At 68.7% G+C, this 230,686-nt stretch carries 183 protein-coding genes, 3 tRNA genes and 7 pseudogenes (2 of these 193 only partly in view); 97 read left to right on the top strand and 96 right to left on the bottom strand.

The window, feature by feature from the left end; all coding sequences use genetic code 11:
* Window positions 1-2,976, bottom strand: partial view of an NAD-glutamate dehydrogenase gene (locus tag EPO51_RS13890; protein WP_293351482.1) — the 5' portion only. 1,866 nt of this gene lie to the left of the window's left edge; only the first 2,976 of its 4,842 coding nucleotides appear in the window; it begins with the start codon at window positions 2,974-2,976; the stop codon falls past the left edge of the window.
* A 221-nt stretch (window positions 2,977-3,197) separates the two neighbouring features.
* Window positions 3,198-4,355 carry an AI-2E family transporter gene (locus EPO51_RS13895; RefSeq protein ID WP_293351484.1) on the bottom strand — a complete coding sequence of 386 codons (1,158 nt, stop codon included), beginning with the start codon at window positions 4,353-4,355 and terminating at the stop codon, window positions 3,198-3,200.
* A 244-nt stretch (window positions 4,356-4,599) separates the two neighbouring features.
* Here EPO51_RS13895 and EPO51_RS13900 point away from each other — a divergent pair, with 244 nt between their 5' ends.
* Window positions 4,600-6,114, top strand: coding sequence for a helicase HerA-like domain-containing protein (locus tag EPO51_RS13900; RefSeq protein ID WP_293351486.1), 1,515 nt, complete (start codon window positions 4,600-4,602; stop codon window positions 6,112-6,114).
* Between the two features lie 75 nt (window positions 6,115-6,189).
* On the opposite strand, the gene EPO51_RS13905 is transcribed toward EPO51_RS13900, so the two are convergent.
* Window positions 6,190-6,612 (bottom strand): hypothetical protein, encoded by a 423-nt coding sequence (locus tag EPO51_RS13905; RefSeq protein ID WP_293351488.1) that lies wholly within the window; start codon window positions 6,610-6,612, stop codon window positions 6,190-6,192.
* A gap of 189 nt (window positions 6,613-6,801) precedes the next feature.
* On the opposite strand from EPO51_RS13905, the gene EPO51_RS13910 reads away from it, so the two are divergent.
* From EPO51_RS13910 to EPO51_RS13925, 4 genes are all read left to right on the top strand, one after another.
* Complete coding sequence (locus tag EPO51_RS13910) at window positions 6,802-9,093, top strand: NADP-dependent malic enzyme (protein ID WP_293351490.1); 2,292 nt, start codon at window positions 6,802-6,804, stop codon at window positions 9,091-9,093.
* A gap of 109 nt (window positions 9,094-9,202) precedes the next feature.
* Entirely contained in the window at window positions 9,203-10,255 is a 1,053-nt protein-coding gene (locus tag EPO51_RS13915) for a class I SAM-dependent methyltransferase (protein ID WP_293351492.1), read from the top strand.
* A gap of 63 nt (window positions 10,256-10,318) precedes the next feature.
* On the top strand, window positions 10,319-11,617 hold the full coding sequence (locus EPO51_RS13920) for an Hsp70 family protein (RefSeq protein WP_293351494.1): 1,299 nt from the start codon (window positions 10,319-10,321) through the stop codon (window positions 11,615-11,617).
* Window positions 11,618-11,834: 217 nt separating this feature from the next.
* Window positions 11,835-12,539 carry a PEPxxWA-CTERM sorting domain-containing protein gene (locus tag EPO51_RS13925; protein ID WP_293351843.1) on the top strand — a complete coding sequence of 235 codons (705 nt, stop codon included), beginning with the start codon at window positions 11,835-11,837 and terminating at the stop codon, window positions 12,537-12,539.
* Window positions 12,540-12,542: 3 nt separating this feature from the next.
* On the opposite strand, the gene EPO51_RS13930 is transcribed toward EPO51_RS13925, so the two are convergent.
* Window positions 12,543-15,371 (bottom strand): M16 family metallopeptidase, encoded by a 2,829-nt coding sequence (locus EPO51_RS13930; RefSeq protein ID WP_293351496.1) that lies wholly within the window; start codon window positions 15,369-15,371, stop codon window positions 12,543-12,545.
* Between the two features lie 114 nt (window positions 15,372-15,485).
* Window positions 15,486-16,151: a glutathione S-transferase family protein gene (locus tag EPO51_RS13935; protein WP_293351498.1), complete on the bottom strand. Its 666-nt coding sequence runs from the start codon at window positions 16,149-16,151 to the stop codon at window positions 15,486-15,488.
* A 139-nt stretch (window positions 16,152-16,290) separates the two neighbouring features.
* Here EPO51_RS13935 and EPO51_RS13940 point away from each other — a divergent pair, with 139 nt between their 5' ends.
* Window positions 16,291-17,250 carry a LysR family transcriptional regulator gene (locus EPO51_RS13940; protein WP_293351499.1) on the top strand — a complete coding sequence of 320 codons (960 nt, stop codon included), beginning with the start codon at window positions 16,291-16,293 and terminating at the stop codon, window positions 17,248-17,250.
* Here EPO51_RS13940 and mdoH read toward each other — a convergent pair.
* The 5 genes and pseudogenes from mdoH to acs all read right to left on the bottom strand — a co-directional run.
* Entirely contained in the window at window positions 17,247-19,211 is a 1,965-nt protein-coding gene (mdoH, locus tag EPO51_RS13945; RefSeq protein WP_293351500.1) for a glucans biosynthesis glucosyltransferase MdoH, read from the bottom strand. The genes EPO51_RS13940 and mdoH overlap by 4 nt on opposite strands.
* Window positions 19,199-20,656, bottom strand: coding sequence for an OpgD/OpgG family glucan biosynthesis protein (locus EPO51_RS13950; protein WP_293351502.1), 1,458 nt, complete (start codon window positions 20,654-20,656; stop codon window positions 19,199-19,201). Before EPO51_RS13950 ends, mdoH begins: the two co-directional genes overlap by 13 nt.
* 115 nt (window positions 20,657-20,771) lie before the next feature.
* Window positions 20,772-21,743, bottom strand: a complete 972-nt coding sequence (locus EPO51_RS13955) for a small ribosomal subunit Rsm22 family protein (protein WP_293351504.1) — start codon at window positions 21,741-21,743, stop codon at window positions 20,772-20,774.
* Window positions 21,743-22,126: an AMP-binding enzyme gene (locus tag EPO51_RS13960; protein WP_293351845.1), complete on the bottom strand. Its 384-nt coding sequence runs from the start codon at window positions 22,124-22,126 to the stop codon at window positions 21,743-21,745. The genes EPO51_RS13955 and EPO51_RS13960 overlap by 1 nt, the downstream gene beginning before the upstream one ends.
* A gap of 24 nt (window positions 22,127-22,150) precedes the next feature.
* A pseudogene (gene acs / locus EPO51_RS13965) lies at window positions 22,151-24,085 on the bottom strand (acetate--CoA ligase); the annotation flags it as partial.
* 174 nt (window positions 24,086-24,259) lie between these two features.
* Here acs and EPO51_RS13970 point away from each other — a divergent pair.
* Window positions 24,260-24,766 carry a hypothetical protein gene (locus EPO51_RS13970; protein ID WP_293351506.1) on the top strand — a complete coding sequence of 169 codons (507 nt, stop codon included), beginning with the start codon at window positions 24,260-24,262 and terminating at the stop codon, window positions 24,764-24,766.
* A 79-nt stretch (window positions 24,767-24,845) separates the two neighbouring features.
* On the top strand, window positions 24,846-25,595 hold the full coding sequence (locus EPO51_RS13975) for a creatininase family protein (RefSeq protein WP_293351508.1): 750 nt from the start codon (window positions 24,846-24,848) through the stop codon (window positions 25,593-25,595).
* 18 nt (window positions 25,596-25,613) lie between these two features.
* On the opposite strand, the gene EPO51_RS13980 is transcribed toward EPO51_RS13975, so the two are convergent.
* From EPO51_RS13980 to tsaD, 4 genes are read right to left on the bottom strand one after another with little or no spacing between them, the layout of a single operon-like run.
* Window positions 25,614-25,979, bottom strand: a complete 366-nt coding sequence (locus EPO51_RS13980) for a Rieske (2Fe-2S) protein (protein WP_293351510.1) — start codon at window positions 25,977-25,979, stop codon at window positions 25,614-25,616.
* Window positions 25,966-26,250, bottom strand: coding sequence for a YciI family protein (locus EPO51_RS13985; protein WP_293351512.1), 285 nt, complete (start codon window positions 26,248-26,250; stop codon window positions 25,966-25,968). Before EPO51_RS13985 ends, EPO51_RS13980 begins: the two co-directional genes overlap by 14 nt.
* Window positions 26,251-27,240 carry an NAD(P)H-dependent glycerol-3-phosphate dehydrogenase gene (locus tag EPO51_RS13990; protein ID WP_293351514.1) on the bottom strand — a complete coding sequence of 330 codons (990 nt, stop codon included), beginning with the start codon at window positions 27,238-27,240 and terminating at the stop codon, window positions 26,251-26,253.
* Window positions 27,237-28,328, bottom strand: coding sequence for a tRNA (adenosine(37)-N6)-threonylcarbamoyltransferase complex transferase subunit TsaD (gene tsaD, locus EPO51_RS13995; RefSeq protein WP_293351516.1), 1,092 nt, complete (start codon window positions 28,326-28,328; stop codon window positions 27,237-27,239). The genes EPO51_RS13990 and tsaD overlap by 4 nt, the downstream gene beginning before the upstream one ends.
* A 72-nt stretch (window positions 28,329-28,400) precedes the next feature.
* Here tsaD and hemC point away from each other — a divergent pair, with 72 nt between their 5' ends.
* The 10 genes from hemC (at window position 28,401) to EPO51_RS14045 (ending at window position 39,132) form a co-directional block, all read left to right on the top strand.
* Complete coding sequence (gene hemC / locus EPO51_RS14000; RefSeq protein WP_293351518.1) at window positions 28,401-29,363, top strand: hydroxymethylbilane synthase; 963 nt, start codon at window positions 28,401-28,403, stop codon at window positions 29,361-29,363.
* A gap of 100 nt (window positions 29,364-29,463) precedes the next feature.
* On the top strand, window positions 29,464-30,168 hold the full coding sequence (locus tag EPO51_RS14005) for a uroporphyrinogen-III synthase (protein WP_293351520.1): 705 nt from the start codon (window positions 29,464-29,466) through the stop codon (window positions 30,166-30,168).
* 3 nt (window positions 30,169-30,171) lie between these two features.
* Entirely contained in the window at window positions 30,172-31,008 is an 837-nt protein-coding gene (locus EPO51_RS14010; protein ID WP_293351522.1) for a COG4223 family protein, read from the top strand.
* Entirely contained in the window at window positions 31,005-32,483 is a 1,479-nt protein-coding gene (locus EPO51_RS14015; protein WP_293351524.1) for a heme biosynthesis protein HemY, read from the top strand. Before EPO51_RS14010 ends, EPO51_RS14015 begins: the two co-directional genes overlap by 4 nt.
* The gene (locus tag EPO51_RS14020) at window positions 32,480-33,421 is read left to right on the top strand and encodes a glycosyltransferase (protein WP_293351526.1); all 942 of its coding nucleotides are present in this window, start codon (window positions 32,480-32,482) and stop codon (window positions 33,419-33,421) included. Before EPO51_RS14015 ends, EPO51_RS14020 begins: the two co-directional genes overlap by 4 nt.
* A 51-nt stretch (window positions 33,422-33,472) precedes the next feature.
* A tRNA-Thr gene (locus tag EPO51_RS14025) sits at window positions 33,473-33,548 on the top strand.
* A gap of 117 nt (window positions 33,549-33,665) precedes the next feature.
* Window positions 33,666-33,878, top strand: a complete 213-nt coding sequence (locus EPO51_RS14030; RefSeq protein ID WP_293351528.1) for a hypothetical protein — start codon at window positions 33,666-33,668, stop codon at window positions 33,876-33,878.
* 277 nt (window positions 33,879-34,155) lie between these two features.
* Entirely contained in the window at window positions 34,156-35,964 is a 1,809-nt protein-coding gene (locus tag EPO51_RS14035; RefSeq protein WP_293351530.1) for a CIA30 family protein, read from the top strand.
* Between the two features lie 48 nt (window positions 35,965-36,012).
* Window positions 36,013-38,754, top strand: coding sequence for a M14 family metallopeptidase (locus EPO51_RS14040; protein WP_293351532.1), 2,742 nt, complete (start codon window positions 36,013-36,015; stop codon window positions 38,752-38,754).
* A gap of 162 nt (window positions 38,755-38,916) precedes the next feature.
* Complete coding sequence (locus tag EPO51_RS14045; protein WP_293351534.1) at window positions 38,917-39,132, top strand: FecR/PupR family sigma factor regulator; 216 nt, start codon at window positions 38,917-38,919, stop codon at window positions 39,130-39,132.
* A gap of 1 nt (window position 39,133) precedes the next feature.
* Here the strand turns inward: EPO51_RS14045 and EPO51_RS14050 are convergent, their stop codons facing one another.
* Window positions 39,134-39,700, bottom strand: coding sequence for an RNA polymerase sigma factor (locus tag EPO51_RS14050; protein ID WP_293351536.1), 567 nt, complete (start codon window positions 39,698-39,700; stop codon window positions 39,134-39,136).
* A gap of 166 nt (window positions 39,701-39,866) precedes the next feature.
* Entirely contained in the window at window positions 39,867-40,388 is a 522-nt protein-coding gene (locus EPO51_RS14055) for an Lrp/AsnC family transcriptional regulator (RefSeq protein ID WP_293351538.1), read from the bottom strand.
* Window positions 40,389-40,639: 251 nt separating this feature from the next.
* On the opposite strand from EPO51_RS14055, the gene EPO51_RS14060 reads away from it, so the two are divergent.
* From EPO51_RS14060 to EPO51_RS14075, 4 genes are all read left to right on the top strand, one after another.
* Window positions 40,640-42,121 carry an amidohydrolase gene (locus tag EPO51_RS14060; RefSeq protein ID WP_293351540.1) on the top strand — a complete coding sequence of 494 codons (1,482 nt, stop codon included), beginning with the start codon at window positions 40,640-40,642 and terminating at the stop codon, window positions 42,119-42,121.
* Window positions 42,118-43,596: an FG-GAP repeat domain-containing protein gene (locus EPO51_RS14065; RefSeq protein WP_293351542.1), complete on the top strand. Its 1,479-nt coding sequence runs from the start codon at window positions 42,118-42,120 to the stop codon at window positions 43,594-43,596. The genes EPO51_RS14060 and EPO51_RS14065 overlap by 4 nt, the downstream gene beginning before the upstream one ends.
* Window positions 43,593-45,002 (top strand): amidohydrolase family protein, encoded by a 1,410-nt coding sequence (locus tag EPO51_RS14070; protein WP_293351544.1) that lies wholly within the window; start codon window positions 43,593-43,595, stop codon window positions 45,000-45,002. The genes EPO51_RS14065 and EPO51_RS14070 overlap by 4 nt, the downstream gene beginning before the upstream one ends.
* A 185-nt stretch (window positions 45,003-45,187) precedes the next feature.
* Window positions 45,188-47,641 (top strand): TonB-dependent receptor plug domain-containing protein, encoded by a 2,454-nt coding sequence (locus EPO51_RS14075; protein WP_293351546.1) that lies wholly within the window; start codon window positions 45,188-45,190, stop codon window positions 47,639-47,641.
* Between the two features lie 9 nt (window positions 47,642-47,650).
* Here EPO51_RS14075 and EPO51_RS14080 read toward each other — a convergent pair whose 3' ends face one another.
* Window positions 47,651-48,574: a polysaccharide deacetylase family protein gene (locus EPO51_RS14080; protein WP_293351548.1), complete on the bottom strand. Its 924-nt coding sequence runs from the start codon at window positions 48,572-48,574 to the stop codon at window positions 47,651-47,653.
* A gap of 8 nt (window positions 48,575-48,582) precedes the next feature.
* Entirely contained in the window at window positions 48,583-49,404 is an 822-nt protein-coding gene (locus EPO51_RS14085; RefSeq protein WP_293351550.1) for an IclR family transcriptional regulator, read from the bottom strand.
* A gap of 448 nt (window positions 49,405-49,852) precedes the next feature.
* Here EPO51_RS14085 and EPO51_RS14090 point away from each other — a divergent pair, with 448 nt between their 5' ends.
* Window positions 49,853-52,942, top strand: coding sequence for a TonB-dependent receptor domain-containing protein (locus EPO51_RS14090; protein ID WP_293351552.1), 3,090 nt, complete (start codon window positions 49,853-49,855; stop codon window positions 52,940-52,942).
* A gap of 60 nt (window positions 52,943-53,002) precedes the next feature.
* Window positions 53,003-54,763 carry a gamma-glutamyltransferase gene (gene ggt / locus EPO51_RS14095; protein WP_293351554.1) on the top strand — a complete coding sequence of 587 codons (1,761 nt, stop codon included), beginning with the start codon at window positions 53,003-53,005 and terminating at the stop codon, window positions 54,761-54,763.
* Between the two features lie 38 nt (window positions 54,764-54,801).
* On the opposite strand, the gene EPO51_RS14100 is transcribed toward ggt, so the two are convergent.
* Entirely contained in the window at window positions 54,802-55,722 is a 921-nt protein-coding gene (locus tag EPO51_RS14100; protein WP_293351556.1) for a LysR family transcriptional regulator, read from the bottom strand.
* A 343-nt stretch (window positions 55,723-56,065) separates the two neighbouring features.
* Here EPO51_RS14100 and EPO51_RS14105 point away from each other — a divergent pair, with 343 nt between their 5' ends.
* The 4 genes from EPO51_RS14105 (at window position 56,066) to EPO51_RS14120 (ending at window position 61,826) form a co-directional block, all read left to right on the top strand.
* Window positions 56,066-56,830, top strand: coding sequence for an SDR family NAD(P)-dependent oxidoreductase (locus EPO51_RS14105; RefSeq protein ID WP_293351558.1), 765 nt, complete (start codon window positions 56,066-56,068; stop codon window positions 56,828-56,830).
* Window positions 56,831-56,836: 6 nt separating this feature from the next.
* Window positions 56,837-58,141, top strand: coding sequence for an MFS transporter (locus tag EPO51_RS14110; protein ID WP_293351560.1), 1,305 nt, complete (start codon window positions 56,837-56,839; stop codon window positions 58,139-58,141).
* Between the two features lie 27 nt (window positions 58,142-58,168).
* On the top strand, window positions 58,169-60,664 hold the full coding sequence (locus EPO51_RS14115; protein ID WP_293351562.1) for a zinc-dependent metalloprotease: 2,496 nt from the start codon (window positions 58,169-58,171) through the stop codon (window positions 60,662-60,664).
* A gap of 100 nt (window positions 60,665-60,764) precedes the next feature.
* A complete protein-coding gene (locus EPO51_RS14120; RefSeq protein WP_293351564.1) occupies window positions 60,765-61,826 on the top strand; it encodes a DJ-1/PfpI family protein in 1,062 nt (353 codons plus the stop codon).
* 7 nt (window positions 61,827-61,833) lie between these two features.
* Here the strand turns inward: EPO51_RS14120 and EPO51_RS14125 are convergent, their stop codons facing one another.
* Window positions 61,834-62,610 (bottom strand): response regulator transcription factor, encoded by a 777-nt coding sequence (locus EPO51_RS14125; RefSeq protein WP_293351566.1) that lies wholly within the window; start codon window positions 62,608-62,610, stop codon window positions 61,834-61,836.
* Between the two features lie 503 nt (window positions 62,611-63,113).
* Here EPO51_RS14125 and EPO51_RS14130 point away from each other — a divergent pair.
* Window positions 63,114-66,131 carry a TonB-dependent receptor plug domain-containing protein gene (locus tag EPO51_RS14130; protein WP_293351568.1) on the top strand — a complete coding sequence of 1,006 codons (3,018 nt, stop codon included), beginning with the start codon at window positions 63,114-63,116 and terminating at the stop codon, window positions 66,129-66,131.
* Between the two features lie 67 nt (window positions 66,132-66,198).
* On the opposite strand, the gene EPO51_RS14135 is transcribed toward EPO51_RS14130, so the two are convergent.
* Both EPO51_RS14135 and EPO51_RS14140 read right to left on the bottom strand, forming a co-directional pair.
* Window positions 66,199-66,978, bottom strand: a complete 780-nt coding sequence (locus EPO51_RS14135; RefSeq protein WP_293351570.1) for a transglutaminase-like domain-containing protein — start codon at window positions 66,976-66,978, stop codon at window positions 66,199-66,201.
* Between the two features lie 94 nt (window positions 66,979-67,072).
* Window positions 67,073-67,972 (bottom strand): LysR substrate-binding domain-containing protein, encoded by a 900-nt coding sequence (locus tag EPO51_RS14140; RefSeq protein ID WP_293351572.1) that lies wholly within the window; start codon window positions 67,970-67,972, stop codon window positions 67,073-67,075.
* A 283-nt stretch (window positions 67,973-68,255) separates the two neighbouring features.
* On the opposite strand from EPO51_RS14140, the gene EPO51_RS14145 reads away from it, so the two are divergent.
* Both EPO51_RS14145 and EPO51_RS14150 read left to right on the top strand, forming a co-directional pair.
* A complete protein-coding gene (locus EPO51_RS14145; protein WP_293351574.1) occupies window positions 68,256-69,305 on the top strand; it encodes a sensor histidine kinase in 1,050 nt (349 codons plus the stop codon).
* Window positions 69,302-70,123, top strand: coding sequence for a LytR/AlgR family response regulator transcription factor (locus tag EPO51_RS14150; protein WP_293351576.1), 822 nt, complete (start codon window positions 69,302-69,304; stop codon window positions 70,121-70,123). The genes EPO51_RS14145 and EPO51_RS14150 overlap by 4 nt, the downstream gene beginning before the upstream one ends.
* Window position 70,124: 1 nt before the next feature.
* On the opposite strand, the gene EPO51_RS14155 is transcribed toward EPO51_RS14150, so the two are convergent.
* The 5 genes from EPO51_RS14155 to EPO51_RS14175 form a co-directional block, all read right to left on the bottom strand.
* Window positions 70,125-70,535 carry a hypothetical protein gene (locus EPO51_RS14155; RefSeq protein ID WP_293351578.1) on the bottom strand — a complete coding sequence of 137 codons (411 nt, stop codon included), beginning with the start codon at window positions 70,533-70,535 and terminating at the stop codon, window positions 70,125-70,127.
* 81 nt (window positions 70,536-70,616) lie between these two features.
* Window positions 70,617-71,378, bottom strand: coding sequence for an SIR2 family NAD-dependent protein deacylase (locus tag EPO51_RS14160; protein WP_293351580.1), 762 nt, complete (start codon window positions 71,376-71,378; stop codon window positions 70,617-70,619).
* A 23-nt stretch (window positions 71,379-71,401) separates the two neighbouring features.
* Entirely contained in the window at window positions 71,402-71,752 is a 351-nt protein-coding gene (locus EPO51_RS14165) for a BON domain-containing protein (protein ID WP_293351582.1), read from the bottom strand.
* A 175-nt stretch (window positions 71,753-71,927) separates the two neighbouring features.
* Window positions 71,928-72,227, bottom strand: a complete 300-nt coding sequence (locus tag EPO51_RS14170) for a DUF167 family protein (protein WP_293351847.1) — start codon at window positions 72,225-72,227, stop codon at window positions 71,928-71,930.
* Entirely contained in the window at window positions 72,224-72,529 is a 306-nt protein-coding gene (locus tag EPO51_RS14175; protein WP_293351584.1) for a YggT family protein, read from the bottom strand. Before EPO51_RS14175 ends, EPO51_RS14170 begins: the two co-directional genes overlap by 4 nt.
* A 97-nt stretch (window positions 72,530-72,626) precedes the next feature.
* Between EPO51_RS14175 and EPO51_RS14180 the strand changes: the two genes are divergently transcribed.
* Window positions 72,627-72,702: transfer RNA gene (locus EPO51_RS14180), tRNA-Ala, on the top strand.
* 309 nt (window positions 72,703-73,011) lie between these two features.
* On the top strand, window positions 73,012-75,510 hold the full coding sequence (locus EPO51_RS14185) for a calcium-binding protein (RefSeq protein WP_293351586.1): 2,499 nt from the start codon (window positions 73,012-73,014) through the stop codon (window positions 75,508-75,510).
* Between the two features lie 7 nt (window positions 75,511-75,517).
* Here the strand turns inward: EPO51_RS14185 and polA are convergent, their stop codons facing one another.
* Window positions 75,518-78,394 carry a DNA polymerase I gene (gene polA, locus EPO51_RS14190; protein WP_293351588.1) on the bottom strand — a complete coding sequence of 959 codons (2,877 nt, stop codon included), beginning with the start codon at window positions 78,392-78,394 and terminating at the stop codon, window positions 75,518-75,520.
* 48 nt (window positions 78,395-78,442) lie between these two features.
* Window positions 78,443-79,252, bottom strand: a complete 810-nt coding sequence (locus EPO51_RS14195; RefSeq protein WP_293351590.1) for an isocitrate lyase/PEP mutase family protein — start codon at window positions 79,250-79,252, stop codon at window positions 78,443-78,445.
* Window positions 79,253-79,386: 134 nt separating this feature from the next.
* Here EPO51_RS14195 and recF point away from each other — a divergent pair, with 134 nt between their 5' ends.
* From recF to EPO51_RS14220, 5 genes are all read left to right on the top strand, one after another.
* Complete coding sequence (recF, locus tag EPO51_RS14200) at window positions 79,387-80,526, top strand: DNA replication/repair protein RecF (RefSeq protein ID WP_293351592.1); 1,140 nt, start codon at window positions 79,387-79,389, stop codon at window positions 80,524-80,526.
* A 165-nt stretch (window positions 80,527-80,691) separates the two neighbouring features.
* On the top strand, window positions 80,692-83,130 hold the full coding sequence (gene gyrB, locus EPO51_RS14205; RefSeq protein ID WP_293351594.1) for a DNA topoisomerase (ATP-hydrolyzing) subunit B: 2,439 nt from the start codon (window positions 80,692-80,694) through the stop codon (window positions 83,128-83,130).
* A gap of 185 nt (window positions 83,131-83,315) precedes the next feature.
* A complete protein-coding gene (locus EPO51_RS14210) occupies window positions 83,316-84,269 on the top strand; it encodes a CsgG/HfaB family protein (protein WP_293351596.1) in 954 nt (317 codons plus the stop codon).
* Between the two features lie 104 nt (window positions 84,270-84,373).
* Complete coding sequence (locus tag EPO51_RS14215) at window positions 84,374-84,778, top strand: cupin domain-containing protein (protein WP_293351598.1); 405 nt, start codon at window positions 84,374-84,376, stop codon at window positions 84,776-84,778.
* Between the two features lie 151 nt (window positions 84,779-84,929).
* Complete coding sequence (locus EPO51_RS14220; RefSeq protein WP_293351600.1) at window positions 84,930-87,167, top strand: TonB-dependent receptor; 2,238 nt, start codon at window positions 84,930-84,932, stop codon at window positions 87,165-87,167.
* A 167-nt stretch (window positions 87,168-87,334) separates the two neighbouring features.
* Here the strand turns inward: EPO51_RS14220 and EPO51_RS14225 are convergent, their stop codons facing one another.
* The gene (locus EPO51_RS14225; RefSeq protein WP_293351602.1) at window positions 87,335-89,137 is read right to left on the bottom strand and encodes an ABC transporter ATP-binding protein; all 1,803 of its coding nucleotides are present in this window, start codon (window positions 89,135-89,137) and stop codon (window positions 87,335-87,337) included.
* 91 nt (window positions 89,138-89,228) lie between these two features.
* On the opposite strand from EPO51_RS14225, the gene EPO51_RS14230 reads away from it, so the two are divergent.
* From EPO51_RS14230 to EPO51_RS14240, 3 genes are read left to right on the top strand one after another with little or no spacing between them, the layout of a single operon-like run.
* A complete protein-coding gene (locus tag EPO51_RS14230; RefSeq protein ID WP_293351604.1) occupies window positions 89,229-89,771 on the top strand; it encodes a D-glycero-alpha-D-manno-heptose-1,7-bisphosphate 7-phosphatase in 543 nt (180 codons plus the stop codon).
* Window positions 89,768-90,772: a glycosyltransferase gene (locus EPO51_RS14235; RefSeq protein WP_293351606.1), complete on the top strand. Its 1,005-nt coding sequence runs from the start codon at window positions 89,768-89,770 to the stop codon at window positions 90,770-90,772. Before EPO51_RS14230 ends, EPO51_RS14235 begins: the two co-directional genes overlap by 4 nt.
* Complete coding sequence (locus EPO51_RS14240) at window positions 90,769-91,302, top strand: class I SAM-dependent methyltransferase (RefSeq protein ID WP_293351607.1); 534 nt, start codon at window positions 90,769-90,771, stop codon at window positions 91,300-91,302. The genes EPO51_RS14235 and EPO51_RS14240 overlap by 4 nt, the downstream gene beginning before the upstream one ends.
* On the opposite strand, the gene EPO51_RS14245 is transcribed toward EPO51_RS14240, so the two are convergent.
* Both EPO51_RS14245 and EPO51_RS14250 read right to left on the bottom strand, forming a co-directional pair.
* On the bottom strand, window positions 91,299-92,921 hold the full coding sequence (locus EPO51_RS14245; RefSeq protein ID WP_293351609.1) for a cisplatin damage response ATP-dependent DNA ligase: 1,623 nt from the start codon (window positions 92,919-92,921) through the stop codon (window positions 91,299-91,301). The genes EPO51_RS14240 and EPO51_RS14245 overlap by 4 nt on opposite strands.
* The gene (locus tag EPO51_RS14250; RefSeq protein ID WP_293351611.1) at window positions 92,922-93,932 is read right to left on the bottom strand and encodes a ligase-associated DNA damage response exonuclease; all 1,011 of its coding nucleotides are present in this window, start codon (window positions 93,930-93,932) and stop codon (window positions 92,922-92,924) included.
* 73 nt (window positions 93,933-94,005) lie between these two features.
* On the opposite strand from EPO51_RS14250, the gene EPO51_RS14255 reads away from it, so the two are divergent.
* Complete coding sequence (locus tag EPO51_RS14255; RefSeq protein ID WP_293351613.1) at window positions 94,006-94,446, top strand: PaaI family thioesterase; 441 nt, start codon at window positions 94,006-94,008, stop codon at window positions 94,444-94,446.
* 4 nt (window positions 94,447-94,450) lie between these two features.
* The gene (locus tag EPO51_RS14260; protein WP_293351615.1) at window positions 94,451-94,873 is read left to right on the top strand and encodes a PaaI family thioesterase; all 423 of its coding nucleotides are present in this window, start codon (window positions 94,451-94,453) and stop codon (window positions 94,871-94,873) included.
* Here the strand turns inward: EPO51_RS14260 and phnD are convergent.
* The 4 genes from phnD to EPO51_RS14280 are packed head-to-tail and all read right to left on the bottom strand — an operon-like array spanning window position 94,870 to window position 100,706.
* Window positions 94,870-95,859: a phosphate/phosphite/phosphonate ABC transporter substrate-binding protein gene (phnD, locus tag EPO51_RS14265; RefSeq protein WP_293351617.1), complete on the bottom strand. Its 990-nt coding sequence runs from the start codon at window positions 95,857-95,859 to the stop codon at window positions 94,870-94,872. The genes EPO51_RS14260 and phnD overlap by 4 nt on opposite strands.
* On the bottom strand, window positions 95,856-96,632 hold the full coding sequence (locus EPO51_RS14270; protein WP_293351619.1) for a hypothetical protein: 777 nt from the start codon (window positions 96,630-96,632) through the stop codon (window positions 95,856-95,858). The genes phnD and EPO51_RS14270 overlap by 4 nt, the downstream gene beginning before the upstream one ends.
* The gene (locus EPO51_RS14275) at window positions 96,625-98,175 is read right to left on the bottom strand and encodes an alkaline phosphatase D family protein (RefSeq protein ID WP_293351621.1); all 1,551 of its coding nucleotides are present in this window, start codon (window positions 98,173-98,175) and stop codon (window positions 96,625-96,627) included. Before EPO51_RS14275 ends, EPO51_RS14270 begins: the two co-directional genes overlap by 8 nt.
* On the bottom strand, window positions 98,169-100,706 hold the full coding sequence (locus EPO51_RS14280; RefSeq protein WP_293351623.1) for a TonB-dependent receptor: 2,538 nt from the start codon (window positions 100,704-100,706) through the stop codon (window positions 98,169-98,171). The genes EPO51_RS14275 and EPO51_RS14280 overlap by 7 nt, the downstream gene beginning before the upstream one ends.
* 140 nt (window positions 100,707-100,846) lie before the next feature.
* Between EPO51_RS14280 and EPO51_RS14285 the strand changes: the two genes are divergently transcribed.
* Entirely contained in the window at window positions 100,847-102,544 is a 1,698-nt protein-coding gene (locus EPO51_RS14285) for a lysine--tRNA ligase (protein WP_293351625.1), read from the top strand.
* A 13-nt stretch (window positions 102,545-102,557) separates the two neighbouring features.
* Here EPO51_RS14285 and EPO51_RS14290 read toward each other — a convergent pair whose 3' ends face one another.
* The gene (locus EPO51_RS14290; RefSeq protein ID WP_293351627.1) at window positions 102,558-105,044 is read right to left on the bottom strand and encodes a zinc-dependent metalloprotease; all 2,487 of its coding nucleotides are present in this window, start codon (window positions 105,042-105,044) and stop codon (window positions 102,558-102,560) included.
* Window positions 105,045-105,257: 213 nt separating this feature from the next.
* Between EPO51_RS14290 and EPO51_RS14295 the strand changes: the two genes are divergently transcribed.
* The 3 genes from EPO51_RS14295 to EPO51_RS14305 are packed head-to-tail and all read left to right on the top strand — an operon-like array spanning window position 105,258 to window position 108,023.
* The gene (locus EPO51_RS14295; RefSeq protein ID WP_293351629.1) at window positions 105,258-105,725 is read left to right on the top strand and encodes a MerR family transcriptional regulator; all 468 of its coding nucleotides are present in this window, start codon (window positions 105,258-105,260) and stop codon (window positions 105,723-105,725) included.
* A 49-nt stretch (window positions 105,726-105,774) separates the two neighbouring features.
* Window positions 105,775-107,559 carry an acyl-CoA dehydrogenase C-terminal domain-containing protein gene (locus tag EPO51_RS14300; protein ID WP_293351631.1) on the top strand — a complete coding sequence of 595 codons (1,785 nt, stop codon included), beginning with the start codon at window positions 105,775-105,777 and terminating at the stop codon, window positions 107,557-107,559.
* Window positions 107,559-108,023 carry an OsmC family protein gene (locus EPO51_RS14305; protein ID WP_293351633.1) on the top strand — a complete coding sequence of 155 codons (465 nt, stop codon included), beginning with the start codon at window positions 107,559-107,561 and terminating at the stop codon, window positions 108,021-108,023. Before EPO51_RS14300 ends, EPO51_RS14305 begins: the two co-directional genes overlap by 1 nt.
* A 74-nt stretch (window positions 108,024-108,097) precedes the next feature.
* On the opposite strand, the gene EPO51_RS14310 is transcribed toward EPO51_RS14305, so the two are convergent.
* The 3 genes from EPO51_RS14310 to EPO51_RS14320 all read right to left on the bottom strand — a co-directional run bounded on the left by EPO51_RS14310 (window position 108,098) and on the right by EPO51_RS14320 (window position 110,773).
* Window positions 108,098-108,559 carry a very short patch repair endonuclease gene (locus tag EPO51_RS14310; protein ID WP_293351849.1) on the bottom strand — a complete coding sequence of 154 codons (462 nt, stop codon included), beginning with the start codon at window positions 108,557-108,559 and terminating at the stop codon, window positions 108,098-108,100.
* An 11-nt stretch (window positions 108,560-108,570) separates the two neighbouring features.
* Window positions 108,571-109,563: a cysteine synthase A gene (gene cysK / locus EPO51_RS14315; RefSeq protein WP_293351635.1), complete on the bottom strand. Its 993-nt coding sequence runs from the start codon at window positions 109,561-109,563 to the stop codon at window positions 108,571-108,573.
* Window positions 109,564-109,651: 88 nt separating this feature from the next.
* Window positions 109,652-110,773, bottom strand: coding sequence for a DNA cytosine methyltransferase (locus tag EPO51_RS14320; protein WP_293351637.1), 1,122 nt, complete (start codon window positions 110,771-110,773; stop codon window positions 109,652-109,654).
* Window positions 110,774-110,811: 38 nt separating this feature from the next.
* Here EPO51_RS14320 and EPO51_RS14325 point away from each other — a divergent pair, with 38 nt between their 5' ends.
* From EPO51_RS14325 to recQ, 5 genes are all read left to right on the top strand, one after another.
* Window positions 110,812-111,264: a COG3650 family protein gene (locus EPO51_RS14325; RefSeq protein WP_293351639.1), complete on the top strand. Its 453-nt coding sequence runs from the start codon at window positions 110,812-110,814 to the stop codon at window positions 111,262-111,264.
* Window positions 111,265-111,702 (top strand): ion channel, encoded by a 438-nt coding sequence (locus EPO51_RS14330; RefSeq protein WP_293351641.1) that lies wholly within the window; start codon window positions 111,265-111,267, stop codon window positions 111,700-111,702.
* Window positions 111,703-111,808: 106 nt separating this feature from the next.
* Complete coding sequence (locus EPO51_RS14335; RefSeq protein ID WP_293351643.1) at window positions 111,809-113,548, top strand: N-acyl-D-amino-acid deacylase family protein; 1,740 nt, start codon at window positions 111,809-111,811, stop codon at window positions 113,546-113,548.
* 92 nt (window positions 113,549-113,640) lie between these two features.
* A complete protein-coding gene (locus EPO51_RS14340; RefSeq protein ID WP_293351645.1) occupies window positions 113,641-114,105 on the top strand; it encodes a BLUF domain-containing protein in 465 nt (154 codons plus the stop codon).
* Between the two features lie 57 nt (window positions 114,106-114,162).
* Window positions 114,163-116,019 carry a DNA helicase RecQ gene (recQ, locus tag EPO51_RS14345; protein WP_293351647.1) on the top strand — a complete coding sequence of 619 codons (1,857 nt, stop codon included), beginning with the start codon at window positions 114,163-114,165 and terminating at the stop codon, window positions 116,017-116,019.
* Window positions 116,020-116,179: 160 nt separating this feature from the next.
* On the opposite strand, the gene EPO51_RS14350 is transcribed toward recQ, so the two are convergent.
* Complete coding sequence (locus EPO51_RS14350; RefSeq protein ID WP_293351649.1) at window positions 116,180-116,878, bottom strand: pirin family protein; 699 nt, start codon at window positions 116,876-116,878, stop codon at window positions 116,180-116,182.
* 116 nt (window positions 116,879-116,994) lie between these two features.
* Here EPO51_RS14350 and EPO51_RS14355 point away from each other — a divergent pair, with 116 nt between their 5' ends.
* Window positions 116,995-117,924, top strand: a complete 930-nt coding sequence (locus EPO51_RS14355) for a LysR family transcriptional regulator (protein WP_293351651.1) — start codon at window positions 116,995-116,997, stop codon at window positions 117,922-117,924.
* A gap of 3 nt (window positions 117,925-117,927) precedes the next feature.
* Here EPO51_RS14355 and EPO51_RS14360 read toward each other — a convergent pair whose 3' ends face one another.
* The 8 genes from EPO51_RS14360 to EPO51_RS14395 form a co-directional block, all read right to left on the bottom strand.
* On the bottom strand, window positions 117,928-118,632 hold the full coding sequence (locus EPO51_RS14360; protein ID WP_293351653.1) for a YoaK family protein: 705 nt from the start codon (window positions 118,630-118,632) through the stop codon (window positions 117,928-117,930).
* 17 nt (window positions 118,633-118,649) lie between these two features.
* Window positions 118,650-120,026 carry an alginate export family protein gene (locus EPO51_RS14365; RefSeq protein WP_293351655.1) on the bottom strand — a complete coding sequence of 459 codons (1,377 nt, stop codon included), beginning with the start codon at window positions 120,024-120,026 and terminating at the stop codon, window positions 118,650-118,652.
* Window positions 120,023-120,451, bottom strand: coding sequence for a DoxX family protein (locus EPO51_RS14370; protein ID WP_293351657.1), 429 nt, complete (start codon window positions 120,449-120,451; stop codon window positions 120,023-120,025). The genes EPO51_RS14365 and EPO51_RS14370 overlap by 4 nt, the downstream gene beginning before the upstream one ends.
* 2 nt (window positions 120,452-120,453) lie before the next feature.
* Window positions 120,454-122,397: an amidohydrolase gene (locus tag EPO51_RS14375; protein ID WP_293351658.1), complete on the bottom strand. Its 1,944-nt coding sequence runs from the start codon at window positions 122,395-122,397 to the stop codon at window positions 120,454-120,456.
* Complete coding sequence (locus EPO51_RS14380) at window positions 122,394-122,657, bottom strand: DUF1427 family protein (protein WP_293351659.1); 264 nt, start codon at window positions 122,655-122,657, stop codon at window positions 122,394-122,396. The genes EPO51_RS14375 and EPO51_RS14380 overlap by 4 nt, the downstream gene beginning before the upstream one ends.
* 18 nt (window positions 122,658-122,675) lie before the next feature.
* On the bottom strand, window positions 122,676-123,497 hold the full coding sequence (locus EPO51_RS14385) for an alpha/beta fold hydrolase (protein ID WP_293351661.1): 822 nt from the start codon (window positions 123,495-123,497) through the stop codon (window positions 122,676-122,678).
* 67 nt (window positions 123,498-123,564) lie between these two features.
* The gene (locus EPO51_RS14390) at window positions 123,565-124,224 is read right to left on the bottom strand and encodes a hydrolase (RefSeq protein WP_293351663.1); all 660 of its coding nucleotides are present in this window, start codon (window positions 124,222-124,224) and stop codon (window positions 123,565-123,567) included.
* 124 nt (window positions 124,225-124,348) lie between these two features.
* Entirely contained in the window at window positions 124,349-125,533 is a 1,185-nt protein-coding gene (locus EPO51_RS14395) for an MFS transporter (RefSeq protein WP_293351665.1), read from the bottom strand.
* A 96-nt stretch (window positions 125,534-125,629) separates the two neighbouring features.
* Here EPO51_RS14395 and EPO51_RS14400 point away from each other — a divergent pair, with 96 nt between their 5' ends.
* A complete protein-coding gene (locus EPO51_RS14400; RefSeq protein ID WP_293351667.1) occupies window positions 125,630-126,508 on the top strand; it encodes a LysR family transcriptional regulator in 879 nt (292 codons plus the stop codon).
* Window positions 126,509-126,559: 51 nt separating this feature from the next.
* Here EPO51_RS14400 and EPO51_RS14405 read toward each other — a convergent pair whose 3' ends face one another.
* The 7 genes from EPO51_RS14405 to EPO51_RS14435 all read right to left on the bottom strand — a co-directional run bounded on the left by EPO51_RS14405 (window position 126,560) and on the right by EPO51_RS14435 (window position 133,120).
* Complete coding sequence (locus EPO51_RS14405) at window positions 126,560-127,327, bottom strand: class II aldolase/adducin family protein (protein WP_293351669.1); 768 nt, start codon at window positions 127,325-127,327, stop codon at window positions 126,560-126,562.
* On the bottom strand, window positions 127,324-128,529 hold the full coding sequence (locus tag EPO51_RS14410) for a CaiB/BaiF CoA transferase family protein (protein ID WP_293351671.1): 1,206 nt from the start codon (window positions 128,527-128,529) through the stop codon (window positions 127,324-127,326). The genes EPO51_RS14405 and EPO51_RS14410 overlap by 4 nt, the downstream gene beginning before the upstream one ends.
* Window positions 128,529-129,044 carry a flavin reductase family protein gene (locus EPO51_RS14415; protein ID WP_293351673.1) on the bottom strand — a complete coding sequence of 172 codons (516 nt, stop codon included), beginning with the start codon at window positions 129,042-129,044 and terminating at the stop codon, window positions 128,529-128,531. Before EPO51_RS14415 ends, EPO51_RS14410 begins: the two co-directional genes overlap by 1 nt.
* On the bottom strand, window positions 129,044-130,450 hold the full coding sequence (locus EPO51_RS14420; protein WP_293351675.1) for a spinster family MFS transporter: 1,407 nt from the start codon (window positions 130,448-130,450) through the stop codon (window positions 129,044-129,046). The genes EPO51_RS14415 and EPO51_RS14420 overlap by 1 nt, the downstream gene beginning before the upstream one ends.
* 62 nt (window positions 130,451-130,512) lie before the next feature.
* Window positions 130,513-131,268: an SDR family NAD(P)-dependent oxidoreductase gene (locus EPO51_RS14425; RefSeq protein WP_293351677.1), complete on the bottom strand. Its 756-nt coding sequence runs from the start codon at window positions 131,266-131,268 to the stop codon at window positions 130,513-130,515.
* Window positions 131,265-132,050, bottom strand: a complete 786-nt coding sequence (locus EPO51_RS14430; protein WP_293351679.1) for an SDR family NAD(P)-dependent oxidoreductase — start codon at window positions 132,048-132,050, stop codon at window positions 131,265-131,267. The genes EPO51_RS14425 and EPO51_RS14430 overlap by 4 nt, the downstream gene beginning before the upstream one ends.
* Window positions 132,047-133,120, bottom strand: a complete 1,074-nt coding sequence (locus EPO51_RS14435) for an LLM class flavin-dependent oxidoreductase (protein ID WP_293351681.1) — start codon at window positions 133,118-133,120, stop codon at window positions 132,047-132,049. The genes EPO51_RS14430 and EPO51_RS14435 overlap by 4 nt, the downstream gene beginning before the upstream one ends.
* Window positions 133,121-133,243: 123 nt before the next feature.
* On the opposite strand from EPO51_RS14435, the gene EPO51_RS14440 reads away from it, so the two are divergent.
* Window positions 133,244-133,903 carry a TetR/AcrR family transcriptional regulator gene (locus EPO51_RS14440; RefSeq protein ID WP_293351683.1) on the top strand — a complete coding sequence of 220 codons (660 nt, stop codon included), beginning with the start codon at window positions 133,244-133,246 and terminating at the stop codon, window positions 133,901-133,903.
* On the opposite strand, the gene EPO51_RS14445 is transcribed toward EPO51_RS14440, so the two are convergent.
* From EPO51_RS14445 to EPO51_RS14465, 5 genes are read right to left on the bottom strand one after another with little or no spacing between them, the layout of a single operon-like run.
* Complete coding sequence (locus EPO51_RS14445; protein WP_293351685.1) at window positions 133,904-134,929, bottom strand: zinc-binding dehydrogenase; 1,026 nt, start codon at window positions 134,927-134,929, stop codon at window positions 133,904-133,906. It abuts the gene before it with no gap.
* Window positions 134,929-135,558, bottom strand: a complete 630-nt coding sequence (locus EPO51_RS14450; RefSeq protein WP_293351687.1) for an antibiotic biosynthesis monooxygenase — start codon at window positions 135,556-135,558, stop codon at window positions 134,929-134,931. The genes EPO51_RS14445 and EPO51_RS14450 overlap by 1 nt, the downstream gene beginning before the upstream one ends.
* Window positions 135,559-135,587: 29 nt before the next feature.
* The gene (locus EPO51_RS14455) at window positions 135,588-136,763 is read right to left on the bottom strand and encodes an acyl-CoA dehydrogenase family protein (protein WP_293351689.1); all 1,176 of its coding nucleotides are present in this window, start codon (window positions 136,761-136,763) and stop codon (window positions 135,588-135,590) included.
* 8 nt (window positions 136,764-136,771) lie between these two features.
* Window positions 136,772-137,557, bottom strand: a complete 786-nt coding sequence (locus EPO51_RS14460; RefSeq protein ID WP_293351691.1) for an enoyl-CoA hydratase/isomerase family protein — start codon at window positions 137,555-137,557, stop codon at window positions 136,772-136,774.
* A 31-nt stretch (window positions 137,558-137,588) separates the two neighbouring features.
* The gene (locus EPO51_RS14465; protein WP_293351693.1) at window positions 137,589-138,734 is read right to left on the bottom strand and encodes an acyl-CoA dehydrogenase family protein; all 1,146 of its coding nucleotides are present in this window, start codon (window positions 138,732-138,734) and stop codon (window positions 137,589-137,591) included.
* A 150-nt stretch (window positions 138,735-138,884) separates the two neighbouring features.
* Here EPO51_RS14465 and EPO51_RS14470 point away from each other — a divergent pair, with 150 nt between their 5' ends.
* Window positions 138,885-139,916, top strand: a complete 1,032-nt coding sequence (locus tag EPO51_RS14470) for an NADP-dependent oxidoreductase (protein ID WP_293351695.1) — start codon at window positions 138,885-138,887, stop codon at window positions 139,914-139,916.
* A complete protein-coding gene (locus EPO51_RS14475; protein ID WP_293351697.1) occupies window positions 139,913-140,776 on the top strand; it encodes an SMP-30/gluconolactonase/LRE family protein in 864 nt (287 codons plus the stop codon). The genes EPO51_RS14470 and EPO51_RS14475 overlap by 4 nt, the downstream gene beginning before the upstream one ends.
* 119 nt (window positions 140,777-140,895) lie before the next feature.
* On the opposite strand, the gene EPO51_RS14480 is transcribed toward EPO51_RS14475, so the two are convergent.
* The gene (locus tag EPO51_RS14480; protein ID WP_293351699.1) at window positions 140,896-143,880 is read right to left on the bottom strand and encodes a TonB-dependent receptor domain-containing protein; all 2,985 of its coding nucleotides are present in this window, start codon (window positions 143,878-143,880) and stop codon (window positions 140,896-140,898) included.
* Window positions 143,881-144,614: 734 nt separating this feature from the next.
* Between EPO51_RS14480 and EPO51_RS14485 the strand changes: the two genes are divergently transcribed.
* From EPO51_RS14485 to argE, 3 genes are read left to right on the top strand one after another with little or no spacing between them, the layout of a single operon-like run.
* Entirely contained in the window at window positions 144,615-145,823 is a 1,209-nt protein-coding gene (locus EPO51_RS14485) for a threonine ammonia-lyase (protein WP_293351701.1), read from the top strand.
* 12 nt (window positions 145,824-145,835) lie between these two features.
* Entirely contained in the window at window positions 145,836-146,345 is a 510-nt protein-coding gene (locus EPO51_RS14490; protein ID WP_293351703.1) for an FKBP-type peptidyl-prolyl cis-trans isomerase, read from the top strand.
* 56 nt (window positions 146,346-146,401) lie between these two features.
* Complete coding sequence (argE, locus tag EPO51_RS14495; protein ID WP_293351705.1) at window positions 146,402-147,568, top strand: acetylornithine deacetylase; 1,167 nt, start codon at window positions 146,402-146,404, stop codon at window positions 147,566-147,568.
* A 68-nt stretch (window positions 147,569-147,636) separates the two neighbouring features.
* On the opposite strand, the gene EPO51_RS14500 is transcribed toward argE, so the two are convergent.
* Window positions 147,637-148,668 (bottom strand): glycosyltransferase family 2 protein, encoded by a 1,032-nt coding sequence (locus tag EPO51_RS14500; protein WP_293351707.1) that lies wholly within the window; start codon window positions 148,666-148,668, stop codon window positions 147,637-147,639.
* 32 nt (window positions 148,669-148,700) lie between these two features.
* On the opposite strand from EPO51_RS14500, the gene rfbC reads away from it, so the two are divergent.
* The gene (gene rfbC, locus EPO51_RS14505; protein ID WP_293351709.1) at window positions 148,701-149,252 is read left to right on the top strand and encodes a dTDP-4-dehydrorhamnose 3,5-epimerase; all 552 of its coding nucleotides are present in this window, start codon (window positions 148,701-148,703) and stop codon (window positions 149,250-149,252) included.
* Here rfbC and EPO51_RS14510 read toward each other — a convergent pair.
* From EPO51_RS14510 to EPO51_RS14530, 5 genes are all read right to left on the bottom strand, one after another.
* Window positions 149,249-149,956 carry a DUF899 family protein gene (locus EPO51_RS14510; RefSeq protein ID WP_293351711.1) on the bottom strand — a complete coding sequence of 236 codons (708 nt, stop codon included), beginning with the start codon at window positions 149,954-149,956 and terminating at the stop codon, window positions 149,249-149,251. The two genes, rfbC and EPO51_RS14510, sit on opposite strands and share 4 nt — an antisense overlap.
* Before the next feature lie 42 nt (window positions 149,957-149,998).
* Window positions 149,999-151,135 (bottom strand): tRNA epoxyqueuosine(34) reductase QueG, encoded by a 1,137-nt coding sequence (gene queG / locus EPO51_RS14515; RefSeq protein ID WP_293351713.1) that lies wholly within the window; start codon window positions 151,133-151,135, stop codon window positions 149,999-150,001.
* Window positions 151,116-151,805 carry an FtsZ-binding protein FzlA gene (gene fzlA, locus EPO51_RS14520; protein ID WP_293351715.1) on the bottom strand — a complete coding sequence of 230 codons (690 nt, stop codon included), beginning with the start codon at window positions 151,803-151,805 and terminating at the stop codon, window positions 151,116-151,118. The genes queG and fzlA overlap by 20 nt, the downstream gene beginning before the upstream one ends.
* An 80-nt stretch (window positions 151,806-151,885) precedes the next feature.
* Window positions 151,886-152,839 carry a cation diffusion facilitator family transporter gene (locus EPO51_RS14525; protein WP_293351717.1) on the bottom strand — a complete coding sequence of 318 codons (954 nt, stop codon included), beginning with the start codon at window positions 152,837-152,839 and terminating at the stop codon, window positions 151,886-151,888.
* Window positions 152,840-152,893: 54 nt separating this feature from the next.
* On the bottom strand, window positions 152,894-153,967 hold the full coding sequence (locus tag EPO51_RS14530; protein ID WP_293351719.1) for a citrate synthase/methylcitrate synthase: 1,074 nt from the start codon (window positions 153,965-153,967) through the stop codon (window positions 152,894-152,896).
* Window positions 153,968-154,051: 84 nt separating this feature from the next.
* Between EPO51_RS14530 and EPO51_RS14535 the strand changes: the two genes are divergently transcribed.
* Window positions 154,052-155,215 carry a citrate synthase gene (locus EPO51_RS14535; protein WP_293351721.1) on the top strand — a complete coding sequence of 388 codons (1,164 nt, stop codon included), beginning with the start codon at window positions 154,052-154,054 and terminating at the stop codon, window positions 155,213-155,215.
* On the opposite strand, the gene gltB is transcribed toward EPO51_RS14535, so the two are convergent.
* Both gltB and EPO51_RS14545 read right to left on the bottom strand, forming a co-directional pair.
* Window positions 155,212-159,756: a glutamate synthase large subunit gene (gltB, locus tag EPO51_RS14540; RefSeq protein ID WP_293351723.1), complete on the bottom strand. Its 4,545-nt coding sequence runs from the start codon at window positions 159,754-159,756 to the stop codon at window positions 155,212-155,214. The genes EPO51_RS14535 and gltB overlap by 4 nt on opposite strands.
* A gap of 5 nt (window positions 159,757-159,761) precedes the next feature.
* Window positions 159,762-161,210 (bottom strand): NAD(P)-dependent oxidoreductase, encoded by a 1,449-nt coding sequence (locus tag EPO51_RS14545; protein ID WP_293351725.1) that lies wholly within the window; start codon window positions 161,208-161,210, stop codon window positions 159,762-159,764.
* A 216-nt stretch (window positions 161,211-161,426) separates the two neighbouring features.
* Here EPO51_RS14545 and EPO51_RS14550 point away from each other — a divergent pair, with 216 nt between their 5' ends.
* Window positions 161,427-162,227 carry an undecaprenyl-diphosphate phosphatase gene (locus EPO51_RS14550; RefSeq protein ID WP_293351727.1) on the top strand — a complete coding sequence of 267 codons (801 nt, stop codon included), beginning with the start codon at window positions 161,427-161,429 and terminating at the stop codon, window positions 162,225-162,227.
* A 16-nt stretch (window positions 162,228-162,243) separates the two neighbouring features.
* Here EPO51_RS14550 and EPO51_RS14555 read toward each other — a convergent pair whose 3' ends face one another.
* A complete protein-coding gene (locus EPO51_RS14555; RefSeq protein WP_293351729.1) occupies window positions 162,244-163,221 on the bottom strand; it encodes a complex I NDUFA9 subunit family protein in 978 nt (325 codons plus the stop codon).
* Between the two features lie 141 nt (window positions 163,222-163,362).
* Here EPO51_RS14555 and EPO51_RS14560 point away from each other — a divergent pair.
* The 5 genes from EPO51_RS14560 (at window position 163,363) to lptB (ending at window position 166,138) form a co-directional block, all read left to right on the top strand.
* Window positions 163,363-163,449 (top strand) — tRNA-Leu (locus EPO51_RS14560).
* Between the two features lie 101 nt (window positions 163,450-163,550).
* Entirely contained in the window at window positions 163,551-164,168 is a 618-nt protein-coding gene (locus EPO51_RS14565; protein WP_293351731.1) for a ribonuclease D, read from the top strand.
* A 9-nt stretch (window positions 164,169-164,177) separates the two neighbouring features.
* Window positions 164,178-164,810 carry an LPS export ABC transporter periplasmic protein LptC gene (gene lptC, locus EPO51_RS14570; RefSeq protein ID WP_293351733.1) on the top strand — a complete coding sequence of 211 codons (633 nt, stop codon included), beginning with the start codon at window positions 164,178-164,180 and terminating at the stop codon, window positions 164,808-164,810.
* A gap of 15 nt (window positions 164,811-164,825) precedes the next feature.
* Entirely contained in the window at window positions 164,826-165,380 is a 555-nt protein-coding gene (locus EPO51_RS14575; RefSeq protein ID WP_293351734.1) for an LptA/OstA family protein, read from the top strand.
* 32 nt (window positions 165,381-165,412) lie between these two features.
* Window positions 165,413-166,138 (top strand): LPS export ABC transporter ATP-binding protein, encoded by a 726-nt coding sequence (lptB, locus tag EPO51_RS14580; protein WP_293351851.1) that lies wholly within the window; start codon window positions 165,413-165,415, stop codon window positions 166,136-166,138.
* A 52-nt stretch (window positions 166,139-166,190) separates the two neighbouring features.
* Here lptB and pepF read toward each other — a convergent pair whose 3' ends face one another.
* Together pepF and EPO51_RS14590 are read right to left on the bottom strand one after the other, a co-directional pair.
* Window positions 166,191-168,041 carry an oligoendopeptidase F gene (pepF, locus tag EPO51_RS14585; RefSeq protein WP_293351735.1) on the bottom strand — a complete coding sequence of 617 codons (1,851 nt, stop codon included), beginning with the start codon at window positions 168,039-168,041 and terminating at the stop codon, window positions 166,191-166,193.
* A 68-nt stretch (window positions 168,042-168,109) separates the two neighbouring features.
* Window positions 168,110-168,838 carry a helix-turn-helix transcriptional regulator gene (locus EPO51_RS14590; RefSeq protein WP_293351737.1) on the bottom strand — a complete coding sequence of 243 codons (729 nt, stop codon included), beginning with the start codon at window positions 168,836-168,838 and terminating at the stop codon, window positions 168,110-168,112.
* 169 nt (window positions 168,839-169,007) lie between these two features.
* Between EPO51_RS14590 and EPO51_RS14595 the strand changes: the two genes are divergently transcribed.
* The 5 genes from EPO51_RS14595 (at window position 169,008) to ptsN (ending at window position 173,211) form a co-directional block, all read left to right on the top strand.
* Window positions 169,008-169,739 (top strand): glutathione S-transferase family protein, encoded by a 732-nt coding sequence (locus EPO51_RS14595; RefSeq protein WP_293351739.1) that lies wholly within the window; start codon window positions 169,008-169,010, stop codon window positions 169,737-169,739.
* 74 nt (window positions 169,740-169,813) lie between these two features.
* The gene (gene rpoN / locus EPO51_RS14600; protein WP_293351741.1) at window positions 169,814-171,304 is read left to right on the top strand and encodes an RNA polymerase factor sigma-54; all 1,491 of its coding nucleotides are present in this window, start codon (window positions 169,814-169,816) and stop codon (window positions 171,302-171,304) included.
* A gap of 59 nt (window positions 171,305-171,363) precedes the next feature.
* Window positions 171,364-172,005 (top strand): exopolysaccharide biosynthesis protein, encoded by a 642-nt coding sequence (locus tag EPO51_RS14605; protein ID WP_293351743.1) that lies wholly within the window; start codon window positions 171,364-171,366, stop codon window positions 172,003-172,005.
* A 32-nt stretch (window positions 172,006-172,037) separates the two neighbouring features.
* Window positions 172,038-172,676 (top strand): ribosome hibernation-promoting factor, HPF/YfiA family, encoded by a 639-nt coding sequence (hpf, locus tag EPO51_RS14610; RefSeq protein WP_293351745.1) that lies wholly within the window; start codon window positions 172,038-172,040, stop codon window positions 172,674-172,676.
* Window positions 172,677-172,743: 67 nt separating this feature from the next.
* Window positions 172,744-173,211, top strand: a complete 468-nt coding sequence (ptsN, locus tag EPO51_RS14615; RefSeq protein ID WP_293351747.1) for a PTS IIA-like nitrogen regulatory protein PtsN — start codon at window positions 172,744-172,746, stop codon at window positions 173,209-173,211.
* Between the two features lie 61 nt (window positions 173,212-173,272).
* Here the strand turns inward: ptsN and EPO51_RS14620 are convergent, their stop codons facing one another.
* From EPO51_RS14620 to EPO51_RS14635, 4 genes are all read right to left on the bottom strand, one after another.
* Window positions 173,273-173,530: a DUF1150 domain-containing protein gene (locus EPO51_RS14620; RefSeq protein ID WP_293351749.1), complete on the bottom strand. Its 258-nt coding sequence runs from the start codon at window positions 173,528-173,530 to the stop codon at window positions 173,273-173,275.
* Between the two features lie 110 nt (window positions 173,531-173,640).
* Window positions 173,641-174,066, bottom strand: coding sequence for an Hsp20 family protein (locus tag EPO51_RS14625; protein ID WP_293351751.1), 426 nt, complete (start codon window positions 174,064-174,066; stop codon window positions 173,641-173,643).
* Between the two features lie 218 nt (window positions 174,067-174,284).
* Entirely contained in the window at window positions 174,285-174,806 is a 522-nt protein-coding gene (locus tag EPO51_RS14630) for a hypothetical protein (protein WP_293351753.1), read from the bottom strand.
* 222 nt (window positions 174,807-175,028) lie between these two features.
* On the bottom strand, window positions 175,029-175,658 hold the full coding sequence (locus tag EPO51_RS14635; RefSeq protein ID WP_293351755.1) for a PEPxxWA-CTERM sorting domain-containing protein: 630 nt from the start codon (window positions 175,656-175,658) through the stop codon (window positions 175,029-175,031).
* Window positions 175,659-176,065: 407 nt separating this feature from the next.
* On the opposite strand from EPO51_RS14635, the gene EPO51_RS14640 reads away from it, so the two are divergent.
* The 7 genes and pseudogenes from EPO51_RS14640 to EPO51_RS14670 all read left to right on the top strand — a co-directional run.
* On the top strand, window positions 176,066-176,896 hold the full coding sequence (locus EPO51_RS14640; RefSeq protein ID WP_293351757.1) for a hypothetical protein: 831 nt from the start codon (window positions 176,066-176,068) through the stop codon (window positions 176,894-176,896).
* 181 nt (window positions 176,897-177,077) lie between these two features.
* Window positions 177,078-178,511, top strand: a complete 1,434-nt coding sequence (locus tag EPO51_RS14645; RefSeq protein WP_293351759.1) for a tyrosine-type recombinase/integrase — start codon at window positions 177,078-177,080, stop codon at window positions 178,509-178,511.
* A 398-nt stretch (window positions 178,512-178,909) separates the two neighbouring features.
* Window positions 178,910-179,080: a hypothetical protein gene (locus EPO51_RS14650; protein WP_293351761.1), complete on the top strand. Its 171-nt coding sequence runs from the start codon at window positions 178,910-178,912 to the stop codon at window positions 179,078-179,080.
* A 626-nt stretch (window positions 179,081-179,706) separates the two neighbouring features.
* Window positions 179,707-180,117, top strand: a complete 411-nt coding sequence (locus tag EPO51_RS14655) for a hypothetical protein (protein WP_293351763.1) — start codon at window positions 179,707-179,709, stop codon at window positions 180,115-180,117.
* Window positions 180,050-182,155, top strand: a complete 2,106-nt coding sequence (locus EPO51_RS14660) for a PAS domain-containing protein (RefSeq protein ID WP_293351765.1) — start codon at window positions 180,050-180,052, stop codon at window positions 182,153-182,155. The genes EPO51_RS14655 and EPO51_RS14660 overlap by 68 nt, the downstream gene beginning before the upstream one ends.
* Complete coding sequence (locus EPO51_RS14665; RefSeq protein ID WP_293351768.1) at window positions 182,142-182,411, top strand: response regulator transcription factor; 270 nt, start codon at window positions 182,142-182,144, stop codon at window positions 182,409-182,411. The genes EPO51_RS14660 and EPO51_RS14665 overlap by 14 nt, the downstream gene beginning before the upstream one ends.
* A 382-nt stretch (window positions 182,412-182,793) precedes the next feature.
* Window positions 182,794-183,171: pseudogene (locus EPO51_RS14670) on the top strand (helix-turn-helix domain-containing protein); the annotation flags it as partial.
* On the opposite strand, the gene EPO51_RS14675 reads toward EPO51_RS14670, so the two are convergent.
* Window positions 183,170-184,084 carry a DHA2 family efflux MFS transporter permease subunit gene (locus tag EPO51_RS14675; protein ID WP_293351770.1) on the bottom strand — a complete coding sequence of 305 codons (915 nt, stop codon included), beginning with the start codon at window positions 184,082-184,084 and terminating at the stop codon, window positions 183,170-183,172. The pseudogene EPO51_RS14670 and the gene EPO51_RS14675 overlap by 2 nt on opposite strands.
* A gap of 344 nt (window positions 184,085-184,428) precedes the next feature.
* Here EPO51_RS14675 and EPO51_RS14680 point away from each other — a divergent pair, with 344 nt between their 5' ends.
* The 4 genes from EPO51_RS14680 to EPO51_RS14695 all read left to right on the top strand — a co-directional run bounded on the left by EPO51_RS14680 (window position 184,429) and on the right by EPO51_RS14695 (window position 187,597).
* The gene (locus tag EPO51_RS14680; RefSeq protein WP_293351772.1) at window positions 184,429-185,067 is read left to right on the top strand and encodes a TetR/AcrR family transcriptional regulator; all 639 of its coding nucleotides are present in this window, start codon (window positions 184,429-184,431) and stop codon (window positions 185,065-185,067) included.
* A 282-nt stretch (window positions 185,068-185,349) separates the two neighbouring features.
* Window positions 185,350-185,946, top strand: a complete 597-nt coding sequence (locus EPO51_RS14685) for a TetR/AcrR family transcriptional regulator (protein ID WP_293351774.1) — start codon at window positions 185,350-185,352, stop codon at window positions 185,944-185,946.
* 461 nt (window positions 185,947-186,407) lie between these two features.
* On the top strand, window positions 186,408-186,887 hold the full coding sequence (locus EPO51_RS14690) for a MarR family winged helix-turn-helix transcriptional regulator (protein WP_293351776.1): 480 nt from the start codon (window positions 186,408-186,410) through the stop codon (window positions 186,885-186,887).
* Window positions 186,888-186,904: 17 nt separating this feature from the next.
* A complete protein-coding gene (locus tag EPO51_RS14695; protein ID WP_293351778.1) occupies window positions 186,905-187,597 on the top strand; it encodes a hypothetical protein in 693 nt (230 codons plus the stop codon).
* Here the strand turns inward: EPO51_RS14695 and EPO51_RS14700 are convergent.
* The 4 genes from EPO51_RS14700 to EPO51_RS14715 all read right to left on the bottom strand — a co-directional run bounded on the left by EPO51_RS14700 (window position 187,509) and on the right by EPO51_RS14715 (window position 191,571).
* On the bottom strand, window positions 187,509-188,333 hold the full coding sequence (locus EPO51_RS14700; RefSeq protein WP_293351780.1) for a tetratricopeptide repeat protein: 825 nt from the start codon (window positions 188,331-188,333) through the stop codon (window positions 187,509-187,511). The two genes, EPO51_RS14695 and EPO51_RS14700, sit on opposite strands and share 89 nt — an antisense overlap.
* A 372-nt stretch (window positions 188,334-188,705) precedes the next feature.
* On the bottom strand, window positions 188,706-189,899 hold the full coding sequence (locus EPO51_RS14705; RefSeq protein WP_293351782.1) for a hypothetical protein: 1,194 nt from the start codon (window positions 189,897-189,899) through the stop codon (window positions 188,706-188,708).
* 312 nt (window positions 189,900-190,211) lie between these two features.
* Window positions 190,212-190,724, bottom strand: a complete 513-nt coding sequence (locus tag EPO51_RS14710; RefSeq protein ID WP_293351784.1) for a MarR family winged helix-turn-helix transcriptional regulator — start codon at window positions 190,722-190,724, stop codon at window positions 190,212-190,214.
* 535 nt (window positions 190,725-191,259) lie between these two features.
* On the bottom strand, window positions 191,260-191,571 hold the full coding sequence (locus tag EPO51_RS14715; RefSeq protein ID WP_293351786.1) for a CC_3452 family protein: 312 nt from the start codon (window positions 191,569-191,571) through the stop codon (window positions 191,260-191,262).
* A 1,140-nt stretch (window positions 191,572-192,711) separates the two neighbouring features.
* Between EPO51_RS14715 and EPO51_RS14720 the strand changes: the two genes are divergently transcribed.
* The 4 genes and pseudogenes from EPO51_RS14720 to istA all read left to right on the top strand — a co-directional run.
* Window positions 192,712-195,837, top strand: a complete 3,126-nt coding sequence (locus tag EPO51_RS14720) for a TonB-dependent receptor domain-containing protein (protein WP_293351788.1) — start codon at window positions 192,712-192,714, stop codon at window positions 195,835-195,837.
* 152 nt (window positions 195,838-195,989) lie between these two features.
* Window positions 195,990-198,695, top strand: a complete 2,706-nt coding sequence (locus tag EPO51_RS14725) for a TonB-dependent receptor (RefSeq protein ID WP_293351790.1) — start codon at window positions 195,990-195,992, stop codon at window positions 198,693-198,695.
* 137 nt (window positions 198,696-198,832) lie between these two features.
* Window positions 198,833-199,029 (top strand): annotated as a pseudogene (locus tag EPO51_RS14730) (IS3 family transposase); the annotation flags it as partial.
* A gap of 322 nt (window positions 199,030-199,351) precedes the next feature.
* Window positions 199,352-199,895, top strand: a pseudogene (gene istA, locus EPO51_RS14735) (IS21 family transposase); the annotation flags it as partial.
* Between the two features lie 358 nt (window positions 199,896-200,253).
* Here istA and EPO51_RS14745 read toward each other — a convergent pair.
* The 9 genes and pseudogenes from EPO51_RS14745 to EPO51_RS14785 form a co-directional block, all read right to left on the bottom strand.
* Complete coding sequence (locus EPO51_RS14745) at window positions 200,254-200,550, bottom strand: hypothetical protein (protein WP_293351792.1); 297 nt, start codon at window positions 200,548-200,550, stop codon at window positions 200,254-200,256.
* Window positions 200,551-200,647: 97 nt separating this feature from the next.
* Window positions 200,648-201,769 carry an ABC transporter permease gene (locus tag EPO51_RS14750; protein WP_293351794.1) on the bottom strand — a complete coding sequence of 374 codons (1,122 nt, stop codon included), beginning with the start codon at window positions 201,767-201,769 and terminating at the stop codon, window positions 200,648-200,650.
* Between the two features lies 1 nt (window position 201,770).
* Window positions 201,771-204,539, bottom strand: a complete 2,769-nt coding sequence (rbbA, locus tag EPO51_RS14755) for a ribosome-associated ATPase/putative transporter RbbA (RefSeq protein ID WP_293351796.1) — start codon at window positions 204,537-204,539, stop codon at window positions 201,771-201,773.
* On the bottom strand, window positions 204,536-205,609 hold the full coding sequence (locus EPO51_RS14760; protein ID WP_293351798.1) for an HlyD family secretion protein: 1,074 nt from the start codon (window positions 205,607-205,609) through the stop codon (window positions 204,536-204,538). The genes rbbA and EPO51_RS14760 overlap by 4 nt, the downstream gene beginning before the upstream one ends.
* A pseudogene (locus tag EPO51_RS14765) lies at window positions 205,606-207,087 on the bottom strand (efflux transporter outer membrane subunit). The gene EPO51_RS14760 and the pseudogene EPO51_RS14765 overlap by 4 nt, the downstream one beginning before the upstream one ends.
* Window positions 207,042-207,548 (bottom strand): universal stress protein, encoded by a 507-nt coding sequence (locus EPO51_RS14770; RefSeq protein WP_363080894.1) that lies wholly within the window; start codon window positions 207,546-207,548, stop codon window positions 207,042-207,044. The pseudogene EPO51_RS14765 and the gene EPO51_RS14770 overlap by 46 nt, the downstream one beginning before the upstream one ends.
* Window positions 207,549-208,689: 1,141 nt before the next feature.
* Complete coding sequence (locus EPO51_RS14775; RefSeq protein ID WP_293351802.1) at window positions 208,690-210,096, bottom strand: efflux transporter outer membrane subunit; 1,407 nt, start codon at window positions 210,094-210,096, stop codon at window positions 208,690-208,692.
* A 1-nt stretch (window position 210,097) separates the two neighbouring features.
* Window positions 210,098-213,247, bottom strand: coding sequence for an efflux RND transporter permease subunit (locus EPO51_RS14780; RefSeq protein ID WP_293351804.1), 3,150 nt, complete (start codon window positions 213,245-213,247; stop codon window positions 210,098-210,100).
* A gap of 9 nt (window positions 213,248-213,256) precedes the next feature.
* Window positions 213,257-214,390, bottom strand: coding sequence for an efflux RND transporter periplasmic adaptor subunit (locus tag EPO51_RS14785; protein ID WP_293351806.1), 1,134 nt, complete (start codon window positions 214,388-214,390; stop codon window positions 213,257-213,259).
* A gap of 156 nt (window positions 214,391-214,546) precedes the next feature.
* Here EPO51_RS14785 and EPO51_RS14790 point away from each other — a divergent pair, with 156 nt between their 5' ends.
* From EPO51_RS14790 to EPO51_RS14805, 4 genes are all read left to right on the top strand, one after another.
* Complete coding sequence (locus EPO51_RS14790) at window positions 214,547-215,164, top strand: TetR/AcrR family transcriptional regulator (protein ID WP_293351808.1); 618 nt, start codon at window positions 214,547-214,549, stop codon at window positions 215,162-215,164.
* A gap of 500 nt (window positions 215,165-215,664) precedes the next feature.
* Window positions 215,665-216,960: a hypothetical protein gene (locus tag EPO51_RS14795; RefSeq protein ID WP_293351810.1), complete on the top strand. Its 1,296-nt coding sequence runs from the start codon at window positions 215,665-215,667 to the stop codon at window positions 216,958-216,960.
* A gap of 669 nt (window positions 216,961-217,629) precedes the next feature.
* The gene (locus EPO51_RS14800) at window positions 217,630-218,052 is read left to right on the top strand and encodes a hypothetical protein (protein WP_293351811.1); all 423 of its coding nucleotides are present in this window, start codon (window positions 217,630-217,632) and stop codon (window positions 218,050-218,052) included.
* A gap of 4 nt (window positions 218,053-218,056) precedes the next feature.
* Window positions 218,057-219,190 carry a patatin-like phospholipase family protein gene (locus tag EPO51_RS14805; protein WP_293351813.1) on the top strand — a complete coding sequence of 378 codons (1,134 nt, stop codon included), beginning with the start codon at window positions 218,057-218,059 and terminating at the stop codon, window positions 219,188-219,190.
* 394 nt (window positions 219,191-219,584) lie between these two features.
* Here the strand turns inward: EPO51_RS14805 and EPO51_RS14810 are convergent, their stop codons facing one another.
* The 3 genes from EPO51_RS14810 to EPO51_RS14820 are packed head-to-tail and all read right to left on the bottom strand — an operon-like array spanning window position 219,585 to window position 223,568.
* Window positions 219,585-221,003: an efflux transporter outer membrane subunit gene (locus EPO51_RS14810; RefSeq protein WP_293351815.1), complete on the bottom strand. Its 1,419-nt coding sequence runs from the start codon at window positions 221,001-221,003 to the stop codon at window positions 219,585-219,587.
* Window positions 220,996-222,498: an MDR family MFS transporter gene (locus EPO51_RS14815; protein ID WP_293351817.1), complete on the bottom strand. Its 1,503-nt coding sequence runs from the start codon at window positions 222,496-222,498 to the stop codon at window positions 220,996-220,998. The genes EPO51_RS14810 and EPO51_RS14815 overlap by 8 nt, the downstream gene beginning before the upstream one ends.
* Window positions 222,495-223,568, bottom strand: coding sequence for an HlyD family secretion protein (locus EPO51_RS14820; protein WP_293351819.1), 1,074 nt, complete (start codon window positions 223,566-223,568; stop codon window positions 222,495-222,497). The genes EPO51_RS14815 and EPO51_RS14820 overlap by 4 nt, the downstream gene beginning before the upstream one ends.
* A 94-nt stretch (window positions 223,569-223,662) precedes the next feature.
* Between EPO51_RS14820 and EPO51_RS14825 the strand changes: the two genes are divergently transcribed.
* From EPO51_RS14825 to EPO51_RS14835, 3 genes and pseudogenes are all read left to right on the top strand, one after another.
* Window positions 223,663-224,607, top strand: a complete 945-nt coding sequence (locus EPO51_RS14825) for a LysR family transcriptional regulator (protein ID WP_293351821.1) — start codon at window positions 223,663-223,665, stop codon at window positions 224,605-224,607.
* Between the two features lie 399 nt (window positions 224,608-225,006).
* Window positions 225,007-225,480, top strand: a complete 474-nt coding sequence (locus EPO51_RS14830; protein ID WP_293351823.1) for a universal stress protein — start codon at window positions 225,007-225,009, stop codon at window positions 225,478-225,480.
* Between the two features lie 39 nt (window positions 225,481-225,519).
* Window positions 225,520-225,841, top strand: a pseudogene (locus tag EPO51_RS14835) (integrase core domain-containing protein); the annotation flags it as partial.
* Window positions 225,842-226,236: 395 nt separating this feature from the next.
* Here the strand turns inward: EPO51_RS14835 and EPO51_RS14840 are convergent.
* Both EPO51_RS14840 and EPO51_RS14845 read right to left on the bottom strand, forming a co-directional pair.
* The gene (locus tag EPO51_RS14840; RefSeq protein WP_293351825.1) at window positions 226,237-227,253 is read right to left on the bottom strand and encodes an IS110 family RNA-guided transposase; all 1,017 of its coding nucleotides are present in this window, start codon (window positions 227,251-227,253) and stop codon (window positions 226,237-226,239) included.
* 335 nt (window positions 227,254-227,588) lie between these two features.
* Window positions 227,589-229,208 carry an ABC1 kinase family protein gene (locus EPO51_RS14845; protein ID WP_293351827.1) on the bottom strand — a complete coding sequence of 540 codons (1,620 nt, stop codon included), beginning with the start codon at window positions 229,206-229,208 and terminating at the stop codon, window positions 227,589-227,591.
* A gap of 233 nt (window positions 229,209-229,441) precedes the next feature.
* On the opposite strand from EPO51_RS14845, the pseudogene EPO51_RS14850 reads away from it, so the two are divergent.
* Window positions 229,442-230,054, top strand: a pseudogene (locus tag EPO51_RS14850) (IS3 family transposase); the annotation flags it as partial.
* A 229-nt stretch (window positions 230,055-230,283) separates the two neighbouring features.
* On the top strand, window positions 230,284-230,686 hold the 5' portion of the coding sequence (locus EPO51_RS14855) for an ATP-binding protein (protein ID WP_293351829.1). 392 nt of this gene lie beyond the right edge of the window; only the first 403 of its 795 coding nucleotides appear in the window; it begins with the start codon at window positions 230,284-230,286; the stop codon falls past the right edge of the window.

The following is a 230,686-nucleotide window of genomic DNA, read 5'->3' on the forward strand; positions in this document are numbered from 1 at the left end:
CTGCAGCCTGATCTGCCGCGACAGCAGCATGCCGTTGCCGAACACGTCGCCCGACATGTCGCCGCAGCCGACCACGGTGAAGGGCTCGGACTGGATGTCCTTGCCCATCTCGCGGAAGTGGCGTTTCACCGCCTCCCACGCGCCGCGGGCGGTGATGCCCATGACCTTGTGATCGTAGCCCACCGAGCCGCCGGAGGCGAACGCGTCGCCCAGCCAGAAGCCGTAGGATTCCGCCACGCCGTTGGCGATGTCGGAGAAGGTGGCGGTGCCCTTGTCGGCGGCCACGACCAGGTAAGGGTCGTCGCCGTCGTGGACCACCACCCCGTCGGGCGGAATTACCTTGCCCTTGGCGTCCAGATTGTCGGTCAGGTCTAGCAGGCCGAACAGGAAGGTCTTGTAGGCGCTGATCGCCTCGGCGCGGATGGCGTCGGGCGAGCCCTTGGGGAGCTGCTTCGGATAGAAGCCGCCCTTGGAGCCCACGGGCACGATCACCGCGTTCTTGACCTGCTGAGCCTTCACCAGTCCCAAGACCTCGGTGCGGAAGTCGTCGCGCCGGTCGCTCCACCGCAGGCCGCCGCGGGCGACCGGCCCGAAGCGCAGATGCACGCCCTCGACCTGGGTCGACCAGACGAAGATCTCGCGGAACGGCTTGGGCGCCGGCAGGTCGGCCAGCGAGCCCGAGGCCACCTTGAACGAGATGTAGGGCTTCACCGCCCCGTCGGGCGTGCGCTGGTAGAAGTTGGTGCGCTGGACCGCGCCGACCAGCAGGGCCAGGCGGCGCAGCACGCGGTCGTCGTCCAGGCTTTCGACCAGCTGCAGGGCCTCGACGATCTCGTCCATCACCGCCTTGGCCTGCGCCTGGCGGGCCTCGAGGTCGGCGGCGATCGCGGGGTCGAACTTGATGCGGAACAGGTCGAGGATCAGCCGGGTGACGCCCGGATGGTTCGACAGGGCCTGCTCCTGCACGCGTTGCGACGGGTCGAGGCCGGACTGTTGCCGGTAGCGCGCGAGCGCACGGACCAGGGCGGCGTCGCGCCACGGGATGGAGAGCTCCATCACCAGGCGGTTGAAGCCGTCGTTCTCGGTGCGGCCGGTCCACACGGCGACCACGGCGTCCTCGAAGACGTCGCGGATCTCGGCGAAGACCAGGTTGCCGCCGCGCGGGTCCTCGATCTCGAAGTCGTGGACCCAGAAGGGGTCCTGGCCCTCGGGGGAGACCTTGAAGCCGGCCTCGGCCATGGCCTTCAGGCCCATGCTCTCGAGGATCGGCAGCACGTCGGCCAGCGGCGCGGGGTCGCGCCGGCGATAGAGCTTGAACCGGAAATGCAGAGGTCCGTCGGCGGCCGTGCGATAGGCTCGCGCCCGGATCGTCTGGCCCTCGCCGAAGGCCTCGAACTCCGCCACGTCGGCCAGGGCTTCGGCGGCGTCGAAGCGGTCGCGGTAGCCTGCGGGGAAGGCGTCGCGATAGCGGGCCACCATCGGCGCCACGGCGTCCGGATCGCGGCCGCTGCCCCGCACGGCGGCGTCGAACCGGTCCTCCCAGGTGCGCGCCGCCTCGGCGATCTCGGCCTCGACCTCACGCAGGTCGGGCCGGCGATGCTGGCCCGGCGTGAAGCCGACGATGAAGTGGACCCGCGCCAGGGGCGTGTCGTTGAAGCTGGGGTAGTAGGCCGAGATCCGTCCGCCGTAGGCCTCGGCCAGGAGCTCGCCGGCCCGCTTGCGCAGATCGGAATCGTAGCGGTCGCGCGGAACGAACAGCAGGACCGAGGCGAAACGGTCGAACGGGTCGCGGCGCTCGAACAGCTTCACGCGCGGACGGTCCGACAGGTGGAGGATGCCCATGGCCATGGCCAGGAGTTCGTCCTCGCTGACCTGGAAGAGTTCGTCGCGGGGATGGTTCTCGACGATGTTCTTGAGGCGCTTCTCGTTGTAGCTGCCCGGCGCCGCCCCGGCGCGCTTCATGACGCGGGAGACCTTCTCGCGGATCAGCGGCACCACCCCGGCGGGCTGGTCGTAGGCCTCTGCGGTGAACAGGCCGACGAAACGGACCTCGCCGCTGGGTCGACCGTCCTCGCCGTAGCGCTTGATGCCCACGTAGTCCATGTAGCCGCGGCGGTGGACGCGGCTCTTGACGTTCGACTTGGCGATGGTGATCGCGGGGTCGCGGACGATGCGGTCCTTCACGGCGCTCATCAGCACGGCCGGCTCGTTGGCGCGGCGCAGAACGGTCCGTTCGGGGTCGCGCAGCACGCCCAGGCCGTCCTTGGCCTGGTAGACCGGTTCCTCGGCGGCGTACTCGCCGCTCTTCAGCCGGGGGTACTCGTAGACCCGAGCGCCCAGGAACACGAAGTGCTGGGCGTGCAGCCAGTTGAGGAACTCGACCTCGTCCGGCTGGGCCTTGCCCGAGGCCTCCAGTTCGGAAACCGACTTCGTCATCAGCGCCAGCATGGCGGGGAAGTCCTCCACCGCCGCGCGGACGTCGGCGAGGGTGGCTTTCACGCCGTCGACCAGCGCCCGCTCGCGGTCGGGGCCGATGTTCTCGAGCAGGACCTCGATCATCGACTCCCGGCGGACCCCGCCGGCGTCGCCACGCTGGCCGGTGCGGTCGCGCTGGACCTCGACGATGGGGTGGAACATGGCCCGCACCGACAGGCCCTGGTCGGAGATCTCGCCCATGACGCTGTCCACCAGGAACGGCGCGTCGTCCTGCACGATCTCCAGGCGGTCCAATTCGGCGCCGATGGCGGGGGCGATGCGGATCTGGGCCGCGCGTCCGCGGCGGCGCTCGGCGAAGCGCCAGAAGTCGGCGAGGTTCCTGGCGAGGTCGGCGGTGGACAGCTCGGGCAGTTCGTCCGGCTGCGCGTCTTCGGCGGCCTGCTTGCCGAAGGCCTTCGCGCCGGCTTGCGCAGCGTCGTCCTTGAGTTCGTTCTGGAGGGCCTTGGCCAACCCTGATCCGATGCGGGGGGCGCGGCTCATGACCGCCGCTCCTCGGCCGGAACGGCCGACTCTTTCAGAGCAAGGATTGGACCGGACGCGAGAACGGCGCCGGAGGAGAGTGTCCGGCGCCGCGTGCGTTCGTCGTGGGGGAGCGACGGAACGCTGGGTGCTCGCTGCGTCCGGGGGGTTGGGGGACGGACGCACCCGCCGGGCGACTGTGTCGTCCGACCAACATTAGATAGGGAGAGGCAGGTCACAGTTTAAGTCCTGGGTCTCAAGTTCTTGGAGCGGCGTTCGGCGGCCGGCTTGGCCGTGGATCGGGAGGCGGGCTTGGCCGGACCCGCCGGCGATGGGGGCTCGACGGGATGGTGCTTCAACTGGCCCGGGTCGCCGTCGGCGGAGAGCAGTACGGCGATCCAGCGCGTGCCGGGGAACTGGGCCAGGATCACCATCATGACCGTGGTCAGCGGCGTCGACAGGAATGCGCCGGGCAGGCCCCAGAGCACGCTCCAGAAGGCCAGGGCCAGCAACAGGACGATGGGGTCCATGTTGAGGCTGCGGCCCTGCATCCGGGGCTGGACGACGTTGCCCACGAACATCCCGATCACCTGCAGGACGCCGAACAGCACGATGGCCTGCCAGAGAGTCTCGAACTGGACCAGGGCGAAGATCGGGGGCAGCGCCACCGCGACGATGCCGCCCACCACGGGGATGTAGGAGGCGATGAAGATCAGGATCGCCCAGAACAGCGCGTTGTCGAGGCCGACCGTCACCATGGCGAGCCATGAGGCCGCGGCGATCATCAGCCCCGTGATGGTCTGGACCCAGAGGTACTGCTCGACGCCGTTCCGGATCCGCAGGAACGCCGAGACGGCTTCCTGGCGCTCCTCGCGGCTGGCGAACAGGTTGACCGCCTTGCGCTCCCAGCCGCTCCGCGAGGCGAGGATGAAGCCGAGGTAGACCAGGACGAACGCCGCCGTCGACGCGAAGCTCTGCAGGCCGCGGGCGATCTGGCCCAGGTGGCTGGCGGGGTCCAGCCGCTGGACCAGTTCGGTCAGGGTCGGAGGCACGTCGACGCCGACCATGCTGGCGACCCGGGCGATCAGGCCGTTCAGCTTGGGGGTGTAGGTGATCAGTTGGGCCGCGAAGCTGGTGGCGTTGTCGGCGATGAAGAACGCCGCCCCGCCGAAGATCAGCACCGAGAGCACGACCGCGAGCGGCACCGCGGCTCGCGCGGAGACGCCCGGCAGGCGGACCTGCAGCACGCGGGCGAAGCCGTCGATCATCACCGCCAGGAACATGGCCAGCGCCAGCGGGGTCAGGATGTCGGACAATAGGTAGAGCACCGCGCCGCCCGCGATCGTCGCCAGGATCACCAGGGCGTTTCGCGAGACCGGATCGGCGGCGGTGGCGGGCATGCGCGCTTTCGGGGGAAGCTGGGCGGCAATGTCGGCGGCACGGCGCGCGCCGTCAAATCGGGCGTGCTCTACCCCGCTTTACCGCCAATGGGGAGTGATTTTGCCCGCTTTCAGCGGATTTTCGGCAAGGACTGTCGTGAATTCGCGACGCACTCGCCGAGTCACCGTCGCGCCGCGCCGACAAGGGTGTTTGAGCCCGCCGCCGGCGGTGCTTAGTGAAGGCGGGCAGCGCAAGGAGTGAGCCATGGCCGACAACGGGGTCCTGATCGGGTTTTCGGATCATCCGGAGCAGCTTCTGCTCAACCGCGCCAATCGGCACGGGCTGGTGGCGGGCGCCACCGGCACCGGCAAGACGGTGACGCTGCAGATCCTGGCCCAGGGCCTGTCGGACGCCGGCGTGCCGGTCTTCGCCGCCGACGTGAAGGGCGACCTCTCCGGCATCGCCGCGGTGGGCGCGCCCAACGAGAAGATGCTGGCCCGCGCCCAGGGCATGAACCTGGTCCTGACCCCCGCGGCCGCCCCGACCGTCTTCTGGGACCTGTTCGGCGAGGCCGGCCACCCGATCCGCGCCACGGTCTCGGAGATGGGCCCGCTGCTGATCTCGCGGATGCTGGAGCTGAACGACGTCCAGGAAGGCGTCCTGATGGTGGTGTTCCGCGCCGCCGACGAGGAAGGCCTGCTGCTGCTGGACCTCAAGGACCTGCAGGCGGCCCTGACCTACGCCTCGCAGAACGCCAAGGACCTGTCGGCCCGCTACGGCAACATCTCGCCCACCACCATCGCCACCATCCAGCGCAACCTGCTGGTGCTGGAGACCGAGGGCGGGGCCAACATCTTCGGCGAGCCGGCGCTGGCGCTGGCCGACATCATGCGCACCGACCCGTCCGGGCGCGGCTACGTCAACATCCTGGCCGCCAACAAGCTGATCGCCAGCCCCCGCCTCTACGCAACCTTCCTGCTGTGGCTGATGAGTGAGCTGTTCGAGGAGCTGCCCGAGGTGGGCGACCCGGAGAAGCCGCGTCTGGCCTTCTTCTTCGACGAGGCGCACCTGCTATTCCGCGACGCGCCCAAGCCGCTGCTTGAGAAGGTGGAGCAGGTCGTCCGCCTGATCCGTTCCAAGGGCGTGGGCGTCTATTTCGTCACCCAGAACCCGGCCGATATTCCCGACACCGTGCTGGGCCAGCTCGGCAACCGCATCCAGCATGCGCTGCGCGCCTATACGCCCGCCGACCAGAAGGGTCTGCGCGCCGCCTCCGAGAGCTTCCGCACCAACCCGGCCTTCGACACCGCCGAGGCGATCCAGGCCCTGGGGGTCGGCGAGGCGCTGGTGTCCGTGCTGGACGAGAAGGGCGCCCCGACCGTGGTTCAGAAGACCCTGATCCGCCCCCCGGCGTCGCGGCTGGGCCCGCTGCTGCCGCCCGAACGCGCCGGCGTGATGGCCGCGAGTCCCGTGCGTGGGATCTACGACACGACGGTGGACCGCGAGTCCGCTTATGAGATGCTGCAGAAGAAGGCCGAGCCCGAGCCGGAGCCGGAACCCGCGCCTCAGCCCAAGGCCCGCGGCGGCTCGTGGGCCGGCGACGAGGCCTCCGGCCAGCCGGCGCCCAGGGCCCGCGCCTCGAACCGCCAGAGCATGGGTGAGGCCTTCGCCAAGTCGATGCTGCGCACCATAGGCAGCCAGGTCGGCCGTGAACTGATCCGCGGCGTGCTGGGGGGACTGGCGGGCGCAAGCCGTCCGACGCGGCGGCGGAGGTACTAGCGCGGGTCTTCGTGGGTCGAGGCAAGAAAAAGGGCGACCGCGGGGGCCGCCCTCCTTTGGCGATGCGAAGAGAGACTACTTCTTCTTCAGCATGTCCTTGATCTCGGCCTGGCTGGCGTTGACCGTGGCTGCGCCGCTGGCGACGGCGAGGGCGGAGGTATCCACCGCGAAGGTGTCGGCGCCCATCTTGATGGTGGCCGTCTTCTTGCCGTCGGCGCCGGTCTTTACGTCCGCGACCGAGCCGATGGTGGCGCCCGTGTTGTCCTTCACGGCCATGCCGGTCGTAACGCTGACGTCGGACCCGGAAGCGGAGGCGCTGGGCGCGCTGCTGGTGGTGGGCGCCGGTTCGGCGGCCGGTTCATCGGCGGGCGGCGTCGCGCTGGTGGCGGGCGGGGCCGAGGTGTCCGGCGGCGGCGCGGCCGTCGTGGATTGCGCCAGGGCCGGTGCGGCGCTGAGGCTCAGGACCGCGACGGCGGCGAAGGCAAGGCGTTTGTTCATAGGCTTGCATGCTCCCATATGCGCGCCCCCGCACCCGGCGACTTACAACCCGTCTCGTCGCTGAAGGTTCCGAGAATGGCCGCTGCCCCAGCGTGACAGGCGCCGCAGCAAGCGTTGTCCCGATGCACTCGGCCCTATAGGTTGGCCGCTTCCCAAATGACTATGCCTAGGGGTCGGGGCCGAACACGTATGGACCAAGTCGAAAAGCGCACCTTCACCGACGAGGAGGCGCTGAGCTTCCACCGCTATCCCACCCCCGGGAAGATCGGCATCCAGGCCACCAAGCCGATGTCGACGCAGCGTGACCTGTCGCTGGCCTATTCGCCGGGCGTGGCCGTGCCGGTGCTGGCGATCGCCAAGGATCCGGAGCTCGCCTACGAGTACACGTCGAAGGGCAACCTGGTGGCGGTGATCTCGAACGGGACCGCGATCCTGGGCCTGGGCAACCTGGGCGCGCTGGCGTCGAAGCCGGTGATGGAAGGCAAGGGCGTGCTCTTCAAGCGCTTCGCCGACGTGGACGCCATCGACGTGGAGATGGTCTGCACCGATCCCGACGAGATCATCACCGTCGTCAAGAACATCGGCGTCACCTATGGCGGCATCAACCTGGAAGACATCCGCTCACCGGACTGCTTCCGGATCGAGACCGAGCTCCAGGAGCTGCTGGACATCCCGGTCTTCCACGACGACCAGCACGGTACGGCCATCATCTGCTCGGCCGGCCTGATCAACGCCTGCGAGATCACCGGGCGCAAGCTGTCCGAGGTGAAGGTCGTGCTGAACGGCCCGGGCGCCGCCGGCATCGCCACCCTGGGTCTGATCAAGGCCCTGGGCGTGAAACATGAGAACGTCATCGCGGTCGACCGCAAGGGCGTGCTGTGGCGCGGCCGCGCCGACGACATGAACCAGTGGAAGTCCGCCCACGCCATCGACACCGACAAGCGCACCCTGGCCGAGGCCCTGGACGGCGCCGACGTGTTCATCGGGGTGTCCGCCAAGGGCGCCCTGACCCAGGACCACATCAAGATGATGGCGCCCAAGCCGATCATCTTCGCCATGGCCAACCCCGATCCCGAGATCACCCCGGAGGAGGTCTACGAGGTTCGGCCAGACGCCATCGTGGCCACGGGGCGCAGCGACTATCCGAACCAGGTGAACAACGTCCTGGCCTTCCCTTACCTGTTCCGGGGCGCCCTGGATGTGCGCGCCCGCCAGATCAACATGGAAATGAAGATCGCCACGGCGAACGCCCTGGCCATGCTGGCGCGCGAGGACGTGCCGGACGAAGTGGCCGCGGCCTACCACGGCGCCCAGCTCAAGTTCGGCCCGAAGTACATCATCCCGACGCCCTTCGACCCGCGTCTGCTGTCCTACATCCCGCCGTTCGTCGCCCAGGCGGCCATGGACAGCGGCGTGGCGCGCAAACCGATCGCCGATATGGACGCCTACCGCGCCTCGCTGGCGCAGCGGATGGATCCCACCGCGGCCTTCCTGCAAAAGCTGCAGGGCGCGGTGCTGAGCGGCCCCCAGAAGACCATCGTCTTCGCCGAGGGCGAGGAACAGTCGGTGATCCGGGCCGCCTACGCCTTCCAGACCCAAGGGCTGGGCAAGGCGATCCTGGTGGGTCGCGAGGATCTGGTTCACGAAAACATGCGCGCCGCCGGTCTCGAGCCGGCGGAGGCCAATATCGAGGTGCTGAACGCCCGGGTCTCGCACCACAACCAGGCTTCCGTGGACTATCTGTACGAACGCCTGCAGCGCGAGGGCTACCTGCGCCGCGACGTCCAGCGCCTGATCAACCAGGACCGCAACAGTTTCGGCGCGGCGCTGGTGGCGCTCGGCCACGCGGACGGCATGGTCACAGGCGTCACCCGCAACTTCGACCAGGTGCTCGAGGAGGTCCTGAACGTCATCGACCCCGCGCCCGACGGCCGGGTGATCGGGATGAGCGTCGTGATGGCCAAGGGCCACACCCTGTTCATCGCCGACACCAACGTCACCGAGATGCCGCTGGCCGAGGAACTGGTCGAGATCGGGATCGAAGCTGCGCGTGCGGTGCGCACCCTGGGCTACGAGCCGCGGGTGGCGTTCATGAGCTATTCCACCTTCGGTAATCCGATGGGCGAGCGGTCGGCGAGGGTCCGCGACGCGGTGGCCATGCTGGACGAGATCGACGGGATCGATTTCGAGTACGAGGGCGAAATGCCTCCGGAGCTGGCGTTGGATCCCGAGAGCCGCAGCGCCTATCCGTTCATGCGGCTGACCGGTCCCGCCAACGTGCTCATCATGCCGGCGATCCATTCGGCCGCTATCTCGACCCAGCTCGTCAAGTCGCTGGGCGGGGCGGAGGTGCTCGGGCCTATCCTGCTCGGCCTCTCCAAGCCGGTGCAGATCTGTCCGCTGGGCGCGTCCGTGTCCAAGATCCTGAACATGGCCACCATGTGCGCCTACGACCGCCCGCTGGTGGATCTCGCCGAGTAACGAGAAATTGGTGCGGTTCGTCGCAAACCCCTTGTCCGGCGCGCGACGAACCGGAAATGGCCTGACGGAGGCTCCGCGTTCCCTGTAGGGGCCGACGTGGAGCGTACCCTTGTCCTTGCCTCACCTGATGACCCTCGATCCGCCCTATGAGCTGGGCGACGAGGCGGCCACCTTCACGTTCGGGGGCTGGACCGAGGTCGATGACGAGGACGCGCCGAACGTCACGCTCACGATCAACGGCCGGCCCGCGCCGGTGCAAGTCTATCCTCGTCCGCAAGTGCGCAACCACTTTCCGGGGATCCAGGTTCGAGGGGTCATCGCGACAGTCGATTTCGCCGACCTGCTGGCCGGCATCGACCTCCAGCAGGCGCGGGGCGGCTTCCTGATCGAGGCCGAGCTGGGTTCGGACCACAGATCGCGGGTGTTCGAATATGCGGTGAGCCCGGGCTGGATGCGCAGGGTGTTCGGCGACGGGCCACGCGCCCGAGCGGTCCCACCGGCCCATCTCCAGATCCGCGTCGCGGGCGCTGCGGCGGGTGAATACAACCGCACGGGGGAGGCGGCGGCGAAACGCTTAGAGGCCCTGGCGGATGCGGCGGGCTTCTCCCTGGCGCGGGGGCAGAATGTGCTCGACTTCGGCTGCGGCCCCGGCCGCCTGATCTCCGCGCTCGCGCCCCGCCATCCGAGCGTGCGCTTCCACGGCGCCGACATCGACGCGGAGGCGATCGCGTGGGCGCAGGCGGCGCTGGCCGATTTCGGCGCCTTTACCGTCAACCCCCACCTGCCGCCCCTTCCCTACGCCGACGAGGTCTTCGACCTGATCTTCAGCCTGTCGACGTTCACGCACATGCCGGAAGACCATCAGTTCGCCTGGCTGGACGAACTTCGCCGGGTGCTGAAGCCGGGGGCGCTCCTGGTCACCACGATCATGAACCCCTTTGCCTACGATCTGCCCGCCAAGATCATGGAGCAGGCCGCGGACACGGGATTCGCCTACTGGGATGACGCGGCGGAGACGGAGGGCTTGCCAAGCTTCTATCGTCTCGCCTACCACACGCACGACTACGTGCGCCGGCACTGGGCGCGTGGTTTCGAGGTGCTCGCGATCGGCGGGCACGACCTCAACGACACGCAGGATTCGGTTCTTCTCCGACGCGTCTGACATCGGCCACGACCTGACGGCCGCTCTCTCCGAGCGGGTGTTCGCGCGTGCCTGGAGGCGGCCATGAGCTACAGCCTGGGCATCGATTTCGGCACGACGAACACCGTCCTCAGCCTGGCCGATGAGCGTGGTCCGGCGCGACTGGTCAGGTTCCCGGCGCCGGAGGGCGAGCTGTTCGCCTTCCGCTCGTGCCTGTCGTTCCACGCGCCGGCGGACCATCCCAGCGAGCGGGTGATCGCCGCCGGGCCATGGGCCATCGAGGCCTATGTGGAGGACCCGGCCGAGACCCGGTTCATCCAGTCGTTCAAGAGCTTCGCCGCCCAGGCCAGCTTCACCGAGACCCAGATCCTGAACCGCCGCTACCGGTTCGAGGACCTGCTCTCGACCTTCCTGCTGAAGGTGCGCGACTACGCCGGGGCCGAGTTGGGCGGCTTGCCGGAGCGGGTGATCGTGGGCCGACCGGTCCGGTTCGTCGGCGCCTCGCCTAGCGAGGAGCTGGCGCTTTCCCGCTACGAGACGGCCTTCCACCGGATGGGCGTGAAGGAGGTGCTGTACGCCTACGAGCCCGTGGGCGCCGCCTTCTTCTTCGCCCGGGACCTGGACCACGACGCCACCGTGCTGGTGGGCGACTTCGGGGGCGGCACGTCGGACTTCTCGATCATCCGCTTCGAGCGTCACGCGGGCGAAATGCGCGCGATCCCGATGGGCCGCGCCGGCGTCGGCGTGGCGGGGGACGCCTTCGACTACCGGATCATCGACAATCTGGTGTCGCCGGAGCTGGGCAAGGGGTCCAGCTACACCAGCCTGGGCAAGGTGCTGCCGGTGCCCAACCGCTACTACGCCGCCTTCGCGCGCTGGGACCAGCTGGCGCTGATGCGGGCCAGCCGCGACATGCGGGAGATCCGCAAACTGGAGCGCGACGCGGTGGAGCCGGAGAAGATCGCCCGCCTGGTCGAGACCCTGGACGAGAACTACGGCTACCGCCTCTATCGCGCCGTCTCGAAGCTGAAAGAGGCGCTATCCTCACAGGCCGCCGCGGAATTCCGGTTCGAGGCCGGCTCCATCGCCATCGTCCGCGAGGTCGAGCGCACCAGGTTCGAAGGCTGGATCGCCCCGGAGCTGGCGCAGATCGAAACCGCCGTCGACGCGGCCCTGGCCGACGCCAACTTGACGCCGGACGGAGTCGACCGGGTGTTCCTGACTGGCGGCTCATCGCTGGTGCCGGCGGTCCGCGCCATCTTCCACCGCCGCTTCGAGCCTTCGCGTATCGAGACGGGGGCCGAGCTGGAATCCATCGCGACCGGACTGGCTCTAATGGCGCGCGAGCGGGACCTGGCGCGTTGGACGACCCGTTCCGGTTGAGATCTTGTCCCCCTCCGGTTGAAATCTGGGTTTGAGCGTTGGCTTTAACACTCAGATTCTCCTGAGGTTTCACTCGACGAAATATATCGCAGGTCGCCCGAAAACGTCGGAACAGCCACGCTAACGGGCCCTTTGGCTCACCGTAATGGTGTGTCACAGCAACTGGTTGGCGGGGTCCATCGCGGCGCCCGCACGTCTTGGAGCACTCGCGTTGGCGGTGCTCACTGGCGGTTTCGCCCTTCCCGGCGCTGCGCGCGCCGATTGCGTCGAGCAGATGAGCCGGATGCCCGTCTCCGCGCCCGCGGCGGCCGCCCCTGCCTATCGGGCGAACATGATGCGCAGAGGCTTCGCCGCCGCCCCAGCGGCGCAGGCGCGAGCGCGCGCCACGAAGGCCAGGATCGCGGGCTCCGCCGTCCGCAAGGCGCGGCCTGCGCGCAAGGCGGGCGTCCATCGCGCGGCGCGAAAGCCCGTGGCCGGTTTGCGCCGGGCCGCGATGGCGCCGGCCGCGGCGCCCAGGCTGCCCCAACCCACGTCGATGCCGGCGGCGGCGCGCGACCTCGCCACGCCTCGCGCGTTCGCACTGATCGCCACGACGGTCTGCGAGACAGGGCCTCGTCCGGCCGCGGCCCCGGTGAACGCGCCCGGTGGCGAGCCGGGACTGCCGGCGGACGGTCTCTTCCCGAGGACGGATACCGAGACCGTCCTGCCGCCGATCATCGGTCCTGGCTTCCCCGGATCGGACGGACCGCCGACGGTGGTTGTGCCCGGCGGCCCGGGAACCGAGCCGCCCGTGATCGTTCCCCCCGTGATCGGGCCGCCTCCCGTCGTGGCCGTGCCAGAGCCGGGAACCTGGGCTCTCCTGATCCTGGGCTTCGGCCTCGTCGGCGCGCGCATGCGCCGCCGGCCGCGCCTGCCGGCCTAGGTCCTACTTCTTCCGCAACGTGGGGCTTTCCAGGTCCAGCTGATCTGCGGGGATGATCTCGAGGGCCGGCAGCCTGGCCTTAAGGGCGGGGGAGAAGGCCTTGGCGTCGCCGGCGACCACGACGCTGGCCTGGGCGGGGTCGAAGACGCGCTTCGCGAACGCCTGAACCTGCGCAGCGTCCACGGCCTCCACCTTGGCGGTGTAGCGGGTGACCTCGTCCAGGGGCACGCCGTAGAGGGCCAGGTTGCCCAGCACGTCGGCCAGGCCGCCGGAGGTGGCCAGGTCGCGCCCATAGCTGCCCACCAGCACCGACTTGCGGGCCTTCAGTTCGTCGGGGCTGGCCGGCGCGGCGCCCAGCCTCGTCAGCTCGGCGTTCATCAGGTCCAGCACCTCCGCCGCCGACTCGTTTTTGGTCTGGGCGCTGGCCCGGAACGAGCCGGTGGTCCGCGCGGGCGAAAGGCGGGCGCTCGCGCCGTAGGACAGGCCGCGCTTGATGCGGATCTCCTGGTTCAGGCGGGCCGAATAGCCGCCGCCCAGAACGGTCGCGGCGACGACGCCGGGATAGTAGTCCGGATCGTTGCGGGCGATGGCGGGCTTCATCACGTTGACCGAGGCCTGGCCGGTGCCGGGGATGTCGATGGCCACGGCGCGCGGCCTGCCCGTGGGCGTGATGGCGGGCGCCGCGGCCAGGGGCGCGGCGGGTTTCTTCCAGTCGCCGAACGCCGTCTCGGCCAGGGCGAAGCCCTGCTCGGCGCTGATGTCGCCGGTCAGAACCAGCACGGCGTTGTCGGGCCGGAACCAGGCGGCGTGCAGCTTGGCGAGGTCGGCGGGCTTGAGGCGCTGGAGCGACTCCGGCGTGCCCTGCGGCACATGGCCGAAGGGGGTGCCGCCGTAGATCACCGGAGCGGCGGCGAAGCCGGCCACCGAGCCGGGCTGCTGGTAGGCGACCCGCAGGCCATCCAGCGCCTGCTCGCGTTGGCGTTCCAGTTCCTCCGCGGCGAAGGCCGGGCTCTTGGCCACATCGGCCATGATCGTCAGGGCGGCCGGCAGCTTGTCGGCGATGGAGCTCAGGGTGACGGACGAGGACTCCAGGCCGCCGCCCGACGACAGCGACGCCCCAAGGCTCTCGACCTGGCTGGCGATCTGCTGCGCCGAGCGGGTCCTGGTGCCCTCGGTCAGCATCCCGGCCATCATGTTGGCCGCGCCCGCGAGCCCCTGCGGATCGGCCCAGGCGCCGGTCTTCACCGTCAGGTCGGCGGTGACCAGCGGCAGGTCGGACGAGCGGGCGACGATGACCCGCAACCCGTTGGCCAGTGTCTTCTCGGCGGGCTTCGGCAGAACGGCCTGCACCGGCTCGCCGATGCCCGGGGGCTTCGTGCGTTCGGCCTCGGGGGCCAGGGTGAAGACCGGGCCGTCGTAGGTGGCGACCTGCTTGGGCGGGGGCGGCGTGGCGGCCACGGTCTCGCCCTTCGGCCGCTCGCTCTCCGGGCGGTAGCGGATGGTCATGCGGCGGTCTTCGGCCAGGTACTTGGCGGTGACGCGCTGGATATCGGCGGCGGTCACGGCCTGCAGCCTGGCCAGCTCGGTGTTCACGGCGTTGGCGTCGCCGTCGACGGTCAGGGCGTAGCCGATGGCGCTGCCCCGGCCTTCGATGGTCTCGCGCTCGCGCAGCGCGCCGGCCAGCAGCTCGTTCTTGGCCTCCGAGAGTTCCGCGGCGGTGGGCGGGGCGTCCCGCAGGCGCTTCACCTGGGCCAGCAGGGCGGTCTCACCCTGCTGGATGGTCTTGCCGTTCGACATGATGGCGCCGACCATGAACAGGCCGGGATCCTGCGGCAGGTCGGCGCTGGAGAAGGCCTCCACCGCGATCTGCTGGTCATAGACCAGGCTGTTGTAGAGGCGCGAGGATTTGCCGCCTGAGAGGATGGCGTCCAGCACCTTCAGCGCCGGGGCGTCGGGGTCGGACGCGGCGGGCCCTTGCCACGACAGCACCACGGCCGGCAGCGGCACATTGGGGCCATAGCCGTCGAAGACGCCGGCCTGGGTGCGCGGCGGCTCCTTGACCGTCACCTTCGGCAGCGGCTGGGCGGGGTTCTTCAAGGCCCCGAAGTACTGGTCGACCCAGGCGTCCAGCTTGGCTTGGTCGAAGTTGCCCACGATGATCAGGGCCGCGTTGTCCGGCCGGTAGTAGGTGCGATGGAACGCGCGCACGTCATCGACGGTGGCGGCGTCCAGCTCCTCAATCGAACCGATGCCGGGGCGCTTGTAAGGGTGGGTCGTATAGCTGGCTTGGGGCAGGTACAGCGCCATCAGCCGGCCGTAGGGCGAGGCCAGGACCCGCTGGCGCAGCTCCTCCTTCACCACGTCGCGCTCGGACTTGAAGACCGCCTCGTCGACCACCAGCGTGCTCATCCGGTCGGCCTCGGCCCAGATCAGCCGCTCCAGGTGGTTGGCGGGTACGACCTCGAAATAGTCGGTGTAGTCGTCGGCGGTGGAGGCGTTGTTGAAGCCGCCCACGTCCTCGGTCATGCGGTCGAAGGTCTCGGACGGCATGTTCCGCGTCGCCTTGAACATCAGGTGTTCGAAGAGGTGCGCGAAGCCGGATCGGCCGGCGGGATCGTCCTTGGAGCCGACGCCGTACCAGACCTGGACCGAGACGTTCGGCGTCGCGCGGTCGAGCGAGGCGTACACCCTCAGCCCATTGGGCAGCGTGCGCGAGGTGAACTTGATCGGGGGAACTTCAGCCGCCTGGGCGGGACTGGAGAGCGCGATGGGCGCGAGCGCTGTGGTGGTCAGCAGGACGGCGAGGCCGGCGGCGCGGAAGGTGCGGATCATGGAGCATCCCGGTTGGGCTGGTTGGGGACTGTCTAGCACCCAACCGGGACGCGGGAAGCTTACGAGGATGTCATGTGGGCGTCGGGGGCGCCCGCTCCTTGCAAGCCGCAACCGTCAGGCCGCCTGCTGCTGGGCCTTGAAGGCGGCCATGACCGTGTAGAACGTCCCGTAGGTCGGCTCGAAGGACGGCCGCGCCTTCAGGCGGGCGATCCAGGCCTGGAGGTTCGGATAGGGCGAGAAGTCGTACCCTGGGAGGTCGCCCAGCAGGACGAAGGCTAGGCCCAGGTGGTCGGCGATGGTGATCTCCTCGCCGCAGACGTAGGGCCGTCCCGCCAGCATGTGGCCGTCCAGCACCTTCAGCCAGCGCGGGGCGTGCTCGCCGCCGAAGGCGGTCATGGCCTGCATCAGCTCGGGCGGCGCGCCATGCGGCACGCCCATGTGCGGATAGCAGACGAAAAGGCAGAAATACTCGTGGAACTGGGTCGAGAACCACGACAGCGCCTCGTCGACCTTGGCCTGGGCCCGCGGGTCGGACGGGTAGGCGGCCGAGCCGGTCTTGCGCGCCAGGTACTTCAGGATCGCCGCCGACTCGCCCAGCTTGAGGTCGCCGTCCACCAGGAAGGGGACGATGCCGTTGGGGTTGAGAGCGAGGTAGTCCGGCGCCTGGTTGCCGCCGGCCATCAGATCGACATGGACGATCTCCACGTCCAGGCCGTGTTCGGCGATGAACATCAGCACCGGGCGGGACGTCGTCGAGATCGGGTCGCAGTAGAGTTTCATCGACACACACCTTCTTGTTCTTGCGGACGAGGGCCGTTGGACCGGCCCGTCGTCTGGGACACGGGAGATACGGCGCAGCCTGACCCTTGGGCAATCAGCGCTCTTGCAGGTTGGGTCTGCACAACCGCAGTATGGACCCATGTTCGACTGGAATGACCTCAAGGCGTTCCTGGCCGTGGCCCGCGGGGGCTCTACGCTCGCGGCGTCCAAAGCGCTGGGCGTCAACCAGACCACGGTGGCGCGGCGCGTCGAGAGCCTGGAGCACGATCTCGGCTTCAAGTTGTTCGAGCGCGGACAGACCGGCAGCCGCCTGACCGAGGGCGGCCAGGCGATGATCCCCGAGGCGGAGAATGTGGAGCGGGCGGCGATCCGCTTCTCCAACCAGGCCGCCGGCCAACTCCGCGGCGTGTCGGGCGCCCTGCGCCTGACCACCAACGAGCTCGTCGCCAACACCATGGTGATTCCGGCGCTGGTGGAGTTCCGCAAGCTTCATCCCGACGTGCAGATCGACCTGGTCATCACCGACCGGACCCTGGACCTGGAGAACGGCGAGGCCGATCTGGCCATCCGCACGGCCGTCGAGCTGGCGGCGTCGGACCTGGTGGCCCGCAAGATCGCCGAGCATCCGATGGCGCTGTACTGCAGCCGCGACTATGCCGCCCGGCGGGGCGTGCCGGCGTCGATGGAGGCGCTGCAGGATCACGACCTGATCGACGTGGCGCCGGAAACCGGCGAGATCCCCGCCGCCACTTGGATGATGCGCTACGCCGGCGGCAAGCCGCCGATCACCCGCAGCAACAGCATGGGCAGTCTCCTGCATGCGGTGAAGGCGGGGCTCGGCATCGGGGCCGTGCCCTGCACGATCGCCGATCCGGACCGCGACCTGGTGCGCTGTTCGGACGACATTCCCGAAGGCCGCGCCAGCTCCTGGATCGTCACCCGGCGCGAGCTGAAAGACACGCCGCGGGTGCGGGCCTTCATCGATTTCCTGGCGCCCTTCCTTCAGGACTTCATGAAGAAGGTCGAGGAACGCGGCCGGTTGCGGCTGGCCGAGGACGCCGCCACCGTGGTGCCCTTCCCGACGAAGAACGTCGGCTAAGCGGCCTGGGCCGTGTAGAGGCCGAACGTGCGGCTTTCCGGCTGGTAGACGCTGGTCGGCCCCCGCATGAGGCGATCGATCTGCAGCCTCGAAGGCTGTTCCTGGTCGTAGAGGGCTCGCAATGCGAGGGCTCGGTCCACAACGGGCGGAACCTGGCGTTCCTCCGGTGTCGTCAGCAGGTCGAGCCTGCGGAACAGGTGGCCGACATCGGTCCGCGCCATCAGCAGCGACAGTGGCGCCGACAGGAAGAGACCCAGCGAGACCGGGCTGGTCCACCAGAAGATGGCGGGGTCGAGCAGCCAGGCGATCACCGCCCCCGCGAGGCCGATCACCACATGGCCCCGGTGCGAGCGCCAGGCTTCCTTGCGCGACAGCCGGCCCGCGTCCCGCTGCTGGGCGTTCCAGCCGGAGTCGCGGCCGAGCAGGACGTCGAACACCGCCGCGCTCTGCATCAGCATCAGCACCGGGGCAACCAGGGCGCTGAGCACGACCTCGAGGCCGATGCCGACCCAGAGGCCCAGGGTGCGGGTGAAGCCCGGGGCGGTCCGCTCGCGCAGGGCCAGCAGGCCGGCCAGCACCTTGGGCGTGAGCAGCAGGCCCAGGGTGACCGCGAACAGCGAGACCGCGGCGTCGCCATGCACCCGCACCGGCTCGCCGAGCTGTCCCAGCCAGGCGGTGGCGCCGAAGCCGACGAGCAGCAGCCAAAGCGGCGAGGTCACGTATGAAAGGACGCCGCGGACCAGGTGGACCCGGCTCACCCAATGCAGGCCGGCGGCGCCCACGACGCCGAGGTGCTGCAGGTTGCCCTGGCACCAGCGGCGGTCGCGGCGGGCCATGTCGACGATGGTGGGCGGCGCTTCCTCGTAGCTTCCGCCGAGCCGGGTGTTTAGCCGGATCGACCAGCCGCCCCGCCGCATCAGCGCGGCTTCCACGAAGTCGTGGCTCATGATGTGGCCGCCGAACGGACGCCGGCCCGGCAGGTGCGGCAGGCCCGCGCAGCCCGCGAAGGCGCGCACGCGGATGATGGCGTTGTGGCCCCAGTAGTTGCCCTCGGCGCCCGACCACCAGTCCTGTCCGGCGGCCAGCATGCCGCCATAGGTGCGGGCCGCGAACTGCTGGAGCCGCGCGAACAGGGTCTCGGCGCCGACCAGGGCGGGCGCGGTCTGCAGCAGGCCCAGTTTCGGATCGGCTTCCATCTCCGCGGTCAGCCGCACGATGGTGTCGGCGCTCATCAGGCTGTCCGCGTCGAGGATGATCATCGCCTCGTAGGCGCCGCCGAACCGCCGCACCCAATCGGCGATGTTGCCGGCCTTGCGGTCGGTGTTCTGCAGGCGCCGCCGGTAGAAGATCCGGGCGTCGCCGCCCAGCCGCGCTCTGACCCGCAGCATGCCCACCACCTCTTGCCGAGCGGTCGTCTCGTCCCGCGTGTCGCTGAGCAGGAAGATGTCGTAGAGCTCGGAGACGCCTAGCCGGACGAGATCTTCGCGGATCGCCTGCACGGCGGCCATCACCCGGCCCGGATCCTCGTTGTAGGTGGGCATGAGCAGGGCGGTGCGGGTCAGGATCACCGGCTGGGGGTCGGGGCGCCGGGGACGCGTCGCCCGCCATTGGACCAGGAACCCGGCCGTGGCGCTGGCGAAGCCGAAGACGGTCCAGCCGAACAGCACCAGGAAGAGGACAAGGGCGCACGCGTCGAGGACGGTGAAGCCGCCCGTCGACAGCAGGTTGACCATCACGCCCCCCGCAACGGCGGTCGCGCCGGCGGTCCCGCCGAAGACGAGGAGGCGCCGGCCGCGGGCGTCCAGCAGGCGCCCTAGGCGGCCGGTCGCGGTCGCCAGGTCCTGCGTCGGCATGTCGAGGGGCCTCTCCGCCGGCATCGACTCGGGGAAGGGTTCGGTGCGCTCGAGGGTCACGGCCTGTGCAGGCGTGGACCTCGACAGGCGCCGGGTTACGCGATCCATCGATACATCCAGACTTCGGAGACGGGCGTCCGTCCGCGCACTAACGTTAGCCGCAGGTCGCTGTTCGACGCGGCGGCGGGGTTCAACTCGAAACTGACGCGGGCGCCGCCAATTGAGGCGTTCGGCTGCACGGTTTCGACGCGAATGCTTCCTGCGGTGGCGCTGGCCTGGGCTTCAAGGCCATCCAGGCCGCCCGCCAACGGTGCGAAATCCACGAGGAACCGGCGACGGGCCGGATCGTGGCCGGCCCCGCCCCGCCACGCGACGGCGCGGGCCAGCCGGGTTGCGGGCTCTGGCGAGGCGCCCCAGGTCAGGCGGTAGCGGAAACGGTGTTCGCGGCCGGCCGCCAGCGGCTCGGCGGGCCGCCACATGGCGACGATATTGTCCTCGGCCTCACTGCGCGAGCCCAGCTCGACGAGCCGGACGCTGCCCCGCCCGAAGCCCTCCAGCGGCTCCACCCAGGCGCCCGGCCGCCGGTGGTAGTCGGCCTCCAGGTCCTGGTAGGCCCCGAACGTCCGCTGGCGCTGCAGGAGGCCGAAGCCGCGCGCGGGACCGGCGTCGAAATCGTCAAGCCGCGTGCCCGGCGTGTGGACCAGCGGCCGCCAGATCCGGGCGCCGCGGCCGTCGTCGGTCAGCAGGCCGTCGCTGTCGTGGACCTCCGGCCGGAAGTCGTCGTAGCGGCGCGGCTGCTCCGGTCCGAACAGGTACATGCTGGTGAGGGGGGCGATGCCGGCCGACGCCAGCGGCCGGCGCGGGAAGAGGCGCGCCTCGACCTCCATGACGGTCTGGGCGCCTGGCGTGACCTGGAAGCGGAAGGCGCCCGCGGTCGAGACGCTGTCCAAAAGGGCGTGGATGACGAGGCTGCGCGCGGCCGGCGCCGGCCGCTCGATCCAGAAGGCGCGGAAGGCCGGGAACTCCTCGCCGGGCTCGCCCGCGCCCAGCGCCAGGCCGCGCGCCGAGAGGCCATAGCTGACGCCCTTCGCCACGGCGCGGAAGTAGCTGGCGCCCAGGAAGGCGACCACCTCGTCGAAGCGGTCGGGGACCTCCATCGGCGCATGCGCGCGGAAGCCTGCAAACCCCAGGTCGGCCGGGAGCGGGCCCGGCTGCTGCTGGCCATAGGTGAACATGTCTTCCGAGAACAGTATCGGCCGCGCCCGCCCGCGGTCCGCCTCGAACAGGTCCACCGGATCGCGGAACAGGCCGCCGCGATGGAACATCTGCAGCTGGAACGGCAGGCCCTCGGCGCGCCAGATCGACTTGTCGGGGCGGAAGCGCACGTCGCGGTAGGCGTCGTAGCTCATGCCGGCGAGGCTGGCCTGCAGTGGGCGGCCCACGGGCCGGTAGCGTGCGCGGCCGAGATCGCGCGCGCGCCTTCGCACCATCTCGCCGATGGCGTCACCGGGCGCCCAGCCGGCCGCGATCAACGCCGCGGGGGCCAGGGCCATCAGATCTCGTCGGCGCAGACCCTGCGCCACCGCCAAACTGCGCGGCATGGAACCCCGTGGCTACGCGTCGACCCCGACCTACTCCCCTGACGCACCCGCAGGGCCAAAACATGGCCTATGGCCAGGCTTCGCCCCAGTCCAGGCGCCTGGCCGTGGCGTGGCCCAGCTTGTCGCGCCTCGGCACGAAACGCCGCTCCAGCGCTTCGGCTCCACAGACCTTGAATTCGATGCCGGGCTTGCCGGCCTTGGGACGGGCGAGGATGCGACCCGCCGCCGGCTCGGCCGCCACCGCCGGTCGCGCGGCCAGCAGATAGGCGAATTTCTCGTCCTCGAAGGACATGACGGCGCCCTTGGCCAGGCGGTGGTCGCGGGAGCGGGGAAGGCGGACGCTGAAATGGCACCAGTCCGGCGCGGTCAGCGGACAGGCGTTGGCGTGGGGGCAGGGCGCGAAGATGCGGGCCCCGGCGGCGATCAGCAGGTCGCGGGCGGCGAGGATGCGGGCGTAGCCGGCGGGCGTCCCCGGCTCGACGAGGGCAAGGACGCCCTCGCACGCCTCCCAGAGGCGACCGACGACCGTGGCCTGCGCCGCCGCCGCGATCTCGGCGAGGGCGTAGCTGGCCAGGACCAGGTCGGCCTTGGGGAACGGGCCGGTGGCGAGGTCGCCCCGTTGGGCGTCGGCCTGCCGGACGGGATCGGGCGCGTCCTCGGCAAGCCGCCCGGCCATGTCCAGGAAGGGTGCGCTGGCGTCGAACCAGACGATGCGCTCCAGGCTCGGCCAGACCTCGGCCGCCGCCCAGCTTCCGCCTCCGGGGCCGCAGCCGGCGTCCAGCAGCGAGGCGGGCGCGAAGTCCGGCGCCAGCCGCCGGGCTTCCGCGAATACGCTCACGCCGGCCGCGAACGTCGCGGGAAGGCGGGCCAGGGCGTAGGCCAGGGCGTCGTCGCGGCCCTTGATCACCGCGGAGGATCCGCGGCCGGCGCGATAGGCTGCGCTGGTCGCGGCCGTGCGTTCGGCGAGGTCGCGGCGCGAGGCGCCCGAAAGCTCCCGGTCGATGGCGGCCCGCAGGCCGGGCGGGAGCTCGACGGACATCAGCTCAGGGCGTCGGCCCGCTGGGTGGCGAGATACGCGGCGACCGCCCGGTCGGCCAGGCCCATGACGTCGCCCGGATCACCGGTCTCGGCGATCCGGCGCAGGACGGGGCGGACCACTTCGCCGGACGGGGTCTTCGGCAGCGGGCCGAAGATCACGTGGGTCGGAACCGCCGCTTCGCCGATCTCCCGGCGCATGAAGCCCTTCAGTTCCGCGCCCAGCACGTCGGACGCCATGATCTCGGGGTCGGGCTCGACGAACGCCCAGAGCACTTCACCCTTGTGCGCGTCCGGCACGCCGACGACGGCGACCCCGGCCACCGCGTGATGCGTCTTCAGCGCCGCTTCGAGCTCGGCGCAGGAGAAGCGGTGGCCCGCGACCATCACCTCGTCGTCGCCCTTCCTTGAGGCGCGGTTGTTGACCAGGTCATCGACCACGGCGGGATCGGCCAGGGTGGAGGTGTCGCCCAGGTTGGACAGGTCGTCCTCGGCGATCTTGCGCAGGATGCGGCGCATGATCTTGCCCGACCGGGTCTTGGGCAGGCCGGGCGCGAACTGGATCACGTCGGGCGCGGCGAACGGCCCGATCTCGTGGCGGACGAAGCCGCGCAGGTCCGCCATCAGCGCGTCGGTGGGCTCGATCCCGACCTTCAGCGTCACGTAGCAATAGATGCCCTGGCCCTTGATGTCGTGCGGATATCCGACGACCGCGGCCTCGGCGACCGCCGGGTGGCCGACCAGGGCGCTCTCGATCTCGGCGGTGCCCAGGCGGTGTCCGGAGACATTGATCACATCGTCCACGCGGCCGGTGATCCAGTAGTAGCCGTCCGCGTCCCGCCGCGCCCCGTCGCCGGTGAAGTACTTGCCGGGGTAGGTGCTGAAATAGGTGTCGATGAAACGCTGGTGGTCGCCGTAGACCGTCCGCATCATGCCCGGCCAGCCGTCGGTGATGCAGAGGTTGCCGCTGACCGCGCCGGTCAGCTCCAGGCCCTCGGCGTCCACCAGCATCGGCTTCACGCCGGGCAGGGGCTTGGCGCAGGATCCGGGCTTCAGCGCGTGCGCGCCGGGCAGCGGGCTCATCAGGCAGGCGCCGGTCTCGGTCTGCCACCAGGTGTCGACGATCGGGCAGCGACCCTCTCCGACCACGCGGTGGTACCAGAGCCAGGCCTCTGGATTGATCGGCTCGCCTACCGTGCCCAGCAGGCGGATCGACTTGCGCGAGGTCCGCTGCACCGGCAGGTCGCCTTCGCGCATGAGCGCCCGCAGCGCCGTGGGGGCGGTGTAGAAGATCTCCACCTTGTGCTTGTCGCAGACGTCCCAGAATCGCGACGAGTTCGGGAAGTTGGGCACTCCCTCGAACATCAGCGAGGTCGCGCCGTTGGCCAGGGGGCCGTAGACCACATAGCTGTGGCCGGTGACCCAGCCCACGTCGGCGGTACACCAGAAGACCTCGCCCGGCCGGTAGTCGAAGACCACCTCGTGGGTCCAGGACGCCCAGGCCAGATAGCCGCCGGTGGTGTGCAGCACGCCCTTGGGCTTACCGGTCGACCCGGAAGTGTAGAGGATGAACAGCGGATCCTCCGCGTTCATCGGCTCGGGCTCGCACTCTGTCGAGACGGTCTGCTTCAGGTCGGAGAAATAGGCGTCGCGGCCGGGCGTCATCGGCACGTCGCCGCCGGTGCGCTTGACCACGATCACGTCGGTGACGCCGGGACATGCCTGCAGCGCCTCGTCGACGTTGAGCTTCAGCGGCACGATCTTGCCGCCGCGCAGGCCCTCGTCCGCGGTGATGACGATCCTGGAGTCGCAGTCGAGGATGCGGCCGGACAGGCTGTCGGGCGAGAAGCCGCCGAACACCACCGAATGGATCGCCCCGATCCGCGAGCAGGCCAGCATCGAGGCCGCCGCCGCCGGGATCATCGGCAGGTAGATGGTGACCCGGTCGCCCTTCTTGACGCCCTTGGCCTTCAGCACATTGGCCCAGCGGCAGACCTCGGCGTGGAGCTGGCGATAGGTCAGGGCGTCATAGGTCTGGCCGTCGTCGCTCTCCCAGATCAGCGCCACGGTGTCGCCATTGGAGTGGAGGTGACGGTCCAGGCAGTTGGCCGAGACGTTCAGGACGCCATCGGCGAACCAGCGGACACGGAAGGTCTCGCGGTCGAAGGAGACGTCTTTCACCTCGGTGAAGGGCTTGATCCAGTCCAGGCGCCTGCCGATGTCGGCCCAGTAGGCCTCCGGGTCGGCGTCCACGCGCCGTACGGCGGCGTCATAGGCGGCCGCATCCATGAGAGCCTTGTCGGCCCATTCCTGGGGAACCGGGAACACCTCGCCGTCGGACACCACTGAACCCTCCGATGGATCGCTGCGGGTCGAGTATCCGGGCGCCGGCCTGTGCGCAACCTCAAGCGGGAAGACGAATGTCCGAACCGCCCGCGCGACGTTCCGGCGCACCGGTGAATTCCAGATGATCCGACGGCTCCGCTTGCGGCGACTCAAAGGCCGGAGGAGGTTGCCGCGATGCTCCGCGCCACCCTCGTTCTCGCCCTCGCGGCCCTGGGCCTCTCGTCCTGCAGCGGCGCCGCGCCCAAGGGGGCCGCCGAGAGCGCAAGCCGCCTGCTGACCGCAGCCTACAAGAACGACCGCGTCGCGTTCGAGGCCGAGATCGATCGCGCGGCCGTGCGCGACGACGTCCGCCGGCAGGTGAACGAGATGGCGCGCAGCAAGGCGCTGGAGGTGGACGGCGGACCGTCCGAATTCGCGCTCGACCGGATGATCAGCCCCGACGCGCTCCGTCTCGTCGACGCCAAGGGCGCCCCGCTGACCGCCGCCCCGACCCCGCAGCAGGTGGCGCCGCTGATGAAGGTGGTGGATGGCAAGAAGGTCTGCCTGCGCGACGCGGAGTCGCCCGAGAACTGCCTGCTCACCTTCGCCAAGGGCACGGGCGCGGAGGCCAAGGGTCATTGGCGGCTGGTGGGCATGCGGGCCCTGGACCTGCGGGTCGAGATCGCCAGCGTCGGCGGCTGACCGGAAGTTCGGAATTTACTGTAGCCGCCGGAAGACCCTATGGGTTCGCCCAATGAATCCTTGAGAAGGCGTCCTCCCCATGCTGCTGCACCTGTCCACCTGGGCCGAGATCGAGGGCTTCCTCGGGCGCTCGAAGACCGTGGTGATTCCCATCGGCTCCAACGAGCAGCACGGCCCCACCGGCCTGCTTGGCACCGACTGGCTCTGCCCCGAGATCATCGCCCATGAGGCGCAGAAGACCGGCGACATCCTCGTGGGGCCGACCTTCAACATCGGCATGGCCCAGCACCACCTGGACTTCCCGGGCACCATCGCGCTCAGGCCCTCGACCTTCATGCTGGCCATCGGCGACTGGTGCCGCAGCCTCAGCCACGCGGGTTTCGAGAAGCTGTATTTCCTCAACGGTCACGGCGGGAACGTCGCCACCATCGAGGCGGCCTTCTCGGAGCTCTACGCCGAGGCCAGCTACGCCGGCCGCAACCGCGGCTTCGCCTGCAAGCTGAAGAACTGGTGGGACCTCTCGGGCGTCACCGCGCTCGCCAACCGCCAGTTCCCGGTGGGCCACGGCAGCCACGCCACCCCGTCCGAGATCGCGGTCACCCAATGGGGCTACCCCGACAGCATCAAGTCGGCCAACTACGCGCCGCAGATCGCGCCGAGCGGCCCGATCCGCGAGGCCGCAGACTTCCGCGCCCGCTACGCCGACGGCCGCATGGGCTCGGACCCCGGCCTGGCGACCCCCGAAAAGGGCGGCGAACTGGTGAAGACCGCCGCGGCGGCCCTGCTGCAGGACGTGGCCGAGTTCGGGGCGGAAAAGTCGCCGTCCTGAGTTTGCGCGGCCCGCACGTCAGGCCGTGAAGACGTCACCGCCCTTTACGGCCACCGGCCATGGCGCCAGCCGCTCGTCCGCGCACGGCCCCGCCACGCAGAGGCCGTCGAGCGTGAACAGCGCCCCGTGGCCCGCGCACAGGATGTGGCGAGCGTCGCGGGTCAGGTAGCGGTCGTCGAGCGGGGCCAGGGGCCAGCCGGCGTGTGGGCAGCTATCCACGAAGCCGCGTGCCCCTTCGCCTTGGCGGATCACGAAGCCGGCGAACATCCGCGAGCCGTCGCGGAAGCGGAAGGACTTGCCGCCCGGGTCCCTGATCTCGTCCAGGGCGCAGAGGCGGATGCCGGCGGCCGGCCGGGCCGGGTTGTCGGGCTCAAAGTTGGCCAAACGTGACCTTCACCGCGTTCAGCTCGACCTGTCGCCACAGCCCGGCCTGGGTGTACGGATCGGCGTCGCTGAAGGCCCTGGCGGCGGCCTTGTCGACCACGTCCAGGATGAACATGGATCCGGCCATTCCGCCGGCGTCGTCGAACATCGGGCCGGCCACCTTCACGTCGGCGGCGCGGCTCTTCACATAGGCCAGATGCCGCTCGCGCGTGGCCATGCGCAGGTCGAGCGAGTCGGCCTTGTCGAGGCAGTGGAGGACAAATGTCGGCATTCAGTTTTCCTCGCGGAGGGGACGGGAGAGCAGGCCGCGGATGGCGTCGTCCACGCCGGCCTTGCCGGCCAGGATGGCGGCCACGGCCTCGCAGATCGGGGTCTCGACGCCAAGCTTGCGGGCCAGTTCGCGCACGGCGGGCGCCGAGGCCACGCCTTCGGCCACCGATAGCTTGCCGGCCAGGGCTTCTTCCAGGCTCAGGCCGGCGCCCAGGGCCAGGCCAACGCTCATGTTGCGCGACTGCGGGCTGGAGCAAGTGAGAACCAGGTCGCCCAGGCCGCAGAGGCCGGCGACGGTCTCGGCCTCGCCGCCCAAGGCCACGGCCAGGCGGGTCAGTTCGGCGAAGCCGCGGGTGATCAGGGCGGCGTGAGCAGACCGGCCCAGGCCGCGGCCCTCGACGATGCCGCAGGCGATGGCCAGCACGTTCTTCACCGCCCCGCCGGCCTCGGCGCCGATCATGTCCGTGGCGAAGTAGGGCCGGAAGGTCGGGGTGGCGATGGCCTCGGCCAGACCCTCGGCGCAGCCGGTGTCGCGGCAGGCCAGGGTTACGGCGGTCGGCAGGCCCCGCGCCACCTCGCCGGCGAAGCTGGGGCCGGAGAGCACGGCGGCCTGGGCCTGCGGGATGGTCTCTGCCAGCACCTCGGTCATCAGCTTCAGCGAGCCCTGCTCGATCCCCTTCGAGCACAATAGGATCGGCAGGCCGTCGCGGGCGTGCGGAGCGAAGGCGGCCAGGGTCGAGCGCATGTGCTGCGCGGGCGGCACGGCCAAGATCAGGTCGGAGCCGGCAAGGTCGGCAAGATCGCCCGTCGCGCGGATCGCGGGCTCCAGCGGCACGCCCTTCAGGAACGTGGCGTTCTCGTGCGCCGCGTTGATGGCCTCGACCACTTCCGGCTCGCGCGCCCAGAGGATCACGTCGCGGCCGGCCCGCGCGCAGACCTGGGCCAGGGCCGTGCCCCAGGCGCCGCCACCGATGACACCCACCGTGCTCATGCCTTGGCTCCCTTGCGCCCCGTCTTGTGGGTCGGGCTGGCGTTGGCCGCCGCCTCGTCCAGAGGCCAGCGCGGGCGGGCGACCGCGTCCAGCGGGTCGGAGATCCCGGCCGCCAGCCGCTCGGCGCCGGCGAGCGCGATCATGGCGGCGTTGTCGGTGCAGTAGGCCAGCGCCGGGGCGGCGAAGCCGAAGCCGCGCTTGGCCGCCGTGTCCTGCAGCAACGCGCGGACGGCCTTGTTGGCGGCGACTCCGCCGGCGACGACGAAGCGCAAGTCGCGGCCCTGATGCTCCAGGGCATAGGCCTTCATGGCCCGGTCGGACTTCTCGGCGAGCTGACCGGCGATGGCGGCCTGGACGGCGGCGGCCAGGTCCTGCCGCTGCCTGTCGGTGGTCACGCCCTCGGCCAACCGGGCGGCCGCCGTCTTCAGCCCGGAGAAGGAGAAGTCGCAATCCTTGCGGCCCAGCAGCATTCGCGGGAGCTGGAAGGCGCTGGCGTCGCCGCCTTCGGCCATCTTCTCCAGCGCCGGGCCGCCCGGATAGGGCAGGCCCATGGCCTTGGCGATCTTGTCGAACGCCTCGCCCGCCGCGTCGTCGATGGTCGTGCCCAGTCGGCGGCACGCGCCGATGCCGTCCACGCTCAGGAGCTGGCAATGCCCGCCGGAGACCAGCAGCAACAGAAAGGGGTACGGCAGGTCCGCGCCCAGGCGCGCCGAGACCGCGTGGCCCTCCAGGTGGTTCACCGCCACCAGCGGCAGGTCACGGGCCAGGGCCACGGCCTTGCCGAATGAAAGGCCGACCATCACCCCCCCCACCAGGCCGGGGCCGGCCGTCGCCGCCACGCCGGTCAGGTCCTCGTATCCGACCCCCGCCTCGGCCAGCGCCGCCAGCACGATGGCGTCGATGCCCTCCACGTGCGCGCGCGCCGCGATTTCGGGCACCACGCCGCCATAAGGGGCGTGTTCGGCGATCTGGCTGCCGACGATCGAGCTCAAGACCTCGACCCGGCCGCCGGCATGGCGGCGCACGACCGCGGCGGCGGTCTCGTCGCAGGACGTTTCGAGGCCTAGAACGGTGTGGGTTTCGGTCATCCGGTTGCCGGGGGCAGGCTGCTCCTGTAGCAGGCCTGCTACGTTTTCGTTCCCGCAGGTAGACCGCCGACCGTGCCTTCGCAACCGCCCGTCCGGATCGGCGCCCGTGGCTCCAAGCTCAGCCTGGCTCAGGCCGGGCACATGCAGCGCCGTATCGCCGCCGCCCTCGGGGCCGATCCCGAGAACCCGACCGAGGTCGAGCGGGTCGCTCCGCTGATCGTCATCACCACGACGGGCGACCGCGTGCAGGACCGGCGGCTGCTGGAGATCGGCGGCAAGGGGCTGTTCACCAAGGAGATCGAGGAGGCGCTGCTCGAGGGCCGCATCGACTGTGCGATCCACTCGATGAAGGACATGCCGGCGCTGCTGCCCGACGGCCTTTGCATCGCCGCGATCCCCGAGCGGGAGGATCCGCGCGACGCCTTCCTGAGCCGCGAGGTCCTGACGCTCGAGGATCTGCCGCAAGGCGCTCGCCTGGGCACCGCCAGCCTGCGGCGCCAGGCGCAGTCGCTGTTCCGCCGCCCCGACCTGGATGTGCAGATGCTGCGTGGCAACGTCGACACCCGGCTGGCCAAGCTGGCGGCCGGCGAGGCCGACGCCATCCTGCTGGCCTATGCCGGCCTGCGCCGCCTGGGCATGGGCGATCTGCCCAAGAGCCTGATGGATCCCAAGGAGATCCCACCCGCGCCCGGCCAGGGCGCCCTGGCGATCGAAACCCGCGAGGCCGACCGCGACCTGCCGTGGGTGGCGGGCCTACGCTGCGAGACCACCACCTTGTGCGTCACCGCCGAGCGCGGCGCGCTCGCCGCCCTGGAAGGCTCGTGCAAGACGCCGATCGGCGCGCACGCCTGGCTGGAAGGCGGCGGCCTGAAGCTGATCGTCGAGGCCCTGGCGCCGGACGGCTCGGTGCGCTTCCGGCATTCAGGCGACTCCGAACTGTCGCAGCTTTCCGATCCCCTGGCCTCGGCCCGCGACCTGGGGGTCTCCCTGGGCCAGGCGATCAAGGACGAGGCGGGCGACGCCATCGTCCTCTGAGGCCTTACGGCCACGCTTGCCGCTTGCGGCATTGTACAAGCGGTCGCCCGGCCGCATCGTCGTTGGTGAAGCGTGACGGGTCGGATAACAGGATCGCCCTATGGCGGGCCGCAGGCAGAGAATCTGGATCACCCGCGCCCAGCCCGGCGCGGACGTCACCGCCGAGCGCGTGCGGGCGATGGGCCATGACGCGATCGTCGCGCCGCTGCTGGCCGTGCGGGTCCTGCCCGATGTCAGTGTTGACCTGCGCGGCGTCGCGGCCCTGGCGTTCACCAGCGCCAACGGGGTCCGGGCGTTCGCGGACGTCAGCGGGGAGCGTGGCCTGAAGGTGTTCGCGGTCGGCGCGGCCACCGCCCAGGCGGCCCGCGCGGCCGGCTTCAAGTCGGTGCTGTCGGCGGATGGCGACGTGGAGGCCCTGGCCGACGGCATCGCCGTGCGCCGCAGCGAACTGCGCGGCGCGGTGCTGCATCCCGGCGCGGCGGAACCGGCCGGCGACCTGGCCGGCGCCCTGGAGAAGCACGGGGTCGAGGCGCGCAGGCTGATCCTCTACGAGACCGCACCCGTGGACCTGGCTGCGGCCGAGGCCGAGGCGCTGAGTCGCAGCGACACGGTGCTGCTGCATTCGCCGCGCGCGGCCCAGGTGCTGGCCAAGTTGCTGAAGGTCCATCCCGCGCCGGCGCTCCGCGCCCTGGGCCTGTCGAAGGCCGTCGTAAAGCCGCTGGCCCGCACCCGGCTCGCGGCGAAGGCGTTCCCGCCCTTCCCGCTGGAAGCAGCGTTGCTGAACCTGATCGACCGGCGGCCCTGAGGCATGAGCGCCCCCGAACCCGACCTGCCCAGGGATCCCGCCGCGTATCGTGGCAAGCCGCTGATGGGGGCGGGCTTCTGGGCGCTGATCGCGTTCGGCGTCCTGTGCGTGCTGGCCGGCGCGGGGGTGGCGATGTTCGGTCCGAGACTGCTGCCGGCCGGGGTCGAAACCCCGCCGCTCGCCCAGGCGCAGCCGGCGGCCGGGTCCGCGCCGCCCGCCACCCTGCCCATCGTCGTCGCCTCGCCGACCGCGGACGAGGTGGCGCGCCTCAACGCCCGCATCGCGACCCTCGAGAACCAGGGCGCGCGAACCACGGAGGCCGCCGCCGCCGCCCTGGCCGCGGCCCAGTTGGTCGACGCCAGCCAGGGTTCGAGGCCGTTCGGGCGCGAGTTGGCGACCCTGCGCGCCGCGGCCCCCGGCCTGCCTGAGCTGGCGCGCCTGGCGCGGCTGGCGGAGACCGGCGCCCCCAGTCGCACGGCCTTGGCGGCCAGCTTCCCGCCCTACGCCGCCAAGGCCGCCCGCCGGGCGCGCAAGCCGCCCAGGGATGCAGACCTCGCCCAGCGCATCGCCTATGTGGCGGCCAAGGTCGTCGTGGTCCGCCGGGTGGATGAGACCGTGGGCTCCAGCCCCGACGCGATCCTGGCCCGCGCCGAGCTGGCGCTGCAGGAGGGTCAGGTGCTGCCGGCGCTGAAGGCGTTGGACGGCCTGCCGCCGAAAGCCCGCGAAGCGCTGGCTCCCTGGCGCGCCGAGGCCGAGCGGCGGGCCGAGATCGACCGCGAGGTCGCTGCGCTCCGCAGTCGCGCCGTCCGCGCGCTGCAGGCCCCGGGACCGGCCGCATGATCCGCGCCGGCGTCGTCCTGATCCTGATGACCGCCATCGTGGTGGGCGCGCTGGCGCTCAGCGACGATCCGGGCCGCGCGACCGTGGTCTGGCTGGGCTGGCGTGCGGACTCCACGGCGGCGGCGGCGATTCTGATCGCGCTCACCTTCGGCCTGCTGGCGGCGGTGGTCTGGCGCACGATCCTCTGGGTGCTGGATACGCCGCGCCGGGCCGAGCGCGCCCGCACCGAAGCGCGCCGCCGGCAATCCAACGACGTCCTGGCCCGCGGCTTCCTGGCGGTGGCGGCCGGCGACGGCTCCGAGGCGCTGCGGCTCTCCAAGAAGGCCGCCGAGCTGGCCGCCGATGCGCCCGGCCTCGTGCGCGTTCTGGCCGCCCAGGCCGCGGAGGCGGCCGGCGACGTGGCTCAGGCCCAGGCCGCCTATACCGCCATGCTGAGCTTCCCCGAGATGCGCCTGGCCGGCCACAAGGGCCTGATGCAGCTCGCCCTGGCGCAAGGGGCGCGCGAGACGGCGCTGCGCCACGCCCAGGAGGCCTATGGCGAGGCGCGCACCGCGCGCTGGGCCTGGCGGGCGATCCTGGAATCGCGGCTGGAGGCGGCGGACTGGGATGGGGCGCTGGCGCTGGTGAAGGGGGCCCTGGACCGCAAGATCGTGCCGCCCATCGTGGCCGAACGCGCCCGCGCCGCCCTGCTGGCCGCCTCGGCGGCCCAGCTCGAGCATGCGCCCGAGCCCCGGGCGCGAGCCCAGGCGCTGGACCAGGCGACCGAAGCGGCTCGTCTGCAGCCCGGCTTCGCCCCCGGCGTGGTGATGGCCGCGCGCCTGCTGGCCGAGGACGGCAAGGTCGGCCGCGCCGCCTCCACCCTGGAGAACGCCTGGCGCGCCGCGCCGCACCCGGCCCTATGGCTGGCCTATCGCGACCTGCGCACCGACGAGACCCCGCGCGAACGCGCCCAGCGCCTGGGCCAGCTCGCCGCGGTGAACCCCACCCACCGCGAAAGCCTGCTGCTCTATGTCGAACAGGCCCTGGTGGCCGGCGACGCTACCGCAGCGCAGGAGGCGGCCAGGGCCCTGGAGGGCCAGCCCGTCACCGCGCGCATCGCCGGGCTGATGGCGCGCGCCGCCTATGCCGCGGGCGCGGTCGACGAGGCGCGGATGTGGCTGGCCAAGGGGATGAGCGCCCCGCCCGAGCCCGACTGGTCCGACCTGGATCCCGAGGGCCGTCCCTTCGCCTACCACGCCCAGGACTGGGCTCGGCTGGCCATCGCCTTCGCCGAGACCGGCGAACTGCTGCATCCGCGCCTGGAGCGGCGCGAGCGCAGCCTGCGCGAACTGCCGGAGCTGCCGATCGCCTATGCCGACGCCGGCCCGATGCTGACCGAGCCGGTCCTCTACCCGGTGGACGAGGGCTACCAGGAACCCGAAGCCCCGCCCGCGGCCGTCCCGCCACGCCGGCCTGGACCCAGGGCCCGCGAGTGACCCGCATCGTCTATCTCGCGCCCTACGCGAGCTCGAGCTCCGGCGGCAACAAGCTGACCTTTCGCCATGTGGAGGCTCTGAGCGCCTTGGGCTTCCGGGCGGTGGTGCGCCGCTCGGCGCAGGCGGAGCTGCCGACCTGGTTTCGACACGAGGCTCCCACCGAGGACGGCTCCGCCCCCCTGCATGACGACGACATCCTGGTCGTACCCGAGGACTCGCCCGAGGCGATGCGGCAGTGCGCGGCCCTGCCTAACCGCAAGGTGATCTTCTGCCAGAACCCCTATGCGCTCGCGAGCTACGGCCTGGCCGACCTGCCGGCCGAGCTGAAGCCGCAGTACCGCACCTTCATGGCCTGCGGGGTCGGGGTGGCGGGCCTGATCGCACGGTTCTTCGACTACGACCTGATCTCCGTGGTGCCCGGGTTCGCCGACGCGCGCATGTTCCGCCCGGCGCCCAAGGAACAGGTCATCGCCTGCTCGCCGCGGCGCCGGAAGGTGGAGCAGCTCGCCATTCGCTACATGTTCGAGCGCCTGCATCCCAACGCGCCGGCCTGGCGCTGGGAGGTCATGGAAACCTGCACGGAGGACGAGGTGGCCGCGATCATGGGCCGCGCCTCGGTGTTCCTGAGTCTGGCGCGGATGGAGGCGCTCAGCCTCACCACCCTGGAGGCCATGGCCAGCGAGTGCCTGATCGCAGGCTTTACCGGCATAGGCGCGCGGGAGTTCGCCAGCGCGGTCAACGGGATCTGGGTGGATGAGGACGACTGCGAGGCGGCCGCCCACGCCCTGGTTCGGGCGGTGGCCCTGGCCGAGCGGGGCGGGGGCGCCCAGGCCCTCATGCGCCATGCCGCGGCCCAGACCGCCGCCCAGTGGAGCCACGCCGCGTTCGTCCAGGCCCTGGGCGCGTTCTGGCGCGACCGGATGGGCGTGGCGGCGTGACGCTTTGCAAATCGAGTTCGTGCGGGTAAAAGCCCGCGTCCCCGGACAGGAGCCGCCTTAGCTCAGCCGGTAGAGCGGCGCATTCGTAATGCGTAGGTCAGGTGTTCGAGTCACCTAGGCGGCACCATCCATCTCCGGGTTTCTCCTGAAATCGCCTTCGGGCCTCGGGGCGCGGCATCGGCCGCCGCTGCGGGTGGGCCACAATGTCGCGGCGGCGGCGGCTCGATTCCTGCAGGTCGCCGGCATGGATGAGAACATCGCCTATCTGCTGGAACTGCGCCTGAAACTGCGCGGCAACCGGGAAGGCCTGGCCATCGTCGACCGCTGCCTCCGCCTCATCGCCCGGGCGGCCGACGCGGATGGAGACACGCTGCGGGCTTTGGAAGCCGAGGTCGCCGCGCTGGGCGACGAGCTGGCGCTGCGCTTCGGGGCGCCGGGCGCGATCTCCCTGCACTAGCCATGGCGGGCTCGCTGCGGCCGCGACGGGTTTTCGGACATTAAACTTGTATGGGCCGGCGATCATCAATTGCCGTTATCGAATAGAAAACTCGAAGTAATGCCTGCGAACTTAGAGGTTTCGCTTGCGGTCCCTGCAATATCCCGGAAATATTTGCGCCGTCCCTTGAGGCCGAGTGGGCGGCCTCGGCGACGCGGCGGATGGCGGTGAGGATTCGCCGCGCGGATGCGTCCCTGGTCTAGGTCAGACGGGCCCGGGGATAGGCCGGAAAAAGGGGATGCGGGTGTCTTACAGCTGGAGCAAGGTTCGCGTGTTGGGGGCGGTGGCCGCAGTGGCGGTCATGGGACACGCCCAGGCGGCCACCGTCCGTGGCCCCGTCACGGCCATCGTCGACGCCACGGTCTTCGACGGAACCGGCGCGGCGCCCAGGGTGGCCACGGTGATCATCCGCGACGGGCGCATCGCCGACGTGGGCCCGGGGTTGCGGCCCCCGGCCGGCGCGACCGTCATTCAGGCCAAGGGCAAGGCGCTGCTGCCCGGGTTCTTCGACCTCCACACCCACTGGACGCCGGGCGGCGCCCCGGCGGTCGCCCCGCAGATCGCCAGCGCCTATGCGGCGTCCGGCGTCACCACGGTGAACGATTTCCACCAGCCCCCGGAGGCCTACGAGCCCCGCCGCCGCTGGCTGACGACCCTGACCACACCGCACGTGAACTTCACCGCGCGGATCAGCACGCCCGGCGGCCACGGCGCCGACTGGGCCGACGAGGCGACCACCAAATGGGTCAGCACGGCGGAGGGCGCCCGCGCGGCCGTCCGTGGCCTGCTCCCCTACAAGCCCGACGCCATCAAGGCGTTCGCCGACGGCTGGCGCTACGGCGCGGGTCCCGACAACAGCAGCATGGACTACTGGACGCTGTCGGCCCTGGCGGACGAGGCGCACAAGAACAACCTCAAGGTCCTGACCCACACCGTCACGGTCGAGCGCGGCAAGGTCGCCGCCCGCGCGAAGGTCGACGTGATCGCCCACAGCCTGCAGGACCGCGAGGTCGACGACGAGGTCTTGGCGCTGATGAAGGCCAACGGCACCACCTACGCGCCGACGCTGGCCGTCTACGAGCCGATCAAGCCCGGCCAGCCGCAGCCTGCCAACCGCGACGACGCCCGGCTGCAGAACGCACTGAAGAAGTTCGGCTACGCCCTACACAACGTGAAGACCCTGCACGACGCCGGCGTCACCATCGCGGTCGGCACCGACGCCGGCATGCCCGGCACGCCGCACGGCGCTGCGACCCTGCGCGAGATGGAACTGCTGGTGCAGGCCGGCCTGACCCCGACCGAGGCGCTGATGGCGGGCACCGCCAACAGCGCCAAGGCCATGAACGAGCTCACGGACCGCGGCACCATCGAGAAGGGTAAGCGCGCCGACCTCGTGTTGATCGACGGGACGCCGTGGGCGCAGATCGGCGACATCCGCAAGACCGAGCGCGTCTATATCGACGGCAAGCTGGCGTTCGGACCGGGCTTCAAGCCGACACCTGCCGACGGGCAGCCTTCCATGCCCGCCATCAAGGCCAAGGCCCTGGTGGATGACTTCGAGCGCCCGGATGGCCGCACCCGCGCCGACACCCTGCGCCTGGACGACATGGACGGCGGTCACGACCGTTCGGTGCAGGTTAGCCAGATCGCCGTCCGCGGCGGCCAGGACCACGCCCTGCTGCTGGCCGCCAAGATGGCCCAGAAGGAAGATCCCTCCGCAGGCGTGCTGCTGCCGCTCAGCCGTGGGTCGGTGGAGCCGGTTGACGCCAGCGCATTCAAGGGCGTGCGCTTCGACGTGCGCGGCGACGGCGGGGACTATGCCTTCACCGTCGGCACGCAGGGCGGCCGCTGGCGCGCGCCGATCAAGGCCGGCGCGGAGTGGACCACGGTGGAGATTCCGTTCGACAGCCTGACGCGGGCGCCCGGCCGCGGCGCCTCCTCGTCAGCCGCCTGGACCGGCGCCGACCTGATCGACCTGGGGTTCAGCGGCGGCCGCGAGGCCGGCCAGCGGCTCTGGCTGCAGATCGACAACGTCACCTTCTACTGACCGCCAAACGACTGACGCCTGACGAATGAAGACTGGGGAAAATCGCCGATGAAGTTCAACCGCGCGTTCTCGGGCGCCGCCGCGGCGCTGGCCCTGTGCGCCCTGCTGGCCGCGCCGCTGGCCCAGGCCGCCGCGCCCGTCACCTCGCCCAAGGAGGCGTTGGGCCACGACATCGGCGACGACTACTTCCTGGCGAACTACACCCAGCTCGAGGCCTATTTCAAAACCGTCGCCGGCCAGTCCGACCGCATGAAACTGGTGGAGATCGGCAAGACCGAGGAGGGCCGAAGCGAATACATGGCGATCGTTTCCTCGCCGGCCAACCTCGCCAAGCTGGACCGCTACCGGGAAATCGCCCGTAAGCTGGCCAAGGCCGAAGGCGTCAGCGAGCAAGAGGCCCGGGCGCTGGCCGCCGAGGGCAAGGCGGTGATCTGGATCGACGGCGGGCTGCACGCCACCGAGGTCGTGGCGCCCCAGGCGCTGATCGCCGCGCTGCACCAGTGGCTGACTCGCGACGACGCCGAGACCAGGCGCATCCTGGACGACGTGATCATCCTGTTCGGCCAGGTGAACCCGGATGGGATGGAGCTGGTTTCCAACTGGTACATGCGCAACTCGGACGAGAAGAAGCGCGAGTTCGGCAGCCTGCCGCGGCTGTACCAGAAGTACATCGGCCACGACAACAATCGCGACTACTACATGTCGGCGATGAAGGAGACGACGAACGTCAATCGCGTCTTCTTCCGCGAGTGGTATCCGCAGATCATCTACAACCACCACCAGACCGGACCGGCCGGCACCGTGGTGTTCGTCCCCCCGTTCCGCGACCCCTTCAACTACAATTACGACCCGCTGGTGATGAGCACGCTGAGCGAGGTCGGCGCGACCATGCACAGCCGGCTGATCGCCGAGGGCAAACCGGGCTCCACCATGCGCAGCGGGGCCACCTACTCCACCTGGAACAACGGGATGGAGCGCTCGATCACCTACTTCCACAATGCGGTCGGCCTGCTGACCGAGATCATCGGCAACCCGACGCCGACCGAGATCCCGCTGCTGGCCAGGAACCAGATCGCGCGCAACGACCTGCCGGCGCCCATCGCGCCGCAGACCTGGCGTTTCCGCCAGTCGATCGACTACTCGCTGACCATGAACTACGCGGTGCTGGACTATGCCTCGCGCAACCGCGAGCGCCTGCTGTTCAACATCTGGCGGATGGGGAACAACTCCATCGAGCGGGGCCGCGAGGATAGCTGGACCGTCACGCCCAAGCGCATCGAGGCGCTGGAAGCCGCGGCCAAGGGCAAGCCTCTGGTGGGCTCGGGCCGCAACCAGGGCCTGCAGCCAGACCTCTTCAAGCAGGTGCTGCGCGACCCCGCCAACCGCGACCCGCGCGGCTATGTCATCCCCGCCGACCAGGCCGACCTGCCGACGGCGGTGAAGTTCCTCAACGCCCTGATCAAGACCGGCGTCGACGTGAAGCGTGCGACCAGGCCGTTCACGGTCGCGGGCAAGACCTATCCGGCGGGCTCCTATGTCGTGAAGGCCGACCAGGCCTACCGGCCGCACGTGCTGGACATGTTCGAGCCGCAGGATCACCCGCACGATTTCGCCTATCCGGGCGGCCCGCCGATCCCGCCCTATGACTCCACGGGCTACACGCTGGCCCTGCAGATGGGCGTCGCGTTCGACCGGGTGCTGGACGGCTTCGACGGGCCCTTCGAGGCGGTGCCCGACCTCATCGCGCCGCCGGCGGGCCAGATCGTGGGCTCGGGGAAGGCCGGCTACCTGGTCAGCCATGAGGTCAACGACAGCTTCATCCTGTCCAACCGCCTGCTGAAGGCCGGCCAGGCGGTCTACTGGCAGAAGGCGGCGACCAAGGCGGCCGGGCGGCCGTTCGCGCCCGGCGCGCTCTGGATTCCCGCCACCGCCCAGAACCGCGCCATCGTCGAGAAGGCCACGCGCGAGCTGGGGCTGAAGGCCTACGCCCTTGGCGCGGCGCCTTCGGGCGAGAAGCTGAAGCTGAAGCCCGTGCGCGTCGGCGTGGTCGACAAGTACGGCGGCAACATGCCGGCCGGCTGGACCCGCTGGCTGATGGAGCAGTACGAGTTCGACTACCAAGTGGTCTATCCGCAGCGCCTGGACGCCGGCGACATCGCCAAGGATTTCGACGTCCTCATCTTCGCCAACAACGTCATGTCGGCCGACGAGTTCGGCGAGGGCAGCGGCCCCCGCCAGCCCAAGCCGGAGGACATCCCGGCCGAGTTCCGGCCCTGGCTGGGCGAGGTCACGCGCGACAAGACCGCGCCCCAGATCGCGACCTTCCTGAAGGCCGGCGGCGCGGTCGTGGCGGTCGGCAATTCCTCGCGACTGGCGGAAATGCTGGGGACCCCCGCGCCCAGCGCGCTGAACGGCGCCGACGGCAAGCCGCTGCCGCGCAACAGCTTCTACATCCCCGGCTCGTTGCTGGAGGTCAGCGTCGACAACACCCAGCCGCTCGCCTATGGCGCGCCCAGCCGGATGAACGTCTTCTTCGATCGGAGCCCGGCGTTCGCGGCGGGTGTCGGGGCCCGGGCAGCCTGGTATCCGCAGGGCGACGTGCTGCGCAGCGGCTGGGCGGTCGGCCAGGAGAAGCTGGGCGGCGCCGGCGCGGTGGTCGAAGTCCCGCTGGGCAAGGGGCGGCTGTTCCTGATGGGGCCGGAGGTCGCGCAGCGGGCCCAGTCCCACGCGGCCTTCAAGTTCCTGTTCAACGGCTTGCAGTACGGGCCCGCCATCGCCGGCGATCGCTAGCCGGCCGCCATCGCCCCGGAGGTCGGGGCTGCCCGAGCCGGCGGATCGTGTCTCGAGCGGCGGATCCTCGGACGCTCCGGTGAGGGTTTCGCCCCGCTCTCCGTCGAAGGACAGGTCGCCGCCCAGACGCTGCTCTCAGCGCTCCGGCGACGAGAGGATCCGATGCCGATCACGGCCCCACATCCCGGCCTCGGCGAGCCGGCGCTCGAGGAAGCCCTCAGCTGGCTTCTGAGGTTGCGTGAAGACCTGTCTCTCGAGACGGTCGAGGCCTTCGCCGCCTGGTGCGCAGCCTCGCCGTCGGCCGGCGAGGCGTGGGACGAGGCGCTCCGCCTGTGGACCTTGGCGGGTGTGGCCCTGGCGGTCGAACCCGCGGGTTAGCTCACGCCGCGTCGCGATCGATCCGCAGGGCCCGGATCGCGCGGATCAGGTGCTTTTCCACGGCGCTGACGGTGATCCCTTGGTGGGCCGCCACGGTCTTGAGGCTCGCGCCGTCCACGCGGACGGCGACCAGGATGGCCCGCGTCCGCTCGGGAAGCGCGGCCAGCACCCGCTGTGCGGCCTGCACGCCCTGGCGCGCCGCCAGCACGCGGTCGGGCGAGACTTCGTCGTGCGGCAGCTCGGCTTCGAGCAGTTCGCAATGCAGGCCGCCGCACCGGCTCTTCTCGTGCCGATGGCGGTCGATGAGCGCGGCGGTCGCAACCTGGTAGAGGTAGCGCTGCGGGTACTGGACCTCCGCGCCGTCCACCCGGTGGATCAGGCGAACGAAGATGTCCTGAACGAGGTCGTCGACTTCGCTGGCCGGCAGCCGCTTTCGGAGGTAGCCCCGCAGCTGGGGCACATGCGGCCAGACCGCCGTCAGCACGCCGTTTCCCCGGCACGCCGCCGGGACAGAGACGTCCGCCGCCGCCGTGGCGCTCAACGCGGACCTCGCGAGGCGACGGCGCACGCCGGGCCCCAAAATCGCGCCAGATGTCCTGTGGTCCCCACATCCGCCCCCGAGATGACCGGCTCACTGTCCCATGGCCGCGGGCAGAAAATCCTCACTCGCCTCGACCGAAAAGGTCAGAAAATTGGGATAAACATCCACAAAAACTGTCACAAAGCAGTGGTGATCAGTCGGATTTGTGAGATCGATCGGGAACGGTTGTCTTCGGCAGCGGCAGCGCCGTGGTGTTCTTGATTTCTTCCATGGCGAAGGTGGAGCTGACGTCCGTCAGGCCGACCGCGTTCACCAACCGGCGATAGACCGCGTCATAGTCCGCGATGCTCGGCGTCCGCACCTTCAGGAGATAATCGGCATCGCCGCTCATCCTATAGAACTCGACCACTTCCGGGATCGCGGAGACGGCCTCCGAGAACGTCCGGAACCATTCGGCGCCGTGGTCGCCGGCCCGCACATTGACGAAGACGGTCACGCCGATCCCCAGCGCCCCGGCGTCCAGCAGAGCCACCCGCCGCTTGATGACGCCCTGGTCCTGCAGCCGCCTGATCCGGCGCCAGCACGCATTGTTCGAGAGACCGACCCGCTCGGCGACCGAGGCGATCGACAGCGCGCCATCCTCCTGCAGCGTCGCGAGGATCCGCACGTCCATGGGGTCCAGGGTGACCCGGCCCGCTGTAGCCTTGGCGTCCATATCCGATCCCTGCAGCCCGGGCCGCCTAATACGCCGCGATGCCGGGGAAGACGACGCCTGGCTGCGGTCGCCCAGGCAAGTCCGCCCGGATGCCCATGGTGCGGGCTGCATGGCCAGGGCGCATGCCCGCGCGCCGGTGCGAGGCGCTTTTTTTCTCCGCGCCGGTGAGGAAAGCTGTGCGCCGCTCGTCAACGAATGCGGGCGTGGCGCCGGCCGGCGTCGCGCCCACATGCCCGCCGTGGAACCGTTAAATGCCCCGATCCTCCCGTCTCCGCTTCGCCGGATCCGCGCTCGTCGCCAGCCTCCTGCTGACGGGGGTCGCGGAGGCCAAGGTCGCAGCCGGCGAACGCCGCGAACTGCTGGCCCTGGTCGACAAGGCCGGCCCGCACATGGGCGAGGTGGCCCACCAGATCTGGGACTTCGCGGAGGTGGGCTACCAGGAGACGAAGAGCTCCGCCCTGCTGCAGGCCGAGCTCAAGGCCTCCGGATTCGACGTCGAAGCCGGCGTGGCCGGGATGCCCACCGCCTTCGTCGCGCGGTTCCGCAACGGCGACGGCCCGGTGATCGCGATCCTCGCCGAGTACGACGCCCTGCCGGGCCTGGCGCAGCGGGCGGAACCCCAGCGCGCCGTCATCGCCGGCCAGGAGGCGGGCCACGCCTGCGGTCACCACATTTTCGGCGCCGCCTCCGTCGCCGCGGCCCAGGCGGTAAAGGCCTGGATGCAGGCCAACAATGTGAAGGGCGAGATCCGCGTCTATGGCTCGCCGGCCGAGGAGGGCGGGTCGGGCAAGGTCTATCTGGTCCGCGCAGGCCTGTTCAAGGACGTCTCGGCGACCCTGCACTGGCATCCCTCCGACGCCAACGACGCGTCCCAGACGATCTCCCTGGCCAATGTCAGCGGCAAGTTCCGGTTCACGGGCGTCTCGGCCCACGCTTCGGCCTCGCCGGAGAAGGGGCGCTCGGCGCTGGATGGGGTCGAGGTGATGAACGTGGCGGTGAACTACATGCGCGAGCACGTGCCCGACGGCACGCGCATCCACTACGTCACCACCGACGGCGGCCAGGCTCCAAACGTCGTGCCCGACAAGGCCGAGGTCTACTATTACGTCCGCCATACCGACCCGCTGGTCGTGCGCGACGTCATCGGCCGGATCCAGAAGGCGGCCGAGGGCGCGGCCATGGCCACCGAGACCAAGGTCGCCTTCGAACAGACCGGCGGGGTCTACAACATGCTCCCCAACGACGCCCTTGGGCGGTTGATGGACGGCAACCTGCGCGAGGTTGGCGGCGTGAAGTGGGACGCCAAGGATACGGCCTTCGCCCAGGCGATGGCGCCTCAGCTGCCGTCCGGCAAGCGCACGCTCGCCAGCGCCGCCCAGGTGCAGCCCTACCGGATCGGCGGTGGAGGCGGCGGCTCGACGGACGTGGCCGACGTGAGCTGGGTCACGCCCACGGCCGGCATGACTGCGGCCACCTGGGTCCCCGGCACCCCGGCCCACAGCTGGCAGGCCGTCGCGGCGGGCGGCACGGACATGGCGGTCAAGGGCGGGGTCGTGGCGGCCAAGACCCTCGCGCTCACCGCCGCCGACCTGCTGCGGGATCCCGCGATGATCGCGAAGGCCCAGGCGGAGCTCGTCGAGCGGCGCGGACCGGATTTCACCTACAAGGCCATGGTCGGTGACCGGCCCCCACCCTTAGACTACCGCCGCAAGGCGGGGGAGGCCCGGCCGTGAGCGGACCCATCCGCTTCAGCGCGCTCGCCGCATCGGGCCTGTGGCTCGCGGCGTCAGCCCACGCCGCGCCGCTGCAGTTCGAACGGCTGCCGATCCCCGCCCTGGACAAGCCCGGCGCGCTCGCCAACGCCTGGGCCGACTACGATGGGGACGGCGACCTCGACCTGGCCACTGGCTTCAAGGACGGCTCGGTGATCCTGCTGAGGAACGACGCGGGCAAGCTGACGCCCTCCGGCGTCCCGTTCGACGTCGGCGGCCGCGACGCCCGCGCCTTGGCGTGGGGCGACTACGATGCCGACGGCGACCCCGATCTCTACGTCGGCACGTCCGCCACGCCGCGCCATCTCAACCGGCTGTTCCGCAACGACCGCGGCGGCCGCTTCGCCGAGGTCGGGGCGGACCTGGGCGTGTCGCCGGCCGACGCCACGACCCGGCAGGCCTCGTGGATCGACATCGACCGGGACGGTGACCTGGACCTGTTCGTGGCCCAGCGCGCGGCGCCCAACCAGCTGTTCCGCAACGAGGGCGGCAAGTTCCGGGAGGTCGCCGCCGAACTCGGCCTGGCCGACCCGCGCAAGAGCGTCGGCGCCTGCTTCTTCGACGCCGATCAGGACGGCGACCTGGACGTCTTCGTCGCCAACCAGGCCGGCGACCGGGACGGGTTCTTCCGCAACGACAATGGCCGGTTCACGGACGTCGCCGAGACCCTGGGCCTCACGCCCCTGGAACGCCCGGCGGCGGATGGCTCGGTGGGCTGCGCGCCGGGCGACTACGACAATGACGGCGACTTCGACCTGTTCGTCGCCGCCTACGGCAAGAACCGGCTCTATCGCAATGACGGCGGGACCTTCGCCGAGGTGGCGGAGGCCGCGGGCATCGTCGGCGAGGACCACTATGTCGCCGGCGGCTGGGCCGATGTGGACCAGGACGGCTGGCTCGACCTCTATGTGACCACCTTCCGCACGCCGAACCCCAACCTGCGCGACCACCTCTACCGCAACCAGGCGGGCCGGTTCGTGGACGAACTGCCCGAGAGCCTCGCCGTGGTTCCCGCGGACCATGGGGTGCAGTGGGCGGACCTCGACGGCGACGGCGACCTCGACCTGGCGCTGACCCACAACGACGACAAGGTCGGCGGTGGCCGTGTCTATCGCAACGACAGTCCCGACGCCGCCCACCGCGGCGCGCTGAAGGTCCTCGCGCTCGACACCGGGGGACGGTCCGTCGTCCCAGGGGCGGAGGTGCGGGTGCGCGACGCGGCGGGGCGCCTGCTGGGCGCGCGGCTCGTCGACACCGGCGGCGGCTACGATTCCCAGAACGCCATGTCCGTCCACGTCCCGACCGGCGAGGCCCGGCGCCTCACCGTCGAGGTGACCTACCTCACCGCCCAGGGCCGCCGCGCCGTCACGGTCCGGAACGTCGATCCGTCCCGCCTGGCCGGCAAGGCGCTCCGCGTCCGCCAGCCCCGCCCGTGAACCGCCTGTCCGCCCGGCTGGGCCTGCTCCTCGCGGCGGCCTGCGCGGCCGCCGCCGCGCCGGTCGACGCCCAGACCCCGCGCAACGACCGCGCGGCGGTGCTGCCCCGCGATGTGCTGACCACCGACGATCCCCAGCGGATCCCCAGGCGGCCGCCGCCAGGCGTCGGCAAGCAGCTGGTCCTGCGCGGCGGCCGCGTGTTCGACGCGGTGCGAGCCACCGCCTATCCCGCCAGCGTCGTCATCGAAGGCCGCGTCATCAAGGCGATCCTGCCCCCGGACCGGACGGACTGGGCGGCCGACGCGACCGTCGTCGACGTGGCCGGCAAGACGGTGATGCCGGGCCTGATCGACCTGCATGTGCACATGACCTATCCGGACCCCGACACGCCCCTCGACGAGCAGGCGACCGAGGGCTCGGGCGTGCTGCGCGGCGCGCGCAACCTCCGCTATTTCCTGGAATCCGGCTTCACCTCGGTGCGCGATCTGGGTGGCGTGCTGAACGCCCCGTTCCAGCTCGCCCAGTGGAGCGCCGCCGGCCAGATCCCTGCGCCCCGGGTGTTCGCCGCCGGCCACATCATCACCGGGACCGGCGGCCACGCCACCGAGCGGCCGGTCACACCTAACCACGGGCCCGCCTACCAGTGGGAGCGCGATGGCGCCGACGCTTGGCGCGGCGCGGTGCGCGCGGCCTTCAAGGAGGGCGCCAGCGTCATCAAGATCGCCAGCCACTTCACGCCGGAGGAGGTCGCCGCGGCGGTGGACGAGGCCCACACTCTGGGCCTGCCGGTCACCTGTGATTGCGAGACGATCTACATCGAGCGCGCCGTGGCGGCCGGGGTCGACATGATCGAGCATCCGCTGCCCCGCACCGACGCCACGATCGCCGCCATGGGCCGCAAGAAGATCGCGTCGGTCCCGACGCTGCAGGTCTACCAGAACGTCCTGGACACGGCCGGCGGGTTCTACGGCTCCACGTCGCGCCGCTTCAGCATGACCAGCCAGTCCAACTTCGACGTGTTCAAGAAGCTCAGGGCGGCCGGCGTCGTCATGGGGGTCGGCACCGACACCATCGGGCGGGTCAACCAGATGACCCCGAACCCGTACATCGCGGAGCTGAAGTGGTTCGTGAAGGGCGGCTATACGCCGGCCCAGACGCTGATCGCGGCGACCCGCACCAATGCCGAACTGCTCGCCATGGGCGACAAGCTGGGCACGCTCGAGGCGGGGAAACTCGCAGACGTGATCGTGGTCGACGGCCGCCCGGACGAGACCCTTGAGGACCTGGCGCGCATAGACCAGGTGATCAAGGACGGCCGCATCTGGGTGGCCAGGGGCCAGGTCGTCCTGCCGAGGCATGTCTCCGCGCCGCTCGCCAAGCCGTCTCCGCCCGTCGATGTGAACTGAGCGAGGCGCCCGAGGCGCTCGGGTGAAAAATCTTCCGCGGAAGGTGCGTGTTTTCGCCCGCGGTTCGTCATCAGGAAGTGCGGGCGGGGCGTGTTCTGGATCCGGTCAGTTTCCAGGTGATCCCCCTCACAAAACCTACCGTCCGACGCGTCCCGTTCGCACACCTCAAAGGCCGAGCTCCAGACATGACCAAGCGATCCCTGTTCCTGTGTTCCAGCCTCGCGGGCCTCGTGCTCGCCTCGTCAGCCGCGGCGCAGGAGGGCGGCGCGGAGTCGGTGTCGGAGGTCGTGGTCACCGGCAGCCGGGGGCAGGCGCGAACGGTCGTATCGAGTCCCGCGCCCATCGACGTGATCAGCGGCGAACAGCTCGAGCGCCTCGGCGGCGCGGCGCCCTTGCGGGACGCCCTGACCCAGCTCATCCCGTCGTTCCAGGCCCAGACGGTCGGCTCCTCGTCCTGGGACAGCCTGGCGCGGCCCGCCGGCCTGCGGGGCCTGGGCGGCGTGCATGTGCTGGTCCTCGTGGATGGCAAGCGCCGCCACAACAGCTCGCTGCTCAACCTCAACACCGGCAACCTGTCCAACGGCGGCAACCCGGTCGATCTGGACCTGATCCCGTCCAGCGCGATTTCGCGCATCGAGGTGCTGCGCGACGGGGCCGCGGCGCAATATGGCTCGGACGCCATCGCCGGCGTGATCAACGTGATCCTGCGCAAGGACCGCGACGGCGGACGGCTGAACGTGAACGCCGGTCAGCGCTTCTCGTACAACGGGGTCTCCGATGGCGAGACGCTGCAGGCGGACCTCTTCCACGGCTTCGCGTTCGGGGAGGACGGCTTCGCGACCGTCGCGCTCGACGCCAAGACGCAGCACGACTCGCTGCGCGGCGTGGACCTCACGGGGCAGCTCTATTTTGCGCTGCCGGGCGGGGTGGCCGACCCGCGCGAAGCCACGGCGTACCGGTACCAGCTCTACCGTGGGGGCCTGCCGAAGACCAAGGCGGCGAACCTCTCGCTCAACGTCGGCCAGACCCTCGGGGGCGCGGAGGTCTACGGCTCGGGGACGCTCAGCTTCCGCGACGCTGTGGTGGGCCAGGGCTTTCGTCGCCCCAACAGCAACCAGAACCTGCTGCAGCTCTATCCGGACGGCTTCGCGCCGAACTACACGCTCGACGAGCTCGACTTCCAGACCACCGCCGGCGCGCGCTGGGAAGCAGGCGGCTGGAACCTCGACCTCAGCACCACCTACGGCCGCAACCGGGTCGATCACGGCTCCAGCAACACCCTGAACGCCTCGCTCGGACCGACGAGCCCGACGGAGTTCCACACCTTCCGGTCCACCTTCGAGCAGTGGACGACCAACCTCGATCTCAATCGCGAAGTCGAGGTGTTCGGCGGACGGCCGCTGACCCTCGCCGCCGGGGCCGAGTACCGCTGGGAGCATTACGAGACGAAGGCCGGCGATCCGGCGGCCTACGCGGCGGGGAACTACGTCTACCCCGCCGGCTACGGCAACCTGGGCGGCCGCGCCGCCAGCGTCGGCGCCCAGGGCGCCGTGATCCTGACCCCCGCCGACGAGGCGGACGTCTCGCGCGCCAACTACGCGGCCTACGTCGACCTCAGCCTGGACGTCACCGATAGGTTCCTGGTCGCCGCCGCCGGCCGCTACGAAGACTACGATGACGCCGCCGGCGACGTGCTGAGCGGCAAGCTGTCGGCCCGCTACGAGTTCAACGACGCGGTGGCCTTGCGCGCCACCGTCAGCAACGGTTTCCGCGCGCCTTCGCTGTCGCAGTCGGGCTACGCCCAGACGGCCAACCAGGCCAACATCATCAACGGCGTCTTCACCTTCGTGGAATCGAAGACCGTGCGGCCGGATTCCCCGGTCGGCCAGGCGCTGGGCGCCCAGCCGCTGAAGCCGGAGAAATCCACCAACTACAGCGTCGGCCTAGCGCTCACCCCGTTCACGGGCTTCAGCGCCACGGTGGACGCCTATCGGATCGAGCTGCGCGACCGCATCGCGCTCACCGGCCTGCTGTCCGGGACCGGGGTCGCCGCGGTGTTGGCCCGCAACGGGTTCCCGACCAACCTCTCGGTGCGCTACTTCGCCAACGCCATCGACACCAACACCAAGGGCGTCGACGTGGTCGCGTCCTATGCCCATGAGATCGGTGACCTGGGCCGGCTGCGCTACACGCTGGGCTTCAACTGGAACAAGACCACCATCGCCGGCATCGCGCCCAATCCGCCCGAGCTCGCCGGCCTGGGCCTGACCCTGTTCGACCGCCAGCAACAGGGCAGCGCCACGCGCTCGACCCCGCGCACCAAGCTGCTGCTGGGCGCGGAATGGACCTACGACCGCTGGCGCGTGAACCTGCGCGAGAGCCGCTACGGCAAGTTCGACAGCATCAACAACAACCCCGCCTTCGACCAGCACTACGGCGCGAAGTGGCTGACCGACCTCGAGGTCGGCTACGAGGTCAGCGATAGGATCTCGGTGGCCGTGGGCGCCAACAACATCTTCGACGTCTATCCCGACCGGAACACCGTCGCCGACACCAACGGCTTCGCGCCCTTCGGCGGCAACTCCCCGTTCGGGGTGTACGGCGGGTACTACTACGGCCGCCTGACGGTGAACTTCTGATCCTTTGGTTCAGTCGCCCATGTGCGGGAGGTCGCAGGCCTCCCGCACATGGGCGACGACCTGGGCGTGGGTGGCGAACCAGCCGTTCATGGACCTGGCCATCCGGATGACCTCGTCGAGGATCCAGATCCGCGAGCGCGCGCCAATGATGTGCGGGTGCATGGTCAGTTGGAAGACCCCGCCCTCCTGGGCCGCGCCCTCGAGTTCGCGCCGGAAGATGTCCAGCACCGCCTCGGGCGGGGTGTAGGGGCGAAGGCCCGCGAAGCGGTTCATGCCGAAATAGACGGCGTCGTCGCGGATCCACTCGACCGGCAGCTCGACGACGCCCGTGGGCCGTCCGTCCATCTCCAGCTCGTAGCAGTCGTCGTCCGCCATCAGCGAGCTGTCGTAGGCCAGCCCCATCTCGCAGATGATCCGCAGGGTGTGCGGGCTGAAGTCCCAGGACGGCGTGCGGATCCCGGTTGGGCGCATCCCGCTGATCGCCTCCAGGGTCTCGGCGGCGCGGAGCATGAGGTCGCGCTCGGCGTCGTACGGGAGGGTCGAGTTGAGCTCATGGATCCAGCCGTGGATCCCGATCTCATGGCCCTCGGCCACGACCCGCCGCTGCTCGTCCGGATGCAGGAGGGCCGAGACCGCCGGCACGTAGAACGAGGCCGGCGTCTGATGCCGGGCCAGGATGTCCAGGATCCGCGGCGCGCCCCGGCGGGCGCCGAACTGGCCCCAGCTCTGCCGGCTGATCGAGCCGCCGCCGTCCCGCAGGTCATTGGTCTCATGGTCGCTGTCGAACGAAAGCGCCACCGCGAACGGCGCCCCGCCCGGCCAGGCGCTAGGCGCCAGCCGACGGCCGGCGCGAACCCGGTCCACGAGACCCCGCCAATGGGCTTGCGGCCATTGCCACGGCTCCAGCCCCGCGGGCGTGTGCTCGGTCGGCACGCCTCCGTTCACCGAAAGGATCTCACCGGAGATGAACCCGGCCCGGCGTCGGCCTCCGCGGCGCCCCCGCGCACACGCAACTGCTGGCCCAGGTCGCCGGCGGCGGCCATCACCGCAGCGACCACCTGCTTGCGCTTCTCGTCGAACCGGTTGGTGACGCAACCCATGTTCAGGGCGCCGAGGACGTGGCCGTTCTCATCCAGCACCGGCGCCGCCACCCCCGTGCCCCCGAGCGCGAATTCTTCCATGACGATGGCGTGGCCTTCCTCGTGGACCCGCGCCACGATGCGCAGCACTTCCTCGTCGTCGGTCACGGTGTGCCGGGTGACCGCCGGGAACGGGCCGTGGCCGATCAGGTCACGCCACTCCGCGCGCGGCCGACGCGAGACCAGGACCCGGCCGATGGCCGTGCAGTAGAGGGGGATCGGGCGGCTGACGTTGGCGCTGTAGCGAACCTCGACGTCGGCGACGACCTGGGTGATCACCTTGGCGTAGCCCGGCGTGTCGAAAACGCCGAAGGTCATCGACTCTCCCAGTTCCTGGCTCAGGCGCTCCATCACCGGCCGGGCCGCCGCGATCAGGCGGGCGTAGGGATCCGTGACCCAGCCGAACGCGCCCGCCCGGTACTGGTCGGTCAGCAGGTATCGGTCGCTCAGCGGGTCGCGGTAGGCGTAGCCGCGGTTCACCAGCGTCCGCAGCAGCATCAGGGTGCTGCTCTTCGGCGCGTTCAGCCGCGTGGTCGCTTCGCGCAGCAGGACGCCGTCTCCGCTCGCGGCGATCAACTCGACGAGGTCCAGGACCCGGGCGGCGGAAAGGACATTGTCGGTCATCTATATGAATGTCGTTCTCATGCTTGAACGCATATTCATCCCCTGGCTGAGCTGACGTCAATCGCCGAACCGGCGTGTTTCGCGGGCAGGCCCGCGGGACCTTTCCAAGTATCCAAGGGAGCAATGCCGCCGAAGCGGATTTTAGTTGTGGAATTCATCAGGCGCCGGCGTCGGACAATCATGGCGCCGCGAGGAGCGATCGCGACTGGATTGTCGCGGCACCTGCAAGTGCCGGAGTTTCGTCTCTATTGGAGGTTGTGCCCATGTGATACCGAAAGCGGCGTCGCTGCTGTCCCTGCGTCACATTGTGGGCGCCGTGGGACTGATCGATGAGCAATCGTTATTGAACGATCCACGAACAGTTGTTTGACGGGGGCGGGCGCCGCCGTCCACTATCCTCGTCGGCGGGCGCCAAGTGCGCCGGGGCCGGATGAGGGGAAAACAAGATATGATGGGCAGACCATCGCGGGGCCGGATGGCCTTGCTTGCGACGAGTGCGATCTGTGCGGTCGTCGGTTTTGGCGGTTCGAGCTGGGCGCAGGGCGGGTCCGACCCGAGCACCGTGGACGAAATCGTGGTGGTCGGGTCCCAGATCCAGGGATCGAAGGTCACGGCCGCCCTGCCCGTGACGGTGGTGGACGCAACCCAGATTCAGGCGACGGCGGCCGGATCGGGCGACGAGCTGTTCCGGACCATCCCGCAGGCCGGCAACGTGACGTTCAACTCGAGCTTCCTGCCAGGCTCGTCCAACTCGGCGCGCGGTGACGTGAACTCGATCAGCCTGCGCAACCTCGGCGCCGGCAACACCCTGGTGCTGATCAACGGCCGCCGGACGGTCTACCACCCGACGACCCAGGCCGAGTCCCTGGTGCCGACCTTCACCTACAACACCAACGCCATCCCGGTGGCGGGCCTGCGCAGCATCGAAGTGCTCCGCGACGGCGCGGCCGCCATCTACGGCACCGATGCGGTGGCCGGCGTGGTCAACACCGTCCTGCGGGACGACTTCGACGGCAGCCAAGTCGAGTTCCAATACGGCACGGCGCCGGGAACCAACCTGCGTGAGGGCCGGCTGACCGGCCTGGTCGGCAGCAACTTCCAGGACGATCGCGGCAACATCACCCTCTTCGGTTCGCTGGAGCGGCGCTCGGCCCTGCTGGCGTCCGATCAAGACTACACCGCCTCGTCCGACAAGCGCCCGCTGTATGCGGGCACCGAATTCGCCAACACGGTCAGCCTCGACGGCCGGTCCGCCACGACCGGCTTCGGCGCCTTCCAGGCCGTGGGCGTGACGAGCGCGATCCGCCAGGGCACGACGGCGATCACGGGCGCCACCGGCATCTTCCACTACTCGCCGCAAGGGGTGAGCTGCACCGTGGCGGTCGGCCCGGGCCTCTGCGTCGTGCCAGGAACCTTCAACACCACGACGGACCGGGCTCGCCTCGTCGACACCCTGGGAACGAACAAGGCCTCGGTCATCCCGCAGGCCGACCGGACCAACGTCTTCCTGACCGGCCACTACGACATCAACGAGGACGTCACCTTCTTCGGCGAGGCGGGCTACTACCACGCCCGCACCGAAGGCAACGTCGCCGCCTATAACAGCGTCGGCACCTCGCCCACGATCACCATCGGGCCCAACGCCTACTACAACCCCTTCGGCGCTACGACGCTCGCCAATGGCCAGCCGAACCCGAACCGCCTGCCGAACCTGGTGGGCGTGCCCGCCGGCGGCCTGCGCCTGACGTTCAACACCTATGGCCTCGTCGACCTGGGTCCGTCGCAGGTGATCGTTGAGAACGACCAGATCCGGGTGCTGGGCGGACTGAAGGGCAAGAAGTTCGGCTTCAACTGGGAAAGCGCCGCCTTGTACTCCGAGGCGACGGTGGACGACCTGTCCTACGCCCTGGACGGCACGGCCTTCTCGGCGGCGGTGAACCGCACGACGCCGGACGCCTACAACCCCTTCAACGGCATCGGGACGTCGAACCTGATCACCGGCGGCGACCAGACTCCGTCGAGCGCCGCGGCGCTGGCGGGGCTGATCATTCCCATCACGCGCGCGAACAAGACGACGCTGGCCCTCTGGGACTTCAAGGTGAGCCGGCCCGACCTGATTTCGATGTGGGCGGGCGACATCGGCATCGCGGCCGGCGTCGAGGTGCGGCGCGAGACCTATCGCGACAACCGCGACGACAACGTCGACGGGACTATCCCGTACGTCGACGCGATCACGGGCCCGTTGATCGGCGGCGCCGTCGCCTTCGGCAACATCCCGGGCACTTCGGTGTCGCCCGACGTCAGCGGCCACCGGACCGTGAAGTCGGCCTACGCCGAACTGGCCATCCCGCTGGTCTCTCCCGAGATGAACATCCCGCTGGTCAACCGCGTGGAGGTGCAGCTGGCCGGACGCGCCGAGGACTACAGCGACGTGGGCAGCGTGGCGAAGCCGAAGGTGGCGGCCGCCTGGGATATCATCCCCGGCTTCCGCCTGCGGGGCTCCTGGTCGCAGGGCTTCAAGGCGCCGAACCTGGAGCAGATTAACGTCAGCCAGGTGAGCCGCACCAACAACCGCCAGGACTACTACTTCTGCGAAGCCGACCTCCGCGCTCGGCGGATCACCAGCTTCACCCAGTGCGCCCGGTCGCGGACCACACGCGCCGTGCGCGCCGGCAACCCCGACCTGAAGCCGGAGACCTCGGAGAGCCTGTCCTACGGCATCGTCTTCCAGCCGGAATTCATCCCGCCGGAGTTCGGCCGCCTCATCATCACGGCCGATGTCTGGAAGATCAAACAGAAGGGCATCATCGGCCTGTTCGGCGAAGGCAACGCGGTCATCCTCGACTATGTGCTGCGGCTGCAGGGCTCGTCCAACCCCGCGGTCCACCGCCTGGCTCCGACCCCCGACGACATCGCGGTGTTCGCGGGCACCGGCCTCACGCCCGTGGGCTTCGTGGAGTACGCGGACGACAAGTACGTCAACCAGCTGCCGCAGGTGGCCCAGGGCGTCGACGTCGGCGTCAACTATCGCCTGGACACCGACCGCTTCGGCGACTTCACCGTGGACGTGAACGTCGCGCGCCTGGACAAGCTCTACCAGTCCCCGACCGAGGGTCTGGCCCTGCTCCTGGAAGCGCGCGCGGCCGGTCAGATCAACGCCGGCACGATCATCACCGGCGGTCAGGACATCGTCGGGCAGAACGGCACGCCGGAGTGGCGTGGCACGAGCTCGGTGACCTGGCGCTACAACAACTTCACCGCCAACTGGTTCACGACCTACACGGGTGAGTTCTATTCCACGGCGCTGACCTACGCGGCGGGCGGCTTCTACAAGGTGCCCGACACCTGGGTGCACAACGTCTCGCTCTCGTACACTTTCGAGGAGGGCGGCAAATACCTGGAAGGCACGCGCGTTCTGGTCGGCGCGCGCAACGTCTTCGACAAGGATCCGCCGCTGGCGTCGACCGACGGCTACCAGGCCTCGGTCTACAACCCCTACGGCCGGTACCTCTACTTCAACATCCGCAAGACCTTCTAAGCCGGGTGACCAGAGCCCCTCCCGCGGCGCGGGAGGGGTCTTCTTTTTCGGGAAGCAGTCATGAGTAAGGCCGTCCGCGGTGTCTTGAACGTCGCCCTCGCCAGCGTCCTGGCGCTGTCGTTCGCCGTCGGCCCGCAGGCCTGGGCCCAGGAGGAGACGCCGCCACAGGCCCTGGCGCAGACCGGCGGCGACCTGATCGGCTACCGCTCGATCCACCATCCGGTGATCGGCCGCGAGGGGATGGTGGTGGCGCAGAACAAGATCGCCGCCCGCATCGGCGCCGATATCCTGGCCAAGGGCGGCAACGCCGTGGACGCTGCGGTGGCGGTGGGGATCGCCGAAACCCTGACCCTGCCACGGGCGGGGAACCTGGGGGGTGGCGGCTACATGCTGGTCTACGACGCCGCCACCAGGAAGACGGTCGCCATCGAGTACTACGGCCAGGCGCCGATGGGGGTGACTCCGGACTTCCTGCTAGGCCCCGACAACAAGGTCTCGGCCGACAAGGTGCAGTCGTTCAAGGGCGTCACCGTGCCGGGCACCGTGGCCGGCCTCTACGAAGCGCACAAGCGGTTCGGCAAGCTGCCATGGGCGAAGCTGGTCCAGCCGACCATCGACCTCGCCGCCAAGGGCGTCGTCATGAGCGACGACGAGGCCACGGCGCTGGCCCAGCGCAAGTCCGCGATGTCGAAGGACCCCGGCGGCGCGCTCAAGGTCTACTTCAAGAAGGACGGTTCGCCTTACAGGCCCGGCGACCGCTTCAAGAACCCGGACCTGGTCTGGACCCTGAAGCATATCCAGGCCCGGGGCGCAGATGGCTTCTACAAGGGGCCGGTGGCCGAGCGGATCGTGGCCGGCGTCAAGGCCGGCGGCGGGATCATCACCAAGGACGACCTGGCGGCCTATCGCGCCAACGTCCTGGAGCCGATCTGGTCCGACTATCGCGGCTACAAGATCGCCTACATGCCGCCGACGTCCGCCGCCTCGAGCGTCGCCGAGGCGATGAACATCCTCGAGCAGTTCCCTATGGGCGAGCTGGGGCAGGGCAACGTCGCCACCATGCACCTCATCGCCGAGGCGCTGAAGATCGTCACGGTCGACCGCCGCTACTCCGGCGGCGGCCCGCAATGGAAGACGCCGGCGGTGGGGATCGCCAGCAAGGCCTTCGCCCAGGAACGGGCCAAGCTGATCTCGATGGACAAGTCGCTGGACAGCAAGTCGCTGCCCTCGCTCGACCCGCATCCCTACGAGAGCCCGGACACCACCCACTTCTCGGTCGCCGACAAGAACGGGAACGTGGTGTCCAACACCTACACCCTCACCGCCTCGTTCGGGGCCCACGTGGTCGCGCCCGGCACCGGCTTCCTGCTCAACAACTCGCTGGGCAACTTCGATTGGAACCCCCGGCCGAACAGCCTCGGCAACCGCATCGAGCCCGGCAAGCGCGCCCAGTCGACCATCTCGCCGATCATCGTGTTCAAGGACGACAAGCCGTGGGTGGCCACCGGCACGCCGGGCGGCGGGACGATCCTGGGGACCATGGTCCAGATGCTGAGCAACCTGATCGACTACAAGCTGAACGTCGCCGAGGCCGCGCAGCGGCCGCGCGTCTACCAGGCCGGCGTGGACGGACCCCTGCAGCTTGAGGAATCCATCCCCCAGGACCTCGTCGCCGGGCTGCAGGCCAAGGGGCACAAGGTCGAACGCTCGCAGATCATCGGCAGCACCCAGTCGATCATGATCGGGCCGGACGGAGTCATGTACGGCGCGGCCGACACGCGCCGGCCCGACGCCGCGGCCGTGGGCGTGCGCCAGTTCTGACGGGTCCGGGAGCCGCGCGCGGACGCCGCCTCCCGCGCTCAGGCGTTGGCCACCAGGCGCAGGTCCGGCGTGTCCGCACGGCGCGGCGCCGGAAGGGAGTTCAGGAACATCTCCGCCGCGCGGCTCAGCTTCCGCTCCGAATGGTGGAACATCCGGAACGCCCGGCGCGGCAGGTCGACAGGCGCCCGGACCAGGCGGCCAGACTGGACGGCGTCGCGCACGACGAGGTCGGAGAGCGCGCCGGGACCCGCGCCGGCCAATACGGCCGAGCGCACGGCCTCGTTGGTCGGCAGCTCCAGCCGGATGTCCAGGTCCCGGGTGTCGAGACCCATCGCCCTGAGCGCGCCGATGAACTCGGAGCGGGTCCCGGACCCCTCCTCGCGCAGCACCCACCCCCCGTGCAACAGGGCCTCCGGGCTGGGCCGGCGGCTCGCCCAGGGATGGCCGGGCGGCACGAAGACGCTCATGCGATCGCCGTCCAGGTCCCAGCCGGTCAGGGCCGCGTCGGCGTACTTTCCCTCGACGAAGCCCAGCTCGGCGTCGCCATCCAGCACCTTGCGGCCGACGCCGGCGGTGTTGCTGATCTGCAGCTCGATACCCAGGTGGGGGAAGCGTTCATGGAAGTCGGCGATCAGCTGGGGCAGCCAGTAGTTGCCGATGGTCTGGCTGGCGCAGATCGAGACTGTCCCGCGCCGCAGATCGCTGAGGTCGGACAGGGTGCGCTGGGCGGTCCGGACCTGGCTGAGGACCTTCTCGGCCTCGACCAGGAACGCCTGGCCCGCCACGGACAGCTCGATGCGCCGCCCGACCCGGTCGAACAGCGGCGTGCCATAGGCGCCCTCGAGCGCGCCGATCGAGGCGCTGACCCCCGACTGGGTGATGTGCAGCACCTCCGCGGCCCGCGTCATGTTCAGACGCTCGGCGACGCAGACGAAAATTCTCAATTGCTCAAGAGTCACGACAAACCCCTCGAGTACCCGACGTCACAGCGTAGTCATATCGATCCGCGTTCATCAAGTAGAACATCGTTCACCTGGCGGAACGGTGATGAGGGGAGGCTGCCGACGGCTTTGGGTGCTCAGGGCGCCCAAAAATCAGACGTATCGGGACAGGGTCACTCGGGCCGATCGCGGCGGCCTTCAGCGACGGATTCGAAGCCGTGGCCGACAGTTCAACAATCATCAGTGTAACTTGTGACGGACAAAAGCCAATCTAATCATCGACGTATAAAGAATAGTTGGTTGCGAACACTGTAAAAATCCGCCATGCCCCTGTAATCAGAATTCGAAATCGGGGCGGAGTATGGCGGCGGAGGAGGGGGCGCGGGTTGCGCTGGTGACCGGAGGCGCGCGCGGCATCGGACGCGGTTGCGCGCTGGCGCTGGCCGAGGCGGGGTTCGACCTGGTGCTGGTGGATCTGCTCGAACCCGAGATGGCCGCCACCGCCGCGGAGATCGAAGGGCTCGGCCGGCGGGTGGAACGCTACGCGGCGGACGTCAGCGACTTCGCGCGCGCCCATCAGGTCGTGGACCTGGCGATGGCCGCGTTCGGCCGGCTGGACGTCCTGGTCAACAACGCCGGCCGACCGCAGCCGAAGGGCATCTTCGAGATCGCGGAGGCGGAATTCGACACCACTCTAGCGATCAACCTGAAGAGCTGCTTCAACTATATTCACGCCGTCGCGCCGGTCATGCAGGTGCAGGGCGGGGGCCGGATCATCAGCATGTCGTCGCTCAACGCGCATTCCGGCGGGGTGACCGCCGCCGTCAGCCGCTTCGCCTACGCCGCCGCCAAGGCCGGCATCCTCGGCATGACCCGGGCGCTCGCCAAGGAGCTCGGGCCGAACATCCTGGTCAACGCGATCTGCCCCGGGCTGATCAAGACCGAGGTCAACGGCAACAGCGTCATCCGCGAACGGGGCGACCAGATCGCGCGGGACGGCATCGCACTCGGCCGGGTCGGCACGCCGAGCGACGTCGCCGAACTGGTGCGCTTTCTCGCGGCGTCCGAACCCTGCTTCATCACCGGCCAGGACTTCGTAATCGACGGGTTCCAGTTCCAGGTCTAGGCCGAGATGACCTTGCCCACGCCGCTCGCCGAGCCGACACCGCCCCTGAGCCGGGCCACGCGTCGGCGCGCCATCGTGGCCTGCCTGCTCGGCAACCTGTTCGAGCTCTTCGACTTCGGCGTGTACGGCTACTTCGCGGTGCAGATCGGCAAGGCGATCTTCCCCTCGGTAGACCCGGTGGTCTCCGTCCTGGCCAGCTTCGCCACCTACGGCGTCGGATTCCTGATGCGGCCCATAGGCGCCATGGTGCTCGGCAGCTATGGCGACCGCCACGGCCGGAAATCGGCCCTGGCCCTGACCATCACCCTGATGGCGGTCGCGACCGGCTTCACCGGCCTCGTGCCCAGCTACGCCGCGATCGGCCTGTGGGCCCCGGTCCTGCTGGTCGTCTGCCGCCTGCTGCAGGGGTTCTCGACCGGGGGCGAGTGGGGCGGCGCCACGACCTTCCTCGTCGAGCATGCGCCGCCCGGGCGCCGTGGATTCTACGGCAGCCTGCAGCAGGTCAGCACGGGCCTGGCCCAGATCATGTCCATCGGCTCGGCTCTGCTCCTGAACTCCGTGCTGTCGACGCCGGACCTCGAAGCCTGGGGCTGGCGACTGCCGTTCCTGGTGGGCTTCATCCTGGCCCCGATCGGCTACTACCTACGCTCGCGCGTCGAGGAATCCCCCGAATACATGCAAAGCGCGCGGGAGAAGCGCATCCCCACCGCCCCGCTGCGGATGGCGCTGACGGTCCACCGCAAGGCCGTGCTGACCTGCTTCGGCCTCACGATGATCTGGACGGTGTCCAGCTACGTCTTCATCACCTTCCTGCCGACCTTCGCCACGCAGTCGCTCGGCATGGCGCCTCTCGTGGCCCTGTCGGGTACGATCTGCGCCTCGCTGGCCAATGTGGTCGTGGTGCCGCTTTCGGGCCTGGCGTCGGACCGGTGGGGCCGCATCCCCATGGTGATCTCGGCGGCAGGGTTCGCCCTGCTGAGCATCCCGCTGTTCATGCTGCTGGCGAGCGCCCCGTCCTTCGCGGTCCTGGCTGGCGTCGCCGTCGTCGCCGGCATCCTCTACGGCCTTTACAATGGCGCCGCGCCGACGGTCCTGTGCGACCTGTTCCCGACCACGGTGCGCTACACCGCGCTGTCGGTGGGCTACAACGGGGCCGTGATGATCTTCGGCGGGTTCGCGCCCTTCATCTCCACCGTGCTGGTGCGCGAGAGCGGCTCGCCGATCGCCCCCAGCTTCTATGTCGTGGCCTGCGCCCTGGCGAGCCTCGCGGTCCTCTGCTGGCCGCGGCCCCGCCTGGCCCCGGCGAGCTGAGGCGCATCCATCTTGAAGCGAGGTCACATGGCGTTGAACACGATAGGCCGGGCCGTGGGCCTCGCCCTGCTGATCGGAGCCCTGGCGGCCGGACCCGCGGCGGCCGGCGCCGCGCCGGGCGACGACTGGACGAAGGCCACGGCGGCCTCCGAGCCCCGCGAAGGCCTGCTGCGGACCTTCGTCGACCGCAAGACCAACCGCATCCAGCTGCGGTTGCCGCCGCCTGACGCCGAGGGGGTTTCGGGCCGCTTCATCTACCAGGCCAGTCTGGCCACGGGCCTCGGCTCGACGCCCGTGGGCCTCGATCGCGCGGAGATGGGCCGGGCGCTGGTGGTGGTGTTCCGGCGGGCCGGCCGCAAGGTGATCCTGCAGGCCGAGAACTACGGCTTCCGGGCCGAGGGCGGCGGCGCCGGCGCGGCCAAGGCCGTCCGGGATTCCTTCGCCGTGTCCAACCTCTGGTCGGCCGACGTGGCCGCCGAGGGGCCCGACGGCTCGGTGCTCATCGACCTCACCAGCTTCCTGACCCAGGACACCCTAGACATCGCCGGACGCCTCAAGGCCCGGCGGCAGGGGACCTTTCGCGCCGCTCCGGCCCTGACCTACGCCGACGCGACCCGGGTCGGCGTCTTCCCCGAGAACCTGGAGTTCGAGGCGGTGCAGACCTTCACCTCCGACGACCCGGGCGCCGAGGTGCGGGCCGTCGCGCCCGACCCCAGGTCCGTGACGCTCACGGTCCACCACAGCTTCGTGAAGCTGCCCGGTTCCGGCTTCACGCCGCGTCGGCACGACCCGCGGACCGGGACCTCGGTCCAGGTGCTGGTGAACGACTACGCCGCTCCGCTGGACGCGCCGGTCGTGTACCGCCTGGCCCGCCGCTTCCGCCTGGAAAAGGTCGATCCCTCGTCCCCCCGCTCCCGGGTCAAGAAACCCATCGTCTTCTACGTGGACCGCGCGGCGCCGGAGCCGATCCGCAGTGCGCTGGTGGAAGGCGCCAACTGGTGGGGCCAGGCCTTCGACGCCGCCGGCTTCATCGACGCCTTCCGGGTGGAGGTCCTGCCGGAAGGCGCCGACCCCATGGACGCCCGTTACAACGTCATCAACTGGATCCATCGCCAGACGCGCGGGTGGTCGACCGGCCAGACGATCGTCGATCCCCGCACCGGGGAGATCGTGCGTGGCGTGGTCCAGCTGGGATCGCTGCGCATCCGTCAGGATCGGCTGATCTTCGAAGGCCTGCTGGGCGCCGAGCAGACAGGCCGCGGCGGCCCCGACGACCCGGTGCAGATCGCACTGCAGCGGATCCGCCAGCTCGGCATGCACGAGACCGGACACGCGCTGGGCTTCTCGCACAACTTCGCGGGCAGCACTTTCGCCGGACGCGCCTCGGCCATGGACTACCCCGCGCCCCTGATCCGCACGAGGGGCGACAGGCTGGACTTCTCCGACGCCTACGTCCGCGGGGCGGGCGCCTGGGACAAGTTCTCCGTCCGCTGGCTCTACGCCCAGTTCCCGCCCGGGACGGACGAAGCGGCCGCCCTCGACAAGATCGCGCGCGAGCCGGCCGCCCAGGGCATGCGGTTCATCGCCGACGACGAGCACCCCGACAGCACCCAGTGGGACAACGGCGCCGACCCCATCGACGAGCTGCGCAACGTGCTGGCCGTCCGCCGGATCGCGCTGCGGCGCTTCGGCCTGCACAACATCGCCAAGGGGGCCCCCGTGGCCGACCTGCGCCGGGTGTTCGTGCCGGTCTACCTTTTCCACCGGTATCAGGTGGACGCGGTGGTGAAGCAGGTCGGCGGCGTCGACTATGCCTATGCGGTCAACGGCGGGGGGCAGGAGGCGGCGCGGGCCATCGCGCCCGCTGCCCAGCGCAAGGCGCTGGCCGCCCTCACCGCGACGCTCGATCCACAGCTGCTCGACACCCCCGACGAGCTGGTCGGCCTGCTGTCCCAGGCCCAGTCGGGCACCCCCGACCGGCAGTTCGAGATCGAGCTGTTCGACACCCTGGGCGGACCCGTCTTCGATCCGGTGGGCGCGGCGACGGCGGCTTCGGACATGATCCTGCGCCAGCTCGTCGAGGCGCCCCGCCTCAATCGGGTGCTGGAACAGCATCGCCGGGACGCCGGCCAGCTCGGCGTCGACGAGCTGCTGTCGACGCTGTTCGGCGCGGTCCGCGTCCAGCCCGGCGACACGCCGCGCGCGGCCGAGATCCGGCGGCGGCAGCAGGCCCGGCTGATCGGGGACCTGGCCGACGTGCTGGGCGAGAAGAGCCTGTCGCCGACCGTCGCGGGCCTGGTCCAACAGGCCTTGAAGGGTTTCGGCGGGTCCCTCGACACCACCGGCGGACCACCCGAGACGGTCGCCTACAATCGCTTCCTGGCCGAGTTGCTCGCCAAGTCGGACCGCGAGGCCCTGGCCCGCTTCGCCTCGGAGGCCGCGCCCGCGCCCAGGACCCCGCCGGGCAGTCCGATCGGCGAGGATTGCTGGTTCTGCTCGCCGCTGCCCCTCGCCGAGGACTAGCGGGCGGCTTCGGCGTCGCTGGCAAGATTCGTGGGAAGTTTGTCATTCCGGCCGGCGGGTGCGGGGGTTAGGTCTCGGCGGTCAATCCAGCGAGCCCGCTATGTCTCGACTGACGGTCGCCGCCGTCCTCCCCGCCGCTATCGGCCGCGCCTTGGCCGGCCTCGCGGCCCTGTTCATCATGGGCGGCGTCGCGGGGGCCAGGCCGCTGGTGGTGATCCTAGCCGACGCCGACGGAACGGTGGCCACTGACCTGCTCGCCCCCTACGCCATCCTGGCCGAGAGCGGCGCGGTGGAGGTGAAGGTGGCGTCGGCGACGGCCGCGCCCGTGCGCCTCACGCCGGGCGTCGCTTGGGTGGCGCCCCAGATGACCCTGGCCCAGCTGGCGCGGGCCCGGCCTGCCGGCCCTGACGTGGTGATCGTCCCGGCGCTCGAAGTCGTGGACGATCCGGCGCGCTCTGCCTGGCTGCGGGCGCAGGCCCGCGGCGGCGCGCGGATCATGTCCATCTGCAATGGCGCGAAGGTGCTGGCGGTCGCCGGCCTGCTCGACGGTCGCCAGGCGACGGTTCATTGGTACAGTCGCGCGAAGCTCACACAGCAATATCCGAAGGTGAAATGGCGGCACGATCTGCGCTGGGTCGTGGACGGGCCGATCACCACCACGGCCGGCATCAGCGCCGGCGAGCCGGCGACCCTCGACCTCCTGCGGCGGCTCGCCGGCGACACCGTGATGCGGGACACCGCCCGGCGCCTGGCCTTGCCCCTGCCGGACCAGCGCCATCGGGGCGACGATTTCCGCCTCACCGCCCGGGGCGCCGGTCTCGTCGTCGGCAATCGGATGGCGTTCTGGAGCCATGAGGACGTGGCCGTGCCGCTCGCCCAGGGCCTGGACGAGCTCGCCTTCGGAACCGCGATGGACGCCTGGTCGCGCACCTATCGCTCGACGGCCTGGGCCGTGGGTCCCGCCAGCGTGGTCACGCGCCACGGTCTCGTCCTCTATCGCGGCCGCACCCTGCCGGGGCGGTTCGACCGTCAGGTCGCCTTGCCGCACGCGGAGGTCATGGCGGCCACGTTCGACCAGATCCGCGGCGCCTACGGCGGCTCCACGGCACGGTTCGTGGCCTTGCAGTTCGAGCACCCCTACGGCGCGGTGAGCGCCTGGTAGGCCGCGACTACGCCACCATCCCGCTCCGGGACGTGACCTGGGCCTGGAAGAGGTAGCCGCCGCCGCGCAGGGTCTTGATCATCTCGCCGGCCCCGTCGCAGGCCGACAGCGTGCGTCGCAGGCGCGCGACGCGGGCGTCGATGGAGCGCCCGCCCGCCGCCGCGCCGTCGCCGTGCAACAGGGCGATGAGGGCGTCGCGGCGCAACACCTCGCCGGGACGCGCCACGAGCGCGCGCAGCAGGGCGGCGTCGGCGGGGCTGAGGCGCACCGTGCGGCCCGACGGTGCGGTGACGTAGCCGAGCTCGGCGTCGAACCGCCAGGTCTCGAGTACAGCCTGGGCGGTGTGGCGCGCCTGGCGTGCGGCGCGGCGCAGCAGGGCGCGCACCTTGGCCAGCAGCTCCAGCGGATGGGTGGTCTTGGGCAGGACGTCGTCCGCGCCGAACTCCAGGCCGGCGACCCGGTCCAGGGTGTCCGCCGCGCGGGCGACCACAAGGACCGGCGCGCTCTCGGCCTCGGACAGCTTGCGGCACAGCGCCAGGCCGTCGGCGTCGGGCAGGGCGGTCTCCAGGATCACCAGGTCGCAGCCGCGCGCGTCCAGCGTGGGTTGGGCTTCGGCGGCGGAATCGGCGCGCTCCACCTCGAAGCCATGGCGGCGCAGCATGTCGAGGCCCGGCTCGATGGAGCCCCCGTCGGCGTCGATCCACAGCACGCGGGGCGATCCTTGCGCGACGGCGGCCCGCGCCGGAACGCCACCGGCGGCGAATTCGAAGGCGACTGCAGTCATGATGGCTTCTGTCCCGGGCCAAACCTCCGGGTCGGTCCCCGGCGCACCAGCACCTTAGCCCGGACAGTTGGATTTTGATGACGACTTCTCGTCATACTTCACATGAAACGACTTCATGTGTCACCTGGCTGTGACAATTGTAACGATGGTCAATAGCTGTTTTCTTTTTGCAACATTCTTCCACGAATGACTTGGCCGAACTCGATCCCGACGTAACCATCGTGCGACTCCCGGTCGGCGGCTGGACTGAAGCTATCATGCTGTTTTTACGTGTATTATCTGAACTCCACGTGAGGTGTTCCGCATCCGCGCGCTACCGTCACATGAAGCGTATTCATGCTTCGCATAAGATAAATTCAGTAAAGAGCCGCTGCACGCGACAATAGTTTTTCTCCAGCGGCGCTCGGGCGCGCGGTCGGAACCTCCGGCCGCGTTGGGGGCCGGCTTTCATGTGGGGTTCGGCCGAGGCTCGACGAGTCGCCGGCCGCTGGAGGACTTAGACCTTGAATATCAAGAGCACGCGTGAGCGCCTTCTGGCGTCGTCGATGATCTGTGGGGTGGCCCTGCTGGGCCTTGCGACCCCTGCCGCCGCCCAGACGGCCGGCGATGAAGTCTCCGAAGTGGTGGTGACCGGCACCCGGATCCCCTCGCCGAACCTGGAAAGCGTCAGCCCGGTGACCGCGGTGAGCGCCGCTGAAATCAAGGCCACGGGCGTGACCCGGGTCGAAGACATGATCAACAGCCTGCCCCAGGCCTTCGCCGCCCAGGGCTCGGCCCTGTCCAACGGTTCGACCGGTACGGCGACCGTGAGCCTTCGCGGCCTGGGCGCCACGCGGACCCAGGTCCTGATCGACGGCCGCCGCCTGATGCCCGGCACGCCGAACACCCTGGGCGGCTCGCTCGCCCCAGATCTCAACTTCATCCCGACGGCCCTGATCGAGCGCGTCGACGTGCTGACGGGCGGCGCCTCGGCCGTTTACGGCGCCGACGCCGTGGCCGGCGTCGTCAACTTCATCATGTCGCGCAACTTCGAAGGCGTGCGGGTCGACGCCCAGTACGGGATCTACCAGCACGACAACAGCAGCCCGATAGCCGACATCGTAAGCGCCCGGGCGGCCACCGCGGCCAGCCCCGAGTTCTTCCGCCTGCCGAAGGACAACGTGCGCGACGGCGAGAGCTCGCAGGTCACCCTGATCCTCGGCGTGAACTCGCCGGACGGGAAGGGCAACGTCACGGCCTATGCCGGCTATCGCCACGTCGAACCGATCTTCCAGGGCAACCGCGACTTCTCGGCCTGTACGCTGAACTCGGGCGACAGCTTCGCGGCCGCCGGCTGCGGCGGCTCGGGCACCGCGTTCCCGGCCCGCTTCGGCGCGAACATCGTCGACATCACGGGCCCGGGGAACACCTTCCGGCCGCGCGTGGCCGCCCGCGACGTGTTCAACTTCGGCCCGCAGAACTACTACCAGCGCCCTGACGACCGCTACGTGCTGGGCGCCTTCGCCAACTACGAGATCAACGACTGGGCGACGGCCTACATGGACGTGATGTTCATGGACGACACGTCCACCTACCAGATCGCGGCGGGCGGCATCTTCGCCGGCACCTTCTCGGTCAACTGCGCCAACCCGTTCCTGTCGGCCCAGCAACGCGGCCTGCTGGCCGCCACGGCGGCGTCGGGCGGCGGCACCTGCGCCACCAACCCGGCGGGCACCTTCACCGGCACCATCGCGCGCCGGAACGTCGAAGGCGGTGGTCGCCAGGGCACGACCCAGCACCAGCAGTACCGCTACGTCGTCGGCGTCCGCGGCGACCTGAACGACAACTGGAACTACGACTTCGCGATGCAGTACGGCCGCGTGTCGTTCGGCCAGGTGCAGACAGGCTTCTTCCGCACCGGCGCCATCAACAACGCCTTGAACGTCGTCTCGGTGAATGGCGTCCCGACCTGCCAATCCGTGGTCAACGGCACCGACCTGGCCTGCGTGCCCTACAACATCATGCAGCTGGGCGGCGTGACCCAGGCGGCGTTGAACTACCTCGAAACCCCCTCCACCCAGAACGGTAACCTGTTCGAGCGCGTGGTCAGCTTCAACATCGGTGGCGACCTCACCGAGTACGGCGTGAAGACTCCGTGGGCCGACACCGGCGTCGGCATCTCGATCGGCGCGGAATACCGCCGCGAGACCATGGACTACGCCGCCGACTTCGTGGCCGCCTCCGGCCAGCTGAACGGCGCGGGCGGCGCGAACCCGCCGGTCAACGGCTCGTTCGACGTCTATGAAGTGTTCGCCGAGGCGCGGGTCCCGATCCTGCAGGACATGCCCTTCGCCAAGTCGCTGACCTTCGAGACGGCCTTCCGCTACTCCGACTACACCTCGATCGGCACGACGGAGACCTACAAGCTGGCCGGCGACTGGGAGCCCGTCGATGGCGTCCGCATCCGTGGCGGCTACAACCGCGCCGTCCGCGCCCCGCACATCCTCGAGCTGTTCAGCCCGCAGAACGTCGCCCTGGACGGTACGCAGGACCCCTGCGCCGGCCTCGCCGCCGCCGACCCGCTGGTCGCGCGCTGCGCCTCGCTGTTCAACCTGACCACCGCACAGGTGCTGGCCATCGAGGCCAACCCGGCGGCCCAGTACAACGGCCGCTTCGCCGGGAACACGAACCTGGAGCCGGAGACCAGCGACACCTACACCCTGGGCCTGGTGTGGCAGCCGTCGTTCCTGCCCGGGTTCAACGCCTCGGTCGACTGGTTCGATATCAAGGTGAAGGACTACATCTCGAACATCGGCGCGGACGTGATCATCAACCGCTGCGTCGGCCAGTCGGACGCCAGTTTCTGCTCGCTGGTGCATCGGGACGCCGAAGGTTCGATCTGGCTGTCGAACCAGGGCTTCGTGGACGACCAGACGGTGAACATCGGCTCGATCCGCACCTCGGGCTTGGATTTCAACGCCGGCTACCGCCTGAACCTTGACGATCAGGGCCTGGGCTCCATGTCCTTCAACTTCGTTGGCACCTACCTCGACAAGCTGGAGGCGCAGGCCCTGCCGGGCGACGACGCCTTCGATTGCGCCGGTCTCTACGGCACGATCTGCTCGGTCTCGTCGGGCTTCACCGCCCCGAACCCGAAATGGCGCCACAAGGCCCGCCTGAGCTGGGCGACGCCGCTGACCTACGGCGAGTGGTTCAAGGACGTCACCGTCTCGCTGCAATGGCGCCACTTCGACAAGGTGAAGCTGGACGCCTTCGACGACCACCCGCAGCTGAACAACCCGGGAATCCAGTACGAGAGCGACCGGGTGCTGAAGTCGCGCGACTACTTCGACCTCACGGCGTCGTGGACGATGCGCGACAACCTCAACTTCCGCGCCGGCGTGAACAACATCTTCGACAAGGATCCGCCGCTGACCGGCGCCTCGAACTGCCCCACGGGCTCCTGCTCGGGGAACACCTGGCCGCAGGTCTACGATTCCTTCGGCCGCTACCTGTTCGTGGGCCTGACCGCGGACTTCTAGGAAAGGACCTCACGTCCTGAGGCCTGGGGCCCCTGCGCGAGCAGGGGCCCCTTTCTTTGGCGGGCGGTCACTGGGCCTTCTGGATCGCGAAGCTCTGGGTGACCAACTCGGCGCGGCCAAAGATGCTCATGAAGGCGATGTCGGCGGCGTCCAGGCCCGTAGCCACCCGCACCAGGCCCTCGACCGGCGCCAGGCCGGTGGGGTCGACCAGGCGCCAGCGGCCGCCCAGATAGACCTCGGCCACGGCGTGCAGGTCGGGCGGCTCCAGCTTCCAGGCGTAGGCGCTGACCGCGCGGGCCGGGATGTCGGCGGCGCGGCACAGCGTGATGGCCAGATGGGTGAAGTCGCGGCAGACGCCGGCCCGGTCCACGAAGGTGTCCAGGGCAGTGGAGGCCGCGTCGCTGACGCCGGCGCGATAGTCCAGGTGCTGGCCGATCCAGGCGATGATCGCCGCCACCTTGTCCCCGCCGGAAAGGCTGCCGAACTCGCGCTCCACGAAGCTTTCGAAGCGGTCGGAGGGGCAATAGCGGCTGGCGCGCAGGTAGCGCAGGGCCTCGCCGGGCAGGTCGCGGATCGCCACGGCGGCGACGCCCTCCAGCGTGGCGTCGCGCGCCAGGACCTCCACGTCGGCCTCGTAGCGCAGCGCCACCCGGCCCTGGGCCGTGAACACCGCTCGCCGTTCGCCGGTGAGCGAATCGTCCAGGCGGGCGAGGTCGGCGGCAGGCGTGAGGGTCAGGCGCTCACGATGCACGGCCTGGTCCGGCCCGCGGGCGGCCTCGAGCAGCAGCAGCACCTCGCAGCGCTCCGCGAAGTCGTAGGTCAGCCCGGCCTGGATATGGAAACGCATGCGTCCTCCGCCCCGCCAACGCACGGAGCGGGCCGGCGTTGCTCTATCAGGGATCGGGTGACGCCGGCGTGACCGGCTGACCGGCCTTGGGAAGCTAGGCGGCGTGCCGGATCGGCGCGGGGCCGGGGCCGGCGTCCAGCGTTCCGGCCAGCCAGTCCACGAAGGGCCGGATCAGGTCGGCGCGCGGCGAGGCGGGATTCCAGACGGCGGTATAGTCCTCGCGCAGCATGGCCTCGGCCTCGAACAGGCGCACGAGCCGGCCGGCGCGCAGGTCGTCGCGCACCAGCAGCGCGCGGGCCAGGCAGACGCCGGCGCCGTTGCGGGCCAGCTCCAGCGCCGCGAGCGGGCTGTCGGCGGTGAGCGTCGCGGGGGTTGGCAGGTCGCTGAGGCCCACCTGCTCCAGCCACAGCCGCCAGGGGTGCTCCGGCTGGTGGATGAGGGGCGCCCGCACAAGGTCTTCGGCGCGCCGAGGCAGGTCGGCGGCGGGCGCCGCCACGGGAAACAGGGCCTCGCCCGCAAGCCGCCGCTGGGTGAGCCCGGCGCAGGGGCCCGCGCCGTAGAGGATCGCGACGTCGGCCTCGCCGGCGTTGACCTCCGCCGGCCCGGTGACGGTGCGCAGCTCCAGCTCGCGGTCAGGGTTGCCGGCCAGGAAGCCTGGCAGGCGGTTGGCCAGGATCCGCTCGGCGATGCCGGCGGTGGCGGCGACGACGAGGCGGGTGCGTCCAAGCCGGGCCGGGGCCTCGAAAGCTTCCGAGATCAGGTTCAGGCTGAGCCGAAGCCGGCTGACGAAGGCGCGGCCCGGCTCGGTGAGGACCACGGTGCGGCCGAAGCGGTCAAACAGGTCGACCCCCAGGCGAAGCTCCAGCGAGCGGATGGCGTGGCTGATGGCGCTCTGGGTGAGGTTCAACTCGTCGGCGGCCTTGGTGAAACTCTCGTGCCGGGCCGCAGCCTCGAAGGCGGCGATGGCCCTCAACGATGGCGGTCGCACCGGCACGGCTGGCTCCCCTGAAAGCGTCGGGGACATGCGGCCCCGCCCACCAAGGATGCCCAAGCCGGAAAAGTCTTCATGCGAAATGCGGCGAAGGGGGTGTGCGGCGCCGGTGAACGGGGGTTTTTGCTGCCAGCGGTGACGCCGTGTCGACAAGCGGCCTTGGTCTGTCACCGGAATTCTACAGAATGTGACGGCGGACGGTCCGGTGGGCCGTCTCGGTCCAGGGGCGGAGCATTTCGATCGCCACCGGCCGCCATCCCGGCGGAGATGCTCTGGGGAAGGGTGCATGCGTCTGCCGCGTCCGAACAACTACCTGGTCGCCAACTTCGTCCTTTGGGCGCTGACCTATCTGATCGTCACCGCCCGGATGCTTGCCGACCCGATCCCGCATGCAGGTGACATGGCGGTGCGCCGGCTGGGCATGGCGGCGTTCGGCTTCGTGGCCTGCCTGCTGATCGGCAGGATTCTCTCCGCCCTGGCCGAGCAGCCGATGTGGCGGCGCATCGCGGCGGCCGTCCTGCTCTCGGTTCTGGGCGGGTTCGCCTACTCCCTGCTGAACTACGCGGCGTTCTACATGGTCTTTCCGATGTGGAAGGTGGAGCCGCTGTCGCCGATCTCGGTGGCGTTCACCGCCTCGATGTTCTTCTGGACCTTCATCTCGTGGTGCGCGCTGTACTTCGCCATTCGCTACGAGGAGGAACTCAAGGAGAAGAACCTCCGGCTGGTCGCCTCCCAGGCCCTGGCGATGGACGCGCAGAACCGGATGCTGCGCTATCAGATCAACCCGCATTTCCTGTTCAACACCCTGAATGCGCTCAGCTCGCTGATCCTCGCCAGGGAGAACGAGCGGGCGGAGCGGGTGGTCCTGTCGCTCTCCAGCTTCCTGCGCCACACGCTCGAAAAGGAGATGCCGGACAAGGGCCCGCTCTCGGACGAGATCGAGGCCCAACGCCAGTACCTGCTGATCGAGCAGGCGCGGTTCGAGGACCGGCTGAACTATGTGGAATCCATTCCCGCCGACCTGCGCGACGCCCTGGCGCCCAGCCTGATCCTGCAGCCACTCGTCGAGAACGCGGTGAAGTACGGCGTGGCCCGCTCGAACGCGACGGTGACCATCGAAATCAAGGCCGAGGCGTCCGAAGGGCGGCTGCGGCTCACCGTGGCCGACGACGGGGGCGACGGTGCGGGCCAGGTCCCGGCGAAACTGGGCCTCGGCCTCGAGAACGTGCGCCGCCGGCTCGACCTGATCTACGGCAAGGCGGCGGAACTGACGTGCGGACCCAGGCTGCCGCACGGCTTCCTGGCGTCGGTGGAAATCCCCCTGGAGCGGGCATGATCCAAGGCAGCATCATTTCGGCCCCGGCGCGGCCGTTGCGCGTGGCCCTCGTCGACGACGAGCCGCCGGCCCTGCGGCGCCTGCAGATGGCGATCGACAAGGCGCCCAACGTCGAAGTCGTGGGCCAGGCCACCAACGGCGACGAGGCGCTGGCCCTGATCCGCAGGGGCGGCGTCGACGTCATGCTGCTGGACATCCGCATGCCGGGCCTCTCCGGCCTGGACCTGGCCCGCGCCATCGATCCGGCCGAAGCGCCGATCTTCATCTTCGTCACCGCGTTCAGCCGCTTCGCCACCGACGCCTTCGAGCTGGCGGCCGTGGACTACCTGCTGAAGCCCGTCGAGTTCGAACGGCTGCACGAGGCGCTGGAGCGGGCGCGCGTCCGCCTGCAGTCGCGCGCCGCCAGCTCACGGATCGCCGAACTGGAGGAGGTGGTGGCCGCACTGCGCGCCGCCGACACGGAGCCCCCGAACAGCGGCTTCGCCGAGGAGATCTGGGTCCCGGACCGCGGGGACCGGCTGCGCCTGCCGGTCGACCTCATCGACTGGGTCGAGGCCGAGCGCGACTACGTCCGCATCCACAGCCGCGGGCGTAGCTTCCTGGTCCGCAAGGCGATCCGCAAGCTGCAGGCCGAGCTGGATCCCGCGGATTTCCTGCGCGTCCACCGGGGGGCGCTGGTCCGCCGCGACCGCATCGTGCGGCTGGCGCGCCGGTCAGGGGGACCGGCCGCGGTGGTTCTGCAATCCGGCGCCGAAGTGCCGGTGGCCCGCCGCCAGGCGGCGCAGGTTCGCAAGGTCGTCGGAGCTCGCGGCGGCTAGCCTAGAGCTGGGCGCAGGTCGTCATGTTGACGGGCGGCGTCTCGCTGCGCGCCCAGGTGTCGCCGGTCTTCGAAAAGAGAGCGAACGACGAGCCGGACTTGCCCGTGGAGCCGTCGGTGTTGCGGCCGGCGAAGGTCATGGCGGCCACGACCTGGGTCTTCACGCCCTTGGCGGCGTCTTCGGGGCTCACGTCCCGCGCGCCCTTGCACATGACCTGGAAGTCCTGGCAGCCCTTGCCCTCCACCTTGGCCGCGCAGGCCGGGTGGCCCGCTTCGATCGAGGTGCGCCAGGCGAGAATCTCGGTGTCGAGGCCGGCATAGGGATCGCTGGAGGCGGACTTGGAGCCGCCGCCCTGGCTGCAGGCGGCAAGGAGAGCGGCCAGAAGGCTGGCCGCGACGACAGGTCTGGTCACAGAGAGCTCCGATGAGAAACCGGCGGAGCGCTTAGCCCGAAGATCAAGGCGCGTATGTGACGAATCGGCGGAAGGGCGAAATTAGTTGGCCGGCGCCGCATGGGTCATCACCGGACCGATCTCGTCGTGCAGCACCAGGTCGGCATAGGGGTCGAGCTCCGTGGACTCGCGGTTGACGATCGCCAGGACCGCGCCGTTGCGCTTGGCCATCACCGGGAAGCCGGCGGCCGGATAGACCACCAGGGACGACCCCAGCACCAGGAAGAGGTCGCAGGCCAGGGACTCGGCCTCGGCCCGCGCCATCGGCCCGCTGGGCATGGACTGGCCGAACGAGATGGTGGCAGTCTTCACGATCCCGCTGCAGGATCGGCAGGCGGGCAGGTCGCCTGTGGCCTCGTAGAGGACCTTCAGCTCCTCCAATTCGTGGCGCAGCCCGCACTCCAGGCAGGTGGCGTAGCTGGCGTTGCCGTGCAGCTCGATGACCCGTTCGGCCGGCACGCCGGACGCCTGGTGCAGGTTATCGACGTTCTGGGTGATCACCGAGCTGGCCTTGCCGCTGGCGATCAGGCGGGCGACGCCCATATGGCCGGCGTTGGGTTCGCGGCCCACCCAGCCGGCGCGGCCGCCGAAGGCGCGCTCCCACGCCTCGCGGCGACGGTCCTCGCTGGCGACGAAGTCCTGGAAATAGATCGGCTTCATCTTGCTCCACACGCCGCCGGGGCTGCGGAAGTCGGGGATGCCGCTCTCGGTGGAGATGCCCGCGCCGGTGAACACCACCACCCGTCGGGCGTCGGCGATCAGGCGGGCGAGGTCGGCCCTCTGCGAGCCAAGGGGGCTGGACATGGCCCCAGCTTAGCGCGCCCTGCTCAGGTGACGAAAGGTGGCACCCAACGGCCCCAGCGGCCGTTCAGGTTCGGTTCCTCCTCAGGCCTCAGTCTGTCGACGGCGCGGGGTCCCGGCCGGAAACGGATGCGGTTGACCACGTCGCGGACGCCGGCCGTTTGGCGGGTCAGCATCTCGGCGTGGGCGACGTCGGACGCGCCGGGCGCCTCGCCGGTCAGGGTGACGACGCCGGCGTCGGCCGCGACCTCGATGTCGGTGGCGTCCAGCAGCCGATCCTCCATCAGGCGGTCCGAGATCTGTTCGATGAGGCGACTATCGCTGAGGGTCCACCCCCTGGGGCCCTTGCCTGCGTGAAGGCCCTGATGGTCGGCCATGGACGACTCCCGTCTTTCAAGCTGCACGGTTTGAAAACCGATGAGCGAGCGGAGCGTTCCTTGCGATCTGGGGGAGGGGATCGGCCCAACCTCGGTCGGGGGGGATGCCAGGGTGTTGGTCGGGCCGATCCGGATCGCCCGTGTCCGACAGGCAAGTCGTTGGACGATCGGTGTTCTAACGGCCGCTCGGCCCATCGGGTTCCGGACCGAAGGCGCGGGCAAGGTCGTCCGCATCGACGCCCTCGATCTCCAGGCGTTTGAGCCGCGCCGTCTCGCCGGCGGCGATGCGGATGGCCGACTTCGGAAGCTTCAACGCCTTGGCCAGCAGGACGATCACCGCGGCGTTCGCGGCGCCGTCGGCGGCCGCCGCGCTGACGCGCAGCTTCAGGACCGCCCGGCCCGCGTCGTCCGTCATCCAGCCCTCGACGGCGTCGCGGCCGCCGCGCGGCGTCACGCGGACGGTGAGGCGCGTCAGCCGATCATCGCGAACAGCGGCCGGAACAGCCAAGGCAGCAGGTATCCCTTGATCCCCTGCAGGATCAGGATGGCGATGATGGGGCTGATGTCGACACCGCCCAGCGGCGGAATGATCTTCTGGAACGGCCGCAGCACCGGCGTCGTCACGGCCTCAAGGAACCGGGCCACGCCATAGACGAACTGATTCCTGAGGTTGATGACGTTGAACGCCACCAGCCACGACAGGATCGCGCTGACGATGATCGCCAGGATCAGGAGGCCCAGGGCGCCGTCGATAACGAAGTAGAGAAAGCCAGCCATAGGCCTGCTTCTACCGGCGTTTGCGGCGGAGGCAAGGCGACGGTGCGCAGAGGCGCTTGACAGGCGGGGCCTCTATCGCCTTATTCCGCGCCTTCCTGGGGCCGTAGCTCAGATGGTAGAGCGCCTCGTTCGCAATGAGGAGGTCAGGGGTTCGATTCCCCTCGGCTCCACCAGGAACCCCTAACCCGACGCGATGATTCCAATGATCCCCGCGGAGCGAGGCTCCGCCGGGAATCTGTGCAACCTGCGGCAGCTGGTCACGGCGTCAACATTGCGCCTTCGAAATATCAGATCTATTGCGTACACCCAGGATGGACGGGAGTTCCGGGCTAGCGCCTTGTAGCTTCAGCACGCGTTTGGAGCGGTAGAGCTTAAGCTTTGCCGTGGGTTTAATCTGTACATCGTGAGGGGGCTCGCGCCGTACAGGCTCCAGACAACTGCTGCGCTACCCATGCTGGGGCTCCTCAAACACGGGAGCCCTCATGACGACATTCAACGTCTCGACCACCGCTGCGCTTAACTCGGCGCTGGCCAACGCCCATGGCGGCGACACGATCCTGTTGGGGTCCGGCACCTACGCCGGCGTTTCGATCAACAATCTGAAATTCACCGAGGACGTGACGATCGCTTCGGCGACCCCCGGCGCGCCTGCGGTCCTCGCCGGCCTCAACATCGGCAACAGCATGGGCCTGACCCTTCAGGGGCTTGAGCTCAAGCCGGGCGATGCCGCCGCCTGGTCGTTCACGATCGGAAGCAGCAGCGATATCCACTTCTCGGACCTCAAGGTCCACGGCTCGCTAGACAACAATCCCCTCAACGACCCCAACGGGGTCCTGATCCGGGACAGCTCCGACATCAGCATCACCAATTCGGAGTTCCAGCAGCTCGCCAACGCCATCGGGCACCTCAACGTCGAGGGGCTGGTGATCCGGGGCAACAATATCCACGACATCCGCTCGGACGGCATCCAGGGCGGCGGGTCGTCGAACGTGGTGATCGACGCGAACACCTTCCGCAACTTCTTCCCGGCGAGCACCGACCACCCGGACGCGATTCAGTTTTTCACCACGAACAGCCGGGCCTCGGCCCACGACATCACCATCACGGACAACGTCATCATGCGCGGCACGGGCCGCCAGATGCAGGGCATCTTCCTCGGCGAAGAGGTCGGCACGCTGCCCTATCTCAACGTGAAGATCGCCGGGAACTTCCTGGCGGGCACGATGTACAACGGCATCTACGTCTACAACGGCCGCGGCATCGTGGTGGACGACAACGTCGTCCAGGGCTTCTCGGACATGACGTCCTGGATCAGCCTGACCAAGGTGACCGGAGGCGCCCTCACGGACAACGCCGCGACCAGCTTTCAACTGAGCGGTCTTTCCGACGTGGCGAACACCGGCTCGACGACGCTGGCGCTGGCCACGGATCAGGGCGCGGCCGCCTATCAGGCCTGGCTGGCCGGGAACTCCACCACGCCACCGCCCGCCGACCCCGAACCACCCGTCACCCAGCCGCCGGCCTCGCCGTTCGCTGGCACCGCCGGCCCCGACACGCTGGTCGGGACGGCCAATGCCGACTCGATCACCGGACAGGACGGTAACGACTCTCTGGGCGGCGGGGCGGGCGCGGATACGCTGGATGGCGGCGCAGGCGCAGACACCCTCTCCGGCAACGCCGGCGTGAACGTCCTGCGAGGCGGGGACGGCAACGACTACTACCTCGTTGGAGCCGGCGACACGGTCATCGAGGCCACCACGGGCGCTGCCGGCGGGATCGATCTCATCTACAGCTATGCGAACTTCACCCTCGGCGCGAACCAGGAGAACCTTCAGCTCAGCGGCGCGGTCGATGGGATCGGCAACGAACTGGCCAATTCGATCGTCGGCGACGGCGGCGTCAACCGGCTGCAGGGCCGGGCGGGCGCCGACACGCTGAACGGACGGGACGGCGCCGATATCCTCGAAGGCGGGGCGGGCGCCGACCTGCTGACGGGCGGCAACCAGGCCGACCGTTTCGTCCTGGTGCGCAGTGAGGCTCAGGGCGAGCAGATCCAGGACTTCGCGGTGGGAGACCGCCTCGAGCTCTCGGGCTACTCTGTGGGTTCGACCATCACCAAGGTGGCGGGCAGCGCGACGGACTGGAAAATCACCGATGCGGCGACCGGTTCGGTCGAGGTCATCAAGCTGCTGAACGGCTATCAGCTCGGCAGCAGTGACACTGTGTGGCAGGGTGGTTCCGCCCTGCCGGCCAACCCGCCGGCCTCGCCGTTCGCTGGCACCGCCGGCCCCGACACGCTGGTCGGGACGGCCAATGCCGACTCGATCGCCGGACAGGACGGCAATGATTCCCTGAGCGGCGGGGCGGGCGCGGATACGCTGGATGGCGGCGCAGGCGCGGACAGCCTCTCCGGCAACGCCGGCGCGAACGTCCTGCGGGGCGGCGACGGCAACGACTACTACCTCGTCGGAACCGGCGACACGGTCATTGAGGCCACCGCGGGCGCTGCCGGCGGCGCCGACCTGGTCTACAGCTACGGCACGTTCACGCTCGGTGCGAACCTGGAGAACCTGCATCTGGGCTCGGCGTCGGCCATGGACGGCTTCGGCAACGAGATCGCGAACAGTCTCGTGGGCAACAGCGGGGCCAACCGCCTGGAGGGCCGCGCGGGGAACGATACCCTGAACGGGCGCGACGGCGCGGACACGCTGAACGGCGGCGGCGGCGCCGACCTGCTCATGGGCGAGGGGGGACAGGACCGCTTCATCCTGGCCCGCGGCGAGGCCAACGGCGACCGGATCCAGGACTTCGGGGCGGGGGACCGCCTCCAGCTCTCGGGCTACGGCGCCGGCTCGACCATCGCCAAGGTGGCGGGCAGCACGACGGACTGGAAGATCACCGACGCCGCCACCGGCTCGGTCGACGTCATCAAGCTGCTGAACGCCTATCAGCTCAGCGGCGGCGACTACCTGTTCGGCTGACCCAGGGTTAGTGCGCGTCGTCCCAGTTGGCGGCGGCGCGCGCTTCCACAACCAGGGGCACCGAGATCTGCAGCGCCGGTTCGGCGGCGCGCTCCATGATCCGCCTGGCCACGGCGATGACGGCTTCCGCCTCGGCCTCCGGGGCCTCGAAGACCAGTTCGTCGTGCACCTGCAGCAGCATCTTCGCGGTTAGGCCCTCGGCGCGCAGCGCGTCCGGCATACGGATCATCGCGCGCCGCATGACATCGGCCGCGGCGCCCTGGATCGGCGCGTTGATCGCGGCGCGGTCCCCGAAGGCGCGCTCGGCCGGTGACTTCCCCTGCGCGGCGGGGATGTGGACCTTGCGGCCGAAGATCGTGGTCACGAAGCCTTGGCTGCGCACCTGCTGCTGCATGCGGTCCATGTAGGTCCGGATGCCGGGGAAGCGCTCGAAGTAGGTCTTGATGTAGGCTCCCGCCTCGTCCCGCGGGATCGAGAGCTGGTTGGCCAGGCCGAAGGCCGAGATCCCGTAGACGATGCCGAAATTGATCGCCTTGGCGCGCCGCCGCGTCTCGGCCGGCATGCCCTCGACCGGGACGCCGAACATCTCCGAGGCGGTCATGGCGTGGATGTCGAGGCCATCGGCGAAGGCCTTCTTGAGCTGCGGGATGTCGCCGATGTGCGCCAGCAGGCGCAGTTCGATCTGGCTGTAGTCGGCGCTGATCAGCACCTTGCCCTCATCCGCGATGAAGCATTTGCGGATCTTGCGGCCCTCTTCGGTCCGGATCGGGATGTTCTGCAGGTTGGGGTCGCTCGAGGCCAGCCGTCCCGTCGTGGCCGCCGCCAGGCTGTAGGACGTGTGGACCCGGTTGGTCCTGGGGTCGATCGCGGCCACCAGGTTGTCCGTGTACGTACCTTTCAGTTTCGAAAGCTGGCGCCAGTCCAGCAGGATGCGCGGCAGCTCGTGTCCCTGGGCGGCCAGGTCCTCCAGCATCGAGGCGTCTGTCGACATGGCCCCCGTGCCGGTCTTCCTGCCCGAGGCCAGCCCCATTTCGCCGAACAGGATGTCGCCGATCTGCTTGGGCGAGCCCAGGTTGAAGGGCCGCCCGGCCACCCGGTGAGCCTCCTGCTCCAACTCGCCCATCCGGATCGAGAAGTCGTTGGACAGGACGCGCAGGCGCTCGGGATCCACCTTGATCCCGGCCAGCTCCATCTCGACCAGCACCTTGGGCATCGGCCGCTCGACGGTCTCGTAGACAGTCAGCAGCTTCTCCTCGGCCAGCCGCGGCTTCAGGTGCTCATAGAGGCGCAGTGTCACGTCGGCGTCCTCCGCCGCGTAGCAGGTCGCGGCCCCCAGCTCGACGTGCTTGAAGCTCTTCTGCGCCTTGCCGACACCGGCCACGGTCTTGAAGCTGATCGGCTCGTGGTCGAGCAGGCGCTTGGACAGCTCGTCCATGCCGTGGCTCTTGTGCAACCCGCCTTCCAGGGTGAACGAGATCAGCATGGTGTCGTCGATCGGCCCCACCTCGATCCCATAGCGGGAGAGGACGGCCATGTCGTACTTGCCGTTCTGGGCCACCTTCAGGACGCTGGCGTCCTCCAGCAGCGGCTTCAGCCGCGCCAGCGCCTCGTCGATGGGGATCTGGGTGAGGTCGGCCGGAGCCTCCAGCTCGAGCCCGCCCTCGCCTTCATGGGCGTGGCCCACCGGGATGTAGCAGGCCTCGCCGGGCGCGACGGCCAATGAAACCCCGCAAAGATTGGCCGCCGAGGACGACAGCGCGTCGGTCTCGGTGTCGAAGGCCACGACGCCGGCCGCGTAGGCCTTGGCGATCCAGGCGTCGAGGGCCGCCAGGTCGCGGATGCACTGGTAGGCGTTGACGTCGATGGCGCCGTGGGCGGGCGCCGGGCGCGCCCGGGTCTCCGGCGCCGGCGTGGCGGGGACGGCGATACCCTGCCCGGGCGATGTTCCGTCGCCGACCCGCTTGGCCAGGGTGCGGAACTCCATCTGCTCTAGGAAGGCCTGCAGCACGGCCGCGTCCGGGTCGCGAACGGCCAGGTCCTCGACCGGCTCCGGCAGGGGCGTGTCGCAGTCGAGCTGGACCAGCTGCCGCGACAGGCGGATCTGGTCGGCGAAGTCGATCAGGGTCTGGCGGCGCTTGTCCTGCTTGATCTCGCCAGCCCGGGCCAGGAGCGTGTCCAGGTCGCCGTATTCGTTGATCAGGGCCGAGGCGGTCTTGATGCCGATGCCCGGCGCGCCGGGGACGTTGTCCACCGAATCGCCGCAAAGGGCCTGCACATCGACGACCTTGTCCGGCGTTACGCCGAACTTTTCGGCGACCTGTTCAATCCCGATCTTCAGGTTCTTCATGGTGTCGAGCATGGTCACCCGCTCGTCCACCAGCTGCATCAGGTCCTTGTCCGAGGAGACGATCACCACCTCCCCGCCCAGGTCGCGCACCTTGCAGGCATAGGCGGCGATCAGGTCGTCGGCCTCATAGCCCGGTAGCTCTATGCAGGGGACGCCAAAGGCCTTCGTGGCCTCGCGCACCAGCGGGAACTGCGGGACCAGGTCCTCAGGCGGCGGCGGCCGGTGGGCCTTGTACTTGTCGTAGAGCTTGTTGCGGAACGTCTGCTCGGAGTGGTCGAAGATCACCGCCAGGTGGGTCGGCGCATCGGCCGACGCCCGCATGTCCACCAGCAGCTTCCAGATCATGTTGCAGAAGCCGGACACCGCGCCCACCGGGAGCCCGTCGGTCTTGCGGGTCAGCGGCGGCAGGGCGTGGAAGGCGCGGAAGATGAAGCCAGAGCCGTCCACCAGGTAGAGCCGGATGGCCGGCCCGTCCTGGGTGGGTTCGCGAGGGATCTCGCCAAGGGTCTGCGGCGCGGCGTCGAGCGTGTCGGTCATGGCCCCAAGATAGGGCCGGGCGGCCCGAAGGTCACCCGGCCTCGGAACCTATGCAAAGCGCTTTTGCAGGTTCGCGGCGCCTTCTCCCGCGCGAGCCAGGGCGTCGGGGTCGCCGTCGCGGAGATAGGCCTCCACCGCCCGGCCCATGGCGGCGTAGGCGACGCGGAACGGGTTGGTGGCCGACGACAGGCGCCGAACGCCCAGGGCCTGCAGCTCGGCGGCCTTGGGCACGCCCACCCAGCCCATGACGTTCAGCGGCCGGCGGATCGCGGCGGCAAGGCGCCCGATCAGCGCCGGATCCGCCGGGCCGGGCACGAAGATCCCGTCCGCGCCCGCCTCGACATAGAGGGCGGCGCGGCGCACCGCCTCCTCATAGGCCGCCTCGCCCTCGGCCAGGCCGCGCAGATAGACGTCGGTCCGGGCGTTGATGAACAGGGCCACGCCCTGCTTCTCGGCCTGGGCGCGCACCGCGGCGACCTTGCGGGCGTGCAGCTTCGGGTCACGGCCGCCGTCCTCCAGGTTGATCCCCACCGCGCCGGCCTCGATCACCCGGGCGATGTTGCGCGACAGCTCGTCCAGGTCGTCGGTGAAGCCGCCCTCGATGTCGGCGGTGACCGGCGTATCGCCCGCCGCCTTCACGGCGGCGGCGATGGTGGCGACCACCAGATCCATCGGCAGGACGTCGCCGTCCGCATAGCCATAGGCCCAGGCCACCGCAGCGGAGGAGGTCGCCACCGCCTTGGCCCCGGCATCGGCCATGATCGCGGCGCTGGCGGCGTCCCAGGCGTTGGGCAGCACAAGCACCTCGGGGCCCTCGTGCAGCTTGCGGAACAGTTCGGCTTTGGCGGTCCGGCTCATGGCGTCCCTCACGTGTCTCGATCCTGGGTCCGATATAGGGGGCCTGCTGACACCGTGCTGGCGGCATCCGGACACCATCGGATGATCGCGTCGCCCCCTTCGCGCCGGGCCACGAAACCCGCTAAGACCCGCCGGTGACCGCCACAGCCCTCACGCGCCTCGCCCTGACCGACTTCCGCTCCTACGCCACAGCCGAGCTGGCGCTGGATGGACGGCCCGTGTGGCTGGCCGGGCCGAATGGGGCGGGCAAGACCAACCTTCTCGAGGCGGTCAGCTTCCTGATCCCGGGCCGGGGCCTGCGCGGCTCCAGCCTGGCCGAGGTGGGCCGCCGGATGCCGGGCGAAGCCGCGGGTCGGGCCTGGGCGGTCTCGGTGACGATCCGGGCGGATGGCGAGGAGACCCGCCTGGGCACCGGCGTGGAGCAGGCCGGCGCCGCGCGGCGCGTGGTGCGGGTGGAGGGCCAGCCGGCCCCGCCCGGCCGCCTGGCCGAGCACGTCCGCCAGGTCTGGCTGACGCCGGCCCAGGACCGGCTGTTCCTGGAAGGCGCCGCCGACCGCCGCCGCTTCTTCGACCGCCTGGTGTTCGCCGCCGAGCCCGCCCACGCCGCCCACGTCCAGGCCTACGAGAAATCGATGCGCGAGCGGATGCGCCTGCTGACTGACGGCCCGCCGGATCCGGCCTGGCTGGACGCGCTGGAGGCCCGGCTCGCCGAGGCCGGAACCCTGATGGCCGAAGCCCGCGCCCGGACCCTGGCCGCGCTGGCCGCCGAGATCGCCACCCGCGGCGAGCGGCCGTTCCCCCAGGCGCGCCTGTCGCTCACTGGCGAGTGGGAGCGGATGGCCGGCGAGGGCGCCGAGTTCGCCGACATCGAGGTGCGGCTAGCCCGCGCGCTCGCCGCCGCCCGCGACCGCGACGCCGCTGCCGGCCGGGCGCTGACCGGCCCGCACCGAGGCGACCTGTCGGTGATCCACGAGGAGAAGGACCGCGCGGCGGGCGAATGCTCCACCGGCGAGCAGAAGGCGCTGATCCTCAACCTGGTCCTGGCCCAGGCCGCCCGCCTGGCCCGCGCCGAGGGCCAGCCCGCCCCGATCCTGCTGCTGGACGAGGTCGCCGCCCACCTGGACGCGCGCCGCCGCGCCGCCCTGTTCGACGAGATCGAGGCGCTGGGCCTGCAGGCCTTCCTGACGGGGACGGACGAAATGCTGTTCGATGGGTTGAGCGGCCGGGCTCAGGGCTTCCGGGCGGAAGGGTCGAGCCTCACGCCGGTGGGGTGATTCGCCGCCTGAGCTCGTGCGCCGAAAGACGTGCAGAATCAGCCGGGAACCCTATATAGAGAAGCATTGAATCCCAGGCTCCGCGCGCGACGCGGCGCCGGCCATCAGGCGCTCCTGGTTTCCGGGCTCCGGACCCTCCCGAAAAGCGCCTCAGCTGGACGCAAGATGAGCGAAGAGAACGAGACCAACGACGCTGCCCCCGAGGGCAACGGCCAGGCCGAATACGGCGCCGAATCGATCAAGGTCCTCAAGGGCCTGGACGCCGTGCGCAAGCGGCCCGGGATGTACATTGGCGACACCGACGACGGCTCGGGCCTGCACCACATGGTCTACGAGGTGGTGGACAACGCCATCGACGAGACCCTGGCCGGCTGGGCGTCGCGCGTCGAGGTGATCCTGAACGCCGACGGCTCGGTGACGGTCACCGACGACGGCCGCGGCATCCCGGTGGATATCCACGAGGGCGAGGGCATCTCGGCTGCCGAGGTCATCATGACCCAGCTGCACGCCGGCGGTAAGTTCGATCAGAACTCGTACAAGGTGTCCGGCGGTCTGCACGGGGTCGGCGTCTCGGTGGTCAACGCGCTCTCCGAGTTCCTGAAGCTGAAGATCTATCGCGGCGGCAAGTCGTACGAGATGGAGTTCCGCCACGGCGACTCCGTCGCCCCGCTGAAGGAGACCGGCGACGCGCCGATGCGCGAGAACGGCCTGCCGCTGTCCGGCACCGAGGTCACCTTCTTCCCCTCCACCGACACCTTCGCCTTCATCGAGTTCGACAGGAAGACCCTGGAGCACCGCCTGCGCGAGCTGGCCTTCCTGAACTCGGGCGTGACCATCTGGCTGAAGGACTTCCGCGAGGCCGAGCCGTTCGAGGAGGTCATGCACTACGAGGGCGGCATCGAGGCCTTCGTGCGCCACCTGGACAAGGCCAAGACGCCGCTGATGAAGGCGCCCATCGTGGTGCGCGGCAAGAAGGAGAACGTCGAGCTGGACCTGTCGCTCTGGTGGAACGACGGCTACCACGAGAACGTCCTCTGCTTCACGAACAACATCCCGCAGCGCGACGGCGGCACCCACCTGGCGGCGTTCCGCTCGGCCCTGACGCGGATCATCACCAACTACGCCGAGAGCTCGGGCACCACGAAGCGCGAGAAGGTCTCGGTCAGCGGCGAGGACGCGCGCGAGGGCCTGACCTGCGTGCTGTCGGTGAAGGTGCCGGACCCCAAGTTCTCGTCCCAGACCAAGGACAAGCTGGTCTCGTCCGAGGTGCGCCCGGCGGTGGAGAACCTGGTCGGCGAGGGCCTGGCCTCCTGGTTCGAGGAGCATCCCAACGAAGGCCGGATGATCGTCCAGAAGATCGCCGAGGCCGCCGCCGCCCGCGAGGCGGCCCGCAAGGCCCGCGAACTGACCCGGCGCAAGTCGGCGCTCGACATCACCTCCCTGCCCGGTAAGCTGGCCGACTGCGCCGAGAAGGACCCGGCCAAGTCCGAGATCTTCCTGGTCGAGGGCGACTCGGCCGGCGGCTCGGCCAAGCAGGCCCGCAACCGCGACAACCAGGCGATCCTGCCCCTGCGCGGCAAGATCCTGAACGTGGAGCGGGCGCGGTTCGACAAGATGCTGGGGTCGGAGCAGATCGGCACGCTGATCATGGCGCTGGGCGCCGGCATCGGCCGCGACGAGTTCAACATCGACAAGCTGCGCTACCACAAGATCGTCATCATGACGGACGCCGACGTCGACGGCGCCCACATCCGGACCCTGCTGCTCACCTTTTTCTACCGGCAGATGCCGGAGGTGATCGAGCGCGGCTTCCTCTATATCGCCCAGCCGCCGCTCTATAAGGCGTCGAAGGGCAAGTCGGTCCGCTACCTCAAGGACGACCCCGAGCTCGAGATCTACCTGATCGACGAAGGCGTGGACGGCGCGACCTTGGACCTGCCGTCCGGCGAACGGCTGACCGGAGCCGACCTGCTGGCGCTGGTGCAGACCGCCCGTGGCGCGAAGGCCAACATCGAACGCCTGGCCGCCCGCGCGCCGGCCTTCGCCATCGAGCAGGCGGCCATGGCCGGCCTGCTGGCCGAGGGCGGCGATCCCGCCGCCGCGGCGGCGCGCCTCAACCTCTACGCCGAGGAGGGCGACGGCCCCTGGTCCGGCGAAAAGGCCGCCACCGGCGGCTACGTCTTCAGCCGTATCAAGCGCGGCGTCTCTGAACGCGTGGTGCTGGACGAGCTGCTGCTGCACGCCGCCGACGCGCGGCGCCTGGCCGAGCGGTCGAAGGAACTGGCGACCACGTTCTCGGGCGTCGCCACCTTCACCCGCAAGGACCGCACCGCCAAGGTGCGGGGACCCCTGGATCTGGTCGCCGCCGTCATGGACAACGGCCGCCGCGGCCTCTCCATCCAGCGCTACAAGGGCCTGGGCGAGATGAACGCCGAGCAGCTCTGGGAAACCACCCTGGACGCGGAAGCCCGCACCTTGCTGCAGGTGCGCGTCAACCACGCCGACGACGCCGACGACATGTTCACCCGCCTGATGGGCGACCTGGTCGAACCCCGCCGCGAATTCATCCAGGAAAACGCCCTGGACGCCGAGGTGGACGTCTAGGGGTCGCCCAGGAGCGAGCTGTCCATCCCGAGGCGGATGGCGTGCGGTGGCTCACGGGATCTGGATGCAAGGCTCGCAGTCCCGGCGGGCTGACCGCGCTTGATCGGGGTCAAGGCGCGCCGGGCGGCGAGGTGGCAGTAAGCCTCCGACCCCGCGCGCCGCGCGATCTGGCCCGGAAGCACGTCATGCGAAACCTCTCCGCCGTCGCTCTGGCGCTCGTCGCCGCCTTCGCCGCCGCCCAGCCGGCGGCCGCCCAGTATGGGATGGACAAGAAGCCCTCGAAGAACCAGGCGACGCCGGAACTCCCGCGCTGCGCCCAGCCGCTCGGCCGCGCGGCGATCCAGGAGCCGGAGCGTCGCTGGTGGACGGAGCTCGGGCTTTCGAGCCCCGAGGCCCTCCTCAAGCTCTTCGCGGCGCGATCCAACTGCCTGCGCATCGTCGATCGCGGCGCCGGGCTGGAGATGCGCAACCAGGAGGCGGAACTGGGCCGCTCGGGCGATCTGCGACGCGGCTCGAACCTCGGCCGCGGTCAGGTGGCCGCCGCCGACTTTTTCATCATCCCCGACATCGCCAACGCCGACTCGAACGCAGGCGGCAGCAATGTGGGCGCCTTGGCGGGATCGTTCCTGCCGGGCCATCTCGGCGCGATCGCGGGAGGCGTCAGGACCAAGAAGTCCGAGGCTCAGGCGCTGATCACCCTGGTGGACGCGCGAACGACCGAGCAACTCTACGTCGCAGAAGGCGTCGCAAAGAAGACCGACGTCTCGTTCCAGGCGGGCGCCGGCGGCGGCGGGTGGGGCGGGTTCGCCGCTGCGGCGGGCGGCGGGTACGCAAGCACGGACATCGGAAAGGTCATCACTGCGGCCTACTTCAACGCCTTCGTCGAGCTCGTGAACCATCTGCAGGGCGGCGCCCCGACCGGCGATCAGGTGAAGGCCTCAGCGGGTGTTCAGGCCTACAGCGTGACCCAGCCGGTGACGCTCCGCGCCACGGCCTCGCCCAAGGCGCGGCAGGTGCGGACCTTCCAGCCCGGAGACCTCGTCTACCCGACGGGCCAGAAGGACGGGGTGTGGTGGGAGGTCGACGACGAGAATGGCAATCGCGGCTGGTTGTCCTCGGCGATGATCAGTCCACGCTAGCGGCCCGGCCGACAGGCTCGCGGCCGGTCATCCTCCTGTTCCCCAGCGCTCTCTCGTTGGGAGCATCGACGCAGCGGGTCATCCTCCGGCGAAGGAGACCCGCCATGCTCATTCGAATCCTCGCGCTCCTGGCTATCGCCACCCCCGCACTCGCCGCCCCGCCGGCGGTCATCGTCGACGAGGCCAAGGTCGTGAAGCGCGAGCCGCCGCCGCACGGGGCGATCGGCATGAGCACCGCCTATCGGATCAGCGACGTCGTGCCGAACCGGACGATGGAGTTCCGCAAGCGCGTGCTGCACGTGGGCGCCGCGATCGGGCCGCACCCCATCGATCACGACGAGGTCTATTACGTGCTCTCCGGCGAGGGCGACGTGGTCTCGGACGGGGTGACGACCAGGCTGACGCCGGGCATGGCGGCCTATCTCTACAGGGGCGCCGTCGTGGGCATCCGCCAGACAGGCGCCGCCGAACTTGCGCTGATCATCTCATACCCCTTGGCGAAGCCCTGAGCGGCGGCGAACACTGTTGCCCGCTGGTCACGCAGCGCGACAGAATTGCGACATTGTCCTCAAGTTCGAGGCGCCAAGTACACTCGCTGGTGTAGCTAGAGCCCTGGAAGGCGAGTCTCTCCCTCGCCCAAGAACATCCAGAGGTCCTCTCATGAAGACGCCCGCGTCGCTGCGCGCCCTGTTGGCCGCCAGCGCCTCCATCACTGTGTTTGCGTTCACTTCCCCCGCTTTCGCGGCCGATGAAACCACCGACGTGGGCGAGGTGCTGGTCACCGCCCAGAAGAAGTCCGAGAACATCAACGACGTCCCGCTGGCGGTGACCGCGGTGAGCGGCGAGAAGCTGGGCGCGATCCTGTCCTCCGGCGGCGACATCCGGGTCTTCTCGGCCCGCGTCCCCAGCCTGACCCTGGAGTCCAGCTTCGGCCGGACCTTCCCGCGCCCCTACATCCGCGGCCTGGGCAACACCGACTTCGACCTCAACGCAAGCCAGCCGGTCTCGTTCGTCTATGACGAAGTGGTCCTGGAGACCCCGGTGCTGAAGGGCTTCCCGCTGTTCGACATCGCCCAGGTGGAAGTGCTGAAAGGCCCGCAGGGCACCCTGTTCGGCCGCAACACCCCGGCCGGCGTGCTCAAGTTCGACAGCGTCAAGCCGAGCCAGACCTTCGGCGGCTACGCCCAGGCGTCCTACGCGACGCATTCGACCATCAACCTGGAAGGCGCCGTCGGCGGCCCGATCGTCGAAGGCGTGCTGGCCGGCCGGATCTCGGGCCTCTACCAGCACCGCGACGACTGGGTGGACAACACCCTGACGACCAAGAAGAACGACAGCGAGGGCTACGACCAGTTCGCCATCCGCGGCCAGTTGCTGTTCACCCCGACCGAGGACCTCTCGGCGCTCCTGAACCTGCACTACCAGCACCTGGACGGCACGCCGCGGGTCTTCCGCGCCAACATCATCCAGAAGGGCACGAACAACTTCGTCCCCGGCTTCAAGCGCGACGAGATCAGCCAGGATGCGCAGAGCCGCGCGGTCCAGAAGGTCGAGTCGGCCGGCGCCAACCTGAAGCTGACCTACGACTTCGGCGAGGGCATGCCGACCCTGATGTCGATCACGGCCTACGAGCGGGTGGACACCTATTCCCGCGCCGACATCGACGGCGGCTTCGGCGCGGTCTTCGCTCCGCCCTCCGGCCCCGGCCTGATCCCGTTCCCCTCCGAGAGCGCCGACGGCATCCCGTTCCACCGCCAGTTCACGCAGGAGATCCGGTTGGCGGGCCAGAATGGTCCGCTCGGCTACACGGTCGGCGCCTTCTACTTCAACGAAAGCATCAAGATCGACAGCTACGACTACAACACCCTGGCTGGCGGCGCCCTGCAGGGCTACGCCTATCAGAACCAGAAGAGCGAGAGCTGGGCGCTGTTCGCCAACGTCGACTATGACCTGAGCGACCGCCTGAACGTCGGCGGCGGCATCCGCTACTCCGACGACAAGAAGGACTTCCTGGCCCAGCGCACCCTGTCCCCGTTCGGCGCGCCGGCCACCGCGATCCTGCGGGCCAATCCGGACACCAGCGAGGTCAGCTTCAACGTCAACGCCACCTATGCGGCGACCGACAACCTGAACCTCTACGCCCGCGTGGCCCGCGGCTATCGCGCGCCGTCGATCCAGGGCCGCCTGGTGTTTGGCGACACGCTCTCGGTCGCCAAGAAGGAAACGGTGATGTCCTACGAGGCGGGCATCAAGGGCAAGCTGCCCGAAGCCCGCGCCCGCTTCGACGCGGCGGTGTTCTACTACCGGGCCAACGACCTGCAGATCACGGCGGTCGGCGGCGGGGCGAACTTCAACCGCCTGCTGAACGCCGACAAGGCGACCGGCTACGGTTTCGAGTTCAACGCCGAGGCCGAGCCGGTGGATCGCCTGATGCTGACGGCCGGCTTCTCGTACAACCACACCGAACTGCAGGACTCCGGCCTGGCCACGGCGCCCTGCGGCAGCGGCTGCACCGTGCTGGATCCGGCCGGCGCCCTGGCCGGCACGGTCAGCATCGACGGCAACAGCCTGCCGAATGCGCCGAAGTGGATCGCCAACATCACGGCCGGCTATTCCTGGCCGGTGGGCGAGGGCGAGATCTTCGTCTTCACCGACTGGGCGTACCGCTCGAAGGTCAACTTCTTCCTGTACGAGTCGGCGGAGTACAATGACGACAAGCTGCTGGAAGGCGGCCTGCGCCTGGGCTACCGCGCGCCGGGCGAACGTTGGGAAGTGGCCGCCTTCGGCCGCAACATCACCAACGACAAGTCGCTGGAAGGCGGCATCGACTTCAACAACCTGACCGGCTTCGTGAACGATCCGCGGATCATCGGCGTGGAAGTGAAGACGAAGTTCTAAACAGGTGACCTTCTCCCCCTGCGGGAGAAGGTGTCGCCCGCAGGGTGACGGATGAGGGGTCGCACCGGGCAATCGGTCGACCCCTTCTTCGTTTCAGGCGGAGAGCTGGGCGCGACCCCTCATCGGGCCGCTGCGCGTCCACCTTCTCCGGCAAGGGAGAAGGACGATCAGTGCTGATCGAACTCCGACACCAGGTGGCCGGGGGCGACCTCCTTCAGCTCAGGGGGCAGGATGGGCGCGGTTCCGTCCACCGGCAGCCGCGATGGCAGGAAACGGAAGGCCGCCCTGGGGTCCATCGGGCTGGGCGTCTCGCCCGCCAGCTTCACCCGCTGGCGGGTGCGTTCCACGCCGGGGTCGGGGATCGGGGCGGCCGAGAGCAGGGCCTTGGTGTAGGGGTGCTGCGGCGCCTGCCAGATGCGGTCGCGGTCCGCCAGTTCCATCACCCGGCCCAGGTACAGCACCAGCACCCGGTGGCTGATCTCGCGCACCACGGCCAGGTCGTGGCTGATGAAGATCATCGCCAGGCCCATCTCCTTCTGAAGCTGGATCAGCAGGTCGATGATCTGGGCGCGAATCGAGACGTCCAGGGCCGAGACCGCCTCGTCGCAGATTACCAGCTTCGGCCGCAGGATCATGGCGCGCGCGATGCCCACCCGCTGGTTCTGGCCGCCGGACAGCTCGTGCGGGTAGCGGTTGACCAGGGCCGGATCGAGCTCCACCCGCCGCATCATCGCCCGCACCTCGCCCTCGCGGGCCGCGCCGTCCAGGTCGGGACGGAAGACCGTCAGCGGCTCGGCGATCGACGTGCCGATGGTCATGCGCGGGTCCAGGCTGGCCAGCGGGTCCTGGAAGACGATCTGCAGGTCCCTGCGCGCCGCGCGCATCGTTTCCCGGTCGGCCTGGACGAGATCGCGCCCCATCAGGGTCACCGCGCCCCCGGTAGCCGGCAGCAGGTTCAGCACCGCCCGGGCCAGGGTCGACTTGCCCGAGCCGCTCTCGCCGACGATCCCCAAGGTTTCGCCCTGGCGCACCGAGAACGACACGCCGTCGACCGCACGCAGCATCCGCGCCTTGCCGAACATCCCCTCGCGGACCGGGAAGTGGACCTTCACGTCGCGCCCCTCGGCCACCACCGGCGCATCGGCGGCGACGGGCGCGATCTGAGGTCGCCCGCCCCGGTCGGCGCGGTCGAGACGCGGGATCGCGGCCAGCAGGGCGCGAGTGTAGTCGGTCCGGGGCGCGTGGAAGACCTCGCCCACCCGGCCCGCCTCCACATAGGACCCGTCCTTCATCACGCAGACCCGGTCGGCCAGCCGGGCGATCACGCCCATGTCGTGGGTGATCAGCACCAGGGCGGTCCCGGTCGCCCGCTGTAGCTCGGCCATCAGGTCCAGAATCTCGGCCTGCACCGTCACGTCCAGCGCGGTGGTCGGCTCGTCGGCGATCAGCAGCTCCGGGCCCGGCGCCATGGCCGCGGCGATCATCACCCGCTGGCGCATGCCGCCCGACAGCTCGTGCGGGTACTGCCGCATCCGCCGGGCCGCGTCGGGGATACGGACATTGCCCAGCCATTCCAGCGCGCGTGTCCTCGCCGCGGCGTCGCCCAGGCCCAGATGCAGGCGCAGCGGCTCGGCGATCTGCTCACCGATCCTTACGTGCGGGGTCAGCGCCGTCAGCGGGTCCTGGAAGATCATGGTCATCTTCGAGCCACGCACCCGGTTCAGCGCCCGCGGCTTCAGCGCCAGCAGTTCCTGGCCGTGCAGCTTGGCCGAGCCCGTCGCGCGGCCGTTCCGCGCCAGGAGGCCCATGACCGCCATGAACGTCTGGCTCTTGCCCGAGCCGCTCTCGCCCACCACGCCCAGGGTCTCGCCCCGGCCAACCCGCAGCGAGACGCCCCGCACCGCGCGCACGGCCTCGTCGTGGGTCTCGAAGTCCACCTTCAGGTCTTGGATCGTCAGGACGTCGGCCAACAGCGCCTCGCAAACAGAACCGTAGAGACCCTAGAGGCGGAATCGCGCTTTTTGAAACCCGCCCGTCCTCCCCAGCCGGTATGATCGTCCCGTGCCCGTTCCCGCCGCCAAGCCCGCCCTGTTCCTCGACCGCGATGGCGTGCTCAACGAGGACCGCGGCTACGTCTATCGCTGGGAGGACTTCCAGTGGGTCGCCGGCGCGCGGGAGACCGTGGCGGCGTTCAACCGCGCGGGCTGGCTGGTGATCGTGGTGACCAACCAGTCGGGCGTCGGGCGGGGCTACTATTCCGAGGCCGACGTCCACGCCCTGCACGCCCGGATGCAGGCCGACCTGGCCGAGGCCGGCGGCCGCATCGACGCGTTCTACCACGCGCCCCAGCACCCAGAGGCGCCGGTCGAGGCCTATCGCCACCCCGACCCGCCGCTCCGCAAGCCGAACCCCGGCATGATCCTGCAGGCGCTGCAGGACTGGCCCATCGACCGCGAAACCTCGCTGCTGATCGGCGACAAGCCCTCCGACCTGGAGGCGGCGCTGCGGGCGGGGATCCGGGGCGTGCTGTTCGAAGGCGGGGACCTGCGGGCGTTCCTGGCCAAGGAAGACTTGCTGCCGACGGACACCCGACCTTGCGGGTGAGCTGGATCACCTTCGGCGCCCTGGAGCGGGCGAGCGACGGGACGACGACCTCGCCGGTCGCCAGCCTGCGCTACCGGGTGCTGATCCCGATCCGCGAGCTGGACGGCATCGCTCACCGGGTGGTCGCCGTCCGGCCTGACGCGACGGGCGACCTGCGGGCCCAGGCGCTGGACGCGGACGTGGCGGTGTTCTCCAAGAGCTTCTCGCCCGCGAACCAGACTCTGGCGCGCGAGGCCAGGGCGCGGGGCCTGCGGGTGATCTTCGACATCTGCGACAACCACTACGACGACCCACGGTTCGGCGCCGCCTGCCGGGCCATGACGGCTCTGGCCGACCGGGTGGTCTGCAACACCGAAGCCATGGCGGCGGCCGCCGGCGCATACGCCTCGCGGCCGCCCGTGGTCGTCGAGGATCCCTACGAGGGACCGGCGGGCGCGGCGGGCTATGCGCCCGGGGCGACGCTCAGGCTGTTGTGGTTCGGCCACCCGTCCAACCTCGACAGCCTGCAGGCGGCGATGCCGGACTTGGCGGAAGTCTCGCGCCGCCGGCCCCTATCGCTCACCCTTCTGACCCAGGTCACCGAACCGCTGGCGGCCGAGTGCCGGCGGGTAAGCGCCAGGTTCCAGGGCCGCCTGGACATGTCCGCCAGGCCCTGGTCGCTCGAAGCGCAGTGGGCCGAACTCGCGGCCTGCGACGTCGTGATCATTCCCAGCCACGAGGATCCCCGCAACACAGTGAAGTCGGCCAACCGCATGGTCGAGGCGCTGCGGGCGGGCCGCCCGGTCGCGAGCCAGCCCATGCCCGCCTACCGGCCCTTCGACCGCTGGACCCCGGTGCGGCCGACCCTTTCCGAGGGCCTCGCGTGGCTCGACGCCCATGCCGCCGACGCGCCGGCGCTGGTCACCGAGGCCCAGCGCTATATTGAGGGCCGCTACGCGCCGGCCATCGTGGCGGAGGGCTGGCGGCGGGTGATCGCGGACGATGGACCGGAGGGCCGATGAAGCTGAACCTCGGTTGTGGCGACAAGATCCTGGAGGGTTTCGTCAACGTCGACGTGGTGGAGAGCCGCGCCGGCCAGAAGCCCGACGTCATCTGCGACCTGCACCAGCTCAACCCCTTCGCGGACGACAGCGCCGACGAGATCATGGCGATCCATGTGGTCGAGCACTTCTGGCGCTGGGAGGTGGTGGACATCCTCAAGGAGTGGGTCCGCGTCCTGAAGCCCGGCGGCAAGATGATCCTGGAGTGCCCGAACCTGATCTCGGCCTGCCAGGCGGTGCTGGCCGATCCCGACCGCGCGACCCTGCCCGGGGCCGAGGGCCAGCGCAGCATGTGGGTGCTGTATGGCGACCCGCGTTGGCAGGACCCGCTGATGGTGCATCGATGGGGCTACACCCCCCGCAGCCTGGCCCATGTGATGCACGACGCCGGCCTCGTCGAGCTTCGCCAGGAGCCGGCGCAGTACAAGCTGCGCGAGCCACGCGACATGCGGATCACCGGGCGGAAACCCGTCGTGGCGCCGAAGGTCTAGCGCCCCTCGATCTGCACGAGCAGCCGCTCCAGCGCCTCCAGCTCGTCCGCCTCGCCCGGCGGCTTGTCCCAGCGGATGCGGCTGATGCGCGGGAAGCGCATGGCCACGCCGGACTTGTGGCGGGTCGAGCGCTGCAGCCCCTCGAAGGCCACCTCGAACACCATCCCGTGGTGCGGCTCGGCGCGCACCGAGCGGACCGGGCCGAAGCGTTCGACGGTGTTGTCGCGGACGAACTTGTCGATCTGCAGCAGCTCGTCGTCGGTGAAGCCGAAGTAGGCCTTGCCAACCGGCGTCAGGCTCCGCTGACCTGCGGCGTCTTCGGCCCAGACGCCGAACGTGTAGTCGGAATAGAAGCTGGACCGCTTCCCGTGCCCGCGTTGGGCGTACATCAGCACGGCGTCGACCAGGAACGGGTCGCGCTTCCACTTGAACCAGGGCCCCTTCGGCCGGCCTGCCACATACGCCGCGTCCCACCGCTTCAGCATCAGGCCCTCGGCGATCTGCGGGTCGCCAGGTGGCGGGTTGGCCCGCAGTTCGGTGAGCTCGGCCCAGGTGGCGAACGGCTGCATAGGCGACAGGTCGATCCGGGGGCTGGCCTGGCGCGCCACGAAGGCCTCCAGCCGCTTGCGCCGATCGGCCAGCGGCAGGCCGCGGGTATCCTCCGCGCCGTCCTGCAGGAGGTCGTAGGCGCGGATCGCCGCCGGGAATGCCGCCATCAGCTTCGCATCCACGGCCTTGCGGTTCAGCCGCTGCTGGAGGTCGGCGAACGGCGCCACCCTGCCGTCGCGGATCACCAGCAGCTCGCCATCGATGACGCCCTGGCCGTCCAGGGCGTCCAGGATGTCCGGGAAGGTCCGCGAGATGTCGTCGCCGGTGCGGGTGTAGAGCCGCCGCAGCCCGCCCTCATGCGCCGCCTGCACCCTTATGCCGTCCCATTTCCATTCGGCGGCGTAGTCGGCCGGGTCCAGCTTGGCGAAGTCCACCGCCTCGTCGATGGCCTGGGCCAGCATCACCGGGCGGAAGCGCGCCGGGTGCTCGGACGATGGCTTCTCCGACCGTCCCTCCAGCCAGGCGAACAGGTCTTCGTACGGCGGATGCAGCGCGTGCCACAGTTCCTCGATCTCGGCCGGTTCGACGCCGCCCATCTCGGCCGCCGCGCGCTTGGCGAGCCGGGCGGTCATCCCGACCCGCAGCGCCCCGGTCACCAGCTTCAGCAGCGCCCAGCGTTCGCGCGCCTGGGGCAGGGCGTCCAGCCAGGCCTCGATGCGGCCCTGCGCCTCGGCCCGGGTGGCGGATCTCAGGCCGTCGACCACCTCGGACAGGTCCGGCTCGCGGTTGGCGCCCGGCAGCGCCGGCCAGACCAGCGACACCGCCTCGGCCAGGTCGCCGACGTAGTCGTAGCTCCACCAGAAGAGCTGCGGGTCCATCCGCGACTCGACCGCCTTGCGGATGAACGCCGGCTTGGCGGCGTCGAAGCTGAGATCCCCGGTCAGGGCGGCCAGCGCCCAGCCCCGGTCGGGGTCGGGGGTGTCGCGCAGGTAGTCCCGCACCATCGTCAGCTTGGCGTTCCGCGAGGACGTCAGCGAGAGGCGGTCCAGCAGTTCGGCGAAGGCGCGCATTCAGTCGTCGCCCTCGTCCTCGTAGCCCACGAGCGCCAGCGCCCGCGCCGGAATGTCGTGGAGCGTCGCCCAGCGGGCCAGGGCCTCCTCGCGGCCGTGGGTGATCCAGAGTTCGCCGGGGCGCAGCTCGTCGATGGTGGCGGTGAGCTCGTCCCAGTCGGCGTGGTCGGAGATCACCAGCGGCAGCTCCACGCCGCGCTGGCGGGCGCGGGCGCGGATCTGCATCCAGCCCGAGGCGAAGGCGGCGACCGGCTCGGGGAAGCGCCGGCTCCAGCGGTCCTGCAGCGCCGAGGGCGGAGCCACGATGATGCCGCCCGCGAAATCCGCCTTCTTTGCCGTGGTGGCGGGGGCAAGCGGGCCCAGATCGATTCCGTGCCGCTCATAGAGGGCGTTCAGCCGCTCCAGGGCGCCATGGACATGGATGGTCCTGTCCCAGCCGGCCTCGCGCAGCAGGCGGATGATCCGTTGCGCCTTGCCCAGCGCATAGGCGCCCACGATGTGGCTGCGCTCGGGGAACTGGGCCACGGACTTCAGCAGCCGGGCGATCTCCTCGCGGTCGTCCGGGTGGCGGAACACCGGCAGGCCGAAGGTGGCCTCGGAGATGAAGACGTCGCAGGGCACGGGCTCGAACGGCGGGCAGGTCGGGTCGCGCCGGCGCTTGTAGTCGCCGCTCACCACCATGGTCAGGCCCTTCCAGCGCACCACCGCCTGGGCCGAGCCCAGCACATGGCCGGCGGGGACCAGAGTCACCTCGACCTCGTGGCGGACCACCGTCTGGCCGTAGGCGGCCGCCTCGGCGGTGTGGGCGAAATCGACGCCGTAGCGCTCCTTCATGATGTCGAGCGTCTGCGGCGTCGCCAGGACGGCGTAGTGCCCGGCGCGGGCGTGGTCGGCATGGCCATGGGTGATCACCGCCCGGTCCACCGGCCGCACCGGATCGATGTAGAAGTCGCCGGGGGCGCAATAGAGCCCCTCGGGTTTGGGGCACAGCAGGTCCTGGGGCCGGATCATCGTGCTTCAATGTAGGGGCGCACTTAAGGCTCCGCACATTGACTTCCGCGGTCAGGTCCGTACCCCGGACGACATGTCCGACTTCAACACTGCGCCGCTCCCCGAGCGGATGATCATGGCGCCTCACGCCAGCGCGCTCGGGTTGACCCTCGTCTCCATCGAAAAGGGTCGCGGCGTCATGGCCGCCCCCTGGCGCGAGGAGCTGGTGGGCGATCCGGAGACGGACGTCATCGCGTCGGGCGTGGTCACCGCCCTGATCGACCACACCTGCGGCCTGGCGATCAATTCGGCGATCGGCGAGCCCATGCCCATCGCCACCCTGGACCTGCGCATCGACTACCTGCGGCCCGCCGCCCCGCGCACGGGCGTCACCGCCGAGGCCCACGCCTACCGCCTGACCCGCACCGTGGGCTTCGTGCGCGCCGAGGCCTGGGACGTCGACCGAGGCGACCTGGTCGCGACCGCCCAGGCCGCCTTCATGCTGAACACCCGCGCCCAGCCGCTGAAGGCCTGAGCCGATGGAAGACACCGCAATCCGGAGCCTGGATGGCTTTCTGCAGCAGGTTCCCTACGTCCGCTTCCTCGGCATGCGCGTCGAACTGGCGGGCGACGAGATGACGGCGGTGCTGCCGTTCCGCGAGACCCTGATCGGCAACCCGATCCTCCCTGCCCTCCACGGCGGCGTGATCGGCGCCTTCATGGAGCTGACGGCCCTGGCCCAGCTCTCCTTGGCGGCGCCCGGCCGGCGGGTGCCGAAGACCATCGACATCACCATCGAGTACCTGCGCTCGGGCCGCGCCCAGGACACCTACGCCCGCGCCATCCTGCGCAAGGTGGGCCGTCGCGTGGCCAATGTGCAGGTCGAGGCCTGGCAGGACAGCCGGTCCCAGCCGATCGCGGGCTTGACCGGTCACTTCCTGATGCGGAACGAAGAGCCTTAGGGCCTGGTCAGGGCCGCCCGCTCCCGGGCGATCTCGGCGAGCGCCGCCTGGGCCTTGGCCTCGGCGGCGGCGTCCTTGCGGTTGCGGGCCTCGATGAGCTGGCCGGTGGCCTCCATCTCGCGCACCGGCAGCAGGTGGCTGTCGTCTGCCGGCACGAAGGGCTTGGTCTGGATCTGCTCCAGGATCGCGCGTTGCCGCGCCGCTTCCGGCGTATCGCCGACGCCGTAGCCGAACATGAAGTCGGCCAGCTGCTTCTTCAGCGCCGGATCCAGGTCCTTGCGCCAGACCAGCGGGTCCTCCGGGATGCGGGGAGAGCGCCAGACGATCTCGACGTTGCCCAGGGTGGTCTTGGCGACGTCGGTGTTCAGCAGCCGCAGCCGGTCCATGGAGGCGGTGTTGTTGGTGGCCGCGTCCAGCATGCCGCCGGCCACCGAGAACAGGTTGGTCTCGTGATTGGCTGAGCGCACGGTCTTGAAGCAGGTCGACGGGTCGATCTTCCGCGGCGCGAAGAGGAAGGTCATGGGCGCCAGCGTGCCGGAGGTCGACTTGGCGTCGCCCATGCCGAAGTTGATGGTCTTGCCACAGGCCAGGATCTTGTCGAGCGTCAGGCCCGACCCCTTCTTGACGATGACGACGGCCTCGTAGCCGTCGACTCCGCTGGGGTTCACCGACCGGGCGAAGACCTCGCCGTTCCCCCGTCTCACCGCTTCCAGGCCCGATTGGTTCGTGAACCAGCCGAGGTCGGTCTGCTTGAAGCGCATGGCCTCGATCAGGGCGGTGTAGTTCGAGCCGTAGAAGGCCTTCACCGGCCGGCCCAGGGCCTTGCTCATGTCGGCCAGGAAAGGCGCCCAGTCGGCCTCGGCGCTGGCCTGGCTCTCGGCGGAGAGGATGGAGAAGACCAGCTCCTTGCGCTCAGGCTGCTTCGACGGGCTGCAAGCCGCCAGCGCGAGCGTGGCGGCGAGCGCCAGGATGATCCGACGGTTCATTTTCCCTCCACCGGCGGCAGCTTCATGGCCACCACCTCCCGCTTTCCGCGGCTGATTCCGTACAGCACCCGCTCTGCCCCGCGGTCGAAGGCCACGGCCTGGCCCTCCACCGCCACCGGGATGGTCGCCACATGCTTCAGCACCGAGCCGATCCGTGGCAGCTCCAGCACATAGACCTCGGGCCGGTCGTGGCCCGTGACGTAGAGCCGCCCGTCCGCGCCCCAGGCGCCGCCCGACGAGCTGCGTGGCTTGAAGCGGCTGAGCACGCTCTCCGGGAAGGTCCAGACGCCGGTCACCCGCCACTTGTCGTCGAACCTCACCAAGGTGGTGAAGCGGTGGTCGCGGCCGGGCGCGCCGCCGCGGCCGTCGTAGTTGGCGAAACAGGCCCACCAGGCGTTCTCGCGCCGGTCGACCCAGGTCAGCGAGCCCGGCTGCGGCGTCATGGTCACCGAGCGCAGGTGGGTCATGGAGCCGGGATCGAAGATCTCCACCGAGCCCTGCATCGGCACGCTCGGATAGTTGGAGCTGGCGCAGACCAGTTCGGGCCCGATCACCGCGCAGGAGTTCAGGTGCGGGAAGGTGGCCGGATCGCCGGTCCACGCCGCCACCTTCTGGCCGGTGGCGCGGTCATACTTGGCGATCTGCGAGTTATCGATGGCGTAGATAAAGCCGGCGTCCACCGCCACGCCCTGGTTCGCCTCGGGCGCGGGCAGTCGCGACAGGGTCTCGGCGGGGGCCAGGGCCAGGGCCGCGGCGGCGATCAGCTCAAGCACGTTTCAACCCGGCTTCCCCGTCCTCGACCACGAATTTCGCCAGGTCGCGCACCGGCGACGTCGGGACCAGCGCGTTCTCGACGCCCCGGAACGTCACCACGCATTCCTTGCTGGTGATGTCCACCTGACCGTAGCCGCGGGTGTCGCCATCGCCGAACCTGATCTGCGGATTGATGTTCATCATCCCGTGGACAACCTCGTTCGAGCGGCCCAGCGAACTTATCGAGCCGCCGACGAACTCGCTGGCGATCGGTTTGCCGCCCGGTTCCAGCGTCAGGTCGGCGGCGAAGAACGTATGCACGTCGCCGCCCAGGACCACGGGGTTCGGGACCTTGTGGTCGCGCCAGCCTTCCAGGACGCGGCGGCGGGTCTGGGAATAGCCGTCCCAGCCGTCGTTGCTGACCCGCCCGTCGGGCGTGACGACCTCGTTCATCAGGGTCTGCTGACCCAGCAGGTTCCAGCGGGCCTGGGTGTCGCCGAGCCGCCCCTGCAGCCAGGCCTCCTGGCGCGCGCCCAGCATGGACCGCCTCGGATCCGTGCGTTCGGGGCACGACGCCGGGATCAGCTTGCCGTTGGCCTTGTTGGACTGGGCGTCGCAGCTCCGGTGCGCCCGGTACTGGCGGTCGTCGATCACCGCCAGCCGCGCCAGCCGGCCCCAGTCGAGGGCCCGGTAGAGGCGCATGTTCGGCCCCACGGGCTTCACCGTCCGCCGCAGGGGCATGTTCTCGTAGTAGGCCTGGTAGGCCGCCGCGCGGCGTCTCAGGAACTGGGCGACGGGCGGGTTCGAGCGGTCCTGGTCGCCGCCGTAGTCGTTGGAAACCTCATGGTCGTCCCACATCACCATCCACGGCGCGCACGCGTGGGCGGCCTGCAGGTTGGGATCGGCCTTGTACCAGGCGTAGCGCTCGCGATAGCTGGCTAGGTCCTGGGCGTCGACCGGCGGGTGGTGACGCACCACCCCGTCCTTGCTGGCCTTCTTCTCGTAGATGTAGTCGCCCAGGAACAGCACTAGGTCGGGGTCCTGTTCCGCCAGGTCGGCGTGCGCGGAATAGTAGCCGGACTCCCACTTCTGGCAGGAACCGTAGGCGATGCGCAGCTTGTCGACCCAGGCGCCGGCCTCGGGCGCGGTGCGGGTGCGGCCCGTCGGGCTGGCGTGGCCGCCGGCGGTGAAGCGATACCAGTAGTCGCGGCCGGGCTTCAGGCCTGCGACCTCGATGTGTACGGAATGGCCGGCCTCGGCGACGGCCAGGGCCTCGCCACGCTGGACCGTACGCCTCAGTCTGTCGTCCTCGGCGATCTCCCAGCCCACCCTGACCGGCGCGCGGGTCATGCCGCCGCCCATCGCCTGCGGATCGGTGACCAGCCGGGTCCACAGCACGACCCCGTCCGGCTCGGGCTCGCCCGAGGCGATCCCGACACGGAACGGATCGTCGGCCAGCCGGGTCTGCGCGACCGCGCCGGTCCACGCAGCCGGCGACAGCGCCGCGCCCGCCAGGGCGGCGGCCTGGAACAGCAGGCGGCGGCGGGTCGAGCCGTCTACCACCGCGCGGAGAGCCCCACGTAGTACGTGCGCTTGTAGCGCTCGTAGTTGGTCAGCCAATCCTTGTGGCCGCCCTGATACTCACGCAGCTTCTCGTCGGTCAGGTTCTGCAGGTCCACGAACACCTCGATCCGGTCGGTCACCGCATAGCTTACCTTGGCGTTCAGCCGGCGGTAGTCGTCATCGAAGGTGTCGGCGTCGGTGTTGCTGCCGATGGACTGCGGCGCCTTGCCGGTGTGGTGGTACGACAGCGCCGCCTCGATCCGGCCCTTCTGGTAGAAGAGCTGGGCGCCCCACAGGAGGTCGGACTGGCCCAGGAACGGCAGGTCGCCGCGGCCCGGAACGGTCAGTTCGGAGTCGGTGAAGGTGACGTTGCCCGACACCCCGAAGCCGCTCCACAGGCCGGGCAGGAAGGTGAACTGCTGCTGGTACTGCAGCTCCAGCCCGCGGATCTCTCCGTCTTCGGCGTTGCGCGGCTGGGTGTAGGCAAGGCGGGTGAAGGTGCGGCCATCCAGCACCACGCCGGTCTGGGTCTCGCGGAAGCTGAAGATGGGGTCGTCGATCCGCTTCAGGAACGCGCCCGCCGAAACGAGGCCGCCCGGGGCGAAGTACCATTCCACCGAAAGGTCGAAGTTCTCGGACTTGAACGGCTTCAGGTCCACGTTGCCTTCGGAAAGGTCGCCGTCCAGCGTGCCGTCGGGATTGGTCACGACGGTCAGCAGGCCGCCCGGACGCAGTTGCGGATACTGGGGCCGGCCGATGGTGTGGGTGTAGGCGGCGCGGACGACCAAGTCCTCGCGCGGCTCCCAGCGCAGGTGCAGGTTCGGCAGGAAGTCGGTGTACTCGCCCGACCGGGTCACCGGCTTGACCACGCCCCCGCTGAGCAGGAAGCCGCGGACATCCGTTTCGGTCCGCTCCACGCGCCAGCCGGCGAGGAGGCTCACCGCGCCGAAGTCGATGTTGGCCATGGCGTAGCCGGCCAGCACGCGTTCGGTCAGGCTGTAGTCGCTGAGCGTGTCGTTCGAGAGGCTGGTGGAATTGTTCCGCACCATCCGCGGACCGCCGAGGTTCGCCGCGGTGAAGGCCTTGATGGCCTCCTCGTCGATGACGAACTGGCTGGCGTAGGTCGCTTCGCCCAGGGATACGTCCATGTTCGGGCCCTGGAGACCGAAGTCGGCCAGGGTGAAGCGGTTCGCGGTGGTTCCCCGCTCGTAGATGTCGGTGCGGCCGTCGAACTTCTTGTCGGTCTCGCGGATCTTCGCCCCGATCTTGAAGAAGCTGTCCTCGCCCATGTCGATGTCGCGGCGCAGGTCAAAGCGGGCGGCCTTGTTGGTCTCCTCGCCGGTCTCGTCCTGGACAGTGTACTGCCGGAAGCCCAGGTCGCTGGCCGCGAGATTGCGGGGCGTGGCGGTGTAGAGCAGGGGCTGCATGTCGAAGTCGACGGTGGCCGCCCCGCCCCGGAACAGCCACAGTTCGTTGGGCTCGATCAGCTCGTTGTAGCCCCACGACACGTCGTATTCGATCCGCCAGGGACCCCGCTCGTGCTCCGCGCCGAGCTGGAAGGTGGAGATCGACTTCTCCTTGTACTCGACGCGCAGGTCCTGGCGGGCCTCGACGTTGCGAGCGACGCCGCCGGTCCCGGCGCTGTTCAGCGTGACGTTCGCGAGGTTGGAGGCGAAATCCAGGCGGAAGCGCTGGCGGTACTCGTCCTCGGTGAAGCGCGACCACAGCCCGCGGAAATAGAACCGGCTATCGTCGGAGGGCTTGTATTCCACCGTGCCGCTGACGCCGATGCGCTCGCGGTCGAGGGTGTAGTTCGTGTACTTCAGATTGATCGGCAGGCCGCCGCGGGCGACGCCCGGCACGGTGCGCCAGTCGTCGGGATAGAGACCGTCGGAGCGATACTTGCGCTGGGAATAGCTGACGCCCAGCAAGGCGCCCCAGTTCCCGATCACGCCGCCGAGCGTGAGGTCGCCCTGCACCGGGAACTTCTCGTTGAACTCCTGGTATCCGACCTGGGCCCGGATCTGCGCGATCCGATCCTGCCGTAGGTTGAACGGCGACTGGGTGACGAGGTTGACCGTCCCGCCGATGCCCTGGGCGTCGCGGTCCGGCGTCACGGCCTTCAGCACCTCCAGGCGGCCGAGCAGCTGGCCGCTGATCACGTCCAGCGGCAGGGCCCGGCTGTCGCCGTCCGGATTGCCGACCTCGACGCCGTTGAGGGTGACGTTGTTCAGCGCCGACGGTGTGCCGCGGATCGAGACATATCGGCCCTCGCCCTGGTCATAGGCCACCCCGATGGCCGGCAGGCGCTCCAGGTTCTCGGCCACGTTCTTGTCCGCGAGCCGGCCGATGTCGTCGGCCGAGATGGCGTCGACCACGCCGAGGGCGTCGCGCTTCGTCTCGATGGCGCGCTGCTGGGACAGCCGCTGGCCGGTGACGACCAGCTCGTCAACCTGCTGCGCCGCCGCGGGCCCCGCAGCCAGCACCGAGGCCAGCGCCAGACCGCTTACCGAAGTCGTGAATCGTCGCATCCCATAGCCCCCATTCGACCTGACGGGGGCGGGCTTAGGGATGCCGCGTGTCAGACGCGTCACGCCCGTGCGACGATCCCATGACGGTCGCCGACGGATTGCGCTTGAGCCGCGAGCCCAGGGGGGCTAGGCCGCCCGCCATGCTGCAAGGCCCGAACCTCCAAGGATTGTCCCACCAGGCGCGCGAGGCCAAGAGCTGGCCGTTCGAACAGGCGCGCCTGCTGCTCGACCGCGTCACCCGCCTGCGCCTCTCCGACGCCGAGCGCGACCTGGCCGCGACCCTGTTCGCCCAGGGCAAGTTCGCGGAGGCGGTGCAGACCCTGCCCGCGCTGGCCAAGCCGGTGATCTTCCAGTGCGGCTATGGCGCCTCGGGCCTGCCCCACCTGGGCACCTTCGGCGAGGCCACCCGGCCGACCATCGTGCGCAACGCCTTCCGGGCGCTGACCGAGGACGCCATCCCGACCCAGCTCATCGTCTTCTCCGACGACATGGACGGCCTGCGGAAGATCCCCGACAACGTGCCCAACAAGGAGATGCTGGAGGAGGATCGCGACAAGCCGGTCACGTCCGTCCGCGACCCCTTCGGCGAGCACGAGAGCTTCGGCGCCCACAACAACGCCCGCCTGCGCGCCTTCCTCGACGGCTTCGGGTTCGAATACACCTTCATGTCGTCCACCGAGACCTACAAGTCCGGCCGGTTCGACGAGGTGCTGCTGCGCATCCTGGCGCGGTTCGACGCCATCCAGGCGATCATGCTGCCGACGCTGGGCGAAGAACGCCGCGCCACCTATTCGCCGTTCCTGCCGATCAGCCCCAAGACCGGCCGCGTGCTGCAGGTCCCGACGCTGGGCCGCGACGTGGAAAAGGGCACGATCACCTTCAACGACGAGGACGGCGAGCTGACCGAGCTTCCGGTCACCGGCGGCCATGTGAAGCTGCAGTGGCGTCCCGATTGGGCGGCCCGCTGGACGGCGCTGGAGGTCGACTTCGAGGCCTCGGGCAAGGACCTGGTGGACTCGGTGCGGGTCTCCAACCGCATCGTGAAGGCCCTGGGCGCCGAGCCGCCGGAGGCCTTCCACTTCGAACTCTTCATGGACGAGAACAACCAGAAGATCTCGAAGTCCAAGGGCAACGGACTGACCATCGAGGAGTGGCTGCGCTACGGCGCGCCCGAGAGCCTGACCTACTACATGTACCAGTCGCCCAAGTCGGCGAAGCGGCTCTATTTCGACGTCATCCCCAAGGCCACCGACGAGTACCTGCAGCAGCTCGACGCCCTGATCCGCAAGAAGGCCGAGGGCGACAACGCCGCCCAGCTCGACAACCCGGCCTGGCACGTCCACCGCGGCCACCCGCCCGAGAAGGGTTCGCCGGTCAGCTTCTCGCTGCTCCTGAACCTGGTGTCGGCGGCCGACGCCTCGACCAAGGATCTGCTGTGGGCCTTCATCGCCCGCTACATCCCGGGCGCGACGCCGCAGAGCGAGCCGCTGCTCGACCGGCTGGCCGGCTTCGCGATCAACTACTACGAGGACTTCGTGAAGCCCTCGAAGCGGTTCCGGGCCCCCGACGAGCGCGAGCGCGCCGCCATGACCGCCCTGGTCGCCAAGCTGAAGGCCCTGCCCGCCGGGGCCGACGCCGAGGCGATCCAGAACGAGGTGTTCGAGGTCGGCAAGGACGCCGGCTTCGAGCCGCTGCGCGCCTGGTTCTCGGCCCTCTACGAGGTGCTGCTGGGCCAGAGCCAGGGGCCTCGCTTCGGTTCGTTCGTGGCGATCTTCGGAGTCGACCGCACGGTGGCCCTGATCGAACGCGCGCTGGCCGGCGAGCTGATCGCCGCCTGACCACCGTCGTTGTTCAGTCCTCGTCGCTGCCGATCGGCATGCCGGGGGGCGCCTCGGGACGGCGCTTGGGCTGGGCCAGAACGCGGACCAGCTCCTCCTTGTCCTGCAGCAGCTTGGCCAGGGTCAGCTTGTGCGCCCGCTCGGACGCCGCCTCGGCGCTGTTCGGACGACTGTCCGGGCCACGGGCCGGCGGCGCGTTGCGGGCGACGTCGGCCTGGGACTTCAGGCGCGCGGCTAGGTCGTCCAGGCGCACGCTGATTTCGGCCTTGGCCGCCGGCGAGACGTCGGGCCGCCGGGTCACGGCCGCCAGCTCCAGAACGGTGCGGGTCTGAATCCGGCGCGCGACCTCGGCCAGCCTGCCAGCCGACGGCGCAAGGAAGGCCTGGGTCAGCAACCGGTCCACCACCTCGCCCACGCCGGGCTGGTTCGGGTCGCGCCGGTGCTGGTCGGTGAGCCGGGCCAGGCGGTCGGGCGCGAGCAAGGCGTCCAGCACCATGCCCGCGCCCACGTCCGCGGCGGTCAGGGCGTCGAACACCGGGCCGCCCGCGCCGTCGAACACCTCAATCTGGTACTGCCGGTCGGTGTCGCCCGACTGGCCGGAGGACATGAGCGGGATCAGCGCCTCCGGCGTGTCCAGCGCATCCGGCGTCATGGCCGCCAGCAGGCCCGACAGGGCGGCCCGCTGCGCGGCGGCCGGCGCCAGGGCGGCGCTCGCGGCCGGGTCACCTTTCACCGCATAGCTGAAATCCACCCCGCCCAGCACCTTGGCCGCAGCCTCGAGCTGGTAGCGGTGCAGCAGATAGACCGGGACATACTTGCGCTTGAGCGCCTGGGCCGCCTCACCGGGGCGCAACGCCTGCGGGCCGAAGCGGTCGATGGCCACCCGGCGCACCGCCATGACCCTGGCCAGCTCGGCGACCGGGTCGGCCCCGTCGTCCCAGATCGCGCCATGCGGCTGGCCTGAGCCCACCGGGCGCGCGTCCGGGTCGGCGGCATAGCGCAGGGTCTCGGCGGCCTTCTTCGCCTTGGCGGCCGGATCGCCGTCGCCATAGAGCCAGTCGACGATGAAGTCGTCCCATTTGCCGACTCCGACCCCGTAGGCGTCGGTGAGGTCGAGGGCGCCGTTGGTCAGCTTCACCCGCGGCGCCGGGTAGTCCATGACCGAGGCGCGGTCCTGGCTGGAGGCGGCGAAGTTGTGCGCGAAGCCCAGGGAGTGCCCGACCTCGTGCGCCGAAAGCTGGCGGATCCGCGCCAGCGACACCTGGACCGGGTCGTTCGGCCCGCCCTTGCCGCTCTGGTCGGCGCCCACCAGGCCTTCGAAGATCAGCATGTCCTGCCGCACGCGCAGCGAGCCCAGCAGGACCGAGCCCTTGACGATCTCCCCGGTGCGCGGATCGGCGACCGCCTGGCCATAGGACCAGCCGCGGGTGGCGCGGTTGACCCAGTTGATGACGTTGTACCGGACGTCCAGCGGATCGGCGCCTTCCGGCAAGATCTCGACACGGTAGGCGTCCTTGTAGCCCGCCTTCTCGAAGGCCGTGGCCCACCACTGGGCGCCTTCCTGGAGAGCGGTGCGGATCGGCTCGGGCGCGGCCCGGTCCACGTAGAAGACGATCGGCTTCCTGACCGTCGAGACCGCGGCGGCCGGGTCGGTCTTCTCCAGGCGGAAGCGCACGGCCAGCCGCTGGACGATGTCCTGGTCGAGCGGGGCGGCGTAGTCGAGCACGATGCGGTCGAAGGCGCCCGAGCGCGGATCGAAGGCGCGCGGCTGGAAGCCCGGCTCGGGCAGCTTCACCAGGCTGTGGCGGACGGTCAGGGTGATGAGTTTCGGGTCCGGAGCGATGTTGCGTGTCTCCGCCCCCGGCGTGTCCGAGGCGTAGGTCTGCAGCGCTTCGAACTCGACGTTCTCGGGGAACACCTTCACCGCCGAAGGCTCGACCATCGAGAGGTCGCTCACGGCCTTGTAGCCGGGCTCTCCGGACTGCTTCAGGGCGTCGGCGATCCCCATCACGTCGCGGGTCAGGAAGGACGACAGGTCCACCACCAACCGGCCGTCGGCCAGGGTCCCCTCGATCTTGCCGGCCCAGACCACCGAGGTGGCGAAGGCCTCGCGCGCGGCGGCCTGTTCGGCGGCGGGCGCGCCGGCGGCGCGGAAACGGGGGTTCTCGAACTCGGCCAGCACCTTGCCGCCCACCCGGCGGAAGGCCAGCACCTGGGTGTCGCCCAGCCGGGCCCGGTCCAGCCCCACGGGCGCCGAGCCCAGGCCGGTCTTCAGCGCCGAGACGTACAGATAGCGCCCGGCGATCCCGTCCTTGTCCGGCGCGGGCAGCGCGACCAGCACCCGGCCCTTGGCGGCGTCCACATAGACCGGGACCAGGCCGTCCTGGCGGCTAAGGCCCGCCACCGCATCGGCGGGCGAGGCCTTGTCCTTCGCCGCCATCGCGGGCCCCGCGGCCAACAACGCCAGCGCCGCGGCGCAGCCCAACCAAGCTCTCTTCACGGCGATCCCCTCGACGACCAGGCGGCGAAGCTAGCGACGCGACGCGCCGCCTGCCAGACCCCTCGCGCCAACAGGCCGCCCCAATTGGGGTGATGCTCCGCGCGAACGGTTTTCGCGAGGCTGTTCACTCCAGAGTGAACGCCGGTGTCCCTTGACGTAAACGGAAAGCTGGACCACCATAGTTATCAACGATAACTCAGGGAGGACGTCAAAATGCCCACCGATCTGCGCCGTCCGGCCCGGACCTATACGATCCGGCAGCTGTGCCTCGAATTCAAATGCACGCCCCGCGCGCTCCGCTTCTATGAGGACAAGGGCCTGCTGAACCCGGCCCGCGACGGGATGAACCGCGTCTACACCTACCGCGACCGCGGCCGCCTGGTGCTGATCCTGCGCGGCAAGCGTGTCGGCCTGTCGCTCAGTGAGATCGGCGAGATCCTCGACCTCTACGAGGCCGACGATTCCGGCGTCCAGCAGGCGGCCAAGAGCCTGCGGAAGTTCCAGGAACGCATCGTCGCCCTGGAGCAGCAGAAGAAGGACATCGACGACGCCATCGGCCAACTCGAGCAGGGCATCGCCGCCATGGAACGGCGCCTGACCGAGACCCGCCCCGACCTGCTCCCCCGCGCCGCCGACTACGACCAGATGCTGCGCCGCCAGCTGGATGGTGTGGAGGCCTGACGCCGGGCCTGATAGCAGTGCGCCAAAGCTCTAACGCTTCGGAGTCCGCATGACCTACCAGGCCCCCGTCCGGGACTACGCCTTCCTGCTGCGCGATGTGCTGCAGCTCGAGCGCTACGCCAACCTGCCGGCCTTCGCCGACGCCTCGATGGACACCATCGACGCCATCCTGGAGGAGGCGGGCAAGTTCACCTCCGAGGTGCTCGCGCCGCTGAACAGCGTGGGCGACAAGCAGGGCTGCGTCTGGAGCCCGGACTTCACAGTCAAGACGCCCGACGGCTTCAAGGACGCCTACGCCAAGCTGGTGGAGGGCGGCTGGCCCGCTCTGGGCTCGGACCCCGCCTACGGCGGCCAGGGCCTGCCGCACGTGGTCAACGTGGCCTTCTCCGAGATGAGCTCCTCGGCGAACATGGCCTTTTCCATGTACCCGGGCCTGACCCACGGCGCCTATTCGGCGATCCACGTCGGCGGCAACCAGGAGCAGAAGGACCTGTACCTGCCCAAGCTGGCCTCGTTCCAATGGGCGGGCACCATGAACCTGACCGAGCCGCACTGCGGCACGGATCTTGGTCTCTTGCGCACCAAGGCCGTTCCGAACGGCGACGGGACCTATAGGATCTCCGGCCAGAAGATCTGGATTTCCGGCGGCGAGCAGGACCTGACCGAGAACATCGTCCACCTGGTGCTGGCCCGGATCGAGGGCGCCCCCCAGGGCACCCGAGGCATCAGCCTGTTCATCGTGCCGAAGTTCATCCCCGACGCCGACGGCAATCCGGGCGAGCGCAACGCGGTCAAGTGCCTGGGCCTTGAAGAAAAGATGGGCATCCACGGCAACGCCACCTGCGTGATCAGCCACGAGGAGGCGACCGGCTGGCTGATCGGCGAGGAGAACCGCGGCCTGAACCTGATGTTCGTGATGATGAACGAAGCGCGGCTGGGGGTGGGCCTGCAAGGGATCGCCCAGGCCGAGGCCGCCTACCAGGCCGCCGCGGCGTTCGCGAAGGACCGGCTGCAGGGCCGCTCGCTCACCGGCCCGAAGAACCCCGACGGCCCCGCCGACCCGATCATCGTCCACCCCGACGTGCGCCGGATGCTGATGGACGCCAGGGCCCTCGTCGAGGGCGGCCGCGCCTTCATGGCCTGGACCGCGCTCCACGGCGACCTCAGCCACGCCAGCCCGGACGAGGCCGTTCAGCAGAAGGGCCGCGACTACATGGCGCTGCTGACGCCGGTGGTGAAGGCGTTCCTCACCGACCGCGGCTTCCAGGTCTGCTCCGACGCCATGCAGGTCCACGGCGGTTCGGGCTTCACCGAGCATTTCCCCGTCAGCCAGTACCTGCGCGACGTCCGCATCGCCCTGATCTACGAGGGCACGAACGGGATCCAGGCGCTGGACCTGGTCGGGCGCAAGCTGGCGGCCGACGGCGGCCGCGGGGTGATGAGCTTCTTCGCCGAGCTGGACGGCTTCATCGAAGGCGAGAGCGACGCTGCCATGAAGCCGTTCGTCGAAGGCCTCGCTAAGGCCAAGGCCGAGCTGCAGGAGGCCACCATGTGGCTGATGCAGAACGGCCTAGCCAACCCCGACAACGCCGGGGCGGCCTCCACGGACTATCTGCACCTCTTCGGCCTGACGGCGCTCGCCTACATGTGGTCGCTGCAGGCCAAGGCGGCGCTGGCCCGCATCGCCGGCGGCGACAAGGACCCCTTCTACGAGACCAAGCTCACCATCGGCCGCTACTACATCGAGCGCATCCTGCCGGAGACCTCCGGCCATCTCGCGAAGCTGAAGACCGGCTCCGAACTGATGATGAAGCTGCCGGCGGAGGCGTTCTGATGGCGACCTATCGCGCGACGATCGACTGGGCGCTGAAGGACGGCGAGGACTTCGCGAACGGCCGCTACAGCCGCGGCCACACGGTGAGCTTCAGCGAGCATGTGGTTCCCGCCACCGCCTCGCATCATGTCGTCGGCAAGTGGGCGGCGCCGGGCGCCGTGGACCCCGAGGAGATGCTGGTCGCCTCGCTCTCCAACTGCCACATGCTGACCTTCCTGCATGTGGCGCGGCTGAAGGGTTTCGTCATCACCCGCTACCGCGACGCGGCCGAGGGGGTGATGGAGAAGAACGCCGAAGGCCGCATGGCCGTCACCCGGGTCACGCTTCGACCCGAGATCACCTACGCCGGCCGCCGTCCCACCGACGCCGAGCGCGACCAAATGCACCACGAAGCCCACGAGGAGTGCTTCATCGCCAATTCGGTGAAGACCGAGGTGGTGGTGGAAGAGGTTGCGGCGGCCTGAGCCGCCCTCCACTCGTCATCCCACGGCCGTGCAGCGGACCGTGAGACCAAAGCGGGCGCGCCACATCCCGGGACTCAGTTTGGGTCCCCCGGATCAGCCTTCGGCCGACCGTGGGATGACGAGGTGAGGAGTTGGCCAAGCCGCGCCTCCAGCGCCGCCGCGTCCTTCAGGTCGCATTCCCAGATCGTTTCGACGCGCCAGCCGAGCGCGACCAGCGCCTCGGCGGACCGGGTGTCGCGCGCCGCGTTCCGCCCGACCTTGGCGACCCAGTATTCGCGGTTGGCCTTGGGCACCCGGCTGCCGCGCGCGCAGTCGTGGCCGTGCCAGAAGCAGCCGTGGACGAAGAGCGCCAGCTTGCGGCCGGGCATGACGATGTCGGGACTGCCAGGCAGATCCTTTCGATGAAGACGATAGCGGGCGCCGAGCCTCGTCAGCGCCCGGCGCACCGTCATCTCCGGCGTCGTATTCCGCCCCTTCACCCGCCGCATGACGGCGGAGCGCTTCTCGGACGAGTAGACGTCCGTCGTTTTCGCCAGAGTTGGGCCGCTCACAGCCCGTCGAACAGCGCCGTGGAGATGTAGCGCTCGGCGAAGCTGGGGATGATGGCGACGATCAGCTTGCCGGCCATGTCGTCGCGACTGGCGATCTCGAAGGCGGCGGTGAGCGCGGCGCCGGACGAGATGCCGACCGGAATGCCCTCCTCCTTGGCCACGCGGCGGGCCATGGCGAAGCTGTCGTCGTTCGACACCTGGACGATGTCGTCGATGATGCCGCGATCGAGGATCGAGGGGACGAAGCCCGCGCCGATGCCCTGAATCTTGTGCGGCCCGGGCGTGCCGCCGGACAGCACCGGCGAGGCCTCGGGCTCGACGGCGACCATGCGGATCGACGGCTTCTTGGCCTTCAGCACCTGGCCGACGCCGGTGATGGTGCCGCCTGTTCCCACGCCAGAGATGACGGCATCAACGCGGCCCTCGGTGTCGTTCCAGATCTCCTGGGCCGTGGACACGCGGTGGATCAACGGGTTGGCGACGTTGTCGAACTGTTGCGGCATCACCGCGCCCGGCGTGGCCTCGACGATCTCGCGGGCGCGGGCCACGGCGCCGGCCATGCCTTTCTCGGCCGCCGTCAGCTCCAGGGTGGCGCCCAGGATCAGCAGCATCTTGCGCCGCTCCATGGACATGCTCTCGGGCATGACCAGGGTGATCTTGTAGCCCTTGGCGGCGGCCACGAAGGCAAGGGCGATGCCGGTGTTGCCCGAGGTGGGCTCGACGATGCGGCCGCCGGGCTTCAGCAGGCCCTTGGCCTCGAGGTATTCGATCATCGCCACGCCGATCCGGTCCTTGACCGAGGCCAGCGGATTGAAGAATTCCAGCTTGGCGACCACCTCGCCCTTGGGCTTCAGGGCCGCGGTCAGGTGCGGCAGGCGCACCAGCGGGGTATCGCCGATCAGGTCCAGGACCGAGTCATAGATCCTGCCCCGGCCGGAGCGCTTGAAACGTTCGGCCGTGTAGACCTTGTCGGGAGTGGCGTCGTCCATCGCGGACCTCTCGGGCTTGAATTCGCCGCGAACCCTAATCCTTCCGAGACGGATTGGAAGCTGGCGCGCGATGGCGCCGCTTATAGATTTACTCTGCGGCCATGACCGCGGCGGGCCTCAGCAGGGGCTCCAGCAGTTCGGCGGCCAGCCAGCGCACCACGGGAACGGCCACGCCGTCGCCGGCGACATGCAAGGCGCCGGTGGTGGTGCGGGGCAGGCTATAGCTGTCGGGCAGCCCCATCAGGCGCGCGGCCTCCCGCGGGCTGAGCAGGCGCGAGCGGACGGCGCCATCCTCCACGACCACGATCGCCTGGCGCGACGAGCCGCCGCGCGGCGTGCGCAGGCAGCCCGCCAGCCCGTCGAAGCGGACCTCGGCGCGCTGGGTCGGCCGGCCGGCCTCCATCCGGGTGCGGCGGAACACGGCCCCCACCGCGCGGCCGGTGACGGCGGCCAGGCGGGCGCGATGCAACGGGCCCATCAGGCCGGTGAGCCGCTCCGTCGCGTCCGGCGAGTGCCAGGCCACGGCGTCGTCCGGCTCCAGCACGGCGGCCAGGTCGGTGTTGCGGGCCGGAGGCGCCGCCAGCCGCCACCAGACCCAGTTCGCCGCGACCTCGGCCGACAGGGCGGCGTGGGCGGCCTTCACGGCGCGGGTCTGGAAGGGGCTCTCGCCGGTCAGGTGGACAGGCGCCTCGCGCGCGGCGACCACGAACACCCGGGGCCGCGACTGGGGCAGCACGGTCGCCGCGTCGATCTCCAGCGCCCCGAAACGGTAGCCCCGCGCGCCCAGGGCCGCGCCCAGGGCCGCGAAGTCCGCCCCGCCGTGCGAGGTCAGCAGGCCGACGACATTCTCGATGACGAGGATCCGAGGCGCGCGGCCCGCGTCGTCCAGCGCCTCCATCAACCGCCAGAAGCCGAAGAAGGCGGACGAACGCCCGCCTTGCAGGCCGGCCCGACCGCCGGCCAGGCTGAAGTCCTGGCAGGGACTGGAGGCCCAGGCGAGGTCGGCGCAGCCCGGCAGGTCGCCGCCCGACAGCTTCCAGACGTCGCCCTCGTGGAAATGGTCCGCCGCGTCGGCGAAGTTGGCGCGGTACGTCGCGGCCTTCACCGGGTCGAAGTCGTTGGCGAAGGCGCAGGACCAGCCGGCGCCCAGCCCGATCCGAGCCATTCCGCCGCCGGCGAAGAACTCATAGAAGGTGAAAGGCCGCGCCACGGCATGGACGCTAGCGTGATTTGCGCCAAGATCGCGCGATGAAGAGAATCCTGCTCCTCACCCCCCTGCTGGCCGCCCTGGCCGCCTGCCAGCCCCAGGCCCCGAACGGCGAGCCCGCGCCGCCGCCGGCCGACGCGCCCGCGGCCGCACTTCCGGTCCAGCCGGCCAACATCGACATCTCCAAGCCGATCACCGCCCACGGGACCGAACCGTTCTGGGCCCTGAACATCGACGGCAAGGCCTTCAAGCTCACCCGGCCGGACCACCCGGACCTCGTCGCCGAGGCTCCTGGCGCCGCGATCGCGGAGGGCCGCGCCATCTGGGTCGCCAAGACCCCCGACGGCCAGCAGATGACCGTCACGCTCTATGCCAGCGAGTGCTCCGACGGGATGAGCGACCTGAAGTACCCGCTGACGGTGGAGGTCGTGCTGGTGAACGAGAGCCTGCGGGGCTGCGCGGCGAAGACCGCCGAACTGCCGCGAGAGCCTTAGGTGCTGGTCGAATTGCTGTTCGCCACCGGCATGGTGGCGCTGACGGTCGTCATCCACGGCGTCGGGCTGGCGTTGCTGGGACGGGTCACCCAGGCGGAAGAGAACGCCAAGCAGTTGGACTGGCTGTCGGCGCGCGGCGTCGGCTTCACCGTCGGCCTGGTGCTTGGGCTGTTCCTGCTCCACGGCCTGGAGATCTGGCTCTACGCGGTGCTCTACCACCTGCTGGGCGCAGTCGGGGACGTGCGCTCCGCCGTCTACTTCTCCACCACCACCTACGCCGCCATCGGCTACGGCGACGAGGTGATGGCCCCGCGGTGGCGGCTGCTGGGCGGGATCGAGGGGATCAACGGCGTCATCCTGCTGGGCTGGTCGACGGCCTTCTTCGTCACGATCATGAGCGGACTGCGGCTGCGGCGGGGAAAGGGGTCGAAGACCTGATCGCCGAGACCGGCTCATTGGCACGGCGGCCCTGCTGCTTCCGCGCTTGACCGACCCGGCGTCACGGGCGGCAAATGCCAAGAAAACACGGTACGGGAGACGCCCCATGGAAAAGGCCTTCGACTTGGTCGTCCGCGGTGGGACGGTCGTGGACGGCACGGGCGCTCCGGCTTTCGAGGCGGACGTCGCCGTCAAGGACGGGCGCATCGCCGCCATCGGCCGCGTCGCCGGTTCGGGCGCGGAGGAGATCGACGCGCGCGGCCAGCTGGTGACCCCCGGCTTCGTCGACATCCACACCCACTATGACGGCCAGGCGACCTGGGACGGACGGATGCAGCCGTCGTCCTGGCACGGCGTGACTACGGTGGTCATGGGCAACTGCGGCGTCGGCTTCGCGCCCTGCAGGCCGGAGGACCACGATCGCCTGATCCGGCTGATGGAAGGCGTGGAGGACATCCCCTTCCCGGTCCTCACCCAGGGCCTGCCCTGGAACTGGGAGAGCTATCCCGACTACCTCGACAGCCTGGCCGGCCGCCGGTTCGACGTGGACATCGGCAGCCAGCTTCCGCACGCCGCGCTCCGCGTCTTCGTGATGGGCGAGCGCGGCGCCGACCGCGAGCCGGCGACCGAGGCCGACATCCACGCCATGGCGGCCCTGGCCAAGCGGGCGATGGAGGCCGGCTCCATCGGCTTCGCCACGTCGCGGACGCTCAACCACCGCACCTCGGACGGCCAGCCGACGCCCACGCTCACCGCCGGCGAGGACGAGCTGACGGGCATCGCCATGGGCATGGCCGCCGCCGGCCGCGGGGTGCTGCAGGTGGTGTCCGACTTCCAGGACCCCGAGGAGGAGTGGGCCATGCTGCGGCGGATCGTGGAACGGTCCGGCCGGCCGCTGTCGTTCAGCTTGGTGCAGAGCCCGCGGGCCCCGCGCAGCTACCGGACGCTTCTGGACCGGCTCGCCCAGGCGAACGCAGACGGCCTGCAGATGCGGGCCCAGGTGGCCAGCCGGCCGGTGGGCATCCTGTTCGGGCTGGAGCTGACCCTGAACCCCTTCAGCCAGAACGCGGCCTTCGGCGAGATCAAGGACCGCCCGCTGGCCGAACGCGTCGCCGCCCTGCGCGACCCGTCGTTCCGCGCGCGCCTGCTGGGCGAGGAAATCGAAGCCCAGCGCGGCTTCGCCGGCAGCCAGCCGCGCAACTGGGCCGGCATGTTCCTGATGGACGCGGAGCCCGACTACGAGCCCACCGCCGACCGGACCGTGGCCGCCATCGCCGAACGCCACGGCCGCGATCCCGCCGAGGTGGCGCTGGACCACATGCTGACCCAGGACGGCCGCGGCATGCTGTACCTGCCGTTCCTGAACTACGCGGACGGCAACCTGGACCCGGCCTACGAGATGCTGAGCCACCCGGACTGCGTCCCCGGCCTGTCGGATGGCGGGGCCCACGTGGGCATGATCTGCGACGGCAGCTTCCCGACCACCAACCTGGTCCACTGGACCCGCGACCGCACGCGCGGGCCGAGGCTCAGCCTGGAGCACATGATCAAGGCCCAGTGCCGCGACACCGCCGAGACGGTCGGACTCCACGACCGGGGGCTGGTCCAGCCGGGCTATCGCGCCGACCTCAACGTCATCGACTACGGCCGCCTGAAGCTGAAGGCGCCGCAGGTGGTCCACGACCTGCCGGCCGGCGGGCGACGGCTGATCCAGCGCGCCGAGGGCTATACGGCCACCATCCTGGCGGGCCAGGTCACCTATCGCGACGGCGAACCCACCGACGCCCTGCCCGGCCGCCTGCTGCGCGGGGGCCAGGCGGCCCCGGCGAAGATGGCCGCGGAATGACCCAGGGTCGGACACGTCGACGCAGGGGGGCCGCGCTTAGGGAACCCTAAGCCGGGGCCGTCCTATGCGGTCGGCTGGTCTGAGGGAACATCATGTCCGCCATCTCCAGCTCCCGCACCCTGCATCGCCTGATCTATTCCAGCCGCCAGAACATCCATGCGGCGGACCTGGACCACGAGGTGGGCAGCATCGTCCGCGTATCCATCCGCAACAATCGGGCCGCTTCGATCACCGGCCTGTTGCTGGTCCACGCCGGCTGGTTCCTGCAGGCGCTGGAGGGACCCGCCGAGCAGGTCATGACGACCTATCGGCGGATCCTCGGGGATCCTCGGAACGCGGAAGCCAGGATCCTCGGGGCCGGCCCCGCCCAGGACCGCGAGTTCGCCGACTGGAACATGTGCGCGCGCCGCATGAGCGATGCCGACGACGCCATCCTGGACACGCTGGAACGGCGTGAACTGTTCGCCCCCCACACCCTGTCCGCGGCTTCGGCGATGCGACTGCTGAAGTCGGTCCGCGGCGTCCAGGAGCGCACCCAGCTCAGCGCCTCGCGTTAACGGGGAAAACCGGAACGCCGCATGGCGCCCGGCGGCGGCGCGCGGCATATAGGGCCGATGAGTCCTGCTGTCGCCGAAGCCGAGATCGCGCCCCTCGACGCCGCGCGCGATATCCTGCGGCGCACCTTCGGCCACAGCGACTTCCGCGGCCTGCAGGCCGAGGTGATCGGCGAGGCCCTGGCCGGGCGCAGCGCGCTGGCCGTCCTGCCCACCGGCGGCGGCAAGAGCCTTTGCTACCAGATCCCCAGCCTGATGCGGCCGGGCCTGGGGCTGGTGGTCTCGCCCCTGATCGCCCTGATGACCGACCAGGTGGCGGCGCTGGTGCAGTCGGGCGTGGCCGCGGCACGGCTGGACTCCAACATCGAACCCGAGGCCAAGGCCGAGACCTGGCGGCGGATCGACGCCGGCGAGCTGGATATCCTCTACATCTCGCCCGAAGGGCTGATGCAGCCGTGGATGCTGGACCGGCTGTCGCGCACGCCCCTGGCCCTGATCGCCATCGACGAGGCCCACTGTGTGAGCCAGTGGGGCCACGACTTCCGGCCCGAGTACCGGATGCTGGGCCGGCTGGCCGAGCTGTTCCCGAAAGTCCCGCGCCTGGCCGTGACGGCCACCGCCGACGCCAAGACCCGCGAGGACATCCGCGCCGAGCTGCGGCTACAGGACGCCGCCGAATATGTGGCCAGCTTCGCCCGCCCGGAGTTGATCCTGTCGGCGGAGCGCAAGCGCGGCGGGGTGGAGAAGCGGGTCGTGGACCTGGTCGCCGCGCGGCCGAACCGTTCCGGCGTGATCTACGCCGGATCGCGCGACAAGACCGAGAAACTGGCCGAGGCCCTGCGCGGCGCAGGCGTGCCGGCGGTGGCCTATCACGCGGGCCTCGACAAGCGGTTGCGCGAGACCCGGCTGGAGGAGTTCCTCGAGGCGGACCACGCGGTGATGGTGGCGACCATCGCCTTCGGCATGGGCGTGGACAAGCCGGACGTCCGCTTCGTGATCCACGCCGATCCGCCGGGCTCGATCGAGGCCTACTGGCAGGAGATCGGCCGGGCCGGGCGCGACGGCGAACCGGCCGAGGGGATCACCCTCTACGGGGCCGCCGACATGGCCTGGGCGCTGAAGCGCATCGCCGAGCGGGAGATGGACGAGGCGGTCAAGCAGGTCCAGGTGCGCAAGGTGCGCCAGCTCTACACCCTGCTGGACGGCGCCGGCTGCCGCGCGGCCACGGTGCGGCGCTACTTCGGCGAAGAGGGGGTCGAGCCTTGCGGCCAGTGCGACCTTTGCTCGGGCGCGGTGGAGACCCAAGACGCCACTGTGCAAGCCCAGAAGGCGCTGTCGGCGGCGCACCGTCTGAACGGTCGGTTCGGGCGCGGCCGGCTGGTCGACCATCTGCTGGGCAAGACCAAGGACGTCAGCGACTGGGAGGCCGGCCTCTCCACCTGGGGCGTCGGCCAGGAGCTCACGGCCAACCAGTGGCGCGACCTGACCGAGCAGCTCCTGTTCGAGGGCTTGCTGCGCGAGGATCCCAATGACGGCCGCCCGCTGGTGGGCCTGGGGGACGCCGAGGCCGTGCGCGCGGTGTTTCGCGGCGAACGGACCGTGTCGATGCGCTCCGCGACCGCTGAACCCGAAACCGGTGGGCGCGGGACCCGCGCGCGCAAGCGCGGCGCCCGCGACGCCACGGTCGTGCCGCCGTCCGACCAGTCGCTGTTCGAGGCGCTCAGGGCCTGGCGCGCCGCCGAGGCCAAGGCCCAGCACGTGCCGCCCTACGTCATCTTCCACGACCGCACCCTGGTGGAAATCGCCGCCGCCAAGCCCGGCTCCCGCGCCGCGCTGGCCCGCCTCAACGGCGTCGGCGAAGCCAAGCTCGCCCACTACGGTGAGGCGGTGCTGGAGCTGGTGGGCGGATTCGCCTGATTCCTTCTCCCGTTGCGGGAGAAGGGGAGATAGACCCTCGTCTTTCGCCAGGACCGCCATAGACGCGTCGGCCAAGGTTGTTCGAGCCAGATCACGAAGTCCGCCGCCGGGGAGTGGCAGTGGAGATGGGCCACTGTGGTCTATCTCCACGGTTTCCCGGCTAAGCCGCGTCGACCAGCACCACTTCACTGTCCTCCAGAGCCGTGATGGCGAAGGCGCCGACGTCGGCGATGGCGACGCCGTCCCGGGCCAGGGCCGTGACGCCTTCGACCTGGACCGAGCCGGTCGCCGGAACCAGATAGGCGCGGCGCTCTGCGCCGAGGGCGTATTCGACCGTTTCGCCGGCCTTCAGGGTGGCGCCCAGGACGCGCGCGTTCGTCCGGATCGGCAGGGCGCCGGCATCGCCCGGCAGGCCCGACGCCAGGCTGACGAAGCGGCCGCTGCGATCGCCCTTCGGGAAGGGCTTGGCGCCCCAGCTGGGCTGGCCGCCGGTCTCCGTCGGGAGGATCCAGATCTGGAAGATCTTCGTGGTGACGTTCTCGCGGTTGTACTCGGAATGTCGGACGCCGGAGCCGGCCGACATGACCTGCACGTCGCCGGCTTCGGTGCGACCCTTGTTGCCCAGGTTGTCCTCATGGGTGATGGCGCCCTCGCGGACGTAGGTGATGATTTCCATGTCCCGGTGGGGGTGCGGCGGGAAGCCGGTGTTCGGCTCGATCGTGTCGTCGTTCCAGACCCGCAGGGCGCCCCAGTTCATGCGCCCGGCGTCGCGGTAGTTGGCGAAGGAGAAGTGGTGCTTGGCGTCGAGCCAGCCGTGGTTTTCGCCGCCCAGGCTGTCGAAGGGACGGAGTTCGATCATGGGAAGTCTCCTGCGAGCCGGCGGGGCCGGGGTCATCTGATGACCCAAACCTACTGCTTGGGGACGTTCGACTTTAGCTGCATAAGATCGGACAAGATGATCTAGGGAGTTGAACGGTGGCCAATCCCGGGACCCCAACCTTCGAACAGCTGCGGACCTTCCTGGCGGTGGTCGACGCCGGCAGCTTCGGCGGCGCGGCGCGGCGCCTGAACCGCGCCGTGTCGGTGATCAGCTACGGGATCACCAACCTTGAGGCGCAACTCGGCGTGGTGCTGTTCGACCGCGAGGGCTCGCGCAAGCCGCAGCTCACCGTGGCCGGACGCGCCCTTCTGGCCGAAGCTCGCACCATCGCCCTTGGGATCGACAGCCTGCGGGCCAAGGTGAAGGGGCTGCTGGACGGGCTGGAAGCCGAGGTCGATCTGGCGGTGGACGTGATGCTGCCGGCGGAGCGACTAGGGAAGATCCTGCGGGCCTTCGCGCTGGAGTATCCCACCGTGTCGCTGCGGCTGCACGTGGAAGCCCTGGGCGCGATCACCGCCCTGGTGCTCGATCGCAAGGCGGTCGTGGGGATCTCCGGCCCCTTGGCGGCGGGCGTGGAGGGGGTCGAATGCGTCAATGCGGGCTCCGTGCCCATGGCGCCGGTCGCGGCGCCCGATCATCCGCTGGGCCGCATGCCGCGGATCCCGCCCGGGGCCGGCCGCGACTACGTGCAGCTCGTGCTGAGCGACCGCTCGCGGTTCACCGAAGGTCAGGACTTCTCGGTCATGAGCCCGCGGACGTGGCGGCTGGCGGACCTCGGCGCCAAGCACGCCCTGCTGCGCGAAGGCATCGGCTGGGGAAACATGCCGTTGCCGATGATCGAACCGGACCTGGTGGCGGGGACGCTAGTCCGGCTGGCCATGCCCGACCACGCCGGCGGCACCTATCGGTTCGCGGGCGTCTGGCGGCGGGATACGCCGCCCGGGCCGGCCGCCTCCTGGCTCCTGGATCAGTTCGTTCGCCGGGGCGCGAACGACGTGGAGGAGGCGGGCCTGACCGACATCTGAGCGTCAGGCGCGAGCCGGCGCCCTTGCGGCCGGGTGCAGCGCACAGGCCAGCGTGCCGGCCAACACCAGCAGACCCGCCAGGATCAACGGGATCACCAAGCCGGTGCGGGTGACCAGCAGCGCGCCCAGCGCCGCGCCGGCGAAGATCGCCACGACGCCGCCCACCCGGCGCGCCCAGTTGGGGTTCGCTCCGCCGGCGAGGCTCGAGTCGGCGGCCAAGCCGGTTAGGGTCAGGGTCAGCACCGTGGTGGTGAGGTCCGGGATCTTGAGCTGGCGGATCGTGGCGTTGCGATAGCCCATGGCCAGCGCCGTCAGCGCGATGATGGCGTAGACGTTCGGCTCGGGCGTTCCCGCGGCGACGTCGAGGCCGATCGCGAAACCCGCCGAGACCCAGAGCAGCACCGCCTCGATCGAGGCCGAGGTCAGCAGCCAACGGCGCAGGCTGCCGTCCGCATGCGCCTTGCCCATCCGTCCGGCCACCGCCGCCCCGACGAGGAACGCCGAGATCGCCACGAGATAGGGCGCGACCCGGAAGCCCGGCGCGCCGGAGGCGGCGAAGCCCAGGAACACGATGTTGCCGGTCATGTTGGCGGTGAACACCTTGCCCAGCCCCAGGACGCTGATCGCGTCCACCAGGCCGGTGGTGACCGACAGGAGGAGCAATAGCCAGGGCAGCGGCGCGGCGGATGAGGCGGGCGGCTGAGTCATGGTCGCAAGTCTCCAGGTCAGAAGCGGAAATTGGTTTCGAGGCCGACCATGCCGATCGTCTCGGCCGGACCGGTCTCGCGGATGAAGGCGCCGGGGTCGAAGGCCGAGATCGAGGCCGACAGGTCCAGTTCAGGCGTGGCCTGCCAATCCAGGACGACCTCGGCCTGCTTGCCGATGAAGCGAGCCTGCGAGCCGCCGGGGCCGCGGATCAGGCCGCCCGGCACGTCGTAGATCCCGTCGGCGCGGGCGTAGCGCCAGTAGGCCATGGCGCTGAGGCCCAGGGTGACGTCGTGGCCCAGGTCCAGCGCCACGCTGGGGTTGAGGCTGACGATGTTGTAGGGCCCGATCGGCGACAGCTCGCCGAAGTATTTTCCTTTGGGGAACAAGGCGTTGAACGTGCCGAGCTTGCCGTCGGTGGGGTCCGTCTCGCCGCTGACGACGTTGAAGCGGACAGTGACATCCGGCTTGAGCGGGGCGTCGGGAAAGCGCCGGCTGCCTTCGGATCCGACGGTCCAGGCGCGGATCTTCCTGCCGTCGAAGCGGCCGGTCTGCATCACGCCCTCGAGGTTCCAGCGCCAGTCGTCAACATGGCCGAAGCTGCGGGCGCCGAAGCTGTCGCGATGCTCGTCGCCCGTCCGGCCGCCGAAGGTCGCATCGCGATGGCGGAAGCCCAGGTAGTAGAGGTCCAGGTTTGGCAGGGTCGCATAGGCGCCCCAAAGCGCCTTGGCCGAGAAAGCCTTGTCATCGAAGGCGTCCGCGCCGGCGCGCACCGGCTCGACCCGGAAGACGCTGAGCTTCGCGGAGCCGGCGTGGAGGTCCGCGCGAACGCCGTCGAAGGCCAGGGGGATGTTGGGTCCGTAGCGCGCGCCGACCAACCGCTCGCTGCCCAGCGGCATGAGCTGGCGTCCCGCGCGCAGGACGACGGTGGTTTCGCCGGCCGGGAGTGAGACCTCGGCAAAGCCCTGCAGCAGATCGACGCTCGTCCTGTCGATGGGGCCCGCCGCCGGCTCCACGCCCACCGCAGAAGCGATGATCGGCTGAACGAACGCGCGGAGCTGGCCCAGGTGGAGGTCGGCGTAGGGCAGGGCGCGGACCCACAGGTAGCTGTCGTCCGGCGCCTCGGCCCCGCCCCAGCCGTTGTTGCGGAACGCCTCGGTGCGGAGACGTACCTCCAGGCCGGTGGTCAGGTAGTTCGATGCGCGGGCCAGGGGCGCGTACTTGAGGGCCTCGGTCCAGCGGCCGGTGCGGGCGGCGGGGTCGGCGAGGCCCGACCAGTCCTCATCGAAGCGCGTCACCGTCAGGCTGGGCGGCGCACCGGGCTCCGCGTCGGCCGGCGAGGCCTGGGCGGCGCCCAGGGCAACCGCCAGTCCTGCGAGGGCGCGGCGGTCGATCATCGGACCGGCCGTGGCTCGCGATGCGCCAGGATCGCCACCAGGACGAAACCTCCGATCAGGCCCAGGTGTTCGAAGAAGGCGTTGGTGGCCATGAACCGATCGTGGCCGTCCGGCATCGTCCAGAAGGCGTTGGCGGTGATCGCCGCCAGGCCGGTGAACACGCCCAGCATGCCCGCGCCCAGCCAGACCCAGCGACGGGTCATCACCAAGACGCTACCCACCAGTTCGACCGCGATGGTGAGGGCCGCGAACAGCGCCGGCGGATGCAGGCCGAAGTGGATCTGCTCGGCGACCGCGCCGGGGAAATCGAGGGCCTTCACCATACCGCCCAGGACATAGGCGCTGACCAGGGCCAGCTTCGCGAGGAAGAGTGAGGGCCGCGCCTCCAGGATGCGGGCGACGACGGCAGGCGGGGTTCGAGCCACGGTCAAACCGCCCAGCAGCCGCAGCCGAAGGCGCCCCAGAAGGTCGGGGCGTCGGCGGCCGGCGCCTTGCGACCCAGGGCCGCGGCGTGGTCGTGGCCGTGGACGTCGCAGGATTTTGCGCAGCCGCAGGCCGACGCCATCAAGGCGGCGGAGCCGCGCCTGGCGCGGTCCTGATAGCCGCCGAACACGCGGACCGGCGACCATTCGGGCATCGGTTTAGGCAGTTCGGGCGCCAGGGGACGATAGTCGGCCTCGCCATGGACGACCTTGCCGCCCAGCAGCGTCAGCACGGCGCCCAGGTGGGCGATCCGGTCCTCGGCCACGCCGAAGTAGTCGTCCGAGAGCACCGCCAGGTCGGCAAGCTGGCCGGCCTTGATCTGCCCCTTCTTGCCCTGCTCGTTGGAGAACCAAGTGTTGGCCTCGGTCCAGAGGCGGAGCGCACTTTCGCGGTCCAGCCGGTTGGCCTGCGGATAGAGGCTGAGGCCCCCCACGGTCTTGCCGGTCACCAGCCAGGAGAGCGAGACCCACGGGTTGTAGCTGGCGACGCGGGTGGCGTCGGTGCCGGCGCCCACCGGCACGCCGGCGGCCATCATCTTGCGGATCGGCGGCGTCGCCTCGGCGGCGCGTTCGCCATAGCGCTCGACAAAGTATTCGCCCTGGTAGGCCATGCGGTGCTGCACGGCGATGCCGCCGCCGAGGGCGGCGATGCGATCGATGTTGCGGTCGCTGATGGTCTCCGCATGGTCAAAGAACCAGTGCAGGCCGTTGAACGGCACGTCGCGGTTGACCTTCTCGAACACGTCCAGCGCGCGGGTGATGGTCTGGTCGTAGGTGGCGTGCAGGCGCCAGGGCCAGCGGTTCTCGGCCAGCAGGCGGATCACCGGCTCCAGGTCGCCTTCCATGTTCGCCGGCATCTCCGGACGCTCGACGCGGAAGTCCTCGAAGTCGGCAGCGGAGTAGACCAGCATCTCGCCGGCGCCGTTGTGGCGATAGGTGTCGTCGCCCTGGCCGGGCTTCACCTGCTTGGACCAGCCGGCGAAATCGGCCAGCTCTTCCTTCGGTTTCTGGGTGAAGAGGTTGTAGCTGATGCGCAGGGTCAACTGGTCGTCGGCGTGCAGCTTCTCGATGATCGCATAGTCGTCGGGATAGTTCTGGAAGCCGCCGCCGGCGTCGATCACGCCAGTGACGCCCAGGCGGTTCATCTCACGCATGAAATGACGCGTGGAGTTGAGCTGGAACTCGGGCGGGAGCTTCGGGCCCTTGGCCAGGGTGGAATAGAGGATCGTCGCGTTCGGCCGGGCTAGCAGCAGGCCGGTGGGGTTGCCGGCCGCGTCGCGGACGATCTCGCCGCCGGGCGGGTTCGGCGTGTCCTTGGTGTAGCCCACCACCCTGAGCGCCGCGGCGTTCAACAAGGCGCGGTCGTAGAGGTGCAGGATGAAGACCGGCGTGTCGGGCGCGGCGGCGTTGAGCTCGTCAATGGTCGGCAGGCGCCTTTCGGCGAACTGGTGCTCGGTGAAGCCGCCGACCACGCGCACCCACTGGTTCGGCGGCGTGATCTGCACCTGCGTCTTCAGCATCGCCATGGCGTCGGCGAGGCTGGGGACGCCGTCCCAGCGCAGCTCCATATTGTAGTTCAGCCCGCCGCGGATGATGTGCATGTGGCTGTCGATCAGGCCCGGGATGACCCGCCGGCCCTTGGCGTCGATGACCGTGGCGTTCGGCGCAGCCGCGGCGCGGACGTCGGCCTCGGAGCCCACCGCCAGGAACTTGCCGTCGCGGATCGCCACCGCCTGGGCCTGGGGGTTGCTCCGGTCCAGCGTGGTGACCTTGGCGTTCGTCAGGATCAGATCTTTGGACATGTTGGGCTTCCGGTCGGCGGCGTGGGCCTGGGTGGCGAGCGTCGCGGCGGCGGCGACGAGGGTCTGGCGGCGGCTGAAGGGGGTCATGCGTGATCCTTGTCGACGGGCTCGGCCTTGGGCGCGGACGGCGCGCCCAGAACCCGGGGCGCGCACTCGGTTTGCAGGAAGGCGACGACGTCGCGCCCGGCGAACAGGCGCTTCGCCAGCGGCAGCGCCTGTTCGCCCAGCAGGATCCCCATGAGGCCCAGCAGCGCGATCGCGGGCGGGGCCGGAGAACGGACGTTGAGCAGGCTGTAGACCACACCGACCAGCACGCCAGCGCCCATCGAAAGAAGGTAGGGCTTCATCGTCCGTTCTCCTGGCGTCTAGCTGCGGGCGAAGGCCAGCAGGTCGGCGTTCAGCCGCTCCTGGTGGGTGGCGGTGAGGCCGTGCGGGGCGCCCTCGTAGACCTTGAGCATCGCGTTCGGGATGATCTTGGCCGACAGCAGGCCCGCATTCCCGATCGGGACGATCTGGTCATCGTCGCCGTGGACGACCAGCGCCGGCACGTCGATCTTCTTCAGGTCCTCGGTGTAGTCGACCTCGGAGAATTCCCGGACGCAGAGATATTGGCCCAGGACCGAGCCCTGCATGCCCTGCGCCCAGAAGGACTGGCGCAGGCCCTCGCTGACCCGGGCGCCTTCGCGGTTGAAGCCGAAGAAGGCTGTAGGCAGGTCGAGGTAGAACTGCGAGCGGTTGTCGAGGACGGCCTTGCGGATGCCGTCGAACACGTCGATCGGCAGGCCGTTCGGATAGGCTTCGCTTCTGACCATGGTCGGGGGCACCGCGCCGATCAGCACCATCTTGGCGACGCGGCTCGTGCCGTGCCGGCCAATATAGTGGGCGATCTCGCCGCCGCCGGTGGAGTGGCCCACCAGGATGGCGTCCTTCAGGTCTAGGGCCTCGATCACCGCGGCAAGGTCGTCAGCGTAGGTGTCCATGTCATTGCCGGCAGCCGGCTGGTCCGAGCGGCCGTGACCGCGGCGGTCATGGGCGATCACCCGGTAGCCGTTCTGCGCCATGAACAGCATCTGGCCGTCCCAGGCGTCGGCGCTGAGCGGCCATCCGTGGGAGAAGACCACGGGCTGACCTTGCCCCCAGTCCTTGTAGAATATCCGCGTACCGTCTTTCGTCGTCACGAAGCTCATGACTCGTTCCTTGATTTCGGGGATGTGAAGAAGAGCGGCGGGCGCTCAGGCCCGCCCGCGGGTCAGGTCAATGGCCGCCTTCGGAGGCGCCGAACATGGTCTTGGCGTAGGTGACGCCCAGGCCATAGGCGCCGCCCAGCTTCTTCGCCAGGCCGGTGGTGAAATCGTACGTCTCGGCGCGGGCCCAGTCGCGTTGCAGCTCAAGCAGGTATTGCAGCGAGGTCATCGGCTTGGCGCCGGCCTGGATCATCCGCTGGACGGCGCGCTCGTGGGCCTCGTCGGAGATGTCGCCCGAGGCGTCGGTGATCACATAAGCCTCGAAGCCCTGCTCGAGCGCCGAGAGCACCGGGCCCACAATGCACACTGAGGTCCAGAGGCCGGCGAAGACCAGGCGATCCTTGCCGATGTGGTTGATCTCGTCGATCACCGCGGCGTCCTCCCAGGTGTTCATCGAGGTGCGGTCCAGCAACTTCTGGCCGGGAAAGGCGTCGGTGATCTCGCTGAACATCGGGCCGGAGAAGCTCTCGGCGGCCACCGTGGTCAGGATGGTGGGGACCTTGAAGCCTGCGGCGGCGTTGGCGATCAGGCCGGCGTTGTTGCGCAGCAGGGTGGCGTCGATCGACTTCGTGGCGAAGGCCATCTGCGACTGGAAATCGATGAGGACCAGGGCGTGGTTGGTCGGCGAAAGCAGGCCCTTGGCCGGCGTCGGGGTGGCGGTGATGGTCATGGTCGTCCCTCTTTCGGTGTGCGGTTGGCTGGCGTCCCCGTCGGGGCTCGCGTCTGCCGTGACGCCATTGGTATGGGCGCCTGGTCCGCGTAGGAAGTTGGATAAATTCCGACTTTCCGTTCTATTAAATTGAATGTCTGGGCCGTAGCTGCGGAGGGATCGCGGCGAGCGCGAAGGCGACGCCGAGCGCAGAGGCGGCAGGCCAGCCGCCGGCGGACCAGGCGCTCATCGCGAGCGCCGATCCCGTCGCGCCGCCGAGGAACATCGCGCCCATGAAGAGCGTGTTGAGCCGCGAGCGCGCCTCCGGGCGCAGGGCGAACACCACGTGCTGGTTCGAGACCAGCCCCCCTTGAACGGCGAGATCGAGCGCGATGACGCCCACGACCAGGCCGGGCAGGGCGTTCCAGAGGGCGAAGATCAGCCAAGCGAACACGGTGACCCCGACGCCGGCCAGGATCACCGGCCGGGGGCCCTTGCGGTCCGCGAGCGCGCCGGCCGCCGGCGCGGCCAGCGCGCCGAGCGCGCCTATCACTCCGAACAGGCCGGCGACGCCCGCGCCCAGCCCGAAACGGGGCTCCTGAAGATGCAGGGCGAGGAGGGTCCAGAACACCGTGAAGGCGGCGAACAGCATGGCCTGGGTCAGCGCCGCCCGCCGAAGTTCGGCGAACTCGCGCCACAGATCCACGAGGCTGCGGAGCAGCGGGAGGTATCCGATCGACGTCGTGGGCCGGCTGACCGGCAACCGCGCCATCATCAGGACCCCCGCGCCGAGCGCGATCGGCACGCCCAGCCAGAACATGGCGCGCCACCCGAAGCTGGAGCCGACGAAGCCGGCGAGCGTGCGGCTGAGCAGGATGCCACAGAGCAGCCCCGCCATCACCAGACCCACTGTCGCGCCGCGCCGCTCAGGGCTGGCGAGATGCGCGGCGAACGGGACGATCTGCTGGGCGACCGTGGCTGCCAGTCCGACCACAAGAAAGGCCGCGAGCAGGGCCAGGGCGTTGGGGGCGACCGCGGTGGCGGCCAGGGCCAGAGCCAGGCCGCCGAACTGCAGCCCGACCAGGCGGCGGCGTTCGACCAGGTCGCCCAGGGGCACGAGAAGGAAGAGGCCCAGCGCATAGCCGAGCTGGGTCGCCGTCGGAACGAGACCCGTCAGCCGGCCTGGAAGGTCGCGCTGAATGAGGCCCAGCAGGGGCTGATTGTAGTAAATGTTGGCGACCGCCAGGCCTGCCGCGGCGGCCATGGCGAGGACCAGGCCACGCTCGGCTGCAGCCGCTGGCGCGTCGGATAGCAAGTGGCGGGAGGACATGGCGTGGCTCCGATTTCGACGGTCCACACATGCGAGAAGCTCAATCTGTGATGTAGTGACGCAATCTGCTACACCGGTGCATCAGAAAGTGTTGATATGGATTCTGCGGGCCTCGCCGTCTTCGTCCAAGCCAGCCAGGCTGGAAGCGTCGCGGCCGGGGCGCGCCGGCTGCGGATTTCTCCCCTGACGGCCGCCCGGCGCCTCAGCGCCCTGGAAACCGACCTTGGCGTCAGGCTGCTTCACCGAACCACGCGCGCGATCAGCCTGACGCCGGAGGGCGAGACCTTCCTGCCTCATGCGATGGCCGTGCTGGAGGCGGAGGCGGCCGCGCGGGACAGCGTGCGCCCGACCGCCGGCGGGGTCTTGGGTCTGTTGCGGATCACAACCTCCGACGCCTTCGGACGCCGGGTGGTGACGCCGATCGTCGCCGATTTCATGGCGGCGCATTGCGACGTCCGCGTCGATCTTATCGTGACCGACCGTCTCGTCGACCTCGTCGCGGAAGGGGTGGATGTGGCGATCCGGATCGCCGAGCCCGCAGACAGCAGCCTGATCGGGCGACGGCTCTCCGACAATCGGCGCGACCTCTATGCTTCGCCTGGATACCTCGCCACGGGGCGCGCGCCGCAGGTTCTGTCAGACCTCTCCCGCCATGCGAACCTCGTCCAGACGGGCGTCGATCACTGGCCGTTCCTGGCGGGTGACCGGCGCGTCCGAATTCCGGTGGCCGGCCGCTTCACCGCGACGTCGATCGAAAGCCTGCACGCCGCCTGCCTGAGCGGCCTCGGGATCGGGATGTTCTCAAGCTGGGTGGTTCGTGACGACCTGGCCGCCGGCCGGTTGGTGCGCCTGCCGCTGGCGGACGCCACGCCGGAACCGCTGGCCATCTGGGCGCTCTATCCCAGCCGTCGGCTAACCCCGGCAAAGGTCAGCGCCTTCATCGCCTTCGTGAAGCTTCGCTTAGGGGCGGTTTAGGGGCGCCAGCGCCGAAACTGGGTGGGTCGAGGCGGCGACCGCAGCTGGCGTCTATATGTCGTAGCCGGGCAATTCTCGGTTCAGCCTTCGCAGCGAACCCGGCCAGCCCAGTTTGCCGCCGATCCCGCGCGCGACCTGGCGGGCGACTTCGTCCTGGGCTTCCTGCGGCGCGATCAGGACGTTCTCGCGGCCGGCGCTCAACGCCATCACCTGCTGGAGGCACGCGCGTTCAAGGTAGAACATCCCGGTCCAGCACTCGGCGGCGTTGCGACCGATCGCCAGGGTCCCGTGGTTGCGGAGGAGCATCAGGGTCTTGCGGCCGAGATCCGCCACGATCCGCTCGCGTTCCTCATGGTTCAGCGCGATGCCCTCGTAGCCGTGGTAGGCGAGATGGGGCAGGGCGATCAATGCGTGCTGCGACAGTGGCAGGAGGCCTTCCTTCTGGGCCGCCACGGCGACGCCGTGGTCGGTGTGCAGGTGCATGACGTAGCCGGCGTCGGGCCTCGCCGAGTGGATCGCCGAGTGGATCGTGAACCCTGCCGGATTGATCATCTCGTCGGTGTCCTGCAGGAGGTTCCCGTCGATATCGATCCGGATCAGCGCCGAGGCGGTCATCTCTTCGAAGAACCAGCCGTACGGGTTGATCAGGAACTGGTGTCCCGGCCCGGGGATGCGAGCCGAGATGTGGGTGTAGACCATGTCGTCCCACCCATGCAGCGCGACCAGCCGGTAGAGCGCCGACAGCTCGACCCGGGCGTGCCACTCCTCGGGCGAGACCTGATCCCGCAACGTCGTGGCCTTGGCGAGGGGGGCGGTCATGAGGCGTCTCCACAGGCGGCGGCTGGGGCTGCGGCGTCCGCCAGGCCGAGCTCGCGCCGCACCTCGTCGGTGTGCTGGCCGAGGACTGGGGGGACGCCCTGGTCATCCGGCCCGGGGCGGCTGAAACGGACCGGCGGGCGCATCTCGAAGTAGGGGCCGACGGCCGCGTGCTCGCGGCGGCGGAAGAAGTTGGTCGCCACCAGATGCGGGTCTTGTTGGATGTCCGCCAGGTCGCGGGCCGGCGTCGCCGGGATCGACGCGGCATTAAGCGCCTCGAACCACTCGGCGCTGGTGCGCTGGGGCGTCAGCGTGGCGAGGATCTGGTAGAGCGCGCCGAGGTTGGCGGCGCGTTCCTGCGGGGTCGCCAGGCCCGGCTTCCGCACCACATCCGGCCGACCGGTCATCTCGAACAACTTGATCCAGGCGTCGTCGTTGTAGGGCACGATGGCGATATGCCCGTCGGCGGTCGGGAATGGCTGCCGGTCCGGATCGACCTGGCGGAAGTATCCCACCGGTCCGGTGGGTGGGTCGAAGGTCAAGCCGAACAGGTGCTCCTGCAGCAGGAAGTGCACGAAGGTCTCGAACATGGCGACTTCGACGAACTGGCCCTCGCCGGTCTTTAGCCGGTGGATGTAGGCTGCCAGCAGCGCATAGGCGGCGTGAAGCCCGGCGACCTTGTCGGCGATGGCGGAGGGCACGTAGCGCGGGCGCGGATCGCCATCGACAAGGCTCTGCATGCTGGTCATGCCCGATGCGGTCTGGATCACGTCGTCATAGGCCTGCAGCCCCCCATAGGGGCCGTCCGAGCCGAAGCCGACGCAGTGCAGGTAGATGATCCGCGGGTTGATCGCCTTGACGGCTTCGTAGTCCAGGCCCAGGCGGTCGATGGCCGATGCACGAACGTTGTGGATGAAGATGTCCGCGTCCTTCAGCAGGGCGCGCATCACGGCGAGATCAGCTTCGTCCTTGAGGTCCAGGGCGACCGAACGCTTGCCGCGGTTCAGCGACATGTAGACCGGCCCCATCATCGGATTGCGCTGGGTCACGCCAGCCATGCGCGAGCTGTCGCCCGTCGGGACCTCGACCTTGGTCACCTCGGCGCCGAGATCGGCGAGGGTGAGGGTGCAATAGGGACCGAAGATCACCGAGGTCAGATCGACGACCTTGAGGCCTTCCAGCATGCGGCTCTGGGGGGGGTGCATTAAGGCCTCCTCAGGACGGTCGAGCCATAGAGGCCGTCGGCGTAGATCAGCGGATCGACGTCGCCATGCAGCCGGACGCCGAGCACTCGACCAATGAAAACGCCGTGGGTGCCATAGTGGAAATCGCCGTCATGGCGACAGCACACCACGGCCTGGGCGTCGGACAACCAGGGGACTTCGTCGTCGATCCAGACACCTTCCCCGAAGCGGGCCTCGCCCTTCACGGGGCCGTTGCAGCGGTTGGCGAGGTGCTGCTGAGCCTGACTCAGGATGTTGATGTTGAAGTCGGCCTTCGCGCTGAACGCCGGGAAGATCGACGCGGTCTTGTTGATGCAGACCAGCAGGGAGGGCGGATCCAGGCTCAGGCTGTCGATGGCCGTGGCGGCCATGGCCATGCGCTGGCCTTCATGGCGCGTGGTGACGATGCAGACCGACTTGGCCAGCCGGCGCATGGCCTGCGCCATGGCCTCGGCGAGGACGGCCTCAGGGCGACCGATGGCGGGGGCGACGGACATCAGGCATCTCCGTGGGAAGTGTTGCGGGCGGCGGCGCGATCGAGGTCGCGCTCGACGTAGCGGCCGGCGATGAGGAACAGGCCGCCTGGCAGGACCAGGAGCGAGATCATGGCCATCAGGCTGTAGCGAGCGCCTTCGGCGAGTGTGACACGGCAGGCCTCGGCGAGGTCCGGCGTCGCGCCCTTGCCGCCCGGGCAAGCGACCAGGAAGTCGCCGGCAAACCGGGTCTGGAACAGGTGGGCGTTGACCGCGTCCATGACTGCGCCTGTCAGGTAGGGGCCAAGGCCTGCGCCGATGAGGGTCAGGGCGACGATCACCAGCGCCGTGGCCGACGCGCGCATGCGCGGCGCGACCAGGTTGTGGGTGAAGGCGTAGACGGGGGCTTGGCCGCAGAAGAGGCCGATGGGACCCAGGAACAAGACGGCCAGCGCCAGGGGCGCGGTCTGTTGTCCGAATCCGAACAGATAGAAGGGGATGGCGGCCAGCGCGCCCAGGCCGCCGATCAGCGCGTACCAGCTCCGGTTTCGGAGGGCCGCCCTGTCGGTCAGCCATCCGCCGACCATCGTGCCGAGCGCTGCCGATACGCCGCCGAGCAGGCCCAGGGCCATGCCGGCCTGAGTGTAGTCGAAGCCGAAAACACGGATGAAGAAGGGCGCCATGAACTGGGTCAGGCCGAAGGAGGTCAGCGACACCAGCGCCAGGCCGGCGGTCATCAGCAGGAAGGCCGGGCTGCCGGCCAGCGTCCTGACCACGCTGATGAGCGGCGGGGCTTCTGCGGCCGCGACGGGCGACGGGTCCGACTGCCCACGGCGCGGCTCCTTCAGGAACAGCTTCACCACGATCGCCAGGATCAGCCCGGGCGCGCCGACGATCAGGAAGGCCGCGCGCCAGTCGATGTGCTGGGCGATGTAGCCGCCGGCCAACGCGCCGAAGAGCGTGCCCAGCGGCACGCCCAGTGCGAAGACGGCGAGGGCCGAGGCCCGCTTCTCCGGAGGGTAGTAGTCGCTGATCAACGACTGGGCCGCCGGCGCATAGCCCGCCTCCCCGCCGCCGACGCCGATACGGAACAGCAGGAGCTGCGTGAAGGTGTGAGCCATGCCGCAGAGGGCGGTGAAGGCTGACCAGACGGTGATGGCTACGGCGATGACGGTCGTGCGCCTGAACCGCTCGGCGAGCCTGGCGATGGGGATGCACATTAGGCCGTACGAGCTGGCGAAGGCCAGACCGGCGAGCAGCCCCATCTGTCCATCGGAGATCTTGAGATCAGCTTTGATCGCCTCGCCCAGGACGCTGATGATGATCCGATCGACGAAGTTGCTCAGGTAGATGAGCATCAGCAGGAACAGCGCCCAGGTCCGGTACGATCGGGAGATCGGTGGGCTGTCGACTGCAGTCTGCGAAGTCATTCGGGGTTCCCTGGGTGGTCCTGGCGTCTCGGCGAAACCGCCGGATGCTCTTGCTGTGCGGATCAGGTGATCGAGTAGCCGCCATCGACCGTGAGGACCGCGCCGGTGACGAAGGCGGCCGCCGGCGAGGCGAGGAAGAGGGCGGCGCCGGCCAGGTCGTCGGGCGTGCCCCACCGGCGCATGGGGGTGCGGTCCAGCGCACGCTTGCTGGCGTGCTCGCTGGCGCGCAGCGCGGCCGTCATCGGCGTCTCGATGCCGCCGGGCGCGATGGCGTTGACCCGGATGCCGTCGCGAGCCCAGGCGATCGCCAGGCTCTTGGTGAGCTGTACGACGCCACCCTTGCTGGAGGCGTAACCTGGCGCACCGGGGGCGCCGAAGAAGCTGTTCATCGACGCCAAGGTGAGAATGGCCCCGCTGTTCGCGGCAAGCAGCGGGCGGGCGGCGGCGCTGACCCGCATGGTCCCGGTGAGGTTGACGTCCAGGACTGTGGCGAACACGGCGGGATCGAACTCCTCGCGCTGGTGGAAGGCGACACCGGCGCAATTCACGACCACGTCCAGCCGCTCGAACGTCGCCATCACGGCGGCGATCGCGGTGTCGTCGCGGACATCCAGCAACTTCAGGGTCGTGCCGTCACCGGCGTCAGCCGCGTTCAGCTCCGTCTGGCTCAGGCCCGTCGCCGTCACCTGGCAGCCGGCGGCGGCGAAGGCGCGGGACAGGCCCGCGCCGATGCCCGAGGCGCCGCCCGTGACCAGGACCCGGACGCCCGGGTCGAAAAGGGCCGCCATGCGGCGGCCAATCGCTTTCGCTTCGCTCACGGCACGGTCCGCGCCGGGCGGACGCCGCCATAGGAGTGCCAACCGCCCACCGACAGCCAGCCGGCGTCGACCGGCAGGTTGACCCCGGTGATGGCCGAGGCGTCGTCCGACGCCAGGAACAGGGCCGCATTGGCGACCTCTTCCGGGGTGATCACCCGGCCAAGCGCGGTGTTGTCGGCCAGTTCGGCCAGGTCGCGGCGGCCGCTTTCGATGGCGTCCTTCACGAAGGGGGTCAGGGTGTGGCTGGGCGACACGGCGTTCACCCGCACGCCTGAGCGACCCCACTCGACGGCCAGGTTCGTGGTCATGGCCAGGACGCCGGCCTTGGCGGGGCCATAGGCATGCAGGGGCGTGCCGGCGGAGCCGGCCACCGAACCGATGTTGACGATGCTGCCCTTGCCGCGCCGGGCCATGCGGCCGCCGAAAGCGACGCAGGTCAGCCACGCGCCGCGGAGGTCGACGGCGATGATCTTGTCCCAGGTGCGCTGCTTCAGCATCTCGGGCGGCAGCGCGGGCTGGGCGATGCCGGCGCTGGCGATCAACACCGCGACCGGCCCTAGCGCGGCTTCGACCGCTTCCGCACAGGCCTCGATCGACTCGGCGTCGCTGATGTCCGCCGTGAAGGCGAGGCCGCCAATGTCGGCGGCCACGCGCTCCGCGTCCGCCAGGTTCAGGTCGATGACCGCGATCCGGGCGCCCTTGGCGGCCAAGGCGCGGGCGCAGGCTTCCCCGATCCCACTGCCGCCGCCGGTAACGGCGGCGATCACACCGCCGAAGCTCACGCCGGAGCCCGTTCGCGTTGGGCGGCGAAACGCGGCGCCACGTCGCGCGCGAAGCGCTTCAGGGTGTCGTGGCGGACCTCGCGCGGGATGCCCGGCGTGGCGCAATGGACCAGGATCTTGTTGAAGCCGGCGGCGCGGTACTGCTCGATGCGGGCGGCGACGGTGTCCGCCGAGCCGATCATCTGCAGGTCCATCCAGGGGTCGAGGTTGGCGGGATCGCACATCCGCACGAACCCCTCGAAGGTCTTGGCGAAGCTCTCGTAGCCGCGGATCTTCGACCAGTCGGTGGTCTCGATCTCGTAGTGCTCGACCTGCTGGCGGTAGTAGATCGGCGTGTAGGCGCGGGATAGCTCGCGGGCTTCCTCGTCGGTGTCGGCCAGGAAGCAGTTGACCATCACCGGGCGGGCCTCAGGCAGGGCCGCCTTGGCGTCACCGATCCGCTCGTCCCAGGTCCGCAGCATCTTGGCCAGCAACTCCATCGGGAAGCCCGATGAGCACAGGGGAGCCATCCCCTGATCGGCCATCAGGCTGGCGGAGGGCGGGCTGCCGAGGGCGCCGTAGAAGTTGATGCGGTTGATTTGCGGGCGCGGGCGAAGGCTCACCTCGCGGCCCATCTTCGTGAACTGGCCGTCCAGGGCGAAGCGTTCGCCGGACATGAAACGTTGGACGACGTCCCAGCACTCCGCGAACATCTCGCGCGACTGGCTCATGTCGATGCCCATGGCCTCGTACTCGAGGCTGGCGGTGCCGCGACCCATGCCGATGTGCAGCTCGCCGCTGGTCAGGTTGCTGAGCATCGAGATTTCCTCGGCCAGCCGGATCGGGCTGTACCAGGGCGTCACGGCCACGCAGGTGCCCAAGCCGAGGCCAGGACACTTGGCGGCGATGTGCGACATGAACACCAGCGGCGACGGCACCGGGTAATAGTCAGTGAAGTGATGCTCGATGAACCAAGCGCTTTCGAAGCCCAGTTGCTGGCCAAGCGACGCATCGGCGATCACCTCGCGGTAAAGCCGCGCGTCGTCGGTTCCCAGGGTCTCAGTCGGCGTGACGACCATTCCAAAGCGCACGTCATGTCTCCATTTATTTTTTATAAAAACAAAATGAAGATCGAGACGCCCGTTGTCAATCGCTAAGGGAGCGAGACCCTGCCGTTGACCGACCGTATCGGAATTGCATAAGATTCAAATTCGATGGCTGCCCAGAAAACCGGAGCTCGCGCGGCTCCCAGATCCACCGCGCAGAAGAGCGAGAAGGCCACCGGGGTGAAGGCCGGGGCTAGCCGGATGGGCTTTGAAGAGTGGCGCGATCACATCGCCAATGCGCTTTACCACTGTGTTCGCAAGCAGGGGTACGCGTTCATCTCGCTGAATACCCTGGCGACCGAAGCGGGCATATCGGCCAGCCACCTGCGGTACTACTTTGAGGGCAAGGAGGCGGTTCTCGAGTATTATGTGGAGCAGCTTTGCAACAAGCTGCGGGCCGAACTCGATGCCTATCAGGGGCTGGCGCCGGCAGAGCTGATCGACGGCCTGGCCGAGTTCCATTTCGGGCCGAAGGTCAGCACGCAGCGGCTGGGCGTGATGCATGAGATCTTCGCCCTGACCCTGCACCATCCGCGGATGCGCCAGATCAAGGCGCAATACGACGTCTACCTGCGCGGCCTGATCGTCCAGGTGTTCGCGCCGGGCGGCCAACCCGTCGGCGCGGCCATGGAGGCCGAGGCGCGTATCGGATACGCGCTGCTGGAGGGCTTCCTGCAGAACGCGGTGTTCGACAAGGACGTGAAGTTGGCGGAGACGCGCGCGCTGTTCGTGCGGACCATGCGCGATCTGGCCGGCCTCAAGGCCTAGCTACAGACCCACCATCACCTTGCACTGGCCGGCGGGCGTGCGGAGCCGTTCAAAGGCGTCGGGCAACTCGTCCAGCGTGACGCGGTCGGTGATCAGCGCGGTCGCGTCGATGCGGTCGCGGGCGATCATGTCGATCACCATCCCGAACTCGCGGCTCGTGTAGGCGACGACGAACTGCAGCGTCAGCTCCTTCATTACGCCGCGCAGGGGGGTGATGGTGTCCGTTCCCTGGCAGAGACCGGCCACGACGATCCGGCAGCCTCGCGGGGCGATGCGCATCATCTGGTCGATCATGCCCGGCAGGCCGACGCATTCGAAGATGACGTCGGGGCCCTTGCCGGCGATGGCCTGGACTTGGGGCATCAAGGGAGCGGCCGGATCGAGCACGTCGCTTGCGCCGAACCTCTCCGCCAGCCGCTGGCGGGCCGGCGCGCGCTCGGAGACGATGACGCGCCGCGCGCCGCTGAACCGGCACCACTGGGCGATGGCGAGGCCGACCGGGCCGGCGCCGACGATCAGCACCGTGTCGCCCCGTTGGACCTTGCCCTTCTCCACCGCATGCAGGCCGACGGCGAGCGGTTCGACCAAGGCGCCCTCCTCGAACGACACGTTATCGGGCAGGCCGTAGGCGCCGGTCCCCCCGATGCGGACATATTCGGCGAAGGCGCCGTTGTGCTGGCCCAGGCCGATCGGCAGGCCTGTGGGGCAACGGTCTCCGTTGTAGCCGGGGTCGGGGCAGGGCGTCCTGCAACCGCAAAGATAGGGGAAGCCGACGACGCGGTCGCCTTCCTTGAAGCGTCCCTTGAGCGCGCCCCCCACGGCGGCGACCTCCCCCGAGAATTCGTGACCCATCACCGCGCCTGGGGGCAGGACGATGCTCGAGTGCGCCTCGGTCATGTGCAGCTCCGAACCGCAGACGCCACAGGCGCGGACCTGCAGGATCAACTGGTGCGGCCCCGGATCCGGCGTGGCGATGGCCTCGATGGCCAGGCCCCGGCCAGCGCCCTGGAACACCGCCGCCCGCATCAGCCGGCCCGCCCGAAGTAGCCCAGAAGCCGGTCCAGCGGTGTGTGGATCGCCAGGGCCGCGTAATGGATCTTCGCCTCAAGCATCAAATGCTCGGATTCGCCACGGAAGAAGGCGAGGTGCTCGGACCTGCGATGCTCCGACAGCGCGTCTCGACTGGCGTAGAGCTCGAAGAGTTGCACGGCCGGCGGATTCTCAGGGTCGCGGTGCCAGCCGAAGGCCAGGCAGCCGGGTTCGTTCGCGAGGGTGCGGCCGACGTGGCCGGTCATCGAAGGATCGAAGGCCTGGGGATCGTCGACCCGGCACTGGACGAAGATGGCGACGGGGCTATCGGGCGCCGTGACGTGGCGGATGGGGGAGTGGGCGGCCATGAGCCCTGTCGTCACGACGCCCGCCGGGCCGGTGTCGCCGCCGCCGGACGCGCCATGGCGCCCGCGCGCGGCCTCGTCCCGGAAGAGTTTGTAGACGACCAGATGATCCGCCGCCTTGAGATCGCGGTGCGCCAGCCAGGCGATCAGCCCCGGCTCGGCGGCGTAGGCCGCGTCCATTGCGGCCTGCAGCCGTGCGTCGAAGGCGTCCGGATCCTCGTCCTTCACCCACAGTTCGGAGAACTCCGCCACGGCGGCCATGGAATCTACTTTCTGACAGGGAGGAGCGATCAGCCGGGCAGCTTCAGGACCAGCTTGGCCAGGATGTTGCGCTGGATCTCGTTGGAGCCGCCGAAGATGGTCGGGGGGCGGGACTCCAGGTACTGGTTCATCACGTCGACCTTGACGCCGCCGACGTCGAGTTCGCGGCTCAGCGCCCCTTCCTCGCCGGCCAACTCCAGCATCTCGTCGGTGACGCGCTGGAAGAGCTCGGTCGCCCAGACCTTCAGGAACGAGGCGTCCGGCCCCAGCGACCCGCCGTTGCGCAGGGCGTCGGCATAGCTCTCGAAGGTGACGGTCAGCCCGTGCAGGTCGAGCCTGAGCTGGGCGTAGCGATCGAGGAAGGCCGGATCGCGCATCGCGCCGCTGTGCTCGGCCATGACATGCAGCCGGCGCAAAGCATATGAGGCGTGGCGGGGCGAGCCGTTCACGATCCGCTCGTCCCCGAGCAGGGTCTTGGCCATGCCCCAGCCCTCGTTGATCCGGCCGACCAGGTTGGCCGCCGGTACGCGGGCGTCGGCGAAGAAGACCTCGGCGAACTCGGCCTCGCCCTTCAGGTTGACGATCGGCCGGACGGTGACGCCGGGCGTCTTCAGGTCAGCCAGAAGGAAGCTGATGCCGCTCTGCGGCTTCGCCTCCCGGTCGGTGCGCACCAGCATGAAGATCCAGTCGGCGTCGGGCGCCAGGCTGGTCCATGTCTTCTGGCCGTTGATCACGAACGTGTCGCCGTCGAGCACCGCCTCGGTCCGCAGGCCAGCGAGGTCGGATCCCGCGCCCGGTTCAGAATAGCCCTGGCACCAGATGTCTTCGCCGCTGACGATGCGGGGCAGGAAGTGGGCCTTCTGGGCCTCGCTGCCGTAGGTCATCAGCAGCGGGCCGAGCAGGTGGATCGCGTGATCGGGGATCCGTCCGCAGCCGTGCCGGCCCAGTTCGTCGTAGTAGATCAGGTACTTGCCGATATCGAGGCCCATCCCGCCCCACTCGCGCGGCCAGTGCGGGGCGACCCAGCCCTTGGCGATCAGGGCCTTGAACCAGGGCATGATCTCATGGACCGAGGGCCGCCGGTCCATGAACCGGAGCTCCGGCGGATAGTGCGCCTGGATCCAGCCGCGCAGTTCGCGCCGGAAGTCGTCGTCCGACAGGGCGTTCATGTCGCGCGGGTCGCGGGTGATCGGATCGGCGGCCATGACGCGGCTCAACGACCGGTGAAGACGGGCGCGCGCTTTTCCATGAAGGCCGCCACGGCCTCCTTGGCGTCGTCGCTGTTGGCCATCTCGGCGGTGCGGTTCTGCTCGTAGCGATAGGACTCGCGCGCCGGCATCTCCTCGATGGCGTTGGCGGTCTCCTTGGAGATGCGGATGGCCAGCGGGCTCTTGGAGGCGATCTCGCGGGCGATCCCCAGTGCGGTGTCGATCAGGTCCGGCTGCGGGACGCACGCCTCGACGACGCCCAGGCGATAGAGCTCCGCGCCGGACATGCGGTAGCCGGTAAGCATCATCCGGCGCGTGGTCGAGGGGCTGAACAGGCGCTGCAGCACCGTGCCGCCGCCCATCAGGCCGACGTCGATCTCCGGCAGGCCGACCGACGCGTTCTCCGAGGCCACCAGGATGTCGCAATGCGCCGCGAGACCGAAGCCCGCGCCCAGCGCCGAGCCGTTGATCGCGGCGATCACCGGCTTGCGGCAGTCCTTGATGGCGTAGAAGGCCTCGCGCGCCAGACGCAGCAGGTCCCAGCCATCGCCAGGTCCCTTGATGGCCTCGCGGCGCGCCTTCAGGTCGGCGCCGGCCGAGAACACTTTGCAGCCGCTGGTGAGCACGACGACACGGACGTCGTCCCGGTCGCCGAGCTGGTCGAACATCCGCGCCACCTCGCGATACATGGCGGGCGACAGCGCATTCACCGGCGGGCGGGCCAGGGTGACGATGGCGATGCCGTCGTTGATGGCGAGGCCGAGCCCCGTGTCAGACGTTTCCTGGGTCATGGCGTTCCCTTGGCTTTTTGTGGTGTTGCGCTCAGGCCTGATCGTCGAAGCCGGGGGCTTCGAGAACGTAGCGGCGGCGGTGGAGGCTGGCAGTTCCGAGCCAGCCCGAAAGCACGATGGCCCGCTTCAGGAAGAGGCCGATGTCGTACTCATCGGCGTAGCCCACGCCGCCGTGCAGCTGGATCGCCTGGCGGGTCACCAGCATGGCGGCCTTCGAGGCCTGGGCCTTGGCGGCGCTGGCGGCGACGGCGCGTGCGGCTGGGTCTTCGGTCGCGGCGAAGACGACCAGCGCATGGGCCAGAGTGTTGCGGGTGATCTCCTGCTGCATCCACAGGTCGACCATGCGGTGCTGCAGGCTCTGGAAGCTGCCGATCGGCTTGCCGAACTGCTGGCGCGTGCGGGTGTAGTCGACGGTGATCGCCAGCGCCTGCCGCACCAGTCCGAAGAGGGCGGCCGACGCGGCCATGCGGGCCTCTTCCAACACGCGGGTGAGCAGGGACGAAGCCTCCCCCGAGATCCTGCGGTCATCCGCAACGACCACATCATTCAGCGTCAGGTCGCCCAGCGCGACGCCGTCGACGGTGGTCCGCAGGTCGAGCGAGACGCCGGGCTGCGCAGGGTCCACCCAGTAGGCTCCCAGCCCGCTCGGGCCCTCGGCCGTCACCAGAAAGGCGCTGGCGGTCGCGGCGCCCGGAATCATCCGCTTCGCGCCGTTGAGGGCGACCCCGCCGGCGACCGGCGTGGCCGTCGTCGCCACCTCGCGCGGATCGAGCGTGTTCGCCGCCTCTTGCCAGGCCAACGCAAGACGCGAGGAGCCGTCGAGAAGGGCGGGCAGCCGTTCCACCGTGAGGTCGGCGTTGTCGCCGCCCGTCAGCACGGCGATCGCCAGGTTGTCGGCGACGAAGGTCTCGGGCGCCAGACCGGCGGCCAGCTCTTCCGCTACGGCGCAGAGTTCGGCGAGGCCGAGGCCCAGGCCGCCGAGCGACTCGGGCGTCATGATGCTGAGCCACCCCGACTCGGCGATGGACGGCCAGACCGCATCCGCTTCGGTCGCGCGCCCGTCGCGCAGGGCGCGAAGGCGTTTCGCGCCGGGGTGGCGCGCAACGAAGGCCTGGACGCTGTCGCGCAGCATGGCCTGGACCTCGTCCAGCGGTTCCCGCCGCCTCTCGACCTGCATCGTCCCTCCTCGTCCGGCGCCCGAAACGCCCGTTTGGTGATCTGTCTTTTTTATAATAGACAAAAATGGAATGGCGCAACGGGTCATGGCGGCGCAGGCCGAAACGACGGCCCCGGCGCGCCGCCATGAGGTCCACGGGGAAGCCAGACCATGACCAGCCAGGAAAACCGCCGCTTCGTGCTGACGCGCCACATGGACGCTGGGCCCGTGGAGCCTTGCGTCGAGTTGCGCCGCGAGCCCGTGCGTCAGCCCGGCCCGGGTGACGTGCTGACCCGGGTGTTGATGATCTCGGTCGATCCGGCCAATCGGGGCTGGGCCAGCGCCACGCCGCCTTCCTACTCGCCCGGCGTGCAGGTGGGCGACACCATGCGAGCGATCACGCTCGACGAGGTTCTGGTGTCCAACCATCCCGATTTCGCGCCAGGCGACATCGTTCACGGCATGAGTGGCTGGCAGGACTTTGCGGTGGCGCCGGGCGAGGCGCTGACGCGGGTCAGCGGCGGCGGCCGGCTCTCGCACCACATCAGCGTCTACGGCCTCAGCGGCCTGACGGCCTGGATCGGCTTGCTGGAGGTCGGTCAGCCCAAGGCGGGCGAGACGGTGGTGGTGTCGGCGGCGGCGGGCTCGGTGGGCTCGCTGGTCGGTCAGATCGCCAAGGCCAGGGGCTGCCGGGTGATCGGCAGCGCCGGCTCGGACGAGAAATGCCGCTGGCTGGTCGACGAACTGGGCTTCGACGGGGCCGTGAACTATCGCGCGGGCCCGGTGCGCCCGGAGCTGCGCAAGCTCTGTCCGGACGGCATCGACGTCTATTTCGACAATGTCGGCGGCGACATGCTGCAGGCGGCGCTCCTGCTTTCGAACACCCATGCGCGGATCGTCTGCTGTGGCGTGATCTCGCGCTGGGACGAGAGCCAGCCGAACGAGAGCCCCAAAGGCATCCCCGGCCTGATCGCCATGAAGAGCCTGAAGCTTGAGGGCTTCATCGTCTTCGAGCACCTGGCGCGGCGCGATCAGATCACCGCGGGCCTCGTCGAGCTGGTGGAGTCCGGCAAGTTGACCGTTCGCGAGGACATCATCGAGGGGCTGGAGAACGCGCCCGCCGCCTTGGGCGCGCTGTTCGCCGGCGAGAACTTCGGCAAGCGGCTGGTCCGGGTCGCGGCGCCGACCGGCGACCGGGCATGACGGCGCCGACCGTCGAGCGAGGCGCAGCGGCGGAGCGACTCGCCGCCGGCTTCCGCTTCACGGAGGGACCGGTCTGGGACCCTCACCGCCAGCGGCTGACGTTCTCCGACATCCCCGCCAGCGCGATGCACCGCTGGACCGCCGAGGACGGGGTGAGCGTCGTACGCGCGCCATCGAACCGGGCCAATGGCAACGCCCTCGGCCCCGACGGCCTGATGGTCACGTGCGAGCACGACACCGGCCGTGTCGTGCGCGAGCGGCTCGACGGAACGCTGGACGTGCTGGCCGACCAATGGGACGGAGCGCCGCTCAACAGCCCCAACGACGTGGTCGTCGGGTGGGACGGGGCGGTCTGGTTCACCGATCCCGACTACGGCCGCACCATCAAGCCGTTCGGCGGCGTCCGACCGGTTCCGCAACCGGTGAACGGCGTCTACCGCATCGCGCCCGACGGGCGCTTGACCCGCGTGCTGGCCGACATGCGACAGCCCAACGGACTCTGTTTCTCGGCAGACGGGCGTCGGTTGTTCGTCAACGACACCGGCCGCAACCACGTCCGCCTGTTCGACATCCTGGCCGATGGGTCGCTGTCCGGCGGTGCGGTCTGGACCGAGATTCCGCATAGCGACACCGCCGGACCGGACGGCATGAAGATCGACGCCCGCGGCAACCTCTACTGCACGGGCCTGGGCGGCATCCATGTCTACGATCCGGACGCCAGGCCCCTCGGCGTGATCGACGTCGGCGAGAACGTCGGCAACTTCACCTTCGGCGGCCCCGACCTGCGGACGCTGTTCGTCTGCGCCACCCGCTCGCTCTATGCGCTGCGCATGAGCGTGCCCGGACTGCCCGCCTACTGAGCCGAGGCGAAGCGTCTTCGCCCATGCACCACATGCTCCAAGAAAAAGGCCCCGCCGGGTTTCCGGCGGGGCCACAGGTGCTGTCCGTCTGGACAGGGAGGAACCTCAGATGCAGAGCGTCAGAAGCGCTTGCGGATGCCGAGCTGGAAGGTGCGCCCCAGCGGGCTGGCGTTGATGGTGTCGTAGCTGAGCTCGGTGCGGGCGAACGGCGGATCCTTGTCGAACACGTTCTGCACCGAGATCGACAGCGTGGTGTCCCACGGCAGCAGCGCGCGATAGGCGATGTCGTGCTGAACCTGGGCCTTGATCGTCTTGCCGGCCGTGGTCAGCGTCGTGGCGCTGGTGGGCGTGGGGGTCACCTGGGTGTTGCTGGGCGCGACGACGAAGTTCGTCGTGCGCTGGTCGGTGTATTCGTCCGTGTAACGGACGGTCCAGCGCAGGTTGTGCATGCCCCGGGCGAACTCGCCGTAGAACTCGGATTTGATCTGCGGCATCGGATAGGCGAACGTGTTGCCAAAGTTCGCGTAGCCCACGGCGTCGAGAGCCGGTGAGAAGGTCACGCCGTTCACGACCAGCGCGTCGACGTCGAACTTCAGGATGTAGCTCAGCGCGACCCCGACCCGGACGCTTCCGCCCAGGACGTCGTCAAATCGATAGTCCGCCATGAAGTCGACACCCGAGGTGCGGGTCTCGGGACCGTTAATCTGGGAGATCTTGACGGTCGAGATGTTGGCGCCGCTGCAGACCGGGCCCGCGAAGGTGAAGTGGCTGGAGATGAACGGATCGCTGCAGCTCGCCACCGACGTCGCGGCCGGGAACGCGGCCGTCACGACCGACTGGAGCGGCTCGCTGGTCAGCACATCCTCGACCTTGAAGTTCCAGTAGTCGACGGTGGCGGTGAAGTTGCCTTCCTTGACGATCATCCCGACGCTGTAGGTCAGCGCCTTTTCCGGGGTCAGGTTCGGATTGCCCGCGGTCTCGACCGGACGGAAGGTGCCGAACACGTTCTGCAGCGAAACCGAGGTGTTCGGGATCAGGCTGATCTGCGGCGGCGCGCGGAAGGTGGTGCCCACCGAGCCGCGCAGGGCGACGGCGTCGGTGACCTGCCAGCGGATCGAGGCTTTCGGGTTGAAGGTGTCGCCGCCGAACTTGCCGTAGTCCTCGAAGCGGGCCGCGAGTTGCAGGTTGAGGGCCTCGGTGATCGGCAGGCTCAGTTCGCCGAACAGGGCGTAGACGTCGCGCTCGGTCTCGACCGGATTGATGTTGCCGAGGAAGCCGAAGGGATTGGACGGCGAGGGTGAACAGTTGGTCGAGCCGTTGATCGGCGTGTCCGCACAGGGCGTGGCTGCGGTCGAGGTCAGCGTCGCCGGGAGGGCGGCGAAGTAGTTGCGGCGCCATTGGCCCCCGAAGGCGTAGCCGACGCTGCCGCCCGGGAGGGCGATCGTGGACTGGCCGTTGAAGACGATGTTGCCTTCCCAAAGGCGGGTCTTGTTCTCGACCTGGTCAGCGGCCTGGTAGAACCACTTGATGAGCTCCTTGTCGGTGTTGGCGACGGCGGCGCTGTAGCCGGCGTTGGTCAGCCCCAGCAGCGGGTTGCTCGCGATGGCGTTGGAGAACGGGTTGAAATACTTGCACGCGCCGACGCCGGGCGTGCCGGTCCGGAAGTCGCAGCCCGCGCCGCCCAGTCCACGCAGGGCCAGTTCCAGACGGCCAGTGATGACGTCGTAGGCCAGGCGCTCGCCGCGATCTTCGCTGTACGACAGGTTGGCGTCCCAGCGGATCTTGCCAAGGATGCCAAACTCGGGCGTCTCGCCCGAGACGCCGCCGGCGACGCGGTACTGGGTCCGCTCGCGGCGGAAGGTGGCCGCCTTGTTGTCGAACAGCGGGTTGCCGCTGGCGAAGAACGGACGCCACTGACCGATCTGGATGACCGCGCCGGTGGTTCCTGCCGGGCATTGGGCCGGATTGGCGGCGCAGTAGGCCGCGAAGCCTGGGTTGCTGCCGGGCACATAGAAGAAGTTGGACGCATCAGGCACGTCCGGGGCCGGCGTCATCCATGGGGCGCCGGCGCCGAAGCCCGCCGGCAGGACGGTGTCCGTGATGGCCCGCGTGGTCGGCCAGGAGGCTGCGGAGTTGATCGACGGGTTCAGCGAGTGGGCGTAGAGCGCCTCGCCCCAGACCTGCAGCGTGTCGGTCAGGTCGTACTTGCCCTTGGCGTAGAGCTGGTAGCGCGTCTCCTTGTCGATGATGTTGTTCCAGCGGGCGATCTGCATCCGGCACAGGCCGTCGGCCGTGATGATGCCGCCTAGCGGAACGCAGCCGACATCGACGCTGGCCGCCCCCGTCGGCTGATAGTTGACGCCCACCGGCGTGAAGCGCGTCGGGCTGGTCGCGCCGGACCAGCCGCCGTCGGGGTTCTCGTTGTAGGGACGGATCGCCCACTCGCGGTCCATCGAGGCCAGGTCAGAGCGGCGCTGGTAGCCGGCCGAGACGAGGATGCTGCCGCGGTCGAACCGCTTGCCGGCCAGCACACCGACGCCGTACTGGCCATCCGAGTCCTGGATGAAGCGGTAGTCCGCCGAGACCTCGACGCCATCGAAGTCCTCCCGCGTGATGAAATTGACCACGCCGCCGATGGCGTCCGAGCCGTAGGTTGCGGCCGCGCCGTCCTTCAGCAGCTCGACCCGCGCGATGGCGTTCTGGGGCATGTTGTTGAGGTCGGACACCGCCATCCGGCGGCCGTTCAGCAGCACCAGCGTGCGCTCGGGGCCGAGGCCGCGAAGGTTCACGGTGGCGCGGCCCTCGTCGATCATGCCCCGGCCGGTGTTGTTGTACTGCGAGCCATCGCCCATCACGCCGAATGAAACGGTCAGCGCCTTGACCATCTCGACGGTGGTTGGCGAGCCCTTCCTTTGCAGTTCGTCGGCGTTGATCACATCGACAGGAAGCGCCGCGTCCTCTGGGGTGCCGCGGATGAAGGAGCCGGTGACCACGACCTCTTCAACGCTCGCCTCGTCGGTTGACGTTTGCGCGAGGGCGCCGCTGGCGAACGCCAGGGCGGCGACCATCGCCGAGCAGCCGAGCAACTTGGAATTTCTTGACATCCGCTTCCCCTGGAACGACCGCGCGGATCGCTTGCCGCCGGCGCTGGTTCGTTCGAGTACTATTTTTAAGAAAAAAAAAGACTCAATGTAAAGGCAGAAATTCGCCATAAATATCAGTTATATGAATTCTAGTATCGCAATGATAGCGTTTGTCGGAAATGCAATTGAGCGACCGCGACGGGTGCTGTGACGCGCAGCCGGCTCGCTACCGCGAGCCCTGGTGCGGCGACGTCGTGTCGCGTAGGTCGACGACCGCCTTCGGGTCGACTTCACGCGGTCGCCGGGCCTTCAGCCCACGCTGGAGCCGTCGTCGAGCGCGGCTGTGCGCCGCGTCTCAAGCTGAAGGTCTTCTCGCCCCTCGCCAACTTCAGCTGCGATCTCCGCGATCTCACTCCGGTTCGGGTTGGATGAGTACGAGCGCCAGCCGCCAAGCGATCGGAGTTCTGCGCAGGCGTGGCCTGACGTCTGGCAGCGGAGGCTCAAGGATGGCTTCCTGCCGCGTTGGGATCGGCTGCAGGATGCGAACGTCTCCCGCGCGGCGGTGATATTGCTCGCAGCCACGCGACCCCTCATCCGAGCCGCTTCGCGGCCCACCTTCTCGAACAGGGAGAGAAGGATGAGGGCTGTTCATGTTCTCCGTTTGTGCCAATCGCGACGCCATTGGCAACCGTGACGTTGCCCCTCTTGACCGCCGTCGTTAGGTTGCGCGCCTTTCCGAGAACCCGGCTGCGCCCATGACCCTCGCCTTCGACGACATCCTTGCCGCGCAAGAGCGGTTGAAGGGTCATATCGAGCGCACGCCTTGCCGTTTCTCCCGCACATTGTCCGAGATCACGGGCGCCGAGGTGTGGGTGAAGTTCGAGAACCTGCAGTTCACGGCCGCCTACAAGGAGCGGGGCGCGCTCAACAAGCTGCTGCAGCTGGGCGAGAACGTGCGCAAGCGTGGCGTCATCGCCGCCTCGGCCGGCAACCACAGCCAGGGGCTGGCCTATCACGCCGCCCGGCTGGGCATCCCCGTCACCATCGTCATGCCCAAGGCCACGCCCTTCGTGAAGGTGCAGCAGACCCGCGCCCACGGCGCCGAGGTGGTGATCGACGGCGATGGCTACGACGAGGCCTCGGCCACCGCGCGCAAGCTGTGCGACGAACGCGAGCTGACCTTCGTCCACCCGTTCAACGACGCCGATGTCATGGCCGGCCAGGGCACGGTGGCCCTGGAGATGCTGGAGGATGTGCCGGACCTGGAGGTCCTGCCCATCCCGATCGGCGGCGGCGGACTGATCGCAGGCATGGCCACGGCCGCCAAGCACCTGAAGCAGGACATCCGCGTCGTGGGCCTGGAGCCCGCCATGTTCCCGTCCTTTACCGCCAAGATGCGCGGCGTGCAGATGTCCCAGAGCGGCGGCGGCGCGACCATCGCCGAAGGTATCGCGGTGAAGGCGGTCGGCGACCTCTCCTACGCCGTCGCCCGGCCGCTGATCGACGAGGTGCTGCTGATCGAGGAGCCGTTCTTCGAACGCGGCATCGCCCTCTACTGCAACGTCGAGAAGACGGTGGTCGAAGGCGCCGGCGCGGCCTCGCTGGCCGCCCTGCTGGCCTATCCCGAGCGGTTCCGCGGCAAGAAGTGCGGCCTGGTGATCACCGGCGGCAATATCGACACCCGGCTGCTGGCCTCGGTGCTGACCCGCGAGCTGGTGCGGGAGAGCCGCATCGTCTCGCTGCGGATCATCGGCGACGACCGGCCCGGCCTGCTGGCCAACGTCTCGGCGATCATCGGCCAGATGGGCGCCAACATCATCGAGGTGGCCCACAACCGCCTCGCCCTCGACGTGCCCGCCAAGGGCGCCGAGTTCGACGTCATGATCGAGACCCGCGACGCGCAGCACACCCAGGAGGTGATGGATGCGCTGCGCGAACGCGGCTACCCGCCGCGCGTCGTCTAAGGACCTTAAGCCATGAAGCGTACCCTGATCCTGATGGCCGCCGTCCTGGCGCTGGCCGCCTGCCAGCCCAAGGGCAAGGAGGCCGCCGGCCCTGCCGCGCCGACCGAGCAGTCGGCAGCCAGCAAGGCGTTCATGGAGAAGGCCGGCAAGGAAGCCGGCGTGAAGGTCCTGTCCTCCGGCCTGGCCTACAAGATCGTCCGTTCGGGGCCGGAGACCGGCCTGAAGCCAGGTCCGCACGACGAGGTGAAGGTCCACTACGAGGGCAAGCTCGAGGATGGGACGGTCTTCGATTCCAGCTACGAGCGCGGCCAGCCCGCGGCCATGCCGCTGGACCGGCTGATCCCCGGTTGGCAGGAAGCCCTCCAGCTCATGCGGCCGGGCGACGAATGGACTCTCTATGTGCCGTCGAACCTGGGTTACGGCGACGAGGCCGCGGGCCAGATCCCGCCCGGCTCTCCGCTGATCTTCAAGATCGAGCTGATCGACGTCCTGCCCGCGCCGGGGCGGATTCAGCAGGGCTGAGGTGCTGTGGCTCGCTTGGGGTGGGCCGGGCCGGCGCGCGGGTCTAAGCATGGGCCATGACGACCGATCTCTATCCCGCCGCCCGTGACCTGCTGGCCAAGCTGGTCGGGTTCGACACCACCTCGCGCGGCTCGAACCTCGAGCTGGTCGAATGGGTCGAGGCCTATCTCGACGGTCTGTCGGCGCCCCACCGTCGCGTGCCCAACGCCGACGGGACCAAGACCAACCTGCTGGCGACCATCGGCCCCGCGATCGAGGGCGGCGTCGTGCTGTCCGGCCACACCGACGTGGTGCCGGTGGACGGCCAGCCGTGGAGCACCGACCCCTTCAGCCTGCAGGAGCGCGACGGCCGGCTTTACGGCCGCGGGACCTGCGACATGAAGGGGTTCCTCGCCCTGGCGCTGGCCGCCGCGCCGGAGCTGGCGAAGACGGCCAGGAAGCCGGTGCATCTGGCGTTCTCCTACGACGAGGAGATCGGCTGCCTGGGCGCGCCCAGCATGATCGAGGTCATCCGCCGCGAACTGCCCGCCCCGGCGGTGGTCGTGGTCGGCGAGCCCACCAACATGGAGGCGGTGAGCGGCCACAAGGGCATCGCCACCTTCCACGTCACCGTCACCGGCCGTGAGTGCCACTCCAGCCAGCCGCACCTGGGCGTGTCGGCGGTGATGGAGGCGGTGAAGCTGATGGGGTCGCTGAACGCGCTCTCGGCGCGGCTGTGGGACGAGGCCGATCCGGCGTCGCCGTTCACGCCCAAGGGGCCCACCCTGACCATCGGCATGGTCCACGGCGGCACGGCGCACAACATCATCGCCCGCGAGTGCCATTTCGTCTTCGACCTGCGCTCGCCGGGACCGCGGACGCCGGAAGAGATCGTCGCCCCGTTCCTGGCCGAGTGCGCGGCGATGGACGCGGCGCTCAAGGCCCGCGCGCCGGAGGCCGGCGTGGTCGTCGACATGCACACCAACGTCCCGCCGTTCAGGCCCGAAGCCGACGGCGCGGCCGAGGCCTTCGCCCGGCGGATGACCGGCGACAACGGCCCGCCGCGCGTGGTGGCCTTCGCCGCCGAGGCCGGCCAGTTCCAGCAGGCGGGCTTCTCGACCGTGATCTGCGGCCCCGGTTCGATCGACCAGGCGCACCAGCCTGACGAGTACGTGGAGATCGCCCAGATGCAGCGCGGCGCAGGGTTCATGCGCCGCCTGATCGAGTGGGCGGCGGAGGACTGACCCCCAAAGGGCGTCATCCCCCGGCTCAGCCTTCGGCTGACCGTGGGATGACGTGGAAGGAAGCGCGGTTATCGCGCCGAGGCTCTCAGCGGCCGGATCACGGGGCGGCGGCGCGAGAGGTCTTTCGGGTTCCACGTCATTGCGCCCGCCACGTCGCCCAGCGACGCACGGCGCAGGGCCTGCACCGCGCGGCGGCTGCGGAACATCTTCGGCGCGCCCGCGAACGCCGCCCGCACGGCGCGCAGGATCAGCCGGATGTGCGGGCGGTTGTCCTTCTTCAGGTAGATCAGCACCAGCGTCATCAGGTGCAGCGGCGTCACCAGCGGCAGCAGCGGGGCCGGGGTGTTCTTGAACAGCACCCAGAAGCGGTTGCGCGTGCCGTGGAAGACCGCGAATTCCGACTTGGGCCCACCCGACGACGCCGAACCCAGGTGGCGGATGGTCGCGTCGGGGACCAGCAGCGTCGGCTGGCCGGCGAGCTGCAGGCGATAGCCCAGGTCGACGTCCTCGCCGTAGCAGAAGAAGTCCTCGTCGAAGCCGCCCAGGTCGAGGAACAGCGCCCGGTCGATCATCATGGCCGCGCCGCAGGGGCTGAACACCTCGCCCTCGCGCGCCTGGCCCTCGTCGCGGTTGAGGTAGCCGCCGCGATAGGGGATGCCGGTGATGCTCATGACGTCGCCCAGGCCGTCCAATATGCCGGGCTCGCCCTCCACCATCTGGCGCGAGGTGAAGGACGACACCTTCCCGTGGCGCGCCGCCGCCGCCATCAGGTTCGCCAGCCAGTCCGGCTCGGCGTAGGCGTCGGGGTTGAGCAGCACGTACCACCGGCCTCGGCCCTCGCGGGCCCCCTGGTTGCCGGCCCCGGTGAAGCCGAGGTTCGCGTCGTTGCGGATCAGGCGGACCCACGGGAACGACGCGGCGATCGTCGAATCTCCCGGATCCGGCGAGGCGTTGTCGATCACCAGGGCCTCGAAATCGCGGAAGGTCTGGGCGCCCAGGTGCTCAAGGCACGTGCGCAGCGTCGGCCCTGAGTTGTATGCGATCACGCAGACGGTGACCCGCGGGTGTTCGGCCTTGTCATCGCCTCGTTGCTGCGCCATGCGACAGCCACACTCACATCTGTTGGATCATCATGACGATCACGCCGCTCGCCATTCCCGATGTCCTGCTTATCACGCCCAAGCGGCATGGCGATGCGCGGGGCTGGTTCTCGGAAACCTGGAGCCAGAAGGCCCTGGCCGGCACCGTGGCCGACACGACGTTCGTCCAGGACAACCAGGCCTACAGCTCGACCAAGGGCATCCTGCGCGGCCTGCACTTCCAGAAGGGCGCCACGGCGCAGGGCAAGCTGATCCGCTCGCTGCGCGGCGCGATCTTCGATGTGGTGGTCGACCTGCGGAAGGGCTCGGCCACCTACGGGCAGTGGGTCAGCGCCGAGCTGACCGCGGAGGGCGGGGAACAGCTCTGGGTGCCGCGCGGCTTCGCCCACGGCTACTGCACGCTCACCGCCGAGTGCGAGATCTTCTACAAGGTCGATAACCTTTACGCGCCGACCGAAGAGGGCGGGGTCATCTGGAACGACCCCGACCTGGGCATCCCCTGGCCGCTCGACGGCGAACCGATGCTGTCCGAGAAGGACACCAAGCTGCCGCGCGTGAAGGACTTGGGCGACGTTGGGTTCTAATAGCTGAGCTTGGGATACCAGTGGGGGTTCCGCCCCGCCGGGGTCATGTCCAGCACGCTCCACAACGGCGACAGGTCCGGCGCCCCGCGCGGATCCTGACCGGGATCGGCCATGTCGCCGCTCATCTCGCCGCTGTAGAAGTGACGGACGGTCCCGCCCTCGCGGGTGAAGACGTTGAAGCCGGGGTTGTCACTCTTGCCCTCGATGTCGGTGGCGTGGAAATCGCGGCTGAAGGCGTCGTCGACGTCGGCGTACATCGGCAGGTTCTTCCAGCCGCGCTCGACCTTGAAGGCGACCTGCCGCGCGATCGATGTGCGTCCCACGACGGCCAGCGCCACCTGCTGACGGATGTCTGCGGCGACGCCGTCCCACGCGCCCAGCACGTTCGTACACATGGGGCAGGGCCGCTCGCGCTCTGGTCCGAACATCCAGCTGTACAGCACCAGGGTGTCCTGATCGCCGAACATGTCGGCCAGGCTGGCCGGCCCGTTCTCGCCCATGAACCTGTAGTCCGCGGTGACCTCGCCGCCAGGGGGCAGGGCGCGGCGTTGCGCGGCGACGCGCTCCAGATGGCGGCGCAGCTCGATCTCTTCGGCCAGAAGGGCGTTGCGTGCGGTACGGTACTCGACGCTTTCGTTCGGGTAGCGTGCCGTGTTCGTGGCTGCGAGGGCGGCGGCGCTGGGCAGGTTGGAACCGTCAGGCATCGTATCGTCTCCCGTTCTCGACCTCGTGAACGGCCCGCCTCGTCAGGCTTCCGTTGGGGTCGACCATTCCCCAAGAACGTCCGGGTCGGTCTCGTTCCGACAACGCGCGTCGCGCAAGTTGGCGAAGGCCTCGGCGGGGAGGAGCCGCGCCAGGGTCCAGACGGCCGCCCCGCGCACCAGGGGCGAGGGATCGTCCAGCAGCGGCTCGGCCTCGGCGGCCAGGGCCGGCTCTCGCGAATTGCCGATGGCGTAGAGCACGTTGCGGACGAAGCGGTCGCGGCCGATCCGTTTGACCGGGTTCTTGGCGAACAGGGCGCGGAAGGCCGGGTCGTCCAGCCGAACCAGGTCGGCGAGCGACGGGGCCGTCAGGGCCTCCCGCGCGGCCAGCTTCTGCTCGCGGCCGACTTGCGCGAACTTGTTCCACGGACAGACCGCCAGGCAGTCGTCGCAGCCGTAGATGCGGTTGCCGAGGCTGGCGCGGAGCTCCCGCGGGATCGGGCCCTTCAGCTCGATGGTCAGGTACGAGATGCAGCGTCGCGCATCGAGCTGGTAAGGCGCGGGGAACGCGCCGGTCGGGCAGATGTCCAGGCAGGCGCGGCAGGTCCCGCAGGTGGTGGCTTCGACGGTGTCGGGCTCCAGCTCCAGGGTGGTCAGGATCGAGCCCAGGAACAGCCAGGAGCCGAACTCACGGCTGACCAGGTTCGTGTGCTTGCCCTGCCAGCCCAGGCCGGCGCGCTCGGCCAGCGGCTTCTCCAGCAGCGGCGCGGTATCGACGAAGACCTTCAGCTCGCCGCCGAGGGTCGCCACTATCCAGCGGGCCAGGGCCTTCAGCCGCGCCTTGATCACCTCGTGATAGTCGTCGCCCTGGGCGTAGACGCTGATCGCCCCCTTGGTCGGCTGCCCGAGGATCTCCAGCGGATCGCGGCTGGGGCCGTAGTTCACCCCGAGGACAATGGCCGAGCGCGCGCCCGGCCACATGGCGCGCGGGTGCTTCCGGCGCTCGGCGGTCTCGGCCATCCAGGCCATCTCGCCATGGCGGCCCGCGTCCACGAACTCGAACAGCCGTCCGGCCGCCGGCCAGGCCTCGTCGATGTCGGTGAAGCGGCAGAGGTCGAAGCCGAGCGCTTTCGCTTCCGCGCGGATCAGGGGTTCTGCGGTGTCAGAAGTCGAGGTCGTCATAGTGCCCGGCGGGGTGCAGGCCCGGCCACCGGTCGTTGAGCAGCGGCCGGAAGCAGGGCCGGGATTTCATCTTCATGTACCAGGTCTTCACGGCGGGGAACTCCCGCCACGGCATGTCGCCGAAATAGTCGATCACCGAGAAATGCGCCGCGGCGGCGAAGTCGGCCAGTGACAGGCGCTTGCCGGCCAGCCATTCGCGGGCCTGTAGCAGGTCGTCCAGCATGAAGAGGTGGTTCTTCAGGGCCTCCTTGCCCTGGCGCAGGTTGGCCAGCTCCGGCGCGCCCAGGCCCAGCAGTCGCTTCTCGATCTTCTCGTGCAGGATGTAGCCGCCGGCCTCGAACTCGAACTTGCGCTCGAACCAGGTGATCAGGCGGCGCGCCTCGGCGCGTTCGAGCGGGTCTTGGGCGAACAGCGCGGGCTCGGGGTTGGTCTCGTCCAGGTGATCGATGATCGCCCGCGGCTCGCACAGCACCAGCGGGCGTCCGCCCTCGGTGGTCTCCACCAGCACCGGCACCATGCCGGAGGGGTTCATCTTGGTCAGCTCGCGCGGGCGCTCCCAGTAGCGGACCGACACCTCCGTGAACGGCAGCCGCTTCTCGCCCAGCACCAGGCGCACCTGGCGCGAAGCCGGGTCGAGCGGAAAGTGGTGCAGGGTGCGTTCGACGGTCATGGCAGCATGTACGGAAAGGGCCGCGCCTCATACGCGAATCAATGAAATCCCAACAGACGCTTAGGGTCTTAAGGGGGCGTTTACCGCGTTGCCCGCGAGGCCTCGGAATCTGTGGATTCCGCGAACGCGCCGCCATGCGGTTCGGCCCGCCCGCGCGGGTCGGCGTGGATGATGATGTCGGCGGCCGGGAAGGCCTCCAGGATCCGCTTCTCGGCGGCGACCACCACCTCGTGAGCGGCCTCCAGGGTGAGCTCGGGGTCGAGCGCGACGTGCATCTGCATATGGATGTAGGGCCCGGACGATCTGGTGCGCAGCTGGTGGACGTCGGTCAGGCGCGGGTCGGCGCTGGCCAGGCGCACGATCTCGGCGCGCTCCTCGTCCGGCAGTTCACGGTCCATCAACTGGTTGGCCGCCTCGCGGAACACGCCGACCGCGCTCCAGAGCAGCAGACCCGCCACCACGACCGCCGCGGCCGCGTCGAACCCGGTGACGCCCAGCCAGGCGGCCGCGGCGATGCCGGCCAGGGCGACCAGGTTGGAAGCGAAGTCGGACAGGTAGTGCGCGCGGTCGCCGGCCACCGCCACCGACGCGGTCTGGCGCAGCACCCGCGACTGGGCGGCGACCAGCAGGAGGGTCAGGACCGTCGAGACCAGCATCACGCCCACCGCCCAGCCACCATGCTGCAGCGGCTGGGGGTCGGCGAAATGACCGACGGCCTCACGCACGATCAGGGCGGCGGAGGCGAAGACCAGGCCGGCCTGCAACAGACTGGCGAAGGCCTCGGCCTTGCCGTGGCCGAACCGGTGCTCGGCGTCGGGCGGCGCGGCTGCGAGCCGCACGGCGAAGGCGGTGGCCAGCGAGGCGATCAGGTCCAGCCCGGAGTCCGCCATCGAGGCCAGCAGCGCCGTCGAGCCCGAGGCGATCCAGGCGATGGCCTTGATCGTCACCAGGACCGCCGCGGTGGCGACCGACAGCAGCGTCACCCGGCGGGTGAGGGCGGCGGTTTCGGCAGGGCTCAGGCGGGAGGTGGCCATCCTCCCTAGTTAGCGCCGGCAGCGTGGGCCGCCAGCGCTAACGACTCTCAAGGATCAGGCCGCCTTCCTCGGCATCGGGCCGACGTAGACGCTGGCGGGGCGGATGAGACGGCCGCCGGCGAGCTGTTCGCGGGCGTGGGCGAGCCAGCCGGCCACCCGCCCCATGGCGAAGACGCAGGTGAAGGCGCTGGGCGGGAAGTCGAGGGCCTCCAGCAGAAGCGCGGTGTAGAACTCGACGTTGGTTTCCAGCGAGCGTTCCGGCTTGTGCTCGCGCAGGATGGCGAGAGCGGCAGCCTCCACGGCCTCCGCGAACTCCAGCCGGCCCTGGCGGGCGTCCAGCCAGCGGACGGCGGTCTTCAGCGCGTCGGCGCGGGGATCGCGGACCTTGTAGATCCGATGGCCAAAGCCCATCAGCCGGTCGCCGCGCGCCAGGGCCGCTTCGATCCAGGCGCGTGCGTTCGAGGGCTCGCCGATCTCGTCCAGCATCTCGATCACCGGGCCCGGCGCGCCGCCGTGCAGCGGCCCCTTCAGGGCGCTGATCCCGGCCAGCACCGCCGAGCCGAGGCCGGCGCGGGTGGACGCCACGACGCGGGCGGCGAAGGTCGAGGCGTTCAGGCCGTGGTCGGCCACGGTGACCAGATAGGTGTCCAACGCATCCGCCTCGGCCTTCGACGCCGGGACCCCGCGCAGCATCCGCAGGATGTCGGCGGCGTGCCCCAGCGACGGGTCGGGGGCGAGCGGCGCTTCGCCCGCCTGGGCGCGGACCACGGCGGCGGTGAACACGGCGGGCGCCGCCAGCAGGCGGAAGGCGACCTTGGCGTCGTCGCCGTCGGCGAGGCGGGCGGTCAGCGCGCGCATGGCCTCGATCGGCGTGCGGTCCAGCAGACCGGTGTCCAGGGCCGAGACCTCGGCGAACACCTCGGCACGGGCGGCGCCCAGGGCGGCGGGGATGTCGTCGGGCAGGTCGTCGTAGAAGCCGGCGAACAGCAGGCCCACGACCTCCTCGTAGGTCGTACGCCCGGCCAGTTCGTCCAGCGAGCGGCCCCGGACGATCAGCACGCCGGCCGCGCCATCCACTTCGCTGAGCACGGTGTGGGCGGCGACGACGCCTTCCAATCCATCGGACATGACAGGTCTCCAATCCTCTTGCTGGACTGCAGGAATGCCTTTGCGCTTGAGAAATCAAGATTGATCAATATGATCAATATATAGATGCCACAGACGGACTGGATCGCCGCCGAGGAAGCCCGGGACCGCCTGGGCGTGCGCCCGCAGACGCTCTACGCCTATGTGAGTCGCGGCCGGGTCAGCGTGCGGCCCGATCCGGGCGACCCGCGACGCAGCCTCTATCGCGCCGCCGACATCGCCGCCCTGGCCGAGCGCAAGTCCCGCAGCCGCAAGATCTCCGACGTGGCCGCCGGCGCCATCTCATGGGGCGAGCCGGTGCTGGCCTCCGAGATCACCACGGTGAGCGGAGGGCGCCTGTTCTATCGCGGCCGCGACGCCATCCGGCTGGCCGAGACCGAGACGCTGGAATCCGTCGCGCGCCTGCTTCGCGGGGGGCACGGCGCGGCGCTGAAGCGCACCGACCGACCGACGCCTCCGTCCGGACCGGACATGCGGACCCGCGCCTACCTGGCCCTCGCCCTCCGGGCGGCGGCCGATCCGCCGGCCCGCGGCCGGGCGGCCCTGGCCCTGGCGGTGGAGGCGGCGACCCTGCTGGACGTCCTGACCGACGCCATCGCCGGCGAGGTCGGCGGCGGGGCGATCCACAACCGGCTGGCGCTGGCCTGGGGGCAGGGGCCGGGCGGGCCGGGCGCCGACCTGATCCGCCGCATCCTGGTGCTGGTCGCCGACCATGAGCTGAACGCCTCGGCCTTCGCCGCGCGCGTCGCCGCCTCGACCGGCGCGTCGCTGGCCGCGGCGGCGCTGGCCGGCCTCGCGACGCTCTCGGGTCCGCGCCACGGCGGGGCGACGGCGGCGGTGCGCAAGTTCGCGGCCGAGGCCGCCCAGCTGGGCCCGCGCGAGGCCATCGCCAGCCGGCTCACCGACGACCGCGCCCTGCCGGGCTTCGGCCACAACCTCTATCCGGACGGCGATCCGCGCGCCGCCGCGCTGCTGGACCGCTTCACGCCGCCGCCTGAGCTGGCCAGGTTGCAGGATGCGGTGAAGGCGATCACGGGCCTGACGCCCAACGTGGACTACGCCCTGATCGCCGCCTGCGAAGCGCTGAAACTGCCGCAGGACGCCCCCTTCGCCCTGTTCAGCATCGCCCGCTGCGCCGGCTGGATCGCCCACGCCATCGAGCAAGGCCAGACGGATTCCTTGATCCGCCCCCGCGCGCGGTACATCGGGCCAGAGCCGGAAGCAGGCTAAGCCCGCTCGTGCATCCGCTCTTCGGCCTCGAGAGGATGGTCGAGGCGGCCGACCATCTCCTTCGGGCAGACCTGCCAGAAGTCCGCCAGCGCAAGGTCCCAGTTGCGCAGCAGGTCGAGGGCCAGGGCCGAGCCGGTTTCCCGCTGGTGCTCCTCGACCAGCTTCTTCAGCACGTCCTGCCAGTGCGGGCTGGAGACGCGGCGGACGATCACGCTCTCGGTGTTGAGCACCCGGTGGAAGCTCGCTTCCGGGTCGTGGACGAAGGCCATTCCGCCGGTCATGCCCGCGGCGAAGTTGAAGCCCACGCGACCCAGGATCACCGCCGTCCCGCCGGTCATGTACTCCAGCCCGTTGGCGCCGCAGCCCTCGATCACCGTCGTCGCGCCCGAGTTCCGCACGCCGAACCGCTCGCCCGCCAGGCCGGCGGCGAACAGCCGGCCGGACGTCGCGCCGTACAGCACCGTGTTGCCGATGATGGCGTTCAGGTGCGGCTGGGCCAGCTGGGGCGCCGGCTTGATCACGATCGTCGCGCCGGAAAGCCCCTTGCCGACGTAGTCGTTGGCCTCGCCGGTCACTTCCAGGCGCAGGCCCTGCACCGCGAAGGCGCCCAGGCTCTGGCCGGCCGAGCCCTTGAGCTGCACCGTCAGGTGGCCCGGCTGCAGGCCGTCCATGCCGAAGGTGCGCACCATGTGCGAGGACGTCCGCGTGCCAATGGCGCGCGCGGTGTTCTGCACCGTGTAGGTGAGCTGCATCTTCTCGCCGCGCTCCAGCATGGGGGCGGCGTCGCGGACGATCTGGGCGTCGAGGGTGTCGGGCACCTCGTTGCGGCCCTCGATGGTGCAGAACGGCTTGTTGAGGCCGGGGTCGGCCTTCACCAGCAGCGGGTTCAGGTCGAGGTCGTCCAGATGCTCGCCGCCGCGGCTGACCTGCATGAGCAGGTCGGTGCGGCCGATCACCTCGTTGAGCGACCGGGCGCCGATCTTGGCCAGGATCTCGCGGACCTCCTCGGCGATGAAGGTGAAGAGGTTGATCACCTTCTCCGGCGTGCCGGTGAACTTCGAGCGTAGGCCCTCGTCCTGGGTGCAGACCCCCACCGGGCAGGTGTTGGAATGGCACTGGCGCACCATGATGCAGCCCATGGCGATCAGGCTGGCGGTGCCGATCCCGAACTCCTCGGCCCCCAGCATGGCGGCGATCACCACGTCGCGGCCGGTGCGGATGCCGCCGTCGGTGCGCAGGCGCACGAAGTGGCGCAGGTTATTCAGGGTCAGCACCTGGTGGGCTTCGGAGAGGCCCATCTCCCAGGGCCCGCCGGCATATTTGATCGAGGTCTGCGGCGAGGCGCCGGTGCCGCCGACGTTGCCGGAGATCAGGATGACGTCGGCCTTGGCCTTGGCCACGCCGGCCGCGATGGCGCCGATCCCGGTCATCGAGACCAGCTTCACCGTCACCCGGGCGTCGGGGTTGATCTGCTTCAGGTCGTAGATGAGCTGGGCCAGGTCCTCGATCGAATAGATGTCGTGGTGCGGCGGCGGGCTGATCAGCATCACTCCCGGCGTCGCGTGCCGCAGCCGCGCGATCAGTTCGGTGACCTTGAAGCCCGGAAGCTGCCCGCCCTCGCCGGGCTTGGCGCCCTGGCTGACCTTGATCTCGATCTCGCGGCACTGGTTCAGGTATTCGGCGGTGACGCCGAACCGGCCCGAGGCGATCTGCTTCACCGCCGAGTTGGGATTGTCGCCGTTGGGCAGCGGCTGGTAGCGGCTGCGATCCTCGCCGCCCTCGCCGGACACCGACTTCGCGCCGATCCGGTTCATGGCGATGTTGAGCACGCCGTGGGCCTCGGGGCCGAGCGCGCCCAGGCTCATGCCGGGGGTCAGGAAGCGCTTGCGGATCTCATTGACGCTCTCGACCTCCTCCAGCGGCGCCGGCTTGGCGTCGGCGCGGATGTCCAGCAGGTCGCGGAGCTGGATGGCCGGCAGGGTGCGCAGGCCGTCCGAGAAGCGCTTGAAGACCTGGTAGTCGCCGGTGTCGCAGGCGCGCTGCAGGGTATGGATCATCCGCGCCTCGAAGGCGTGGGCCTCGCCCGTGCGGCGCGCCTTGTAGAAGCCGCCCACCGGCAGGCTGATCGCCGCCGGGTCCCAGGACTTGCGGTGCAGCTCGACCGCCTTGGCTTCCAGGCCGGCCAGGCCGATGCCGGAGATGCGCGAGGGCATCCCCGGGAAGAACTCGGCCACCAGGCTGCGCGACAGGCCGACGGCTTCGAAGTTGTAGCCGCCGCGGTATGAGGAGATCACCGAGATCCCCATCTTGGAGATGATCTTGAGCAGGCCGCCCTCGATCGCCTTCTTGTGGTTCAGGCACAGGTCGCGGAGCGTCAGCTCCCCGGTCAGGCCGCGCTCCAGGCGATCGACATAGCTTTCCTGAGCCAGATAGGCGTTCACCGCCGTCGCGCCCACGCCGATCAGGACGGCGAAGGCGTGGGTGTCCAGGCACTCGGCCGAGCGGACGATGATCGAGACGTAGGACCGCAGGCCCTTGCCCACCAGCCAGGCGTGGACGCCGCCGGTCGCCAGGATCATCGGCAGGGCGACGCGCTCCGGCCCCGTGCCCATGTCGGTGAGCACGATGGTCGAGCAGCCGCGCAGGGCGGCTTCCTCGGCCTCGGCGCGGATGCGGTCCAGGTTGGCGCGCAGGGCGTCGCCGCCGCGGCTCTCGTCCGCAGGGATCGGCATGGTGCAATCGATCTGGGCGACGTTCTTCTCGCCGATGACCTCGATCACGCGGTTGTACATGCCGGTGGTGAGCACCGGGCTTTCCATCACGAAGACGTCGGCCTGGGTCTCGTTCTCGGCCAGGATGTTGCCGAGGTTCTTGAACCGGGTCTTGAGGCTCATCACCGCCGTCTCGCGCAGCGAGTCGATCGGCGGGTTGGTCACCTGGCTGAAGTTCTGGCGGAAGAAGTGGCTGAGCGGGCGGTAGCCCTCGGACAGCACGGCCAGCGGCGTGTCGTCGCCCATGGAGCCGACGGCCTCCTTGGCGTCCTCGACCATCGGGGCCAGGATCAGCTCCAGGTCTTCCAGCGTGATGCCGGCGGCGGCCTGGCGGCGCACCAGTTCCTCGCGGCCGTAGAGGCGGGGTTCGGGCCCGGGGCCGATCTTCTCCTCGAGGTCCACCATGTTGCCGAGCCAGCGGTCGTAGGGGTGCTGGTTGGCCAGGCGGTCGAGGATCGCCTCCTCGTCGTAGAGCTTGCCCTCGTTGAGGTCGATCGCCAGCATCCGCCCGGGCTCGATGTGCGCCTTGCGGATGATCCGGCTCTCCTCGACCCGGCACATCCCGGCCTCGGAGCCGACGATCAGCAGTCCGTCCGAAGTCTGGGCGACGCGCAGGGGGCGCAGGCCGTTGCGGTCCTTGCCCGCCACCACCCAGCGGCCGTCGCTGGCGCAGACCGCCGCCGGGCCGTCCCACGGCTCCATGACGGCGTTGCAGTACGAATAGAGGGCCCTGTGGCTGGCCTTCATCTGCTCGCCCGAGCGGGTGTTCCACGCCTCGGGGATCAGCAGGGTCTTGGCCATGGGCGCGTCGCGGCCGGCGCGGACCAGCACCTCGAATGTGTTGTCGAGGGCGGCCGAGTCGGAAACGCCCGGCTGGATCACCGGCTTGATGTCGTCCTGGTAGTCGCCGAACGCCGAGGCCGCCATGCGGATCTCGTGGCTTTTCATCCAGTTGACGTTGCCCTTCAGCGTGTTGATCTCGCCGTTGTGGGCCAGCATCCGGAACGGCTGGGCCAGCCGCCATTCGGGGAAGGTGTTGGTGGAATAGCGCTGGTGGAAGATCGCCACCGCGGCCTGGAAGCGCGGGTCGGTCAGGTCCGGGTAGAAGGCGTCGATGCTCTCCGCCAGGAACATGCCCTTGTAGATCAGCGCCCGCGCCGACAGGGAGCAGATGTAGAAGTGCTGGATGTTGGCCTGGGCGACCCGCTTCTCGATCCGCTTGCGGCAGAGGAACAGGGCGCGCTCCAGCGCCTCGCCGTCCATGCCCTTGGGCGGCGAGAGCATGATCTGCTCGATCTCGGGGCGCGTGGCGTTGGCCTTCTCGCCGATCACCGAGGTGTCGGTCGGCACCTGGCGCCAGCCATAGATGTAGAAGCCGAAGCGCAGCACCTCGGACTCCACGATGGTCCGGGCGGCCTCCTGGGCGCCCAGGTCGACGCGGGGCAGGAAGACCTGGCCGACGGCGATGGGACCGGGTCGCACGACGTGGCCGATCCGCTCCACGTGGGCGGCGAAGAAGTCCTGCGGCACCGAGACCAGCACGCCGGCGCCGTCGCCGGTCTTGCCGTCGGCGTCCACCGCGCCCCGATGCCAGACGGCTTTCAGCGCACGGATGGCCAGCTCCACGACCTCGCGGCGGGGCTTGCCGTCGATCGCGCAGACCAGCCCCACGCCGCAGGCGTCGTGCTGGGCGGTGATGTCGTAGCCGCCGTTGGCGTCGAGCAGGCGCTGCCGGTCGTGTTCGTAGCGGGCGAGGATGTCGTCGGTCATCGGCGTCACTCGGCGGGGGTCAGGGCGTCGGCGCGGGCGTGCGCCATCAGGTAGCGGTGGATGGCCTCGGCGGCGTCGCGGCCGTCGCGGATCGCCCAGACCACCAGGCTCGCGCCGCGGACGATGTCGCCGGCGGCGAAGACGCCCGGGATCGAGGTCATCATGCTGCGCATGTCGGCCTTCACCGTGCCCCAGCGGGTCACGGCCAGGTCGGGGACGTCGAAGGCCGTCGGCAGGTCCTCGGGGTCGAAGCCCAGGGCCTTGATGACGAGGTCGGCGCGCAGGTCGAAGTCGGCGCCCTCGATCTCCTCCGGCGCCTGGCGGCCCGACGAGTCCGGCGGGCCCAGGCGCATGCGCGCGGCCACCAGGCCCGCGGCCTTCAGCGCGTCGCCGGTCACCGCCTTGGGCGCGGCCAGCCATTCGAAGATGACGCCCTCTTCCTCGGCGTTGGCCACCTCGCGGTCCGAGCCCGGCATGTTGGCGCGGTCGCGGCGGTAGAGGCAGGTCACCGAGGTCGCGCCCTGGCGGACGGCGGTGCGCACGCAGTCCATGGCGGTGTCGCCGCCGCCGACCACCACGACGTCCTTGCCCTCGGCGTTCAGCTTGCCGGAGTCGAAGTCCACGACCTCGTCGCCCATGCCCTTGCGGTTGGAGGCGATCAGGTAGTCCAGAGCCGCCACCACCCCGGCCGAGCCCGCGCCCGGAACGGTCATGTCGCGCGCCGCATAGACGCCGGTGGCGATCAGGACACTGTCGTGCTTGGCCCGCAGCTGGTCCAGCGTGGCGTCGCGGCCGACCTCGAAGTCCAGCACATATTCCACCCCGCCCTCGGCGAGGCGCCGCGTGCGGCGCTCCACGACGTCCTTCTCCAGCTTGAAGCCGGGGATGCCGTAGACCAGCAGGCCGCCGGGCCGGTCGTGGCGGTCGTAGACGGTGACCGCATAGCCCAGCTCGCGCAGGCGCTCGGCCGCGGCAAGGCCTGCCGGGCCCGCGCCGACGATTCCCACCGACTGCCGGCGATCCGCGCCGGCGACCACGGGACGGACCCAGCCCATCTCCCAGGCTTTGTCCGACAGGTAGCGCTCGACCGCGCCGATGGTGACGGTGCCGTGGCCCGACTGCTCGATCACGCAGTTGCCTTCGCACAGCCGGTCCTGCGGGCAGATGCGGCCGCAGATCTCGGGCATGGCGTTGGTGGCCTGGCTGAGGGCGTAGGCCTCTTCCAGCCGGCCTTCGGCGGTCATCCGCAGCCAGTCGGGGATGTTGTTGTGCAGTGGGCAGTGGGTCTGACAGAACGGGACGCCGCACTGCGAGCAGCGCGAGGCCTGTTCCGAGGCCTTGGCGTCGATGAAGTCGCGGTAGATCTCGTGAAAGTCGCCCGAGCGCGCGTCGGCCGCCCGCTTCTCCGGGGTCGTCCTCGGCGTCACCGTAAACTTCAGCATGCGCTCAGCCATGGGACTGCGCCTTCTCCTGTCCGAGGCGCCATCTAGAGGCCGACAATCCGGCTGGAAAGCAGTAAGTCCATATAGTGGACTATTAGTGTCGCGGTATGACGCCGATGTGACCTTCTGGCGCGGCCGCGGGCGAAAAATAGTCCAATTTTGAGATGAACTTCTTTTTCACCATAGTGCCGCCCCTTCGGCCCTGCCGACTTGTATTGGAGCGTCACCGTGCCGGACTGGGTCTACGCCATCATCCTGGGCGTCATCGAAGGCCTGACCGAGTTCATACCGGTCTCCTCGACGGGGATGATGCTCCTGGCCAAGCAGGCCATGGGACTGCCCAGCGGATTCTGGGACACGTTTGCGGTGATGATCCAACTGGGGGCGATCCTGGCGGTGGTCGCCCTCTATTTCGGCAAGCTCTGGAAGCAGGTGATCGGCCTGCCCACCGACCCCGAGGCGCGCAAGTTCGCCCTGACGGTGATCGTGGCCTTCCTGCCGTCGGTGGTGCTTGGCCTCCTGCTCCACGACTTCATCAAGGCTGTGCTGTTCGACAGCCCGATCGTGCAGTGCATCTCGCTGATCCTGGGCGGGATCGTGCTGCTGTTCATCGACCGCATCGCGCCCAAGCCCGTCGCGCACGACGCCTTCAAGCTGCCGCTGGTCAAGGCGCTGGCGATCGGCCTCTTCCAGGTGCTGGCCATGATGCCGGGCGTCTCGCGCTCCGGCGCCACCATCGTGGGCGGCATGCTGTTCGGGGTGGAAAAGCGGGCGGCCGCCGAATTCACCTTCTTCCTGGCGATCCCGACCATGCTGGGCGCCTTCGTGCTGGATGCCTGGGAAAGCCGCGACCAGCTCACCGGCGACACCCTGCCGCTCATCGCCATCGGCTTCGTGGTCGCCTTCCTGGTGGCCATCGTGGTGATCCGCACCATGCTGGCGATCGTCACCAGCCGCGGCCTGGCGCCCTTCGGCTGGCTGCGGATCGCGATCGGCGGGATCGGGCTGGCGCTGCTGACGCTGAACTGATCCGGGCGGCCGCGGCTCAGGCCCTGCCGGCTTCCATCTCCCGGGCGTCCTGGTCGGCGTACTGGCCGCCCTTGCGGTAGCTGTAGAGATAGGTCGGAAGCACCGCCTCGAGGCTGGTGGGCGTGATCCCCAGGTCGCTCAGGCCGGGGTATTGGCCGCTGACGACATTGTCGCTGCGCAGCGCCTCCACCTGGTCCGTCGTCACCGGCGGCGGGATCACGCCGGCGACCAGGTCGCAAAGGCTGCCGAGCGCGCTCGCGACTGGCCAGGGCACCGGGATCAGCAGGCGATGCTGTCCGGTCTCGGCCAGCATCTTCTCCATCAGTTCTTTGAAGCTGAACGCGCCCGGGCCGCCCAACTCATAGGTCTGGCCGGCGGTCGCCTCGTCGGTCACCACGCGGGCCAGGGCCTGACCCACGTCGCCCACGAACACCGGCTGGAAGCGGGTGTGCCCGCCGCCGATCAGCGGCAGGGCTGGGCTGAGCTGCGCCATGGCGGCGAACCGGTTGAAGAAGCCGTCGCCATTGCCGAAGACGATGGAGGGTCGCACGATGGTGGCGTTGGCGTAGACCGCGCGGACCGCGGCCTCTCCCTCGGCCTTGGTGCGCAGGTACTTCGACGGCGAGGCGGGGTCGGCGCCCAGGGCCGACATCTGCACGACGCGGGCGACGCCCATGGTCCGGGCCGCCTCGGCGACGTTGCGCGCGCCCATCACATGGATGGCCTGGAACCCCTGGCGGCCGGTCTCGCGCAGCAGGCCCGCCAGGTTCAGCGACACCGTCGCGCCGTCCAGGGCGCGCTCGATCGAGGGCTGGTTGCGGATATTGGCCTGGACCACGTCGATCTGGCCCACGTCGCCCAGCAGGCGCATCTTGTAGGCGAGGTTCGGGTTGCGGATCGCCACGCGCACGCGCCAGCCGGCCTTGGCCAGGTAGCGGACGGCCTGGGTGCCCACGAAGCCGGAGCCTCCGAAGACGGTGACGAGGTTCTGCATGACGGCGCGGCCGGTCCTGTCGCTCTTGAGAAGGGTGCGGTTTAGGCGATGCGGCGGCGGCCCGCAATCCGGCGCTGAGAAGGGCCGTTGACCCGGTGGGGGCGTTGCCATATGTAGCCGCCTCCCGATCCGACGGACGGGGCCCAGGTGGCGGAATTGGTAGACGCGCTGGCTTCAGGTGCCAGTGGCTTAACGGCCGTGAAGGTTCGAGTCCTTTCCTGGGCACCACCGGATTGATCCAACCCGGTAGGAGCATACTCCGCTCCGGTCCTTTCCTGGGCGCCCCCCCTACGATAAACCGGGGGTATTACGTCGGAGTTGGAAACGCAGTGACCACTTTCGTGCATGAAGGCGACTTGCCGGCCGACGCGCTGGCCGATGCCTCCGCGGTCGCCGTCGATTCCGAGACCATGGGCCTCAGGCTCGGCCGCGATCCGCTCTGCGTCGTGCAGCTCTCGGACGGCAAGGGCGACGCCCATGTGGTGAAGCTGGACCGCGCCACCTACGACGCACCGAATCTCAAGCGCCTGCTGACCGATCCGGCGGTGACCAAGATCTTCCACTTCGGCCGCTTCGATATCGCCATGTTCTGGCTGCATCTTGGGGTGGTGACCGCCCCCGTCTACTGCACCAAGATCGCCTCGAAGCTGGCTCGCACCTACACCGACCGGCATGGCCTGAAGGACGTGTCCCGCGAGCTGCTGGGCATAGACATGTCCAAGGCGCAGCAGAGCTCGGACTGGGGCGCCGCCAAGCTCAGCGACGACCAGGTGGCCTATGCCGCTTCCGACGTCCTGCACCTGCACGCCCTGCGCGCCCGCCTCGACGAGATGCTGGTGCGCGAGCGCCGCGACCACTTCGCCCGCGCCTGTTTCGAATTCCTCCCGCACCGCGCCCTGCTGGACGTGGCCGGCTGGGAGGATGCCGATATCTTCGCCCATACCTAAGTAAGCGCCATGACGGCCGCCGACGCGCCCCACCCCGAACCGCTGGCAGACCCCCGGCGCGCCGACTTCGAGCGGTGGCGCCGGCGTTCGCGCCTGGTGCGCACCCTGCGAGTGGCCCTGCCGGCCGCGATCGCCCTGATCTTCGCGGGCCTGCTGGGCAGCGTCGCCTGGTCGACGTTCAACGCCCAGCCACGCTCGGCCCGCGCGGGCGACGAGCCCATCCGGCTGACCAATCCCCGCTTCATCGGCCGCGACGACAAGGGCCGCTCCTTCGTGCTGACCGCCGACTCGGCGATCCGCGACCGGCTGGACTACCAGCGGGTGATCCTGAAGAAGCCCGCCTTGGTCCTCGACGAGAAGGGCCCGGACGAGATGCGCATCAACGGCGCCGACGGGATCTTCCACGAACAGAGCGGCAAGCTCGAGCTCTCGAACGGCGTGCGGATGGCCGATTCGAAGAACGCCTTCGACACCGCGGCCTCGCTGTTCGACACCAAGACCGGCGAGGTTGTCGGTTCAGGCCCCATTCAGGGCGCAGGGGGTCTTGGAGAAATCCGCGCAGACTCCTATGGCGTATACGGCAAAGGTGATCGCATGGTCTTCAAGGGCGGCGTCCGTACGCGCCTTGAGACCAAGAAATAGATGCTGAAGGCACGCATGAAATCTCTCGTCACCTCCACTGTCTTCGCCGCGGCCCTGCTGTCCGGCGGTTCGGCCTGGGCCCAGAGCCTGGGTCCGAATTCCGACGGCCCGATGGACATCACCGCCGACGAGCTCGAGGTGCAGAACAAGGAGTGCGTCTCCATCTGGCGCGGCAAGGCCGAGGCCCTGCAGGGCGAGGCGCGGCTGCGCGCCGACGTCCTGAAGGCGTTCTTCCAGCCCAAGCCCGGTCAGTCGGCCGGCGCGGCCGGCACGGGGGCGTGCGGCGACCTGATCCGCATCGAGGCCCAGGGCTCGGTCTACTACGTCACCAGCAAGGACCAGCGCGTGCGTGGCGACGCCGGGACGTACGACGCCTCGGGCGAGACGGTGACCATGACCGGCGACGTGGTGGCGGTGCAGGGCCAGAACGTGCTGCGCGGCAACCGCATGGTGTTCAACACCAAGACCGGCGAGGGCCGTATGCTGGGCAACGCCACCGGCCGCAACCAGGGCGCCCGCCCGCGCGGCGTCTTCTATCCGTCCAAGAAACAAGCGGACGCCGCCAAGTGAACGCGCCCCAGCGGGTCCAGGCCAAGGGCGCGATCCCGACCGAAGGGCTGGTGGTCGACAACATCGGCAAGTCGTTCCGCGGGCGCGCCGTGGTGAAGGGCGTCAGCCTGCGCCTCGGCCGCGGCGAGGTCGCCGGCCTGCTGGGCCCCAACGGCGCGGGCAAGACCACGACCTTCTACATGATCACCGGCCTGATCCCGGCCGACTACGGCGCGATCTACCTGGACGGCGAGAACATCACCGCCCAGCCGATGTATCAGCGCGCCCGCATGGGCGTGGGCTACCTGCCGCAGGAGACCTCGATCTTCCGTGGCATGAGCGTCTGGGAAAACGTCATGGCCGTGGTCGAGCTGCGCCAGCGCGACCAGCGCCAGGCCAAGGCCACCGTCACCCAGCTCCTGGAGGAGCTGCACATCGAGCATCTCCGGAATGCTCCCGCCGTCTCGCTATCCGGCGGTGAGCGCCGCCGCGTCGAGATCGCCCGCGCGCTGGCCTCCGACCCGTCCTTCATGCTGCTGGACGAGCCCTTCGCCGGGATCGACCCCCTGGCCATCGCCGACATCCGCCAGGTGATCACCTACCTGAAGCAGCGCGGCATCGGCATCCTGATCACCGACCACAACGTCCGCGAGACCCTGGACATCATCGACCGCGCTTCGATCATCCACGCGGGCGAGGTGCTCTTCGAAGGCAGCCCCGACGAGATCGTCGACGACCCGGAAGTGCGCCGCGTCTACTTGGGCGACCGGTTTACCTGATCAAACTCCTCGCCCCCGCGAAGCGAGAGGGGAGAGGGCAGGGTGAGGGGCGCTACCCCAGCAGCTTCTCCATCTCGTCCAGGGTGCGCGAGAACTTGCCCAGCATGGTGCGGTAGGGCTCGGGACTGGTCATGTCGACGCCGGCCTTCTTGAGCAGGTCCACCGGGTAGTCCGAACCCCCCGCCCTGAGCACCCCCAGGTAGGCGTCCCGCTCGGCCGCCTTGCCGGTCAGGATGCGCTCGGCGAAGGCCGAGGCGGCGGTGACCGAGGTGGCGTACTGGTAGACGTAGAAGTCCCGGAAGAAGTGCGCCGGCAGGGCCCATTCCAGGCCGTACGCGGGCTCGATGGTCACCTTGGGACCGTGGTAGCGTTTGAGCAGGTCGAGGTAGATCCCACTGAGCCGCCGGCCCGACAACGCCTGGCCCTTCTCGGCGGTCTCGTGGATCGCCAGCTCGAACTCCGCGAACATGGTCTGGCGGTAGAAGGTGCTGCGCATCGTCTCGCAGACGCGGTCCAGGTAGAACAGCCGCTCGTCCTTGTCCTTCGCGCCCTTCAGCATGTGGGCGACGAGGAGTTGCTCGTTGACCGTCGAGGCCACCTCGGCGGTGAAGGTCGGGTAGTTGGACAGCTCGAACGGCTGAGCCTTCTGGGCGAGTAGGGTGTGCATCGCGTGGCCCCACTCGTGGGCGTAGGTCGAGAGCCCCTCGTAGTCGCCGTCGTGGTTCAGCAGCATGTAGGGATGCACGTCGTAGGCGGCGCCGAACACGTAGGCCCCAGCCGCCTTGCCCTTCTGCGGATAGACGTGGACCCAGCCGGCGGCGGTGGCCCTGGCGAAGGCCTCGCCATACTCCGGGCCCAGCGGCTTCATGGCCTCCAGCGAGATTTTCCGCGTGGTCGGCAGATCGAACCTGGCCTCCAGCTTGGTCACGGGCGGGTAGATGTCCCAATAAGCCATGTCCGGCAGGCCCAGCAGGCGGCGGCGCACCTCGAAATAGCGATGCAGGATCGGCAGCCCGCGGTTCGCCTCGGCGATCAGGGTCCGATAGACGGCCTCGGGGATGTTCGGCCCGTCGACCGCGGCGGCAAGGCTCGAGGGGTACTTGCGCGCCCTGGCGGTGAAGATGTCGCCCTGGACCTTGGTCGCCAGCGTCGCGCCTAGGCTGGATTCGTAGACCTTGAACGCGCCGAAGAAGGCGTCGAACACCGCCTTGCGTTCGGTCCGGTCGCGGGTGGCGCGAGCGGCGGTGTACCCCTGACTGTCCAGCCGCACCGTCTTGCCGTCGACCTGGACCTCGGGCCACGGGATGTCGGAGAGGACCAGCTGGTTGCGGATCTGCTGGGGGCCGGCCAGCGCGGGGCCGGTCGAGGCCAGGAGCGCCTCGCCGGCGTCGTCCAGCGTGTGCGGAGCCTGGCGCAGGGTGTTCTCGAAATTGAAGCGGAACTTGGCCAGCGCGGGGTCGGAGGCGACGAATCCGCGGATCTTCGTCGCGCCTACCTCCAGCACCTCCGGGCTGACCCAAGAGGCCGCCTCAGTCGCCTTGGACAACAGCTGCTGCGCCATGAGGCGGCGCTCCTGGTTGGCGGCGATCCGGAGGTCTTCGTCACCTTTGAGCGTCGCGTAGACGAACAAGCGCAGCACCCGCTTCGTCAGAGCCGAGATCGCCTCCGACGCCTGGCGCAGGGTGGCCGCGCTCTCGCCTAGACGGCCCTTGAAGGCGGCGATCTTGGGCAGGTCGGCCTCGACCGCCTGGCGCTCGGCTTCCCAGGCCGCGTCGGTCGGATATAGCTCGGTCAGGTCCCAGACCGCGGGCAGGGCGGGCTCGGCGGCGAGGGCAAGGCCGGGCGCGGCGGCGGCTGCGGCGGCCAGCAGCAGCGCCTGGCGGCGGCTGAGGTTGGTGGTCATCTCGATATTTCCCCCACGATATGCCGGCAGGCTACGGACAGCCGGGGCGGGCGCCAATTCCCGAAGTTTCACTCGGCCGCGGACTTGCGGCTCTCGCGCGTCTGCATCGCCTGCCACTGCTCGTGCTGATGCCGCCGCCAGCGGGCGCGCAGGCTGGCCGGGCGGTCGGGGTAGCGGTCCTCGGTGAAGACAGCGCCCGAGACCCGGTCCGTGCGGAAGCTGCGGAAGTCCCGGCGCATCTCGCACCAGGCCATGATCAGCCGGGTGGTCTCGTAGTAGCCGATGGCGAACGGCCAGACCGTGCGCCCCGTCTCCCGCTCCTGTTCGTCGCGGTAGGTCAGCACCAGCTTGCGTCCCGCCCGGATCGCCTGGCGCACGCCCGCCATGTCGATGTTGTCGGGTGCGGCGTTGCGGTTGGGCGCGGCGCGGGTGGCCGGTTCCACCACCAGCGGGCGCAGGTTTTCCGGGATCACCGCACCGATCTTGGCGATCAGGTCCTCGGCGGCGCGGCGGAGCGCGGGGTCTCCCCGCGCGGCCACCATCTGGGCGCCCAGCACCGCGGCCTCGATCTCGTCGGGCGTCAGCATCAGCGGCGGCAGGTCGAAGCCGTCCTCCAGGATGTAGCCGACCCCCGCCTCGCCGCGGATCGGCGCCCTCTGGCCGACCAGGTCGGCGATGTCGCGATAGACGGTGCGCTTGGAGGTCTCCAGTTCCTCGGCGATGGCGTCGGCCGTCACCGGCCGGGTCCCGCGGCGCAGGATCTGGATGATCTGGAACAGCCGGTCGGCCCTTCGCATGTTCGCTTACCGTTCTGCTGACAGAATGCTGTCAGCAAGGCCCTGCGATGATCCTCCTGTCAACAGAGCGCGCAGCCTGAGGTGGACACCGGTTCAGGCGCTCAGCGCGCTCCAAACTTTTTGAGCATGAGCCTTCCGCGCGACGCGGAAGGCTCTGGGGAGAAGGCAGATGATCACGCTGTATGGCGCCGGCGAGGGCTTCGGACTTCCGGAGATCAGCCCCTACGTCACCAAGACCGAGGTGCAGCTCAAGATGGCGGGCCTCGGCTACATGAAGGCCCGGGCGCATCCTCAGGAGTCGCCCAAGGGCCAGGTGCCCTTCATCGACGCGAACGGGGTGCGGATCGCCGATTCCACCTTCATCCGAGGCTACATCGAGCGGACCTACGGCGTCGACTTCGACGAGGGGCTCGACGCGGTCCAGCGCGCACAGGCCTGGGCCATCGAGCGGATGATGGAGAACCATTTCTCCTGGACCCTGGTCACGGAGCGTTGGCTGGACCCCGAGAACTTCGCCAAGGGCCCGGCCCACTTCTTCGACGGCGCGCCGGAGGGCGTGCGCGAGATGGTGCTGGACGAGGTGCGCCGGAATGTCCGGGCGGTGGGCGTCGGACGCCATACCGACCTCGAGATCGTGGCGCTGGCGGTCCGATCCCTGGCGGCCGTTTCGACGATCCTGGGGGACAAGCCCTACCTGTTCGGCTCCCGGCCGTGCGGCGCGGACGCCACGGTCTTCGGCGTGCTGGCGGGGATCCTGACGCCCTTCTTCACGGGCGAAATCCGCCGGCGCGCCGAGGGCTTCGGCAACCTCGTGGCCTATGTCGACCGCCTGATGGCGCAGTTCTATCCGGAGTTCGAATGGGACCTGGAGGCAAGCGTCCGCGCGCCCGTCGCAGCATAATGCGCGGCCGTTAACCAGTCAGTGGGGACTGGCCCCTAGCTTGTGAAGCAAGAAGCAGGCCAGGAGGCTGTTCGTTGGCGCTAAGCGCACGTCTTGAGATGCGGCAGGGGCAGGGGCTGGTCATCACGCCCCAGCTGCAGCAGGCTATCAAGCTGCTGCAGATGTCGAATCTCGAGCTCGAGGTCTTCGTGGAGACCGAGCTGGAGCGCAATCCGCTGCTGCAGCGCGACGAGCGCGACAACGAGACCGACGACGGCCCGCACGACGAAGCCCCCGCGCCGGCCGAGCACGCGGCCGACGCCGAGGCCCGGGCCGATCTGGACGCCACCCATGACGAAGCCTCGCCCGGCGAGCGCGCCACCGGCGACGCGCCGGAGGTGGCCGACGTCGGCGGCGCGGTCGATTGGTCGCGCGCGGGCAGCGGCGGCAGCTTCGACCAGAGCGGCGAAGGCATGGAAGGGTCGCTGACCCGCGACAAGACCCTCACCGAACACCTGCAGGACCAGCTTTCCGCTTCGGGCCTGTCGCCCGTGGAGGGCGTGGTCGCCGGCGTCCTGATCGACGCCGTGGACGAGGCCGGATACCTCCGCATCGAGGTGGACGAGGTGGCCGAGCGACTGGGCTGCGCGGTCGAACTCGTCGAGAAGGTGCTGGGCGTCGTCCAGGGCTTCGATCCGGTGGGCGTCGCCGCGCGCGACGTGCGCGAATGCCTGATGATCCAGCTCAAGGACCAGAACCGCTACGACCCGGCCATCGGCGCCCTGCTCGACAACCTGCCACTGCTCGCCAAGCGCGACCTAGCGGCGCTCAGGAAGATCTGCGAGGTCGACGACGAGGACCTGCGCGAGATGATCGCCGAGATCCGCGGGCTGACGCCCCGGCCCGGTGCGGCCTTCCCCGGCGGCGAAGCCGCGACGCCGGTCGCCCCGGACGTCTTCGTGCGCGAGGGGCCGGGCGGCCTCTGGCACGTGGAGCTGAACTCCGACACCCTGCCCAGGCTGCTGCTGGACCAGCGCTACCACGCCCGCGTCTCGGGCCAGTCCAAGACCGACCAGGAGAAGACTTTCGTCTCGGACTGCCTGGCCCAGGCCAACTGGCTGATGAAGAGCCTGGACCAGCGGGCCCGCACCATCCTGAAGGTCTCCTCCGAGATCGTGCGCCAGCAGGACGCCTTCCTGGCCTATGGCGTGCAGCACCTGCGCCCGCTGAACCTGAAGACCGTCGCCGACGCCATCGGCATGCACGAGTCCACGGTCAGCCGGGTCACCTCGAACAAATATATCTCCACGCCCCGGGGCCTGTTCGAGATGAAGTTCTTCTTCACCTCCTCCATCGCCTCGTCCGAAGGCGGCGAGGCCCACTCGGCCGAGAGCGTCCGCGACAAGATCCGCAAGCTCATCGAGACCGAGGCGAAAGAGGCTGACGTGCATTCCGACGACCGGATCGTCGAGATCCTCAAGACCGCCGGCGTCGACATCGCGCGCCGCACGGTCGCCAAGTACCGCGAGGCGATGCGTATTCCCTCATCGGTGGACCGTCGGCGCATGCTCAAGGAACCCGCCTAGGGTCGATTTCGCTTTCCGGGTCTTGGCGTCGCCACATGGACGCGCCAGATGGATGGCAGATGTCCGAAACAGTTGAGACGGCCGATCCTCCCGCGAACGAGCTTCCGCTCTCCGCCGTGCTGCTCGACATCGCCGACCATGGCGAGCCGCGCATCTCCGTCGCCGAGCTGATGCAGAAGTTCGGCGGCCGGGCGATCGGCGCGCTGCTGTTCATCTTCGGCCTCGCCTGCACCCTGCCGCTGCCCCCGGGCGCCACCACGATCTTCGGCTTCCCGCTGCTGCTGCTGGCGCCCCAGCTGATCATCGGCGCCGGCGCGCCCTGGCTCCCCGAGCGGGTGAAGAGCCGGACCATCTCGACCGCGGACCTGAAGTCCGGCCTGCCGAAGGTGATCCCCTGGCTGCAGAAGGTCGAGGCGGTGTCCAAGCCCCGCCTGGTGCTGCTGTTCGGCCGCACGGGCGAGCGGCTGATCGGCCTGGTCTGCACGGTCCTGGCCTTCGTGCTGATCCTGCCGATCCCGCTTGGCAACATCCTTCCGGCGCTCGCGGTGGCGGTGCTGTCGTTCTCGCTGATCCAGCGGGACGGCCTGATCGCCATCTTCGGATACGCGCTGGCCATCACCAGCGCGTCGGTCCTCGTGCTCGCCGCTCACATTATCGTCAGGACGTTCCAGCACATGTGGACCGTCATCACGCCGGCTTGACACCTTCCACCACCAGGAGCGTTGTTCATCACATGCAAGTCCAAGTCACCGGCAAGCACGTCGATGTCGGCGAGGCTCTGCGCACGCGAGTCTCCGACGAACTCACCACCAGTATCGCGAAATATTTCGACCGTGACGGCGGCGGCGCCGACGTGGTCGTCAGCCGAGAGGGAAGCGCTTTTAAGGTCGACTGCGCCGTCACGCTGGCTTCGGGCCAGCAACTCACCACGCAAGGGGTCGGCGGCGACGCCCACCTGGCCTTCGACGCGGCGCTGGAGAAGATGTCCAAGCGCATCCGCCGGTACAAGAACCGGCTGAAGGACCACCATCCCCAGGCCGTGGCCGCCAACCGGGCCGAGAGCGCGGCCTATTTCGTCATCGCGTCCACCGACATGGACGAGGAGGAAGACGACAACGAAGCCGAGGCCCCCGCCTTCGGCGAGCCGATGATCATCGCCGAAACCGAGCGCCCGATCCGCTCGATGACGGTTTCTATGGCGGTCATGGAATTGGACCTGACCGAAGCTCAAACAATCGTGTTCCGAAACGCCGCGCACGGCGGACTTTCGGTGGTATATCGCCGCCCCGATGGGAATATCGGCTGGATCGATCCCGAGCGGACCAAGGGCCGCAACGGATCCGAGGGGGATGGGGCTGGTCCGGCCCACTGATCGAAGGCCTGCGTGGGCCCGCCTGCCCCGGCGGGTCCGCGTCGATTAGGGTTAACTCTTCAAGACCATGAACATCGGCGAATTGCTGGATCGCACGGCGATCTCGACGCGTGTGAGCGCGGCTAACAAGAAGAAGGCCCTGGCGGTGATCGCGGAGATCGCGGCCCGGAACTTCGGCCTCGAGCCCGGGCAGGTCCTGGACGCCCTGGCGGAGCGCGAGGTCGCCGGCTCCACCGGGGTCGGCCACGGCGTCGCCGTCCCCCATGCCCGCCTGGAAGGCCTTCAGCGCATGCGCGGCGTCTTCGTGCGCCTGGAACAGCCGGTGGAGTTCGAGTCGGTGGACGACCAGCCCGTCGACCTGTTGTTCGCGCTGTTCGCGCCGAAGAACGCCGGCGCCGAGCATCTGCGCGCCCTGGCCCGTGTCTCGCGCCTGCTGCGCCAGGGCGAGCTGCGCGAACAGCTCCGCAAGGCCCGCAGCGCCGACGCTGTGCATGCGCTGCTGGTGCAGGACATCTCCGCCCGCCCGGCGGCCTGAGCGCGCACGAAAAAGGCCGGCCTTGCAGCCGGCCCCTTCCTCGATGCGATTTGCGTTCGGATTAGTGGACCGACACCGGCGCCAGCTCGTGGGCGAGGGCCGCGGCCATCGCCGAGTCCTTGTCGGTCAGTACGGCCAAGCGCTCGCCGTCGGCGCGATGCACCGCGTACAGCGTCTGGTCGGGATCGAGCTCGAAGCTCTGGATTTGCGCCGCGGGCGTGCTGGCGATGATCTCTGCCGCCTTGATGGGACGGACATAGACCAAATTCGGGGCGCCCAGCGCCGCGAACGCTTCAGTCGTAAGAATGGGCGTCATCATGACCACCTCCGTGAAACTCAACGCTCCGATAGGCCGCAGGTTCAGCGCACCTATCTTTTGTAAGGACCCCGGCTCATCCGGCAGTCCCGCTGGTTAGTCTTTGTCGAAGCTCAGCCGGCGGTGCGGATCGGGATGGAATGCACCCGTTTTTCCGGCTCCGGCCTCGCCAGATCGATGTGGAGCAGGCCGTGCTCCAGGGTCGCTCCATCCACCACCATCCCGTCGGCCAGGACGAAGCTTCGGACGAAGCCCCGGGCGGCGATGCCTCGATGCAGATAGGCATCCTCGGACTTCCCCGTGGCCTGGCCTTCGCGCTTGCCGGCCACCACCAGCTGGCGGTCTTCGACGGTCACGCTGAGCTGGTCGGGCGAGAAGCCCGCGACGGCCAGGGTGATGCGAAGGGCGCCTTCGCCGCGATCCTCCACATTGTAGGGTGGATAGCTCTCGGCCGCGGCCTTAGCCGCCCGTTCGATCAGGCTTCGGGTATGTTCGAAGCCCAGCAGAAACGGGCTGTCGAAAATCAGACTACGGTTCATTCCTCAGAGTCCTCGCTGGAAGCGACTCTCCGATCGAACCGCCCGGCATCGGCTCGGTTCGACCGGACCCAGCTTATGTGGGAACCCGCACCGCCTTGATCAATGATGGGCGTGGAAGACCCAGATGGCCCCGCGTCGTGTTCAGCCGCTGGAACAGCAGGTCGGGCGCCGGCGCCCCGTCGTGCATTGGGCTTACGAGGCTACGGATCGTGGACGCGTCACTTGGCGTAGAAGCTGAGGGTGGCGGAGTCGTGGAACGCCTTGCCGTCGGCCGCCACCACGCGGATTTCCATCTTGTGCGGCCCGGGCTTCACGATCCCCGCGGGCAGGGTCACGCGGAAGCCCGACGGCGTCACGGCCCCGGTCTTGTAGTAGGCCGCCACGTCCTGGCGCTCGCCGCCGTAGTTCGTGCCGTAGGCGACGCCGTCGATAACGATGTCGATGGCCTTGCCCGCGGTCCTGGCCACCGGGTCGAAGCCGAAGCCGGAGAAGGTGGTGGGCTGCCCGGACTGGATCGTGGCGGGGATGTTCAGCGGGTCCTGCGCCCCGTTGATCATGTCGAGCGTGAAGACCGCCATCTCCGGGCGCTTGGCCAGGCCGGCGGACGCCGGCGGCATGACCGTGGGTGCGCCCGCGGCGGCTGCGGCCGCCGCGGCGACCGCAGCGGGGCGGGGCTTCGGCTTGTCGCAGGCCGAGACGGTCAGGAGCAGGATCGCGGCGAGCGGCAGGGCGGCTTTCACGGTCGGATCTCCGAGGTCGAGAGGGTTGATTGCCACAACGCCGGGGTGCGGAGAAGCGGTTCGGCGTTCCGCGCCGCCGCGATGATCCCCAGTGATGCGGCGACCAGCGGCGGCCGCCGGCCGGCCCGCTCGCGGGCACGGCCAGCGCCCCCAGGGCCCCGGCGCCCTCGCGGAGTTGGGGCGAACGACCTCCGCGCCCGACGGCGCGGAGGTCGCCGGACGCTAGGTCGCGATTCCTTCGGCGATCAAGGCGCGCCGCCGGCGGAGGGACGCGCCCGCCAGGCCGAAGCCGGCGATCATCAGGGCCCATGTCGCAGGTTCCGGCACGGCGGGAAGGTCTAGTTCGCCCGCCAGGGTCAGGCTGTTGATCGGCCGGGGGACCGTGCGGTTGAGGACGCCCACGCCTTCGAAGGCGCCGCTGGCGCCCAGGAAGCGGCCGGTTCCTCCGGTGACGACGTAGTGGACGAAGGAATCGAAATAGCCCGGCATGCCGGCGATCGCGACCAGTTCTCCGGCCGTCGTCCCGAACAGCTCGTCGCCCAGGTCGAAGGCGAAGCTGAACGACCCGCCGGTGTAGCTGGAGCCCACGCCGGGGGGTGGCGGAACCAGGCAGTGCGCCTGGCTGGGCCCGAAGGCTCCGAAGTTCGACGCGCCGCTGGTCGTGGCGGTCAGGGGCGAGAAGCTGACCATGACCTGGCCCGCGGCGCAGGAAGGATTCGGCGCTGGGGGTGGGGTGTCGTTGGTGAAGCTGCCGCTGAAGGCCACGACCGCCGCGCTGGCGGGCGCCGCGGCGCAGATCGAGAACACGGCCAGCAGAGCGCCTGGCAGCGTGTAGGGGAAGACGCGGTTCATGCTATTCTCCGGTTGTCTGGGCCGCCCGAAGCGGCGGGTCCAGACGAGGCGGATCGCGGCGCGCAGGGGAATGATGGACCTCTGACGGTTTGCCGATGGTTTTCTAATCTCGTCTGGAATCAGGGTTTGTGCGCCGCGCCGCTCATACGGACGGGCGTCCCGGCGACGGTGGAATCCGCAGTCCGGGCGAGTCTGGCCGCGGGCCGTCTGCTGCGCCACAAGACGACGACGCGGTTCGTGCCGGTGTCGCCCCATGCGCACCGACATGCGGTTCATCGCCCGTGCCGAGAGCGCGGCCTGTCGAACGCTGGGAAGCGCGATGCGGCCTGAGGCTGCATTTTTGGCTCGCCTGTGCAACTCATAGATGCAAGCCTTGCGAAACGCATCCTCGCGAGAGACCCACGTCCATGGCGGAAATCCTGATCGACGGAGAACTCTTCCTCCGCTGGCTCCGCAGCGATGCGGCGGATCTCGCCTTGCTGGCCGGCTGCGAGTTCGATGATGGCGAGCGGGAAAACCTGTTGTCGGTGACGGGCGCCGACCGGCGACGCCAGGTCCTGATCTGCGTCGACGACAGGGGCGAGGCTCGCATCGCCTTCAGCCGCCTTTCCAAGGGCTTCCCCGTTGTCCCGCCCGGCCATCCGCTGATCGCTGCGGTGGAGGCTGGGCTTTCTCTTCAGGAGCGGGCCGACCGGGAGGCCCAACAGGAGATGGGACCCGAGTTCGCGATCCAGTTCACGTCTTCCGTTGACCTGAACCGGGTCCACGCAGCCGTCATGGCGTTCCGCGCCAACCGGCTGCCGGAGGAGGCGGAGCGATACGATCAGTTCGACGCGTTGAAGCGCAACAGGCTCTATGCCCAAGGCGCCCGGATCGCCGAACGCTGGCGGGATCTGGCCAAAGCCGCGGGGGCGCCCTGGGCCGACATCGCGCTGAATCTCGCCTGGTTCCTTCGGGTCACCGAACAGCCGCTGCGCGCCATTTCGGCGGTGGAAGAATTCTGGCGCGCCAGGGGACCTCGACCTTCCCCGCGCCTGCGCGCGGCGCTGGCGACGGTCGAAGCCGCCGCGTACACGGACAAGTTCGAACGCCGTGGCGGCCAGCGGCCCGATCTGGTCGCAGCCTGGAACGCCATCGGCCGGGCATGGGCGATCGAAGCCGAACGCGATCATCCCGAAGTCAGCAGCGTCTATCGCAGGCTCGAGGGGTTCGGCCCCGATCCGCGACGGAGCCGCTGAGCGGTTCGCGAGCGGTTTCCGGCGAAGCCCGAAACGGAGAAAGCCCGCCGGGTTTGCCGGCGGGCTTCCATGGTGGAGCTAAGCGGAGTCGAACCGCTGACCTCTTGAATGCCATGGGCCCCGGAGGCCATTTTCGGCCTGTTTCAGGCGATCTCATTTCGTTTCTAACTCATTGTAGGAGTTGAAGAAATGGAGGACTTGGGCAAAACTGGGAACGGGTGAAACCTGGGTACCAATTTTGCCTGTTGGTACCCATGCGGTACCCAGAAAAGGGCCTCCTGCGATGCCGAAACTGACTGAAAAACTGGTCGCCGCACTGGCCCCGGAGGCCGCGGAGTACGTCGTTTGGGACACCGAGGTGACCGGCCTGGGCGTGCGGGTCCGGCCCACCGGCTCAAAAAGCTTCATCCTGGTCTACCGGCGGGGCGGCAAGAAACGGAAGCACACCATGGGTCCGCTGCGGGCGGACTATGGCGTGAAGGAAGCCCGCGACCGCGCCGGCGATCTGCTGCACGGCTTGCGCAGCGGCGTCGACCCACAGGACGCCAAGGCCGAGGAACGCGGGGCGATCAGCGTCTCCGAACTCGCCGACGCCTACCTGGAGGACGGTCCCGCGCTGAAGCCCGAGAAGAAGGCGAGCAGCTGGGACACCGATCGCGGGATCTTCAAGAACCACGTCAAGCCGCTGATCGGCCGGATCCTCGCCCGCGAAGTCACGAAGAACGACGTGGCGATGATGCAGCTCGACATCTCGAAGGGGAAGACCGCCAGGTCCGAGAAGACCGGTCACCGGCGCCGCTCCAACGTGAAGGGCGGCAAGCGAATCGCCTCCATGGCCGTCGTGGTGCTCGCCGCCTGCTACCAGTGGGGGATCGAAACCGGCCGGGTGACCCACAATCCGGCGCGCGGCGTCAAAGGCTTCAAGACGACGCGCCGCGAGCGCTATCTCTCGGAAAGGGAGGTCGCCTGCTTCAGCGAAGCGATCGCCGAGATCGAGCGCGAACAGCCGCACATGGAGGTGATGGCGGACGCCGTGCGGCTGCTGATGCTCACGGGCTGCCGGAAGAGCGAGATCCTGACCCTGGAATGGGCCTGGGTCGACTGGACCAAGAGCTGCCTGCGGCTGCCGGACTCGAAGACCGGCGCCAAGGTCGTTCCGCTCGCCGACGCCGCCGTGACCATCCTGAAGCGCCGCTGGGAGGCGAACCGCCCCGAGCCGGACATGCGCGGGCACAATTCCGGCGAACATCCGGAGCCGAAGCGTCGCTCGCCTTTCGTGCTGCCCGCCATGAAGGGCGACGGCTGCTATGTCGGTCTCGGCCATCACTGGGAAATGGTCCGCGTCCGGGCGAACCAGGTCTCGCGCACGCGGGCGCAGGAGGCCGGCGATCACCCCGATGATGTCGCGCCGCTGACCAATGTCCGCCTGCACGATCTGCGGCACAGTTTCGCCAGCTTTGCCATCGCTGATGGCGCGTCGCTGTTCATGGTCGGCAAGGTGCTCGGCCACAAGCAGTCGCGCACAACGGAAATCTACGCCCACCTGAGCGACGACCCGATCAAGCAGGTTGCGAACCGCACCGCGTCCCGCGTGGCCGCCGCAATGGGCGGATAGGCGGGCGGGCTTCACGAGCCCACGGTGGACCGTGATCATGGGACACAACCGGCCCATTCGCACCCTGTTGGGTCGTCCGAGCGTCTATGCCTCGAGCTGAGGTGGGCGGACCGAACGCGTCCGAGCGGGCCCTCGCGAGCGCCGCGCATGGCGCCGACAACACTTTGGGTAGGGGGAACCCGGATTCGGCGAGCAGCGCGGCGGCCTCGCCGCCACTCAGTCCCGCCGACACGTCCAGCCAGTCCTGCGCGTCCAGCAACGCCGGACCGGGGGCGTGCTGATCCAGACGCTGGGCCGGCTAACCTGCGGGACTTGGCGGGCAGTCGCGTTCGTGCGCGGGCGAAACCGGCGCGACGGGCGCCCCGTTGAACCTATCCGACGATGGCTCAGGGGGCCCCTTGACCGATCCGAACGCCCGGTTGGTTCTCTATGTCGAGGATGATCCCGCAGTCCTCAAACTCGGCGTCGTGGCCCTGGAAGACGCGGGTTCCGGGTTGAGCCCGTCCAATCGGGCGTCGACGCTATTCGTGAGCTCGAGCAGTCCGGCGCGTCTTTCCGCGCGCTGGTGACGGACATCGACCTGCCGGGCGGGCCCAACTGACGACCGTCGAGTCCGAGCGCGACGTATTGCATGAACTTGCAGGCAGAGGCGCGGAACCTCCAAGCTTCGGACACAGCCAAGCTACATCGACGCAAACCGTAGCTATCCAATCGGGCGCTTGAAAGCGTCACGTCTTGCGCGCGAAGCAAGACTTGACGCGGGAACCCCATCTGATCCTGGAGAGAGTCCGCGCACCGTCAGGCGATGACGGCGGGGCGCGCCGCCAAACCGCCGCCGGCCCCAAAGGGGCGGCCACGCCGGCGCACCGCAAGAGCCGCTGTTTGAGCGGCGGGCTGCGCGCGACCGACGGGCGCTGTCCGAACCCGATGGGGGCGTTGCGGGGCAGGCTGTGCAAAAACTCCGGAAGGTCGTCGGGTACGATCACCACGCCGTAGTCAGCACGAGAAGACCCGGCTCGCGGCATCATCAGCTAGGCCTCCAGGGTGCTCGACGACAGGCTGCCAGGAGCACGGGCTCTGAGCGTAAGTGAGCCCGAATGTCGCAGTGCTGGCGGCGTTCGACAGCGCAATGTTAACCGTGCCTTCCCTATTCACCCGTCATCTCGAAGGCCAGAAGCAGGCTTAGGGGCGACGGGTGACTTCGAGATACGAAACCGAGCGCCTCGCGGCCCTGCACGGCTTGGACGTCCTCGACACCCCGCCGGAAGCCATGTTCGACAGTATGACCCGGCTTGCGGCGCTGACGTTTCAGACGCCGATCGCCCTGGTCTCCTTGGTCGACACCGACCGGCAATGGTTCAAGTCCTGCGTGGGCCTGGATGTCCGCGAGACCTCTCGGGACGTGGCCTTCTGTGATCACGCCATTCGGCAGCCGGGCGTCATGGTGGTGCTCGACGCCACGCAAGATTCCCGTTTCGCCGGCAATCCCCTGGTCACCCGGCGAGCTTGGGATCCGATTCTACGCCGGCGCGCCGCTGATGACGTCGTTGGGGCACAGGCTGGGTACGCTGTGCATCATCGACCAGCATCCACGCGCGTCCTTTGACGAAGTCCAGCGCGCCCAACTGGCGGCGATGGCTAACGCGGTCACCGACGCGATGATCATGCGGCGTGACATCTCCAACTTCATATCGCTGGAGCGAGATCGGGCCAAGGATCGCGCTCTCTTGGCGCAAGCCGAAGAGATGGCGGGAGTCGGTCATTGGTCCTGGGATGCAACGACCGACACGACGTTCTGGTCTCCCGCCGTTTACCGCATCCATGGGTATGACCCCGCGCTGCCGCCGCCTGACCTTGCTGGAGTCCTGGCACTATATCATCCTGACGACGCCGCGACCCTGGCCAGCCTCGTCGAACGCGCCGTGTCCCAGGGCGAACCCTACTCGCTGAATGCACGGATCATCCGGCCGGATGGCGAAACCCGGCATGTGTCGGCGCGCGGGACCTGCGATCGCGACGAAACGGGCGCCGTGCGTTCGCTGGTCGGCACCTTCGTCGACGTTACCGACCTTAAGCTCGCGGATGAAAACCTTCGCGCCAATGAGGCGCGCCTCAAGTTCCTGATGGATCAGTCGGCGGACCTGATCATTCGCGTTGAGCCTGGCCGGGGCATCACCTGGGTTTCCCCGAGTTGCCGCCTCTACGGATATGAGCCGGAAGATCTCGTCGGAACCTTTGCTCTCGAGCTCGTCCATCCTGATGATCTGGCGAATGTTGAAGCGGTGCGTGCCGCGCGGTTCGCGGGTCTCCCGGACCCGCCGGGAAGCACCCGTGAACACCGCATCCGCCACAAGGACGGAAGCTGGATCTGTGTTCAGGGCAACCCGACCCTGATCAGGGTCGCGGACGGCCAGGTCCTCGAGATCGTCAACGTCCTGAGGGACGTGACCGTCCAGCGCGAAACCGCACGCGCCCTTGAGGCGGCCCGTGATACGGCCGAGGCGGCCGCTCAGGTGAAGACCGACTTCATGGCCAACATGAGCCATGAGATCCGCACTCCGCTGACCGCGATCCTGGGCTACACGACCCTGCTTTCGGAACGACCGGAGCTACACCTTGAGGCGCGTACTTACGTTTCGCGCCTTGGTAATGCCGGTCAGGCCTTGCTGGCGATCGTCAACGACATTCTTGATTTCTCGAAACTTGAGGCCGGGCAGGTCGTCATTTCGCCGAAGCCAACGCAGCCCTCCAATTTGCTTCGCGAGACGTTGCTGATGTTTGCGCCGCAGGCCGATGCAAAGGGCATCGAACTCGATTTCGCAACCGTTGGCGAACTGCCGGGCGCGTTGCTGGTCGATCCTGACAAGACGCGCCAGATCCTGCTCAATCTGATTGGCAATGCAGTGAAGTTCACCGACCGGGGGCACGTGCGCCTGACGGCCAGCTATGACGCTGCCAACGGCCAGTTCGATGTTTGGGTTGAGGACACCGGCCCGGGCATGACCCAGGAACAGACCCACAAGCTCTTCCAGAGATTCTCGCAGGTCGACGGGTCGTCGACGCGCCGCCATGGTGGAACAGGTTTGGGACTGGCGATCAGCCGTGGCCTCGCCGAAGCTATGGGCGGGGACATCGACGTGGCGAGCGGGCTGGGCCGAGGTTCGACTTTCCATCTCCGGATTGCGGCCGTCGCCGCGGAAGTCGCTGACGATTTCGAAACCACAGAAGCAGCTGGACGCGATGTGCTCGACGGAATTCGCGTGCTTGTCATCGACGACAATCCCATCAACCGCGAACTCGCCCGCGCGATCCTTTCGCCTTTCGGGGCCGAGATAAGCGAGGCGGCGTCGAGCCGCGATGGCCTCGCCATCGCGTCCGAGATGCCAGTCGACGTCATATTGTTGGATATGCGAATGCCAGAAATGGACGGGCCGGAAGTCCTAGCATGCCTGAGGGCTGGCGAAGGCCCCAACCAGTCCGTTCCGGTCCTGGCGTTTACGGCGGAAGCGGAGGAATTCTCGACACATGTCGTCGACGGCTTCGATGGGCTAGTCGCCAAGCCCATGATTCCGGCCGACGCCGTCGCAGCTATCCATGCGGCAATCGTTGGGGACTTCGAGGAGGCGGCTCGTGTTGCACTTTGAACGAGACCGGCCGCGCATCCTGGTGGTGGATGACGACCCCATGGTGCCTGATATCGTGACGACCCGGCTCTCACTGGCCGGGTGCACAACCTACAGCGCCCGCGATGGATTGGCCGCCGTCGAACGGATTCGGGAAGTCAGGCCTGTCGCCATGGTCTTGGACATCAACATGCCCGGGCTCGACGGCTTTGGCGTCCTGAAGCACATGAAGATTACCGGTTCGATCCGGTCGATCGCGACCCTTGAGCTTTGTTGAGGGATCTGCTCGGGACCAGATCAACCTGCTTCCCCCCTGCATCGACGACTATGTTGCTAGTAATGCATTGGCCCGCGTCGTCGATGCGTTCGTCCCCAGCTTGAACCTAGCTGAGCTGGGTTTCGGCCGCGCGCAGCTACGGGCCGTCCTGGATACCATCCAGCCGATATGCTGCGGCTCTACATTGCGGATTCCGGGCTGATCGCGCCCGTCATTCCGAAATGATGCCGCCCACCATTCCGATCTGATGCCGCCCACCGTTCCGATTAATCCCCGCGCGGCATTCCGAGATGATGCCGCCCAGGGCGCGGGCCGTGAGGGTCTTCGTTGGCTCTAGGGTTCCTCCTTTTGGGAGGGGCCGATGCCGACGGAGAGGATCGCCATGCGCCGCGTGCGCGAGATGCTGAGATTGAGCCGGGACGCCGGCCTGGCGACCCGCGAGGTGGCGAGGCGGACCGGGGTGGCGCCCTCGACGCTGCGGGAGATGTTCCGCCGCTTTGAGACGTCCGGGCTGACGTGGCCGTTGCCGCTGGACCTGGCCGACGCCGAACTGGAGGCGCGGCTCTGCGGCGAGGCCGGGACCAAGCAAGGCCACCGCCGGCGCGCCGAGCCGGACTGGGCGGCGCTAAACCGGGAGCTGAGGCGCAAGCACGTCACCCTGCAGATCCTGTGGGACGAGTACATCGAGGGGCATCCGGACGGCTATCGCTACAGCCGGTTCTGCGAGCTCTACCGCAGCTGGGAAGCGCGCCTGCCGGTCAGGCCAGCGTGCTGAGCGGCGAGAACAGCAGGCCCACTCCGAAGCCCTGGACGAACCCGCTGGCCAGGATCGGCCCGGAGGTCATCTCGAGGTTGAAGCCGCCCATCATCCACAGGCCGCAGACGCAGAGGACGAGGCCCAGGAAGAGGCACATGCGGGGGCCCAGACGCGTCATGGCCATCGGCACGAGCAGGAACGAGACCAGCGATCCCAGGCCGCGCGTCACGCTGGCGACCCCGGCCTGCGTGGCCGAGTAGCCCATCAGATTCTGCATGAACGAGGGCAGCAGCGCCGTCGTCGAGAACAGAAGCACGCCCACGAAGAACCCGAACAGGGTAGTGCCGATGAAGTTGCGGTCCTTGGCGAGGTCGCGGTGGAAGAAGGGATGCTTGGCGGTCGCCGTCTGAACGATGAAGACCCATAGGCCCGCCAGCGCGATCGCGGTCTCGACCCAGATCTCCTTCGAGTCGAACCAGTCCCGACCGGGGCCGCGATCGAGCATCGCCTGGAGGCCCACGATGAAGGCGATCAACCCGCCGAAGCCGACGAAGTCGAAGGGCCTGGCCCGCCCTCCCGGGTCGTGGGCCATGAACCGCAGCACCCCCAGCGTCGCCAGGATTCCGATCGGCAGGTTGATATAGAAGACCCAGCGCCAATCGAGCTCCTCGGTGATCCAGCCGCCGAGCGTGGGGCCGGCGATGGGGCCCAGGATCACCGCGGCGCTCCAGATGCTCATCACTCGCGGGATCATGGTCATCGGGAAGATGTCCAGCATGACCGATTGCGAGAGCGGCATCAGCCCCGCGCTCGCCAGCCCCTGCAGGACCCGGAAGGCGACCATCTCGGGCACGTTCCGGGCGAGGCCGCACAGCATGGAGGCGATGGTGAAGCCGATGATCGACCCCAGGAGCATGGTCTTGCAGCCGATCTTCTGCGCCGGCCAGCGGCGTCGCCACCGCGGTCGCCAGGATGTACGAGGTCAGCACCCAGGTGATCTCGTCCTGAGAGGCCGAGAGACTGCCCTGCATGTGCGGCAGCGCCACGTTCGCGATCGTGGAATCGAGCGTGTACATCAGCGTCGCCAGCTCAACACGGCCGGGGCCGCCCCACTGCACGGCCCACCGCGTCCCAGCCGGCGCGGGCTACTCGTGGACACATCTATTCAACCATACCCTACGTTCGGCAAGTGTCGTCGCCCACGCAACGCCGCGAAGGCGACACCGCCGAGCTTGATGACGTGCACATGGTTGGTCATTGATGCTTTTGGGGGGCGACGCGTCGAACATGTCCAGAAGCACAGGCCAGATCGACCTGGCGAAGAACGAAGCCATACTGGACGCCGCTATCGAACTGTTGGTGGAGCGTGGCGTGGAGGCGTCCCTGGAAGACATTGCGCGCCGCGCGGGTGTCGCCAAACAGACCATCTATAACCACTATGGTTCGAAGAACGACGTGGTGCGCGCCCTCGCCGCTCGGCGCGCCGCCTCGATCGCGGCCCCCTTGGCTGGACTGGATGCCGCCCAGCATCCCGAGCGGACCCTCGCTGCGTACGGCGTCGCATTGCTGCAAGCGCTCCTCGCGGCCCGCAGCATCGGCTTCATGCGCTTCGCCATCGGCAGCGCCGCGACGTCGCCCGAACTGGCGCGGGCGATCTATCATTCGGGGATCCGCACGAGTCGAACCAGTCTCGCCGACTACCTCGTCGTCGAGGCCTCGGCAGGACGGCTCAGCATCCCCAATCCCAGTCAGGCCGCAGAGATGTACGCGGGGATGGTGATCGGGAGCCTCCAGTCCGCCCTTCTACTGAACGCTCGCACGGACATCTCCCACGAGGAAATCGAAGCCACCGCCTGCGAGGCTGCGCATCGCTTCATGCGCGCGTTCGCTCCGGACTAGCGCGATCGCAACCCCTCCATCGGCTTTGCACCAGCTCGAAGCTTTCGCTTGCCTCGGCGGCCACCGAGGCGACCTTGAGGTCCGGACAGTGGTGCAAGGTGGCGATCATCAACGGACAGCGGGGGGTGAGCGATAGGCGTTGGTCGGGCAGCCTCACGTCTGGACCTCCCCTACATGCCATGCGAGGCCTCCGAGCCACAGAGTCACAGAGCATCGCGCGAATGTAATATACATTATAGGCTTTACGGCTGAGTGCTCTAGCCTGAGCGAGGATTTCCCCAAGTGCAAAGTGCGGCCGATGTGGGGGCGCGACGGAATGCCATCGCCGCCGCCGCGCTGCGCGTGATGCAGCGTCAGGGCCTTGACGGGCTAAAAGTACGCGCCATCGCAGCAGAGGCCGGCGCGAGCACCGGCGCAATCACGCACCACTTCCCGTTCAAGAGCGACCTCCTCGCGGCGGCTTCAGAACTGTTAGCGAGCCAAGTCCGCGCACGCATCAAACGCGCCGAGGCGGCGCAGCCGGCGCTGGTCGCGATTCAGAGAACGATGCGCTATGCGCTGCCGCTAACCCCCGAGATGCGGGTGCACTGGCGCGTCTGGATCAGCTTCTGGGCTAGGTCAAGCGATGCGGATGTCGCCCGCATTCTCCGCTCTGACTACGCTGACTGGCACGAGCAGCTCACCAAACTCGTAGGCCGCGCGCAGTCTGAAGGCGACGTGGCAGCCTGCGCTGACCCGGCGCTCGTGGCTCGGGGGCTTGCGGCGATGCTGGACGGGGTCGCCATTGGCATGCTTCGGGATGGCAGTCGCCTGGCCACGCGGCCGCGATTGGCTGAATATTCTGCGGCAGACGGGCTAGGGCAGAACATTTCGGACTAGCCGGCCCCATGGAGGGCCCGTCAGCCGGAAAAGAAAAACGGACGCGCCAAAAGGCGCGCCCGAAATGACAGAAAAACTGCCGATGAGAATTCTAGCAATAATTGTATCATACATTATTGTCAAGCATCCATGGTCTGGGGCTTGGCCGAGCGCTGGCGGACGTGGAGCGTGGCGTTGAAGGTGAGGATCAGCCCACGCATGCAGGGGACGAGGGCGAGCGCGGCTTGCCGGCCTGACGCATGCGGTCGTGGGTGGGGCCTTACGGGGTTTGTGCCGGACGCCGCTCAGCGTGGCCATAGAGCACCTGGCGCAGAAGCGCCGTCCGCCCCACGTGGTGCGTGCGCCGCGCATCGGCCGTGGCGATCTCGCTTCGAGCCAGGCCAGATGCAGCTCCACGCCGCGCTTTTTCGAGGGGAAATCGGCTCGTTGGCGGTCCGAGAGCGCTGTCGTAAGATGTCGGTATGGCACATTACATTCGGGCGGCCGAGATTGGAGTCGAGGCAACACTCCTTGGGCGGCGATGGCGCGGGCTGATAGATGATCATCTGCGGGCCAGCGGGCTCACGAACGCCCGCTGGCAGGTGTTGCTGACCCTGTCGAGGGTCGAAGACGGGGTCCACCAACGGGAGCTCGCCGACCAGCTGGCCGTCGGCGGGCCCACGATCGGGCGTCATCTGGAGGAGTTGGAACGCCTGGGCCTCATCGAACGCTATCCCCGGGCAGGCGACCGGCGCGCCCATTGCGTGCGGCTGACCGCTAGGTCGAAGCCGCTGATGGCACGGATCGACGCGATCGTCGCAGCCCTCCAGCGCGATCTGCTCGGAGATCTTTCTGGCGAGGCCCTGGAGACTTGCCTGACCATTCTGAGAATCCTGAACCTCCGCCTGGACCGCGACCAGTCGCGGCCGGGGGAGCTCACAGAAGACTGCGTTCAGACGTGAAGTCCCAACCCGATCCCATGACGCTGAAGTTCCGGTGCCCGCAGGAACTGGACGGACTGCTGCCCCTACCCATCCCGGCGACGCGCGGCCTGCCCGACTGGTTCAAGACCATGCCGCGACAGGCGCTCAACCCGACTGTTTCCATTGAGGACGACACAGTCAAGCGGTGCCCCCCGTTCATAGACGCCATGACCGCCGGATTCCTGATCCCGCTGATTTGTGACGTAAGGGTCGAGAGTGGCGAATTCACCTGGGACAACGACCTCCCGCCGGCCAGAGGCGTGGCGTTCGAGCGCTCGCCAATCGGCTTCCATCCCGCCAGCCAGGTTATCGGCTCGCCGCTGTTCGACCAGGATCGGCTCCTCATCAAATTCCACAACCTCTGGACGATAGAGGTGCCCGCTGGCTATTCGCTGCTTTTCACGCATCCGGCCAATAGATTCGACTTGCCGTTCACCACCCTGACCGGTGTGGTGGACTGCGACCGATACCACGACACCAGGATCCACTTCCCGGCGCACTGGCACAACGCGGCCTTCAACGGCGTGCTGTCGAAGGGCACGCCCGTCGCGCAATGCATCCCGATCAAGCGGGAGGCCTGGACCGCCGAGACAGCAGTCTTTACCGCGGAGGAGGCGATGGCGAACCGCGATTTGAGCGAGCGGATCCGCCGCGAGAAGGGCGTCTACCGCCGCCACTATCGGGTCTGAACGGGATCAATTTGCTGCGCCACCAGGAATGCCGCCGCAGCGCTAGGCCGCAGGAAGAAGCGGCCATGCGAGGCGGTCGCAAGCGCCACGATAGCCAGCGGCGCCAGCCGATCCGCCCTATGCGCCGCGGCGCGCAAGGTGGCTTCTCGGCGCTGCGCGCGCCCATTTCCAACTGACATTTTCCGAGCTCAAGCAGGGTCGCCACGTCTTCAGGCCGCAGGGCAAGCGCGCGCCGAAGGAGATCGGCGGCGGCGGCGTATTCGCCATCCAAGACCATCACCCGGGCCAGTCCGACCGTCGCGTCGTGCCGCTCAGGCGCCGTCGCGAGCACCTGCAGAAACAGACGTCGCGCCACGTCGCGTTCATTGCGTCCAAGGTGGATAAATCCAAGTCCGACACGCAGCCCGACCCCATCAGGCACGAGCGCAAGCCCGCCTTCGAGCACAGCGATGGCCTCGTCGAAGCGGCCGATCTCGCCGAGTTGCTCTCCCAGTTTGAGAAAAGCCAACGGGAACACGGGCCTCCCCATCGTCGCCCGGCGCAACTGCTCCAGCGCCTCGTCGGCTCGACCGGCGGCGTTCAACGCCATGGCCAGTAGGGTTTCAGTCCCCGGCTCTTGGCTGCGCCGCGCCGTTCGCTGCAACAGATCGAGAGCCTCCTGGACCCGGTCCTGCAGCAGAAAGGCTTCGGCCAGAATCTGTGCGGCCATCACATTGCCCCGGTCGGCCTTGAGCACCACAGACGCGAGTCACTCGGCGTCATCGGGGCGTTGCGCTCGCAGCGGGATCACGGCGTGTTCCAACGCCGGATTGACGACATTCGGCCGCTGGGGGCTTGGCGGTGGGCGCTTCGGCATCGATCTCCACGCTAGAACAAGAATGGGCTGGCCGAAGGCTTCAGGAGATGAAGTCCAGAGCGCCGCCAGAATCGGAGCCGTGGCCGAACGCGCCGACTGCGTTGCGGTGGGCGCGCCGGCGCGGTCCGCGCACCGACGTTCAAGGCTCCGCCCCGGCGCCATCAGGATCCTACTGCGGAAGCGCGCCGACGTTATCCAGGGTTGCGTTCCGGGACGTCACAGCGCGCGACCTTGAGTCTCCAAATCCCGCTTTCAGACCGGAGCGAGCCCCAGGCGCATGAGTTGCGCGACCTCGCGCGAATGGTCGTCCGCGCGGCCGCCGCCATCCAGGAGCCCTGAGGCGAGCCAGCCGCAGAGCGCAGTCCAGATGAGCGGCGCCAGATCATAGTAGCGTTCCCGGAGTTGGTGATTTGCCACCGCGTCTACTTGGCGGCCACGCAGGTTCCCCCACAAGACGCGCCACCGAATCCGCAGGGCCCGGAGGTCGTCGGGTGAAAGCGCCTCAAGCCCCACGAATGGACGCAGAGGCTGGACATCTTCGCGAAGGTAGGCCTCCGCCAAAGCTTGAGTGAAGGCGAGTGCGGCGGCGTCTGTGGCACGCCCACTTGCGAAGGCCTCCTCCTGTATCCGATAGAAGACGTCGATCGTCCTAGCCTGGCAGGCTCGCACCAGACCCGCCTTGTCGCCAGCGAGGTCCCTGAGGGGGCGTGAATCGCAGCCGAGGCGCTTCGAGACCTCTTCCAGCGGAGCGAGCCATCCACCGCAGCGGTTGAGCAGGTACGAGGCGTTCACGAGCACCCTCTCGCGGCTCAGGCCCTGAGGGCCAGGGAAGCCGACGCTTGCCGCGAAGCGTGACGCCGGCGGCGCAAGGTCTAGGCGCGGCGCCTCCACCCCGACCGACCGGTCTCCTGCCCGGCCATAGGTAAGGAGGTCTTGAAGCGCTTCGATGACGCGACGACGATTGAAGAGCTTTGCGGGCGGCATCCTGTGCGATGCGACCGGCGTCCATAGGATAAGCCCGAGGATGGCTTGCGCAGCGACTGGGAAGTCGCAATCGCGAACCTGGCCCGCCCGAGCGCCCGCCGCGAGCACGGCCGCCAGTTCTTCGACGAGTGCGTCGTGAAGGCTCCGCAGCTTCACGCCTCGGGCGGCCGAAAGGAGATAGATCTCGCTCGGTCCTGCGATTTCCGGGCGAGCGGGGTTCAGGACCGTCGCGACGAGAGACTGGACGACCTTCAACGGGTGCTCTTGCCGGCGCGTGGCTCCGCGAAGGTGCCAGGCCAGCACCTGGAAGGACCGCTGGTAGACCTGGAACAGCAGGTCCTTGCGCTCCTCCGTCAGGCCGCAGATGGCAGGTCTCACCCCGCTGAGTTGCTCGGCGAACTCCGCGAGGGCCGAGAGTTCCACCCCCTGGACGTTGAACCGCTGGGCCGCGTGATCGAGCACGCGCTCGCGAGGCGAGGTTTCTGCCGACGGCGGTCGCACCCGGTCCCTCTCTGCTCCGCGCCCGCTGCGGTGGCTCCCGAAAGGTGCGAAGCCTGTCGGCGCGGGGAAAGCGCGCAGGAGGACGCGCAGCGTCCTCACCCCTTCCCCACAGCGCTTTTAAGGCCAGTATCGGACTTCGATCTCGCAGGTGCGTGGCAGTTTGTACCATACAATACTACCGCATCGATACAAGCCCCCAGGAGCGCCTCCGGCGCCGCCAACCGCGTGGCGCTCTTTGCCGAGTTGCTAGCGGATACGCCGTGCGCCGTGGAGTCAGCGTTCGAGTTCGTAGCTGAGGTTCGAGCGCATCCGTTCAAGAATCCGGTGCAGCATCTGCTCCTCGCTTCGTGTCAGCCCCTGAAAATAGACGCCCCGCAGCCAGCTGGCCGCCTCGACGAGTTGGGGCATCATGTCTCGCGAACCCTCGCCCCCGTAGATGAGCCATTCTCGCTGGTCGGCCGAAGAGCGCACCCGCCGGACGAGGCGCAGGGCCTCCAGCGCCCGCAACAGCTGGCCAACCGGAGCGCGCTCGATGTCCATTGCCCGCGCCAGCATGGACTGGGAGAGGCCCTCGTTCTGCATGACGTAGACGAGAACGCGCCACTGTGGGCGCGTCAGCCCCAGGGACCTAACGCGGCGGTCAAAGCCTTTCCGCATCAATCGCGTCACATCGGCAACAAGAAAACCAACGTTCTCAATTCGGGCTGCGGCGACCGACGCGGTTTCATGGCCGGCCGTGGGCTTGCGTCCCTCGTTCTCTTCCGCCGCGGATCGCGTGTTGGTCATTTTTCGTGCCACGACGAGAGTAGTCTAGATATCCGTGCGGCCGCGCAAGTGTCTCGAAGCCGCAGCTGAGCGCCCATCGAGCGGTTCCCCCGCACCACCGGCCAGTCCCGAGAGGTGATCCAGGTTGAATGTTGGCGCATGGCGGTCGCTGACGCCACGTTTGGGGTGCCATCCGGAAAATGGACATCGTCCCCCGCAGCACGTGAGGGGCTTGCGTTGAGCAACTATTATTGTAGCATACAAGTGCTTTTGGACTCTAATTCCTTCCCAGAGCATCACTCGCGCCGCGCGCCAGCAGATGGTGCGCGGCGCGCCTTTGAACCCGCCTAGCTCAATTCTCCTGGCCTGTTCGACACGCCCTCAGCATTCGGGTTCGGCGCTCAGATTGGCGCGCAGCCTCGCAAACGCCAATTGGCCACCGCGCCGTCAGCCGTTCGCGCAGCCGTCCGAAAGGCGCAAGGCAGGCTCCGCGCGGATATTTGGATGCGAGACCACCCGCCATTCCATTGGGCCGATGCCTACAATGACTGTCTCGCTAGGCCCGGCTTCCGTTGCAGGTCGCGAGCTTTTCCGCGCTAAGCGAGCGTCGCGCGTCCCCCAGGCTCTCGATGGCGCCGAATCGCCTCGAGAGCTGCTTACAGGCCTCAAGCGTGATCGTGCGGTAGTTGGGAAGGGCGGCCACGCACTGGGTCCCTTCGCATTGGAAGATTGTGCCGCCGGCAACGAACTTCACCTTCTTCTCGATCGCAGCGCGAAGTTTGGCCACGACGGGTTCCGCCCCGGACGCGCTTCCGCCTGTGAGCGTCGCCAGCATGAGGGCCGTGGCGAGCGCTGTAGCGAGTCTCATGAGACCTCCGATTCAAGTGTGCGCCGTCTGACGGCGCCCAGTCGGTACATGGGTCGCCACGGTCGAGTTTGTATCCTATCCACATTATTCCATCATCCGAATATTGTCTGGTGAGACTCCAGCGACTCCCGCCGACGTTGGGCGTCCGCAGGTGCAGGGGCGCACGTGAGGCGGCGCCATTGCCGCAACGCCGCGTGCGGAACCCCGTCGTTGTGCGCGGAGGAACAGTGACGTATGCACGCATACTTTATGGGTGTGAGGCCGCGCGCCCAAGATTCTAGTGGGCGCCGGTTTGGTCGAACGGTTGGCCGGGTGTTCCACGAGAAGATTTCGGCGGCGGGGCGCGCCAGCGCGTCCAAGGCCGAAGCTGAACCCCTGACAACGGATGAGCGCTGGCCGACTATCCAACGGGCTCCCGGCGCCACGAACGCCAGGCCCGGATGTCTGTTCGCGCCAGACCGGCCATACAGGAGTTGCCGCAACTCCGCCTGACCGATTGGTTGGATTGGCGGCCGACGAGGTTGAGGCCGTGGCGGCCCTGGAGGGCGATCGGCCCTATCCCTCAGCAGGACTGGTGACCGAACGGACCTCGGCCGAGGAACGATCGGCCGGGACGCGCAGATCAACAGGGCCGCTGCTGACAATTGAGCCGAGATGCGGGCAGGGCCGCTTCCAGCGCGCTTGATTTCGCGGACTGTCACGGGGAGGTCGGTCGAAGGCGCGAGGAAAGGCCGTCTTCAACTGGCCGACCGGCCAAACCCGGCCCCGCGTCGCCAACGGCCGCGCTTGGCCTACCGGATTTGCATCCCCGATGCCCCACATGGACACCCTCGCCTCCAACTCCGAAGGATGCGGTTCGCGCGGTGGCCGGTCGAAATCCCTCTGCAAGCGTCTGGGCCGCTTGCGTCGCTGCCCTGAGCGACCATGGGCTTGCACAACTACTATTGTGCGTTACGTTATGAAATGGATGACGATGCGCCGCCGCATCGTCGGGAGCGGAAGGGTGCTAGCGGGTTCGGGGCGAACTCAGGCCCAGACAAGATGACCGAGATTTCCTGCCGATGCAGAAACTCGTCGGCATGAAGGCGTCCTAGATTCCGCACGATAACGATGCGGGTCGGACAAAGGGGAGAAAACAGGATGATGAACCATCGCTATTTCTGCGGAAGCTCGATGCTGGCCGTCGTGTTCGCACTGGGCCTGGCAGGAACCGCATCGGCACAGACCGCCGACAGGCCCACCGAGGTCGAGGAGGTCATCGTCACGGGCTCCTTCATTGCGGGGACGCCGGAAGACGCCGCCATGCCGGTCGATGTGCTTTCGAGTAAGGACCTCGAAGCGCAGGGCAGTCCCTCCGTCGTGCAGCTTGTCAAGACGATCACTTCCTCGCAATCGTCGCTTGGCGAGAGCAATCGCTATAACGGCGGCGCGGGAACCGCCACGATCAACCTGCGGGGTTTCGGCGCCGCCCGCACGCTGACCCTGATGAACGGTCGCCGGTTGGCGGACAGTCCCGCCGCGGCCTTTCAGGGTGGGGGAGCAAACCTCAACTTCATTCCGACCGCAGCGGTCGGCCGCATTGAGGTCCTTAAGGATGGGGCCGCCGCGACCTATGGTTCGGACGCGATCGGCGGCGTGGTCAACTTCCTTACCCGGCGGGACCTGGACGGACTGGAGTTGGACGGAGAATATGCCCTCATCGACGGCTCCAATGGCGACTATCAGGGCAACGTCGCCTGGGGAAAGCAGTTCGACAACGGCAACGTCCTGCTGACCGCCGGCTACCGGCACCGGTCCCGCCTCGACATCCATGACCGCGACTGGGCGCTCCGGTCCTTCGATTTCGGCGGCTATGCGGGCGCCGGTGGCTGGACTGGGGCCTCTAACCCTGGCCTGTTCCTGGGGGGCGCAAACCTGTTCCGCGACAATGGCTGCGCGGAACTGGGCGGCACGCTCACCAACAACGTCACCTATCCAAACCCTCTTAGCGGCACCCTCGGCCAAGGTGCGTCGGCGACCGTGGCTGTGCCGGTCAGCGCGCAGAGTCCGGCGACCGCTGGTTCGCTCTGCCGCTTCCAGTTCTCCAACTTCAACGACTTGGTTAACCGCGAGGATCACTATCAACTCTACGCCGAAGTAAACTTTGACCTGTCGGAAAAGTTGTCCTTCCACGGCGAAGCGGCGTGGACCAAGAACGATACGCCGATGCAGCGACTCTCACCGGCCAACCTGACGGCCCAATACCCCTCGCCTGTCGCCATCGGCGGAACGTCCTTCTCCCCCACCGCGCCCAATGGTCCCAACTTCGCCGTTCCCTACAACATCCCGGCCAATCACCCGGGTCTCGTGGCCCTTCTCAACGACTGCCGGGCGCCGCTCACCGCCACTCAGTGCGCCGCCGTCCGGGGCTCCGCCAATAGCTCGGTGGGGGCCCAGCCTGGCGCGCCGCTCGGCGCCCGGGGCGTCGACATCGTCCAGCTCGGCTGGCGGGCGATCGCCTTCGCAGGGCACCCGCTCAACGCGGACAAGGCCGACCACCAGGAGGTGGTGAATGACGCCTTCCGCATCTCGGGCGGCTTCAAGGGGGAGCTCTTTGCCGGCATCAAGTTCGACACCGCGCTCACCTACATGGAGCAGAAAAATACCGCGAACACGAACGACCTGCTGGTGTCGCGGATCCAGCTGGCGCTGCGCGGCTTCGGGGCGCAGACGAGCGACCCCGGCGGCTGCACCGCTGCGGAGACCAACAACTTCACCACCGGCGCCGGCAATGCGGCCCTGGGGTGCCACTACTTCAATCCCTTCACCAACGGCGTGCAAACCAGCGCCGTGAACGGCGCCGCCAATCCCTTCTACAATCCGGCTGTCGCCAACGATCCTCAGGTCGTTGCCTGGCTGTACGGCAACTACACGAATGTCCTAACCAACAAGCTCCTGGTCGCCGAGACGGTGTTCTCCGGCGAGACAGGTATCGAACTTGCGGGGGGCCCTGTCGCCTGGGCCTTGGGAGCCCAGTACCGCTACACGCAGGAAATCCGCAAGTACGGCGAGTTCTTCAATTCCGGTGAAACGCCGTGCCCCGACCGGCCGGCCTGCGCCGACGAAAGCGGCCCCCTGCAATTCTTCGGCTCCGCCGTGGACCGCGACGACGACGCAAACGTCAAGGCGATCTTCGCGGAAGTCCAAGTTCCCGTGCTCGAGAACCTCAACCTGAACTTCGCGATCCGCCACGAAGATTACCAGGGCGGAATCGGATCAACCACCAATCCGAAGGTCGCCGCAAAATGGCAGGTGACCGATTTCCTGGCTCTGCGCGGCAGCGCCAGTACGACGTTCCGCGCGCCGGCCCCCGGCCTCGTCAGCACCGGCTGCAACAATGGCGTGCGTGTCCTGGGCAGCGCCTATCGCGCCTTCCAGAGCTGCGGGAACCCCGACCTAAAGCCCGAGAAGGCCGACACCTTCAATGTGGGCGCCATCTTGGAGATCGGCGGCTTCACGGCGACGCTCGACTATTTCAACTTCAAGTTCAAAGATGAGATCACCGAAGAGAGCGGCGGTCGGCTTTATGCCACCATGTTCCCCGGCGGCGCCAACGTGAACTGCGGGGCCCCGGCCTTCGCCGAACTCCAGGCTAGGTTCACCTTTGCGGGCGCCTGCGGCGCGGCCAACGTGGCGCGTCTGCGTAGCTTCACAATCAACGGGCCAAACACCAAGACATCGGGTCTTGAGTTCCGCGCCCAATACGATTGGGACGGCTGGTTCGAAGGTCACTGGGCCGTCGGCGGCGAGGCCACTTATCTGATCGAGTATAAGCGGGGCGCTACGTCACTACTTGGGACCGACATCGCCATCTCTCCGGCCGAGGACCGCGCCGGACTCAGCGAGTTGGTGAATGAGTTCTTCTCCTACTCGCAATTGCGGGCCAATGGGTTCCTTGCCTTCAATCGGGGACCGCTGTCCGTTCGCTGGCAGACCCGATACGCAGAAGGCACGTCGCCGGCCTTCGGAGCGCCGTTGTTCGTGACCGTCCCCAATCCCAGCGCGCCCTCTGGCCGCGACCTGGTTCCTGTCGGCAAGTCGAAGGACTTCTGGCAGCACGATCTGGTCGCCCGCTGGGAAGCGCCCTGGGACACGACCATCACCGCCAGCGTGCAGAACCTGTTCGACAAGGACCCGCCATACGTGCCGAGCCAGTACAACTACGATTACACGAACGGCAATCCGCTCGGCCGGGCGTTCGAAGTCGGCTTCAAGAAGCGGTTCTAGGCGGGGCGACCGCCCTCGAGAGCCATCGAACTTGACCGGGGTCCGCGGTTTCAGGCCCCCGAGGGCGGAGCCGGCGGCCGTAGCGAAATCGTAACGTAGCCATCAAATCGGCTGGGGAGGCCGACAACATGACATTTAGAAGAACTCTCTTGGTGTCGAGCGCGCTGGCCGCGGCGGCAGTCGGCGGGATGGCCCGTGCCCAGCCGGTGAACGTCATCGAGGAACTGGTCGTCACCGCTGAGAAGCGGGAGCAGAGCCTTCAAGACGTGCCCGTGGCTATTTCGGCGTTCACCAGCAAACAGCGTGACCTAGTGGGGGTGAACTCGGTCCAGGACCTCACCAACTTCACGCCAGGCTTCACCTACCAGGCTGGCAACGACCGAGCCAGCATGCGCGGCATCGGCCGACTGACCAACATTCACGCTGTGGACGGCGCCGTGTCGATCTATATCGACGGCCTGTTCACCACCTCGACGGTGCTGGCCGGCGGCCCGCCGCTGGACGTCGATCGGGTTGAGATTCTGCGCGGCCCCCAGGGGACGCTGTACGGTCGCAATGCCATCGGTGGCACAGTCAACGTCATCTCCGTGCGGCCTACGAAAGACTTCTACGCCGAGGTTCGCGCCGTCGCCGAGAACTACGGCGTCACCAACCTTCAGGCGGCCGTGTCCGGACCCATCGCGGACAATCTGAGGTTCCGCGTCTCGGGCTACAAGTTCGACCAGCGGAAGGGCTACTTGAAGAACCTCGCCGGCGGCCCGTCGGAAGGCAGCAAGCGGGACGAGTATCAAGTCCAATTCCAGCTCGAAGCGGACCTCGGCGAGAACGCCGAGTGGTGGGTCTCGTACAAGACTCTGGTCTGGCACGATCGCGGCGGGCCCGGCGCGCGCGCCGGATACCTCAATGCCCCCTATGAGACCGGTCGTCTCGATCCGAATTTTTCGATCGTCTACAACCCTGCCCACGGCTATTCGCCGGAGACCGGCCTGAACGGGATCGTGCCGGGCAGCCTGCGGCAGTTCGGAAACACAAACATCACCGTGAATCCGGCCTTGACGGATTCCCAAGAATTCAACGCGAACACGCCTGGCCGTGTCAGGCTTCGGGACGTCAACTCACTGACGACCAATTTCGTCTACCACCTCCCGAGCGTCGACATTAGATACGTGGGTGGCATACAGGAGTACAAGTACGACCTCTACGGAGATACGGACGGGACAAACGTCCAGTCATATCAAATACCTCTCGCCCCGGGGTCTGTCTGCGGTACGGTCGGCGCACTATTTGCCGCGGGGCGGTCCAGCGTCAATTGCGCGCCCCTCACAGTAAACGCCGACAACTCATTCCATTACTTCGAATACCCGAAATGGTACAGCCACGAGATCAACATCTCGTCGACTACGGATGGTCCGCTTCAGTGGATTGCGGGCGCGTACTATTACAATGAAAAATACACCGGGACCGGCGCCACCGCCGACTTCTTCCTGAACGGCGCCTCCAGCCTGCGCACCCCGATCCTTGGCGCAGCGCCCAATCCGCAGGGCCTCTGGTCGCTGGGCGACTACGACCTGACGACCGAGAGCAAGGCCGTGTTCGGGCAGGTGGACTGGCAGGCGACCGAGACCCTGAAGGTGACCGCGGGCCTGCGCTACACCAAGGACAAGAAGTCCGGAACGGAGTTCCGGCGGATCGTCTGCAACTCGGACGCCTGCTATCCAGGCCTCTATCCGGCCCTCGGACTTGCCGCCTTCGGTCCCGGCACGGCGGCGAACTGGGGTAGCCTCCTGGGCAACCTCAACGCCCTGCCGGCGGTCGGACAGGCCCTGGGGCTCGGCAACGCGCTCGCGCCCCTCGGCGGTCTCGGCAACGGCGCCATGGACCTGACCGACACGCTGGCGCCCAAGAGCACGGCCGGCCCGATCGAAGGGGTTACCAGCCCTTCGGTCTGCACGGCAGGCGTATGCCGCCAATACACGATCGGCGCCGACGGCATCGCCAGCCGCAAGCTTGGCGATACCTCGGACGCCTGGACGGGGACCGTCGGAGTCCAGTGGGAGCCCGACGACGACACGATGGCCTATGCCCGCTACAGCCGCGGCTACAAGGCCTTCGGCTTTTCGGCCGGAGGCTTCCTGGCCGTTCCCAAGGCGGATGAAGAGACCGTCAACTCCTACGAGATCGGCCTGAAGAAGAAGGTGGGCTACACCCTGCAGGTGAACGCAGCGCTCTTCTATCTCGATTACCGGAACCTGCAGGCGCCGGTCACCGTGCGAGTGGGCCCGACCAACGTCGGTCAGTTCGTCAATATCGCCAAGTCACGGTCCAGCGGCCTGGAGTTGGGCACGATCTGGCAGCCGATCCGGCCGGTACGCCTGACGGTGGACTACGGATACAATCCGACGAAAATCCGGAAGAGCGTCACGCTCGTGGATACCAACGACAACATCAACACCGGCCCCGTCAGCGTGGTCGGAAACCGCCTGCCGCAGGCGCCGAAGCACAAGCTAGCGCTAAACGGGTCCTACACTTTCGAGATGGATCCCGGCGCGCTCACCCTTGGAGCCACCTATCTTTATCGGTCCGAGGCCTACGCCAACGTCTTCACCCGAGAATACAACAAGGCCCCTTCCTGGGATCAGGTGGATTTCCGCGCCTACTGGGCGCCTACAGGCGGCAAGTACACCGTGATCGCCTATGTCAAGAACGTGTTCGACACCGAAGGCTACCAAGCTGCGCTCGCCGGCTCGAACCGCAACAACAGCCCGACCGTTGCATCGGATCGGTTTGCCACCGGCGTGCAGAACTTGGAGCTCACCCCGCCTCGTCTCTACGGCCTTGAGCTACAGTACCGATTCTAGCACGCTCATCTTACCACAGCGAATCTTGGGGCGCTCCGCCGCATAGCGGCGCGCCCCGGGCCGCAAGAGTTGGTGTGAACCCACGGGACGCCTGCGTCGGAGCCTCCAACGACGCCAGCTGCCGAAGGGGCCGGCTTGCCCAGGCTCCGAGGCAGGTCTGGCTCGCCGACCCCGCCTCATCCCCACCGGCGAGGGCTGGCTGCACCTGGCCGCGGTGCTCGACCTCTTCACCCGCAAGATCGTCGGCAGGTTCATGCGGTCCACTCGGTATGTGGAGATCGCCCTGGGGCCCCTGCATATGGCCATCGAGCGCCAACGGCCGGCGCCCGGCCTGACCCTGCTCGAGCTCGAAAAATGTCAGAATGTCAGCTTGAAATGGGCGCGCGCAGCGACTGGGAAGCCACCTTGCGCGCCGCGGCGCATAGGGCGGACCGGCTGGCGCCTCGGGCTATGGTGGCCCTTGCGACCGCCTCGCATGGCCGCTTCTTCCTGCGGCCTAGGTGTGTGGTCCCCGGTGTGTGGGGGACTCAGTTTGCTGAGTGCTCACCGGGAGGAGCCATGGGCCAGGTACTCCACGGCAGCGCCACACCACGCACGCCATCCGAGCGGCAATACAGCGATCGAAGGCTCCGCTCAAAGAGCTAGCCGCCAGGTACGGCCTCAATCGGAAGACAGTGCGTCAGCACCATGCCGCCGGCGAGAAGGTGTTCGTCGACTTCGCCGGCGACACCATCGACGTGATCGATCCGGTGACGGGCCTCGCCCGGGCAATGAAGCTGTTCGTCGCCGCGCTCGGAGCCTCCAGTTACGTCTATTGCGAGGCCCGGCCCAGGGAGGGGGTGGCCGACTGGATCGGCTGCCATGTCGGCATGTTCGCCTTCTTCGGCGGCGTGACGGCGATCATCGCCTGCGACAACCTCAAGACGGCGGTGACCAACCCGGACCGCTACGATCCGGGGATCAACCGTACCTATCAGGACATGGCCCGCCACTACGGGACGAGCGTGGTTCCGGCCCGGCCGTACAAGCCTCGCGACAAGGCAAGGTCGAGCAGTCGGTGCTGCTGGTCGAGCGCTGGGTGCTGGCGCGCCTGCGCAACCAGCGCTTCTTCAGCCTGGCTGAGCTCAACCTGGCGATCAGCGAGCTGGTCGCCGAGCCAACGCCCGCGTCATGCGCGCCTACGGCGCCAGCCGGGCCGAACACCACCACGCCAGTCTCTGTATCGCCGCCTACGGATTCCTCATCTCCCTCTGGGAGACGATTCCCCCCCTCAGCTCCAGCTCGAGCCCGGGGCCGCCAAACGCTTGGTCTTCCCGAAGGTTACAGACCCCGTGGCGCTCCCGATCCGGCCGGAACGGCATGTCCCAACCTCGATCCCGACCATCCGGCGACGCCACACCGTCGCCCTCGCCAATCGCCTGCAACGATGTCCATGCTGCGCCAGAGCCACGGACGGTTCGCGTCAGGCCCGCATGTTATGACGCAGTAAGACTAGCAGGCTGTTGAAAAAGTCAGATGTTCCCGGAACGTCCCAGAACGAAGCGGAATCAGGGCTGAATCAAAGACGGCTCAAACGGGCGATGGTCGCGGACGGCAGCGGCGCCTGGCCCGGCTTGCGGGTCTTGTCGCGCACGAGCCGATCGACGCCTTCACCCATGAAGACATGGCCGCGCCAGACCGCCGGCTTGGACAGCCCCGAACGACCCATGATCTCGTTCGTGCCCAAGCCGAGAGCCGTAGCGATCGGCGCCTGGGCGCGAGCCGCGTGCTTCTGGGGACTGTTGCGGTTGCCGACGATCGCCTCAAGGCGGTGGCGATCCCCAGGCGTGATGGAAACCTCGGTCACTGCTCTCATGCGCCGAGCATGAGCCGTTTCCGGCTATCAGGGTATCCTCTGAATGAGCCAATCCACTTGGGCTCCCCGCTTCGCCCGAAGTCTGCTGAGGAACATCTCAGCCCATGGCGCCGATGGTCTTGCGGAACCGGCCCAGCGCCACGGTGAAGAACACCGCACCGATGACCGCGATGGCCAGGAAGTGCGGCCAGACCACTTCGAGACCGGCGCCGCGATAGAGGATGGCTTGCGCCAGCCTCACGAAATGGGTGGTCGGGGCCGCCTGCATGATGATTTGCACGAACAGCGGCATGCTCTCGCGCGGGGTCACGCCGCCGGAGAGCAGCTGAAGCGGCAGCAGGACCAGCATCAGCAGCAGCCCGAACTGCGGCATCGATCGCGCGATGGTGCCCATGAAGATGCCGATCGACGTGGTCGCGAACAGGTGCAGGGCCGCGCCGAACAGGAAGAGCGCGATGGAGCCCTCGATGGGCACGCGGAGCACGCCTTCGATCAAGACGACGAGGGAGAAGCCGCACGCGACCAGCACCGTCAGCCCCATGGCCCAGACCTTGCTCATCATGATCTCCAAGGGCGAGACGGGCATCACCAGGAGGTGCTCGATGGTCCCATGCTCGCGTTCCCGGATCAGGGCGGCGCCGGTCAGCACGATCGACAGCATGGTGACATTGTTGATCAGCTCCATCACCGCCCCGAACCAACTTTGCGTCAGCGTGGGGTTGAAGCGGACCCTCATCGCCAACGTGGCGGGGGGCTCGGCCGCGCCCCGGTAGTGCTGTGCGAACTCGGCGACTTCGGCGCCGACGATCTGCTGGATGTAGCCGTTGCCGATGAAGGCCTGGCTCATCCGGGTGGCGTCGACGTTGAGCTGAACGGTGGGTTGGCGGCCAGCAAGCAGATCGCGCTGGAAGTCCGGGGGGATGTCGAGCGCGAAGGTGTACCGGCCCTCGTCCATGCCGCGATCAATCTCGCTTTGGGTGACCAACGCGGGCGGGGTGAAATACGGCGGATAGAACGCGCTCGTCACCCGCGCCGACAGCTGAGACTGATCCTCGTCGACGATTGCGAGCGGCGCCTTGTGCAAGGTCTCTGGAATGCCGGTGGCCGCCACATAGATCGACAGCGAGAAGGCGTAGACGATCAGGAAGAGCATCATCGGATCGCGCCACAGGCTGCGCAGTTCCTTGACGCCGAGCCGTAGGATGTTGGACGCCGGCATGCTAGCGCTCCTGTTTCCTGAGCAGGAGCGTGCACGCGGCGAGCAGCAGCGGAACCGTGACCGCAAGCGCCAGCAGCTCGGTCTGGAGGTCGGCGAACCCCAACCGCTTTGAGAACACACCGCGGCAGATCGTGACGAAGTGGGTGGTCGGAAAAATGCGCCCGATGAAGGCGCCGGCCCCTTCCAGCGACGATACCGGGTTGATAAGGCCGGAGAACTGCACCGCCGGCAGGATCGTGCCGACGGCGGTGGCGAACATCGCGGCGATCTGGCTGCGCATGAAGATCGAAAACAACAGGCCAATCGCCGTCGAGCAGCTGGTGTAGAGAATGGCCCCCAGCGTCATCGCGACGACGTTGCCCGTGATCGGTGTGCGGAACACCCACAGGGCCAGCAGCACCAGCAGCCCGTAGTTCACCATGGCCAGCGCGACATAGGGGATTTGTTTGCCCAACAGGAATTCAAGCGGCGTAATCGGCGTCACGTAGAAATTGACGATCGAGCCGAGCTCCTTCTCTCGCACTACGCTCAGCGCCGTCAGCATGGCCGGAAACAGCAGCAGCAGCACGGGAATGACCGCCGGGGCGATCGCCACCAGGCTCTTCACGTCCGGATTGTAGCGGTAGCGGGTCTCGATATTGATCAGTCCGGCGGCCGGCCGGACACCGAGTTCCTGCACCGCCATGTCGCCGAGCCACTGGCCATGCAGCGCCTGAAGATAGCCCTGCACGGTCTCGGCCCGTTGCGGCATCGCGCCATCCACCCATACGCCCAGCGAGACGGTGCGGCCCCGGCGCAGGTCCCGGGCGAATCCCGGCGGAATCTCGATCGCCACGCTCAGCTCGCCGGCGCGCATCCGGCGGTCGAGGTCCTCGTAGTCGGCGATTGGCGGCCGCTCGATGAAATAGGGGGAGCCCGCGAGGTTGAGCACATAGTTCTGGCTGGTGGTGGTCGCGTCCCGGTCGAGCACCGCGAACGGCAGATCCTTGACGTCCATGCTGATTCCGTAGCCCATGATGAACATCAGGATGACGCTGCCCAGCAAGGCGAGGGTCGCCCGGATCGGATCGCGGCGCAGCTCGAGGGCTTCACGCCGCGAATAGCTCATCATCCGCCGGACGCTGAAACCGCCGGCCGCGGTCGAGCCTCTTGCGTGGTCGGGTGCGGGCGTGACGTGGGTAGGATCCGCAGCGGGGGGCATCGCCGACGCCGCGCCGCCGTCCGCGGCCTTGAGATAGCCGATGAAGGCCTCTTCCAGGGTCGCCGCGCCGCGCTCCTCAATGATGTGCGCGGGGGTGTCGCTGACCAGCACCTTGCCGGCGTGCATCAGCGAGATCCGGTCGCAGCGCTCCGCCTCGTTCATGAAATGGGTGGAGATGAAAATGGTGACCATGTCGCGGCGCGACAGGTCGATCATGCTCTGCCAAAACTGGTCGCGAGCGATGGGATCGACGCCCGAGGTGGGCTCGTCGAGGATCAGCAGTTCCGGCTTGTGGATCATCGCGACGGCGAGCGAGAGGCGTTGACGCTGGCCCAGCGGCAGGGCGTCGGGGAGCGCGTCCATGATATCGACGAGGCCGAACCGCTCGGCCATCTCGGCCACGCGACTTGGTATATCCTCCGGCGCCAGCCGGAACAGCTGGGCGTGAAGCTCCAGGTTCTGCCGGACGGTCAGCTCTGTATAGAGCGAGAAACCCTGGGACATGTATCCGACGCGCTGGCGGGTCTGGATGTCCTTGGCGTCGACCTCGCGCCCGAACAGCCGGGCCTCGCCCTCGCTGGCGGGCAAGAGGCCGGTCAGCATCTTCATCGTGGTGGTCTTGCCGCAGCCGTTCGATCCGATGAACCCGAAGATCTCGCCGCGCTCGATCTGGAAGTCGACATGATCCACTGCGGTGAAGTCGCCGAAGTTCAGGGTGAGTCCTTTCGCCTCGATGGCGACATCGGCCTGCCCGTCGTGAGCCCGCGGCGGAATGGTTACGGGCTTGTGGCCACGACGGCGCGCCTCGGGCAGCAGCGCGATGAAGGCCTGTTCGAGATTGGGCTGGCCCGTCCGTTCATAGAGGTCGTGCGACGGGCCTGCGGCGAGGATCCGGCCGGCGTCCATAGCGATCAGCCAGTCGAACCGCGCCGCTTCCTCCATATAGGCGGTGGCGATCAGCACGCTCATGCCGGGCCGTTCGGCGCGGATGCGGTCGATGAGATCCCAAAACTGCGCGCGCGACAATGGATCGACCCCCGTCGTCGGCTCGTCGAGCAGCAAGAAGTCGGGATCGTGGATCAGGGCGCAGCAGAGTCCCAGCTTCTGCTTCATGCCGCCCGACAGCTTGCCCGCCGGCCGATCGCGGAACGGCGCGAGACCGGTGCTTCGCAGAAGATCGTCGATCCGGCGGTCGCGTTCGGCCGCGTCCTGGCCGAACAGCCGGCCGAAGAAGTCCAGGTTCTCGAACACCGACAGCGTGGGATAGAGGTTCTTGCCCAGGCCTTGGGGCATATAGGCGATGCGCGGGCAGACCGCCTCCCGATGCCGACGCTCGGCCATGTCGCCGCCCAACACCTCAATGGCGCCGGACTGGATCACCCGCGCGCCAGCGATCAGCGAGAACAGGCTGGATTTCCCGACGCCGTCCGGGCCGATCAAAGCCACCATACGGCCGGCCGGGATCTCAAGCGCGATACCGTCGAGCGCCAGGGTCTGACCATACGACAGGGAAACCCCCGTGAGGCGGGCGACAGGTCGGCTGGCCTCCTCCGCAAAGGCGCCGCTCATCGGGGCGTGTTGAGCGTGAGCTTGGCGGGCCAATCGGCCTTGGGATCGATGCGCACATAGGCCATGCCCGGCAGGCCGGTCTTCACTTGCCGGATATGCCGGCGGAGCAACTCCGGATCGATCCGGGCCTTGACCCGAAACATCAGCTTCTGACGCTCGCTCTTGGTCTCCACGGTCTTGGGCGTGAACTGGGCGACGTCGGCGACGAAGGAGACCTTCGCTGGGAGGACATAGTCGGGCGCGGCGTCGAGGACGATCCTGACCTCCGTGCCGAGCCCCACGCGGCCGGCCACCGTCTCCGGCAGGAAGAAGGTCATATAGACGTCCGAGAGATTGACCAGATTGAGCACCCGTCCGCCGCCGGCGACCACCTCGCCGGGCTGGGCGACGCGGAACTGGATCCGCCCGTCGCGGGGCGCCTTGAGGTCGCTGTCGGCGATGTCGGCGTCCAGCCGGCGGATCGTGGCCCGCACCGCCTCGACGGCCGAACGCGCGCCGATCACCTGCGAGCGCGCGGTGGTGATCGCCGCGTCCACCGCCGCCAGCTGCGCCTTCGCCGCCTCGACCGCCGCTTGTGCGCCTTCCACCCGCGCCTGGTCGTCGTCGCGCTCCTGCATCGCCGTCGCACCCTCGCGCGCCAGCGTATCGGACCGGGCGAAGCGCCTGCGCGCGGCGTCGAACTCCGCTTCCCGCTGCCGGGTGACGGCGAATGCGGCCGCGCGTTCGCTCTGCCGCTGGACCACCTGGCTGTTGGCGATATCGATGGCGTTGAGCGCCTGCTGCAGCTGCGCTTCAGCCTCGGCCCGCTGGGCCTGCAGCACATCGGTGTCCATATGCGCGACCACCTGGCCGGCCTTCACGAAATCGCCCTCGTCGGCGAGGATCTCGCGGATGCGGCCGGGCGCCTTGGGCGCCACGTCGATCTCGACCGCCTCGATCCGCCCGTTGCCGCTGACAATGCCGTCGGGCAGATCGTGCGGTTGCAGAAGCTGCCAGGCGATCGCGGCGACGACGACAGCCGCCACGGAGACGGTCCCTCGCCTGAGCCAGCGTTTGTCGATCGGCTTCACCGCGCCTTCTCCTCGATGGGCCGCACCGCCGGCGCGAACTGGGATTCATCTGCAAAGCCGCCGCCGAGGGCGGCGTAGAGCGCCACGCCGCTGGCGAAGTAGCTGCGGCGGAGCTGGACCAACCTCTGCTCGGTCTCGAAGAGGTCGCGCTGGGCGTCCAGCACCTCCAGGTAGGCCGAGCGACCATTTGCGAAGCGCAGATCCGCCAGCCGGGCGCGTTCCTTCAGCGCCGAAAGCATGTCCTGCACAGTCGCGATCTGCGCCGCGAGCTGTCGCCGCTGGACCAGCGCGTCGGACACGTCGCGGAAGGCGCCCTGGATGGTCTGTTCCTATTCGGCCACAGCGATATCCCGCCGCGCATTGGCCGACGCGAGACGGGCCCCGTTACGGCCGGCGTCGAAGATCGGAAGATGGAGGGCGGGGGTGAAACTCCACGTCCCGCTGCCAGCCTTGAACAGGCCATCGAGCTCCGCGCTCGCCGTCCCATAGGCCCCCGTCAGCGTGATGTTCGGGAAAAAGGCCGCCCGCGCGGCGCCGATGTCGGCGTTCGCCGCCTGCAGGCGATGCTCGGCGGCGATGACGTCGGGACGGTTGGCCAGCAGGTCCGATGGCAATCCGGCGGGAAGCAAGGGGGCGTCACCGGCCTCGGAAAGGCGAAGCGGTCCCGGCGCGATCTCGACGGGCCGGCCCACAAGCAGTGCGAGGGCGTTCCGGTTGATCTCCTGATCCTGCTCCAGCGCCTGCACGGCTGTCTGCGCCTGGGCCAGCAGCGTCTGCGCCTGGGTCATTTCGAGCTTGGAGCCCGATCCGACCTCGTAGCGTCGACGCATGATGCGCAACGAATCTTCGCGGGTCGCCACCGTATGGCGAGCGATCGCGATCCGTTCCTCGTATTCGCGCTCAAGCAGGTAGCTGTTCGCGACCTGCGCGACCAGGGCGGTCGCCACTGCGCGCCTGGCCTCGCTTGTGGCGAGATATTGCTGCAGGGCCGACTCGCGCAGGTTCCGCAGCCGGCCCCAGAAATCGATCTCCCAGCCGGTGCTGAGCACGGACTGATATTGGCCGCTCGTCACGGCGCGCCCTGTGATCGAAAGATCGGCCGGGGTGCGCCCGCGGGTTCCGGTCCCCACCGCGTCAAGCTGCGGATATAGCGCCGAACCCTGGATCCGAAAGGCGGCGCGGGCCTCCTCCAGCCGCCCCGCCGCGACCCTGAGGTCACGGTTGTTCGCCAGCGTCTCCTCGATCAGCGAGCGCACTTGTGGATCTTGAAAGAAGTCACGCCAGCCGATCCTGGCGATCGAACCTAATTGCTGCACCGGCCCGGCATAGGCCGACGGGATAGGAGGCGCCGGCCGGACATCGTCGGGCCTTAGGGCGCAGCTCGCGAGCAGCAGAGACGACAGAGCGCTGGCAAGGCCCCGCGACCCCGCTGCTATCCGGCGCGGCATAGCGCCAACGATAAATCTGGCATGCGCCATCCGCGCGGTTTACTTCGAAATTTGAGCGAGATGCCCATGTCCTGATCGCTGGTGATCACAGCACAGCCTACATCTACCGCCCTAGCCGCCGTTTGATTCTCCTCAACCTCGCGCTGTCTCAATGGTCGCCTCAGCGCGTTATCCGAAATGTCGTGCCTGGCGATCAGCAGACTGCAATCGAGCTGGTCCAGCAGATGAACGCCGGCGCCGGCCGCCCACCAGCGTTGGAGGCCGCTGCGGCGACGGTGGCCGACGACCACAAGGTCAGCCGCCACCTCCAGGGCGAACGATGCGATCTCGTGGCCCGGCTCACCGACCCGCAGTTCGGCGACCGGCTCAAGCCCGAGTTGCTGGAGCCGGGCGACCCCGGCCTCGAGGATTGTTCGGTATGTCTCTCGATCCTGGGCGACCACCCCGGCGAATGCACCTTCAGCAAGCAGCACCCCGGTGGATTCGGCCAACACGGACAGGAGGTAGACCCGCGCTTGAGCTTGCTTTGCCAGGATCGCCCCCTCTCTCGAAGCGCCGTCCGGCCCTCGACCGACCCATCGTAGGCAAGTAGAATTCGCTGACACATGAGCAACAATCCCCTGTTCGGTCCACGCGGCTCGGGACGATGGGGATCCCCGCAACTCTGCTTCGAACGTCCTGGTGCATCGGATGTGGGCGCCGCAGAAGGACGTGTCCGATCCTAACCGCTATCCGTGACGACTGTGCCAGCCCGGCCCCCCCGGGGAAAGATCGTCGGAGCGCTCATTCCGAGGCTTGGCGCGGCGCTGCCGATGGAACACGAAGGCATGTCTTGCCTTTCAGCGGGGCGGAAGGTTCAGCTAGCAGAACTCGTACGATAGCAATGGCCTTAGGTCAGCCTCATCGTCACCTCGGGGGGGGGCGTCGGCTAAGGCGCCGCGCAGGCGGCCGGCTCAGGCGTACCAATTGACGCCATCATTGTCGCCGGTCGAGAGCCATGTTGAGACTCCCCCCTCGTCACGTGTTCAGACCGGAGAGATCCGTGACGGGTGTTCGGAGACATCCGTGACAGGTTGAGGATGGTGGTTCTGGGCTCAGGTCGATGGTTGCGATGTTGGCGGTACGGAAGACGACGTCGTAGAGGCCGTCGGTGTGGGTTGGACGGATGGCGACGGTCTTTCCCTTGAAGGCCTTGGGGATGCGCCAGCGTCGGCTTCGGAAGGTGATGCGGCCGCTGTCGCGAGGGACGCGCCGCAACTGGTCGTCTGGGGCGTAGTGGAAGGGCTCGATGGTGAGTGCACACGCTGGGAGGATCTATGGCCAGGTTCTACACGGCTGCGCCAGGACCAAGCACCCTGACCGAGCGACGATACTGCGATCGAAGGCTCTGATCGCGGAGCTCGCCCGGTAGCACGGGCTGAATCACAAGACGGTGCGGAAGTGGCGCGGCCGGGACTCGATCCATGACGCGGCGATGGGTCGCCAGGAGCCGCGTTCAACCTTCCTGACGCATCTGAGCTCGAAGTTCCACGTCGGACTGTCCGACTGCATGGAGCCGAGGCGATGCTGATCGCTTGGCAGACCATGGTCCTGGGGACGGTGGCGGGGTCCTGCCCCAGGGCGCCCGTGCGGTCAAAAGCGGTCGCCGCCCAGGGCGCGGTAGAGCTCAACGCGGTTCGTTGCCTGCGCCAGCTGGGCGGCAAGCTGGGTCTGGCGCGCCGCATAGAGCGTGCGTTGCGCGTCCAACAAGGCGAGGGAGCTGTCGATGCCACGGTCGTAGCGCGCCTGGGTGAGACGCTGGGTCGCCGCGGCCGCCTCGACCAGCCGGGCCTGGGCGGCGATCCGGTCGGCGATCGTGGCGCGCACCGCCAGGGCGTCGGAGACCTCCCGGAACGCGGTCTGGATCGCCCTCTCGTACTGGGCGACGGCGGCGTCGCGCGACGCCTCGGCGCCCCGCAGATTGGCGATGTTGGCGCCGCCCGCAAAAATCGGCAGGACTACCTGGGGCGTGAAGCTCCAGGCGCGCGTGCCCGCGGTGAACAGCCGGTCCAGCGCCGGGCTGGACGACCCCTCGGAGCCGGTAAGGGTGATGCGCGGGAAGAAGGCCGCCCGCGCTGCGCCGATATCGGCATTGCGGGCCTGCAGAGTGTGCTCGGCGGCGCGCACGTCGGGACGGCTGACCAGTACGTCGGACGGCAGGCCGGGCGAGATCTCGGCCAGCACGCCCACGCTGGTGAGGCCACCCTGCGGCTGGAGATCGGCCGGGACCTCGGCGCCGACCAGGAGGCGCAGGGCATTGCGGTCGCGATCCACCTGGGCGGTGGCGACGGCGGCGTCGCTGCGGGCCTGCTCGGTAAGCGTCTGAGCCTGCCGAAGGTCGAGCTCGGATGTGGCGCCCGCCTCGAACCGCTTGCGGGCCAAGTCGAGACCGGCCTCGCGGCTGGCCAGGGTGTCCTGGGTGATCTTCAGCAGGTCCTGGTCGGCGGCCAGGGTCAGGTAGGCGCTGGCGGTCTCGGCGACCAGGCTGATCTGAACCGCGCGTCGGTTCTCCTCGGTGGCGAAGAACGATTGCAGGGCCGCAGCGCTCAGGCTGCGCACGCGCCCGAACAGGTCAAGCTCATAGGCGGAGAACCCGGCGCTCACGCTGTACTGCTCGATCTCGAAGCTGCCGGTCTGACCGGGGATGGCGGCGCCGGCGGGCGTCTTGCTACGCGTGTAGCCGCCGCTGGCGTCGATGGCCGGCAGCAGGTCGGCGCGCTGGACGCGGTATTGCGCGCGGGCCTGCTCGATGTTGGCCACGGCCACGCGCAGATCGCGGTTCTGTTCCAGGGCTAGCGCGATCAACGACTGGAGACGGGCGTCCTGGAAGACATCGCGCCAAGCCAGGTTGCCGCTTGAGACCGCGGTCGAAGCCGCAGCGGGAGCGACGGGCCAAGCCTGGCCGACCGGCAGCGCGGGCCGCTCGTAGCGCGGCGCTAGGGTGCAGCCGGCAAGGGCCGTCGACGCCATGAGGGCCAGGAGCAGGGATCTGGCGGGCATCTCAAACAGCCTCATGGGGAACGGCGGCGGGTGGCGCTTCGGGATCGACCCTGCGCCCCAAGTGACGCTGCACCAGGACGAAGAAGAGCGGCACGAAGAAGATCGCCAGCATTACCGCCGACAGCATGCCGCCGATCACGCCCGTGCCGATGGCGTGCTGGCTGCTTGACCCCGGTCCATTGGAGATCGCGAGCGGCAAGACGCCGAACATGAAGGCCAGCGAGGTCATGATGATCGGCCGCAGGCGGATGCGCACCGCCTCCAGCGTCGCCTCGACCAGTGGAGCCCCCGCCTCAAAGCGATCCTTGGCGAACTCGACGATCAGGATGGCGTTCTTGGCCGCCAGGCCCATGGTCGTGAGCAAGCCCACCTGGAAGTAGATATCGTTTGAGAGCCCGCGAAGCGATGTGGCCAGCAGGGCGCCGACGACACCCAGCGGGATGACCAGGATCACCGCGAGGGGGATGGACCAGCTCTCGTAGAGGGCGGCCAGCAGCAGGAAGACCACGATAATCGAGATTGCGTAGAGCGCCGGCGCCTGGGCGCCCGCCTCCCGCTCCTGCAGCGACAGGCCGGTCCATTCGTAGCCGATGCCCGGAGGCAGTTTGGCGGCGATGGCCTCCATGGCCTGCATGGCCTGTCCCGAGCTCTGGCCGGGCGCGGGCGCGCCCTGGATGTTGACCGCCGGCAGGCCGTTGTAGCGCTCCAGCCGCGGCGAGCCGATGGTCCAGTGGCTGGAGGCGAAGGCGGAGAACGGCGCCATCTGACCGGCGGCGTTGCGGACGTACCAGCGGTCCAGGTCCTCAGGCTTCATGCGGAACGGGGCGTCGGCCTGGACGAAGACCTTCTTCACCCGGCCGCGGTCCATGAAGTCGTTCACGTAGCTGCCGCCCAGCGCCGTCGAAAGCGTGGCGTTGATGTCGGCCGTGGTCAGGCCCATGGCCCCCGCCTTGGCCTGATCGACGTCGATGGCGAACTCGGGCGTGTCGTCCTGGCCGTTCGGGCGGACGCCGGCCAGTTTCGGATCCTGGCCGGCCATGCCCAGCAGCTGGTTGCGCGCGGCCATCAGCGCCTCGTGGCCGACCCCGCCGGTGTCCTGAAGCTGGAAGTCGAAGCCCGACGCGTTGCCGAGCTCCGGCACCGCCGGCGGAACCACCGCAAACACCATGGCGTCGCGGATCTGGGAGAACTTGCCCATCGCCCGCTGGGCGACGGCCTGGACCTTGCGATCGGCTGCCTTGCGCTCCTCGAAATCCTTCATGCGGACGAAGGCGATGCCCGCATTCTGGCCGGCGCCGGCGAAGCTGAAACCGGAGACAGTGAACACCGCCTCCACCGATTCCGCCTCGTCCTTCAGATAGTGGTCAGCCACCTGCTTGAGGACGGCCTGGGTGCGTTCCTCGGTCGCGCCGGGCGGCAGCTGGACGAGGGTGTAGATCGTGCCCTGGTCCTCTTCCGGCAGGAAGGCGCTGGGCAGGCGCAGGAAGAGCAACGCCATGACCAGGAGGATCGCGCCGTAGACCGCGATCCAGCGTCCGCTCTTGCCCAGGATGCGGCGGACCTGTTCCTGGTAGCGGTGGCTGGCGTGGTCGAAGTTGCGGTTGAACCAGCCGAAGAAGCCCCGCTTTGACGCCTCGTGCTCCTTGCCGACGGGCTTGAGCAGCGTGGCGCACAGCGCGGGCGTCAGCACCAGGGCCACCAGGATCGACAGGCTCATGGCCGAGACCAGGGTGATGGAGAACTGGCGGTAGATCACGCCCTGCGATCCGCCGAAGAAGGCCATGGGCACGAACACGGCCGCTAGAACCAGCGCCACGCCGATCAGGGCGCCGGTGATCTCGTCCATGGATTTGCGGGTCGCCTCCTTGGGGGAGAGGCCCTCCTCGCTCATCACGCGCTCGACGTTCTCGACGACCACGATGGCGTCGTCGACCAAGAGGCCGATGGCCAGCACCAGGCCGAACATGGTGAGCGTGTTGATGGAGTAGCCGAACACCGCCAGCACCCCGAACGTGCCTAGCAGCACCACCGGCACGGCGATGGTCGGGATCAGGGTGGCGCGCCAGTTCTGCAGGAACAGGAACATCACCAGGAAGACCAGGAGCACCGCCTCGGCCAGGGTCTTCACCACCTCCTCGATCGACTGTTTCACGAACGGGGTGGAATCCACCGGGATTTCGTAGCCGATGCCGGGCGGGAAGGCCTTCGACAGCTCCGCGACCTGCGCCTTCACCGCCTCGGCCGTGTCCAGCGCATTGCCGCCGGGCGCCAGCTTGATGGCCAGGCCCGCGGCCGACTTGCCGTTGTACTTGGCCAGCGAGTTGTAGTTCTCGGCGCCGAGCTCCACGCGCGCCACGTCGCGCAGGTACACATGCGTGCCGCCGCCGGTGTCCTTCAGGATGATCTGTTCGAACTGGGCGGGGGTCTGCAGGCGCGACTGCGCGCTGATCGTGGCGTTCAGCACCGTCCCGGGCGTCGAGGGCGTGCCGCCCAGCTGGCCGGCGGAAACCTGAGCGTTCTGGGCGCGGATGGCCGCGATGACATCGGCCGGGGTCAGGCTGCGGGACGCGAGCTTGTCGGGATCCAGCCAGATACGCATGGCGTACTGGGCGCCGAACAACTGGGTATCGCCGACGCCGTCCACGCGGCTTATCGGGTCCTGGAGCTTGGCGGCAAGGTAGTCCGCGAGGTCGGAGTTCGAGGCCTTTCCGTCGGTGGCGTAAAGAGCGACCACCATCAGGAAGTTGCGGGTGGACTTCACCACGCTGAGGCCCTGTTGCTGGACCTCCTGAGGCAGCAGGGCGACGGCCGTCTGCAGCTTGTTCTGGACCTGCACCTGGGCGATGTCGATGTCGGTGCCGCCCTCGAAGGTCAGGGTGACTGTCGCCGCCCCGGAGCTGTCGCTGGACGAACTGATGTACTCCAGCCCATCCAGACCCTTCATCTTCTGCTCGATGACCTGAGTTACGCTGTCCTCGACCGTCTTGGCCGAGGCGCCGGGGTAGACGGCCTGGATCGCCACCTGGGGGAGCGCGATGTCGGGATACTGGGCGATCGGCAGTGTGCGGATGGCGAGCGCGCCGGCCATCATGATCACGATGGCGACGACCCAGGCGAAGATCGGCCGGTCGATGAAGAAGCGTGACAGCATGGCGGGCCCCTAGCGCGCCGCGCCGATGATGGCGGGTTTCACGGCGACGCCCGGCCGCACCTTCTGCAGCCCCTCGACGATGACCCGCTCGCCGGCCTTGAGGCCGGCGGTCACCAGCCACTTGTCGCCGACGGTGCGAGAGACCGAGATAGGCCGCAGCTGGGCCTTGCCGCCCGCGTCCACCACATAGACCGTGGCCGAGCCCTTGGGATCGCGGCTGACCGCGGCCAGGGGGACGAGGATGGCCGAGGTCGCCACGCCCTGTTCGAGCTGCGCGCGGACGTAGAGGCCGGGCAGCAGGGCGCCATCGGGATTGGGGAAGACCGCCCGCAGGCCGACCGAGCCGGTGCCCTCGTCCACCGTGATGTCCGAGAACGCTAGCGTGCCCGCGATCGGATAGGTCGACCCGTCCTCCAGGATCAGCCGGACCTTGGCCGAGCTCGGCGCCTTCACGTCGCCCGTGGCCATGGCGCGGCGCAGCTTCAGCAGCTCCGCCGCCGACTGGGTGACGTCCACATAGATCTTGCCGAGGTCCTGGACCGTGGCCAGGGCGGTCGCCTGGTTGGCGGTGACCAGGGCGCCTGGCGTTACGGAAGACTTTCCGATCCGGCCGGAGATCGGCGCGCGGACCTGGGTGTAGTCGAGATTGATGCGCGCCTGCTGCACAGCGGCGCGCTGGGCCTGTACGTTCGCGGCGGCGGATTGGGCCGCGGACTGGGCGTCGTCGTTGTCCTGCTTACTCACCGCGTTGATGGCGACCAGCTCCCGGTAGCGGTCGGCCTTGAGTTTCGCCGAGGTGGCGGTTGCCTGGGCCTGGGCGAGCGCGGCGTTGGCGCTGTCGAGGCTGGCGCGGTAGATCGCCGGGTCGATCTGGTACAGGGGCTGGCCCGCGCGGACGGTGGAGCCCTCCTGGAACAGCCGGGCCTTGACCACGCCGTTCACCTGCGGGCGCACCTCGGACACCAGCGAAGCGGATGTCCGTCCGCTCAGCTCCATCGTCAGGTTCACAGGCTCGGTGCGGAGGACGACCACACCGACGGCCGCGGGGGCGTTCGGGTCCGGACCGGCCGGGGCCTTCGCCCCGCATGCAGACAGGAGGAGCGCCAGCGCAATCGCCGCGCCGGAGAGGATCGATCTGGGCATCCAACACCTGGAAAACAGGGATACTCGGGCGCAGGTCTTGACAATTCCGGCCCGGAAACTACAAGAATGAACGTTCATTCGCGGTCGCTGCCTAAATGAGCGCCTGCCAGAAGTCAATCCACCGCGGCCTGACCTGCGGCTCACGACAGGATCCCTATGGCGGAGGCCGCCCCAAAGCGGATGGATGCGGAAGCGCGGCGGCAACAGATCGTCGACGCGGCCTCCGACTGCGCACGCCGATTCGGCTTTCATGGGTCCAGCATGGCTGAGATCGCCCAGGCCGCCGCCCTGAGTGTCGGGCAGATCTATCGCTACTTCGAGAACAAGGAAGCGATCATCGCAGCCATCGTCGCGCGCGACATGGCCGAGATGCGCGACAGGTACTCCGAACTGAAGGACGGCGGTGCGCCCGTTCTGGAGGCGATCCTGACCAAGTGCTCGTCCGCTCTTGACGATCTGTACGAGGTCGATCGCGCGGCCCTGACCCTGGAGGTCGTCGCGGAGGCCGCTCGCAATCCCAAGGTCGGCGCCATCCTCCGGGCGGCAGACGCTGAAGAACGCGAAATGCAGCACGAACTGTTCCGTGCCGTCATTCCCGCCGGATGCAACGAAGCGGAGCTCGTAGCCCGGTGCGAAGTGATCAGCATGCTGTTCGAGGGCATGACGATGCGGGGTGTGAACAACCCCGACGGCGATCGGCAGGCCATCGCCCGCGTACTGCGCTCGACTCTCCGGCATCTGCTGGCCGAGCCATGCGGCGACCGCGTGTCCTGACGATCAACGTCAGATCTTTGGGCGTCACCTTCCAGATGACTGTTGGGACCGGCTCAAGATCTCATGCCCCTGCGTAGGCGTCTCCCGTAGCGCTGATGAACCGCGGGATGCGAGCGTCATCATCGGGCAGGCCGAGGAAGGTGGCTTCGCGAAAAGCTCGCGCGGGGTCGTGACCGATGTGTCGCGGTTCGAGACATCCCATGCCCTTTCGCCGCCCCAGAAGGAGTTCAACCGCCTGTTCGACGAACTTGGCTCCGGCTGGGAGTCCTTTTGCGGGCCTGTGGACGGCGCCGAGCATGAACGTGGCGGACATCAAGGATGGCTCGAGTTCACGCGTCGAACTGCCGGGCCTTCGCGCGGGATCTCCCGCTCGACCTATTCTGCCGCACAACGTCGAGCGCGCCGAAATTGCGGCGATCCTTTGAGCGATTGAGTCGAGGGAAGACCCCGAAGTCTCGATTAGGTATGTTCTAGCGATCATTGATCGGACGGGGGCGGACATGAAGGGTGACTTCGGGCGGAAGTCTCGTCCATGGGTCGTCGTCGCATGGGCGGTCGCATTGCTCACGCCCGTCGGCGCCGTCGCACTTCCGTTGACCAGTCTTAAGGATCAGGGTCTTGACGCGGCCTTTGGCAGCTATGCCCCACGCGGCGACTGTGCTCGAGAGCCCCGCATCACCCTCGACGAGACCGGTTTCACCTTTCGCGCCGATGGCCGCATGTTGCAGAGCCGGAGGTTCGAACGCGCCTTCTCGTACATGGGCCCAAGCTACGAAGGCATCAGCGCGGTGTTCTTCCCGTTTCCGGTGAGCAACAGCAATTTCGGCCCGGTGATCATGATTGTGAACGCCGACGAGAAGCCCGGCCTGATCCGTCTAGAAGCCGATGTGGCGCCCGGGCAGCGGCTCGACCCCTTCCACGGCGCCCTGACCAGGGCGGCTCCCTATCTTCGGTGCGGGGGCGCGGCGAAGGCGCCTCCTTCGCGTCCCGCAGACAAGGCGCCCAGCGCGCCTGCGAGGGCGTCCGCGCCGCCGGATTGGGGGAATCTGTCGTCCTTCGTCGATGATTACAGCGCCAATATCGCCCTTTTCGGCGCAGGTCCGATAGCGGCGGCGATCCGCGCTCAGTTGGGTGGTAAGACGACCGCGCTGCAGAAGAACCTGTCGGTGGCGACCCCTTTGAAGCGACAGGGATCGGCCTTCTACCTCTCCGGCAATGCGCCCCACCAGGGCGGTATGGAACAGGCCTACGTCCTGCTGGATACGAGCCGGCGCGCCGTGCAGGTCGGGCTGTGGGAACGCGGCAAGTTGAGCGTTTATTCGCCGCCAGGCCGCAGACTCGCGCCGCCCGCGGATATCCAAACGCTGTTGAACAACAGCCCACCCGAAGACGCCGTCGCAGCTCCCGGGACCCCCTGGGAGGTTGTGCCGGTGCAACGTCGCCCCCCCATGGCCTATGTGGATGTGGCGGCCTCCCCGAACATCAAGTCTTTCAGCCTGTTCTGCGACAACGGGCGGCCGATGATATCGATGCTGCTGAACAGGCCATCGACCCGGCCCTCAGTCACGGTGACCTGGAATTTCGCGCGCGGCCTCGTCAACATCCCGATGAGCCGGGGCAACGGGGAGGGGACGTTCTGGCAGGCCAATCTGACTGGTTCACCCCTGCTACCGACGCTACTGCGGCAATCTGGACCGGTCTATCTGCGCATAAACGGCCAGATGGAAGGGGAGGCGTCTCTGGTGGGGGCCTCCGCCGCTGTCAGGACCGCCTTGGGATCGTGCCAGAGGTTCTGATCGCGTGCGAACGGATCAAGAAGTTGCAGTTCCGCGGCTGGTTCGCATGGAGCGTGGCGGCGAACTCGATGGCATATGCTGCCTACGCTTCCGATAACGCCCGACGTGCATCATGAAGCTCAATGGTCACATCGCCAATCGTCTGGGCGGCCGCGAAAGTCGGGGCCTCGCCCAAAGGAGTACTGAGCTGGGCCTCAAGCCGGCGCCAAACACCCCTTAGGCCGCGGCCGAGAAGGCTATCGTATTCAAGCTTAGCGGAATACACTCTCCGCGCGAACGTAAGCGAGACACTGCCGATCATCCCAAACTCTTGGAACATTGCGGGCCTGCAGACTTGGCGTCCGATGGCGGCGGAATTCACGGGGGTTTGAACACAGAAGGGTAGCAGCCCTGGTTTCCAAGCGCCAGGAACCAAGCTTCAGCGTTGCCGTTAAGTATGTCAGCAGCAGACCCGCGACCAGGCGCGCCCGCGAAACTTCGAACCGGAAAACTTGAATGCGGACTTTTCAGCTGGGTTCTTGCAATGTTGGTTATTCAGGTCATGACCCTATCGGGTCGTGCGTCGGCACAGCGCAATCTGCGGCATCGGAGCCTAACTCAAAAGACCGAACGACCGCCGAACGGCCCCTGACCTCTTCGGAAGCGAGCCGGGAAAGCCTGGAGGGAGCGGTGACGTCGCCGCTTCGTGATTCGAACTTGATCAAATCCGACATTCCGCCAGTCCTCCTGCAGGCTGTCGCTAATCCCTACTCACGATCGGCTCAGCGCAGCTGCGCGACGCTGCGAAAGGAAGTTATCGACCTCAACCAAGTCCTTGGGGATGACTTCGACGAGCCTGAGCGGAATGAGCGCGGCGATGACCGGAACGGGGCATATGGCGTCGTCGCCAGCATCGTCTCGGATGTCATCCCAATGCGCAGTTGGATCAGAAAGCTATCCGGCGCGGAGCGGCGTGACCGCCAAGTTCAAGAGGCCATCGCCGCCGGAATTGCGCGCCGAAGCTACTTGAAAGGGATCGGCCAAGCGCGTGGCTGCAAGCGGCCCGCCTCGGCGCGCACGATCGTCACCACACCGCCGGCCGTGAAGCCCTAGCCGGATGAGGCGGCTTTTCCGTGCGCTGGCGCTGTCGGCGCTCCTGCTCGGGGGCTGCCAGACGCTTCCTCGTGTGCCGTATGGACTCGAAATGCTTCATGCGGCGAGTCCCAGCTACCGCTACGATTTCCTCGAACCCGATACCCGCGCCCGCTTCGTTCACGAGTTCGGGCGCGTGCAGCGCGAGCAAGCTGGCGACATTCAGCTTCTCGCCCTGTCGGGCGGCGGGGCCAACGGCGCTTATGGCGCGGGCGTTATGTACGGGTGGAGCCAGCGCGGCGACAGACCCGCATTCTCAGTTGTGACCGGCGTCAGCGCTGGGGCGTTGATCGCGCCTTTCGTCTTCGCGGGACCAGCCTTCGATCCGGCCCTTCGAGAGGCGTTTACGGATGGCCGCTCGAAGAACCTACTTCGGTCGCGGGGCCTCGGCGCATTGTTTCGGCCGGGTGTTTTCAAGCCGGAACCGTTGAGAAAACTCATCACCGACAGTGTTACGCCCGCCCTCATCGAGGCTGTAGCAAAAGAACACCGAAAGGGCCGGCGGCTCTTCGTCGCGACGACCAGCCTCGATACGCAGACCCAGGTGGTGTGGGACATGGGGGCCCTCGCGCAGCATAGAGACCCCGCCTCGCGTCTGCTTTTTCAAAACATCCTCATCGCATCATCGAGTGTTCCAGGCGTGTTTCCGCCGGTGTTGCTGACCGTCGAACGAGACGGGCACGCTGTTTCTGAACTCCACGCGGACGGAGGCACGGTGGCCAATTTCTTCGTCGCGCCGCAAGCTCTGCTCGCGGCTCCGACCCCTTCTACGGGCGCGGCGCATATCTTCATTCTGCTGAACAGCCGGACCACGCCCCGGTTTGTCGTCGTGCCGGTGGGTGGGCTCAAGATCGTCGCGCGTAGCTTCGACACTATGCTGAAATCCCTCACGGTCTCCGAGATTACCAATGTGAAGCTTGCCGCAAGCGAAAAGGGCCTCAAATTGGCGGTTGGAGAAATCCCGGACGAGTTGGACGAGAACTTTCTCGACTTCACCCAAGCCCACATGAATGCGCTTTTCTCCGCCGGCCAGCAGCGGGGGGCCGCCGGGACGGCGTTTCGGTTGATCGCCGGGACGACGGCTGCCACGCCACCCTAACCGACATGCGTCAGGCGTCATGAGACCCCAAAGTCGCGGCGATAGCCTGGCCTCAACTACACCCCCGAATAGGATTTGATCGCACAAACCAGACGAAAATCGCCGTCAAGCGCTGGCTGAGACCGCCCGTTGTTCTTCAGCTTTGCCGAGGCCCAGGTCCCGATCCAGGCCGGATAGTGTGCTTGGTCTATGGCCGGTTGGCGCGCGTCGGTGGCGGCATCCCGAGCGGCGGCCTCGCTCGTATGACCCTCAGGCGCTCGCAGATCGCGCCGGACTGTTAGGCGTGGGGTCTTTGTCTCTCGGGGGCGGCGACCGCCAGCTTCCTTGCCCAGCCCCTGGTGAAACATCAAGCGGACGCCTGCGTCGGAATCCGCATCGGCTGAAGAAGCGCCGATCAGGCCGGGCGGCGCCAATCGGCGGCGGAGGCCACGAACAGAGCCGCTAGGGCGCGACGCAGGCTGGCCTGCGCGTCAATGAAAGCCAGCTTCGCGCGCTGCGATTGACGCTGGGCGTCCAGCACCGAGAGCAAGGACCCGGCGCCGTTCTGATAGGCGAGGTTGGCGAGGCGCGCGTTTTCGTCCGCCGCCTGCGAGGCGTGGGCCTGAGCTTCGGCCAGGGCCTGGCCCTGGGCCGCCGCTTGCAACAGATCGGCGACTTGCACGAAGGCGACCAGCACGGTTTGCCTGTATTCCGCCAGCGCTTGGTCGCGGGCCGCCACGGCGGCCTTCTTTTCCGCCCGGAGCTGGCCGCTGTGGAAGATCGGCAGGCTGAGCGCCGGGCCGATCACCCAGCCGCCACTCTCGTAGTTGAATACGTCGCTGGGCTTCAGCGCGCTAAGCGTGAAATCCGGGGTCAGACGCAGCTGCGGATAGAGGGCGGCGGTGGTCACGCCGATGTCGGCCGTGGCGGCCTGCAGGCGCGCTTCGGCCGCTAGAATGTCCGGACGGCGGCGAACCAGTTCCGAGGGCATGCCGAGCGGGACGGCGGCTGGCACGGCGATGGACGCCAGGTCGATGTCCGGCGCGATCCAATCGCCCGGAGCCTCCCCCGCCAGCAGCGCCAGCGCATGTCGCGCCGTAGCCAGTTTAGACCGCAGCGGAGGCAACCGCGCCTCGTCTTCCGCCAACTGCGCCTGCGCCGTGACAACGGCCGCGCGCGGCGTGCCGCCGTCCTCGACGGCTCGGCGGGTCATTTCCACGTTGCGGCGGCTGTCGGCAATCATCTGCTCCGAAGCCGCGATCTGCTCACGAAGCGCGGCGACGTCGATGGCGCGCAGCACGACCTCGCCGCTGAGCGTGAGGTAGGCCGCCTCGCCCCGGGCCGCCAGCGCCGCGGCCTGAGCCTCGGCGCTTTCGATGCGGCGCCGCCCGCCGCCGAACAGATCGAAATCGAATGAGGCCGAAGCGCCGATTGAGTAGAGCGAGATCGTCGGGCTGGGGAAGCCTTCGATGCCGAACGAGGCGGTGTTGACGCGCTCGCGCTCCGCTCTCGCATGGCCGTCGACCTGCACGCCCGCGGCGCCGCGCACGGCGCTGGCGTTGGCGCGGGCGCGGGCCAGCGACGCATCGGCCGCGGCCAGGGTCTGATTCTGCGAAACCGCCTCGTCGACCAGGGCGTCGATCTGTGCCGACCCGAAGGCGGTCCACCATCGCGCCGGCGCCGCATGCGGATCGAGAGTCAGGCCGGGCGCCGCATCGCCCGCCATTGCGTATTTCGCGGTCTGTGGTGGACCCGGCGGTTCGAAGTCCGGACCGACTGTCGCGCAACCAAAGAGGGCCCCGGACGCCAAGAGACAGAAAAGGCTTCTAAGCATCCGCCGGCGCCTTCGGCTTACGTAACAATAGGATCAGCGGCGCCATTAGGATGCATAACCAGTAGAGGAGATGAAAACTGTCGATGTAAGCGACCATCGCCGCCTGCCGCACGACGCCGCGTGCGAAACTGGCAAGCCCTTGCACGGTGGTGAGGTCCACGCCGGCGGCAACGATGTTCTGATTGTCCGGCGTCGCCTGCTCGAGCAGGCGTGATTGTACGATCTTGGAATTATAGATTTGCAGCGCCCCGACCATGGATATGCCGACGCTGCTGCCGACGTTGCGCAACAGGGTGAAGAGCGAGGCCGCTTCCGTCCGTAGCGTAGGGGCGATGGTGGCGAAGGCGAGCGCGGAGAGCGGGACGAACACCAGGCCGACCCCCAGCCCCTGCAGGAAGCCAGCGAACAGCACCAGCCGCTCGTCCATCTGCAGAGAAAAGTGCGACATCTCGAAATAGGACCACCCGGTCAAGCCCACGCCGAGCAGCACGATGATCCGGCTGTCGATCCGCCCCATCAACCGTCCGACCAGGAACATCGCCAGGAAAGACCCCACGCCGCGCGGGATCTGAACGATCCCGGTGTGCAGCACCGGATAGCCGAGCAGGCTCTGCAGGAGCGTCGGCAACACCGCAGCCCCCGCGAACAGAAGGATGCCGACGAAGATGATCATCATCGAGGAGACGATGAAGTTCCTGTCGCTCAGGATCCGGCGGTCGAACAGTGCGCCGTGCGCAGTGGTGGCCAGGTGCGCGACGAATACCCACAAGCCGAGCAGGCAGACCGAAAGCTCGATCCAGATTTCGGTCGAGGCGAACCATTCCTGACCTGGCCCGCGGTCCAAGAGCGCCTGTAGGCCCGCAAGCCCCAGGGCCAGGGCGACATAGCCGAAAATGTCGAATTTGCGAGCGACCTTCGACCGTTCGGCCGGCAACGCCGCGCCGATCATGAAGAACGCGACCACGACCAGGGGCAGGTTCATGAAGAACACCCAGCGCCAGTTGAGGTTGTCGGTAAGCCAACCCCCGAGCACAGGGCCGATGATGGGCCCAAGCACCGCGCCCATTCCCCAGATCGACATGGCCTGGCCATGCTTATGCGGAGGATTAATGTCGAGCAGGATCGCCTGCGCCATTGGGATAAATATCGCGCCGCATCCACCCTGAAGCACCCGGAAAGCGACCATAGCGAAGATATTACTGGCAATCCCGCACAGCATCGACGCGACCCCGAAGCCGACGATGGTGGCCAGCATCAGGTTACGACGCCCGAACCTGCTCTCCAGCCAGCCGATCGCCGGCGTCACCAGGACGCCGGCGAGGAGATACGATGTCAGGACCCAACTAACCTGGTCCTGGGCGGCGGCGGTGCTGGCGCGGATCTGCGGCAGGATGACGTTGGCGATAGTCGATGCGATGGACGAAAGGATCGTCGCCAGGATCACCGCCGCGGTGATCAGCGTTCGCTGGGCGGGAGTGATCTCCCCGGCGTTCACACGCCGTCTCCGGATTTGGCCGGCGGATGAGCGCGCGTGTCCACCTTAACCTTACCGCTCAGGCCGACGGCCAGCGCAACGTCGGCCGGCGCCTCGTCGAAGGCGATGCGTACGTTCAATCGCTGCACTACACGGACCCAGTTCCCGGTGGCGTTCTCGGCGGGCAAGACAGCGAAGCTGGAGCCGGTGCCGGGCGACAGGCTTTCCACATGGCCGCGGAAGGATCGGTGGGGGTAGGCGTCGATCTGGATGTCGGCCGTGTGTCCGGGCCGCAGCAAACCCAGCTGATTCTCCTTGAAGGCCGCATCCATCCAGGGTCGGCCAGAGATCAGCCAGAAGACGGTCTGCGCCGGCTGCACATAGGAGCCAACCTGCAGCTGGGATACGCGTGCCACCACGCCATCGGCCGGCGCGACCACCTCAGTGTGGGCAAGGTCGTTACGCGCCTGTTCGAGCGCGGCCCGAGCCTTCTGCACCAACGGGTGCTCATCCGCCGAAATGTCGGGATCGCCGCCGAGGTCGGCCAGGGCGGTGGCCTGCGCCTGCGCCTGTGCAAGGAGTTGGCGCTCGGCGACGGTCGCGGCGTTGGCCGCCTGGTCGACATCGCGTTGTGAAGCGACGCCGGCGTTGAAGAGGTTTCGCTGCCGAACCGCCTCGCTCCGCGTGTAGGCGGCGTTGGCCTGGGCGACGCCCTGGTCGGCGAGGCTCTGACGATAGGTCGCGCGCAGGCCCGCAACGCGCAGCCGAGCACTCGCCAGTTCGGCTTCCGCGCGGCTCACGGCCGTCTTGAAATCCGAGTCGTCCAAACGGAACAGAACGTCGCCGGCGTGTACGTGCTGGTCCTCCTTGACGAGTATATGCACGACGCGGGCGCGGACGCTGGAACTGATCGGAACCCTCGCGGCGGCGACGGTGGCGTTGTCCGTGGAAACCAACCCGGCGTTCATCAGCAGCCAGCCGGCAATCGCCAGTGCGACGAGCACCGGCGGCACGATCATCAGCAGCAGCCGGCGCCGGTCCAAGGCGCGCAGGCGCTGGCCGAGGCTAGCGCCGGGGGGGGATGGATCCATGAGAAAACTGTTCCGCCGCGATGGATGCGATCACTTGGGGACACGGATACGGTTGACAGCTGATTGAGCCAATTGATATTTCATCACGATTAAAATGAACGATGTTCAATTCAAATCGCTGGATCTCAATCTCTTCAGAACCTTCCTGGCTGTGCTGGAATGCCGAAGCGTCAGCATCGCCGCCCGCGACCTATCTATAACGCCATCGGCTGTCTCGCACGCGCTCACCCGGCTTCGTGCCGCGCTCGGCGATCCGTTGTTCGAGCGCCGAGGGGGCGGAATGACGCCCACCCCCTACGCCATAGAGCTAGGCCGCCGCGCCGCGCCGGCCCTGGAAGGCCTTCGCAGCGCCATTGAACCGTTGATCTTTGAGCCACGGGACTCGGAGCGCCAGTTCGTGCTCACCGGAGGCTCCTACGCGGCGGCCGTCATCCTGCCGAAGCTGCTCGATAAAATACGGGAAACCGCGCCTCGCGTGCGCATTCGGTTCCTGCCGATCGCGGCGGATTTCGTCGATTCGGTCGAGCGGGGGCGTGTCGATATCGCCTTCGGAACTGGCCCGCCGCGCTCGGCGCGGGTGGAGTGGTTGCCCTTGCTCCTGGACGACATGGTCTGGGTGGCGCGGCGCTCCCACCCGCACGTGCGCGCGCCGCTGACCATGGCGATGCTGTTGCGGGCGCGCCACGTCGTGCTCGATAACCTGCGCCCGGTCGTCGGCGATGAGTATCACGAAGCCCAGTTCCTGCTGGACGAGGTGCGGGAATTGCGGACCGCCCAGGCGCTCGATTTTGAGGATGGACGGGTGGTCGCCAGCGCGTCCGACCTTTCCCACGCCTTCACCGCGGTCCTAGGATCCGACGCGGTAACCCTTACGCTGCGCCGCTATGCGCAGGCTGCCGCTCCGGGAGTCATACAATTGCTTGAGCCGCCGCACCGCACGCCCAAGGTGACGATCGGCGCGGTCTTCGCCAGTGGTCGCGATCTCGGCGTCAACTGGCTCCTCGAGCAGATTAAGGAGTTTCTGGCTAAAGACAGGTGAGCAGGGGGTCCACGGCCGGATCACGCGCCAGGAGTCATGCTCCCCCGCCCAGAAGGGCGGCGAAAATGGTCTCCGAGTCGAAGCTCGGTAGCCCAGCCATTCCACCGCGCCATTCGCGGTGGACGAGCGCCGCGCTCTGCGTCGATCTGAAGATCGACCGCTGCCGAACGGCTGAATAGGCATTCTAAGCCCGTTTCACCGACAAGATCTAGTTTGCCTCCGCATTTCGTCCCGCAGCCGGATTGGTCCGGCAACGATACATGACCTCGTGGGGTGGCGCCTTTACAGGCCCGGCGGAGCTTGGCAAGGTGGGCAATATTGACCCACTTCTCTGCACTCCGGAAACGCCGGAAGCTGCTAGAGCGCGGCGCACGTGAAGCTCAAGCGGAACGCACTCAAATGTATAAGCGAGTCCTGCTCGCCTACGACGGATCGATCGAAGGTCGATCGGCGCTTCGCGAGGGGGCGTTGCTGGCCAAACACTGTGAAGCCCGGGTGTTTCTGCTGTCGATTGTGGCGGAAACTGCCGGCGTAAGACTTGCCGAAAGCGTCTATGCAGGCGTCATCGCCAAGGAAGGCGAGGTCTACCAAGGCATACTCGATGAAGGCGCGGAAAGGCTGAAGCAATTGGGCCTGTCGGCGGTGGCCGCGCTGGAATTCGGCGAGCCGGCGCCCACCATTGCAGGCTTCGCGAGGCGGGTGGAGGCCGATTTGGTTGTGGTCGGCCATAGGCATCGCGGCGCGCTGGAACGATGGTGGACAGGCAGCACCAGCGCCCATCTTCTTGACCTCGTCGAGTGCAGTCTGCTTATCGCGAAGGACACCAGCGCGGATGAGGGGCTGCAGGCGAAGACCCCGGTCGGTCGCTCGTAGACCTACGGGCGGCTCGGCGTCGGCCACATCCTGACGGTGAACTGCACCCGCGAGTGCCTGGCGCTGGTGGCCGACACCTCGCTGTCGGGACGCAGGGTGGCGCGCGAGCTGGACGCCATCATCGCTCAGCGCGGGCGCCCGGATATGATCGTCAGCGACAACGGCTCAGCCTACCGCTCCAAGCTCTTCGTCAAGACCCTGCAGACCGCCGGCGCTCGGCCTTGCCGTTGGTCTTGGGGGTAATGAGACGCTCTTCCGCTCGCTGCCTCATGCTCGCACCGCGCTGGAGAACTGGCGGCGGGACTACAACGAAGCCCGGCCTCACTCGAAGCTCGGCTGGCTGACGCCCAGGGACTACGCCAGAGCCATATCCGGAGACGCCGGCCGGCACGCTGCGGACCCTGACCTCTCCGCGCGCCGGCCTCTTCCAACACCAGCCGAGCAAGGCTCAGATCAACCCAGGACTCTCGTTATCGCTGGATGAGAATTGGGGGTCATGTGTAGACGACCTCCAAGACGCAAGGGTGAAATTGACGTTCGGCGCTCGGTCGAGTGCAGTCATGTGTTCGGCCTGTTGCTGCAGCGGTCGAGGCTGCTGGCCTTGATGAAGTCCGCGGACTGGCTCCCTAATCACGTCAACGCGCTCGAAGCGCTCTGACCCCCTGGGTTTGACTGGTCCCCGGCTGCGGCCGGTTCGTCATCACGTCTCATCACTCTGGCGTCTACGGCGTCGGTCCGGGTGACCGTCGCCGATCTCTAAGCTGCTGCGGGCTTGTAGACCTCCTGCCGGGCCATCAGCACCCAGGCGATCCGCGCCGTCTTGTTCGCCAGCGCGACGGCGGCGGCCTTCGGCTTCTTGCGCTCGAGAAGGCCCTGGATCCAGGCGCCGCCGACACCGCGTTGGCGGGCCATACGGAGCACGGCTGTCGCTCCGACCACCAGCAGGCGTCGCAGATAGCCGTCGCCCATCTTGCTGATCCCGGCCTGCCGCTTCTTACCCCCGCTGCTGTGAGCGCGAGGCGTTAGACCGAGCCAGGCGGCGAACTGGCGCCCCGATCGGAAGAGGGCGGGGTCGGGCGGACTGGCGGCCAGGGCGCTGGCGGTGATCGGCCCGATGCCTGGGATCGTGGCGAGCCGCCGGCTGGTGGCGTCCTGCCGATGCCAGGCGAGGATCTGATGCTCCAGTCGTTCAATCTCCGCCCGAAGCGTCTCCAGCTGCCCCGCGAGTCCCCGGAGCGCGGCCTGCGCCAGCTCCGGCAACCGTTCCTGCTCCAGGATCAGTGACCTCAGCGCCGCCTGAACGCCTGCGGAGCCCTGCGCTGAAACCATCCCGAATTCGCCGAGGTGACCCCGAAGTGCGTTGATCAGCATTGTCCTCTGGCGCACCAGGAGGTCGCGGGTTCTGTGCAGCATCAAAATCGCCTGCTGGGCCTCGGTCTTGACGGTGACGAAACGCATGGTGGGCCGGGTGACGGCCTCCGCGATCGCCTCCGCGTCGGCGGCGTCCGTTTTGCCGCGCTTCACATAGGCCTTCACATAGGCTGGCGGCATCAGCCGCACCTCGTGGACGACCGCCATCAGCTGCCGGCCCCAGTGATGGGCCGACGCACAGGCCTCAATCCCGACCAGACAGGGCGACAAGCCCTCGAAGAAGGGAAGAACCTGGCTGCGTCGCAGCTGTTTGCGCACCACCACCACGCCTGCAGCGTCGATCCCATGTACCTGAAAGACGTTCTTCGCCAGATCCAGCCCGACGACGGCGACCTCTTGCATGATCCGCTCCCTAGACGTGACGTCCCTATCGACGACACATAAGCGAACCCGGTTGGGTGGAGGTCGTCCACACCATCACGTCAATCGCCGTCCCTGGATATGCTATCGGGATTTGGTCTTGGAGGTCACTCCGAGCCGTTTGCGTTCTAGGGCAAATGGCCGTCAAAGGCGGTCCGGGAAACATTGGGCACCCTTTCGACCTGAGCGTCGATCTTCCGGAGCCGGTCGATCCCGACGAGGTGACAGCGACTCTCTAGGACCGCGTGCTGACGGTGAAAATGGTCAAGGCCGCATGGGCGCGCGGTGAAGCAAGACGCGTTCCCGTGCGCAAAACCTCAATTCCTCCGAAACAGGCGAGCCAAGAAGGCGGCCAGGCCTACACCTGAGAGGATGACGATGGCGATCCGGCCGATCGCGGCGGCCTGATCGTCCTTCGCGACGATGACGACGGCTGCAGCGACGATGAGGGCCGCGACCACGATCCCGAGCGAAACGGTATCGCTTGCCCGCCTGACCGCTCGCGGCAGATCGGCCAAGTCTGGACTTGAGACTTGGACGACAATGCCGTCACGGCTGATGCGGCCGATGCCGCGCCGGATCGCCTCTGGCCCGATGGCAAGGATCTGATCCAGTTCCTTGAACGTCCGGAAGGCGCGGGTGGCCAGCGCTTTAGGCGCAAACCGAGACGCGAAAGCCCGGACAACTACGGGCGCGATAGCGGCGACGACATCCAGATCGGGATCTAGCGTCCTCGCCAGGCCCTCAGCGATGCCCAGAGCGCGCATGAGGAGCAGCAGGTCCGGCGGCAAGGTCAATGCGTTTTCTCGGGCGATGGATATGAACTCGCTGATCGCCTCCGCAAGCCGTATTTGTCGCCCGGAATCGGCGGCGTAACGCAGGAAGAATTGCTCGACACCTTGTTCAAGGCCGGGCGGCGGGGGTCCGGAGCGGCCAGCCCATTCCATCAGCACATCAGAGACCGCCGCGACATCGGCATCCACGAGGGAGCCGAGGACCACGAGGACCTGCTCTCGCCTTTTCGCCGAGAGTCGCCCGACGGAGCCGAAGTCCAACAGCGCCAGACGACCGTCCGCAGTCACCAGAATATTTCCTGGATGAGGGTCCGCGTGGAACACCCCGTCCAGCAGGATCATGCCCAGCAGCCCCCTCGCGGCATCGGGCGCCAGGGCGCGCGCCAAGGCAGGCTCTTCGTTGCGGAACGCGGCGTTAGGACTGCGGCCACGGATGCGGGCGCTGACCATGGTCCTTTCCGTGGTAAATCGCTCATGAACGAGCGGCACATGGAAGACGCTTGCGCGTCTGCGGACCTCCGTTTGATTGCGAGCTTCGATCCGAAAATCGATCTCCTCGAGAAGGGCTTCGCTGAGCTCCGTTACGACACGCACAGGCTGATGTCGACGCAGGCCCGGCGCGCGACGCTCGATGACGCGAGCAGCGGCCAAGAGTAGCCGCAGATCAGCGCGCATGACCGCCTCGATCCCCGGTCTGCGAACCTTGAGCACGACGTCTTCACCGGTCATGAGCCGCGCAGCGTAGACCTGCGCGATGGACGCAGCCGCAATCGGCGTCGTCGAAAATTCGGCGAAAAGCTCTTCCGGCGGCGCGCCCAGATCGATCGTCAGCTGTTCGCGCAAATGGTCGAAGGGCACTGGAGCCACGTCGTCGTGAAGCCGGCCGAGCCGCTCGGTCAGCTCTGGCGGAAGCAGATCGGACCGTGTCGCGATGATCTGGCCTAGCTTCACGAATGTGGGCCCGAGTGCCTCAAGAGCCGCAACGAAGGCCTCGTATGCCGAGCCCTCGTTCGCCTCGTCGGAAGCCGCGCCCCGGAGCAGACCCAGCCGCACCAAAACAGGCCGCGCGGCTGTAGGGGCTAAGGTGTGGATCACCTTAGCGAGACGACGATAGTCGTTGGGCGAAAGGGTCAAGGGTGCCATAGAGCCTCGATGCTTGATCGCTCCCCGCGGCGCAAGGCCGTGGGCGCGAACCGGTGCACCCCTCAGGGGTTATCTCTGGCGGCCCATGTGGAGGATCAGCTTTTGACTAGCTACATCATTGGGGGTCTAAGCGCTCTGATGATTGTGGCGGGCATTGCGGGCCTGACTTTCGCCATTCGAGGCCTACGAGAATAGAATTCCGCGTGGCGAGGGCGTAACGTCTGCAAGGAATGCCTAGCCGGCGTGGCGCCGCCACGCAGGCGCCGGCCCCGTCGCCGTCTGACCTGGCCTCGGAAGACGCCCGTTTGCGGCGCGAGAACGAGCGGCTGCGGATGGAGCGCGACATCCTAAAAGCCGCGCTCATCTTCGGATCGGCCTCCCGATGAAGTTCGGGTTCGTCGATGAGCATCGCGCGGTGTTGCCGGTTCGGGTGATGTGCGCGGTCCTGGGTTGTCGGCCAGCGGCTACTATGCGTGGCGCTCGCGGCCGGAGAGCCGGCGCGCAGCGGCCAACAGCGCGCTGACCGAAGAGATCCGCCGGATCCACGCCGACAGCAGCGGGACCTACGGCTCGCCTCCGGTGCATGCCGTGCTGCGCGACCACGGCCGCCACGTCGGGCGCTCGCGGATCGAGCGGCTGATGCGCCGGGCCGGCCTGCGGGGTCTTGCGGCTCTGCCCCGGCGCACGCGCACGACAGACAGCCGCGACGGCTATCCGATCGCGCCCAACCGCCGGCCGCAAATTCACCACCCAGGCGCCGAACCAGGTCTGGCTCGCCGACCTCACCTACATCCCCACCGGCGAGGCTGGCGATCATCATCGGCAACCTGGACATGCTCGCTCGCCGGTTGACGGACGATGAGGGCCGCCGCCGCTTCGTCGATCAGGCGCTTGAGGGCGCGCAACGCGCCGCCCGCCTCACTCAGAGCCTACTCGCATTCTCACGCCAGCAGCCGCTCGCGCCGAAGTCGGTGAATGTGAACCGTGCGGTCAGCGCGATGTCACAGATCCTGCGCAGCACCCTGGGTGAACAGTCGTCATCGAGACGGTCCTTGGCGGCGGGCTCTGGCCGGCGTTGATCGACCAGTCGCAGCTCGAAAGCGCCGTGCTCAATCTGGCGATTAACGCTCGGGACGCCATGCTGGACGGCGGCAAGCTCACCATCGAGACGACCAATGCCTTCCTCGATGAGGCCTACGCGCGCACGGACGTGAGCGTGAAGCCAGGCCAATACGTGCTGCTCGCGGTCACTGACACGGGGACCGGCATGCCGCCCGAGGTGATCGAGAAGGCGTTCGATCCGTTCTTTACAACCAAGGTCGCGGGCCAGGGAACGGGGCTTGGGCTCAGCCAGGTGCATGGGTTCCTCAAGCAGTCGGGCGGCCACGTGAAGATCTACAGCGAGCCCGGCGCCGGCACGACGGTGAAGCTCTACCTCGCCCGCAGCCGCGCGCCGGCGGATATGGGCGCCGGAGCTG

The sequence above is a fragment of the Phenylobacterium sp. genome (assembly GCF_004297125.1).
Taxonomy (GTDB): Bacteria; Pseudomonadota; Alphaproteobacteria; order Caulobacterales; family Caulobacteraceae; genus Phenylobacterium.

Bases quoted from the DNA above. Each gene is read 5' to 3' on its own strand.
- EPO51_RS14415 (WP_293351673.1), bottom strand. From the start codon at position 129,044: ATGTCCGTCGCCCCCGCCATCGGTCGCCCTGAGGCCGTCCTCGCCGAG.
- phnD (WP_293351617.1), bottom strand. From the start codon at position 95,859: ATGAACCGTCGGATCATCCTGGCGCTCGCCGCCACGCTCGCGCTGGCG.
- EPO51_RS14475 (WP_293351697.1), top strand. From the start codon at position 139,913: ATGACGGCGCCGACCGTCGAGCGAGGCGCAGCGGCGGAGCGACTCGCC.
- EPO51_RS14195 (WP_293351590.1), bottom strand. From the start codon at position 79,252: ATGAGCCGGACCGCCAAAGCCGAACTGTTCCGCAAGCTGCACGAGGGC.
- EPO51_RS14060 (WP_293351540.1), top strand. From the start codon at position 40,640: ATGCCCCGATCCTCCCGTCTCCGCTTCGCCGGATCCGCGCTCGTCGCC.
- EPO51_RS14440 (WP_293351683.1), top strand. From the start codon at position 133,244: ATGGCTGCCCAGAAAACCGGAGCTCGCGCGGCTCCCAGATCCACCGCG.
- EPO51_RS14625 (WP_293351751.1), bottom strand. From the start codon at position 174,066: ATGAACCGTAGTCTGATTTTCGACAGCCCGTTTCTGCTGGGCTTCGAA.
- EPO51_RS14680 (WP_293351772.1), top strand. From the start codon at position 184,429: ATGCTTTTGGGGGGCGACGCGTCGAACATGTCCAGAAGCACAGGCCAG.
- EPO51_RS14385 (WP_293351661.1), bottom strand. From the start codon at position 123,497: ATGAGCTTCGTGACGACGAAAGACGGTACGCGGATATTCTACAAGGAC.
- tsaD (WP_293351516.1), bottom strand. From the start codon at position 28,328: ATGACCGAAACCCACACCGTTCTAGGCCTCGAAACGTCCTGCGACGAG.
- EPO51_RS14120 (WP_293351564.1), top strand. From the start codon at position 60,765: ATGTCTCGACTGACGGTCGCCGCCGTCCTCCCCGCCGCTATCGGCCGC.
- EPO51_RS14005 (WP_293351520.1), top strand. From the start codon at position 29,464: ATGGCGGGCCGCAGGCAGAGAATCTGGATCACCCGCGCCCAGCCCGGC.
- EPO51_RS14500 (WP_293351707.1), bottom strand. From the start codon at position 148,668: ATGGCGCAGCAACGAGGCGATGACAAGGCCGAACACCCGCGGGTCACC.
- EPO51_RS13900 (WP_293351486.1), top strand. From the start codon at position 4,600: ATGGCCGACAACGGGGTCCTGATCGGGTTTTCGGATCATCCGGAGCAG.
- argE (WP_293351705.1), top strand. From the start codon at position 146,402: ATGACGACCGATCTCTATCCCGCCGCCCGTGACCTGCTGGCCAAGCTG.
- polA (WP_293351588.1), bottom strand. From the start codon at position 78,394: ATGACCGACACGCTCGACGCCGCGCCGCAGACCCTTGGCGAGATCCCT.
- EPO51_RS14045 (WP_293351534.1), top strand. From the start codon at position 38,917: ATGCCGATCACGGCCCCACATCCCGGCCTCGGCGAGCCGGCGCTCGAG.
- EPO51_RS14620 (WP_293351749.1), bottom strand. From the start codon at position 173,530: ATGATGACGCCCATTCTTACGACTGAAGCGTTCGCGGCGCTGGGCGCC.
- EPO51_RS14400 (WP_293351667.1), top strand. From the start codon at position 125,630: ATGGATTCTGCGGGCCTCGCCGTCTTCGTCCAAGCCAGCCAGGCTGGA.
- EPO51_RS14775 (WP_293351802.1), bottom strand. From the start codon at position 210,096: ATGCCCGCCAGATCCCTGCTCCTGGCCCTCATGGCGTCGACGGCCCTT.
- EPO51_RS14035 (WP_293351530.1), top strand. From the start codon at position 34,156: ATGCGGGTGTCTTACAGCTGGAGCAAGGTTCGCGTGTTGGGGGCGGTG.
- EPO51_RS14795 (WP_293351810.1), top strand. From the start codon at position 215,665: ATGAAGGGTGACTTCGGGCGGAAGTCTCGTCCATGGGTCGTCGTCGCA.
- EPO51_RS14390 (WP_293351663.1), bottom strand. From the start codon at position 124,224: ATGACCATCACCGCCACCCCGACGCCGGCCAAGGGCCTGCTTTCGCCG.
- lptC (WP_293351733.1), top strand. From the start codon at position 164,178: ATGACGGCCGCCGACGCGCCCCACCCCGAACCGCTGGCAGACCCCCGG.
- EPO51_RS14695 (WP_293351778.1), top strand. From the start codon at position 186,905: ATGACGCTGAAGTTCCGGTGCCCGCAGGAACTGGACGGACTGCTGCCC.
- EPO51_RS14810 (WP_293351815.1), bottom strand. From the start codon at position 221,003: ATGCTTAGAAGCCTTTTCTGTCTCTTGGCGTCCGGGGCCCTCTTTGGT.
- EPO51_RS13895 (WP_293351484.1), bottom strand. From the start codon at position 4,355: ATGCCCGCCACCGCCGCCGATCCGGTCTCGCGAAACGCCCTGGTGATC.
- EPO51_RS14410 (WP_293351671.1), bottom strand. From the start codon at position 128,529: ATGCACCCCCCCCAGAGCCGCATGCTGGAAGGCCTCAAGGTCGTCGAT.
- EPO51_RS14160 (WP_293351580.1), bottom strand. From the start codon at position 71,378: ATGTCCAGCCCCCTTGGCTCGCAGAGGGCCGACCTCGCCCGCCTGATC.
- fzlA (WP_293351715.1), bottom strand. From the start codon at position 151,805: ATGACCGTCGAACGCACCCTGCACCACTTTCCGCTCGACCCGGCTTCG.
- EPO51_RS13905 (WP_293351488.1), bottom strand. From the start codon at position 6,612: ATGAACAAACGCCTTGCCTTCGCCGCCGTCGCGGTCCTGAGCCTCAGC.
- EPO51_RS14030 (WP_293351528.1), top strand. From the start codon at position 33,666: ATGGATGAGAACATCGCCTATCTGCTGGAACTGCGCCTGAAACTGCGC.
- EPO51_RS14250 (WP_293351611.1), bottom strand. From the start codon at position 93,932: ATGATCCGGCCCCAGGACCTGCTGTGCCCCAAACCCGAGGGGCTCTAT.
- EPO51_RS14110 (WP_293351560.1), top strand. From the start codon at position 56,837: ATGACCTTGCCCACGCCGCTCGCCGAGCCGACACCGCCCCTGAGCCGG.
- EPO51_RS14605 (WP_293351743.1), top strand. From the start codon at position 171,364: ATGTCCGAAACAGTTGAGACGGCCGATCCTCCCGCGAACGAGCTTCCG.
- EPO51_RS14055 (WP_293351538.1), bottom strand. From the start codon at position 40,388: ATGGACGCCAAGGCTACAGCGGGCCGGGTCACCCTGGACCCCATGGAC.
- gyrB (WP_293351594.1), top strand. From the start codon at position 80,692: ATGAGCGAAGAGAACGAGACCAACGACGCTGCCCCCGAGGGCAACGGC.
- EPO51_RS14720 (WP_293351788.1), top strand. From the start codon at position 192,712: ATGATGAACCATCGCTATTTCTGCGGAAGCTCGATGCTGGCCGTCGTG.
- EPO51_RS14545 (WP_293351725.1), bottom strand. From the start codon at position 161,210: ATGGCTGAGCGCATGCTGAAGTTTACGGTGACGCCGAGGACGACCCCG.
- EPO51_RS14715 (WP_293351786.1), bottom strand. From the start codon at position 191,571: ATGAGACTCGCTACAGCGCTCGCCACGGCCCTCATGCTGGCGACGCTC.
- EPO51_RS14360 (WP_293351653.1), bottom strand. From the start codon at position 118,632: ATGACTCAGCCGCCCGCCTCATCCGCCGCGCCGCTGCCCTGGCTATTG.
- EPO51_RS13985 (WP_293351512.1), bottom strand. From the start codon at position 26,250: ATGCCGACATTTGTCCTCCACTGCCTCGACAAGGCCGACTCGCTCGAC.
- EPO51_RS14785 (WP_293351806.1), bottom strand. From the start codon at position 214,390: ATGCCCAGATCGATCCTCTCCGGCGCGGCGATTGCGCTGGCGCTCCTC.
- hpf (WP_293351745.1), top strand. From the start codon at position 172,038: ATGCAAGTCCAAGTCACCGGCAAGCACGTCGATGTCGGCGAGGCTCTG.
- rfbC (WP_293351709.1), top strand. From the start codon at position 148,701: ATGACGATCACGCCGCTCGCCATTCCCGATGTCCTGCTTATCACGCCC.
- pepF (WP_293351735.1), bottom strand. From the start codon at position 168,041: ATGACCACCAACCTCAGCCGCCGCCAGGCGCTGCTGCTGGCCGCCGCA.
- EPO51_RS14300 (WP_293351631.1), top strand. From the start codon at position 105,775: ATGACCTACCAGGCCCCCGTCCGGGACTACGCCTTCCTGCTGCGCGAT.
- recQ (WP_293351647.1), top strand. From the start codon at position 114,163: ATGAGTCCTGCTGTCGCCGAAGCCGAGATCGCGCCCCTCGACGCCGCG.
- EPO51_RS14830 (WP_293351823.1), top strand. From the start codon at position 225,007: ATGTATAAGCGAGTCCTGCTCGCCTACGACGGATCGATCGAAGGTCGA.
- EPO51_RS14090 (WP_293351552.1), top strand. From the start codon at position 49,853: ATGATGGGCAGACCATCGCGGGGCCGGATGGCCTTGCTTGCGACGAGT.
- EPO51_RS13930 (WP_293351496.1), bottom strand. From the start codon at position 15,371: ATGATCCGCACCTTCCGCGCCGCCGGCCTCGCCGTCCTGCTGACCACC.
- EPO51_RS14105 (WP_293351558.1), top strand. From the start codon at position 56,066: ATGGCGGCGGAGGAGGGGGCGCGGGTTGCGCTGGTGACCGGAGGCGCG.
- EPO51_RS14445 (WP_293351685.1), bottom strand. From the start codon at position 134,929: ATGCGGGCGGCGGTGTTCCAGGGCGCTGGCCGGGGCCTGGCCATCGAG.
- rbbA (WP_293351796.1), bottom strand. From the start codon at position 204,539: ATGAGCGGCGCCTTTGCGGAGGAGGCCAGCCGACCTGTCGCCCGCCTC.
- EPO51_RS13920 (WP_293351494.1), top strand. From the start codon at position 10,319: ATGAGCTACAGCCTGGGCATCGATTTCGGCACGACGAACACCGTCCTC.
- EPO51_RS14325 (WP_293351639.1), top strand. From the start codon at position 110,812: ATGAAGAGAATCCTGCTCCTCACCCCCCTGCTGGCCGCCCTGGCCGCC.
- EPO51_RS14660 (WP_293351765.1), top strand. From the start codon at position 180,050: ATGACGTCGTTGGGGCACAGGCTGGGTACGCTGTGCATCATCGACCAG.
- EPO51_RS14240 (WP_293351607.1), top strand. From the start codon at position 90,769: ATGAAGCTGAACCTCGGTTGTGGCGACAAGATCCTGGAGGGTTTCGTC.
- EPO51_RS14125 (WP_293351566.1), bottom strand. From the start codon at position 62,610: ATGACTGCAGTCGCCTTCGAATTCGCCGCCGGTGGCGTTCCGGCGCGG.
- EPO51_RS14690 (WP_293351776.1), top strand. From the start codon at position 186,408: ATGGCACATTACATTCGGGCGGCCGAGATTGGAGTCGAGGCAACACTC.
- ptsN (WP_293351747.1), top strand. From the start codon at position 172,744: ATGAACATCGGCGAATTGCTGGATCGCACGGCGATCTCGACGCGTGTG.
- EPO51_RS14745 (WP_293351792.1), bottom strand. From the start codon at position 200,550: ATGAGAGCAGTGACCGAGGTTTCCATCACGCCTGGGGATCGCCACCGC.
- EPO51_RS13910 (WP_293351490.1), top strand. From the start codon at position 6,802: ATGGACCAAGTCGAAAAGCGCACCTTCACCGACGAGGAGGCGCTGAGC.
- EPO51_RS14210 (WP_293351596.1), top strand. From the start codon at position 83,316: ATGCGAAACCTCTCCGCCGTCGCTCTGGCGCTCGTCGCCGCCTTCGCC.
- EPO51_RS14245 (WP_293351609.1), bottom strand. From the start codon at position 92,921: ATGCGCGCCTTCGCCGAACTGCTGGACCGCCTCTCGCTGACGTCCTCG.
- EPO51_RS14455 (WP_293351689.1), bottom strand. From the start codon at position 136,763: ATGGCCGCCGATCCGATCACCCGCGACCCGCGCGACATGAACGCCCTG.
- EPO51_RS14635 (WP_293351755.1), bottom strand. From the start codon at position 175,658: ATGAACCGCGTCTTCCCCTACACGCTGCCAGGCGCTCTGCTGGCCGTG.
- EPO51_RS14525 (WP_293351717.1), bottom strand. From the start codon at position 152,839: ATGGCCACCTCCCGCCTGAGCCCTGCCGAAACCGCCGCCCTCACCCGC.
- EPO51_RS13970 (WP_293351506.1), top strand. From the start codon at position 24,260: ATGCTCCGCGCCACCCTCGTTCTCGCCCTCGCGGCCCTGGGCCTCTCG.
- EPO51_RS14280 (WP_293351623.1), bottom strand. From the start codon at position 100,706: ATGCGACGATTCACGACTTCGGTAAGCGGTCTGGCGCTGGCCTCGGTG.
- EPO51_RS14845 (WP_293351827.1), bottom strand. From the start codon at position 229,208: ATGGCACCCTTGACCCTTTCGCCCAACGACTATCGTCGTCTCGCTAAG.
- EPO51_RS14710 (WP_293351784.1), bottom strand. From the start codon at position 190,724: ATGACCAACACGCGATCCGCGGCGGAAGAGAACGAGGGACGCAAGCCC.
- EPO51_RS14175 (WP_293351584.1), bottom strand. From the start codon at position 72,529: ATGGCTGGCTTTCTCTACTTCGTTATCGACGGCGCCCTGGGCCTCCTG.
- EPO51_RS13975 (WP_293351508.1), top strand. From the start codon at position 24,846: ATGCTGCTGCACCTGTCCACCTGGGCCGAGATCGAGGGCTTCCTCGGG.
- EPO51_RS14790 (WP_293351808.1), top strand. From the start codon at position 214,547: ATGGCGGAGGCCGCCCCAAAGCGGATGGATGCGGAAGCGCGGCGGCAA.
- EPO51_RS13960 (WP_293351845.1), bottom strand. From the start codon at position 22,126: ATGGTCGCGGGCCACCGCTTCTCCTGCGCCGAGCTCGAAGCGGCGCTG.
- EPO51_RS14465 (WP_293351693.1), bottom strand. From the start codon at position 138,734: ATGCAGGTCGAGAGGCGGCGGGAACCGCTGGACGAGGTCCAGGCCATG.
- EPO51_RS14165 (WP_293351582.1), bottom strand. From the start codon at position 71,752: ATGGCCGACCATCAGGGCCTTCACGCAGGCAAGGGCCCCAGGGGGTGG.
- EPO51_RS14135 (WP_293351570.1), bottom strand. From the start codon at position 66,978: ATGCGTTTCCATATCCAGGCCGGGCTGACCTACGACTTCGCGGAGCGC.
- EPO51_RS14840 (WP_293351825.1), bottom strand. From the start codon at position 227,253: ATGCAAGAGGTCGCCGTCGTCGGGCTGGATCTGGCGAAGAACGTCTTT.
- EPO51_RS14595 (WP_293351739.1), top strand. From the start codon at position 169,008: ATGATCACGCTGTATGGCGCCGGCGAGGGCTTCGGACTTCCGGAGATC.
- EPO51_RS14805 (WP_293351813.1), top strand. From the start codon at position 218,057: ATGAGGCGGCTTTTCCGTGCGCTGGCGCTGTCGGCGCTCCTGCTCGGG.
- EPO51_RS14380 (WP_293351659.1), bottom strand. From the start codon at position 122,657: ATGAAGCCCTACCTTCTTTCGATGGGCGCTGGCGTGCTGGTCGGTGTG.
- EPO51_RS14340 (WP_293351645.1), top strand. From the start codon at position 113,641: ATGTCCGCCATCTCCAGCTCCCGCACCCTGCATCGCCTGATCTATTCC.
- EPO51_RS14010 (WP_293351522.1), top strand. From the start codon at position 30,172: ATGAGCGCCCCCGAACCCGACCTGCCCAGGGATCCCGCCGCGTATCGT.
- EPO51_RS14485 (WP_293351701.1), top strand. From the start codon at position 144,615: ATGACCCTCGCCTTCGACGACATCCTTGCCGCGCAAGAGCGGTTGAAG.
- cysK (WP_293351635.1), bottom strand. From the start codon at position 109,563: ATGGACGACGCCACTCCCGACAAGGTCTACACGGCCGAACGTTTCAAG.
- EPO51_RS13990 (WP_293351514.1), bottom strand. From the start codon at position 27,240: ATGAGCACGGTGGGTGTCATCGGTGGCGGCGCCTGGGGCACGGCCCTG.
- EPO51_RS14215 (WP_293351598.1), top strand. From the start codon at position 84,374: ATGCTCATTCGAATCCTCGCGCTCCTGGCTATCGCCACCCCCGCACTC.
- EPO51_RS14335 (WP_293351643.1), top strand. From the start codon at position 111,809: ATGGAAAAGGCCTTCGACTTGGTCGTCCGCGGTGGGACGGTCGTGGAC.
- EPO51_RS14295 (WP_293351629.1), top strand. From the start codon at position 105,258: ATGCCCACCGATCTGCGCCGTCCGGCCCGGACCTATACGATCCGGCAG.
- EPO51_RS14575 (WP_293351734.1), top strand. From the start codon at position 164,826: ATGAAATCTCTCGTCACCTCCACTGTCTTCGCCGCGGCCCTGCTGTCC.
- EPO51_RS14420 (WP_293351675.1), bottom strand. From the start codon at position 130,450: ATGACTTCGCAGACTGCAGTCGACAGCCCACCGATCTCCCGATCGTAC.
- EPO51_RS13940 (WP_293351499.1), top strand. From the start codon at position 16,291: ATGTTCGACTGGAATGACCTCAAGGCGTTCCTGGCCGTGGCCCGCGGG.
- EPO51_RS14260 (WP_293351615.1), top strand. From the start codon at position 94,451: ATGGAAGACACCGCAATCCGGAGCCTGGATGGCTTTCTGCAGCAGGTT.
- EPO51_RS14530 (WP_293351719.1), bottom strand. From the start codon at position 153,967: ATGTCCGATGGATTGGAAGGCGTCGTCGCCGCCCACACCGTGCTCAGC.
- EPO51_RS14780 (WP_293351804.1), bottom strand. From the start codon at position 213,247: ATGCTGTCACGCTTCTTCATCGACCGGCCGATCTTCGCCTGGGTCGTC.
- EPO51_RS14365 (WP_293351655.1), bottom strand. From the start codon at position 120,026: ATGATCGACCGCCGCGCCCTCGCAGGACTGGCGGTTGCCCTGGGCGCC.
- EPO51_RS14285 (WP_293351625.1), top strand. From the start codon at position 100,847: ATGCTGCAAGGCCCGAACCTCCAAGGATTGTCCCACCAGGCGCGCGAG.
- EPO51_RS14350 (WP_293351649.1), bottom strand. From the start codon at position 116,878: ATGATCGAACTCCGTCCCTTCGACAGCCTGGGCGGCGAAAACCACGGC.
- gltB (WP_293351723.1), bottom strand. From the start codon at position 159,756: ATGACCGACGACATCCTCGCCCGCTACGAACACGACCGGCAGCGCCTG.
- EPO51_RS14085 (WP_293351550.1), bottom strand. From the start codon at position 49,404: ATGACCGACAATGTCCTTTCCGCCGCCCGGGTCCTGGACCTCGTCGAG.
- EPO51_RS14750 (WP_293351794.1), bottom strand. From the start codon at position 201,769: ATGCCGGCGTCCAACATCCTACGGCTCGGCGTCAAGGAACTGCGCAGC.
- mdoH (WP_293351500.1), bottom strand. From the start codon at position 19,211: ATGGATCGCGTAACCCGGCGCCTGTCGAGGTCCACGCCTGCACAGGCC.
- EPO51_RS14255 (WP_293351613.1), top strand. From the start codon at position 94,006: ATGTCCGACTTCAACACTGCGCCGCTCCCCGAGCGGATGATCATGGCG.
- EPO51_RS14640 (WP_293351757.1), top strand. From the start codon at position 176,066: ATGGCGGAAATCCTGATCGACGGAGAACTCTTCCTCCGCTGGCTCCGC.
- EPO51_RS14015 (WP_293351524.1), top strand. From the start codon at position 31,005: ATGATCCGCGCCGGCGTCGTCCTGATCCTGATGACCGCCATCGTGGTG.
- EPO51_RS14470 (WP_293351695.1), top strand. From the start codon at position 138,885: ATGACCAGCCAGGAAAACCGCCGCTTCGTGCTGACGCGCCACATGGAC.
- EPO51_RS14375 (WP_293351658.1), bottom strand. From the start codon at position 122,397: ATGACCCCCTTCAGCCGCCGCCAGACCCTCGTCGCCGCCGCCGCGACG.
- EPO51_RS14460 (WP_293351691.1), bottom strand. From the start codon at position 137,557: ATGACCCAGGAAACGTCTGACACGGGGCTCGGCCTCGCCATCAACGAC.
- EPO51_RS14405 (WP_293351669.1), bottom strand. From the start codon at position 127,327: ATGACCGCCCCCCTCGCCAAGGCCACGACGTTGCGGGATCAGGTCTCG.
- EPO51_RS14075 (WP_293351546.1), top strand. From the start codon at position 45,188: ATGACCAAGCGATCCCTGTTCCTGTGTTCCAGCCTCGCGGGCCTCGTG.
- EPO51_RS14555 (WP_293351729.1), bottom strand. From the start codon at position 163,221: ATGCAGAACCTCGTCACCGTCTTCGGAGGCTCCGGCTTCGTGGGCACC.
- EPO51_RS14535 (WP_293351721.1), top strand. From the start codon at position 154,052: ATGCCACAGACGGACTGGATCGCCGCCGAGGAAGCCCGGGACCGCCTG.
- EPO51_RS14510 (WP_293351711.1), bottom strand. From the start codon at position 149,956: ATGCCTGACGGTTCCAACCTGCCCAGCGCCGCCGCCCTCGCAGCCACG.
- EPO51_RS13955 (WP_293351504.1), bottom strand. From the start codon at position 21,743: ATGTCCGTCGAGCTCCCGCCCGGCCTGCGGGCCGCCATCGACCGGGAG.
- ggt (WP_293351554.1), top strand. From the start codon at position 53,003: ATGAGTAAGGCCGTCCGCGGTGTCTTGAACGTCGCCCTCGCCAGCGTC.
- EPO51_RS14825 (WP_293351821.1), top strand. From the start codon at position 223,663: ATGAACGATGTTCAATTCAAATCGCTGGATCTCAATCTCTTCAGAACC.
- EPO51_RS13950 (WP_293351502.1), bottom strand. From the start codon at position 20,656: ATGGCCCTGGCCCCCGCGGCGTTGATCGCGGCCGGCTGGGCGCCCGGT.
- EPO51_RS14490 (WP_293351703.1), top strand. From the start codon at position 145,836: ATGAAGCGTACCCTGATCCTGATGGCCGCCGTCCTGGCGCTGGCCGCC.
- EPO51_RS14145 (WP_293351574.1), top strand. From the start codon at position 68,256: ATGCGTCTGCCGCGTCCGAACAACTACCTGGTCGCCAACTTCGTCCTT.
- EPO51_RS14220 (WP_293351600.1), top strand. From the start codon at position 84,930: ATGAAGACGCCCGCGTCGCTGCGCGCCCTGTTGGCCGCCAGCGCCTCC.
- EPO51_RS14150 (WP_293351576.1), top strand. From the start codon at position 69,302: ATGATCCAAGGCAGCATCATTTCGGCCCCGGCGCGGCCGTTGCGCGTG.
- EPO51_RS14675 (WP_293351770.1), bottom strand. From the start codon at position 184,084: ATGCTCCTGGGGTCGATCATCGGCTTCACCATCGCCTCCATGCTGTGC.
- EPO51_RS14040 (WP_293351532.1), top strand. From the start codon at position 36,013: ATGAAGTTCAACCGCGCGTTCTCGGGCGCCGCCGCGGCGCTGGCCCTG.
- EPO51_RS14395 (WP_293351665.1), bottom strand. From the start codon at position 125,533: ATGTCCTCCCGCCACTTGCTATCCGACGCGCCAGCGGCTGCAGCCGAG.
- EPO51_RS14820 (WP_293351819.1), bottom strand. From the start codon at position 223,568: ATGGATCCATCCCCCCCCGGCGCTAGCCTCGGCCAGCGCCTGCGCGCC.
- queG (WP_293351713.1), bottom strand. From the start codon at position 151,135: ATGACGACCTCGACTTCTGACACCGCAGAACCCCTGATCCGCGCGGAA.
- EPO51_RS14305 (WP_293351633.1), top strand. From the start codon at position 107,559: ATGGCGACCTATCGCGCGACGATCGACTGGGCGCTGAAGGACGGCGAG.
- EPO51_RS14450 (WP_293351687.1), bottom strand. From the start codon at position 135,558: ATGGCCGCCGTGGCGGAGTTCTCCGAACTGTGGGTGAAGGACGAGGAT.
- EPO51_RS14590 (WP_293351737.1), bottom strand. From the start codon at position 168,838: ATGCGAAGGGCCGACCGGCTGTTCCAGATCATCCAGATCCTGCGCCGC.
- EPO51_RS14480 (WP_293351699.1), bottom strand. From the start codon at position 143,880: ATGTCAAGAAATTCCAAGTTGCTCGGCTGCTCGGCGATGGTCGCCGCC.
- EPO51_RS13935 (WP_293351498.1), bottom strand. From the start codon at position 16,151: ATGAAACTCTACTGCGACCCGATCTCGACGACGTCCCGCCCGGTGCTG.
- EPO51_RS14115 (WP_293351562.1), top strand. From the start codon at position 58,169: ATGGCGTTGAACACGATAGGCCGGGCCGTGGGCCTCGCCCTGCTGATC.
- EPO51_RS14185 (WP_293351586.1), top strand. From the start codon at position 73,012: ATGACGACATTCAACGTCTCGACCACCGCTGCGCTTAACTCGGCGCTG.